The following is a 225,517-nucleotide window of genomic DNA, read 5'->3' as shown; positions in this document are numbered from 1 at the left end:
TGCGGTGCGCGAGGAAAATGGTTTTGTCCATGTGTGGTTGGGTGAGGGGGCACCGCAAGGGGCATTGCCCAGCAGCGATTACCAACCCAGCGGACGCGAATTTACCGGTTCCACTATCGTCAACATGAGTCACGACCAGTACCTGGATGCGATGCTCGACGGTCCGGAATGCTTGCTCGGGTTTCCCCATGTGCGCCTTACCGATTTTTTCCTTGGCGATCTGCGCAGCGAGCAGGGGCGTGTGGTTCTGGAACGAGGTGCGGTATGGAGCACACAAATCCTGCCTTCGCAGTTTGTGGTGGATTACCCCTTGATTGTGCGCACCGCCGTCCCCTTGAACGGCGGTACTGTTCGAGTGGATTTGCTGAGCGAAGATGAATTGCCGCTAGTGACGCTGATGATCGCGACCGGTGCCAATCGTCGTGGCACCACCAGCCTGTGTTGGCGTGGCTACGTGCATGAGCAGGTGCCGGCCAGGGCACCGTTGCGCTGGCGAGCAGCACGCCTGCGTAAACAAGCCCCATTCCAGGTGAAAAGCCTGATTGATGGCGCTGCCGTCGCGGCCCTGTTGCAAGCCTCATCCCGCGAACTGCGTGGGTTGCGCCAACCGCGCCTGATTCCCGTCAGCGCAGTCGTCTGAGCACAGGAGTTTCCACCATGCACGCCGTGCCTTCCTCCACCGATTCGAACCCTGGCAAAGTGCGGGGTGACTGGACGCCGATCAACTACGACCTGCGTGACACCTGGTTCCCGGTGTCCCATAGTCGCGACCTGAGTGCGCGGCCCATTCGCCGGATCATTCATGCCCAGCCCTATTACCTGTGGCGCGACAACGGGCGCGCGGTGGCTGCCGAGTTTCACCCGCATTTCCCCCATAAAGAGCTGATACTCACAGCGTTTACCGGGGGGCGGGGTTTTTATCCGCTGGTTGAGCGCTACGGCTACATCTGGGTCTGGTACGGCAACCCGGACGCTGCCGACATGCAGTTGCTCCCGCATATTCCGTTTCTACCGCAGGACGGCAGTCTTCCCGGTTACACCCAGCGTACCGTGCGTTTTGATGCGACCTCGGCGCTGTCGGTGGAAAACCTGATTGACCTGACCCATGCCGATTTCCTGCATGCCAATACCATTGGCGACGGTATCAGTGAGTCGGACGTGGTGGAGGTGCAATGGACCTCCGAGACCGTGACCCGCACCCGTACCGTGGCGCAAAAGTCAGTGGCGCCCATCATGCGCTGGGTCGGCGGTGTGCGTGCCAAATACCAGGACTTTCGCGCCGTGCTGCACATTCACTTGCGCAGCAACGTGTGCATCTCCTATCCGCGCTTTCGCCCCGGGTATGACGTGCCCAACCTGCAACCGTTCCTGCCGGTGGGCAAGCATCGATCGCGGTGTGACGTCACCTTCAACACCACCGCTGCACCCGCGCCTTTTCGCTATGTGATGCCGCGCATCAACTACATCATCCAGCCCCAGGACAACTCGGTGGTGCGCCCGCAGAATCAACGTTATTTCGAAGTCGACCAACGTCGCGACCTGCACTCGCGCTTCGATACGCCAGGTACCCGTTATCGCTACCAGATGGAGCAGTTGGTCGAACGCCAGCGCGCCGGTCAATTCGCCTACGGCAGCGACGCTGAACCAGGCCGCGATATCACGGCCTTGCTCGGCATGAACGACTGACGCCCACGCGCGAGGAGTATTGCAATGGATTTGGGTATTGGCGGGCGTATTGCGGTGGTGTGCGCATCCTCACGAGGACTTGGCAAAGCCTGTGCGCAGGCATTGGCGCAGGAGGGCTGCGATGTGCTGATCAATGGTCGCGATGCCGAGAGCCTGCAACAAACTGCGCAAGACATCTTGCGCAGCACGGGTCGACTGCCACGCACCGTGGTGGCCGACCTGTCCACCGCAGCCGGTCGACAGGCGCTGCTGGCCGCGTGTCCGGTGGTGGATATCCTGGTGACCAACAACGGAGGCCCCGAACCGGGCCGTCTGGAGGATTGGGACCATGCCGCCTGGTTGGCGGCCATTGAGGCCAATATGCTTTCAGGCATTTTGCTGATTCAGGCGCTGGTCGGCGGGATGCGCGAGCGGGGGTTTGGCCGAATCGTCAATATCACCTCGGCGATGGTCAAGTCGCCACGCTTGCCCCTGGGATTGTCCACGGCGGCGCGTGCAGGGCTTACGGCTTTCTGCAAAGCCCTGTCCATCGAGGTCGCGCGGGATAACGTGACCATCAATAATCTGCTGCCCGAACGTATTGAAACCGACCGCCTGCGCTTCATGACCGAGCAGTTGGCCAAGCATCGCCGACTCAGCGTCGAGCAGGCGCGGGTGGAAATGCTCAAGCCAATAGCCGCGCGCCGATTTGGCCAGCCGAGTGAATTTGCAGCGGCCTGTGCGTTTCTTTGTTCGGCTCAGGCCGGCTACATCACCGGGCAAAACCTGCAGGTCGACGGCGGCAGTTACTCCGGGTTGATCTAGCCGGCCCGGCGTTCTTTCCAATCGGCTGGCGGCTCTTCGCTGGCGTCAAAGTCGAGTTCGACTTCAACCCCGTTGGGGTCCTGCATAAACAGCTGCCAGGTGCGTTGCGAGCCTGGCGCACGAATGATCTTGAAGCGCACGCCATGCTCGATCAGGCGCGTGCACATCGTCTGCAAGCCACTGGCATGAAAGGCCATATGGTCGAGCACGCCACGTCGCGGTTCCGGCATTTGCGCTACGCCCACGACATGCAGCACTGGCTGGTTCCGGGTGTAAAGCCAGAACCCGGGAACCGGGAAGGGCGGGCGTGGCCCCTCAACCAAACCCAGCACCTCAACATAGAAATCCCGTGTCGCCTGCAGTTGATCAGAGACGATAGTGAAGTGGTCCATGCGCAGGATCATGTCGAGGCCCTTTATTGTGTTGTTGAACTGATTATTAACTATTGTTCATATTCGCGCTTATGATTCTATATTCGGAATACTAATCTATATATGAAATTATTTTTCGATGGCTTAGGGTGACGCCATGGATTCGTTCTGCAGCTTTGCTGCAGAACGCTTTGAGCAGAACAAGCCACTGAAAGGTGCTGTATGAGCCAGGCAATCCTTGAAGGCATTCGCGTCATCAGCCTGTGTTCCGGCATTGCCGGTTCAGCCGCCGGCCTGCAACTGTGTGAAGCGGGTGCCGAAGTGGTCATGGTTGAATCACCTGGCAATCCGGCCAGAGATCACCAGGCGCTGTTCGCGGTGCTCAATCGTGGCAAGCGCAGTGTCACCCTTGACCTGGAAAACCCTGCCGATCGCCAGCAGTTGCGGTTACTCCTAGCCACTGCCGATGTGCTGCTGCACGATTTCACCCCAGCAGTGGCGCAGGCCCATGGTCTGGCAGACGCGCTGCTCGTCGCAGACTTCCCCCGATTGGTTGTCTCTGCGATCAGCGGCTGGCCGCAACGGCATGCGCTGGCGAATGCCATTCCACGGGAAACACTGATCCTGGCGCGCCTGGGCCTGTTGGATGAGCAGCCCGCGCATCGCCCCGGCCCGGTGTTTGTGCGCATGCCATTCGCCAACTGGCTGGCCTGCTGGCTATGTGTGGTCGGGGTAATGGCGCGGTTGCTGGCGCGCGACCGTGACGGCTGTGGCGGCATCGCCCATACGAGTCTGGCCCAGGCGGCCCTGGTGCCCATGACCATGCATTGGAACCGGGCGCAAACGCCAACCCCAGCCTTCGCCAAGGGCCTGGATAAATACATTCCGATTCCATTGCACCAGTGCGCCGATGGCCGCTGGCTGCATGTGCACTACTCGCCGGACAAATCGCCGTGGATGGCCGCAGCGCTCAGCGAACTGGGCGAAACCGAAGTGGCTCGCCTGAATGCGTTATGGCCTCCGAGCCATGTGGCGCCCAACTTCGGCGCCAACAAGGCCATTATCACCACACGACCGGCGCAGGATTGGGTCGAGCATTTCTGGCAGCACGATGTGGCCGCGCAAATTGCCGGCGCCTTTGGCGATATCTACTTCGACGAGCAGGCGCGCCTCAATGGCTATGTGGTTGAAGTTGACGATGTACAACTGGGCAAGACCCTGCAACCGGGCCCGGCCTGGCAGGTGCAGCCACCTGCGCGAGTCGGCGGCAGCGCACCACTGGCTGGTGAAGGGAACGCAGTACTGCCGGGCGCTGATACATGGGTTCCGGTGCAAGGGTACCCGTCGAGTCCCGCTCCATTGCCACCGCTGCATGGCTTGAAAGTCCTGGATCTGGGCGCCTACCTGGCCGGGCCGTTTGCCTGCATGCTGCTGGCGGACCTGGGCGCCGAGGTCATTAAAATCGAAGCCCCTAAAGGCGACGCCATGCGCCGTCTGGAGCGAATTTTCAGTGGTACCCAGCGGGGCAAATTGGGGGTCGCGCTGCAACTGGGTGATCCGCAAACCGAGCCCGTCGTCGAGACGCTGGCACGCTGGGCCGATGTGGTGCACCACAACATGCGGCTGCCGGCCGCACGCAAACTCAAGGTTGACTACGAGCGTCTCAAAGCACTTAACCCGCAGTTGGTCTATTGCCATGTCAGCGCCTACGGGCCGAACGGCCCGCGTGCGGATTGGCCAGGCTTTGACCAACTGATGCAGGCCTCCTGCGGCTGGGAGGTCGAGCAGGGCGGCGAAGGACAAGCGCCGATGTGGCTGCGTTTTGGCGTGGGTGATTTTTTTGCCGGTTTATCCTCGCTTTATGCCTTGCTACTGGGGTTGTACGAGCGCAATCGCAGCGGCGCCGGGCAAATGGTCAGTTCCTCATTGTTGGGCGCCACGTTGCTGTCGATGAGCGAAGCGGTGGTGCTGGAGGACGGCCGTCTCACTCCTGTCGCCCATATGGATGCACAACAGACGGGTCTGAATGACGCACACCGCCTCTATCTGTGTAGCGATGCATGGCTGGTGGTGGCAGCGCTGCAGCCTGATGAAATTCAGCGCTTCACCGCACTGGTGGGCAGTCGGCCCGAGGATTATTTCGCAGGCCTCACCCGGCAGGCGGCACTGGCAGCACTGGCTGGCGTGCAGGTTCCCGCACAGGCAGTGCTGGAGGCGCAGATGGATGTGTTTCTCGACAGCCCCGAACACGCTGCTGCGGGCCTGCATGCCCATTATCCCCATGCGGTGTACGGGGACCTACAACAGATTGGCGCGTTCTGGGATTTCGGCAATTTGCCGTTGTCGCTGAATCGCCCGCCACCGGCCCTCGGCCAACATACCCGGCAAGTCATGGCAGAGCTCGGCTACACCAGCAGTGAAATTGAGCGCATGGCCTCGGCGGGTCTGGTGGCGCTGTAAAAGTGTGGATATTGCTCGACAGCATTCATCGACAAGCACAAGGAACACCCATGTACGAGTTGGATTTCAGCGGTAAAACCGTGCTGGTGATCGGCGGTTCCAGTGGCATTGGCAATGGCATTGCACAGAACTTTCGCCAGCGCGGTGCCGAGGTGCATGTCTGGGGCACACGAGCCTCGGCAGCGGCCTATCGAGATTCACCCGACTCTAATCTCGAAGGCCTGCACTACGCCCAGGTCGACGTTGCGGACGCGGCGTTGATTGAAGTCGCCAGCGTGCCCTTCACCCGCCTGGATGTGCTGGTGCAAGCACAAGGCACGGTGCTCTACGATCGTCAGGAATTTCTGACCGAGGGTTTCAAGCGCGTACTCGACGTCAACCTCACCAGCCTGATGGTGTGCGCACAGAAGTTTCACCCGCTGTTGATGCAGGCCAAGGGCTCGATGATCACCGTCAGTTCCGCTGCCGCCTTCCACTCCACGCGTGGCAATCCGGCCTACAACGCTTCGAAAACCGGTGCTTTTGGACTCACTCGCACCCTGGCCGAAGCCTGGGCTCGTGACGGCATCCGGGTCAACGGCATTGCCCCCGGGCTGGTGGAAACCAAGCTGACACGTGTGACCACCAGCAACCCCAAGCGCCTCGAAGGCGCGTTGCGGGCCATTCCTCAAGGGCGCCTGGGCACGCCCCAGGACATGGCCAACGTGGCGCTGTTTCTTGCCTCGCCGCTGGCTAGCTATGTGCTCGGCCAAACCCTGTTGGTCGACGGCGGCATGCTGCTGGCCTGATCGTTATTTACTAGGAGACACACCATGGCCTGGGACTTTCAGACCGACCCCGAGATACAGGCGGAACTGGATTGGATCGAGCAGTTTGTACGTGAGGAAGTCGAGCCCCTCGATCATGTGCTGGGCAGCCCGTGGAATATCCACGATCCGTTGTTCAAGCAGCTGGTCAAGCCGCTGCAAGCGCAGGTGAAGGCACGCAAATTGTGGGCCTGTCACCTGGGGCCGGAGCTGGGTGGGGCAGGGTATGGCCAGGTGCGCCTGGCATTGATCAATGAAATTCTCGGTCGTTCGCTGTTTGGCCCGATTGTGTTTGGCTGCCAGGCCCCCGATTCCGGCAACGGGGAAATCCTCGCCCATTACGGCACCCCGGCGCAGAAGCAGCGCTACCTGCAACCGCTGCTCGATGGCGATATCGTGTCCTGCTTCGCCATGACCGAGCCGCAAGGTGGCGCGGATCCCGCCGTGTTCACCACCGAAGCGGTGCGCGATGGCGATGACTGGCTGCTGAGCGGCGAAAAATGGTTTGCCTCCAATGCCCGCTACGCAGCGTTCTATATCGTGATGGCGGTCACCGATAAAAGCGTATCGGTGTATGAAGGCATGTCTATGTTCATCGTCGCCGCTGACGCGCCCGGGGTGAGCATTATCCGTAACGTCGGTATCGCCGATGACCCCGCCGCCACCCATGCTTATCTGTCATTCGACAAGGTGCGAGTGCCCTCGGGCGACATGCTCGGTGCGCCCGGTCAGGCATTTGTCGTGGCTCAGGTTCGGCTCGGTGGTGGCCGCGTGCACCACGCCATGCGGGTGATTGGCCAGGCGCAAAAAGCCCTTGATGCACTCTGTGAGCGGTCCCTGTCGCGCAGTACCCAGGGCAGCCGTTTGGCGGATAAGCAAATGATCCAGGAAAAAATTGCTGATTCATGGATCGAGCTGGAGCAATTTCGCTTGCTGGTAATGCGCACGGCGTGGCGCATCGATCAGTACCAGGACTACAAGCGAGTGCGCAAGGACATCGCCGCAGTGAAGGCTGTCATGCCCAAGGTGTTGCATGACATCGCCGCCCGCGCCTTGCATGTGCATGGTTCGCTGGGCGTCAGTGAAGAAATGCCCTTTACCGGCTACATCGTGCGCTCCTTCCAGATGGGACTGGCCGATGGGCCAACCGAGGTGCACAAAGTCACGGTTGCCAAACAGCTGCTGCGCGACTATCAGCCCTGCGACGAATTGTTCCCCGATTACCATCGACCCACCGCCGAGGCCCGTGCCCGGGAAAAATACGCCGACGTATTGGCCAGCCTTGGCGAGCGCAATCCATGAACGACTGGCAGGATCTGGTCGACCTCGAGCGCCTGGCCGACTGGATGGATAGTCAAGGCCTGGAGCGCGGCCCCATCGAAGCCCCGATACGTTTGACCGGAGGCACGCAAAACCTGCTGCTGCGCTTTCGGCGCGGTTCGCGTGAATTCGTCCTGCGTCGGCCTTCCAGGGAACTGCGCGAAGTCGGCGGCAAGACGATTGCCCGTGAAGCGCGTTTGCTCAAGGCATTGGCGGGGTCGCAAGTGCCCCATGCCGGTTTGATTGCCGATTGTACTGACCCAGGCGTTTTGGGTGCCAGTTTCTACTTGATGGAACCAATACAGGGTTTCAATCCCAACTGCGCGACCGGTTTGCCGGCGCCTCATGCGCAGCAGCCTGAAATGCGCCGGCGCATGGGGCTGGCCATGGTCGATGCGCTGTTGCGCCTGGGCGAAATTGACTACCAGGCGGTGGGGCTGGCGGATTTTGGCCGGCCTGAGGGTTTTCACCAGCGTCAGGTCTCACGCTGGCTGGCGCAGCTGGACAGTGTCAAAGACTATCCCGGTTGGCCCGGCGCCAAGGGTCTGCCGGGGCTCGAACGATTAGCCAGCTGGTTGGGCGATCATTGCCCGAAGCAGTTCCAGGCCGGTATCCAGCACGGTGACTTTCACCTGTCCAATGTCATGTTCCGGCACGACGACGCAGAGCTCGCCGCGGTAGTCGATTGGGAGCTCGCCACCGTCGGTGATCCGTTACTCGATCTCGCCTGGCTGGTGGTGACCTGGCCCGATGCCGAGGGTCGTGGCGCCGGCACCATCGAAGTGCATCCCTGGGATGGCTTTTGCAGCAGCGATGAATTGGTCGCCCATTACCGGGCCGGCAGCTCACGCTCGTTGGCGGACTTGACTTGGTACCTGGTGTTGGCTGGGTTCAAGCTCGGCATTTTTCTCGAAGTCAGCCACGCACGTGCCTGTGCAGGTAAAGCCTGCAGGGTCACCGGTGAAAAACACCACGCCTCGGCGCTGCGCCTGATCGCTACGGCGTTGCAACGTATCGAGCAACTATCCTGATATATCCAGACAAGAGGAACAGCCCATGCAACTGGCCGGTAAGCGGATCATCGTCACGGGGGGCGCCCGCGGCATTGGCGCGGCAGTGGTCAAGGCGTTTGTGGAAGAGGGTGCCCATGTCGTCAGTCTCGACCTGGGCGAGGCAGCCTCGATAACGGGTGACGGTGGTGGTTGGGCGCACTCGCGAGTCTGTGACATCGCTGACAGCCAATCGGTGGACGCGGCCTTTGCCTGGGCCAGCGAACAGCTCAACGGCCTGGATGTGCTGGTGCATGCCGCGGGCATCGCGCCCAATGCCAGCGCCGACAGCATCACGCTGGACGAGTGGGAAAAGGTCTTTGCGGTCAATACCCGTGGCACCTTCCTGACCAACCGAGCGGCCTATGAGCTGCTCAAGGGCAGCGGCGGGCGCATCATCAATTTCGCCTCTGCCGCAGGCGTACTCGGACAGCCGGGCAAGGCCCATTACGCCGCCAGCAAGGGCGCCGTACTGGCGTGGACGCGCACGGTGGCGCGGGAGTGGGGGCCCTTGGACATTACCGTCAACGCGATTGCTCCGGCGATGTGGACGCCGATGTACGACGCCACCCGCGCGAGCATGAGCGCCGAGCAATTGCAGCAACACGATGCGTACATGGCCGGCCAAGTGCCAATCGGCGGCAAGCTGGGCGAACCGGCCCGGGACCTGGCCCCTGTGCTGGTGTTTCTTGCCGGCGACGGTTCACGGTTTGTCACCGGTCAGACACTCGTGATTGACGGCGGGATGATGATGCTCAGTTGAGTGGCAAGCGGTGTGCCTGGGATGAGCCCGGCACACGCGCCTAGCGGCCGCGGATCAGTTGCAAGAACTCCTGGCGAGTGTTGTACGACTCACGAAACGCGCCAAGCATCACCGAGGTGCTCATCACCGAGTTCTGCTTCTCCACACCACGCATCATCATGCACATGTGTTTTGCCTCGATCACCACCGCCACCCCGGCGGCATCGGTCACCTGGGCAATGGCGTCGGCAATCTGGCGTGTCAGGTTTTCCTGGATCTGCAAACGGCGGGCGAACATGTCGACAATACGCGCGATTTTCGACAGCCCCAGCACCTTGCCTGTCGGTATATAGGCGACATGGGCCTTGCCAATAAACGGCAGTAAATGATGTTCGCACAAGGAGTAAAGTTCGATGTCCCGGACGATGACCATCTCATCGTTGTCCGATTCAAACAGTGCGCCATTGACGATTTGTTCGAGGCTTTGCTGGTAGCCATGACAGAGGTACTGCATGGCTTTTGCTGCGCGCTTTGGCGTGTCCAACAAGCCTTCACGTTCTGGATTTTCACCTACGCCGTGGAGAATCTCACGGTAATTTCTGGCCAGTTCTTCGTTCATGGGTTGACCTTGTTGAATGAACCAACATCCCGGGCTGCACAATGTTCAGCCCGGGCAAGGCTTAGAGTTGAGTGACGGCGATTTTGCTGTTGCACTGGCCGGCATCATGGAACTGGGCGGTGTTGCCATTGCGCCACTGCTCCAGCAATTGCGCCTGGCGTTGTTGCGCATGGCCAAGGAATCTCTCTTTGACCGGACCATAGCCGCGAACGCTTTCAGGCAATTCCACCAGATCCTGGGCCAGGCCCAGTTTGTGGGTGGTCAAGCCCGCCAGCACTTCGTCGAGGATCTGCTCGTAGTTGGCTAGCCAATTGCGTTCCACCTTGCGCTCATGGGTACGACCGAATGGATCAAGCCAGGTATTACGCAGGAACTTGAGCCTGGCCAGCAGCTTGAAGCCTTGCAGCATCCAGGGGCCGAAGCTGCGTTTTTTCGGTTCACGGCCGGAGCCGTTATCGTTCAGCAGCGGCGGAGCGAGGTGGAAGCGCAGGCGATAGTCGCCTTCGAAGCCAGCCTGGATTTTTTCCAGGAATTGGCCGTCGGTAAACAGACGGGCTACTTCATATTCATCCTTGATGGCCAGCACTTTGAAGTAGTAACGGGCAACACTCGCCGACAGCTTGCCGGGTTGTCCGAGCAGTGCGGTTTCCGCCTTGATGAATTGCTCGACACGATAGCGGTAGCGTTGGGCATAGGCGTAGTTTTGGTACGCAGTGAGAAACTCCATGCGCCGTGCCAGCGTTTCTTCCAAGCTTTGCGACAGTAAGCGGTCCGGGCTTTGCACCTTGCCGGCTTGCAGTTTGCGTAATACCCGTGGCAGGTCATGGGCGCTGCGCCGACCCCAGTCAAAGGCCGAGAGGTTAAAGGGCACCGCCGTGCCGTTCAGTTCGATGGCCTGTAGCAGCGCCGCTTTACCCACCGGCAACCAGCCCTTCTGGTAGGCATAGCCGAGCATGAAGGTGTTGGTCGCAATCGAATCACCCATCAGGGCCGTGGCGATTTTGCTTGCGTCGATAAAATCCGCCTGCTCAGTGCCCACCGCTTCGGCGATTTGCTCCGACATGTTGCCGGTCTGGAAGGTCGGGTCCGGGTGTTTCAGCAAATCACCCGTTTCCGCCTGCTGGGCGAAGGTGCGCACAAAGGCGCTGGTGATGGTTTCTTCGCTGTTGATCAAGGCATGGGTCACGCCATGACGCAGTTTGGACAGGGTTTCGGTGTTGGCGCTGACCACCAGGTCGCAACCGAGCAGCAGGGCGGTTTCACCTTCGGCAATCCGCGGTGCAAACAACTGTTCCTGGTGCGCGGCAATGCGAATGTGCGACCACACCGCACCGCCTTTTTGTGCCATGCCGGCCATGTCCAGATTGAGCGTGCCTTTGCCTTCGATGAACGCCGCCATTCCCAGCAGGGCGCCGATGGTCACCACGCCCGTACCGCCCACGCCAGTGACCAGGATGCTGTAAGGCTCAACCAGCGCTACGGTCGCGGGCGTCGGCAAATCCCACACGTCATCCTTCGCGGCCGCCAGGGCTTTGGGTTTGCGCAAGGCGCCACCTTCGACCGTGACAAAACTCGGGCAAAAACCGTTGAGACAGGTGAAGTCTTTGTTGCATGAAGACTGGTCAATTTCACGCTTGCGGCCGTACTCGGTTTCCACCGCCACCACCGACATGCAGTTGGACTTGCTGCTGCAATCGCCACAGCCTTCACATACTGCTTCGTTGATCACGACCCGACGTGCAGGGTCTGGGAATTTGCCGCGTTTACGCCGCCGGCGTTTTTCCGCGGCACAGGTCTGGTCATAGATGATTGCCGACACCCCCTGGAACTGGCGCAACTGTTCCTGCACTTCGTCCATTTTGTCGCGACGCAGCACCGGCACGCCGTCTGCCAGATCACGGATGTGCTGATATTTCTCGACATCGTCACTGACGACCACAATACGTTGCACGCCCTCGGCCGCGAGCTGTCGGCTGATCTGCGCAACGCTGAGGCTGCCGTCCACAGGCTGTCCGCCGGTCATGGCCACGGCATCGTTGTAGAGAATCTTGTAGGTAATTTGCACCTTGGCCGCGATGGCGGCCCGAATCGCGAGAATGCCGGAGTGGAAATAGGTGCCGTCGCCCAGGTTAGCGAAGACGTGCCGGGTCTTGGTGAAAGGTGCCTGGCCGATCCATGCCACGCCTTCGCCGCCCATCTGGCTGAAGGTCTGGGTCTGCGGATAGATCCAGGCCGCCATGTAGTGGCAACCGATACCGGCCAGCGCACGACTGCCCTGCGGGACCTTGGTCGAGGTGTTGTGCGGGCAACCGGAACAGTAGTGGGGCACGCGTTCCATCAGGTTGCTGAACTGGCCTTTGCTGGCCAGTTGTGCGTCCAGTACCGCCAGGCTTACTTGCAGCGGACCATTCTGATGCAGGCGCAAAATACGCTTGGCCAACGCACGGGCGATCATTGCCGGGGTCAGGTCATTGGTAGCCGGCAGTAACCAGCCGGTGTGAGGCTGGCTCCATTCGCCTTTATCGTCAAACTTGCCGACGATGCGCGGGCGCACGTCTTCACGCCAGTTGTAGAGTTCTTCCTTCAACTGGTACTCGATCATGTGGCGTTTTTCTTCGACCACCACGATTTCTTCCAGGCCCTCGGCAAACTGCCGAACGCCTTCAGCTTCCAGCGGCCAGACCATACCGACCTTGTACACGCGCAGGCCGATCTGCTGTGCGAGTGTTTCGTCGATGCCGAGGATTTTCAACGCCTGGCACACGTCGAGGTACGACTTTCCGGACGTGATAATGCCGATACGCGCTTTCGGCGAGTCCATCACGATACGGTCGAGACGGTTGACCCGGGCATAGGCGAGGGCGGCATACAGCTTGTGTTCCAGCAGGCGTTGTTCCTGCGCCAGGGGTGGGTCAGGCCAGCGGATATTCAAGCCGCCTTCGGGCAACGGGATATCGGGAATGATTGGCTGTACGCGATGAACATCGATGTCGACAACGGCCGCGCTTTCCACGGTATCGGCCACCGCCTTGAGCGCAACCCAGCAACCGGAATAACGCGACATGGCCCAGCCGTGCATGCCGTAGTCGAGGTATTCCTGCACGCCCGATGGCGCCAGTACTGGCATCATGACCGCTTTGAAAATGTGCTCGGTCTGATGGGGCAGCGAGGAGGAACGGGCGCCATGGTCATCACCGGCAATCGCCAGCACACCGCCGAATTGTGAGGTGCCGGCAGCGTTGGCGTGACGGAACACATCGCCGCAGCGGTCGACGCCCGGGCCCTTGCCGTACCACATGCCGAACACGCCGTCGTAGGTCGCACCTTCGAAGATATTGACCTGTTGGGTACCCCAGATCGACGTGGCCGCGAGGTCTTCGTTCATGCCCGGATGGAACACCGTGTGGTGCTCCTTGAGATAGTCGCGAGCCTTCCACAAAGCCTGGTCAAAACCACCCAGCGGCGAGCCACGGTAGCCGGAAATGAACCCGGCGGTATTCAGACCATTGGCCAGATCGCGCTGGCGCTGCATCAGAGGCAGGCGCACCAGCGCCTGAATCCCGGTGAGTAAAACTTTTCCGCTGTGCTGGATGTATTTGTCATCCAGAGACGGGGACGCACTCATGCTCATCCTCCAGGCTTTATTGTCATGGCGGCGCCAGGAGAGCGGCGTTGCCTAGTTATTGGCCGGAGTCTAGGGAGGGGGGGGTGGATCGTAAAATCACAAAAACAGCGGGGTGGTATTGGATATTTGAATACCGGAATGTTCTTTGGCATTTGATCAATATCAAATGCATTTCAGCAATGCTCCCAATCGTTGTGCCCAAACCTCCCTGTCCCGTTTACTTCAGCCATACCGAAGCCCTCAGGCCAGCGCTCTTCGGCGCGGTTGAAACGGCCCGGCACTTCGGCTGCCAATAACAAAAAGAATGGGAAGGGAGTGTTGATGATCGACGCAAAACCAAAGCCGTTAAGCCTGGCCATCTGGCTCAGTGTGATCGGGTGTGTCTTGTCCGTTGGCAACAGTCAGGCTGCCGAGTTTGATACCGGCAATCCGGACCTCACCGCGCGCTGGGACAACACCGTTCGCTACAACGTCGGCGTGCGAGCTGAGGGGCGTGACAATGCCTTGGCCAACAACGCCACCTACGACGAGTCTGATTCCAAATTTGATAAAGGCGATGTGGTGACCAATCGCGTCGACCTGATGAGCGAAATGGAGGTGGCCTACAAGAAGTACAACGGCTTTCGCATCAGCGGCGCTGCCTGGTACGACCAGGCGTACGAAGACACCGATGTCGAAACCAGCGATGGTAATGTCTTCTACCCCGGCGCATTTCCGGGTAAGAGTACGCCGAGCTATACCAACGGCCATTACTCCAACTTTACCAAGCGCTACCACCGCGGACCCAGCGGCGAATTGCTGGACGCCTTTGCGTTTACCCGCTTCGACCTTGGCGACATTCCGGTCAGTGTGCGTGCCGGCCGGCACACCGTGTATTGGGGCAATGGCTTGTTGATTGCCGGGCATGCCATTTCCTACTCACAAGCACCGCTGGACGGGCGCAAAGCCGTGAGTAACCCCGGCACCGAGACGCGCGAAATCTTCCTGCCGTTGACGCAGATTTCCACCCAGGCGCAGGTCACCGACAAGTTGTCGCTGGCGGCGCAATATTTCTTCGAATGGGACACTACTCGAGCACCTGAGGGCGGCACTTATCTGGCCTCCGCCGACATCGCACTGGAAGGCCCGGACCGCTTGCCGCTGTTCAGTGGTTTCACACGGCCATTGATCGATCCGCTCAAGCCCAAGGACGAGGGCAACTGGGGCGTGATGGGTACCTACAGCTTCGACTATCTGCACTCGGAAGTCAGCCTGTACTACCGCGAGTTCGATGATTACAACCCGTGGGGCCTGCAAGTGGCGCCGACTTTCGCCCGCTACGTTTACGCCAACAACGTCAAGCTTTATGGCCTGGGTTACTCCGCAGGACCGGTACTGGGTGGCGGTTCCGTGGGGGTAGACCTGTCGTATCGCCAGAACACTTCCCTGATCTCCAGCAACATCAGCACCGTCGACAACGAGGGCGCCCGAGGTGATACCTGGCACCTGGTGGTCAACAGCCTTTGGTTGCTGCCGCGTACCAATTACTTCGACACCGGCAGCCTGATCACCGAAATGGCGTTCAGTCACGTGGAAAAGGTGACAGAGCATGAAGAGCTGTTCAAGGGCGAAGGCTACCGCGGCTGCCCGGCGGGGCAGGACAAACACTTCGGCTGCGCCACCGACAACTATGTCGGCCTTGCCGTCAGCTTTGCGCCGCAGTGGTTGGGGGTGTTCCCCGGCTGGAATATTTCTACCCCGATGAGCGTGGATTACGGCGTCAGCGGCAATGCCGCCACAGGGGGAGGCAACGAAGGGAAATACACCTGGAAGGCCGGTGTGAAGGGCACCTACGACGAGCGCATGGACGTGACGCTGTCTTATATCGGCTACGGCAGCGAACGCCATTACGCCGATGTCACCGGCGTTGGCAAAACCGTCGTCGGCGGTTCCGGCGACGTTGGACTGTCCGACCGTAACTGGGTCTCCCTGACCGTCAGCACAGCGTTCTAAACCGCCCCTGAAATGCAATGCAGTGATCACCGGGCTCGGTGATCTCCCATCCGAATGGAGAAGGTCATGAAGATTAATTCTTATGCGATAGGCCTCGTGGCGATAGCTTTGGCGGGGTCGGCGGTGGCTGATGAGAGCTTCACTACAGCGGACCTGGGCGGCAAGCTAACGGCGTTTGGTTCGATTGTCGCCGGCAACGCGGCGGGCACTATTCCGGCTTACGACGGTGGTCTGAAAGTCCCTGCCGGCATGGTGCCTGGCGATGGGACCTGGCCGAACCCGTTTGCCAATGAAAAGCCACGCTTGCGCATTACCGCAAGCAACGCGGACCAGTACGCTGACCAGATGACGGCCGGGCAGCTGAAGTTGCTCAAAAAGTACCCCGACACTTATTACCTTGAGGTGTACCCCACCCACCGGACCGCCACCTTTCCAGCAAACTTCCTGGCAGCTACCCAGCGCAACGCCACTCGTAAAGACTGCAAGACCGAGAACGATGGTCTGTCGATCAGCGAAGCGTGCCGTGGCGGCCTGCCTTTCCCGCTGCCGCGCGATGGCCGCGAGGTGATGTGGAACTACATCCTCAACTATCAGGGCGTGAATGGCTGGGACTGGAACCACAGTGCCTATGTGGTCAATGAGGGCCACATCACGCTGACCAACACCAACCGTTCCACCGGCGAAAAACCTTTCTATCAAATGGATGTGCCAGGGCGTGATCCGAAAATCGCCCAGCGTATCTGGTCGCACGTCGTCGCGCCGGCCCGTACGGCCGGGCAGGCATCCGGGTATTGGGATTACCTCGACCCGGTCACCGACTCCCGCTACGCCTGGAGCTACAGCACCGGCCAGCGGCGTGTACGCAAGGCTCCGGAGTTCAACTACGACACCCCTAACTCGGCGTTCGGCGGGGTAGCGTTCTACGACGAAATCTTCCTGTTCTCCGGGAAGATGGACCGCTTTGACTGGAAGTTGGTGGGCAAGAAGGAAATGTTGATTCCCTACAGCAACTACACGCTGAAATGGGGTTGCGACATGGAGAAAAAGCTCATGCCCAACCACATCAATCCGGCCTGTGAACGCTGGGAGCTGCACCGTGTCTGGGTGGTGGAAGCGACGCGCAAGGACGGCGTGCGTCACGCGCAGAAAAAGCGCCGCTACTACATCGACGAAGACACCTTTGGCGCGGCTGTCTACGACGCCTGGGACGACAGCGGTGCGTTGTTCCGTACCGGCTCGCAGTACAACATCGAGGCCTACGGTATTCCCAACAATCCGCAACAGGATTCCTACTCGCTGTACGACTTCACCCGTGACCAGTACGGCATGTTCGGTAATGGCCCTACACGCTACCGCCAGGAACCGGTCGCCGAGCGTGAAGCCAACCCACAGACCATCGCTGGTGGTCAAACCCGCTGACATCGTGCGCCCTTTTCGGCGTTCGCCTCGGACGCCGATTTTTTTCTTCGTTCCCGAGACCTATTCATGAGCGAGATTCTGAAACGCCTGGACGGCAAAGTCTGCGTGATCACTGGCGCGGGCAGCGGCATTGGCCGCGCTTCGGCACTGCGTTTTGCCAGGGAAGGCGCCACCGTGGTGGTCACCGATCTATTCGCCGAATCCGCGCAGGCCGTGGCGACTGAAATCGGCGCCAATGCCCTGGCATTGCAAGTGGATGTCGGCCAGGAAGACGCCCTGCGGGAGATGGTTGAACAGACTGTCCGGACTTTCGACCGTATCGACGTGCTGTTCAACAATGCGGTGTACCGAAACCCGGCCACCACCCGCGATATCGACTTCATCAACTTCAACACCGAGCTGTTCCACAACTGCATGCGTGTCAACGTGCTGGGCGGTGTCCTGGCGTGCAAATACGCCTTGCCGCACATGCTAGCTCAGGGCAGCGGTTCGATTCTGTTCACATCGTCCACCAGCTCGATCGCCGGCGAAATCTCCCAGTTCAGCTACGGCGCCTCCAAGGCTGCGCTCAATTGGTACGTGCAAACCATCGCCGCCACCTTTGGTAAACGCGGCATTCGTTGCAACGGCATTTTGCCGGGGGTCATTCGCACGCCGGCCATGGAAAGCTGGGCCAACGAGGCCATGAAGAGCGCTTTTCTCGACCTGCAAAACGTACCGCAACTGGGCGAGCCGGAAGACATCGCCGCCATGGCCGCATTTCTTGCGAGCGACGACGCCGCCTACGTCAACGGCACTCTGATGCGCGTAGACGGCGGCATGAGCTGCGGCACGCCGATGGTGCCGGTGGTGCGCAATTTCCTGCTGCCCCAAGCCTCGATCTGATCCCGATCAATTCACTGCACTGGAGCCCGTTTCATGGCACTCGAACAGGAACGCTTCATCCTCGACATGCTGGCCGCCTGGGGCGATGGCAGCGACGGCAGCCGCCCGGATATCGAACGCATCATGGCCACTTTTGCCGACGACGCTGTCTGGCAACTTTGGGTACCCGGTGGTCCGGTGATCCGTGGTCGTGACGCGCTGCGCAAGGAGATAGAGCGGCAGATGAGTTATGTCACGCATAACCACTGCAACACGCGCCACATCGTCTCTTCCGAGCGAGTGGTAATGACCGAACGCGATGATTACTGCGTCAGCAATGGCGTCCCCATGCCGCATTCGATGGTGGCGGTGTACGAGCTGAACGAGCAAGGCCTTATCTGTGCCTGGCGCGAGTACCTGGACACCGCTGACCTGGCGAAGAAAAAGGGCGTACCGCTGGAGCACGTGGGCGGCCCGAGCGCTGGTGTTACCAGCACCCATTGATAGCGGCGCTGGATATCAGCGTCTGAGGGAGACATGTATGCCAACAACAAATGTGACCTGTGATCCGGTCGAAGAAAAGCTGCGTACCTTTGTCGAAGGTCTACTGGGCGGGAAAATCACCGCCATGCAGCGTCTGCTGCGCTGGCGCCCGGCCTGGAACCTTGAGCTGCAACGCGATGGCGAAACCCTTCAGTTGCATATTCGGGGCGAGCGCGGTGGGGATGTCAGTCCATTCCCGGATCTGCGCCGGGAGGCGGACATTCTCTCCTTGCTCGGTCAGCAAGGCGTGCCCGTACCGCATATCTACGGCTTTTGCGAAGACCCGCAAGCCATCCTGATGCAGTTGGTGCCGGGTAGCCGTGACGTCAGTACGGCGAAGAGCGATGCCGAACGTCATGGGGTTGCACGCCAGTGGGTCGATGCCATGGTGCGTATGCACCAACTGCCGTTGCAACCCTTTATCGATCAGGGTATCAGCCTGCCCAAAGGTGCCGAGGACATTACCCTGGCGGGTCTGGAAGCCTATTACCCGCTGTATGCGCGTAATAAAACCAAGCCTCAGCCTCTGGCCGAATTCGCCCTCGGTTGGCTGCGGCGCAATGTGCCACAGCACCGAACCCGGCCTGCTTTCGTTCAGTACGATTCGGGGCAGTTTCTGTTCGAGAACGGACAGGTACATGGCCTCTACGATTTTGAGTTCGCCATGATCGGTGATCCTCTGGCCGACCTGGCTTCGGCGCGCATGCGCGACAATTACGAGCCGCTCGGGGACAGTTTTGCGGATCTGTATCGTTATTATCAGCAAGTGACTGGCGAACCGGCGGAGCCTGATGTGGTGCGTTACCACACCGCGCTCTTCGCCACGGTCAGCACCATGCAGTTCTCGGCATCGGTGGCCACGCCACAACCGGGTGACCCGCATGATACCTACACCGAATTTGATATCGCCCTGCGCCGGGTGGTGGTGCATGCGCTGGCCGAGGCCATGGGTGTTCCCCTGCAAAAACCGAATCTGGACATTGTCGGCACAGGCCCAAATGCACAGCTGCTGACCATGCTGACCGATGCCTTGGCCCAAGTCGAGGTTGCCAGCGATTTCCAGAAAACCAAATTGCGCGCAGTGAGCAAGCTGGTGGAATACCTGGGCCGTGGCGATGCCATGGAGTTGCACTTGCGCAAGCTGGAGCAACAGGACGCGCAAGCACTGCTGGACCGTACCTTCAGTGACTACAGCGAGATCGATGCAGCGCTGGAAACCTTTGTCAAAAGCGCCGGGCCGGAATACGACGAACCTTTGCTGCACCTGTTCATGGCGCAAATCGAGCGGCGCGTCCTGGTCTATGGCAGTACCGCCATTGGCGCCTCCGCCAGCCACATCGACCTGCCGCCAGTCGCCTGACGCGGTGAAGCCTTCCTCGCCCGGTGGCTTGCCGCCGGGCCTTTGTTTTCGGAGTGTTTATGTCTGTTCCTGATAACGCCTTCAAGCATCAGTATGGTCCGTGGGCAGTGATCGCCGGTGCCTCGCATGGGGTGGGCGCCGCATTTGCCCATGCACTCGCCGAGCGTGGCCTTAACTGTGTGCTGGTGGCGCGCCGTGGCGAAGCCTTGGCGCAGTTGAAAAATGATCTGGAGCAACGGTATGACGTTGAGGTGCTGGTGCTCATCCAGGACCTGTCCCATCCCGATGCCTGTGAGCAGTTGTTGGCGGCTGTTGGTAAGCGGCAAGTCGGCCTGTTTATCTACAACGCCGGGGGCGACCCCTATATCACTCGTTTTCTCGATACTTCGGTCGACGACTGGGGCGCCTTGCTGCGACTCAACTGCCTGACTGTGATGCAATGCAGCCATGCCTTCGGTGCCGCCATGCTGGAACGCGGGCGAGGTGGATTGCTGCTGGTGGGTTCCCAGGCTGCGTTGGGCGGGATTCGAAAACTGGCGATGTACACTGCCACCAAAGGGTTTGCGCTGAACCTCGGCGAGTCGTTATGGGCGGAGTGGAAAGATCGTGGTGTGGATGTGCTCAACCTGGTCATCGGTACCGTGGACACCCCTACCATGCGCGATGCCATGGTCAAACTGAACATTCCCGACGCCCTCACCATGACGTTGCCCAAGGCTGAAGACCTGGCGCTTCTGGCGCTTCAGGAGCTGGGCAATGGCCCGACGTTGATACACCCCGAAGACACCCTCGAACAGCTCGCCAATGCGCCTGGCCCGGCACGCCGTGCACACGTGCTGAGCAAGAGCGCGCAAGCGGCTGTGTTCATCGGCAACGACTGAGGTCAAACACCATGAAAGGCTTTGATAACGCAGAATTCAAACGCGGTTGGAGGGTGCTGATTCTGGCTCTCGTGGGTGTCGCCACCAGTTCCAGTTCGTTGCTGCTGTACAGCTTCAGCTCCATGGTTATTCCCCTGGAACAGGCCATGGGTTGGGGCAGGGCGGAGTTACAGGCGGCGATCACCGCACTGTCGCTGGGTACCATTGTCGCGTCGCAATTGGCCGGCTGGCTCAATTTGCGATTTGGCCTACGCCTGATCACGTTGCTGTCGCTGTTGGCGTTGTCCCTCAGCATCTTCCTTCTGACCTGTATCGGTGGCTCGATCTGGACCCTCTACCTGGGTTTTTTCCTGGTGCCACTGGCCGGGCTGGGTACGTTGCAGGTGACCTGGTCACACTTGGTCAACCTGTGGTTTGAGGAAAACCGGGGCCTGGCGTTGGCGATCATCCTCAGCGGCTCCGGGCTCGCGGCCATCATGTTCCCGCTGATCACCGCCTGGGCGATCGGCCGCTGGAGTTGGCAGGCGGGTTTTATCGCATTGGGCGTGTTGCCGGTGCTGCTGGCATTGCCTTTGGCATTGCGCTGGTTAATGCCGACCGCTGTCGTCAGCCACAGCACAGCACCACTTGCGGTCGCCGGCGAACGATCCGGCGGGTTGCTGTTGCGCGAGGCGCTGCGTTCGTGGCGCTTCTGGGTGTGCAACCTGTCGATGACATTGGTGGTGTCCTGCGTGGTGGGCATGGTCACCAATATCGTGCCATTGCTGCAGGATCGAGGCCTGAGCGCCCTGCAGGCCAGCCAGGTTTTCAGCAGTTTTGGCGTATCGCTGATTCTCGGCCGGTTGCTGGTGGGTTACCTGATTGACCGGTTGTGGGCCCCCGGTGTCGCCTCTTTGGCGCTTTTGATGCCGGCATTTGCCTGCGGCATTTTCGCCTATGGCGACTCCAGCATTGCCCTGTACACCCTCGCCACATTGCTGGTGGGCGTTGGCGCGGGCGCCGAGTTTGATATCGCGGCATTCCTGATCGCCCGCTTCTTCGGCATGCGCGACTACGGTCGCTTGTTCGGTGCCCATCTGGGCCTGATTACCGCCGGTGCCGCGATCTCGCCATTGCTGTTTGCGGGGCTGTTCAAGCTGACCGGTGGCTACTCGGCCATGCTGTTGTTCAGTTTCATCTGCTTTGTCGTCGGCCCCTTGCTTCTCCTGACGTTGGGTGGGTATCCGCGTTATCAGGCTCAGTCATTGGTGACCAGTTAGGGCAATTTCGACGGAAGCATATGGACAAATAATTGAATTGTGTTCAACTACCGCTCTAAGTGCAGCCTTAAAATAAAACAGACAAGGAGAATGCCATGCGTGCAGCAATTATTTCCGAGCGCAATGCGCTGCCGGTCGTCGACGAGTTTCGTGAGCCGAAGCCGCAAGACGGCGCGGTACTGATCGATGTCGATACCGCTGGCCTGGGGGGCTGGGATGTACTCGGCGCCTACCGTCTCGGTGTGGAATACCCCTGTGTCATTCGCGGCGAAGGCGTAGGCCGTGCGCCGGATGGCCGTCGGGTGTATTTCGGGGAACGCTCGGTGCTGCCATTTGGTGCCTGGGCAGAGCGCACCCTGGTGCCGCAAGCCGAAGTGTGGAATGTGCCGGACGATGTCGACGATAAAACCGCAATCAGCATGGGCATTGCGGCTACCGGTGCCATCGTTCCACTGGAAAAAGCCGAGATCCAGAAGGGTGAAAAAGTCCTGATTTTGGGCGCGACCGGGACGCTCGGCCAGATCGCCTTGCAACTGGCGCGCGGTATGGGTGCGGGCAAGGTGGTCGGTGCTGCGCGCTCGGGCGAAGCATTGGGCCGTCTGAAGTCGCGGGGTCTGGCCGATGAGGTGGTGACACTAGGCGGTAGCGATGATGTCGCAGCACTCAAGGACGCGGCCGATGGTGGCTTTGACGTGGTGCTGGACCTCGTGTGCGGTCAACCCATGTTGACGTCTCTGAAAGCCACCAACTGGGGCGCCCGTATCGTGACCATTGGCACGGGGGCTGGACGCCAGCTCAATCTGGATATTGCCGATCTGTTGTTCCGCAACTTGTCGTGCATCGGCACCGGCCAGCGCCCGCCAGCAGACCGTGAGCAAATCTGGCTGCGTCTGCTGAAGATCGCCAAAGAGCAGCAGATCCAGGTGGACTACCTGGATTTCACACTCGATCAGGCGGCTGAAGCCTGGGCCGCGCAGGTCAATGGGCCACACGCAAAAATCACTGCCACGATTCGTCGTTGAAACCCCTGTCGCTAAAAGGTGCCCTTGTCCGGGTGCCTTTTAGCGCTGGCGCTGATGGCGAAACTCTTCGGGTGTAAGGCCGAGTTCTTTGCGGAATGCGGCACTGAAGGCTGCGGCATTGTTGAAGCCGGCCTGATAGGCAACCTGTTTGATCAGTAACCGTGGGTCGGCCAACAGCGCCATGGCTTTTCGCAGGCGATGTTGCGCAGCGTATTGGCGCAAGGTCATGCCCGTCGTGTTTTTGCAACGACTGGACAGCGTTCGCAACGGCAGCTCGCAGGCCTGTGCCAAGTGGCGTAGCGAGTGGCCTTCGTCGCTCGTGGTATCGAGCAGTTCACGCAGGATGTTGAATTGGCGAGGGCTGAGTTTTTCAGTGTCGGGTGAGGGAGCGGCGGCATCGACGGGAGCGTCGATGAACTCGCGGCGCAGGTCCAGGGCAATGCTGGTAAGCAGGCACTCGGTTTGCAATTCGCTGGCGAAACCGGGATTGCTCACCTCTTCGGCCAGACGTTGCAGGGACGCGTGCAGGTAGCCGCTCTGCAGGTCAAGCATGGCTTCGCTGACGTTCTCCTTCCAGTTCCAGCGATAACTGCCCAGGGCGCCGAGGGAGGATGGATCAAACAGGCACACCAGGGCCTTTTGCTTGCAGGCATCGTGGCGTAGATGGAATTCGGTGCCATGGGGAATGAACAGCAGTTTGCCCAAGGGCTGGAATTCACGCGCGCCGTGGCTGGGGAAACTGCCGCAGTTAGGCTTGCTCTGATCACTGGCAGGCAGCATCAGGCGTATCAGGCAACTGTTACCGGTTTCAATCAGGGCCGTGCCGGAGCACGACCATTGCGCCTGTTCAACGCGCAGATCGAAGCCTTGTTTGGCCAGTGAAGCTTCGGTCAGAAAATTGCCTGACGCTTCACAGTCGTACTCGCTGTAGTGGATCGCGTTCATTTTTCAACCTTCAGCCATTTTTATTGTTGGTGCTGAAATTCGAAGGGTGGCGTTACGGCAAAGCAGCTACCCGGTCTCGAGTGTAGCGAGGCTGTGGACCAGGCTGTTTCATATATTCAGACGGTAGGTATCAGAAAATCAGATGACAAAGGGCAGAGATATTTCAATGCGCCAGCTGCGTTATTTTGTCGCCGCCGCGGACGCCGGACAGTTTTCCCAAGCGGCGCTGAAGGCACATGTATCGCAGTCGGCGATCACTGCGGCCGTGTTGCATCTGGAACAGTCCATGGGCGTCAGCCTGTTCGACCGCCTGCCCCATGGCGTGTCACTGACCGCTGAAGGCAACAAGTTTTCCCAGCATGCGCGGCACATCCTCGACACCCTGCAGGACGCTCTCAGTGAACCGCTTTTTCTCGGTCACGCCATGCAAGGCACCGTACGTGTGGGCGCCTCTTACACGGTGCTGGGCTATTTTCTGCCTGCGCTGCTGGCGCGCTTCAAACGTAGCTACCCTCAGGTTGAGATCGACCTGATCGACATGGACCGTCACAGCATTGAGGAAGCCCTGGGCAATGGCGATCTCGACCTGGGCCTGACGATAGTCTCCAACACACCAAACCTGCAGGGGTTCGCTCACCAGGTTCTGATTCGTTCTCGCCGCCAACTCTGGTTGGCCAGTCAGCACCCTTTGATGTCCGCCACCTCGATCAATCTCGAAGACGTCGCCGAGCACCCCTATATCCTCGCCACGGTCGATGAGGGGGAGGCTTCGACTTCGCGCTACTGGGAATCCCGTGGACTGGCGCCCAAGGTGGCTTTTCGCACCTCATCCATGGAGGCATTGCGCGGGTTGGTGGGTCATGGTTTCGGCGTGACCATTCTCTCGGACATGGTCTACCGGGCCTGGTCCCTGGAGGGCAAGAAAATTGAAATCCGCCCGCTGGTAGACGTGATTCCCCCCATGGAGCTCGGACTTATCTGGCTGCCAGATACCCGTTTGTCAGCATCGGCCCAGGCATTCCGGCAGTTTTTGATCATGGCCTGCGCTTCGTAGCCTTGCAGCTGGCGCGCAGCGTTGACTGGCTACTTGCCGGAGTCGAGTGAGGAGGGGATCGTAAATCGCGAAAACTGTGCAGTGGTATTGGATATTCAGATACTGCAACACAGATGGGCTTTTTTGCGTCTTCGCAGAGGACAGAATTCAGGGGTGGTATCGCAATTTCAATTCGCTGCTTGCTTGATATCTCCGCAGAAAATATCGACGTTGCCATCGGCCGGCGTGGTTGTCACAACCACTGAGTAGCCGGTGGAAAACAGTTCTGACATGGCGACAGGCGCGCTTCGTGAATAGGTCCAGCCACCGATATCTGAAATACGGCTGGTGTTGATCCGGTCATTCATTGTGTAGGCAACGGGCCCGGGTTGTTTGCAGCTGCCTTTATGGATGGACGTATAGAGGTTCAAGGGACTGAGGGTTCCGCTTGGAACCCCGCCGATGATGAAGGTAAAGGCGGTCTCATTGCCCTGGTTGGCCAATGTCGTATTGGCAATCTCGCCGGTGTTCTGTGGCGTAGCAAGCAAAGGAATGGTCACTGTCTGGTTTGATGAATGCGTACAGCCGAGCATCATCACAGTGGCCATCAGAGCGGCCGATTGATTTTTCAGATTCATGATAAATCTCCTGTGCTCCAAAAAAGTAGTACGGGAGATTTTGGTATAGCTCATTGAGCACTGTCGTGTGCGGGATGCAGACAGGGGCGGTGCCATTTTGCCGGGTGTATTGGGGGCCGACTTGATCTGTCTGCCGGATCACTGTTTGACGTTCCGGCAGTTTCTGATCATGGCTTGCGCATCGTGACGCCGCTACTCCCAAGCGTTGTTGGCAGGCGGCCAGGTTCCATTGTTCATCAGGCTGTCGAAGGTCTCGGTCATTTCTTGCGCCGAGTTCGGATAGTCGTGGCGTACCCACCACAGCCACAGCCCGATCAAGGCCCCCACGAAACAGCGTACCGCTGCTTCGCCACGCATCTGTTCGAGCTGATACAGGCCCTGTTTTCGGTAGTGTTCCCGTACCTGGATGATCAGGATATTTTCCAGGTGGGCGAGAATCACGCTCTGGCCGGGACCGCTGAAAAAAGACGTCGTCAGCGCCGCATGACGTTCGGTAGCGCTGAACAGCCAGGCCGACACATCCAGCAGGACACGACGGTCGCCACCTACTTCGGTGACCTTGATCGAGGGCATGCCAATGGCTTCGTACCCGGCAACGATCAAATCTTCCTTGTCGCGAAAGTGCGCGTAGAAGGTGGAGCGGGCAACCCCCGTACTGTCCAGCAATTGCTGCACGGTGACCCCGTCGTAGCCCTTTTCCAGAGCCAGGCGATACATGTGGTCCAGCAGCAACTCCCGGGTGCGTTGAGAACGCAACGCGTGGCGTTGTCCGGAGTGGCTTTTATCGGCTGTTTGCACGCAAGCGAAGTGAGACATTCTGTACCTCGGCAGAGCTTTTTTTTATTAGTGTCTTGGCGCCGGGCGTGGGGCTGCCCGGCGGTGATCGGTCAACAGTGACAGAGAGTTTTTCATACCGGCAAGATTACTTTTAGAACATTTTCACCGAAAGTGTTAATGAATTCCTTGTGTGCCGAACAGATTCGCGGTTCTGTTCGTTGTGGCTTTTTCCCTGCGGCCTTACCGTTTCTCCAGTCCGTCAGAGACCCTGGAGAACAATAATGAACCACCCCGCTGAAACGTCTACGCCAGTTCCCGCGCATATCCCCATGTACCTGGTACGTGACTTTGATCTGTGGGCGGAACTCACCGCCCAGGGCGAAAACGCCTATGCCTGGGCGGCCGCACTGCACCAGACGACCCCGCCGATTTTCTGGATTCCGCGCCTGGGCTTCTTACCGGGAACCTGGGTACCTCGGCGCGCCGAGGACTTGCGACGCATTCTGCAAGACCCACAAACCTTCAGCAGCGTCGGCCTCACACCCTATGCGATGCTGCTCGGTGAAAGCTGGCGCCTGGCGCCACTGGAAATCGATCCGCCGGAACACGGCAAGTACCGCGCACTGCTCAACCCGCTGTTCACGCCCAAAAAGGTCGAGGCGCTGGAGCAGGACATTCGCCAATTGGCCAATCAATTGATTGACGAAGTGATCGCCCAAGGCCGCTGCGATTTCAACGAAGCGTTCGCCAAACCTTTTCCCACCTTGATTTTCCTGACCCTCATGGGCTGGCCGCTGGAAGACCGGCCGCTGTTCCAGCACTGGACCCAGACGCTGATCAAAAGCTTCGACATGCAAACGGTCACCGACAACGCGCGGGCCATTACCACCTGGATTCGCAACCACATCGCTGAGCGTCGCGCCAACCCCGGCGATGACTTCACCAGCTATTTGCTGACCAGCGAGATCGATGGCCGGCCGCTGACCGACGATGAAATGCTCGGCATCAACTTCCTGATCTTCATCGCCGGCCTGGACACCGTGACCTCCTGCCTGGGCCTGTTTTTCCGCCATTTGGCGCGCAACCCCGAGCAACAGGCGCAACTGCGGGCCAACCCTCAATTGATCGGCGACGCGGTAGAAGAACTGCTGCGCTCGTACTCCATCGTCAACATGCGCCGCACGGTCACCTGCGACGTGCAGATCGGCGAAGTCATGATGAAGAAGGGCGACATGGTGTTGATCAGCACCGAACTGGCCAACCTTGATCCTGAAGTGTTCGACGAGGCCGACAAAGTCGACTTCCAGCGTAGTGCCGGTGCATCGCCGCACATGGCGTTTTCCTATGGTGTGCACCGCTGCGTCGGCTCGCACCTGGCGCGCCGGGAACTGCGTATCGCCATGGAGCTGTGGCTGCAACGGTTGCCAGCTTTTCGCATCGCCGACAACAGCACGCCCAGGTTCAATGCCTTCGGCGTGTTCGGCATGGAAGATCTGCACTTGCAGTGGGACCTGCCTGCTGCAACAGCAAACACCTTGAGCGAAAAGGCGGCCAGCGCATGAAGGTGCTGATCAACAAACCCGGCTGCGTGGGCCATGCCCGCTGCAACAACGTTGCGCCCGCGCTCTATCCACTCGATGACAACGGCTACATCGCGAGCACTGGTTTCAGCGTACCGCAGGGGCAGGAAAGCCTCGCTCAGCGGGGTGCCCGGGCCTGTCCGGAACGGGTGATCGAGATTCGCGATACGCCCGCCGAACCCCGGTAACGGCTGCCTTGGGGCTGCGGCGTTCGAAGGTTTACAGCAACCAGCAAAAGAAGAACAACAATGAGCAAAACCTACGACTACATCATCATTGGTGCGGGGTCATCAGGCTGTGTGTTGGCCAATCGATTGTCGGCAGACTCGACCGTTTCAGTACTGCTGATCGAGAGCGGCCCGGATCACACCAGCCCATTGATCGCCATGCCCCGTGGCATCGGCAAACTGCTTAACCCAGGCAACCCTCATGTGTGGAGCTACAAGGCCAAACGCGGTGAGGGCATGAGCGACGAGCAGTGGTTAAAGGGCAAGACCATTGGCGGTTCCAGCTCGGTTAACGGCATGGTCTATGTGCGGGGTGCACCCGCCGACTACGACAACTGGGAAGCACAAGGCTGCACGGGTTGGGGCTGGAAAGACATGGGCCGGCAGTTCGTTGCCCTGGAAGACCACCAACTGGGCAAGAGCCAATGGCGCGGTGTCGGTGGCCCGCTCAAGGTCACCGTGCACCCGTCTGGCGATGCTCTGTGCGATGCGGTCATCAGCGCTGCCGGCAAGCTTGGCGTGGCGCGCGCCGAGGACACCAATCATGTCGACTCGGTCAGCCAGGGTGGCTTTGGCTACCAACCGCAAACCACCTGGAAGGGCCAGCGTTTCAGTGCCGCTAAAGCCTTCCTCGACCCGGTGCGCGCACGACCGAACCTGACGGTAATGACCGGCACCGACGTGCAACGCATCGAGTTCAGCAAACGCCGCGCCTGTGCCGTGAACGTCAGTGGCAGTGCTGCCGGCCTGGCCCGCTTCCAGGTGCGTCGCGAGGTGTTGTTGTGCGCCGGAGCCATCGAGTCGCCCAAGCTGTTGCAACTGTCCGGTATCGGTCCGGCCGGGCTGTTGAACTCTCTGGGCATCACGGTAGTGCAAGACGCACCCGAGGTGGGCCGCAACCTGCGTGAGCACGTGTACATGGCCATGCAGTATCGGGTCACCCGGGGCAGTTTCAACCATTGCTTCCATGGGGTGGGTTTGCTGGGCGCGGTGGCGCAGTACTTTCTGCGCAAGAAAGGGCCGATGACCCATGCTGCCCACGAGGCCGGCGGCTTTATCAAGACCCGCCCGGAGCTGGATCGTCCGGATGCGCAAATCGGCGTCAGCCTTTACTCCATGGACGGCGATGGCAACAAGGTCGAAATCGACAAGCACCCCGGCCTGACCATTGGCGGCTATTTCCTGCGCCCACAGAGCCAGGGAGAGGTGCGTATTCAATCGACGGATGCGTCGGTACCGCCGCGGATCAACGCCAACTACTTGAGTGCCGAGATCGATCGCACCTCGGCGATTGCCTTGTTTCGCTGGTTCCGCCGTCTCGCCGCGCAGCCGGTCCTCAAGCCGTTCATCGTCGGTGAACTGACACCGGGGCCGCAGGTGGAAAGTGACGAGCAAATTCTTGCCGCGTTCCGCCGGTATGGCCAGACCGCCTTCCACGTCTCCGGCACCTGCCGCATGGGGGGCGATAGCGCCTCAGTACTCGACCCTCAACTGCGCGTACGTGGCGTCGAGGGCCTTCGAGTGGTCGACACCTCGGTGATGCCGTGCCTGGTTTCCGGCAACACCAACGCTCCGGCCATGGCCATTGCCATGCGCGCCGCTGAACTTATCACCGGTAAGATCTCAGGAGCTCCAGCACCATGAGTGTTCCCTTTACCCAGTTGGACAAGCTGTACATCGATGGCGCGTGGGTGGGTGTCGACGGCCCGCGCGAAGCCGTGCTCAACCCGGCCACTGAAGCTGTGATTGGTCATGCGCCGACAGGTGATCTGCACAGCGCCGATGCTGCCATTACCGCTGCACGTAACGCTTTTGACAACGGCCCCTGGCCGTGGCTGAGCATGACCGAGCGTGCCGGTTATCTGCGGCGCATGCATGCCGCGCTGGTGGCAAAGCGTGAGCAGATCGCTGCGTTGATCATCGCTGAGGTTGGTTGCTCGCAAGGCGTGACCTACGCCATGCAGGTGGATATGCCACTCGGCCATGTACTGACCGCTATCGAACAGTCGCTGCACAGCGACAGCGTTCAGATTCCGGTGCAGGCCAATCCCAATCCATTCAACCCGACGGGGCCGATGATTCTCGGCAGCGGCACAGTGGAACGTGAGGCCATTGGCGTGGTGGCCGGTATCACGGGCTACAACTTTCCGTTTCTGCTGAACCTGGCCAAGGTATTTCCGGCCTTGCTGGCCGGCAACACCCTGGTGCTCAAACCTTCGCCATTTACCCCGTACTCGGCATTGCTGTTCGGTCAGATCGCCGAAGAGGTTGGCTTGCCCAAGGGCGTGCTCAACATTGTCACCGGCGGTATTGATGTCGGCAGCCTGTTGAGCAGCGATCCACGGGTGGACATGGTGTCGTTCACAGGTTCCGAAGCGGTGGGGGTCAGCATCATGAGCCAGGCGGCGCCGACCCTGAAGCGCGTGCACCTGGAACTGGGTGGGAAATCGGCCTTGATCGTACGTGCCGACGCCGACATTCAGGCCACCGCCCTGGGCGCCGTCGCCGGTCTGGCGGTCAACGCGGGGCAGGGTTGTGCGTTGCTGACGCGCTTTGTGGTGCACCACTCGGTTCGCGAGCAATTTGTGCAATGCGCCAAGGCGATTGCAGGGCAATGGAAAGTCGGCGATCCGGCGGACCCGAGCGTGATGATGGGCCCGCTGATTCGGGCGTCGCAGCGCGCCAAGGTCGAGCATTTCATTGCCAGCGGCCGCGATGCCGGGGCCACGCTGGTGTGTGGCGGAGGGCGACCTGCACATCTGCGCCAGGGCTTCTTTAGCGACATCACCCTGTTTGATGACGTGCGCAACGACATGCTCATCGCCCAGGAGGAAATCTTCGGGCCGGTGGGGGTGGTGATCGGCTTCGACAGCGACGACGAGGCCGTGGCCATCGCCAACGATTCGCGCTTTGGCCTCAATGGCGCGGTGGCCTCGGCAGATGCAGCAACGGCCTACGCCCTGGCCCGGCGCATTCGTGCTGGCAGCGTGTACCTCAATGGCGGCAGCGGCAGCCTGCCCTATGCACCGATCGGAGGCTTCAAGCGATCAGGCCTGGGCCGCGAGTTCGGACCCAACTGGCTCAAAGAGTTCACCCAGGAAAAATCCATCATCTACCCCATCGGGCACTAGCCAGAGCGTCCTGCAACCGGGACGCAGACGGAACGACTGACAATAAAAACAAAAGGTGGTTTGCATGAAACACATGAGTAAAAAGGGGCGCATGCGAGCCCAGCGGACGATGGTACTGCTGGCAGTGGGGGAATTGGCGTTCGGCTACGGTGGAACGGCGATGGCGGTGCCCATCGAACTGACCAACCCGGACTTTCATCTGCGTTGGGATAATACCGCGCGCTACACCCTGGGGATGCGTACGGAAGGGCAGGACCGGCGCATCATGAACAACCCCAACTACGATGAATCGGACGGTAAGTTCGACAAGAACGACATCGTCACCAACCGTCTCGACCTGCTGACTGAAGTCGACTTTTCCTACAAAAAGGATTGGGGCGCGCGACTCAGTGCCGCCGGCTGGTATGACCAGGCGTATCACAACGATGATGTGCACAGTAACGTCCCTGGCTTCCAGACCAGCTACTACAACGACCGCTACAGCTCGGAAGTGAAACGCTACGTCGAAGGTCCGTCGGGGGAAATACTCGACGCCTTTGTCTGGAAGAACCTGCGCCTGGGCGATGCCACAGTCAACGTCAAGGTCGGCCGCCATACCAACTATTGGGGGGAGGGCTTGCTGTTTGGTGCCCATGCGATTTCCTACTCGCAAGCGCCGCTCGATGGTGCCAAGGCGGTGACCAGTCCGGGTATCGAAACCAAGGAAGTGTTCTTGCCCATCGGGCAGATATCCGCCAAGGCCCAGGCTACCGACAACCTGACCCTGGCCGCGCAGTATTTCTATGAGTGGGACTACACCCGCATTCCGTACGGCGGTACCTACTTCGGTGCGGCGGACCCGTTTTTCGAAGGCCCGGATCGCTTGCCGGTAGCGCCAGGTTTCTCCCTGAACCGGGAGAGATCCAAGTACGGCCGTGACTCGGCCAACTGGGGGGTAATGGCCAAGTACGATGTCGAGGCGATTCAATCGACGTTGGGAGCGTACTATCGCCAGTTCGATGACTACCAACCCTGGCTGGCGCCAGAAGTCTCGGCCGCCACCGCAAGTTATCGCCTGGTGTACCCACGGGGCGTCAAACTCGTCGGCCTGAGTCTTTCCACAGTGCTCGACACCGTGTCGGTAGGCAGCGAGATCTCTTATCGTCAGAGCGGTGCGTTGAACGCGGTGGGCGTCGATCCCACTGACAACGAAGGGCCACGTGGCGATACCTACCACTTTGTCGTCAACGCCGTGTACGGCGTGCCACGCAACTTTATCTCCAAGAACGCCACGCTGGTGGGCGAGTTCGCCTATAGCCATCTGCGCAAAGTGACCGAGCACGAAGAACTTTACCTGGGTGAGAACAGCCCTAACTGTGTCGATCCTCGTGTGGGCACGCCAGGTTCAGGGGATAAGAGCGACGGCTGTTCGACCCGCGACTATGCCGCCATTGCCGTCAACTACACGCCGCAGTACCTGTCGATATTCCCGTCCTGGGACATGTCCGTACCGCTGACCGTCAATTATGGCTTGTCAGGGAACGCTGCCAGCGCCGGCGGCGGTAACGAAGGCGCACTGACCTGGTCTGCCGGTGTGCAAATGACCTATGCGCAGCGTTACGAATTCGGCCTGCGTTACTCCGACACCGATGCCCAGTCCAAGAACATTCCCGGTGACACCGTCGGTGGTAACGGCGCCGTGGGCGGAACTGACCGAGGCTGGCTGGCCTTTACCTTCAAAACCTCCATCTAAATACGCCAAGAATCGGAGTACCTGTTTATGAAAGGACAATTTGCATGGGCAGTGGCGCTGTTGAGCATCGCCACCTGCAGTCAGGCTGCGGCACCAGCCGACCAGGTTGCGCAAATCGGTAAAACCCTGACGCCGTTTGGCGCGATTATCGCGGGTAATGCTGATGGAAGCATTCCCCCATACACCGGTGGCCTGAGACAGAGCCCGCCCGACTTCAAGCCAGACAGCGGGTTCTGGGCCGACCCGTTCAAGGATGAAAAACCGCTGTTGCGTATCAACGCCAAAAACATGGAGCAATTCGCCGACCGGTTGAGCGGCGGGCAAAAAATGCTGCTCAACAAATTCCCCGACTACTACCTGGATGTCTACCCGAGCCACCGCACCGCGGCGTACCCGCAAGCGATACTCGACGCCTCCACGCGCAACGCGAGCAATTGCCACACCACCAAGGACAGTCTGGCCGTCGACCCGGCATGCCGTGGTGGATTGCCGTTCCCGCTACCGCAGAACGGCAACGAGGTCATCTGGAACCAGGTACTGCGCTACAAGGGCACGGGGTACACCACCACTGCGTCGTCCAACAGTTGGGTGGTGGATTCCCGGGGTTCGGTGACCAAGACCGCGGAGTCCGCCACCATGGAGGAGGCCCCGTACTACCAGGTCCAACAGGCTGATCGAGATCCGCAGTTGTACTACCGCGCCTGGGCGGCGGACAGCTACCCGGCTCGTAGCGCCGGGCAACTGATCATCCTCGCCGACTACCTCGACCCGCAAGTCCAGCCGCGCCGCGCGTGGAGCTACACCCCAGGCATGCGCCGCATCAAGCTGGCACCGGAATTCTCCTATGACACGCCGGTACCCAACCAGGGCGGGGTGAATCTGTTCGACGAGTTGCAGATGTTCTCCGGAAGCCAGGACCGCTTCGATTACAAGCTGGTCGGCCGCAAGGAAATGTACATTCCCTACAACGCCTACAAATTCTACTTCAGCTGCGGTCAGGAAGAGCAATTCCAGCCACACCACGCCAATCCGGCCTGCGAGCGCTGGGAGCTGCACCGGGTGTGGGTAGTGGAAGCGACACTGAAACCGGGCAAACGCCACGTCTACAGCAAGCGCACCTATTACCTTGACGAAGACACCTTTGGTGCCGGTTTGTATGACGCCTGGGACCAGGGCGGGGTGCTGTACCGCGCGCTGTTCCAGAGCGGCGTTCAGTTGTACGACAAAAACCTTCCGTACACAGTGAAAAACGTCAGTTATGACTTCAACAAGGGCATGTGGTCGTTGCTCAACGACGGCCTCAAGGGCGGCTACCGGGTACACGACGCACCGCTGTCGGAGCGCGACATGAAACCTGAATCGATTGTTTCCCAGGAAACGCAACGCTGATTGCATCGAATGGACACGCATTTGCGGCCTGAGAGGGCCGCTTTTTTTTGCTGGTTTCTTTTGGCGTACATATCCATTTGTTGCGGCCTGACAGTCGACCCCTGTAGGAGCGAGCCTGCTCGCGATGGACGTCAACGATAACGCGCCCTGTCTGGGTGAACGCATTGTCTGGACCTCCATCGCGAGCATGCTCGCTCCTACAGGTGCTTCCAATCCGCCAAGGCCAGTTCCACACAAGGTACACCCCAAAAACCTTCTCTAACTCCAATAATAAATGAACACATATCAAAAAAGTGTCTATATTATTGGCGGTGCAGTTATCCCTCAAACCGGTTCGAACGCCCTGTCAAATGAGGCGTTCGGACTGCTGGCTTATTACAACAAGGAGAACGCCATGCTGATTGATGTCCACGCCCACTTGCTCACTGAGGGCATGCTGAACCGCCACGAGTTCTGGGGGCCGTTCATGAAGGTGCAGGGGCTGACCGTGGGGCATTTTTCCCTCGGTACCAAGCAACCGGCCAAAGCCGCTACTGACGCCGAGGCGCAGGCCAACCTCCTCGCGCGCATGACACACGCCAGCCGGCGCAAGTTGATGGCCGAACGGGGTGTCGACAAATTGGTGATGTCCACGCCGTCCCACTGTTTCATGTATTGGGCAGGTGATTTCGCCAATGAATACGCGCGCCTGTGCAACGACGAGCTGTCGGCATTTTGCCGGGCCGATCCCGACCACTTCGATTTCTGGTGCCACGCCAACCTGGCGGACCCACTGAACGCAGCCAAGGAAATCGAACGCGCCGTGACTCAGTTAGGGGCCAAGGGCGTGTGCGTAGGCGGGGCCAATTTCAATGGCCTGGAAGCTCACGATGAGCGCCTGTTCCCTGTTTGGGAAAAGCTCGTACAGCTGGATGTGCCGATCATGGTGCACGGCTTCAACCAGTCGATCTACTGGGGCGAAAAACACACCGACGACAAGTTCGAAACCACCTCGATCGTGGGTGATTGCGTCGATGAAACGTTGTTCTTCTGGTACCTGATCTGCGGCGGCGCACTGGATGTTTTCCCGACCCTGAAAACCTACATCACCCATGCCGGTGGCATGGCGGTTTTCCAGTTGGGGCGCTTGAGCGAGCTCAATCGGGCGATGGCACCTGACTCGCGCAACCAGCGACCGTTGATGGATTACATGCAGAATTTCTATTTCGACCTCGACGTGCATGCCCCAGGCCTGCGCCGTGGCGTCGCCGAGGTGGTTGGGGCGGAGCGTCTGTTGTACGGCACCAACTTTGGTGGTGCCTATGACCATGGCGATCTGACCGAGGGGCTGGGCCTGTCCACTACAGATCGCGAGCGAATTCGCAGCGGTAACGCAATCGAACTGCTCAAGCTCAAGGTTCCGGCCAACGCTGGCCGGGTGCTGACGCCGTGACGGACAGCCTGCTGGACATGGCCGCCGGGCGGCCATACCCGCAGCGCAGCGGGCGATTGCCTCGGCAACTGAGTGAGATCTCCCCAGCCTGGCTCACGCAGCTATTGCAGCCGCGTTATCCAGGCATCGAGGTCCTGGCGTTGACCCCGGTGGAGATCCGTAACGGGCACACCACCAAATTGCGCGCCAGGCTTGAGTTGAACGAGGTCGGACAGCGCGCGGGTATTCCTGCGCATGTGTGCCTGAAGTCAAACTGGTCCGAAGGTTTCGAGAGCGGCGATATCTGTGAGCTGGAAGCGCGCCTGTATCATCTGGCGCGCGGCTGGACCGATGCGCCATTGCCAAGCACCTTTTTCACCGACTGGGACGCCGATGGTGGCGGTCGAGGCGTGGTGATGATGGAAGACCTCGGCCTGGCTGCCGGGCAATTTGGTCATAGCACCGATCACCTTGGCGTGGACGGTGTTGCTCAGGGGCTCGAGTCACTGGCGACGGTGCATGCTGCTACCTGGAACAGTCCGCAGTTGCAGGAGCAGCGCTGGTTGCCGGTGTCGATGGCCAACCCGGTGGACAGCGACGGTCTGCTGCGCATGTACAACTACATCAAGGTCAATCTGCGTAAACCCGAGTACCAGCAGCTGCTGCCGAAATGGATGTACGAGTCACCGGAGTTGTTTAGCCATGCCTTCGATGAATTGGCGGCTTTTGAACTGGAGCAGACTTCACCCTGTTGTTTGATCCATGGTGACTCCCATCAGGGTAATAGTTTCTTGCGCAGTGACGGTCAACGTATCTGGCTGGATTGGCAACTGGCCCGACGTGGCCGGCCATGGCGCGATGTCGCCTATTTCATGCTCGGCGCGTTGACCGTGGAGGAGCGCCGCGCCGAAGCGCTGCGTTTGCTGCGTGTTTACCGTGAAAAACTGATTAGCCTGGGAGCCGAAGGCGTGCTGGGTCAGGACGCGGCGTGGGAACAAGTACGGCGTTGGCCGGTCTGGGGGATGCAGACCTGGATGTCGAACATGGATGATTGGGGGCAGGCCGGACTGCCAATGGTGGAGCGTTTTTTCGCCGCCGCAGAAGATTTTGATACTGTGCGCTTGTTAACCCACGGCCGTAAGCCACGCCGCACACCGATATTGGGGCAGGGCGCAAGGCCGTTGACGCAAGCGTATCAACATTTATTGGAGAGTTGAGCGTGGTCAACCAGGAAGATTTGCGTCTGCAAGGCGCGGATAACTTTCGCAGCTTGAAAGGCATTCCCTCCCATTGTGGTCGCCGCATTGGCGGCGATGTTCTTTTGCGCGCAGACCAGTTGCATGGGCTGACTGCTGAAGACTGGCAGACACTTCAGCGCCTGGGGTTGCAGACCGTCTGCGATTTACGCAGCGCGGGTGAGCGTGAACGTTACCCGAATCGCTTGCCCGACAGCACAATCCAGGAGTTGCACCTGGAGGTCATAGGCGATGTCCGGGCCGATCCACGCCTTGCCCTCATGCTGGCGAATAATCCGGTGGCGGAGGGTGCACGGGGCATGATGCTGGAAGTTTATCGGCGGCTACCGGGAATGTTGGCGCCCCGGTTGCCGGCACTGTTCGAGTTGTTTTCTGCAAGCAAGGGCGCGGTGCTGATTCACTGCACGGCGGGCAAGGACCGCACCGGCGTGGCGGTCATGCTGCTGTTGCACGCCCTCGGCGTCGCGCCGGAACACATCATGACTGACTATTTGCGTTCGGCGCGGCGTTTCAGTCAGTTGAGTGTCGAGCGTCAGCAGACGATGAGTCATGCGGTGAGCCGTATGGTTGGCCAGGAGGTCAGCGAAGCGGCGCTCGATGCGGTAGTGGATGCCCGGCCTGAATATCTGAATGCCGCTTATGCGGTGATCGAGGCCGAGTATGGCGGCCTGGATCGCTATCTGCAGCGTTTCAGTGGCTTGAGCACCGCACGCTTGCAGACGTTGCGAGATACCTTGCTGGTCGCCTAGGTCGCAGCCCGGGCCAAAACCCGGGCGGGTTTCCATTGTGCCAATCCAATCCCCAGCAAAATCAACCCGCCGCCCACCGCGTGGTACAGGTGCAATGTTTCCCCTAACAGCACAATCGCCAACACCGCGGTAAACAAAGGCACCAGGTTCATCAGCACGGCGGTTTTTTCTGCGCCGAGGGTTTGCAGGCCGCGCATCCATAATCCGGGTGCCAGCGCTGAGGCGAACAGGCCAGCGAATAACACCAGTGGGATGTTCTTTGCCGTCAGGGCTATCGACGGTGCCAGCACGAAAGGCGGCACCAGCAGCAGGGTGCCGCAGATAATTTGCACGTACAGGCTTTCCCAGGTCGGCAGGGGAATCTGCCAGCGCTTCACCAACACGCAATACAGCGCGTACGACAGCGACGCCGCCAACATCATCAACTCACCTTGCCCAACCCCGTGCTGCCAGAGTGAAGACAAGTCGCCTGCTGCCAGCAACCAGGCCAGTCCGGCAAACGAAACCAGGGCGCCGACCAGTAACGTCGTGGTCGGCCGGGTATTGAGCACCGGGAAGGCCAGGAGCACGGTGAGCAGCGGCATGGTCGCCAGAATCAGGCCCATCGACGTGGCGCTGACGGTGTGTGCCGCAAAATACGCCAGCGACTGGTACAGCGACATGCCGAGCAATCCCAGCAGCCACAGCTTGGCCAAATAAGGGCGAATCTGACGGCGCAAGCGCCATACCCTGGGCAACAACACCGGTGACAACACCAGCAGCGCCGTCAGCCAGCGATAGAAGGAAATGGCTGCGGGGTCGATCACCCCGACCGACAGACGGTTGACCACCGTACTGGCGGCCCAGATCAGCGTGGCAAGGACGGGTAGCAGCAGATTCATCAGGGTGCGCCAACGTTGAGGGTGCGCCGGGCGCACCGGGACCCAGGCCGCTTTCGCGGCGATCAGTGAATGCCGGACTGCGTGTGCGCGTTATTCGCTGGCAGCGTTACGCGCGGCAATGGCAGCGGCAAAGTCGCGCTTGAGCGTCGGGAAGTAAGCAATCTGCCCACCCATGCCGCCGGCTATGTCGATCGAGGCAGCGCTGATGAAGCTGGCATATTCGCTGGCCAGGAACAGCGCCATGCCGGCAACGTCTTCAGGCTTGCCGTAGCGTCCGAGCGGCACGACTTTCATCACCATGGCGTCGAACTCCTCGCGACTCACGCCCGGCCCCATCTCTTTGTAATGACGGTCCCACTGGCCGGTATCGATCCAGCCCATGTTCAGGCTGTTGACCAGGATATTGTCCTTGGGCAGGGACATGCCCAGCGAGCGGGAGAGGGCGATGCACGACGCGCGGTTGATCACCGAAGGAATGCCGTCTGGCGTCGGAATTGCGCCGGCCAGGGCGTTGATTTCGATGATTCGCCCCCAACGCTGTTCACGCATGAACGGCACCACGGCCTGGACGAAACGAAAATGCCCCATCTGCAGGATGTTGGCATGTTCGAGAATGGCCTCCGGCGTCAGCGTATCGAGATTACCGCCACGTCCTTGACCCGCATTGTTGACCAGCACATCGACACCGCCCCAGGCGTGTGCAACTTCGGCGACGAAAGCCTTGACTCCCTCACTGTCGGTCACGTCAACCGCTCGGGCAATGACCGCCTGGGCGTGTTCCGCGAGCTGCGCACCGACCTCGCGGACGGCTGCCTCACTGCGGGCGCAGATCGCTACCCGTGCCCCTTCAGCCGCGAAAGCCCGGGCGATGGCCAGGCCGATGCCCCGGGAAGCGCCCGTGATAATCACGCGCTTTGCACTCAAATCAATGTTCATGCTGGCTCCTGTTGTTTTTTTTCTGCCGGTTCATTTGCGGGTTTTCCTGCCGAACGCCCCGTATTCAGGGGGTGTGCCCGGGCTATTGAAAGCCCAAAGAGGTCAATCGTCAAAGATTATTTGAACGTTTATGTGTTTTGTGTGCAGTATTGTCCCTGACGACGCCGTTGGCTGAAATAGGTAGCCAAGGAATCGAGGTTGAAATTCTGAATAGAGAACTGCAATCTTTATGTGGAATTTTCCATTGTGATCCGTTACGGTGGCTTTCAGCTGAAGAGGAACGTGGTCCTGGATGCGTGCCAGGCCTCTCGAGCGGACTGTCCAGGCGGGACATGCATCGATCCTGTGGGGTTTCGCAGATCGCTGGAATGACTGTTTGAACGCACTTAACGTCAGAAAATAAAAATAAAAGGTAGTGTGTATGAAAGAGAAGACCAAACAGGGTCGGCGGGTGCTGACTCAAGGTGCTCTGACACTGTTGATGGTTGGCAGTGCACAGGGTTTGATGGCGGCCTCGTTCGACATGTCGAACCCAGACTACCGCGTGCGTTGGGACAATACGGTCCGTTACAACCTGGGGATGCGGACCGACAGTCAAGACAGCCACATCATGAATACGCCGAACTACGACGAGTCGGACGGCAAGTTCGATAGAAACGAGATCGTGACAAATCGTCTCGATCTGTTTAGTGAGTTCGATTTTTCCTATCTCAACGATTGGGGTGCTCGTCTCAGTGCTGCCGGCTGGTATGACCAGGCCTACGATGACGACAAAGTCCACAGCAACATTCCAGGGTTCGCGACCAGCTACCACAACAACAAGTACAGCGGTGAAGTGGACCGCTACATGAACGGTCCTTCGGGCGAAATTCTCGATGCGTTCCTCTGGAAAAACTTCAACGTCGGCGAAATACCGGTCAACGTGAAAGCCGGTCGCCACACCAACTACTGGGGTGAGGGCCTGCTCATCGGCGCGCATGCCGTGTCTTATTCCCAGGCGCCAAGTGATGGCGTGAAAGCCTCGACCAGTCCTGGTATCGAAACCAAGGAAGTGTTCCTGCCAGTCGGGCAAATATCGGCCAAGGCGCAACTCACCGACCATCTCTCTGTTGCCGCTCAGTATTTCTACGAATGGGAACCGACTCGCATACCTTACGGGGGCACGTACTTTGGTGGTGCCGACCCATTGTTCGAAGGCCCGGACCAGCTACCGTTGGCCGCCAACGGCTCGACCCTGCAACGTCAGGATTCGAAATTCGGGCGTGATGGCAAGAACTGGGGCGTGATGGGCAAACTCAACGTCGAAGAAATCGAATCGACCTTCGGCGCCTACTACCGTCAGTTCGACGATTACCAGCCTTGGCTGGCCCCGGAAATCAAGGCAGCAGCGGGCTCCTATCGGGTGATTTACCCACGTGGCGTGAAGCTCGCGGGCCTCAGCTTCGCCCGGGTCTTCAACACTGTGGCGGTCGGTACCGAATTGTCCTATCGGATGAACGGCGCATTGAATGCCACCGGCGTCAGTGCCCTGGACGATGAAGGTCCTCGCGGTGACACCATCCACTTCATTGCCAACGCTGTTTACGGCGTGCCGCGTAACTTTATTTCGAACAACGGCACGCTGGTTGGTGAATTCGCGTACAGCCATCTGGATCGGGTGACCGAGCACGAAGAGTTGTACAAAGGGGTTGGCGAGAATGCTTGTACCGATGCCAGAAACCCTCGCAGCCCCGGCTCCGGCGATGAGTCCGATGGTTGCTCGTCGAAGAACTACTACGCAGTTGCCGTCAACTACACGCCACAGTACATTCAGGTCCTGCCTTCCTGGGACCTGGATGTCCCAATGACTGTCAACTACGGCCTGCATGGCAACGCCCCGACTGCCGGTGGCGGTAACGAAGGCGCGCTGTCCTACTCAGTCGGCCTGAAGGCCACTTATGCCCAACTCTATGAGTTCGGCTTGCGTTACGCAGACACCAAGGCCCAACCCAAGCATCTGGCCAACGGCACTGTAGCCGGTAACGGTCCGGTCGGTGGTACCGACCGCGGCTGGCTGGCATTTACCTTCAAGACCTCCTTCTGATAAATCCAACAAGAATCGGAGAATGTGTTCATGAAACGACAACTTGCCTTATCCATTGCCCTGATGAGCATGGCGACCTACACCCTGGCGGCAGGCGGTGACGCTTCCGAACTGGGCAAAAGCCTCACCCCGTTCGGGGCGATCAAGGCGGGTAACGCCGAGGGCACCATCCCTGCCTATGACGGTGGCCTGACCAAGGCACCGGCCGGCTTCGTACCCGACAGCGGGTTCTGGGTCGATCCGTTCAAGGATGAAAAACCACTATTTCGTATCGATGCCAAAAACGTCGACAAGTACGCGGACAAGCTCAGTGAAGGGCAAAAAACCCTCATCAAGAAGTACCCGACGTATTACATCGACATTTATCCAAGCCACCGTACGACCGCCTATCCCCAGGCCGTGCTGGATGCCACCGTCCGCAACGCCAGCAGTTGCACGATTCAGAAAGACGGCCTGGCGGTCGATCCGTCCTGCCGTGGCGGCTTGCCGTTCCCGATCCCGAAGACCGGCAACGAAGTGATGTGGAACCAGCAGGTGCGCTACAAGATCGGCACCGGTTACTCAACCACTTCCTCTTCGAACAGCTGGGTGGTGGACGCCAATGGCTCGATCACTAAGACCGCTGAGCAAGCGACCTTCGAAGAGACACCGTACTACCAGGTCTCCCAGGCCGATCGTGATTCACTGATGTATGCCCGAGTGTTCTCGCGCAATGACTATCCGGCGCGCCGCTCCGGTGAAGTCGTGGTGCTCACCGACTTCCTCGACCCACAGGCCAAGGCTCGTCGTTCCTTCAGCTACTCCCCGGGTCAGCGTCGCGTCAAGCTGGCGCCAGAGTTCGCCTTCGATACGCCTGTGGCCAGTCAGGGCGGTGTGACACTGTTCGATGAGCTGCAAATGTTCTCCGGCAGCCAGGATCGGTTCGACTACAAACTGGTCGGCAAAAAAGAGATGTACATTCCGTACAACGCCTACAAGTTCTACTTCGGTACCAAGCAGGAAGATCAGTTCATGCCGCACCACGCCAACCCGGCCAACGAGCGTTGGGAGCTGCATCGGGTGTGGGTCGTGGAGGCGACGTTGAAGCCGGGCATGCGCCACGTCTACAGCAAACGTACCTATTACCTGGATGAAGACACCTTCGGTGTAGGCCTGTATGACGCCTGGGACAAGAGCGGCGCGTTGTATCGCTCGATCTTCCTCAGTGGCGTACAGCTCTACGACAAGAACATTCCCTACAACGTGAAAAACGTCGTTTATGACTTCAACAAAGGCATGTACGCGTTGCTCAACGATGGGCTCAAAGGTGGTTACAAGTTCTATGACAAACCGCTCAGCGAGCGCGACATGAACCCTGAAGCCATCGTAGCCCGGGTCACTCAACGCTGATGTGAGTCGCCTGTCCTGCCCGTCGGTTTGCGCATCAAGCCTGGCGGGTAGAACAGGTGGGTTCTGCCATGCGGGATGGTTAAGGAATAAAAATAATGATTAGCCCTTGCCCTGCTTCTGTTCTTTTTTCCAAGTCGCGCCTACTGCTTGCGGTTGCGTTGACCGTAGGTGTCAGTTCGTTGGTGGCGATGCCTGCTTATTGCGCGGCTGCGCCTTCCACCGATACGCTGGACGTACCGGCGCAACGGGTGGACGAGCGGAAGCCCGCACCCTTGTTGTCGGTCGCCAGGGCTGGCGATGCGATGATCAGCGTCGGTCTCCACGGATTGATCCAGCGCTCCACCGACGCGGGACGAACCTGGCAGCAGGTCGACAGTCCGGTGTCCAGCGATCTGGTGCAAGTGCGGTTTCGCGATGAGCGAAATGGCTGGATCGTCGGTCACGATGCCCTGGTGCTGCACACCACTGATGGCGGTCACAGCTGGCAAGTGCAGCTCGACGGGCGCCGCCTGTTAACACTGCTTAATGCCTACTACGGTCCGCGGTCCGAAAAAGGCGACGAATCCGCGGCCCTGGTAGTCAGGGAAGTGGCAATGGCCGCCGGTACCTCGGCGACCCCGGGCGTATTGGCCGCACCCTTTCTGGATGTGATGTTCGATGAACAAGGCAACGGCTTTGCCGTGGGTGCCTTCGGGCTGTTGTTGCACAGCACTGACAACGGCCAGAACTGGGAGCCGTGGATCGAGCGCAGTGACAATGAGCGGCGCATGCACCTGTATGGCCTGGCTCAGCAAGCGGGCACTTTCTATATCAGCGGCGAACAGGGGCTGTTGATGCGCCTGGATCGTCAGCAACAACGTTTCGTGAAAATCGAAACGCCCTACACCGGCACCTACTTCGGCGTCCGCGCCTACGATCATTTGCTGCTGGCTTACGGGCTGCGCGGCAATCTGTTCGCCAGCCGCGATGACGGGCAGCAATGGCAGGCCGTGGAAACCAACCTCAATAGCAGTCTGGTCAGCATCGTCGAGCAGGGCAACGCCTTGATCGTCGTGAGCCAGGGCGGGCAACTGGTCAGCGTTGATCGCCAGAGTTTGCAAGTCACGCCGCTGGCGGATGCGCGAATGGGTGAGGTTTATGCAGCCAGTGCCACCAACCAGGCTGGGAGCCTGGTTGTCACGCGCTTTAGCGGCGCCAAGGTCATCGATATCGCCCAGGCCAACTGACGCCGTCGGCACGATTCCCCTACGAGAAAGAAAAAATGGTCGAGCAAAAATTCAACAGCGGGATGCCAGTGATTGCCAACCTGGAGGACTTTGACAAGAGCTCCGGAGGCTGGTTTGAACGGGTGATTTTCCGGCATCGCATGTTGGTCGTCATTGCCTGCTTGCTCGCCACCGTGGTGTTGGGCTTCTTTGCTACACGGCTGCAAGTGAATGCCAGTTTCGAGAAAATGATCCCCAGCTCCAGCCCCTACATCAAGAATTACCTGGCCTATAAAGACCAGCTTCCGGGGTTGGGTAACAGCATTCGCGTGGTGGTCGAAAACAAGACCGGTGATATCTACGACGCCGACTACTTGCTGGCGCTGCAGAAGGTCAACGACACCCTGTACCTCATCCCGGGTATCGACCGTTCCTGGATGAAGTCGCTGTGGATGCCCATCGTCCGCTGGAAAGAAGTGACGGAGGAGGGCATCGATGGCGGTGCGGTGATGCCTTCGGATTACGACGGCAGCGACAAGTCGATCAAGGCCCTGCGCCGCAACATCATGCGCGCCGGCATTGTCGGCAACCTGGTGGCCAACGACAGCCAGTCGAGCATGATTGTCGCGCCGCTGCTCGATACCAATCCGCAGACCGGTAAACCACTGGACTACGGGGATTTCTCCAAGCAACTGGAAGCACAGATTCGCTCACTGGAAAGCGACAAGGTCGGCATCCACATCGTCGGCTTCAGCAAGCTGGTCGGCGACCTGATCGACGGCCTGTATTCGGTGATGCTGTTCTTTGGCGCTTCCGTGGTGATCGCCGGGCTGTTCGTCTATTTCTACACCCGTTGCCTGCGCAGCACTTTGTTGCTGGTAAGCGTGGCAGTGGCGGGCGTGGTGTGGCTGCTGGGCTTGATGCAAATCCTCGGCTACGAGCTGGACCCGTACTCGATCCTGGTGCCGTTCCTGATTTTTGCCATCGGCATTTCCCATGGCACGCAGAAGATGAACGGCATCCTTCAGGACATTGGCCGTGGCACCCATAAATACATTGCCGCGCGCTATACCTTCCGCCGTTTGTTCCTCACGGGCCTTACCGCACTGCTGACCAATATCGTTGGTTTTGCCGTGCTGGTGATCATCGATATTCCGGTGATCCGCGACCTGGCACTGACCACCAGCATCGGTGTCGCCGTGCTGATTTTCACCAAGTTGCTGCTGATTCCGGTGGCGCTGTCGTACCTCGGTGTCAGTAAAAAAGCCGCGCGTATCGCCATCGCCAAAGACCAGGCCGGCGCAGAAAACAAAGGTTTCCTAGGGCGTCTGTGGAGCGGCCTCGACCGCTTCACCGAACGGCCGATGGCCACCGCGGTGATCGCCGTGTCGCTGCTGGTGACCCTGGCGGGCAGTGTGGTGATGATGCACCTCAAGGTCGGTGACCTGGACCCCGGTGCACCGGAGCTGCGTGCGGATTCGCGCTACAACCGCGATAACGCCTACATCACCAGCCATTACGGGCTTTCCAGTGACCAGTTCGTGGTCATCATGAAGACCAACGAAGACAGCTGCCGCCTGTACCAGTCGCTGCAAAGCATGGACAAGCTGGCCTGGCGCCTGCGTCAGACACCAGGTGTACAAACCACCCAGTCGCTGGCCGAAACCGTACGGATGATCAGCTCCGGCATGGCCGAAGGCAGCCCGAAATGGCTGAGCATCAGCCGTGACCAGGCGATCACCAACTCGGCGGTGGATGCAGCGATGATTTCCGCCCCGGGGATCACCAACCAGCAGTGCTCGGTGACCCCGATGATTGCTTATCTGGCCGACCACAAGGCCGACACCCTGAGCCGGGTGTTGCAGGTCTCAGAAGAATTCGCCAAGGAAAACAACAGTGTCGTCGGCGCTGAACAGCCGGTGGAATTCCTCCTGGCCGCGGGCAATGCCGGCATCGAGGCCGCCACCAATATCGAAGTCGAGAAGGGCATCATCACCATGTACCTGGCGGTGTATGGCGCCACGGCGTTGCTCTGCCTGCTGACCTTCCGCAGCTGGCGCGCAACCTTGGTGGCGCTGATTCCGCTGCTGATGACCACGATTATCTGCAAGGCACTGATGGTCTGGCTGGGCATCGGCCTCAAGGTGGCCACCTTGCCGGTGATCGCCGTGGGGGTCGGTGTCGGTGTGGACTACGCGCTGTATCTGCTCAGTGTGCAACTGGCGGTGCAGGAGCGTGGTGGCAGCCTGGCGGTGGCTTATCGCCGCTCGCTGGACTTCACCGGCCGTGTGGTTGCACTGGTGGGCCTGACCATGGCCGCCGGGGTGATTACCTGGGCCTGGTCGCCGATCAAGTTCCAGGCCGACATGGGCATTCTGCTGACCTTCATGTTCCTGTGGAACATGCTCGGTGCACTGGTGTTGATCCCGGCCCTGTCGCATTACCTGCTCAATCCCAAGGGCAACTCCAAGGCCGGAGTGACCCTGGACCTCGAAGACGCCCGCGCGCAGCAGGAACCGCGTAAGCCCGCAGCCGGCGCACCGACCCACTCATTGACTGAGCTCGCCTTACCCCGGCGTGCCCGCTGACTAATAGCCGGGCACAGGCCCAGGCTGGCAATTGCAAGGAGAGAAGTATGTTCGAGTTACTGATGAGTGCCGACATGATGGTTCCGGACCCGGACGGCATGACGGAAATGTTGGTCGACAAGCTCGGGATCTACAAGCACGAACGCTGGCGCCAGGCGTTCGACAATCACCCGTACATCGCGCATTTTCTGCGGGTACACAAATCCCTGGCGGTGTCGCCAACACGCATCGAACCGCAGTGGCACCTGGATCGACCGAACCCCGGCGATCCGCTGTTCCATGACTTTCTGGAAAGCCTGAAAGATTTCCAGGGGCATCATCGGCCGATGATCACTCACTCCATCGTGCTGGCCCTGCACGGGGACAAGTTCGACGCACTGGTGGACAAACTGATGCGCCGGCGCTTGCCGTTCCGCATGGCACAGCGCACCCCGGAAATGCCGTTCGACCGCCTGTGGCTCGGTGCGACTCCCGAGCAGCCGTACTACCAGCCATCCGTGGACGGTGGCCTTTGCATTGAAATCATGCCGACCGAGCCATTGCAGATGCCGCCGGAAACCTACCAGTTGCCACCGGTGCAACCACGCGATCTCAAACCCGGCGACATGGTACGCGTGACGGCCCGTGGCTTCCTGGTCCGTGACCTCGACGAAACCCTGCGCAAGGTGTCGACCAACCTCGACTGGGAACCGAGCGGGCCGGTGGAGAACATCCGCAGCGAAGGCTACCGCCGTGCGCGCATGGGGTTCACCGTGCCTAACAGTGCAACCCTCGATGTACTCGAGGCGACCTACTGGAACACCGACGCCGGCCACTACGTCAACAACTGGGGCCCGGGGCCGTACTACATCCGTATCGGCGTCAACGACCTGGCCGCCAAGGCCGAAGATCTGCGCGCACGCGGCACGCGGTTCCAGTGGATCGAATCCTCGGAGGCCGTTGGCGGTCGTCCATTGATCAAGATCGATCCACAAGAACTCAATGGTCAGGTCTTCGAGTTCGAGGAGTGCCCTGCATGAGCACAGCGCAAAATCCGCAACTCCCCGTGCTGATCAACGAGGCTGTGCGCCTGGAGCGCGATGCCATGGTGGGCTGGGTGGTACTGACCCGTCCCCGACAGATCAACGCCATCAACGACGAGATCCGCCAGGGCGTACCGCAGGCACTGGCGTTGTTGCAGCAGGATCCGGACATTCGCGTGATCGTGATTCGCGGGGAAGGCGAACGGGGCTTTTGTGCGGGCGCCGATATCAAGGAACGCCGCGGCCCAGAGTCCAGCTTGCAAGTTCGCCAGCGCATGGAAAACGTACGCTGGATCGAAACCCTGGACGGCATCACCAAACCGGTGATCGCCGCCATTCATGGCTACTGCATGGGTGGCGGGCTGGAATTGGTGCTGGCGTGTGACATCCGTTTCGCCGCTCCCGATGCCGTGTTCGCCCTGCCAGAAACCGGTCTGGGGCTGATCCCCGGTGGCGGCGGCACGCAACGACTCTCCCGAGTGGTGGCACCGGGTCAGGCACTGGACATGTTGCTCACCGGTGACAGGGTGGGCGCCGAGCAGGCGCAGCGCATTGGTCTGGTCAGTCGACTGGCCAGTGACAGTGCCAACCTTGTGCAAGAAGTGCGGGCTTTTGCCCAGCGCATCGCCAGCAAACCACCCACCGCGTCGGCCTTTGTCAAACAGGCTGCGCGGGCGGCACTGGAAATGGATCTCAAGCGTGGCCTGGACCTGGAGCTTGATCTGTTCGCCTTGTTGGCCCCGACCAAGGACGCCCGCGAAGCGGCCCAGGCCTTCAGCGAACGGCGCGAACCGCGTTTTACCGGCGAATAAAGCGCCACTCCCTAAAACAAAAAGGATAAGGGCATGAGTACAGGAAAACTGGCAGGACGAGTGGCCATTATTACCGGCTCCGGTGGCGGCCTGGGCGCCGAATGCGCACGGGTACTGGCATCCCATGGCGCGAGTATTGCCGTAATCGATATCAATTTCGAGGGGGCGACAGCCGTTGCCCAATCGTTGGTCGCCGAGGGCCATCAGGCTTTGGCGATTGCCACCGATGTGTCCTCGGAAGACGACGTGCGGGCAATGGTTGCCCAGGTGAAAGAGCGTTTTGGCCGTATCGACATCTTGCACAACAACGCGGCGATCCTGAATGCCGAGCAACGCCAGCTGGACCGTGATTTCGTCAACCTCGACATGCAGGCCTGGGACCGCGCCATCGCGGTCAACCTGCGTGGCGCCGTGCTGTGCACCAAGCATGTGATTCCGGTCATGCTGGAGAACGGCAAGGGCTCGATCATCTTCGCCACCTCGGGTCTGGGCATGCAGGGCGATATGTCCCTGACCGGCTACGCCACTTCCAAGGCGGGGCTGATGATGCTGCCACGCATGGTGGCCTCGCAGTACGGCAAGCAAGGCATTCGCGGCAATGCCGTGCAGATCGGCCTGGCGCCTTCGGAACACGCCATGCCTGAACCCTTGCTCGACATCCTGCGCGACAACCACTGCACCGCCGAGCTGGGTACACCTCGGCAGATCGCCGATGTGGTGGCGTTCCTGGCCAGTGACGAATCCTCCTTCGTCACGGGTACCACTCTGGTCGCCGACGGTGGTTTCAGCAGCCACACGCCATCCCTGGTTGCGATGCGCGCGTTGTTCGCGCAGATGGGTCGCACCGGCATGTAACCTTTGCCTCGGTGCACCGTCCGGTGCGCTGGGGTTGTACTTCGCCACCACAGCCGCCGCGCGCCGCCGTGGTTGAATTACGTCATGGAAGCAAGTGATGAATCAGAACCACAAAGCGGGAAACACCGACTTCGATGTGATCGTCGTCGGCGGTGGCACCAATGGCCTTTCGGCTGGCTGTTACCTGGGCATGGAAGGCAAGAAAGTGCTGGTGCTCGAAGCGTTGGACAAGGTCGGCGGCATGGCGTCATCGGGCTATCTGATACCCGAAGCGCCGCAGCATCTGGTCCACCCCTGTGCCCTGGACATGATGTCGATGCGTGTGCATTCCCACGTGCCGGCGGAACTCGGGCTGGAGCGCCACGGTTTCAAATCGGTGGAGCTCGCGCCGGGGTATGTGTATTTGCATCCGGATGGTCAGTCGCTGATTTTCTGGCGTGACCGTGAGAAAACCGCTGCCGAGATTCGTCGCTTCAGCAGCAAGGACGCCGCGGCGTTTCTTGAGTTCATGAAGGTCATCGACATGTTCCTCGACATTGCGCTGCCGATGATGCGCGTCGACCCGGCGAAGACCAACCTGGGTGTGAAGCTGAAGATGCTCGGCACCGCGATCAAACACAAAGCCTTGAAGCCCGAACTGATGGCGCTGATGACCGGGTCCGCGCTGCAGGCCGCGCGTGAGCGCTTCGAGCATCCGGTGACCATTTCCGCGATGTGTGCACTGACCGGTCTGGCGGGTGATATCAGCGCCGATGGCGGTGGCATTTATTACGCCTTGCTCGGTTTCCTCCATCGTTTTGGTGTGGGTCGGGTCCTGGGTGGCATGCAGCAGTTGAGCAACGCCATGCAGGCGCGTCTGGAAGAGCTGGGCGGTCAGGTGCTGGTGTCGGCCAGCGTCAGTGAAATCGTGGCCAAGGATGGCCGGATAAAAGGGGTGAAACTGGCTGATGGTCGCCAGTTCATGGCCCGTGCGGTGATTGCCGGCTGTCACCCCAAGCCTGCGCTGGATATGGTCACCCGTGGTGAAATTCCCCAACACCTGCTCACCCGCATCGCCATGGCACCAGCCAACGGCAAGGGCTCGGGACCACTGAAGGTGGATCTTGCCTTGCGCGGGCAGATTTCCGTGCCACGTTTTGCTGCCATTCGCGGCGACGGTGTGGATCTGCGTAAAACCGTAATGTTGATCGGCACCGAAGAGGCGGTGCTGGAAAACTTCGCCGCTTGCGCCCGAGGCGAGGTACCGAAGTTGCCCTACATCACCGTGGCCGCCCCGAGCGCCGCCGACCCTTCACAAGCGCCGGCCGGTCAAGACGTGTTGTACATCTACCCGCCGGTGATGCCGGTTAACCCTAACGAAGGCTGGGACGCATTGCGTGAACGGGTAGCCGACCGAGTGCAAGAACAGCTGTATGACTACATTGAAGGGATCGAAGGGCAGGTGATTGGCCGTCACATCGAGGCCGCCCCGGACTTTACCGCGCGCTTGAACACGGTGAATGGCTGCGTGGTGCATATCGACACCACTTCCATGCGTTCGAGCACCATGCGCCCGGCGTACGGTTTGGGCGGCGATACCTTACCGGTGGCCGGGCTGTATTTTGGCAGCGCCGGCATACATCCGGGCGGTGGGGTCAACGGCATGGCAGGGCGGTTGGCGGCCAAGCGGGTGAGCAAGTACTTGAGTAAAAAAGGCAACTGAGCCGTCGATAGATAAAACCTGTGGGAGCGAGCCTGCTCGCGAAGGCGGAGTGTCAGGCGGCTCGCTCCCACAAAGAGATCGTGTTTATGCAACGCGCTGATAGTCGTTAAACGCTGTCAGCGTTTTTTTTTGCACCCAACGAAATACTCGCCAGGACAAAATCCGCCGAGTACTGGCGCCAGGTGGCCATGCCTTCTGCCGAGTCGGTATCCAAGCCGGCCAGTGCAGACATGGAGTAGCGGTTGGTGAACCAGCCTGTGGTCACCAGCGATGCGCTGGCCAGCAACAGGCGCGGGTTTATGTCCGCACGAAAATCACCACTGGCGGCCCCACGGACCAGGATCGCGTCGAGCTTGGCGATCAGCTTCGGGGCCATTTCAAGAAAATGGTTACGCGGTGTTTCGTGGGTGTCGTGGTAGCGAATGCCTTCCAGCGCCAGGCTGCCGAGGAAGGGGTCAAACCGGTATTGGTCGAAGAAGTGATTGAGCACGGTGCGCATCGCCTGAGGCGGTGGCAGCTCTTCAACCTTGAGGTTGACCAGCTCCGACATGATGTTGTCCGAAGATTCATCCAGTACCGCGACAAACAGCCCCTCCTTGGAGTTGTAGTAGTGGTAGACCAGTTGCTTGGTGACCCCGGCATCCCGGGCAATTTCTTCCACGCGCGCACCGGCGAGGCCTTTTTTGGCGAACTCCACGCGCGCAGCAGCGAGCAGGCGATTCATCGTATTGCGTTTGCCCTGTTCGCCACCTTCTCCTGCCTTCACCGCCACCTCGTACTCCTCCTGTTGAATGGGGTCACACCTTGAAGCATATACCCGGGCGCCATCGTTTGACCCAGAGTCAAACGAAGCGCAGTACCGGTGCAGACACAACCGCATACCATGGATTGGCAGCCGGGCAATCTTGGTGTGCAAGAGCAATAAAAACAAGACAGGAGAACCTGATGAGCAACGAAAGCGCAGCACTGGACCTGGCCACCGCGTATTCCGCCGTATCGGAAATGTATCGCGGCACTGACCTGGATATTCATGCGGTGTGCCGCGAGCAACGGTTGAAGTCACCCATCTATGAAGGCGATTTCATTACTCAATTCGGGGTGCCAACCAATGCCGGTACCCAGCAGGGCACTCGCCCGACCTTCGCCTTGTTCAAATACCAGGACGTGATGACCGTTCTGCGCGATGGTGCGACTTACACCAGCGGCTTTATTGCTGAAGGCCTGGGCGCGTTTTTCGATGGCTTGATCATTCTGGCCATGGACGGTGACGAACACCGCAAGGTGCGCGCCTTGCTGCAACCGGCATTCATGCCAGAGACCGTGAACAAGTGGCGCCCGCAGATCGACCAGGTGATCCGCGAAGAGTACATCCAGCCAATGTTGCCGGCAAAGAAGGCCGACCTGATGAAGTTCGGCCTCGAGCTGCCGATTCGCATCATGTACGCCTTGATGGGCTTCCCCTCGGATGAACCGTCCAAGTACAAGCAATATGCGGCCTGGGCCTTGGCCATTGTCGGCGGCAACCAGATTGATCCGAACAAGATGGTCGAAGCGCGGCGTCAGGCCGGCATCGCCGTCAAGGGTCTTTACGACGCACTGGCCGAGGTCGTGGTGCAACGTCGCGCCGAGGGCAGCCAGGGCGATGACGTGGTCGGTCGTTTGCTGCGCGCGGAGTACGAAGGGCGCACGCTGGACGACCATGAAGTGATCACCTTCACCCGCTCGTTGTTGCCGGCGGCCGGGGAAACCACCACGCGCATGTTCGGCTCGGTGATGACCTTGTTGCTCACAACGCCCGGGTTGCTCGAACGGGTCAAGGCCGACCGCTCGCTGATCGGCAAGCTGATGGACGAAACTACCCGTTTTGAACCGGTGGCCACCTTCAAGGTGCGCGAAACCGCCAAGGAAGTGGAATTTCACGGTGTGAAGATTCCCAAGGGCTCATTCGTCCAGTGCATGGTGGTGTCTGCCAACCGCGACGAAGATGCGTTTGAAAACCCGGATATCTTCGATATCGACCGCAAGCCTAAACCATCCTTTGGTTTTGGTTTTGGCCCGCACATGTGCATCGGTCAGTTCGTTGCCAAGGTCGAGATCAGCTGCGCGGTCAACGCGATTCTCGATCTGTTCCCCAACTTGCGTCTCGACCCGACCCAGCCCGTACCGCAGATCGGCGGTGCACAGCTGCGTGGCGTGTCGACGCTCCCGGTGATCTGGGACTGAACCACGATTCAAATCCGTTTCCAGGCCTTGATAAAAACAACAGAGGGCAGTATGAGAACGTTCAAAACCATTCCAGAACGCGGTGATTTCGGCTTCCAGCAACTGGTCGGGCCGCACAAGGTCACTGGCGCTTCGATGTCTGCCGAGCGCGGCTTCTTCGGCCTGCATTTGAGCAAGAGCTCGCCGTTCGGCTCGGTGCGCGATGAGCAGGGCAACATCTATTCATTCGTGCGGTCGCTGATGGCGCCCAATGGCACGCCGAACCCGACCAAGTTCTACTACCTGAACAACCATGTCGACAACGTCCACCTGCGCATGGACCACGAAAAAATGACCCGCCAGGCGCTGACGCCACTGCCTGTGCATAGCCTGGAAGGTGATACCGCACGCTGGGCCAGCCAACCGGGTGAAGCCGGTAATGGCTGGGAAATCACGGCCAGCAGTGAACGCCTGACCTGGAAAGAAGAAGGCTTGTTTCACCTCGAAGGTCGTCTGCTCGGACCGGGTTTGCAGTGGTACTTGCCGGGTGTGGAGTGGGGCACCTTCTACGTTTCACAGTTGTGGGATATCGCCGGTGTCTGCGAGGGTCGTCCAGTAAAAGGCGCCATGGCGCTGGACCAGTTCTACATGGCTGAAGGCGGCGCCATCCACTTCAAGAAAGACCTGGTGGTGAACAACAACAAGCATGTGATCTGGTGGTCCTTTGTCACCGTTTATAAAGACGGCACGTGGGATACCGGTTCTTTCATGGTCGGTCACGACCACCTGGGTTACGCCATTTTCAACAATGAAAAAGGCGAGGTGCGGGTCACCACCGATATCGAAGGGCACACCGAGCACAAGGACGGTAGCTACTTCTTGAAGTCGGCCAAAATCGTGCTGGAAGGCAAGGAAGAGTGGGAGTTCCTGCCTGACGAGAAGGGCGAAATGATCGACTTCGTTGGCGGTTTCCCGGTCACGGCGCAACAGGAAGGGCGCTGGCGCCGAGTTGGCGATACCCGCGAGCCTTCGCACTGGCTGGGTTGGGGGGAGTCGGATCGGCGTAACGGTTCGGCCCGTAACGTTCCCGGCAAGGACCTGTAAACCTGTGACCCCCCCTGTAGGAGCGAGCCTGCTCGCGATGGACGTGAACGATACCGCGTGATGTCTGACACCCCGTGGTGTTCTCAGGTTTATCGCGAGCAGGCTCGCTCCTACAGGGCATAACAATAAAGAGGAACCGCGATGAAATTCCGCGACAAAGTCGTACTGGTCACCGGTGCCGGTCGAGGCATGGGACGCGCCATTGCCCTAGCCTATGCCCGCGAGGGCGCCAAAGTGGTGGTGTCGGCACGCACCGCTCGATACGGCGAAGAAACAATCGAGCAAATCAAGTCCCTGGGCGGTGAAGCCTGCCTGGTCGGTGGCGACATCGCCGATCGCGAGGCGATCAAGTCAATGGTGCAGGGCGGCGTAGAACATTTTGGCTCCCTGGATATCGTGGTGCATTGCGCCGCTGACACCAGTCACGGGCTGATCGCCGAAATGGCCGATGACACCTTCGATCACATCGTGCGCAGCAATATCCAGTCGTTGTTCTGGCTGGCCAAGGACAGCGCGCCCTACCTGTCCAAAGCGGTAGACAAAGGCCGGCTGATTTTCATCTCCTCTGGTGAAGCCAACCGCAAGTACACACCACGCCTGATTGCCTATGGCTCAAGCAAAGCCTTCATGAACGCCTTTGCCCGCGGCCTGGCGGTGGAGTTCGGCGCCATGAATATTCTGGTCAACGTTGTAGAGCCCGGGCTGATTGGCACTGACCACATGCTGGAAACCCTGGGCGATGAACTGCCGCACAAACTCGCCGCACATTTCCCGGTCGGGCGCCTGGGTGAGTCCGCCGACATTGCCAATGCCGTGATGTTTCTCACCTCCAACGAGGCCTCCTACATCACCGGCACGTCGTTGTTGGTGGATGGCGGCGCCACCATGATCGCACTGCCCAAAGTCGAAGAAATCCTCAAGGGCCATTAATCATGTCGCGCATCCGCGAAGGCGGCCTGCGCCGGGAGTGAGTTGATGACAACCGAGACACGCAACAATACGGTCCATGGTGGCAATGATTTTTCCGAGTTCAAGCGTGGCTGGCGCGTTGTCCTGCTGGGGCTGTTTGGCATTTGCACCAGCATCACCGCCGCGCTGCTGTATGCCTTCGGCACCTTGGTGATTCCACTGGAACAGGCCTTCGGCTGGAGCCGTGGCGACTTGCAGGCTTCAATCACCTTTCTGTTCGCCGGCGTGGCGATCTCCACGCAGTTGGTCGGCCCGCTCTACCGCCGCTACGGCCTGCGACGAGTCGCGATTTTTTCTATCGTGCTGCAGATAGTCGGTTATGTCGCCATTACCCGGATCCAGGGTTCCATTGGCTGGTTGTACCTGGCATTTTTCAGCATGCCGATCGTCTGTGCCGGCACGATTGCGATTACCTGGACCCAGTTGGTCAACCTCTGGTTCGAACGCAACCGTGGCCTGGCGCTGGCGGTGATCCTGTGTGGGACGGGGTTGATGGCGATGATCCTCCCGCCATTGTTGTCGCGGCTGATTGCCGCCTACGGCTGGCAAGCTGGATTCATTGCCCTGGGGGCGATGCCCTTGCTGTTTACGCTGCCGTTGTCGTTGATGTGGTTGCGCATGCCGGCACAACCCCTCAGCACTAATGCGAGCGCGCAGAAGGAGCTCCCGGAGCTGAGCGGAATGTCTTTCAAACAGGCATTGCATTCAGGGATGTACTGGGGTTTTAACGTCGCCTTGATACTGTCGGTGTCGTTGACGGTGGGCATGGTCACCAACATCGTGCCGATGCTGCAAAGCAAGGGTTTGAGTGCCCAGCAAGCCGCGCAGATTTTCAGTACGTTCGGCATTTCCATCATCGGCGGGCGGTTGTTGGTGGGGTACCTGCTGGACCGTTTTTCACCTTCTTTGGTGGCTGCGGTGAGTCTGGCGCTGCCTGCGTTGGGCTGTGCGATCTTTTTATTTGGTGGGGCGCAGAGCACACCGCTGCTGGTACTTGCCACCCTGTGCATCGGCGCCAGCGCCGGTGCTGAATTCGATCTGGCGGCCTTCCTGATGGCACGCTATTTCGGCCTGAAGGACTACGCGCGGATCTTTGGCTTGCACCTGTGCCTGATCACCATCGTTTCCGGGCTGGTGCCCATGCTGTTCGGTCATCTTTACGACGTCTACGGCAGCTATTCAGCGGTGCTGGTGTGCTGTTTCTGCTGCGCGATCATTGGCCCCGGCATTCTGCTGTGGCTGAAGATGGAACCGGCATTCCTGGCACGTCAAGAACCTGTAGCAACGGAAGCACGCCTGAACCCTACCCGAGGATGAACAAGAGATGAGCATGGACAAACACGCAATCGAGCACTTCCTGCACGGTCAGATCGACTGCTGGAACAGAGGCGACAAAGAGGGCTTTTTCGCTCATTACCGCAGCGTCTCGGCCAATGGCTTGAGTATCGAATATGTAGGCAAACCACAGCACGATGCCTGGCAGGTCCTGGAAGGCATGTGGGCGCAACAGCAACCGAAGATTCGCGTCGAGGTGCGACAGTGCATTGTCAATGGCGATGAAGCTGCGTGCCATCACCTGAATGCCTTTCGCGAGCAGGAAGGAGGCATAGAGACGATCGAGCTGTATCGGTTCGAAGACGGGAAGCTGTTTGTTCGTTACTTCATCAATCAGTAATGGGGGACGCACAGCCTTGTCAAAAGGCTGTGCGCACTGGCGACCTATAGGCCATCGGTGGAATAGGAAAGCTGTCGCCACAGTTCGATTTCCGCGAGCATGGTGTTGAGCTTGTTGCTGATTTGCTGATAGGCGTCGGAGCCTGCCAGGTAACGCAACGGCGGATGTTCACTATTGGCCAGGAGCACCAATGCGTCCCCCAGTTTTGCCGGATTGCCGGTTTGCTGGTGGTTATACGCGGCCGAGGCGCCTTTGACCTTGGCGGTGAATGCGGCGTAGTCCTCAAGCGTGCGTGTGCCAAAGACCGCGGAGCTGGGGTCGAGAAAGTCGGTACGGAAAACCCCCGGCTCCACCAGCGTGACCTTGATGCCGAACTGAGCCACTTCCAGGGACAGGGATTCGGAAAAGCCTTCCACGGCAAATTTCGACGAGCAGTACAGCGCCGCTCCACCCATCCCCACCACACCGCCCATCGATGACACGTTGAAGACGTGACCTGCGCGTTGCTGGCGCATGACCGGCAACACGGCGCGGCAGACGTTGAACACACCAAACACGTTGGTTGCGAACTGCTTGTCGGCATCGCTGGCGAAATTGTCTTCAAAGGGCGCTAGTTGGCCATAGCCGGCATTGTTCACCAGCACATCGATTCGGCCAAAACGTGCGACCGCAGTCTCTACGGCAGCCAGTGCCTGGGCTTCGTCGGTCACATCCAGGGCCACTGCCAAAACGCGCCCGGCGTATTCGGCGAAGACCTTTTCCAGCGGTTCGACACGACGGCCAGTGACCACCACGTGGTCGCCGTCGGCCAATGCGGCTTTGGCAATGGCGGCACCCAGGCCGCGGGCCGCACCGGTAACAAACCAGACTTTGTTCATTGCATCGCTCCAGTCGTTGTGCAAAAAAATGCCGCGTCAGCCTGGAGGCGGGCGCGGCTGTGGGCTTTACCGGGCCGAGCGCGCTCAGTCGCGGTTGGCCGCTTCCCAGGCTTTCAGGTCGAAACCGTCGGCGGCGGCTTCGGCTGCCGTCAGTTTGGGCGCCCGGGCAAGGATCTTGCGCGCGGCCATGTGATCGCCCATGCGATTGCAGGACTCCACGGCCACCAGTCGATCATTGCGGAAACACAGCACGGAAAGCTGCTTGTCCTTGGCAGAACCAAGGACCACCGTGCTGTCGTAGCCGTGGGAGAGTCCGGCAATCTGCAGCTTCAGGTCGCCCTGATCGGTCCAGAACCAGGGCAGGGCGCTGTAGGGCGCCGGCTTGCCCATCAACCTTGAGGCCACTGCGCGGGCCTGGTCGATGGCGTTCTGCACCGACTCGAGGCGGGTATGTTGTTCATCGTTTTGCAGGCAAGGGAAACTGGCGACATCGCCCAAGGCGGAGATTCGCGGGTCGGAAGTGAGCAGGTTGGCGTCGACTTTGATGCCGTTCTCGATGGCCAGGTCCGCTTCGGTCGCCAGTTGCGCGTTGGGGATCACTCCGATACCGAACACCACCAGGTCGGCGGGCAGGACGCGCCCGTCAGCGGTTTGCACGGCGCAGACCTTGCCGTTGTCGCCATCGATGCGGCTCAAGCCCTGGCGGAAGTCGAAATGCACACCCCACTGTTCATGTGCCTGGCGGAACAGCTCTGACATCTCCCTCGACACCGCACGCGCCATTGGCCGCTCAGCCAGCTCCAGCACATGAACGTTAGCACCCAGTGCTGCTGCCACTGCTGCGAACTCCAGGCCGATGAAACCCGCGCCAATCACCACCACGTTGCGCGCGGCTTTCGCCAGCGGTGCCAGGGCATCGGCATCGGCTTTGGTCTTGATGCCGAATACTTGCGGCAGCTCACCGCCTGGCACCGGCAACGGGCGGTTGTGCGCCCCGGTGGCCAGGACCAGATGGTCATAACTGATTGCATCACCGCTGGCTAGAACCACGCGACGGTTCACTCGATCAATGGCTGTCGCCTGGTCATGCAACAGCTCAATACGCTGGGTCGCATAAAACTCGGCTGGCCGGAACAGCAGATTGGTCTCCTGGATCTTGCCCAGGAGGTAGGCCTTGGATAAGGGGGGGCGCTGGTATGGCAGGCCTGGCTCATCGCCAATCAGGGTAATGCGCCCGTCATAGCCTTCCTGACGCAAGGAGGCAGCGACCTGAAAACCGGCCTGGCCAGCACCGACGATAACGACTGAGGCGAGGGTCATGGGAGCTCCTTCAAGCACATTCAGAATTGCGACGACGGCAGATGCAGAACCATGCCGTCCATCTCTTGGCTGATGATCAACTGACAGCTCAGGCGGCTGTTGTCACGGCGTTCGAAGGCGTACTCGAGCATGTCGTTTTCCATGCCTTCGGGCGCTTGAACTGTGTTCAGCCAAGCCTCGTCGATATAGGCGTGGCAGGTGGCGCAGCTGCAGGCACCACCGCAATCGGCAGGAATGCCCGGCACCGAGGCGAAGGTGGCGGCTTGCATCACCGATTGCCCGATGTCGCCTTTGACCTGATGGGCGGTGCCGTTGTGTTCGATAAACGTCAATGTGGGCATGTTCTGCTCCGATTCTTGTTGGGGGACTCAGGATTGACTGGGAACTGTTTGTGCGTTGAAACGCGGCACTCGCCCCAGGGTCAGTAACAGCAAAGGGCCGATCAGGCAGCAAGCGGCGCTGTAGACCAGCATCGCGGTATAAGAACCGGTGCGTGCCAGCAGGTAGGCGAAGAGCAGCGGCGCCAGCGCCGAGGCTACGGTGTTCAAGCCCTGATGGACGCCAAACAGACGGCCGTACTCGCGCAAACCGAAGTAGCGGGCAATCAGGAAAGCGGCAATGTCGAATTCTGCCCCGGCGCCAAAACCGACCAGTACGGCCGCCAGCAGCAGGGGGGCGAATTCGTTGGTGGGGCTCAGGTAGATGAAACAACCGATGGCGGGCAGCACCAGGCTGAGTGCGGACACCGCTGGCGGCCATAGCCGATCGAGCAGGTAGCCGATCAACATGCGGCCGAAGATCAGCGAGATCCCAAAGCCACTGAAAATGGTGGCAGCTTGCGCAGCGGACAAACCTCTGGCTTGCAGCATGGGCACGGTGCTGGTGACCATGCCGACAATCGAAGAAATCACCAGGCCGAGTGCCAGGTTGCAGGTCCAGAACTTGAGTGAGCCCATGCCTTCACGAAAGCCCATGCCGGGCAATTGCTCCAGCGCACTGGCGTCATCACGATTGCCCTGGGCAATGGGGAGCTTGAACCACAGCAGAATCAGCGGCAGCAGCACCAACAGGTTGAGCAGTGCGAGAATCACGAAGGCCGCGCGCCAGTCCCATTGTTCAATGCCCCACGCCATCAGGCGGGGAATGGTGGCGGCGGTGACGCCAGTACCGGACAGCCCGATGGCCAGTGCCAGGCCACGATTTTTGTCGAACCACAGGCTGATCAATTGTGTCCAGGTGACCGCCAGGGCGCCCATGCCGACGATGGGCAGCAACGCAAAGGCAATGTACATCGACCAGATCGATTGGGTCAGTTGAGTGGTCGCCAGGTAGCCGAGCGACAACAACAGCAGGGAAATCACCGTGACGCGCTTCATGCCGTAGCGCAGGTTGAACCAACCCACCAACTGCAAGGACACCACGGCGCCACCAAACAGGAAGGTGATACAGGCCTGCAGTTCGCTTTTACTCCAGCCAAAGGCATCGCCCAGCGGCACGACCAGGGTGCCGAAGCCATAGAGCAGGGCGGCATTGATGCTGATGGCGACACCGGCGACAGCCAGAATCAGGATCTTCCAGCTTTGCCGGAATTCATGAAGATCAATGGCCGCTTCGTTTTTGGACGGGTGCATGAAGTTGGCTTCCTTATAGGTTTTGTTGAGCCAAGCACTGCTTTGGATGGTGATGTGGACCACCGCCAGCAGATTCTTTGAACAGAATCTGGTTTTTTATTCAGAATAAAATCAGAAAATTCGCTTTGTCCAGCACAGCTATCTGACTCAAAGACAAACGAATTTCCTGCGTTGAATCCACCTTTCAATCAATCTGAATCCGGTCGTGTTCAACATCCTGCTGTTTTTCATCCATTTGGATACCAGACCAGTGTTTTGCGACAGCGGATGGGTGGCAGCATATCCGCGTTAAAAATTAATTGCACATAAAATAAAATAGTGTTCATAATTTGCTGGAGCTGGACCTGATAATGGAGACAAAAATGAGTTCAGAAAAAGCGCAATTCAAAGCCGTGGCAGACCGTAGCCGCTGCTGTGGTTATGGTCTGTGTGCTGCGATCTGCCCAAGCCTGTACAAACTTGATGCCGATGGCCTGGTGTACATGGACGATGCTCGTGTGCCGCCGGAACTGGAGGAGGAAGCCCGAGAAGGGGCTGCCGCCTGCCCGGCGGAGGCCATTTGGCTTGAGCCCATCACCCAGGAAGACGAAGCCGTTTAATGGCGTGAGCGTCAGTCGTCACGTGATAACCACTGAGTTGAGGATGTGCGGATGGGACGGTTACACAACAAAGTCGCATTGATTACCGGGACCGGCGGTGGCCAGGGCCGCGCTGCGGCGCTGCGTTTTGCTCGCGAAGGGGCGATTGTGGTCGGCTGCGACTTCAATGCCGAAGGCCATGAAGAGACGGCAGCCTTGATGCGAGCCGAGGGGTTCACCCTGTATGGCTCGGCGCCCGTGGACCTGGGCGATCACGAACAGGCCAAGACCTGGATCGATGCCGCCGTCGCTGAGCACGGACGCATCGACGTCCTCTACAACAACGCTTCCGCCGCACGTTTCGGGCTGGTCAGCGAGATGTCGATCGAAGATTGGCAGTTCACCATGCGCAACGAAATCGACTTGCTGTTCTATACCACCAAGTACGCGTGGCAGCACTTGGCCGAGCAGCGCGGAGTGATCATCAACGTTTCTTCCACCGCGGCCTGGGGCGGTTCGAAAGTCGCCGGTATTTCCGCACATTCGGCCGCCAAGGGCGCCGTGGTGTCCTTCACGCGTCAGTTGGCCGTGGAGGGCGCGCCGTTCGGTATTCGTGCGGTCAGCCTGAGCCCGGGGTTTGTCGCCACGCCGGGTACCCGGCCGTTTCTGGACGACCCGAAAATGCGCGCCTTGCTGCTGGACGGTGTATTGATGGACCGTCCCGGCGAACCCGAAGAAGTGGTGGCGATGGCGGTATTCGTCGCCTCGGATGAAGCTTCGTTCATTACAGGTTCCGACTTCGTCATCGACGGCGGGTTACTCGCGGTCTGACACACGCGGCGTCGGGGCAGGTGCCATTGGCACCCTTTCATCTCGAACAATAACAAGGTGAATAACGTGGACATCATCGGTATCGGTTACATGGGCTTCGAAACCCCCAATCTCGAGGCGTGGCGTGAGTACGGCCCGCAGGTGATGGGCTTTGGTATCGGCAAGAATCCCGAGAGTGACCCTGAGTCGCTGTATTTCAAAATCGACGATCGCCGTCACCGCTTCGCGTTTCATCCGGGCAACGTTGACCGAATTGCCTATATCGGCTGGGAAGCGGTGGGGCGCATGGCGTTCGAGGACGGCATCAAGAAGTTGGCCGCGGCCAATGTCGAATACTCCCGTGGCGACGCTCAACTCTGTGAAAAGCGTGGTGTTCGCGAGCTGGTGCGCTTCCGCGACCCGGTGGGGTATCAGCACGAACTCTTTTACGGGCAAAAATGGTTACCACGCTCGTTCCAGCCAGGGCGTCCGCACAGCGGTTTCCTGGCCGACGAACGTGGGGCAGGCCACGTGGTGCTGATCACCCCGGACTACACGCCGGAACTGGAAGACTTCCTGCTCAACGTCATGGGCTTCAGCTGGTATGGCGCCGGCGCGGGCAAAGGGCGCACCGGATTTTTCCGCTCCAAACTCAATCATCACACCAGTCACGACATCGCTTATGGCCACGGCCCGGGACGCATGGGCGTGCAGCATGTCGGGCTATTTGTGCGCAACGTGCGTGATGTCGGTGAAACCTACGACATCGTGCGCCAGCGCGAACTGCCGATGATGATGACCCTCGGTCAGCATGCCCAGGATCCGCACCTGTCGTTCTACCATTTCAACCCGTCCGGCTTTGCCTTCGAGACCATTGCGGAAATCGAGCCATGGCAAGGCGACCCTTACGAGTTGAATCCGGAAAAGCTCAGCCTGTGGGGCCACGAAATGGTCGGTCCGATTCTCGGGGCTAGCGTCAAGACACCGGAAGAGGTGCTCGACGCCGAGTATCTGCCCATCTACCTGTCCAGACGCTGAGATGCGTCTGGCGCGGGTCGAGGTAGCCGGGCAGGCGTTCTGGGCGTTATTGGATGCGCAGTCGGATTGCCTGCGGCGGATCAATGCGCCATTCGCCCAGTGGGCCGGGCTGGGAGCGCAGCTCGCGCCGGATGCCCTTGACCTGACTGGCGAATGGTTGCCCTTGTCGGCTGCGCGCCTGCTTGCGCCGCTGGAGCCGGGCAGTCGGGTTTTTGGTGTGGGCCTCAATTACCTGAGCCACCTCAAGCGTCTGGGCAGTGATGCGCCGGCGCACCCGCTGGCGTACATGAAACCTGAGTCGGCGCTGGTTGGTGCTTATGATGAGATCGATTATTCGCCGCTGACCACCCAGCTCGATTACGAGGTGGAACTGGTCGCTGTCGTGGGCCGGACGTTGCTGGATGAGCCCAATGCCAGTGCCTGTCTGCTGGGGTACACGGTGGGCAATGACATCAGTGCGCGGGATGCCGGCAAGCAGATCGGGCGCCTGGACCTGTTGACCCAGAAGGCCATGGACCGCACCACGCCTGTAGGTCCATGGATTGTGACCGCAGATGAGTTGGGTGTGGCAGGGCAACCCGCACTGGATATGCGCCTGAGCGTCAACTATGAAACGCGGCAGCAGGACAACACCCGGCAGATGATCTTTGCCCTAGATGAGCTGCTCAACTATCTGGATGCGCGGATCAGTCTGCGTCCGGGTGACCTGGTGTTTACCGGTTCCTCCCACGGTGTGGGGCTGGAGAGCGGGCGTTTTCTGCGGCCGGGTGATCGGGTCGAAGCGGAGATCCAGGGCATCGGCCGACTGCGCAACACCATTGCTCATCCACGCCGGCTTAGCCCTGCGCGTTCGGTGGGGCGACTGGGCCAACCGCTGGTTGATTAAGCGCAGATTTCTTCAGATACAAACGCCGAGGATTGATGATGAGCGAGGGGTCGGCGTGGGCGCCGTTCAGCAACAAAGCATTCCGCGGCCTATGGCTGGCAGGCGCAGTGGTCAATATGGCGATCTGGATGCAGACAGTTGCCGCGGCGTGGATCATGACCACATTGACCACGTCTGCGGCGATGGTCTCGCTGGTGCAAACCGCCGTGACCCTGCCGGTGTTTCTGTTTGCCTTCCCGGGCGGCGTGATTGCCGATCGGGTGGACCGCCGCGGTTGGCTCATTATTACGCAGTGCATGATGCTGTTCGCCGCGCTGGTGCTGTGCGGGCTGGCGTACAGCGCTCACCTGGAAACCTGGGGATTATTGGCGTTCACCTTTGTCCTGGGTACCGGCAGTGCGTTGGGAATGTCGGCGTGGATGGTGACCATGGTCGGTGTACTTTCTCGCGATCAGGTACCGGCGGCCGTGTCGTTGAACGGCATTTCCATCAACGCGACCCGCGCTTTGGGGCCGGCGCTGGCCGGTGCGTTGATTGCTTACTGGAACACCACTTCGGTGTTTTTGGTCATCGCGCTGTGCATGTTCGCGGTGCTGCTCTTCCTCTTTCGCCTGGTACCCAACCCGCCAGCCGTGGGCTTGCCTCCGGAAACCCTGACGGGAGGCATGCGCAGCGGCCTGCGTTATATCCGCCATTCGGCGGTATTGTTCAGCGCCATGAAGCAGGTGTTGGTATTCACCAGCAGCGCCAGCGCTTTGTGGGCATTGATGCCATTGGTGGCCAAGCAGGAATTGGGCATGGACGCCGGTGGTTATGGCTTGCTCATGGCATTTCTTGGTGCGGGTGCCGTGCTGGCGGCACTCAACTTGCCGCGTCTGTATCGCGTATTGAGTATGCGGCATTTGCTGGTGTGCGGCGCCATTGCCTTTGCCCTCGCGACCCTCACTGCCGCGCTGTCCCATAATCGCTATGGGGTCTGCGCGATGATGTTGCTTGCAGGGTTTGGGTGGATGGCGGTCAATGCGACCATTTCCACGGTTGTGCAAACGTACGCCGCCAACTGGGTGCGCGCCCGGGTTGCATCGGTCTATGTATTGATCCTCATGGGTTCGATGGCCGCCGGCGGTGCGATCTGGGGTGCGCTGGCCGAGTATCTGGGGCTGAGCCAGAGCCTGCTGCTCTCGACGCTTTTGTTGCTGGTCGGCATTCTGCTGACCCGTAACGGCCGTGTGGAGCTGGGTCAGGAGGCAGATTTTGCCGAGGTGCAATTGACCGACAAACTCCAGCTGGCCAGCCCGGTGTCCCATGCCGATGGACCGGTCTCGGTGGAGATCGTGTACCAGGTGACGGCGCCGGACTGCGATGACTTCCTGGCTGCCGTATACGCAGTAGGCAAGGCGCGCCGGCGCAACGGTGCGCAGAACTGGCGCCTGTACCGCGACATGGCCAACCCGCTGCTCTACAGCGAGCGATTTATTGTCGAATCCTGGCTGGAGTATTTGCGCCAGCAGACACGAGTGACTCAGGCTGACCATGCCCAGGAGCGTCTCATCGAGCGTTTTCGTCGCGAGGACCAGCAAACCCGCCGGCTGATCCATCAGCCTCTGGTCAGACAACCCGACTGAAATGTTCGAATAATTCCCAGACAAAACTTTACGGCGCAATTCATTCTCAGGCTAGAATGGCGACACTATAAAGTGACTGGATTGGGCATGGACTTCACTGACGTCAACGATAACGACAACAACAAATCAACCGGCGCAACACTCGTCAAGCCCGTTTCCAACGCGATACGCATCCTGCGTTACCTCAGCCAGGTGGGCACACCGGAACGTTCGGTGGACATCGCCCGACAACTGAAGATCAATCCCAGCACCTGCTTCAACATCCTGCGCACGCTGGTGCAAGAGGACGTGGTCGACTTCAGTGCCATGTCCAAGCGTTACTCCGTGGGCCTGGGCCTGGCGCGTCTGGTCGAGCAATTGGTCACCCAGGGCCACCGCGTGCAGATGGCCAAACCCCTGCTGCAGAACCTGGCCGCGCGCCAGCGGGTAACCATCACCCTTTGGCGCAAGATGAGCCCCGACCGCATCGTCATTGTCAGCTCCGCTGCCAGCCCGACTGATGTACGCATCGACATGGCCGAAGGTCAGCGCCTGCCGATTCTGATGGGCGCCAGCGGGCGTTTGTTCGCCACTCAGATCGACCTCGACGATCCCGAGGTGCAAAGCAGTTTCGATACCATTCGCTGGGCCCAGCCGCTGTCGCTGGAGGTTTTTCGGGAAGAAGTCCGGGTCGCTGCCGAGCGTGGTTGGGCAGTGGACGACGGGCATTTCTCGGGTGGGATTCTCGCCGTCGCGGCGCCTGTGTACTCACCGACCAACAGCATCGACTTCACCGTTTCCGCGGTGATGTTCCGCGGGCAGCGCGATGAAGAGGGCCTTGCCGAGCTGGGCAAGGCACTGATCGAGTTCTGCAGCGAAGTGGCCGGCGTACTTTACTGAGCCATGCCGTTACTCCCGGACCAGCAGCAGGCTGCCCCCCAGCGGGCCGCCCCCTGCGGCTACCGTGCTGACGCGGTGCTCGCGGGTTTGCCGCCCTTCGGCACGGCCCCACAGTTGCAGGCAGGCTTCATGCACGTAACCCAGGCCATGGGTGCGCCCGCCAGATAGCTGCCCGCCATTGGTATTGATTGGCAGGCTGCCATCGAGCGCGATGCGCGTCCCACCCTCGACGAATGCACCGCTTTCTCCAACGGGGCACAGGCCCAAGGCCTCGAGCCAGATCATGGTCAAAATCGAAAAACCGTCATACAGCTGTGCGGATTCGACGTCCTGCGGGGTGTAGTCAGTGCGTGCCCACATCATCTGGCCGACATCGAAAGCGGCCATTTTGGTCAGGGAAATCTGGTCCCATGACCAGGGCTGGTTCAATGCAGCTCCCATGGCTTCAATGCGGATCGGCTTGTTCGGCTGGTCCTGAGCGATATCGCGGCGCGACAAGACGATGGCGGTCGATGCATCGCAATGCACGTCGCAGTCGAACATGCGCAGCGGTGTCGAAATCATCCGCGAAGCCATGTAATCGTCCATGCTCATCGGTGTGCGAAACACCGCCTTGGGGTTGCGCATGGCGTTCTGGCGACACGTCAGGGCGATTTGCGCCAGCTGCTCCGCACGGGTGCCGTATTCATGGAAGTGACGTTGGGCGTACAGCGCCATCAGATTAGTGGCCGAGAGCACATTGAATGGCGTGAACCACTGCCAGGCGTAGCTGCTGTCACGCCCTTGAGTTTTATTGGTCAAGGCGCTCGCTTGTTTGTTCACCATGCGGGCTGACGCTTCGGTGATGGTGCGAAACACCAGCACGTGTTTACACAGCCCCGCCGCAATCGCCATGGCACCGTTGATCACGCCAGTCAGCGGGCCAGGCCCTTCATAGCCCCCACCGAACCAGTTGACGTTGAGCCCTAGAGCGCTTTTCAGCGCGCTCGGGCCAATCGGCGAAAACGGGTCGCCATTGTTGTTGTCGCCTGGCCAGCAGGCCACGCCGTCGATGTCGCTACGCTGCAGGCCAGCGTCAGCAATGGCCTCAAGGCACGCATCAAGGGTCAGGCGCATCGCCGACTTGTTCGACGGTCGCCCGACTTCCGATTGACCAATGCCGGTGATGGCGACGTCTTTTTCATAACGATGATCGAACATCACTGATCCTTCTCGAACAGAGGCAACCAGACATCCTCGACGTTGAGGAAACTGACCCGTACCGGCATATCGATATGCACATCCGTGACCGGAATGCCCACCACGTTGCTTACCAATTGCAAGCCAGGTTGCTCCACCAGCTCGATGATCGCGACCACATAGGGCACCTCAAGGTCGGGGGCCCAGGCTTGGTAATTGATGGTGTAACTGAGCACTTTACCTTTGCCGGACACCGGCTCTGGCGCCACCTCAAAGCTTGCACAATGCGGGCAAAGCGGGGCAGGTGGATGGAAATACCGACTGCAGGCCGCGCAGCGATGAACGAGCAGTTCGCCCCGTTCGCCGCCTTGCCAGAAGGCGCGGTTGTCGGCGTTGAGTGCAGGAAGTTTTCTAGGCATCAGCGGTCCGCAGGTGAATGTTTGACTTGAAGTCATACGGTATCATTTGTACATATTTTCTAAAAGTGTCATATATTCGTACCGACGAAGGCACGAATCGAACCTTCGCGCCGTAAAACAACAACAAGAGGATTTCGCGATGTCCCAGTCATTACTGGACAAGAGGGTAGTCATTACCGGCGGGTTTGGAGCCCTCGGCAGCGCACTTGGCAAATTCCTGCTGGCGCGTGGCGCCTGGGTTGCATTGCTGGATCGCAGCGAGGCGCCTGCCGCCTTGCTGGACACGGAAAACCTGCTGTGCCTGGGTGGTGTTGACCTGACTTCGACCGAATCGGCCAGTGCGGCGTTCGAGCAGATTGCCACGCAGTGGGGCGGCATTGATGGTTTGGTCAACGTCGCGGGCGGGTTTGCCTGGGAGACCGTCGAAGGGGGTAGCCTGCAGACTTGGGATCGCCTCTATCAGATGAATGTGCGTACCGCAGTGGTCAGTTCCCAATCGGCGCTGGCGCAGCTTCTGGCCTCCAAGGCAGGACGCATCGTCAACGTGGGAGCGCTGGCCTCGGTCAAAGCCGCAACAGGCATGGGCGCTTACGCTGCTTCCAAGGCCGGCGTCGCCCGGTTGACCGAGGCTTTGGCCGAAGAGTTGAAGGATCGTGGCGTGACGGTTAACGCCGTGCTGCCAAGCATCATCGATACTCCTGCCAACCGTGCCGACATACCTGAGGCCGACAGCAGCCGTTGGGTGACCCCGGATGCTTTGGCGGCGGTGGTTGCGTTTCTGTTGTCGGACGATGCTGCGGCAGTAACCGGTGCGCTGTTGCCAGTGAGTGGACGCGTATGAGACTGGTGACCTATACCGATGCCGAGGGCTTTGATCGAGCGGGTGCGTTGCTCAACCAGGACCAACAGGTGCTAGACCTGCAAATCGCCTACCGCTTGCTGGAAAGCCGCGAAACCCCGGCACTGAGCAGTATTCTTTCCCTGGTGGAAGCCGGTGAGCCGGCGCTGGAGTTGGCCCGCTCCCTGGTGGCCAAGGCCCCCTCGGCGGCAGTGCTGGAGCGCGCCAGTGTGAAACTTCGCGCACCGATCCAACCGCCACCGCAGATGCGCGATTGCTCCTGCTTCGAGTTGCACCTGCGCCAGAGTTTCGCGGCGGCCCGGCGCGCCCGGGCGTTGCGTACCGAAGACCCGGAAGCGACCTTGAAGGCGATGAACACTCGCGCCGACGACCGGGTGATCGAGACTTTCAACAAGCAGCCCATCTACTACAAGGGCAACCGTTTCGCGGTGATCGGCATCGATGATGAGTTCCAGTGGCCGAGCTTCAGTCGGGCAATGGATTTCGAACTGGAGTTCGGTTGCTACATCGGCAAGCGCGGCAAGGACATCAGTCGTGAAGCCGCCCGTTCGCATATCGTCGGTTACACCATCTTCAACGACATGAGCGCGCGCGACGCACAGGCCCTGGAAATGCCCGGCATGCTCGGTCCGGCCAAGAGCAAGGATTTCGACACAGCCAACATCATGGGGCCATGCCTGGTGACCGCTGATGAATTAGGTGACCCCTACGACCTGAATATGGTTGCCCGGGTCAACGGGGAGGAGTGGGGCCGCGGCAATACCCGCGACATGCGCTGGAGTTTCGAGGACGTGATCGCCCACGTGTCCCGCTCGGAAACCTTGTACCCCGGTGAGTTTCTCGGCTCCGGCACGGTCGGCAATGGCTGTGGACTGGAGCAATTGCGTTATTTGAAGCCCGGTGACGTGGTCGAGCTGGAGATCGACGGTATTGGCGTGCTGCGCACCCAGGTGGGTACGGCGCCTGGCAAGAACTGACGTTACACGAATGATTGAAGAGTTCACTTACAAGTCGCAAGTGAATTCTATGTACAAAAATAAAGAAAGTGTCTTATATTTCGTTGCGACCACTGTCGTGACGCTCTGATTAGGAGGCAATCATGCTAACAAGAACAAGCCCCGTATTGTCTGATGGAACCAAGGTCTCGGACCTGATCTATCCATCCAGCCGTGAAGTACAAATGCGCGTGTTGTCCGACCGCGAAATTTACGAGCTGGAAATGGAGAAAATCTTCGGCAAGATCTGGGTGCTCCTGGGTCATGAGTCGGAAATCCCCAATTCCGGCGACTTCATGGTCCGTGACATGGGGTCTGATTCGGTCATTGTTGCCCGTGGCAAGCAGGGCGAGGTGTTCGTGACCCTCAATGTGTGCCCGCACCGCGGGATGCGCATCAGCACTGCCGACTGCGGCAACACGCAAATTCACAAGTGTATCTATCACGGCTGGGCCTTCCGCCCCAATGGCGACTTCATCGGCTCGCCGGTCGAGCGTGAATGCATGCACGGCAAAATGCTGCCCAAGGAAGAACTGGGTCTGAAAAAAGCCCGGGTCACGCTGTATGGCGGTCTGGTATTTGCCACCTGGAACATTGAAGGACCGTCGTTTGACGAGTTCCTGGGTGATGCCAAATGGTACTACGACATGCTGTTCTGTCGTTCCGACAAGGGCATGGAAGTGCTCGGCCCACCACAGCGCTTTATCGTCAACGCCAACTGGAAAACCGCGGGTGAACAATCGGCGGCCGATGGCTTCCACACCCTGACCTTGCACCGTTGGCTGGGCGAAGTGGGCAACTATGCCAAGAAGGGCGAGGGCGAAACCGCTGACCTTAGCCCGGAAATGATCGGCGTGGAAATCAGCTCTCCCCACGGCCATGCGCTGCGCTGCATCGACCTGGCGCGCAAGATCAAGCGCCTGACCGGCCTCGACCCGGCCGAGCTGACCGTGCAGCAAAAACTTGAAGCATTGCCGCCTGCCGGCATGACCGCCGACATGGTCGAACAACTGGCACGCAATCTGACTGAAGATCAGTTGAAGGTGCTGACCAGCATGCCGCCGCAAGTCGGCGGGATGTTCCCGAACATTCTTTTCGGCTTCGTCTACATTCCGCAGCCCGATGGCAGCGTAGTCGGCTCGATGACCTTGCACGCCTACGTGCCTCGCGGGCCGGACAAGCTGGAGTTCGTCAACTGGGTGTTTGCCGAGAAAGACGCATCCCCTGAACTGCGCGACAAGATGCTCAAGCAAACCATCCAGTTGTTCGGCACCTCGGGCATGGTCGAGCAGGATGACTCCGATACCTGGCCGCACATGACCCTGGCCGCCAAAGGTGCGATGGGCCGCAAGAGCACGCTGAAATACCAGGCTTGCTTTGAAACCGGAGCACCTGAGGGCTGGCCAGGCCCCGGCATCGTCAATGAAGGGTTTACCAAGGACGATACCCAGTGGCACTGGTGGTTGTACTGGCACGAGCTGATGACTGCACCGAACGAGCAATAAGCGCCTGTTGGCCCCGGTTCGATTGCGGTCCTCGCGGGTCGCAATCGCCGGTAACGGCATTGACAAGTACAAGAATAAAAGTGAGGGAATGACTCATGGCTCAGGTTCAACAACGCGGCGTGGAGGATATCCAGCCGGGTTCCCCAGTCGGTACCAAGCGGGTGCCGGTGGGCTCGCCGATCTACAACGATGTGGTGACCTTTCTCTACGAGGAAGCCACGCTGCTCGACCAGATTCGCCTGCAAGAGTGGGCCGAACGCCTGGACACCGACCTGGTGTACACCGTACCGCTGCGCCAGACTCGCGTGGCGTCCGAGCTCAGAACCACCATCGTGCGCAGTGTTCAGCACTACCACGATGACTACCGTTCGATCATGGGCCGCATTTTGCGCCTGTCCGGTAAAAGCGCCTGGGCGGAAGATCCTCCCTCGCGTACCCGGCGTCTGGTGACCAACGTGTTTGTCGAAGAAACCGACAAGAGCGATGAGTTTGTGGTGACCAGCTACCTGCTACTGACCCGTAGCCGTTTCAACGACCACCATGTCGACATCATCAGTGGCGAGCGACGTGACGTGCTGCGTCTGCACGAGGCGGGGTTCAAGCTTTCCCGGCGTGAAGTCATCCTTGACCAGGCGGTGCTCGGAACACCCAATCTGGCCGTCTTCCTCTAAGTCGTATCGGCGGTCCGGGGCGAACCCGGATCGTCGGGCCTTGCGGGCCTTGACCGCACTGCTCTTGCACCAGGAGCGGCGTGGCTAAGGCCTTTGCCTCAGCCAATCCTGGTCCTCGGCGCACAACTTCAGTTGTTCATGGGTGAAATCCAGGGTCGATCCCTTCATTCGCAGTGCCTGCTCGGCGCGTTCGGGTTGCTGGCTGTAGCAAAGGCCAGTGTTCGCGGCGTGAATCTCCTCATCAAGGTTGAAGGCGCGCCCCATTGAGATCAGCGTGCAGCGACGAAGTAAAAGAGCCGCTTCGGCGACTTCTTCGTTGAGTGTATTGAGTGCCCAGCGAGCCATGCCTTCGCGAAGATTGATGCCGGAATAGGGCATCGGGCCTTCGATCAAGGTGCCATCGACGTCCCAGACCAGATCTTCAACGCCATCGCGTATCAAGGTAGCGCGGGTGCGATTGGCGATGCGTCGGCCGATGTTGATGTCATAACGTCGTTGGTGGGTGCCGCGTGCGGCGGCTGCAATGGCAAGACCCGCCAGGTCGAACAGGTGGGTGCATTGATGGCTGGCGTCGGCCTGCCGGGTGACTGAGTGGGCTATCCGGTCCAGTTTCATGCCTAACAACAGCTGTAATGGGCCGCAAGCCTGTGGGCACATGGAAAAGGGGTAGCGCAGCGCTTCACCGCCGATGGCAGTCACTTCGCCTTCGTGGTGGCGAACCCATACACGGAAGTGGTGAAAGTCGTCTTCCAAAGCCGCGCGGACTTCACCTGTGCCATCGACAGGGTGAGCAATGATGTCTATGCGCCGACGAAATACAGTCATCCTCAATATCCTTGTTCCAATACTGTTTAGCTTGAAGAAATACGCTATATTTAGACACTATAACCAATAATGTTCACAAAAAAACAAAAAACGGAGTGGCTATGGCACTGCTAAATGAACAGGTTGCGCTGATTACCGGTGCAGGCGGCGGAATCGGGCGCGGTATTGCGCTGAACTTTGCCAAAGAGGGTGCTGCCGTAGTGGTCGCCGAACTGGATGTCGCCAGTGGAGAGGCCGTAGTCGCCGAACTGAAAGCGTTAGGTGGCCAGGCTGTATTCATCAAGACAGACGTGTGCAGCAAAACGGATATCGAGGCCGCTGTGCAATTGGCCGTCGATCAATTCGGGGGGCTGGACATCCTTGTCAACAACGCCTTTGCGCCCACCCCCAATGTGCTCCTGGAAGAAAAAACCGATGCCATGCTGGAGCAAACCCTAGGTTCTACAGTGTGGGCTGCATGGTGGGCGATGAAAGCCGCGCTGCCTCATATGAAGGCGCGGGGCGGTGGCAAGATCATCAACTTCTACTCTATCGATATCGAAATCGGTGCCTGGTTGCATGGCGACTACAACACGGCGAAGTCGGCCATTGTCGGGCTGACCCGCAGTGCTGCATCCGAGTGGGGGCGGTTCAACATCCGCACCAACGCCATCGCTCCTACGGCAATGGGTGCCACCTTTCACAAGCTCGCCGCAGAGAACCCCGGCTTTGCCGAGATGTCTGCTTCCATGCGTCCACTGGGCCGTTGTGGCGAGCCTGAAGCCGACATTGGCCCAGTGGTGGTATTCCTTGCGTCCGAGATGTCGCGTTTCATCACGGGCGAAACCATTCACGTCGACGGAGGCCTGCATCTGCCGGGTTATAACTCCCGTCCCAAAGGCATTCCTGTGCGTGAGTATTGAATTCAACAGATCAATGTAGGAACGAGCCTGCTCGCGATGGACGTTAACGATAACGTGTACGTTCTGTAGAGCGCGTTGTCCTTAAGTTCATCGCGAGCAGGCTCACTCCTACAACGGCGACACCAGGCCCAATGGACGAGAAAGCCCGCTTCAAAGCGGGCTTTTCTATGTTAGATGGCCAACTGCAGCCAGCTAGAGACTATTATTTTTTGGAGACCACTATCGATGTGGTTTCCAAGTCCCAAGTGGTCGCGGTTTTTCCTTCATCGCGCAGCAAATATTTCAACACCCGACCCTGGGGGTTCTTCGGCAAGCTGCTGCGAAATTCGATATAGCGGGGCAGGGCATAGTAAGGCACCGATTCGGTGGCCCAATGGAACAGCTGCTCCGGATCCAGGGTCACGCCTTCATGCAGCACCGCTGTGACTTTCACATCGTCCTCGCCTTTATCCGATGGCACTGCATGTACCGCGACCTCGGCCAATGCCGGGTGAACAGCAAAGGCTGCTTCCATTTCAAAGCTGGAAATGTTTTCGCCTCGGCGGCGCAGATAATCCTTCTTGCGATCGACGAAGTAGAAAAAGCCATCGTCATCGAACTTGCCAATGTCACCAGTGTGGAACCACATGTTGCGCATCAGCTTCTGGGTGTCTTCCGGACGGCGCCAGTAGCCCTGGAACATGATGTCCGGACGCAGCGGACGGACCACAATTTCGCCGGCGCTGTTCGGCGCAACTTCCTGATCGAGGTCGTCGACGATGCGTACATCGAAATCCGCAATGCGTTTACCCGAAGAGCCCGGTGCGGCGTACTCGCCAGCAGCCAATGAGGTGATAACGCAGGCTTCGGTGAGGCCATAGCCATTGCCGCCCACCAGCTTGGTACCGAAACGCTCGCGCCAGATCTTTTTGGTTTCTTCGGTGTAAGGGTTGCCTCGAGCGGTATGGATCTGCCCGACACAACGCAGCATCGCTTCGTTATCCGGCGCCTGGGCGAGGAGACCGCCCATGCCACCCAGGATCGAGGCGATGGTAGCGCCGGAGCGTTCCACTTCCTGCCAGAAATTGGAAACGGAGAAGCGCGGGAGAATGGCGGCGCGCGCGCCCACCAGAATGCTGGCGATGATCGATACACACAGCGCATTCATATGGAACAGCGGCAATGGCGTGATGGTCACGTCATCGGCACTGGCTGGACCGGCACGCAATTGCAAGCGTGCCAGGTTGCACATGAAGTTGTAGCTGATCATGCAACCCTTGGAAGGGCCTGTGGTGCCTGAGGTGTAAATCAGGCAGGCAAGGTCTGAAGGTTGCGGTTTATTGACGAGTGGAGTGGCGTCATGGCCGCGCCATTCATCCAGTGGCGCAATGCGAATTCGGCATTCGGGGATCGCATCGACCGTGCCTCGGTGAAGGATGTGCTGGACGTCCTGCAGTTGCTCGGCGAGCGGTGTGATGCGTGGCAGGTAGGCTGCTTCGCAGATCACCACTGCAGTGCCGGTATCGGCGATCTGGTGACGCAGAAACTCGCCCTTGAGCGCGGTGTTGATCGGCACGCTCACGGCGCATAGCTTGTTGATGGCCAGCCAGGTGGTGACAGCGTCGATGTTGTTATCGAGCATGGTCAGCACGGTTTCACCGGCTTTCACGCCCAAGGTAGCGAGTGCGTTGGCCATCTTGGTCGAGAGTGAGTCAACCTGAGCATAAGTGTATAACTCGCCGCTGAAATCCAACAAAATCTTGTCTGGATGCCTTGCTACTGCACGACTTAGCGCTTCGATGACAGTGTCTCGTTCTCCCACTGCCCAGGTTTCTGGATTGCCACTGCTGCCCATGAATATTCTCCTTTTAGGCGCCTAAAGCTGCTGGTTTGCCTGATTTTATTTTGATGAGAGAATTTGATTCTAAATACAAAATATGAAAATGTCTTTAGCAATAAGTTGAACATGAAATCTTATTTATGCACAGATCCTGTGCTAGTGTTGACCTATCTTTACTCTCAATGAGCCCGTCAATCCATGCCCAAAGCCGCATCCCAGAAAGCAGAAGCGCCGACGCCGGCCTCCAAAACGAAAAAAAACTCGCTGCCTGATGCAGGAGCGGCTCCGGTAAAACCGGTGGAGCGACGTACTGCCGCCAATGGCGTGGTAGGTACCAAGGTCAAGCCGAACCGCCGTTCGGAAGAGACCATTGCCAACATTCTTAAAGCCACTGAAGAAGTGGTGCTGATGTCGGGTGCGGATCGCATTTCGATTCTGGATGTGTGCCAGGTGGCGGGTGTTTCGCGCGGTACCTTTTATCGCTATTTCGCCTCCCAGGAAGACTTGCTCGACACCTTTTCCCGGCATAAACGCGAAAGTTTCCACAGTTCGCTGTCTCAGGAGCTAGGCCATATCAGCGACCCGGAAGCACGCCTCAACGCGCTGTTTGCCTATCTCGACAACTACCTTGAGCAGAGTCGAGCACGGCGGTTGCTGGTGGTTGCACCTGACTACGCACTGGGCTTCTTTCGGCGGATTTTCCACGATTCGATCGTGCGCTTTCAGGATGGCCTGGGCATCGTGTTCGACGATTGGGATGAGCGCCTCGGGGTCCGTCTTGACCGTGAGCTGATCTGCGAAATGATCATTCGATACGTGTTGAGTGAAATCCTGGTGCCGGAAGCGGCGGGGCGACGCTTGTTCCCGGTACGGGTGAAAAAACTGCTCGGTGCCTTGATCATGGGTTCCACCTCCCGCACCCGTCGCTAACTGCCGACCCACACCCTTTCGCTATAGGCAAAGCCCCCGTATTTCGGGGGCTTTTCGTTTCCGCCTGATAATTTTCTCTCGCCCGCGTGTCGCGATTTTTCCTTTCTGTGTCCATTTTTTGACTCTGCGAAGTGTTTCTGACATCTGACGAAGGCTCTGGATCGGGCTTTTTCACGCGCCTTGAAAATAAACTGAACAGATTTTTGATTTCTGCTCAATTTAAATTTAAGCTCTGGTCTTAGCAGTGAGCCCCTGGCTCCCCCTTTCGCGGCAGTTTGATCCTGATCACGTGAAGGTACTGCGCCAATAACCAATAAAAAAGTGCCAACTTCGAGGTACCTAGACATGCTTATCGATCTACACGCCCACGCACCCCACCCTGGCTATTACAACCAGCACCCGCACTGGGGGCCGTTCTTCGAGCAACACGCCGACGGCGATATCAAGCTGCGTGTAGGTGATTGGATTCTTGGTCTCGGGTCGCCAGAGCGTAAGGCTGCCGTGCGCTCCGGTAATGGTCCCAAGCTTGAGGAGTATTTTTCACGCTGGGCTGACCCAAAAGTGCGCCTGGCCGGTATGGATGCCGCAGGGCAGAACCTGCAGGTGGTTTCCGTCCCGTCCCATTGCTACATGTATTGGACTGAAGCCGAATTCGCTGTGCCATTCGCCCGCACCGTCAACAACACGCTGGCCGAGTACTGCTCCGCAGCGCCTGATCGCCTGATGTTCTGGGCTCATGCACCGCTCAATGCACCTGAAGCGGCGGCGGCTGAAATACGTCACGCTTGCACAGAGCTGGGCGCCAAGGGCCTGGTCGCTGGCGGTGCCAACTTCGGCGGCCTGGAGTTCGATTCGCCGGAACTTGATGTGGTGTGGAAAACCCTCTGTGACCTGGATCTGCCGATTTTTGTACACGGCTATAACCAGTCCGTTACCTGGGGCAAGAACGCTAACAGCGACCGCTACGAAACCACCGCTATCGTCGGCATGCAATACGACGAAACCCGTTGTTTCTGGAACCTGATTTGCGGCGGTGTGCTGGATCGCTTCCCTGACCTCAAGGTTTACATCACCCACGGCGGCGGTTATGTCCCGTACCAACTCGGTCGCCTGGCCAAGACCAATGAAAACCTCGACGTCAAATACAACAAGAAGCCACTGCTCGAGTACATGAAAAACTTCTACTTCGACGTAGAGCTGCATGAAGTGCCGATGCGCCAGGCTCTGGTCGACATTATCGGTGCGGACCATGTGCTGTACGGCAGCAACTTCGGCGGCAGCGATGCCGTGCGCCACGATCTGACACACGGTCTGCAGTTGTCCGATGCGGACATGCGCAAGATCCGTTATGAAAACGCATGCCGCTTGCTGCATCTGGATCCTGCCAAGTTGGGCAAGGTAGGTGGCTGATGAAACTGGCGCGATGTGAGTATTTTTCTACCGGCGTTTTTTGGGCCGTGGTGGATGTCGCTCAAGATCAAGTGACACCCATTTCCGGTGATTTCAAGGATTGGGCACCGGCGGTAGCCGCCGGGCGCGGTATCAGTTCGGTGCGTTTTGCCGGGCCATCGCTGCCGTTGTCGAAGGTGCGCCTGCTGCCCCCGATTGAACCGATCAATCGGGTGGTAGTGGCGGGTGCCAATTACGCCAAGCACCTGGTGGAATTCGGATTGCAGGCGCCGGTACAGCCGGTGGCTTTTCTCAAGGCCTATGGCGCGCTGATTGGCGCCAATGACCCGATCCGTTTCCCGCCGTTGACTGAAGAGCTCGATCACGAAGTTGAACTGGTGGCCGTCATCGGCACCGAAGAAATCGACTTGGAAAACCCACTGGCTTGCGTGCTCGGCTACACCGTCGGCAATGACGTCAGCGCGCGCGACCTGCAGCGTAGTGGGCCGGCAGGTATAGGCATGGACCTTTTCGCCGCCAAAAGCCAGGACCAGACCACCGGTCTTGGGCCCTGGATCGTGACCAAGGATGAGTTTCCCGAGGGCTCGCCACGATTGCACCTGACCCTGAAAGTGAATGGTGAAGTGCGTCAGGACGGCTCTACCGGCGAAATGACCTGGGATGTTGGCCAGCTGATTCGCTTCGTGCAGCAGCGTTCGAGTTTTGCCAGTGGCGACGTGCTGTTCACTGGCTCGCCGGCGGGAGTGGGGATGGGCACCGGCCTGTTCCTTAAGGAGGGCGATGTGGTCGAAGCCAGCGTCGAAGGCATTGGCACGTTGCGCAATGTGGTCAGTAAAAAGAACCGCGCCTAATCGAGAGCCAAACATGAACGCCAATAAAGAAAAAGTAGTCGTGGTGGGTGCCGGTCTGATGGGCACCGGTATTGCACATGCGTTCGCAAGCGCAGGTTTCAATACGCTGTTGGTCGATACCAATGCCGCCTCATTGACGAACGCCCGGGCAAGCATCGAAAAGATCCTTGCCGATGGTGTGCGTCTGGGCAAGGTCAGCGAAGAACAAGCTCAGCAATCGCTGGCCAATCTGCTGACGTGTAGCGACTTGAGCGAAGCTGCGATGGGGGCCAACTGGCTGGTGGAGACAGTCTCCGAGCAGTTGGCGGTGAAGAAGGCGGTGATTGGCCAGGCGGCGCCGCTGCTGGCGGTGGATGCAATTATTGCCACCAATACGTCGGCCCTCAGCGTGACCGAGATTGCGGCGTCGGTGGATTGTGCCGATCGCGTGATCGGCATGCACTTCTTCAACCCCGTGCACAAAATGAAACTGGTGGAGCTGGTGCGTGGTTTGGCCACCAGCGATGAAGTGGTGGCGCGCACTCGCATCCTGTGCGAGCAGATCAATAAAACCTCGATCGTGGTCAATGAGTCGCCAGGACTGACCACCAGTCGCATGTCTGCGCTGCTGGGTAACGAGGCAATGTGGATGCTGCAGGAAGGCACTGCAACCGCCGAGGACATCGACACGGCGCTGCGCCTGGGCTTCAACCACCCGATGGGTCCATTGGAACTGGGAGACTTGACCGGCTGGGACACGCGGCTGTCGGTACTGCGTTATTTGCACCAGACCTTGGGCGAAAAATTTCGACCTTGCCCGCTGATCATCAAAATGGTCGCCGCCGGACGACTGGGGCGCAAGTCAGGGCACGGGGTTTACCGCTACGAAGAGGGTAAGCAAGTACCGGGCTCAGGGCTCAAGGCGAGTGCGCTATGAAAGACATCGTCATTGTTGATGCGGTACGTACGCCCATCGGCAAGTTCCGCGGCAGCCTTGCCGGCGTACGCGCCGATCACCTCGGGTCGTTGGTGCTAAACCGTTTGCTTGAGCGGGTCGATGTGTCGCCGACGCTGGTCGATGACGTGATCTTCGGCAATGTCACGCAAATTGGCGAACAATCCGCCAATATTGCCCGCACGGCGTTACTCGGCGCTGGCTGGCCGGTCACCGTCGCGGGGCTGACGATCGACCGTAAATGCGGTTCGGGTGAAGTGGCTGTGCATATGGCCGTTGGCGCCATCGCGGCGGGTGCCGCCGATATTGTGGTGGCCGGTGGCGCGGAAAACATGAGTCGCGTGCCCATGGGCAGTAACCGTGAGATCCACGGCGCGGCGTTTGGCTGGATGGCGGCGCAACGTTATGAGCTGACCAGTCAGGGGGAGGCGGCCGAGCGTATGGCTGACAAGTGGGCGCTCAGCCGCGATGCGCTGGACGATTTCGCTTTCGCCAGTCACCAGCGTGCAGCGGCTGCCTGCGATGCCGGTTATTTCGATAATGAAACCATAGCGGTGGTGGTTGAAGAACTCCGCGAAAAAGAGCTGTCGGAACCCGCTGGTGTGTTGCGTCAAGATGAAACCATTCGTCGTGATACGTCGCGGGAAAAACTGTCGACACTTAAAACCAGTTTTCGTCCGGACACCGGGCGCATCACCGCTGGTAACTCGTCGCAGATCTCCGACGGTGCGGCAGCGTTGCTGCTGATGAGTGCCGACACCGCGAAAAAGCTCGGCCTCAAAGCACGAGCGCGTGTTGTGGCCTTCACCACAGTCGGCTCTAACCCGACATTGATGCTCACCGGCCCGATTGCCGCTACTCAAAAGGTACTTGCCAAGGCAGGACTGAGTATCAATGACATTGATCTGTTTGAGGTCAACGAAGCTTTTGCCTCCGTGCCGCTGGCCTGGATGCAGGAGACCGGTGTGCCGCACAGTAAGTTGAACGTCAATGGTGGCGCCATTGCCCTCGGGCACCCATTGGGGGCCAGCGGCGCTCGCTTGATGACCACGATGCTGAATGAGCTCGAGCGCCGTGGCGGGCGTTATGGGTTGCAAGCCATTTGCTGCGCCGGTGGCATGGGCACGGCGACCATCATCGAACGGCTCGATTGAGATGGCTCGCTTGCCGTTGATTCCCCTGAATGCCATGCCGGCCGCGTTGCAAGACGCGGTCGAGCGTGGTCAGACCAGCCGCATGCTCAGCTCTATGACGCCGGTGCAGGTCTGGGCACATCGACCAAAAGTGGCGTTGGCCTGGCTGGGCTTGATGGAGAGCCTGCACAGCGACAGTTTGCTGGATGAGCGCTTGCGCGAACTGGTGCGGCTGAAAATTGCCAGCATCACCACCTGCAAGGCCTGCCAGCTGGCGCGCAAATCCGACCGTGTGACGGATGAGGATATTGCGTGCATGGCGACGGACAGCGAGTACTTCACGCCAGCCGAGCGTGCAGCGCTGCGCTACGCCGAGTTGTTTGCCAGCGATTACCTGAGCATCGATGACGAGCAATTTACTCAACTGGGCGCGTTTTTCTCCACCGCCCAAGTGGTAGAGCTTGGAATGTACTGCGCGCTGATGTTGGCGGGTGGCCGCATGACATTGGTGCAGCAGGCCTACTGAGCAGGTCGCTCATCTAAAATAGTTGATCGAATTATTGAGAAGTGTCTAATACTGTCCTGATCAGGCCTATTATTAGCCGAAAGGTATAGCCTTCTGCAGGCTGACTCAAAAAATAATGACAATAACAACGGAGACGATCATGTCCACACCGGTACAGAGCGACCTGACCAAGGTATTTACCGACGTCGCCAGCAATTATCGCGGCACCAGTGATATCGATCTTCACGCGATCTACAGCGAGATGCGCGCCAATTCGCCTGTGCTCCAGGACAACTTCATGGCCCGTCTGGGCGTGCCATCGATTGCCGGCCTGGATGCCAATCGACCAACCTTTACCCTGTTCAAATACGACGATGTCATGGCCGTCATGCGTGACGCCGGTACTTTTACCAGTGGTTTTATCGCCGAAGGGCTGGGGGCGTTTTTCGATGGCCTGATCCTCACGGCAATGGATGGTGATGCTCACAAGAGCATGCGTAATCTGCTGCAACCGGTATTCATGCCGGAGACGGTCAATCGCTGGAAAGAAACCAGGATCGACCGCGTGATTCGCGAGGAATACATCAAGCCGATGGTGGCGAACAAGGGCGCCGACCTGATGGACTTCGCCCTGTATTTCCCGATCCGGGTGATTTACTCCTTGATCGGCTTTCCTGAGGATCGCCCTGAGCAAATCGAGCAATACGCCGCCTGGGCATTGGCAATCCTGGCCGGTCCGCAAGTCGATCCGGAAAAGGCCGCCGCCGCCCGTGGCGCTGCCATGGACGCCGCACAAGCGCTGTATGACGTAGTGAAAGTGGTGGTGGCGGAGCGTCGGGCTGCGGGCGCATCGGGGGATGACCTGATCAGCCGGCTGATTGGCGTCGAGTACCAAGGCCGTTCCCTGGACGATCATGAGATCACCACCTTCGTGCGCTCACTGCTCCCGGCTGCCAGCGAAACCACGACCCGCACCTTCGGCACCTTGATGGCATTGCTTCTGAAAAATCCGGATGTGCTGGAGCGGGTACGCAATGATCGTAGCCTGGTAAACAAGGCCATCGATGAAGCGGTGCGTTTTGAGCCTGTGGCCACCTTCAAGGTGCGCCAGGCCGCCAAGGATCTGGAGATTCGCGGTGTGCCCATCCCCAAAGGTGCAATGGTGCAATGTATCGTTACCTCCGCCAACCGCGATGAGGACGCGTTCGAAAACGCCGATAAATTTGACATCGATCGCAAACCAAAACCTTCGTTTGGCTTCGGCTTTGGCCCACACATGTGTATCGGTCAATTCGTTGCCAAGACCGAGATCAATTGCGCACTGAATGCGATCCTCGACTTGATGCCCAATATCCGCCTCGACCCAGACAAGCCGGGGCCCCAGATCGTCGGTGCACAGCTGCGCGGTCCGCATTACCTGCATGTGTTGTGGGACTGAACGACGTCCGTACCCCTCTTGTAAATCCTCTGGTTGAACCGCGACAGGTCTTGCGCCTGCCGCGGTTCAACGCATTCTGCCTCAAGGGTTTTCCCGCGTCTCGGAATTAATATGAACACATTCAAAAAATGTGTTTAATTAGTTCGCGATGTGCACTATGATTCAGGCACAACAACAAGCCCGAATGCGAAGGGGAAAACAATGAAAGTTGAAGATCTGATTCTCGTCAGTGTCGATGACCACGCGATCGAGCCGCCGAATGCTTTTGCTCGCCACATGCCTGCGCGCTTCAAGGGGCGTGAACCTCATGTGGTCAAGAAAGGCGATCGTGACGTGTGGGTCTTCGAGGAGCAGGCCACTGGCTACATGGGCCTCAACTCCGTGGTCGGTCGACCTAAAGAGGAATACGGCATGGAGCCGTTGGGCTACGACCAAATGCGCCGTGGTACCTGGAACATCAAGGACCGTGTCGACGACATGAACGCCAACGGTGTGCTCGGTTCATTGTGCTTTCCAACTTTCCCGGGCTTTGCCGGGCAACGCTTCCAGGTCCACGCTGACCGCGATGTGTCGATGGCCGCTATCCAGGCCTACAACGACTGGCATTTGCACGACTGGTGCAACGCAGCGCCTGGCCGCTTCATTCCGCTGATGATCGTGCCGTGGTGGGACATGAAAGCCGCCGCTGCCGAAGTGGCGCGTCTGGCGAAACAGGGCGTGCACGCGCTGTCGCTGTCGGATAACCCGGCGATTCACGGTTACCCGTCGATCCATAGCGATTACTGGGATCCACTGTGGAAGGCCTGCAGCGACAATAAAGTGGTGATCTGCTGTCATATCGGTACCGGTGTGAAAGCCCAACACGCATCGGATATGTCGCCAATCGACGCCTGGATTACCTCCATGCCGATTTCCATCGCCAACTCCGCGGCGGACTGGATCTGGGCACCGATGTGGAAGAAGTTCCCGGACCTGCGCATGGCGCTTTCCGAAGGCGGTATCGGCTGGATTCCTTACCTGCTGGAACGCGCGGACTTCACGCACCGTCATCACAACGCGTGGACCAACTCCAACTTCGGCGGGAAGATGCCGAGCGACATCTTCAACAAGCACTTCATCACCTGCTTTATCGAAGACAACTTCGGCCTGAAGAACCTCGACTACTTGAACGCCGATATGGTCACCTGGGAAAGCGACTACCCGCATTCCGACTGCACCTGGCCAAACTCGCCGGAAACAGCGTGGGAAGGGTTGCAGCACCTGCCAAAAGAGATGATCGACAAGGTCACTCACTTGAACGCGATGCGTGAATTCTCCTTCGATCCGTTCTCCATTCACGGTCGGGAAAACTGCACAGTCGGCGCGCTGCGGGCCCAGGCTACCCACGTCAGCATCGAGCCTGCCTTGGGCCTGGGTGGTGCCGATCATGGTCGCCACGACAACAAGCCGGTTACCTCCGGCGACATCAATGCGATGTTCGCCCAGGCTGACGCGCAAACCGCGTTGTAAGTTGCCGCTGTTCCTGTAGTCGCCGGCCATCGGCGACTGCAGGAGCGGTTGCCGTTCTGTGGTCGCTTCGTTCGAGGCGATTGCGCCTGTGTTCAGCGTTAGAGAGCGCATATGGCCATCAGTCAATTTACCTACAGCAACATTCCCCCCGAGGCTGAAGCGCTTCGTGCACAAGTGCGGGCGTTCATCCACGACACGCTGGCCGATTACCCGCCGACCTTGAGTGCCCAATCCTGGATGGGCTTCAACGCCGAGTTCAGCAAGAAGCTTGGGGCCCGGGGCTGGGTCGGCATGGCCTTGCCCAAGGCTTATGGTGGTGCCGAGGCGGGGCCCTTTGCCCGATATGTGATTATCGAAGAGTTGCTGGCTGCCGGTGCACCGGTATCGGCCCACTGGATCGCCGACCGCCAAAGCGGTCCGCTGATCAATCGCTTCGGTACCGAGCAACAAAAGCAGCATTACCTGCCGGCCATTTGCCGGGGTGAAAGCTACTTCTGCATCGGCATGAGCGAGCCCAACTCCGGCTCGGACCTGGCTTCGATCAAGAGCACTGCTGTCCGTGACAGCGATAGCTGGCTGCTCAATGGCCAGAAGGTCTGGACCACCAACGCCCACCATTCGCAGTACATGATTGCCCTGGTGCGTACTGGTGAAAAACAGGCGGCCCGTCACGAGGGCATGTCGCAATTCATTGTTGACCTGAGCCTGCCCGGCATCACTATCCGGCCTATTCGAGACCTGGCCGGTGGCGAGCATTTCAACGAAGTGTTTTTCGACAATGTGCGGTTGCCGGCTGATGCCTTGATCGGCACTGAAGGCAAAGGCTGGGATCAAGTGACCGCCGAACTGGCCTTCGAGCGTAGCGGTCCAGAACGGTTCCTCAGCTGCATGGCGCTGCTGAAAACCCTGATCGATGCGCTGGGCAAGACCCCCAACGCTTTACAGGCACGAGAAATCGGGCGTCTTTCGGCCAAGCTGCTGACCCTGCGCAACATGTCATTGTCGGTCACGGCACAGCTGGCAGCGGGTGAGCACCCAGCCTGGGCGGCTTCCTGCGTGAAAGACCTCGGCAATGCCTTTGAACAGGAAATCCCCGAGGTTGCCCAGCTGCTGCTGGAAACCGAGCCACGGCAAGACGGCGGCAGCGAACATGCCCGCGTACTCGCCTACCTGACTCAGATGGCGCCCTCGTTCTCACTGCGCGGGGGCACTCGTGAAATTCTGCGCGGCATCATTGCCCGCGGCCTGGGGTTGCGATAATGCGCGAGATATTTGAAACGACGATTGAACGCCTGTTCGCCGATTTGGCGACGCCCGCTTATGTGATGGGGTGTGAAGGCGGGGAATGGCCGGCGGATTTATGGGCCGTGCTGGAGGAATCGGGCTTCACTTTGGCGGGTGTCAGCGAAGCACTGGGCGGAGCCGAAGCCAGTTGGGCTGATATGTATGTGCTGGTGCGTGCCGCCGGACGCTTTTGCGTCCCAGCACCTTTGGGTGAGGCATTGCTGGCCAACTGGCTGCTGAGCAAGTCCGGTCTGGAGGGGCGGGCTGGCGCGCTGAGCATGGCTGCCAATGCCAGTCTGGTGCTCGATGGCGAGCGCGTTAATGGCACCGCCTATTCGGTACCTTGGGGGCGCAATGTCGAAGAGGTCGTCGCGATTGCCAACAGCTCAACGGGTGTTCCGCATGTGGTGTTGCTATCGCGTAGCGCTGCCAGCGAACTCACGCTCAGTCTGAATGTGGCTGGCGAACCGCGTGATGACCTGGGTTTCAGCAGCGCCCAGGTACTGGCGCAAGCGCCGCTGCCCGACGGGTTCGACGCCAATGCCCTGGAGCTCGGCGGCGCGATGCTGCGCGCGGCGCAGACCGCCGGGGCATTGCATGCGCTATTGGACATGACTGCCAACTATGCCGGGGAACGCAAACAATTCGGCAAGACCATCGGCTCGTTCCAGGCCATTCAACAGCAACTGGCGGTATTCGCGGAACAAGCCGCCGCCGCCGGGATCGCCGCCGAGGCGGCCTTCGTGGAATCCCGTTGTGGACTCGCCGCGTTGACCATTGCTGCAGCAAAAATCAGCACAGCAGAAGCGGCCAGTGTTGGCGCCGGCTTTGCCCATTCGGTGCACGGTGCCATTGGCTTTACCGAGGAATATCCCCTGCATTTGCTCACCCGGCGGTTGTGGGCGTGGCGCAGCGAATTCGGTTCGGCCAGCCTTTGGAGCCAACGCCTGGGCGTCCGGGTTTGCCAGGGTGGAAGCGAGGGGTACTGGCCGTTACTGACAGGTCATGGCCAACAATCATTAACCAGACTTGTGAGTGATCCGGTATGAGCCCGTTCCTTCAGATAGAGCGCGATGGCGGTGTCGTCACTGTGCGCATGAACCATCCCGAAACCCGCAACGCCCTGACGACGCCCGAGCAGATTCAGGAGTTTGTCGACCTCTGCGCCCAGCTACGTCGCGACCCGACGGTGCGGGTCATGGTGCTCACCGGTAATGGCAGCGCCTTTTGTGCCGGTGGCAACGTCAAGGACATGCATGAGCGTGGCGGCATCTTCGCTGGCTCGCCTTATGAGCTGCGCAACATCTACCGTGATGGCATTCAACGTATTCCCCTGGCGATCTACGAGTTGGATATCCCGGTGATCGCCGCCGTCAACGGCCCGGCGATTGGTGCGGGCCTGGACTTGGCGTGCATGTGCGACATCCGGCTGGCGGCGCCCAAGGCGATCTTCGCCGAGAGTTTTGTGCGCCTGGGCATTGTTCCAGGTGACGGCGGCGCCTGGCTGTTGCCGCGCATCATCGGCATCCCGAAAGCCAGCCTGATGGCGTTTACCGGTGACGCTATCGATGCCGCAAAAGCGCTGGAATGGGGTCTGGTAGAGCAGGTCTGCACCCATGAAACCCTGCAGTCGGAAGCGCAAGCATTGGCGCGGCGGATCGCCAGCAACCCGGGCCATGCGTTGCGGCTGTGCAAGCGCCTGCTGCGCGAAGGCCAACATATGCGTCTCGACTCGCTACTGGAATTGTCTGCTGCGTATCAGGCGCTCGCCCATCACACCGAAGACCATCAGGAAGCGGTGGCCGCCTTTGTCGACAAACGCGAGCCGCAATACCGGGACCGCTGATTACTCAGCGCCAACAACAAGAATCGATCTGGAGTAAGCAAGATGCGTGGCGTATTTCGAGAAGACCACAACATGTTCCGTGATCAGGCCCGCCGTTTCGTCGATCGCGAAATCGTGCCCTACCTGCATGAGTGGGAAAAGAACGGCATCGTGCCCAAGGAAGTCTGGCTCAAAGCCGGCGAGAACGGCTTGCTGTGCTCCACGGTGCCCGAAGAATACGGCGGCCCGGGAGGCGACTTCGGTCATTCTGCGGTGATGATCGAAGAACTGGCGCGAGCCAATGCCACCGCGGTGGGTTTTACCACTCACTCGGAAATCGTCACCCCTTACATCGTTGCCTATGGCAGCGAAGAGCAGAAGCAGCAATGGCTGCCGCGCATGGTCAGCGGTGAGTTGATTGGCGTGATCGCCATGAGCGAACCAGGCATCGGCAGCGACCTGCGATCCATGCGCACTTCGGCGCGCCGCGACGGTGATGACTACATCGTCAACGGCCAGAAGACCTTCATCACCAACGGCGGCAATGCTGGCCTGGTGGTGACCGCCACCAAGATTGATCCTGCTGCCAAAGAGCTGACCTTGATCTGCGTCGAAGAAAGTCGTGCGGGTTTTGCCAAGGGTCGTCTGCTGGAAAAGATCGGTCTGAAAGGGCAGGACACTGCCGAGCTGTTTTTCGATGAGGTAAGGGTGCCGGTTGGCAATCGATTGGGCGAGGAGGGGATGGGGTTCAAATACCTGACTCACCAATTGGCCTGGGAACGCTTGATCATTGCTATCCGTGCCGCCCAATCGATCGACACGCTGCTGGAAGAAACCATCGGCTACACCCGTGAACGCAAAGTCTTTGGCAAACCGGTTCTCGACTTCCAGAACACCCGCTTCAAGCTTGCGGAAGCCAAGGCCCAAGCCACCATGTTGCGGGTGTTCGTCGACGACTGCCTGGCCAAGGTGATGCGCGGCGAGTTGACGCCCGAAATCGCAGCGATGGCCAAGCTGCTGGGATCGGAAATGCAGGGCAAGCTGCTCGACGAGTTCCTGCAATTGCATGGCGGCTACGGCTTCATGAGCGAATACAAGATCAGCCGCGCCTGGGTCGACGCGCGAGTGGCCCGTATCTATGGCGGCACCTCGGAGATCATGAAAGAAATCATCGGCCGTACCCTTTGAAGCCAACCTGCATGAGGCAGACAAATGAGTAACTCTCTTTATGATATTTCGCTGAAGCAGATCGATGGCAGTGCCAGCCGCCTTGGCGATTATCGGGGCAAAGTCCTGCTGGTGGTCAACGTGGCTTCTAAATGTGGCCTGACCCCGCAATACGAAGGTCTGGAAAAGCTCTACCAGAGCAAGCATTCACAAGGGCTGGAAGTGCTGGGTTTCCCTGCCAACGATTTCAGGGAACAGGAACCCTATAGCGACGCAGAAATCGCTGAGTTCTGCTCAGTGAACTATGACGTTCACTTTCCCCTGTTCTCGAAAATCTCGGTTGTTGGCACCAAGCAGCATCCTCTCTACGCCGAACTGACAGCCGCGCAACCCGAGTCCACAGGCGAAGGTCCAATGCGCGAGCGTCTGCTGGGTTACGGCATCGAGTCCGCCAACACGACGGACGTGCTCTGGAACTTCGAGAAGTTTCTGATCGATCGCCAGGGTGCGGTCGTCGCTCGTTTCGCTCCGGACGTTGCAGCGGATGATCCGCGGTTGCTTGAGGCAATCGAGGCGCAACTGGCTAAAGAGGCGTAACGCGGTGCAGACAGTCGATACGGTTGGCGCGCTGCGTGCGCTCGTGGCCCGAGCCCGGGGTGAGAACAAGAAAGTCGCACTGGTGCCGACCATGGGCAATTTGCATGACGGTCATATAGCCCTGATTCATTGCGCAAAGCAGCGAGCGGACTTCGTCGTCGCCAGCATCTTCGTCAATCCACTCCAGTTCGGGGCCAATGAAGACCTGGCCAACTATCCCCGCACGCCCGACGCTGATCGCGAAAGACTGGTCAATACCGGGTGTGATGTGCTGTTTGCCCCCGCTGTCGAACAGATCTATCCGGATGGAATGCTCAATCAGGCCATCGTCAGTGTGCCGCACGTTTCTGAAGGTCTTTGCGGTGCGGCACGCCCTGGTCACTTTGACGGCATGGCCACTGTCGTCGCCAAGCTGCTGAACATTGCCCAGCCAGACGTGGCGATTTTCGGGGAAAAGGACTATCAGCAGCTGGCAGTCGTGCGCTCGATGGTCAGGGATCTCAACATGGTGACTGACGTTGTCGGTGCACCGACGATCCGGGCCGCGGACGGCTTAGCATTATCCTCGCGCAACGGCTATCTGACCGAGCATGAGCGCTCGGTAGCCCCCGTCCTCTACGCTTGTTTGAAGCAGATGGCGGCGAGTATCCAGCTTGAGAGGCGGGTGGCTGAGCGCCAGTTGATTGAATGCCATCAACGTATCAGCGACGCCGGTTTTCAGCTGGAATACTTTGAAGTCAGGAATGCCCAGGATCTGACACCTGTGAAAAGCACCGATACTCACTTTGTGATTCTGGTGGCGGCGCGCATTGGCAAAACACGGCTCATTGACAATCTGACGGTGGACCTTCGGGCATCGGAAACTTCACCAGAGGCACAACAATGAGTCTTTATCGAGCGTTCGCTGCGTTGTGCCTGTGCTTTTTCTCCCTCGTCGGCTTTGCTCAGCAAGCACCGGTCGACGCTTACAGTGCTGACACCCAACGCGCCAATGCCTTGTTGGTAAAAGCTGTTGCCGAGTACAAAGCCAAGGGCGACTCGGCGTTGGCCGAGTTCAGTCGGCAGGGGGCCTTTATCGATGGTGAACTGTACATCTACGTGGTCGATACCTCCGGTGTGATGCTCGCTAGCGGCGGGCCTTCCGCTTCGCTGGTCGGCAAGCCGGTGTTCAGTGTCCTGGACGACGACCTCAAGGCGGCATTCAAGCAAGCCATTGCACAGCCCGACGACGGCATTGTGCGTAGCGCCGAATACCGCTGGTGGAACTGGCAACACGCCAAGGTCGAGCGCAAACGCGTGTTCTATCAGCGCATCAAGGATCGGTTGATCGTCGTGGGTTACTACATGCCACGGTCCTCCCCCGAACAGGCACAACAACTGCTTGGGCAGATTTCGCGACAAGTTGCCAACGATGCGAAAACCACCTTCGGGCTCATTAATCAGCACGATAAACAGTTCACCGAGGATGATCTGTATGCCTTCGTGGTGGATCTCAAGACCAAGCAGTTTGTCGCTCACGGTTTTTCGACCCGATTGATCGGCACCGACTTCAAGTCATTGCGCTCAGTCGATGGCAAGCCGATTGGCGAGGACATCCTCAAACAGATGAGCGGCCATGAAACAGGTGAGATCGCTTATCTGTGGCGTAACCCGATTACCGGGCAAAACGAATACAAGAGAACTTTTCTGCAGCGGGTAAACGGGTTCGTCGTCGCCGTGGGTTGCTATGCAGTCAAGTGATCAAGACAGGTACGACCGGTACCCACTATCAGGAGCGTGCGCATGACTGATTTGGTATTGCTGCATGGCGGCAACCACGGCTCCTGGTGTTGGGGGCCCTTTATTGAAGCGTTGAACCAGCAGCCTGGGCGCTTCGAGCGAGTGATTACCCTGGATATGCCAGGGTGCGGCACCAAGCGCGGCCGGGATGTTGTGTCCCTGCGGCTCGATGATGTGGTCGAGGAGCTTAATGAGGACCTGCGTGCACTCGGCGTGAACCAGGCCGTCCTGCTTGGGCATTCCATCGCGGGAGCCCTGCTGCCGATGATGGTGCTGGCCGCTCCCCAACTGTATTCGCAGTTGGTGTACCTGGCTTGCGCATTGCCCAGTGAAGGCCAATCAATTCTGCAGCTGCTTGGCACCAGGCTGCATGGCGAAAGTCCGGACCATGTTGGCTGGCCGCTGGATCCTGCGCAAACCACCCCTCAGGCGCTGGCCGTGGCGATGTTCGGTCAGGATTTGAGTGAGCAAACCCTGGGTTGGTTGTTAAGTGAAGCGAGCCAGGACACGACGCCACTCTGTGTGGCGACAGACGCCATCAGCCGCGTGGGATATCCGGGCATCATTGCGGCGAGTTACATCATCACCCTGCGCGACAACATCCTGCCCGTCGACTGGCAGCGGCGGTTTGCGCAACGTGCCGACGCAGAGGTGGTTGTCGAGATCGATACAGCGCATGAGCCGTTCGTATCACACCCGCAGTTGCTTGCGGATGTCGTATGGGGCCTGGAGCGGCATGGGTGATGGGCGACATCGGTGTTTTAAGCCGTAGTAATGGCAAGGCTATCGGCAGCCACTGGTTGATCCTGTCCATTATCTGCTTCAACTTTATCTCGTACGTCTGCAGTGGCTTGCCACTTGCGGTGTTGCCGGGCTATGTCCTCAATGACCTGGGCCTGACCTCGATTTTTGCCGGCGTGGTGATCAGCTCGCAGTACCTGGCGACGCTCCTGGCTCGCCCGTTGGCCGGTGGCGTGGCTGATCGCCTGGGCGCCAAATACGCGGTGGTGTGTGGGCTCAGCGGCTTGATGTTGAGCGGCATCCTGACCGCACTTGCGCTCATCTTGCACACCCAACCCTGGTTGACCCTGACGCTCATACTGATGGGCAGGCTGGTGTTGGGGGCGTCCACGGCCATGATCTCCACGCCTTGTTGCACCTGGGCCATTGGATTATGTGGTGCGCCTCGGGCAGCACAGGTCATGTCGTGGAACGGAATAGCGGCTTATGGTGGTACGGCAGTCGGAGCGCCGCTGGGCGTGCTGCTGCGTAATTCGTTAGGTATTGCCAGTGTCGGACTGTGCACCGTATTGCTTGGCCTGATGTTCCTGCTTTTGGCGCTGGGCAAGCGCCCGGCGCCCTTGATTTCAGGCGCCCGATTGGCATTTTATCGAGTTCTTTTCGCGGTCATGCCCAATGGCCTGGTCCTTGTGTGCAGTTCAGTAGGGTTTGGCGGCCTGACGGCATTCGTCGCACTGTACTTCGACAGCCACGGGTGGGACAACGCCGCCTACTGTTTGAGTGGGTTCGGTGCTGGTTTTATCGTTGCCCGCTTGTCGTCGCCCGGAATACTGCAGCGATACAGGGGCTACAAGGTGGTGGGCGGCTGCCTGCTTGTACAGACCTTGGGAATGCTGCTGATATGGCTCGCGCCATCTCCCGCACTGGCAATTGCTGGCGGTGCGCTGACCGGGATAGGGGTGTCATGGGTCTATCCGGGATTAGGGGTGGAAACACTGTCCAGCACTCCGGCGGCCAACCGTAATTCGGCGCTCAGTGCACTTTCTTTATTCTTTGATATTGCAGTGGGGTTAGCCGGCCCGGTGATGGGCCTGGTTGCTTCTGGTCTTGGCTATGCAGCGATATTTCTCTGTGCTGCGTTGATGTCGATGGGCGGGTTTGTGGCTGTGCTCTACCTGTGTAGAAATAAAAGGTAAGTGCGATTACTCGGACAGGATGAAGCTACTGAAGAGTCGGCCCGAGAGAAGCTGATCGAGTGGACATCGGTGGTTCGTAGGCGTTGCTCTGAACTCGACCGCGCAGAAATAGCCGATGTTTGCATTGGCAATGCTTTTGGCTTGCGCCCCCTGAAGGGAAGGACGGAGTGTGGCCCAACGAGGCTGTACGCGATGTTATGGAGGACTTGGAATCAGAAGAAATATCGAACGGCGCTCATGCCGGACTCTTCGATGCCCGCGGTGCGCACTGGCGGGGTGAACGGGAGGTCAGGAAAGGGAGCTCACAGCCAAGTATCGCAGATGGGCGGAAGCCCTCCACTTTTCCCATCCGTTCGTCTCCTCGTCTCTTCTAACATCCATGGTGGAGACCTACGAATTTGAAGCGGAGCGGCAGGATACGGAGGCAGGTGTTCGGCGACGCCTTCGTCACTGACCCTGCGTAGGCTGTGCGAGGTTAGTCAAATGCGGTACTTGGTGCCACGCTGTTTGTCCGCTTTGGACCTTAGCTGCTTTTTACGAATGGCAGCTAATGGCCGATTACTACCGATTGAGGACGTGCAGCCAATTTCGGTGACCTCCAGCTATAGCACTGTATCCAGCAATTCCCTTCACCGATTTGCCCTCCGAGCTCATATGGAGGAGGGATTCGCTATCCCGATTTAAAATCTAATGACTTCATTTTATTTTCTAATGACCACTGAAGGGTAGGTAGGCAGTAATTTCAATAGCCTGTGTAAACCAAAAGTTTCTAGTGACTACTATGGAAACCTTTAGGTGTATCGAATGCTTTGTGCGCAGTGCCCGGACCGGCATCTGCCAAGGTCGCTCAGATCGCTCAGATCGCTCGGGTCACTAGGTGCATGAGCGGTAGCAGTTGCGTGGCCAAGAGTGTCGCCAAGCTGGGGGGTACGTTTTGGAGGGGGCTGTTCAGCACCGCACCGCGGATACTGCTCTAGAAAAGGTCCGACATCACGACATGAAACATTCCACACACGGCGCCTTGCTGGCTTTTAACGTTGCCGCGAGACAGCTGGTTACAGCTAGCTGATTCCATTCTTAATGAAAAGAATTCCAATCGAAGTGAAAACTCATGTCATGGCGTGTCCCCCGCAGGGTGTATGCCGACGTTTGCCAAGGGCGCTGCACATTTTTATCAAATATTTGTCAGATTAGATCATTGAATGCCAGCTGCGGGCCATTAAGCCATTTAGCAAGGCTAAGTGGAATTCATAGGGCGAAACTTTTTAAGTTTCTTGGCGGAGCGCGACCTGCATCCAAGCGGGAATATCACAGTCCGCGAGCTGCTTGAATTCAGATGGGGCCATTTTGGTTTTGATACTAGCTATTACCATGTCACTCACGCCTTTTTTGCCTAAGTAGAAGAGGGCACAAAGCGCCAATCCGACAATCGTGCCAGCCTGCTGCAGTTTTTCAGGGCCCGCGTGGAGCAAGCGTACATTTCTCGCCCCTATTTTCACCTCGCGGCTGGTACCGCTCGTGTAATAGACAGGTTTGATCTGCATCTGAGTGCTCAACCCGAAAGACCTGACAGCTTCTGCACCATGCACTTGAATAATCTCGTGATTATGTCTAGCAATTATTCGAAGGACTGACTCGGTGCTCGGTTGCACATGCCCAGCAAAACGACTGAACTTTGGCCGCATGTAAATTCCGCGACTCAATCGCGCCAACTCACCCGATGCAGCAAGACGAGATAAGGCTTTGGCCACGGCCGCTCGCGATCCTTCATTAGCAAATCGATTAATGCTGAAGGGTTGCCCTTTGGGAGTGCACTTGATGCGGTTGGCGATTTTGGCGGTAACAGACATACCACACACCAGTTTTGAGAATTGGGAGAGATCTTGCATGTATATCAAACGTGTAGAACTAGCGGCGGAGCTATAGGGTTTTAGACATCACTGCTTTGTCGATCGTGGGGCTCAAGAAGGGTGGAGTAAGCCGATTATTCATTAGTTCTTCTACCTTTCCGGCCAACAGAATCTCATTTGAAGTGGGGTAGTGTCGCAAGAGCCGCCGAGCATTGTTGCGTATAGATTCAGGCAACGCTTGATCTTTGGATAGATCAACCAAAAAGTCTCGGGTCTGAATCATTGATCGCGTACGCTCATGGGGCATCGTCATCATTGACTCCTTAAAATAGGGGAACGAACAACGCCTCCGCCAGCGCATCGCGGAGAAATGTTCGATGTCACTCGCGCTGTCTTTTGACGGCTGGGAATAGAATGCTAACCCTCTTCAGGTTCACGTCGGTGTTCACACCCAAGTGCGAGTAGGTTCGATCAGGAACCTTAAAAAGTGGAACCCGCTCACCCTGTTGATTAATTGCCTCACTTGCCTCAAGGAGTGGCTCCATTTTCCATTGACCGGTTTCATTTACAAAACCTGGTGTTACGTACTGAATGGAGCGCACCCGAAATGACTCGTGCTGGATCTTGAGAATGTCTTTCAACGCATCAAATGAAGACACCATGAACATTTCACCTACGAATTCCTTCCCGTAGCGTACACGTGCTTCGAGGTAAAACCACGGGATCATGACCGTTTGCCGCATGAACGGACGCCCCAGAAAATCGGCACCGAAAAGGCTGGAAATAATTGTCGGCCCTTCATGATCCTTGCTCATCGCTGGTACCTCAGCATCTTGAATGCACAATATATGTTGTAGTCATATATTGCGCAATGTCGCTTTATCGTTCCTTTTGTGAGAAAGCAAAATGGAACTGAAAGAAGCATTTGGGGCGACGCTCCGACAGGCTCGCGTTCGGAAAGGCCTGACGCAGGAGCATTTTTCATTAGTAAGCAGCCGCACCAATGTCAGCTTGCTTGAGCGAGGGGGTACCAGCCCGACACTTGTGAAGCTCGAGGAGTTGTGTAGCGTTTTGGGGGTTCATCCCGTCAGCCTAATTACGGCGTGTTACATGCGAAAGGAAAACATCACGGATCTCAAAGGTTTTCTAGCTCAGGTACGAAAGGACCTGAAAGCCATTGATGCGTGAAATACCGTGAAGGCAGGCCGGATTGCATCGCCAGATTATCGGCGGAATTCGTACTGATAGGGGCGGAGCTCTGTGTAAGCGCTCAATCATCCAACAGACCCGCACCCAATCGAAGGGTTCGTGCAAAGCGCTTATGAAAAAAGAACCACCTTGGCTCATCGGCTTAGGTGGTTTTGCACATTTTTTGTCCTGATTGATATGTTGAGGCCTTCTCATGTCAGGTCATCGTGACATCATGTCAATGCATCGTGACAAATGGGGCAGGCATCAAGCTGCGATCCGGGCCGGCCAATGCCTCCAGGTAATCGATGATCAGCGTCGAATCCATCAACACTTCACCGTCATCCAGTATCAGGGTCGGCGCCTTGACCACCGGGTTGATTTGCCGAAATTGCTCGAAGGTCCTGAACACCGACACCGATTCGTGCTCCAGGGCGATGCCCAGGCGCTTGGCAGAAATGGCGACGCGTCGCACGTAAGGAGAATCCAGCATGCCGATCAGCTTCATTTAACCGCTCCTTGAGATAGCCATTACGCGAGCGACAACCTTAGCTGAGCCCGGTCGACCTGCAAACCGGGGCATGCAGCTCAGCGGTTTGTCTTTTATATAAGCTTCGCAGGATTGAATTTCTTGCTATAAACGCACTCCGATATCCGCCTGGATGCCTGTCTTAGAGCATTTTCGAGGCTTTGTCGGACAAATTCGCTGTCTTTTCAGTTGCTGAGGCCTCAAGTCGGCCTTAGACTGCCGCCCCTCGTAAATTGAGTGCCGGGTGGCGCTTGGTATAAACGGCGCCTTTGCGATGACCTTCGATGGTCCGCCGCAACGCTCCCTAATTCGCCTTAATGCACGTTTTTTTATAGAGATATCAATGACAAAGGACAAGTTGCTGGCCATGCCGGCGGATGACTACATGAATGCCGAGCAACATGCTTTTTTCTCTGAGCTGTTGCAAAACATGAAAGTCGAAACCCATGAGCGCATCGAACAGAACCGCATCGCCATCGAAAGCCTGGACACCCCAGCCGACCCGGCGGACGCCGCTTCCGTTGAAGAAGAGCGCACTTGGCTGGTGAACGCGATCGATCGTGATCAGCGCATGCTGCCTCAGTTGGAACAAGCCCTGGAACGCATCAAGGAAGACAGCTTCGGCTGGTGCGATGACAGCGGCGAGCCTATTGGCCTCAAGCGCCTGCTGATCAGCCCGACCACCAAGTACTGCATCGAAGCTCAAGAACGTCACGAGCAAATCGACAAGCACCAGCGTCAGGCCTGATTCTGTTGGGCAGCCCACTTAACCTGGGCTGCCTGGAAAAGATCGCAGCCGTCGGCAGCCCCCTGTAGGAGCTGTCGCAGGCTGCGATCTTTGCTTTTCGACGCCTGCACAATCCCCCCGAACTTCTATTGATCCACTGCAACGTCCCCGACTAAAGGCTCATGGATAATGGCCTTGTGCTGGCGTTTAATGCGAAGACAACAACTAGAAATTGGCGGGGTGAAAAAGATGACGAGAGACGGATCTCGGGTGGCGGCCGTGCCTGCACCCACGCTTTTGCCGAACAACCGCTGGTTGACGCCGACACTGCAAAGCATCGCCCTGATGCTGCTGTTGTGTGGCATGACCCTTGGCGGCTGGCCGCTCTACCTTGGCCTGCCTCTGGCCGTGTTGATCATCTGGCTGCCGCGCCTGCGCTCACGCGCAATGCCTGAAGCCGCGCCTGTCGATACGTCCGGCACACTCTCGGCGTTAACCCGCGAACTGTCCTACACCACCAGTCATAACGCTTTGTCAGCCGCCGGCGTGGCCTTCTCGGTCAAGCAACTGGCCGACAAGTTGCAGTCGCAACTGGGGGCGGCAGCACAAATCGTTGGCAATGCCGAAGTCATGATCGCTACCGAGCAGGCCACCTCGGCCCTCAGTCACCAGGCCCTCAGTGCCGCGAGTGAAGCGCATCAAAGCGGCGTGGCAGGGCGTACCGAATTGATCGAGTCCATTGCCCGCATGCACCAACTCAGCCAGCGGGCCAATAACAGCCGCGAGCTGATCGAAGCCCTGAGCCTGCGCAGCGATGACATTCAGCGGGTCACATTGGTGATCCAGTCCATTGCCAGCCAGACAAACTTGCTGGCCCTGAACGCGGCCATCGAAGCGGCGCGGGCCGGAGAGCACGGTCGTGGCTTTGCGGTGGTGGCCGATGAGGTGCGCGGGCTTGCCGCGCGCACGGCCACGGCCACCGGAGAGGTCGGCGACATGGTGGCCGATATCCAGCAGCGCACTGCACAAGTGGTCGAGCAGATCCGCCAATTGTCCAGCGACCTCGACACCGGCGTAGGCCAGGTCGAACAGACGGGCCAGCACCTGGACAACATTGCTCGCCTGGCTGCCGGTGTCGAAAGCCAGGTCGGGGCAATCGCTCGCGGTGCCGAAACCAACCGCGAACAACTCGATAGCCTGTTTCACGCCATCGAGCAGATGCGCAGCGACCTTGCGATCAGTGACCAGCAGACCCAGCGCCTGGCCTTGGCAGCGGTGCAGATGGAAGGCCAGGCCGAGACCATCAGCGAGCGCCTCGCCGAAGTCGGCCTGGATGACTATCACCAGCGTATCTATGACCTCGCCCGGGAAGGCGCGAGCCAGATTGCCGCGCGCTTCGAGGCAGATATCGATGCGGGGCACATCAGCCTCGAAGACCTGTTCGACCGCCATTACCAGGCGATTCCCGATACCCACCCGGCCAAATACCGAACGCGCTTTGATCGTTACACCGATCAGGTCCTGCCGGCTATCCAGGAGCCACTGCTGCCACGCCACGAAGGCCTGGTATTCGCCATTGCCTGCACCCAGCAGGGCTACGTGCCGACGCATAACCAGGCGTTCAGCCAGCCACTGACCGGCGATATACAGCACGATACCCTGCATAACCGCAGCAAACGCAAATTCGCCGACCGAACGGGGATCCGCTGTGGCAGTCATCAGCAGGCCGTGCTGTTGCAAACCTACACCCGCGATACCGGAGAGCTCATGCACGACCTGTCAGTGCCGATCATGCTCAAGGGCCGTCATTGGGGTGGTTTGCGCTTGGGCTACAAGCCGGAAAACCCTCGATAATGTTCAAGCAATCTTCAGGCAAGAAACAAGCCTGTGGAGAGGGGGCCCGATGATGGCGGGCGATTGTTACAATTTTGGTAACTAAGCTGTACAAAGTCGATATTGTTTTCGCGCCTGCGCTGTCGTTACCATAACTGTATTAGTTAGGTTGCTAACGGAATTGGAGGCGCAGCATGCACGGTAAAGTTGATGTCGCGGTCATGATCGGTAGCGGAGTACCCGCCAGTTTGCGGGCGATGGGGCAAAGCATCTGCTGGGTGGTGCTGCTCAATGGCGAACGCCGTGGCACAGCCTATTCCAGTCGCAATGAGGCTGAAGAGTGCAAGGCTGCCTGGTTGGCGCAATTGCGCGCCGAAGCGCCAGGCAACCTGCACTGTGCCTGATCTTAGTGAACCTGATGCATGCGCAGGTTCAGGTCGTCGACCACTCGCGCCCAGTCGGCGTCTTCACGCAGTTGTTCTTTGAGGAAGCCTGCCTGTTGGGAGGTCCAGAACTCGGCATCAATGAGCTTTTTGTCTTGGGGCAGGGGGGAGTGGCTGGCAATGAAATCGTCAATGGCTTTTGGGCTGGAATCCAGCCCGAGCTGGTCGAACAAGCCTTTCAGGTCGTGGGTCGGTGATTCCATCTTGATCTCCTTGCAGGTCATCGGTCGTGTCGAGTGATAGAGATGAAGAACGTCTCTGCTGCATCTGAGGGAGCCGTGCTTCATTAAGTTCGCAAACGATGTTCCAACGCAGCAGTGAGCATAGACCGCAATCGCGCGTGTCAGGTTTTCAAGGCGCCTGCATCGACGGCCGCCTTCAGTTCCTTGGCCGACTCCTGCGCGGCGAGGGCGGCGATGTCGGAGGACTTGAACCAGCGATCTTTCTCAACTTGATGATAGGTCACGGTTTTCAGCGGTGGCTTGGCGCGCATCACGATCACGGCCTGGAACTCGCCGTCGATCTCTCTGGCTTCGCCCCTGATGAAAAACTCGCCGATATCAAATTCCGTCACGTTACAGCCTTCCCATGAAATTGTTGTTTAACGCGCCCGCCACGGGAAGGCGCGTTTGATTGGTCGGGGAGTATGGCAGTAGTTGGAGGCCGGCGGCTGAGTAAAGTCGCCGGCTTGACAAAACCTTCCGGGAAAACGGGATGAAAGTGTCACCTATGTGACTCGAGCGCGCGCGCGAGGGCGCAGGCCTGGTTATGATCGCCGCGGAAACCTCTTACGTGCCCCGTGGAAGTTTCTTTGATATGAAAGAAGGCGATACCCGCCAGAACCACGTGAAATCGTGGTGGCGAGGGGCAGTGAGGAGCGGCTTCGGTCGCAAGGAACAAGGCGGGGTGCAGGGAAGGTGGGGTGTTGGAGTAAGATGCCTGGGGATGGGCAAAGTGTGTCAGTGTGCACATGTGAAGTCCTTTTCTTGGGTTTGCCGACGTAATGTACGTCGTTATGGGTAGTCTCGGTGAGCATCGCTGCTCTAGAATCAGCGTCACTGGTGGGTGGACAAGGCTTATCTAAAGCAATTTCTGGCTGGCGATATGTAAGAAAAGTGCTTTTTTATAAGAGTTTTTTCCCTAAAGTTGATAGTCCGTATTTCTCTGGCGGTTCCAAGGGCGTTTTCCTTCAGCCTTTGTCGAACGCCGGGCGAGACGACGTGAGCAGCATCCAGTAATCTGCTCAAGCTTCGAGAGGGATGAGCGCTCTGCGCATCCAGGATCTCAACCCGGGTTATCTGGCTTCACCTCGGCATTGCCGCTTTTTTGGCCGTGCGCTTTTTTCGCGTGCGGCGTCATTTTCAGATGTGGGGATGTTTCCTTGGCAGTAAGTAATCTCGATATGCATGCTTTGTTCGTGCTGGGCGATTTGCGCGCAAAGCTGGTTAAACAGTTTCAGTCACGTTTTGTTTACATTACCGAACAGAGCGCCGAAGGCATTTACATTGCCGAGATCGACACCGAGACAGCGCTCGTGGTGGACGATAAACCGGGGCTCAAACTTAAGGTCGGCGATCATTTCAGCGCGTCGGTGTTGCCCAGCCGCGAAGGCGGCAAACTGGAAATCAAGTTCCGCGACATCAAACTGACAGTCTATGGCCTGGGCGATTACGCCTTCGTGACCACGGCCGACGGCCAAGCCATCCTGTTCAAGGAAGGGCACAACGTGGTGACGGTATTCGCCGCCCACCAGCAGCTGCAGGAAGGCCTGACCAAGACCCTCAAGGCCGTGACCGGCAAGGCCGCCAAGTGGCGCAAGGGCGAACTGGTGACGTTCAAGGCCAGTGAATAGTGGTCCTGCCCCGTGCCGATTTCCACCAACAGCACCAGGCCCGTGCGCAAGCCGAGGCCCAGCGTCTGTTTGAGCAAAAGGCGGTCCTGCAGGGTGCCTGGCTGAACTGGGTGGCCTCGCAAATCTACGCGTTGCAACCTGCGGCGTACGCCAGCATGGTCAGGAGAGAGCTGGCCTGTCTGCAGCAATCCTGTGAAAAGTGATCCTCGTCCCTCGAAAGCAGGAACCTCTACTACAGTCAGTTGACTGAGTATTCAGAGGCTTTGCGGTCTTCTGCCAGGCCATCCTGCTATTGCTGTGAACAGCACGAGGTGCACAAGCATGAAAGGCATTCGCCGGTTGCTGGCCGCTGTCGTGGCCACGTTCGGATTGTTGGCGTCACCCGCTGCGGTGCTGGCTGCCAGCGCGCCGATCCACTTCGCCGACCTCAATTGGGAAAGCGGCAGCCTGATCACCGATGTCCTGCGGATCATCGTCGAAAAAGGGTATGGGCTGCCGACCGACACCTTGCCAGGCACTACCATCACCCTGGAAACCGCACTGGCCAACAATGACATCCAGGTCATTGGCGAGGAGTGGGCGGGGCGCAGCCCGGTCTGGGTCAAGGCAGAGGCGGAAGGCAAGGTCGTGAGCCTGGGCGATACGGTCAAGGGCGCCACGGAAGGCTGGTGGGTGCCTGAGTACGTGGTCAAGGGCGACCCGGCCAAGGGCATCAAGGCGCTGGCGCCGGACTTGCGCAGTGTCACCGACCTTCCCAGGTACAAAGACGTGTTCAAGGACCCTGAAGCGCCGAACAAGGGGCGCTTCCTCAACAGCCCTATCGGTTGGACCTCGGAAGTGGTCAACAAGCAGAAGCTCAAGGCCTATGGGCTCGATGACAGCTATGTGAATTTTCGCAGCGGTTCGGGAGCGGCGCTGGATGCGGAGATCAGCTCGTCGATTCGCCGGGGTAAACCGGTGTTGTTCTATTACTGGTCGCCCACGCCGCTGCTCGGTCGCTTCAAGCTGATCCAGCTGGAGGAGCCGCCCTTCGATGCGCAGGCCTGGAAAACCCTGACCGACGCCGACAACCCCAACCCGCAACCGACCCGATCGCTGCCCTCGAAGCTGTCTATCGGCGTGTCCACGCCGTTCCAGAAGCAGTACCCGCAGATTGCCGCGTTCTTTGCCAAGGTCGATTTTCCCATCGACCCGTTGAACAGGGCGCTGGCCGAGATGAGTGAAAAGCACACGCCACCGCGTCAGGCCGCCGAAGCGTTCATGAAGGCGCATCCGCAGGTCTGGAAGGCCTGGTTGCCCAAGGATATCGCGGACAAGGTGTCAGCCGCCTTGTAGGAGGCGGCCGCAAACGCGTTGGTCGGGTCGTTGGCATGAGCGCGTGCACGGCGAAAAAAGCCGACTAGGATGAGTCTGTTCAAATCCCTTTCAAGGATTTCAGACCATGACCTTCGTGTTGGCTCAATGGCTGGCGACGGTAATTGCGGCAATCGCCCTGGCACACGTGTATTGGGCGTTGGGTGGTAAATGGGCCGTCGTGGCGGTGGTGCCGCAGGTGCCGGTGGAGGGCGAAGCGCGATTGCAGCCGGCCTTCAAGCCCCGTGGCTGGATGACGATGCTGGTGGCGGCGGCGTTGCTGACCATTGCCCTGTTGGTGTGCTTGCGGGTTGGCTGGTGGCTGCCGCAGGTGGATCATCGCGGGTTGCAGTGGGTGATCAGCGCCATTGCGCTATTGCTGTTCGCCCGGGCGATTGGTGATTCGGAGCTGGTGGGGTTTTTCAAGGAAGTGAAGGGGTCGCGGTTTGCCCGGCTGGACACCTGGGTCTACTCGCCGTTGTGTGTGGTGCTGGGGGCTGGGTTGTTGGCGGTGGCCTGGGTCTAAGATGAAAAATCGCAGCCGACGGAGTACATATCCATTCCTGCGGTAACGGCCACCTATGGTTTCGCCCTTACGGCGAGTCCCTTTTTCAAACGCCAAAAAGGAACCAAAAGGCTTTGCCCCACCACTCGGTGCCTCGCTAGGGCTCGGCATGCCCTCTCTCCGGCATTGCTCCGTGGGTCGCCGCGATGGGCCATCCATGGCCCAGCGCGGCTAAACCGGCATCCTTGCCGGTTTACCCACTACGCAGAACCTCCACTCGGCCTCTCGAGGGGGCAAGAAAATCAAAAGCCAGATCAAGATCAAACGCAAAAGCGAGGCGGCCTGACAGCCGACCTGATCGGGACCTGTACGCGTTCTCCTTGTAGGAGCCAGCGGTGCGGCGATCCGACTTGCCGGCGAAGAACGATAACCCGGTACAACAGACACACCGCAGCGCCTGGTTCGCCGGCAAGTCGGATCGCCGCACCGCTGGCTCCTATAGGGGATTGGGGTATTTGCAAAAGTCAGGTCGGCTTTAAGGCCGCCTCGCTTTGGTTTTTGATCTGGGCGCCCCGTTAACCACGATGGCCGAACGCAGGCATTGCGCAGTGGGGAAACCGGCAGGACGCCGGTTTAGCCGCGCTGGGCCATGGATGGCCCATCGCGGCGACCCACGGAGCAGGACCGGAGCGAGGGTATGCCGAGCATTAGCGAGGCACCGAACGTCAGGGGCAAGAGCCCTTGGTTACTTGGGGCTTTTCCAAGTGACTCGCCGTAAGGGCGAAACCATAAGTGGCCGTTACCGCAGGAATGGAATGTACTCCATCAACGCAGACTGCGATCTTTCAATCACCCCCCACTCTCCGTACGCCGACTAGAAACCTCCGCCGGCACATCATCCCCCGCCATGCGCTTGCGAAACAATGCCGCCCGGGCCAGCAACAACGTGGTCACCGGCACAGTGATCGCCAGCAGTATCGGTATCAGCCACGCATGCAAAACCGGCCCGGACTTGAGCGCCGAAAAGAAGATGATCGAGGCCAGGGCCACGCACCATGCTCCCAGGGTCGAGGCCAGGGCCGGTGGGTGCATGCGCTGGAAGTAATCCTTCATCCGCAACAGGCCAGTGGCGCCAATGAGGGCAAACAGGCTGCCGAGCACCAGCAGGATGGCCACGGGTATTTCCACCCACAAGGATAATGGCGCACTCATTCGATCACCTCGCCGCGCAGGAGGAATTTCGCCAGGGCGAACGAACCGACGAAGCCAAACAGCGCGATCAGCAACGCCGCCTCGAAGTAAGTGTCACTGGCATAGCGAATGCCCAGCGTCAGCATCATCAGCATCGCCACGATGTACAGGTAATCCAGGGCCAGGACCCGGTCCTGGGCCGATGGGCCCTTGAACAGGCGGATCAGGGTCAGGATCATCGCCACGCAAAACAGGAACAGGCTTAGCAGGATGGCGTTGGACAACAAGCTGCTCATTCGAAAATCTCCATCAGCGGGCGCTCGTAGGTCGCCTTGAAGTGCTGGATGAACAGCACTTCGTCATCCAGGTCGAAGACATGCAGCAGCAGAATGCTGCGATCCAGCGCCAGTTCCGACCAGACGGTGCCGGGGACCACCGTGCAGATCATCGACAGCGCGGCCAGGCCATTGGCGTCGCGCAGGTCCAGCGGCACCTTGACGAACCCTGAGCGTGGCGGCCGGCGGCGAGCATTGAGCACACCAAAGGCGACCGCCAGGTTGGACGCCAGCACATCGCGACCGACCAGCAGGAACAGACGCAGCATCACCCCGGGCCGCCGAATGCGAATCGGCAGCGGGCGCAGCTTGCGCATCATTAAAGGCGCGCAAAACCCCAGCAGGGCGCCCAGCAACAGGTTGCCGGGGCTGAGCGACAGGTTCAGCAGCAACCACAACAGGCACAGGGCCAGCGACAGCCATGGCGCAGGTAGCAGGCGCTTCATGGTTGCACCTCCAGCAGCGCTGCACTGGCCTGCGGGCCTGGCACTACGCGGGTGCCGAGCACGGCCATCACATACTGCTGCGGGTTGTTCAAGGCGTTGGCGGCCGCTTGGGTGTAGCGCAGCAGCGGTTCGGCCTTGAGCGTGAGCAGGATGCACAAGCCCAACAGCGCAAAAATCGGTACGCATTCCAGGCGCCGCAGCGCAGGCGAGGGGCGTTCTGCCGGTGTCCAGAAACGCTGGACGCCGACACGGGCAAAGGCGATCAACGACGCCATCCCCGAGAGGATCAGCAGCGTCAGCAAGCCCCACGCGGCATTCGATACCGGTGCGTCGCCGGCGTTGCCCAGACCCATCGGGTTGAGCAGGGCGCTGAGCAGGCTGAGCTTGCCGATGAACCCGGAAAGCGGTGGCATGCCGATGATCAGCAGGGCGCAGGCGATGAAGCTCAAGCCGAGGAACGCCATGGTCCAGGGAATCACTTGGCCGACCACGGCTTTCTGGTCGTCGTCGAGGTTGATGCCCTTGACCGGATACAACGATTCCAGCGGCCGAGGCAGCATCTCGTTTTCATCCTCCAGGGGCATTTCGTTGGCCGAGCGCGAGCGTTCGATCAACTCCGCCAGCAGGAACAGCGCGCTCAGCGCCAGGGTCGAGCTGACCACATAGAACAGTGCCGCAGCGATCAGGTTGGGCTGGCCGAAGCCGATCGCCGCCAGCAGGATCCCCGCCGACACCAGGATGCTCAGGCTGGCCATGCGCTCCAAGCGTTGGGCCGCGAGGATCGCCACTGCCGCGCAAACGATGGTGGCCATACCGCCGTAGATCAGCCAGTCGCCACCGAAGTACGCCGAGGCGCCGGCCTGACCGGAAAACAGCAGGGTCCACAGGCGCAGCAAGGTGTAGATGCCGACCTTGGTCATGATCGCAAACATCGCCGCCACCGGCGCGCTGGCCGAGGAGTACGCCGGCACCAGCCAGAAATTCAGCGGCCACATCCCGGCCTTGGCCAGGAACGCCACCGCCAGGATGCCCGCGCCTGCATGCAACAGGCCGCGATCGGCTTCGGGCACCAGCGGGATCTTCAGCGCCAGGTCGGCCATGTTCAGGGTGCCGGTGACGCCGTAGATCAGCGCCGCGCCAATCAGGAACAGGGTCGAGGCCAGCAGGTTGATCGAGATGTAATGCAGCCCCGACGACACCCGCGCCCGGCCCGACCCGTGCAGCATCAAGCCATAGGACGCGGCCAGCAGCACTTCGAAAAACACGAACAGGTTGAACAGGTCCGCCGTCAGGAAGGCGCCATACAGGCCCATCAGCTGGATCTGGAACAGCGCGTGGAAGCTCGAACCGGCGCTGTCCCAGCGCGCCATGGCGAACAGCAGCGCACAGACGCCGATAATGCCGGTCAGCACCAGCATCAGCGCCGACAGGCGATCGACCACCAGCACCAGGCCGAACGGCACCTGCCAGTTGCCCGGCAGATACACGCCAATGGAACCGGCGATGCCGGTGGTTTGCGTCCATTGCAACAGCAGCACTGAAATACCCAGCCCCAGCAGGCTGGAGAACAGGTTGATCTTGGCTTTGAGCGGGCGGTGCTTCTCGCCGAGCATCAGCATGATCGCGGCGGTCAGCAGCGGCAGCAGGATGGGGGCGGCGATCAGGTGCGACATCGGATTCATTCTTTAGGCTCCCGGCCATCCACATGGTCGGTGCCGGTCAGGCCGCGCGAAGCCAGCAAGACCACCAGGAACAGTGCGGTCATGGCGAAGCTGATGACGATGGCGGTGAGTACCAGTGCTTGCGGCAGCGGGTCGGTGTAGTGCAGCAGATCCTGGGGCACGCCGTCCTTGATGATCGGTTCCTTGCCGATGAACAGGCTGCCCATGCTGAAGATGAACAGGTTGACACCGTACGACAGCAGGCACAGGCCCATGACCACCTGGAACGTCCGCGGACGCAGGATCAGCCAGACGCCGGACGCGGCCAGGACGCCGATGGCGATGGCGATGACTTCTTCCATCAGACAGCCTCCTTGATGACGACAAGTTTGGGCTGGGCCGCGGTCTTGTGACCCCGCACCGATTGGTGGGCGAGGGCGGTCAGGATCAACAGCGTCGAACCGACCACCACGGCGTACACGCCGACATCAAAGAACAGCGCACTGGCCAGGTGAATGTCGCCCAGCAGCGGCAGGTCGAAATGCCAGGTATGGGTGGTCAGGAACGGATAGCCGACGACCATCGCGCCCAGGCCGGTGACGGTGGCGAACAGCAGGCCGACGCCCATCCAGCGCAGCGGCCGCAGGCTCATTTGCGCTTCGACCCACTGGGTGCCGGCGACCATGTACTGCAGGATGAACGCCACCGACATCACCAGGCCCGCGACAAAGCCGCCGCCCGGCTGGTTGTGCCCGCGCATGAACAGGTAGAACGAGACCACCAGCGCAATTGGCAGCAGCAGGCGCACCAGCACCGCCGGGACCATCATGAAGCCGAGCGCGGTGTCGCTGGCGTGACGCGGGTTGACCAGGTCGGTGACCACGTCCGGCGCGAGCAGGCGCTGCTGGGCCGGCAACTGCAGGCTTTCCTTCGGCGGACGGAAGCGTCGCAGCAGGGCGAACACGGTAAGCGCCACGGCCGCCAGCACGGTGATTTCGCCGAGGGTGTCGAAGCCGCGGAAGTCCACGAGCATCACGTTGACCACGTTGCTGCCGCCGCCTTCGGGCAGGGCGCGGCTGAGGTAGAACGAAGAAATGTCGTTCGGCGTCTGGCGGGTCAGCATCGCGTAGGCCAGCAACGCCATGCCACCGCCGACTACCGCCGACAGCAGCAAGTCGCGGATGCGGCGGATGCGCGCCCTGCGCAGGCTGCTCGGCAGCGGCGAAACCTCTTCGATTCGCCGTGGCAGCCAGCGCAGGCCCAGCAGGATCAACACCGTGGTCACCACTTCGACCACCAGTTGCGTCAACGCCAGGTCCGGGGCCGAGAACCAGACGAAGGTCACGCAGGTCATCAGGCCGCAGACGCTGACCATGGTCAGGGCGGCCAGACGATGGTACTTGGCCTGGTATGCGGCGCCGAGGGCGCAGGCAATCGCCAGCAGCCAGAGGATGACGAACACGATCGAGCCCGGGATTTTCGGTCGGTCGCCCCAGTGCAGGCTGCTGTGCAACATCGGGATCAACCCGGCCAGGACCGCGGCGAGCACCATCAGGAACAATTGCATCTGCAGGCGCCGGGTATTGATCAGCGGTTCCAGGCGTCGGGCCAGGCGCATCATCAGCACCAGGCTGCGTTCGAACAGGCGCTTGCCATTGAAGCGGCCAATCAGCGGCGGGTAATGGAAGCGACCGAGCTTGAGCTGCTTGCGCAATAGCAGGTACAGCGCGATGCCGCCGGACATGGCGATCAGGCTCATGATCATCGGCGCGTTCAAGCCGTGCCAGATCGCCAGGCTGTACTCGGGCAAGGTGCCGCCCACGACCGGTTGCGCGGCAGCGGCGAGCAACGGGCCGACCACTTGCGCCGGGAAGATCCCCACCACCAGGCAGGTGAACACCAGCAGCTCGACCGGCGCGCGCATCCAGCGCGGCGGCTCGTGCGGGGTGTGGGGCAGGTCGGTAGCGGTCGGGCCGAAGAACACGTCAACGGTGAAACGCAGGGAATAGGCGACGCTGAAGGTCCCGGCGATGGTCGCGACGATCGGCAGGGTGGCTTCGATCCAGGCCGTGGCGTTGATGAACACGGTCTCGGCGAAGAACATCTCCTTGGACAGGAAGCCGTTGAGCAGCGGCACGCCGGCCATGGAGGCGCTGGCGACCATGGCCAGGGTCGCGGTGAACGGAATCAGCTTGAACAGGCCGTTGAGCCGGCGGATGTCGCGGGTGCCGCTTTCGTGGTCAATGATGCCGGCCGCCATGAACAGCGAGGCCTTGAACGTGGCGTGGTTGAGGATGTGGAACACCGCGGCTACGGCGGCCAGCGGGCTGTTCAGGCCCAGCAGCAGGGTGATCAGGCCCAGGTGGCTGATGGTCGAGTACGCCAGCAGGCCCTTGAGGTCGTTCTGGAACATCGCGCAATACGCGCCGAGCAGCAGGGTGGCGGCGCCGGCACCACTGACGATGTAGAACCATTCTTCACTGCCCGAGAGCGATGGCCACAGGCGAGCCAGCAGGAACACCCCGGCCTTGACCATCGTTGCCGAGTGCAGATAGGCCGAAACCGGTGTCGGCGCGGCCATGGCGTGGGGCAGCCAGAAGTGGAAGGGGAATTGCGCGCTTTTGCTTAGCGCGCCGATCAGGATCAGGGGCAGCAGGATAGGGTAGAGGGCATGAGCACGAATCAGCTCGCCGGCGGCCAGGACCTTGTCCAGGTCATAGCTGCCGACCACATGGCCAAGCAGCATGACCCCCGCCAACAGGCACAAGCCGCCCGCACCGGTGACCATCAGCGCCATATAAGCACCGCGTCGCGCGTCGGCGCGGTGGTGCCAATAGCCGATCAACAGGAACGAGAAGAGGCTGGTCAGCTCCCAGAAAAACACGATCTGGATGAGGTTGCCGGAGATCACCAGCCCGAGCATGGCACCCATGAACGCCAGGAAAAACGCGAAGAAACGCGGTACCGGATCGTCCGGCGACATGTAGTAGCGGGCGTACAGCGACACCAGCGTGCCGATGCCCAGCACCAGCATCGAGAACAGCCAGGCGAAACCGTCCATGCGCAGGACAAGGTTCAGGCCAAGGCTGGGCAGCCAAAGGAATTCTTCGCGGATCACGCCGCCATGGGCGATTTGCGGGTACAGCAGGGCGACCTGGACGGTGCCGATCAAAGCGACCAGGCCAGCCAATAACGATTCGGTATTACGCGCGTTGTGAGGCAGCACCGCTGCCAGACAGCTGCCTATGAAAGGCAGAAGCAGTAGAACTATCAGGGACATAGGCTTCTAATCTGCGGAAGTTTGTAAAGCATCATACGTGCCAGCTCCCGGATCGCCAAACGCCAAGCTGTCGCAGAATCCTACAAGGTAGACGGAAAAGTCTTGCTTCACATTGTTTCGAAGGCCTGCGTTCAGCAGGTCCGGCCTCTTCGCGAGCAGGCTCGCTCCCACAGGAGAATGCATTTCAACTGTGGGAGCGAGCCTGCTCGCGAAAGCTATCTTCCAGACGTTGCAGATTCTGCGGTTAACCCTGGGTTTCCCGCTCCAACGCTTCCTCAGCCACAGCGGCCTTACCCTTGGTTTTCAACTCACTGACAATCACCGCCGCCACGATCAACCCCGCCCCCAGCAACGCAATCGCCGGCAGCCGTTCCCCGGCGATCCGCCCGACAATCCCGGCCCACACCGGCTCACCGGCATAGATCAAGGTCGCGCGGGTCGGCGAAACACTCTTCTGCGCCCAGTTCATCGCCACCTGGATCGCCGCACTCGCCGCGCCCAGCCCAAGGGCACTGCACAACAGCAACCAGGAGAAATCAGGAATGTGTTCCTGGGTCGGCACCACCATCAGGAACGACAGCAGCGACGTGACCGCCAATTGCACCACGGTCACCCGTTTCACATCGACCTGGCCGGCAAAGTTGCTGATCAGGATGATCTCCGCCGCAATGGCAATGGCGCTGATCAAGGTAGCGATTTCACCGGGGCTGAAGTTCAATGCCGCACCGGAAGGGCCCGACAGCAGCATCAACCCGGTAAATGCCAGCATGATGCCAATACTTGGCATCAGCCCCGGACGACGCCCCAGTACCAGCCATTGCAGCAACGGCACGAAGGGCACGTACAGCGCGGTAATGAACGCCGACTGGCTGCTGGGAATGCTTTGCAGCCCGACCGTCTGCAGGCCGTAGCCGAGCATGATCGCCACGCCGATGAAGGCGCCGGCCTTCAATTCAAACAAGGTCAGGTCCCGCAGGCTGCGCCAGGAGAACAGCGCGACGATGATCGCGGCGGCGGCAAAGCGCAGGCCGACGAAAAACATCGGGCCACTGACGGTCATCGCATGCTGGACCAGCAGAAAGGTCCCGCCCCAGACCATGGTGATCAACACCAGCACGCACTCGGCCTTGCTGAGTCGCAGGAAACGGGAGGGAGCCTGGGAGGAGTTCACCGACGTCATGATCTTGCACACTGTTTGAGGGGGACGCACAATGCGCCCGAAGTTGGGCAGTATACTGCGCAACACCATCAAGTGAGCAATATAGTGCACAAAGATTCCTCGCCCCGGGCTTCGGTCCTGCAACACGTCAGCCAGAACATTCGGCGGTTGCGCCATGCCGCCGATATGAGCCAGACCGCGTTGGCGGAAAAATCCGGTGTCAGTCGCCGGATGCTGGTGGCGATCGAGGCCGGCGAAAAGAACGTTAGCCTGACCACCCTCGACCGTGTGGCCGAAGCGCTGGACGTGGCGTTCAGCGACCTGATCCAGGCCCCCGATGTGCGCGACCATAGCCGCATCAACGAACTCGCCTGGGCCGGAACGATCCCCGGTAGCAAGGCGGTGCTGCTGGCCAAGGCCAATGCCACCCGTGAAGTCGAACTCTGGGAATGGCGCCTGGAGCCGGGCGAGCATTATCCGTCGGAGCCTGACGCCGAAGGCTGGAGCGAACAGTTCTACGTGTTCGAAGGCTGCCTGACGGTGATGGTCGGCGAGGTGCCGCACAAGATCGCCGCCGGCGAGTTCTTCATGTTCGCCAGCAACCAGCCGCATTCCTATCGCAACGAGGGAGAAGTCGCGGTGCGCTTTGTGCGCAATGTGGTGATCTGAACTGTTGGCCGGTCAACACTGGATAAACATTTTGCTGTTCTGAAGCTAAAAGCTTTTCTCTAATAATTCGTTAAGATTTTGATAAATAACGAATTTAAATTCAGGCACGACTCCTGCAATAGCTCTGGTGCATTCACCCAGAACCCGGAGTCGGCCCATGACAGCCTCAGCCCAATCCCCCCGCTCGGCCAGTGTGAGCCCTGCCCATGTGATCCGCTCGGATGCGGAAGCGATTGCCATCGCCCACAAGCTCGCGGCGCGATTCGCCGTCGAAGCCAGCGTGCGCGATCGCGAACGACGTCTGCCGGTTGCCGAGCTCGACGAGTTCTCCGCTAGCGGCCTCTGGGGCATCACCGTGCCAAAAGCCTACGGTGGCGCCGGAGTGTCTTATGTGACCGTCGCCGAAGTGATCAAGATCATTTCCGCCGCTGATTCTTCCCTGGGCCAGATCCCGCAAAACCACCTTGGCGTGCTCGACATCCTGGTGCAAACCGCCAGCGAAGAGCAGAAGCAGTACTACTTCGGCAAAGTGCTGCAGGGTTACCGCTTCGGCAACGCCTTCTCGGAATCGAAAAGCAAACACGCCGGGGCTTTTGAAACCCGTATTCACTTCAACGACGACACCGCGCAAATCGACGGCGAGAAGTTCTACTGCACCGGCGCGCTGTTTGCGCACATCGTGCCGGCGGTGGCGGTCAACGAACAGAACCAGGCGTTCATCGCCTTCATCGAGCGTGACAATCCCGGTTTGACGGTGATCGACAGTTGGGACGGATTCGGCCAGCGCACCACCGCCAGCGGTGGCGTGACCCTGAACGCGGTGCAGGTCCCGCTCAGCGCGGTGATCCCGGCCCACAAAGCCTTCGATGAGCCAACCGCCGACGGCCCGATCTCACAAATCATCCAGGCCGCCGTGGACACCGGTATCGCCGTGGGTGCCCTGGAAGAAACCAAGCGCTACGCCCGTGAAGCGCGGCCATGGATCGACAGCGGCCAGGACCACGGCTGGCAGGACCCGTTCAGCATTGCCGCCATCGGCGATCTCGAATGGCGTGTGCGGGGTAGCGAAGCGATCCTGAAAAAGGCCGGCCAGGCCATTGACGCCGCGCTGCTCGACGCCAATGAAGACACGGTGGCGCACGCCTCGGTGGTGGTCGCCCAGGCCAAGGTGCTGTCCGCCGAAATCGCCTTGCTCACCAGCAGCAAGCTCTTCGAACTGGCCGGTACCCGCTCGGTGCTCGGCAAATACAACCTCGACCGTCACTGGCGCAACGCCCGCACCCATACGCTGCACGACCCGGCGCGCTGGAAATTCCACTTGATCGGCAACTACCTGCTCAACGGCGTAAAGCCTGCGCGCCACGCCTGGAACTGAGGAGTCCACCATGAACGCCTTGACCCAACCGATTGCCGCCGGGCAACCCCTGGCCAACAGCCGGCATGACCTGCACAACGCGCGTAGCCTGCTCGATGCGACCTTGCGTTTCGTCCGCCAGCACAACCAGGCAACTGATGAGCCTCTGGTGATCAGCCGCCTTGGCGATGTGCACATCCGCATCGAAGTGGCCGCTGCGCTGCTGGAACGCGCTGAAGAATTTCTCGCCAGTGGCACTGACGACATCGAAGTCAGCATCGCCGAAGCCGAATCCCGTCTGGCCAGTGCCGAGGCATTGAGCACAGCCAGCAACGCCGAATTCGAACTCACGGGGCAGCGCACCGCGTTGCCGGGCTCGCTGCACGATCCGCTGCGCGGCAAGCTCCACCTCATCGGCAACTTTCGCCTCAACGGCATTCACCCGCCCAGCTTGCACACATCAACCAAGGGAGCCGTTTGATGGCCCGTGAAATCCGTCTCAATGCTTTCGACATGAACTGCGTCGGCCATCAGTCGCCAGGGTTGTGGGCGCATCCGCGGGATCGTTCCTGGCAGTACAAGGACCTGGAATACTGGACAGATCTGGCGAAAATCCTCGAGCGCGGCAAGTTCGACGGCCTGTTCATCGCCGATGTGCTTGGCATCTACGACGTCTATAACGGTAACGGCGATGCGGCAATCCGCCAGGCGGCCCAGGTGCCGGTCAACGACCCGCTGCAACTGATCCCGCCGATGGCGCTGGTGACCGAACACCTGGGCTTTGGCCTGACCGCGTCGCTGTCGTTCGAGCATCCGTACCCGTTTGCCCGACGCCTGTCGACCCTCGATCACCTGACCAAGGGCCGCGCTGGCTGGAACATCGTGACCTCGTACCTGGAGAGCGGGGCGAAGAACCTCGGGCAGAAAACCCAGACCGAACACGACGCCCGCTACGACTTCGCCGAAGAGTACCTGCAGGTTTGCTACAAGCTCTGGGAGGGCAGTTGGGAAGAGGGCGCGATCCTGCGCGATCGCGAGCGGCGGATCTTCAGCGACCCGAGCAAAATCCACGAGATCCAACATGTCGGCAAACACTTCCAGGTGCCGGGGATTCACCTCTGCGAGCCCTCGCCGCAACGCACTCCGGTGTTGTATCAGGCGGGGGCGTCAAGTCGCGGCAAGCAGTTCGCCGCCGAGCATGCCGAGTGTGTGTTCGTCGCCGCACCGTCGAAAGTGCTGCTGAAGAAAACCGTGGCCGACATCCGCAAGCGTGCAGCGCAGGCGGGGCGTGATCCGTCGAAGATCCTGATTTTCAACCTGCAGACGGTGATCCTCGGCGAGACCGACGCCAAGGCCAAGGCCAAGTTCGAGGAATACAAGAGCTGGGTCAGTTATGAGGGCGCGATGGCGTTGATTTCCGGCTGGACGGGCATCGATTTCAGTCAGTTCAACCCGGATGAACCGCTCAAGCATGTGCACACCAATGCCATTCAATCGGCGGTGGAGGCGTTCTCCACGGCCAATCCGAACAAGGTCTGGACCCCCAATGAACTGGCCGACTGGGTGGGCATCGGTGGCTTTGGCCCGTTGTTTGTCGGGAGCCCGGAAACCGTTGCCGATCTGCTGCAGGAATGGGTCGAGGAGACGGATGTGGATGGCTTCAACCTGGCGTATGCGCTGACCCACGAAACGTTCATCAATGCCGTGGAGTTGCTGGTGCCGGAGTTGCAGAAACGCGGTGTGTACAAGACCGAATACGCGCCGGGGACATTGCGCGAGAAGTTGTTCGGTGAAGGACCGCGCTTGCCGCAGATTCATCCGGGCAGCGGGTACCGCGATCTGGCGGGGTTGCGGCAGCAGGAGAGAAAGGTGGTGTCTGCCTGAGTAGATGATCGTTCCCACGCTCTGCGTGGGAATGCATCCCGGGACGCTCCGCGTCCCTGCATCAGGAGCGGACGCAGAGCGTCCATGGCGGCGTTCCCACGCAGAGCGTGGGAACGATCATGGCATCTTCGCGAGCAGGCTCGCTCCCACATTACCCATGAACAGGAGGTCAACCCATGAGCGTGCACGAACTCAAGCGTCCGCCGATTGCGGATACCAGGGAATGGCAGGTCAGCGCACCCAAGGCGCTGGAGCAATTGCGCCATTGGGCGCAAATCAGTCCTTTGCAGCCAGCGCTGCGGCACAAGCGTCACGGGCAATGGTTTGCCTGGCGCTGGATCGATGTCTTGCGCGATGTCGAGCGCCTGGCCGATGGCTTGCGCCAGCAAGGATTCGATGAGGATTCGCGGCTGGCCGTCAGCGGCGCCTTCGAGCCGAACCTGTTGCTGCTGGCCCTGGCGGCTCAGCACATCGGCGGCGAGGTGCTGGCCATCGCCGACAACCTCGACGCTCCCGCCTTGCACAACGTCCTGTGGCGCAGCAGCCCTGGCCACGCCTTTGTGCAGGGACGGCAGGCGCGGCAACTCTGGCTCAACCAGGGCCAGTCGTTGCTCGACTTCGCCGAGCTGCTGGGCCCGACAGAGCATCCGCAACGGCTTCGCCTCGGTGTGAACGCAGAACAGTTATGGAGCGAAGAGGGCACCGAATGGCAGGACGGCCTGGCGGTATTGTTCAAACAATGGCTCGGTGTCGGGCAAACCCTGGCTTTCCCGGAAAGCCCTGGCAGCGCCAGTCGTGATCGCCGTGAAGTGGCGCCTTCGGGCTTGCTGCTCTCCGCCGGGCGCCTGCAACTGCTTGCCATGGAAATCGAAAGCCGCCTCGCGTCACCGGGCACCTGGCGCCGCCGCCTGTGCGACTGGGCCATTGCCCAGCCGCAAAAGCCCCTGCAACGCCTGATCAAGACCCGCGTCCGCCGCCTGCTGGGCTTTCACAACCTGCACTTCATCTGGCAAGCCACGCGCACCGCGCAAGCGCAATCCACGCCTGCCTGGCTCGCCGAATTCAAACGGAACATCGCATGATCTCGACCGATTCCATCCTGCAAGTCAGCGGTATTTCCCTGTCCTTCAAAGGCGTCAAGGCGATCAACGACCTGTCGTTCGATGTGCGCCGTGGCGAGATCTGCGCGTTGATCGGCCCCAACGGGGCGGGCAAGAGTTCGTTGCTCAATGTGCTCAACGGCGTGTACCGCTTCGATGCCGGTTCGATCGTGTTCGAGCAGCAGTCTTTCAAGCGCATCGATCCTTTGAGCGCTGCGCGCCGGGGCATAGGCCGAACGTTCCAGAACAACGCGCTGTTCAAGAAAATGAGCGTGATCGACAACCTCCTGACCGGCCTGTCGCGACACCTGCGCAGCAGCTTCATCGAGCAGGCATTGGGTTTGCCGCGAGCCCGGCTTGAAGCCGAACAGTTTCGCCAGCAGGCCCAAGGCATCCTCGAATTCCTCGAACTGCAAGCCCAACGCGATGTGCCGGTGGGCAATCTCGCCTATGGCCTGCAAAAGCGCGTCGAGCTGGGCCGCGCCCTGATCGCCGGTCCGAGCCTATTGCTGCTCGACGAGCCGATGGCCGGGATGAACGCCGAGGAAAAACAGGATATGGCCCGTTTCATCGCCTACATCAACCGTGACCTTGGCGCCACGGTGGTGTTGATCGAACACGACATGAGCGTGGTGATGGGCCTGTCCGACCATGTGGTGGTACTCGACTACGGGCGCAAGGTTGGCGATGGCACGCCAGCCCAGGTGCAGGCCAACCCTGAGGTGATCGCGGCGTATCTGGGAGTGATGCACTGATGACGTTCTTCGTTGAAACCCTGCTCGGCGGCTTGCTCGCTGGAACCCTGTATTCGCTGGTCGCCATCGGCTTCGTGCTGATCTACAAGGCCAGCGGTGTGTTCAATTTCGCCCAGGGCGCGATGCTGTTGTTCGCCGCGCTGACCTTCGTCAGCCTGCACGATCAGGGTGTGCCGTTTGCCCTGGCGCTGCTGTTGACAGTGCTGGTGATGATCGTTGGCGCGCTGTTCATCGAGCGGCTGGTGCTGCGACCCTTGGTCAATCGCTCACAGATCACCCTGTTCATGGCCACGCTCGGCCTGTCCTTCATCATCGAAGGCCTGGCGCAAGGCTTGATGGGCTCGCAGGTCCGGGCGCTGGACCTGGGCATCGACGACGTGCCGCTGTTCATTGGCGCGATGATGTTCAGCCAGTTCGACCTGATCGCCGCCGCTGCGGCCATCGTGCTGGTGACGGTGCTGGCACTGCTGTTCAACAAGACCCGCATCGGCATCTCGTTGCGGGCGGTGGCAGATGACACCACCGCCGCGCTGTCCATCGGCATCAACCTCAACCGCATCTGGCAGATCGTCTGGGCCGTGGCCGGGGTGGTCGGACTCGTGGCCGGGTTGCTCTGGGGGGCGCGACAAGGGGTGCAGTTTTCCCTGTCGCTGGTGGTGCTCAAGGCGTTGCCGGTGTTGATCATCGGTGGTTTCACCTCGATTGGCGGGGCGATTGTCGGCGGGCTGATCGTCGGTGCGGCGGAGAACCTCGCCGAGGTCTACATCGGCCCGCTGATCGGTGGCGGCATCACGCCGTGGTTTGCTTATGTCCTGGCCCTGGCCTTCCTCTACATCCGTCCCGCCGGCCTGTTCGGCGAGCGCGCCATCGAGCGAGTCTGAACCCATGTCGATTTCCCTTACCCGTGAAACCGCACCGGCGGTGTTGGTCCGGCGCCGCGTGCCGTTCGGTCTGGTCGGCTTGTTGCTGATTGCGGTTGTCGTCGTTCCACTGACCGGCAACGACTATTGGTTGAACGCCATTCTGATTCCGTTCCTGGTGCTGTCCCTGGCAGGACTTGGCCTGAACCTGCTGACCGGCTACACCGGGCAAACCTCGGTGGGTGCGGCCGGGTTCATGGCGGTCGGGGCGTTTGCCACGTACGGTTTTCTGTTGCGTTTGCCTGAGCTGGGGCTGCCAGTGGCGTTGCTGGGTGGCGGTTTGATCAGTGCGGTGGTGGGCTTTTTCTTCGGGCTGCCGAGTTCGCGGATCAAGGGCTTTTACCTGATGGTCACCACCCTGGCGGCGCAGTTTTTCCTGGAGTGGCTGTTCGTCAAATTCCCCTGGTTCTACAACTACGGCTCGTCCGGCACAATTACCGCACCGAAACTGGCGCTGTTTGGCCATGACCTGAACACGCCGCTGGGCCGCTATTGGCTGACCCTGACCACTGTGCTGCTGCTGACCTGGGTCGCGGTGAACCTGGTGAAAAGCCAGATCGGCCGCAACTGGATGGCGATCCGCGACATGGACACCGCCGCTGCCGTCATCGGTATTCCCGTGGCGCGCTACAAGCTCCTGGCATTTGCCGTCAGCTCGTTCTACCTGGGCATCGCCGGCGCCTTGTGGGCCTTTGCCTACCTGGGCACCGCCAGTGCCAGCAGTTTCGATATCAATCGATCATTCCAGATCCTGTTCATCATCATTATCGGTGGCATGGGCAGCATCGCCGGCAACTTCGTCGGCGCGGCATTCATCAGCCTGTTGCCAATCCTGCTCAGCCACGTCGGGCAAGCCTTGCTCGGTGGCGCGGTGGATGCCGGGCAGCTGCAAAATCTGCAAAAAATCATCTTCGGCGTGCTGATCATCCTGTTCCTGATCAAGGAACCGGAAGGCTTGATCCGCCTGCTGGGCAATCTTCGTGACCGGCTGGGCCACTGGCCGCTGCGCTTCTGAATCCTTCCCACTACTAGAGAGACAACATGCGTGCATCCTTGAAACGCTCCCTGCTCGGCGCCGCTTTGGCGCTGGCGGTTTTCGGCAGTGCAGTACCGATGGCCCAGGCCTCGGCGGACCAGCAGTTCTTTCCGTTGGCCACTTACCGGGTCGGCGCCTACGCCTCCAGCGGCGTACAGGTGTGGGCCGGGATGATCGATTACCTCAACTACATCAACGAGGTCGAAGGCGGGATCAATGGGGTGAAACTGGTTTGGCAGGAATGCGAAACCGAATGGACGGCGGAGAAGGGCATCGAGTGTTACGAGCGCTTCAAGAATGGCCTGGATGGCGCGCCCGTAGCGGTCTATCAACCTAACGGCGCGCCGGCGGCCTATGCCCTGAGTGAACGGGCGGAAGTCGACAAGATTCCGCTGATCACCCTGGGTTATGGCCGCACCGAAGCCACCGACGGCACGGTGTTCCCGTACAACTTCCCGGTGATGCTGACCTTCTACAGCGAAGCCTCCAGCCTGATCAACTACATCGCCCAGCGAGAGGGTGGCTTCGACAAACTCAAGGGCAAGAAAATCGCCACGGTCTACCACGACTCCGCATACGGTCGCGAAACCCTGGGGCCGCTGAAGTTGTTGGCCGAGCGGTACGGCTTCGAGAACATCCAGATTCCGGTGGCCGATCCCGGCAATGAGCAATCGGCGCAATGGCGGCAGATCCGTCAGCTCAACCCGGACTGGGTGTTCCTGCGCACCTGGGGCGTGTCGACCCCGGTGGCGGTCAAGACCGCTGCGCGTTTCGGCTTCCCGGTGGACCACATCGTCGGCGACATCTGGGCCAGCTCCAGCGAAGACGTGCTGCCCGCTGGCGCTGCTGCCAAAGGCTACCTGGCGCTGACGCCGTACCCGGCCGGCACTGACTTCGAGATCCACAAGCGCCTCAAGCAATACATCCTCGACAAGGGCAAGAGCGACCTCAAGGACCTGAAGAATTTCGGTAGCGTCTACTACAACTCCGGGCTGGTGAATGCCGCCGTCGCCGTGGAAGCGATCCGCACCGCCCAAGGCAAATTCGGCAAGCGCCCGCTCAACGGTGAGGAAGGGCGTTGGGGCCTGGAGCATCTGAATATCGACGATGCGCGGCTCAAGGACATGGGTTACTTGGGCCTGATGCAAAACCTCAAGTTGTCTTGCAAGGATCACGAGGGCGGCGGTTCGGCGCGGGTGCAGCAGTGGGACGGCGCCAACTGGACGCTGATCAGCGACTGGATCGCCGCCGACCGCGCGTTGCTGCGGCCGTTGATCGACGAGAAATCCGCCGCGTTCGCCAAGGAAAAAGGCCTGACGCCACGCACCTGCACCGCAGAGGAATAATCATGAGCGAAGCCGCCAGCGACATTGCCGTCAACGATCTGTTGCGGGTCAATGACATCGAAGTGATCTACGACGGCGCGATCCTGGCTGTGGCCGGCGTCTCGCTGACGGTGCCCAAGGGCGGCATCGTCGCGTTGCTCGGCGCCAACGGCGCGGGTAAAAGCACCACGCTCAAGGCGATTTCCGGCCTGGTGCGGGCCGAGCGGGCCGAGGTCAGTCGTGGCAGCATCGAGTTCCTGGGGCGTGATACCGCAGGCGTCGATCCGAGCCTGCGGGTGCGCGAAGGGATGGTCCACGTACTGGAGGGCCGGCACGTCTTCGCGCAATTGACGGTGGAGGACAACTTGCGCAGTGGTGGATTTGTCCGCGGCTTGAGTCGCCAGGACATGGCCCGGGACCTGGAGCGCATCTACGCCTGGTTTCCGCGCCTGAAAACCAAGCGCAAGACCCAGGCCGGCCTCACGTCCGGTGGCGAACAGCAGATGGTCGCCATCGGCCGCGCATTGATGACACGTCCTACTTTGGTACTGCTCGACGAACCTTCCATGGGTTTGGCGCCTATCATCGTCCAGGAGATTTTCGAGATCGTCGCCCAGCTCAACCGCGAGGCACAGGTGAGCTTCCTGATTGCCGAGCAAAATATTAATGTGGCGCTCAAGTACGCTTCCACGGCCTATGTCCTCGACACCGGCCGGGTGGTGTTGTCCGGCAGCGCCAGCGAGCTGCTGGCCCGGGGCGATCTGCATGACTTCTATCTAGGTAAACACTGAGCAGTGAGAACGGCATGAGTGAAACCCAAAACGGACAGGCGAGCGACGTCATCCGTCACGCGGACATCCTGATTATCGGCGGCGGCCTCAGCGGCACGATGTTGGCGGCGCAACTGTTACGCCTGCCGGGCAAGCGCCAGGTGCTGGTGATCGAACCGCGCGCCGAGCTCGGGCGCGGCGAGGCCTACAGCGCCGTGGAGCTTGGGCATACGCTCAACGGCAACGCGGCGCGCATGAGTGTCGATCCGGACAACGCCGATGACCTGACCCAATGGTTGACCGACTACATTGCGGCCGGCGGCTGGCCGGAGTCGGATGAGCAGCATGTACCGGTCAGCGAGTTGTTCCCGCCACGGGGGATTTTTGGCCTGTACGTGCAGCAGCGCTTGGCCGAGGCTCAAGCGCTGGGTGCGTTGAACGGCTCGACGGTCGAGCATGTGCGCGCCGAGGTGGTGGATCTGCAAACCGATGCGCAGTCGGTGCGCTTGAGCTTGAGCGACGGCCAGCGACTGCAGGGTTCCTTTGCCGTGCTCGCGACGGGGATGTTCCCGGCCGCGCGCACGCCGCAGACCCAGTCCAGCGGCTTGAACGTGGCGGCGCTTGACCCGTGGGATGTTGCTGCGATGCGCCAGCTCGATCCGCATTCGACGGTGTTGATCATCGGCTCGGGGCTGACCATGGTCGATGCCGTGGTGTCGCTGGAACAGGCCGGGCATCGTGGGCCGATCAACGTGTTTTCCCGTCACGGCCTGTTGCCCCATGTGCGGCGCCAGCCACCGGCCTGGGTGGATTTCCTGGCCGAGGATCAGAGCATTCGCACGCCACGACAGCTGGTGCGTGAATTACGCCGGCATTGCCGCGATGCCATCGCACGGGGCATTGACTGGCAGGCACCGCTGGACACGGTGCGGGCGCACATCGGCCGTCTGTGGAGTCAGGCCACCGACCTGCAGCGTCGGCAATTCGTGCGCCATGTACGGCCGTGGTGGGAAAGCCATCATCACCGCTCGCCACCGTTGAGCGCCGAACTGGTGGAGCGCCTGCACAAGGAAGGGCGGTTGCAGATTCAGGCAGCCTCGTTCAAAGGGCTGGAGCCTTCTTCGGGCAATGAGGTGAGTATTCGAATTCGCCGCCGAGGTGAAACGCAAACCGTTGTCGTCAGTGGCGCGGCATTGATCAACTCCAGCGGCATCGAATATGACTGGCGACGGGTGGCGCGACCATTGCCCCGGCAATTGCTGGCGCGCGGGCTGATTCGCCCAGGACACCTGGCGCTGGGCATTGCGGCCGAGGTCGACGGTGCGGTACTGGATGCCGATGGTCAGGCTGCGAGCCGCCTGTTTGCCATGGGCCCACCGTTGCGCGGGATGTGGTGGGAAAGCACTGCGGTCACAGATGTCGCAAGCCAGGCCAAGGCACTGGCCGCGCGATTGGCAACACCATAAACCCTGTAGGAGCTGTGTAGATGCAACAAACCCCGCATTGGCGGGGTTTGTTGTTTCAGGCAGCCCAAGGCTGTTGATCAATAGCGCTGATACTTGGAGCCGAACTCAGGGCGGTTTTCTGCGACGTAGAGTTTGTCTTTCTGGTCAGCGCTGACGGTGTTCACGTTGAGTGTTGCCGGCTGGCTGACTTTCGCCGCTGCAACCAGCGGGGTAGTGGCGTGGGGGGCGGCAATGGCGCTAGTGGCGCCAAGCACCGAAAGGGCGAAGCCGAGACCGATGAGGCTTTTCATGATGTTGCTCCAGAGCGTGGGGAGAAGATGTGGCTACTGTAGTGCTGGAGCGTCGCGATGAAAAAACACCCTTGCGCATAGTCGTTATCGAGGGTGTTGATCTATTCAGGCCTGTGCATCGAGCATTTCCACCGGGTAGGAGAACACGTATCCCTCGCTGCGCACGGTCTTGATGTAGGTCGATTCCCGTGAGTCGTCCTTGAGTCGTTGGCGCAGGCGGCTGACCAGCAAATCAATCGAACGGTCGAACAGATCGGCGTCGCGGCCTTGGGTCAGGTTGAGCAATTGGTCGCGACTCAGAACCCGTTGCGGGTGATCGAGGAACACCCGCAGCAGGCGGTATTCGGCGCCACTGAGGGCCACCAGGGTGCCGTCTTCGTCGAGCAAATGACGGGCGGTGGTGTCCAGGCGCCAGCGGCCAAAACCGAGCATCCGACCGCTTTCGCTGATCAGCAGATTGGGTGGCAGCATGCGGGTACGGCGCAATACGGCGTTGATCCGCGCCAGCAGTTCGCGGGCGGAGAAGGGTTTGGTCAGGTAGTCGTCAGCGCCCATTTCCAGGCCGAGGATACGGTCGGTTTCATCGTTGCGAGCGGTGAGCATCAGGATCGGCGTGGCTTTGTGCTTACCCGCGCGAAGTTCGCGGCACAGCACCAGGCCGTCGTCGCCGGGCAACATGATGTCGAGCACGATCAGGTCGACCTGGTTGGCTTCGAGGAAGCTGCGCATGTGCCGGCCATCGGGGACCACGGTGGTGCGCAGGCCGTTTTTCTTCAAGTAGTTGCCGACCAGTTCGCGGATTTCGCGATCGTCGTCGACGATCAGGATGTGGTTGACGTGGTCCATCGGTCGATCCTCTTTTTTTGCAACGATACATTTTGTAGGCGTTGGGTTGCCAGCGAAGGCGGCCTCATAGCTCTCGGATGTACCCGATCTACTGATCTACTGATTTACTGTAGGAGCCAGGCTTGCCGGCGAAGGCGCCCTTACAGTCAACCAATTCTCTTTCAGGTGTACATATCCATTCCAGCGGTAACGGCCACCTATGGTTTCGCTCTTACAGCGAGTCACTTTGAAGAGCGGAACGCCGCCCGGCGCAAAGTAACCAAACGCTCTTGCCCCTGGCGTTCGGTGCCTCGCTAATGCTCGGCATGCCCTCGCTCCGGTCCTGCTCCGTGGGCCCGCCGCGATCGACCATCCATGGTCGTGCGCGGCTAACCCGGCATCCATGCCGGGTTGCCCACTACGCAGAACCTCCACTCGGCCTCTCGATGGGGCAAGAAAATCAAAAGCCAAAGCAGAGCAAAAGCAAAGCGAGGCGGCCTGACAGCCGACCTGATTGCAGGACTGTCTGCAATCCCATTGTGGGAGCGGGCTTGCTCGCGAAGGACGTCCAGACAACGCAATCATCCAGACAGGGCGCGTTATCGTTGACGTTCTTCGCGAGCAAGCCCGCTCCCACAGGAGATTGGGGGTATCTGCAAAAGTCAGGTCGGCTATCAGGCCGCCTCGCTTTGGCTTTGGATCTGGGTGCCCCGTTAACCACGATGGCCGAACGCAGGCATTGCGCAGTGGGTAAACCGGCAGGACGCCGGTTTAGCCGCGCTGGGCCATGGATGGCCCATCGCGGCGACCCACGGAGCAATGCCGGAGAGAGGGCATGCCGAGCCTAGGCGAGGCACCGAGTGGTGGGGCAAAGCCTTTTGGTTCCTTTTTGCTGGGCCGGCACTCCGGCGTTTGAAAAAGGGACTCGCCGTAAGGGCGAAACCATAAGCCGCCGTTACCGCAGCAATGGATATGTACTCAGACAACAATCTCCCACAAGCTTCGACGAGGCATAGATCAACGTTGGTAGAGGCGCCGCGAGTGCGATCCGATTCACCTCTCCTAGAAAGCAGCAAGCCGAAGCATTGGCTTCGGCTCGCACTTAACAATTTACATTAACTTGCTTACGCAACCACTCGATAACACGGCACATAAGCCGCACCACCCGGCAGCTTCATCCGGTGCTGGGCGACGAAGGCCTTGAGCAGTTGATCCAGCGGCTGCATGACGGCCGCATCGCCACGGATCTGGTATGGCCCGTGTTTTTCGATCAGGCGGATGCCCTTGTCCTTGACGTTGCCGGCGACGATGCCGGAGAACGCACGGCGCAGGTTGGCGGCCAGTTCGTGGGGTGGCAGGTCACGGCTGAGCTTGAGGTTGGCCATGTTTTCGTGAGTCGGGTCGAACGGGCGCTGGAAGCCTTCGTCGATCTTCAGCAGCCAGTTGAAATGGAACGCGTCATTGCGTTCGCGACGGAACTGCTTCACCGCCTTGAGGCCCTGGGTCATCTGTCGGGCGACTTCTGCCGGGTCGTCGATGATGATCTCGTAGTGCTTCTTGGCATCTGCGCCCAGGGTGGCGCCGACGAACGCGTCAAGCTGTTCCAGGTAGGGCGCCGCATGTTTCGGGCCCGTGAGGACGACCGGGAAGGGCAGGCCTGCGTTGTCCGGGTGCATCAAAATGCCCAGCAGGTACAGGAACTCTTCGGCGGTACCGGCGCCGCCCGGGAAGATGATGATGCCGTGGCCGACGCGGACGAAGGCTTCCAGGCGCTTCTCGATGTCTGGCAGGATCACCAGTTCGTTGACGATCGGGTTCGGCGCTTCGGCGGCGATGATTCCCGGCTCGGTCAAGCCCAGGTAGCGCCCGCCGTGGATGCGTTGCTTGGCATGGGCGATGGTGGCGCCTTTCATCGGGCCTTTCATCACGCCGGGGCCGCAACCGGTGCACACGTCGAGGCTGCGCAGGCCCAGTTCGTGGCCGACTTTCTTGGTGTATTTGTATTCTTCGGTATTGATCGAGTGACCGCCCCAGCAGACCACGATCTTGGGCTCGACGCCGGGGCGCAGCGTGCGGGCGTTGCGCAGCAAATGGAAGACATAGTCGCTGATACCCTGGGAGGTACTCAGGTCGATGCGTTGGCTGTCGAGTTCGTTTTCGGTGTAGACGATGTCGCGCAGGGCGCTGAACAGCATTTCACGGGTGCTGGCAATCATTTCGCCGTCGACGAAGGCGTCGGCCGGGGCGTTCAGCAGTTCCAGGCGTACGCCACGGTCTTGCTGGTGGATGCGGATTTCGAAGTCCTTGTAGGCTTCGAGGATGGTCTTGGCGTTATCGACGTGGGCGCCGGTGTTGAGGATGGCCAGGGCGCACTGGCGGAAGATGTCGTAGGTGCTGCCGGATCCAGCTTCGCTCAGTTGCTGGACTTCCCGTTGGGAGAGTGTTTCCAGGCTGCCTTTCGGGCTGACCGAAGCATTGATTACTTGTCGTTGGGTCATTCAATGATCCTTAAAACGATGTCATTCACGCGCAAACAACGAATGGCATCCGAATAGAGAGTATCCATGAAAGAAGATGGCACGAACTGCGCGGTCTCGCCATGTCCTCCTTTTGATGATGTATAGATGAAAAGGAGCCCCAGCATAGCTAAATCCGTCGCAGAGGCGATAATGGCCCGCGGTCTTTTTGCCCTGCGACCCTTTTTTTGCCATTGAAGCCAAGGAATCCCGACGTCATGTTCGAAATCCAGCCGATGAACGCCGACGACTATCGGCAACGGACGCGGCGCAGCACGCTGATGATCGCGCTGATCTTTCTCGCGCTGGCGATGGCCCTGTCCACCGCGGCGGTGACGTTGTTCGGCGAGCCGGGAGGGGACAATCTACGCTTCAATATCGGCGGAGTGTTTGCCGCGGTATTGGTCATGGCCGCGTTGATGCGCAAGCTGTTCTGGCACCAGCAATGGATGGCGCCGGCGGTCTACAGCTGGCAACTCAAGCGCAGCCTGATGAGCATCACCAACGTTATGCACCACCTCAAGGCGGCCGTGGAAGCGGGGGATCCGGACGCCATGAAGCTGTTGCGCTTCTATCACCTGGGATTGAGCCAGATGCACCAACTGGACGGTAACTCCAGCGATGATGCGCAACTACACCGGGAAATGGAGCAACATCAGGCGCGGATGCAAGCGCTGGGCATCGATATCCGGCAGACGCGCCTGGACCCGGCCTGGCTTGACGCGCTAAAGCGTACACCGCGATAGGCCCATGGAGCAGCAAGGGCCTTTTCATTCGATTCAAGGAGCGAACGTCATGGGGCAGCCGTCCATTCACGATCCTGTGGAACAAAACCGGCAGGGTGTCCCCCGGCTCAAGACTCGCTCTGCCGTCACCCTTTTGATTGCCGTCTGCCTGTCGATGGCGGTGATCGTGATTTGGGAATCCTGGAGCTCGCGCCAGTACCATCTGCATGACAAGGAAGTGGCGATGTCCAACCTTGCGCAGACCCTGGCCTCGCAGGCCCAGGCGGCGATCAAGCAAGCCGACACGCTGCTGTTCACCCTGGTCGATCGCCTGGAAAACGACGGCATCGACGCGGGTCGGCTCGATCGCCTGCAACGCTTGCTCGGCGCCCAGCGCCGTGAGTTGAGCCAGGTGCATGGGCTGTTCGTCTATGACGAAACCGGCAAATGGATCGCCAACTCCAACGGTGCCGAGGTGGGGGTTGCCAACAATTCCGACCGCGAGTACTTCATCTATCACCGCGATCATCCTGACCGCGGACCGCACATCGGCCCTTCGATCAGGAGCCGCTCCAGCGGCGAATGGATCATGACGGTGTCGCGCCGGATCAATCACCCGGATGGCCGTTTCGCGGGCGTGGCGCTGGCCACCCTCTACCTCAGCCATTTCCTGCAGCTTTACGATGGCATCGATATGGGCCGCAACGGTGTGATCAACCTGATCGCCGACGATGCCAGCATTATCGTGCGCCGGCCGTTTCACGAGGCGGACATCGGCACCAGCCTGGCCAAAAGCCCATTGTTCACCCGGCTGCTGCCACAGGGCAGCTCGGGGACGGCTACCGTCCGGTCCATCCTGGATGGCGTGGAGCGGGTGGTGGGCTATCGCCGGGTCGAGGGTTATCCGCTGATCGTCTTTGCCGCGCTCAACAAGGACGAAGTACTGGCGAGCTGGCGCCAGCAGTCCTTGCTCAGTGCGGGCATCGTTGCGCTGTTGCTCGGGGTGCTGGGAGGGCTCGGCTATCGCCTGATCAAGTTGATGAAGAAGCAGGACCGCATCCAGGGCGAGTTGCTCGGCACTCAGGAACGGCTGCTCGAACTCAATCGCAACCTTGAGTTGCTGGCGCTGGAAGACGCGCTCACGGGCCTGGCCAACCGGCGCCAGTTCGATCTGTTCATCCAGGCGGAAATGGGCCGCGCCCGGCACAACATGACGGGGTTGGCCCTGTTGATGATCGATGTCGATCACTTCAAGCCATTTAACGATCGCTACGGCCATCTGGCCGGTGATGAGTGCCTGCGCAAGATCGCTGTGCTGATTACCGAGCACATCAGGCGCCCCGGCGATCTGGCTGCGCGCTTTGGTGGTGAGGAGTTTGCCGTGGTGCTTCCGGGAACTGACTACGTCGGAGCATTTTTGCTGGCGGAAAAAATCCGCCACGCGGTCCAGTCCGCCGGCTTGCCGCACAGTGAAAGCCCTGATGGCAAGGTGACGGTCAGCGTGGGTGTCTGTGGTTATGATCCGGCATCCGAGGCCCAGACCAGTGAGTTGATCGGGGCGGCCGACAAGGCGCTGTACGTGGCCAAGGCCAGCGGGCGCAACATGAGCGTGATTGCCAACTGAGGCTCAGGCAAACCGGTCGCTGCCTTGTACCAGCCGGGTGCAAAGGTGCGGTTGCTTGAGCTTTTCCAGCCACCAGCCCAACGCCCGCCCGTCGTGATCGCCGCGCCAGCCGGCATACAGAATGTTCGGCTCGCGGGGATCGGCCATCTGTTTTTCCACCAGCGAGCCATTGTCCAGTAACGAGGTGACGCGATGCCTGGGCAGCCAGCCCACGCCGAGGCCGTCGCATTGGGCGAGGATTTTCGCGCGCATGGTCGGCACCGCCAGCACCGATTGGCCACCGGAGACCCCGTAGGTACTGCCTTCGCTGGCCCGGGACGAATCCGCCACGACAATCGCCCGGTGCTGCGCCACCATGGCGCGGGTGATCGGTTCGCGGGCCTTGGCCAACGGGTGCTTGGGCGAGACGGCGAACACCCACTGCATTTCCCCCAGTTGCATCCAGCGCAATGACGCGATGGCCGGTGGCTCGTTGGTGGCGCCGATGACCAGGTCCGCGCGGCCTTCACGCAGGGCCTCCCAGACACCCCGCAGCACTTCCTGGGTGATGCGCAGCGGTACGCCAGAGCCCAGCGCATCGAACTCGTGGATCACCGGGAGCAGGGTTTCGAATTCCAGCAGTTCATCGGTGACGATCCACAAACGACTTTCCCAACCATTGGCCACTTGCTGCACCCGTTGGGTCAGGCGCGAGACGTCCTGCATCAGTCGCGCCGCTTCGTTGACCAGCAATTCTCCAGCCGGGGTGAGTTGCAGGCGGTAGCGCCGGCGATCGAACAGCAGGGCATCGAAGCGTTCTTCCAGTTGCCGCGCGGCATAGGACACCGTAGAAGGCGCCTTGCCGAGATAGGCCGCGGCCCGCGACAGGCTGCCGGTCTCGCGAATCGCTTGCAGCAGCGCCAGGTCTTCAGTCGACAGCATGGGCCGAACCCTCGTGTGTGACGGTTACAATTGCCGCCGCCGTTTCCTGAGCCAGATCAATCGAAGATAGACCGCAGCGTTCAGCACCAGTACCAGGCTGCCCAATCCCAGCTGGATGGCCGGTGTCAGCCCCGCCGGGTAAATGATCGGCCACACGTAATGTTCGATGAAACCACCGCCGTAACCACCTTGTCCGGCTGCCTGGCGCATCAGGTTTTCCCAGTGCGTCAGTGGGCAAGGCAAGTGGAACACCTCCACTGCCACGCCCCAGACTGCGGCGGGCAGGTGCCACAGGATCAGGTGCTGCCATTTGAGAACCAGCAGCCCGCCGAACACCACGAACACAATGAATGCCAGGTGAAACAGCATCAGCCCATCGGCAGCGATTCGGTAGAGCATGTCGCCCCCCCCCTGGCGCGTCAGTCGAATCGCTCCATCGTACTCGCGCGGGCGCCTGGCACTCTATCGATTGTCGCTGCCCAGCACGCCGAGCACCTCCTTCAAACGACTGACCATGGCATCGCTGCTGCGTTGCATCGGTGCACGCAGCTCATCAGTGATCAAGCCTTGCAGCGCCAGCGCGGTTTTCACCGGCGCCGGGTTGGGCTCGATGAACAGGCTCTGGATCAGTGGCAGAAGCTGGAAGAATGTTGCCCGACCGGCCGCCAGCTGGTTGTCGCGAATCTGTCGATACAACGCCACGAAAAGGTGCGGATGGACATGGGCCGACGCGGCAATCGCACCTTTGGCACCCAGGCACAGGGCATTGAAGATCTGGTTGTCTTCACCGCACAGCACATCGACCTTACCGCTGGCCAGCAAGGCCAGGGTGTTGCCCAGGTTGCCGCCGCAGTCCTTGATCGCGACGATGCGCTCATGGGCGACGATGTTCAGCAAGGTCGACTGGTCGAAGGCTACGCCGGTGCGGTAGGGGATGTCGTACAGGATCAACGGCACGCTGGAAGCGTCGGCGACCGTCTGGAAAAACGCTTCGAGCCCCGCCTGGGAGGGCCGGATGTAATAGGGCGGCGGCACCAGCAGGCCGGCCAGCGGGCGCTTGAGAATTTCCTCCTGAAAGTGCAGCAGCTCGATCAGGTTGTTGCCGGCCAGACCCATGACGACCTGCCGGGCCGGCACCTGTTCCAGCACCGCATCGAGCACCGCCAGCTGCTCGTGCTTGCCCATGGCCGCCGGTTCGCCTGTGGTGCCACAGACGATCAGGCCGTCGACACCTTCTTCGAGCAGATGGCTGACCAGCCGGCGCAATCCGACGAAATCGATGGCGCCATTGTGGAACGGTGTGACGAGGGGAACCCAGATACCTTGAAACGATGACATGCACTTTCTCCTGATGGTCGACCGATTTCGTCACCGTCAGAAGCGTAGTAGGAAGTAAGCAAGGGGAGGGTGGTCCGTCGCGCTCAATGTCCTGTCAGCTCATCTGACGGGACAGCGCGCCCCGGTCACATGAGCGACTGTTTCTTCGATTTGAGGGTGCGCGCAACGCGAACTAGCGCCTTGGCTGTCAAGCCAACAACGGAAGTGTCGAGATTGAAGGTTGCGGACATTTTTGCTTACACCCTGAATTAGGCGCCCAGTTTTAAAAGCCGGCGCGCTGTTTGTCAATCACCAACATCGGGAAAATGCCGCGCCAGCCTGTGATTGGCCCAAGTGCGCAAGATTGTTCAAGCCATCGGCCGTGACTGCTGGCACAGTCTCAGGTCTTTCCCTGGTTGCAGAGCGTTATGTCCAACTCACATTTGCCGCGCAGCGCATTCTTGCGTGGCGCCGTGGCGATCATGCCGTTATCCCTGGCGACAGCCCCTTGGGGCCTGCTGGCCGGCTCCATGGCCATCGAAGCCAACCTCACACCGCTGCAAGGCCAAGGCTTGTCGAGCATCGTGTTCGCCGGCGCCGCGCAGTTGGTGGCCATTGGTATGCTCAAGGGCGGGGCCGGGATCTTTTCGATCTTGCTGACCACCTTGTTGCTGACCTCTCAGCATCTGCTCTACGGGATGAGCATGCGTTCGGTGATCTCGCCATTGCCGGGTCGCTGGCGAGCGGGGCTGGGCTTTTTGCTCACCGATGAGCTGTTCGCCCTGACCAGCCAGCACGACAAACAGCAGTTCGATCGCTGGTACGCTTTGGGTGTCGGCTTGACGTTCTACGTGGCCTGGAACCTCTTCACCCTGGCAGGCATCGTGCTAGGCAGCAGCATCCCCGGCCTGGAACACCTGGGTCTGGACTTTTCCATCGCTGCCACCTTCATCGCCCTGATCACCCCGGTGGTGCGCAACGTCCCGACGGTGGTCTGTGTCGCGGTCTCGCTGTTCTGCTCGGTGCTGTTCAGCTATTGGCAATGGGGCTCGGCCCTGGTGCTGTCGGGACTTGCCGGCATGACCGCGGGTTTTATCTGCAACAAATTCCAGGGAGCGCGCACATGATGGTTTGGGCAGTGATTATCGGCATGGGCGTCCTGGTGTTTCTCAACCGCTATGTGTTCCTGGAGCCGCGCCTGCCGCTGCGCTTGAGCAGCAATGCCCGGCAGTTCCTGGGGTTCGCCGTGCCCGGCATGTTGACGGCGATCTGCGGGCCGATCGTGTTCATGCCGGACAAGCAACTGAACCTGCAATGGGACAATCCCTACCTGATCAGTTCGCTGGTGGCCGTCGGCCTGGTGCTGTACACCCGCAACACCTTGCTCAGCATGCTGTTGAGCATGGGCTTTTTCTTTTTGCTGCGTTGGTGGCTGTGAGCCGGGCAGGGGAAATTGTTCTACGCTTAGAGTTGATGACCGATCCCTTCAGGAAGAGAGGTGAAACCATGGCAATAGAGCAAAAAAAACCGGATCCCGAAGACGACATGGATGAGCCGACGGAAGATGAAATCGAAGAGCAAAAACATTCAGAGCAGACGTGGAAGCATGACGACAGCAGAGAGTTGTCGGAGCCTGACCGCAAGTTCTGAGTGACATATTTGGATTGGGTGTATATCCGTTGCTGCGGTAACGGCCACTTAGGGTTTCGCTCTTACAGCGAGTCACTTGGAAGAACGGAACGCCGCCCGGCCCTAAGTAACCAAGGGCTCTTGCCCCTGGCGTTCGGTGCCTCGCTAATGCTCGGCATACCCTCGCTCCGGTCCTGCTCCGTGGGTCGCCGCGCTGGGCCATTCATGGCCCAGCGCGGCTAAACCGGCATCCATGCCGGTTTACCCACTGCGCAGAACCTCCACTCGGCCTCTCGATGGGGCAAGAAAATCAAAAGCCAAAGCAGAGCAAAAGCAAAGCGAGGCGGCCTGACAGCCGACCTGATTGCAGGTCTGTCCGCATTCCCCTGTGGGAGCGAGCCTGCTCGCGATGGTCGTCAACGATGACGCGCCCTGTCTGGATGATCGCGTTGTCTGGACGTTCATCGCGAGCAGGCTCGCTCCCACAGGGAGTCAGTTACACCCGTAAAAGTCAGGTCGGCTTTAAGGCCGCCTCGCTTTTGATTTTGATCTGGATGCCCCGTTAACCACGATGGCCGAACGCAGGCATTGCGCAGTGGGTAAACCGGCAGGACGCCGGTTTAGCCGCGCTGGGCCAGGGACGGCCCATCGCGGCGACCCACGGAGCAATGCCGGAGAGAGGGCATGCCGAGCCTAAGCGAGGCACCGAGTGGTGGGGCAAAGCCTTTTGCTTCCTTTTTGGCGTCTGAAAAAGGGAGTCGCCGTAAGGGCGAAACCATAGGAGGCCGTTACCGCAGCAATGGATATGCCCCCCCCCAATCCCTATTCAACCCCATGTCTAAGTGAACAGCATTACGCATCGAGCGGGGGCTTCGAGCTTATTCCAGCAACTGCGAAAAGTCGGGATGAGTGGCCCGATAACCCAGCTTCCTGTCGATCCACGCATTCAACTCGTTGACCATGACCGGGGATTTACCCGGATAGCGTTCGAGGATTGAACCCAGGACTTGCTTGATATTGGGAATTGAAAGCAGGCTACGGGTCTGAATGTACTGCCCGATGAAATGGTCGAGTTGGTAGTGCTCTGTCTTTGTTAGATAAATGCACGCCAGACTCGCGACTTGATTATTGGTGAAATCGTCGCGCAATTGAGTTCTCTGCAAGGGCTTGATGTAAGGAATTTCCTTTGTTGCTGACTCTTTGGTCAACTTGGTATACCACTGGAAATACGGCGCGAATCCTAGCCGCAGCTCTGGCAAATGTATGTAAGCCCCTGACGTTGTCTGACAAGCGGTGAGGAGCATCAAAGTGCCATGTTTTAGGGGTGTTCATACCTTCAATTCGTCAATCAACCCGGCCCCCTGATTCCTGACGTTGCCCACAGCCTTATCGACCCGGTACCACTCAAAAGCATCACTGCCTTCCCCCTGTAGCAGCACCATCTGTTCGGCCCGCTCCCTGGGCGTCGCCGGGTCCAGCCATTCGCGGGCCAGCTCCGGGCTGAACACCACCGGACGGCGATCATGAACGTCCAGCATGCCGCCGGCGCTATCGGCCGTGATGATGACAAAGCCGTCGTCATCCCTGGGGGCTGCACCACCCTGCGGAAACTGCCCGATTGCCGCACAGAAGACCGGCCCTTGGTCACGTCGGCGAATCAGCCAGGGTTGCCGCGTGCCGTCCCCGGCATCGACCCATTCGAACCAGTTGTCGACCGGGCAGATAGCGCGATGGGGCCAGATGGCTCGAAAGAACGGGCCGTGGGCGACTTTCTCGACGCGCGCATTGATCGGCGCCGCACGATCCTTCGCCCAGTGCGGCCGCCAGCCCCAGCGCTGCGAATCGGCATGCAAGCCATCGTTCTCCAGATGCAACAGCGCCAGCTGGGTGGTGGGCGCAGCGTTGTAGCGAGCCAGTGGTTGATCGCCAACGTGGTTGATCAAGGCGTCGGGAATGCTCAGCACCGCCACGAAATCGTGAATGCCCCGGTATTGCGACAAGCGTCCGCACATTGATAAAACCCTCCGGCTGGTGTGTTCAGCATAGATGTCTAAATCCTTTGCGTTGACCCAACCCCTGCTCGCTCCTACAGAGGTGTGGGGAGCGGCGGAACCAAACACTGTGTACCTTATCCAACCTCGTCCCACCGTCGTGGGGTCTGGCTCAAGGCAAAACATGAAACAGTTGATCAAGGTTCTATCGGTGCTCGCCATGGCAGCCAGTCTGCTGGGCTGTATCGCCGCACCCATTGAAATGACGCCGCAAACCGAACAGGCGTTGCGCACGCAACCACCGATCCGCTTTTTGCTGACCTTCGACGATGGCCCCAGCGCCTCGAGTTTCTGGAACCCGACCGAGACCGTGCTCGACAGCCTGGCGATCAATCCTGTGCAACCCGGCATCAAGGCGGTGTTTTTCGTGCAGACCCGTGCCTCGCGGGCTGGCGCCAGTGACATCGGGCGGGCGGTCATGCACCGCGAGCGCGATGCCGGGCACGTCCTGGCCTTCCACACGGCCACGCCCTCGCACACCAATCATCGCTCGCTCAACGCCCAAGAGCTGGAGCAGGCGCTCACAGATGGGTGCGCCGACATCGCCGCGATCACCGGTGCGCCGCCGACCCTGCTGCGCCCGCCATTCTGGAGCTACGACAAACGCACCTTCGCCGCTTACCAGCAGCATGGCCTGCATGTGCTGCTGACCGACCTGAGCGCCAATGACGGCAAGATCTGGGGCTTCAACGCCAGCCCCCGGCGCCGCGCGCATATGCTGCGTTCGATGTCCGAGGTTCGCGAGCGCATTGCCCGGGGCGAGCTGCCGGTGGTAGACGGGGTGATTCCGGTGGTGGTGACGTTCCACGACCTCAATCGCTACACCGCGCGGCATACCCGTGAATACCTGCAGATCCTTCTCGACAGTGCCCGGGCGACGGGGGTCAGGACTGCCCCAATAGCGTTTTATGACGATACCGCCGCGCTGCAACGGGCCGCCATGGCGCGTACGTTGCGCGACAGTTCACAGCCGGCGCAGTTGCCGGGGATCTGGAACTGGATCTGGAAAGACAATAGCCATTGAGCAAAGGCCGAAAATGCGGGGCAGCTAACAGTATCGACTGGCGCGGAATCGGCAAATTGCATCTATCCTCATTGGGTCCGTCCCGTTCAACTGCCACGGAGGCATCGGCCGTGATACCCATTTCAGTCCTTTGCAACATTGTAGAGTCCGGTTTCGAGCCCCTGGCCTGCGAGTGCACGGAGAGCGGCGGGCTGCTGCGCATCAAGGTTTTTGATCCCGCCAGCGGGGAAGTCAAGCTGCTGATCGCCGGTGTATCGACCGAGCAGTTGACCAGCGTGCGTACCATCTCTGACTTCATCGGTGAATTGCGCACCGAGATGGAAGCCGGGCGCCGGGCATTCGCTGGCTGAATACTCCCGAGCCTCTGTAGGAGCTGCCGCAGGCTGCGATCTTTTGATCTTGCTCTTGAAAAAGTCAAAAGATCGCAGCCTGCGGCAGCTCCTACAGGGGCGTGATTGTTTGTGGCAGCAACTCGTCGATCATCCGCAAGCAATGGTTCAACCCCGGTGAAACGTCGCCCACCCGCCGACTGAGAATGATCGGTGAGGTGGCGTTGTCTTCCAGCAGCGGGGTGAAACCGATGTCGTCGCGGTGCAGCAATTGCACCGAGGCCGGCACCAGCGTGATCCCTATCCCGGCACCCACCAACCCGATCGCCGTCTGCAGCTCGTTGGTCCATTGCGCAATATGGATGCTCACCCCATAGGATTCGAACAGCGCGATCACGTGGTCGGCATAGCTGGGGCGGGGGTTGCCGGGGTACAGCACGAACGGCTCTTTGGCCAGGTCGCGCAGGCTGACGGGCCCGGCCAGCAGCGGGTGACCGGCGGGCAGGGCGGCCACCAGTCGGTCTTCGGTGAGCACGGTCTGGACGATGGCCGGGTCGTCGATGCGGATGCGGCCGAAGCCGACGTCGATGCGCCCGGCCTTGAGCGCCTGTACCTGCTGCAGTGTGGTCATCTCCGACAGCCCGAGTTCCAGTTCCAGCGGTTCGCCGCTGCGCAAGCGGCGAATCAGTTCCGGCAGCACGCCGTACAGCGTCGAAGGCGCAAAGCCGATGCCCAGCCAGGTCTTTTCCCCCAGGCCGATGCGTCGGGTGTTGTCGCAGACCTTGTGCAACTGGTCGAGGAGGGCGGTGGAATGCTCATGGAAAAAACGCCCGGCGTCGGTCAGCTTCAACGGTCGGCCACGCTCGAGCAGCATCACCCCCAGTTCATCTTCCAACTGCTGGATCTGCCGGCTCAAGGGCGGCTGGGCGATGTGCAGGCGTTCGGCGGCGCGGGTGAAATTAAGGGTTTGAGCCAACACCTGAAAGTAACGCAGGTGACGCAGTTCCATGGAGCCTCCGGATGTCGAGCGCTTGTATACCTTCAGGGTATCAAGCCAGACCAATTCTATATTGGCCGCCCGGAAAAAGCCGTATGAGAATCAGCTCCAGAACTTCAAGAACCTGACGGGTATCGAAATGCTTGCTACAGCCATTGAATCGATCGAGACGATCATCGTCGATCTGCCGACCATCCGCCCGCACAAGCTGGCGATGCACACCATGCAGAACCAGACCCTGGTGGTCATTCGCGTGCGCTGCGCCGATGGCATCGAAGGCATCGGCGAAGCTACCACCATCGGTGGCCTGGCCTATGGCAACGAAAGCCCTGACAGCATCAAGACCAACATCGACAAGCATTTCGCCCCGCTGTTGATCGGCCAGGACAGCGGCAATGTCAATGCCGCGATGTTGCGCCTGGAGCGCAGTATCCGTGGCAATACCTTCGCCAAGTCCGGTATCGAAACCGCACTGCTCGACGCCCAGGGCAAGCGCCTTGGCCTGCCGGTCAGCGAGTTGCTGGGCGGCCGCGTGCGTGACTCGCTGCCCGTGGCCTGGACCCTGGCCAGCGGCGACACCGAAAAGGACATCGCCGAAGCGGAAAAAATGCTCGACCTGCGCCGCCACCGCATCTTCAAGCTGAAAATCGGTGCTGGCGAGGTCAATCGCGACCTGGCCCACGTGATTGCGATCAAGAAAGCCCTCGGCGATCGCGCCAGCGTGCGGGTCGACGTCAATCAGGCGTGGGACGAAGCCGTCGCGTTGCGTGCCTGCCGCATCCTCGGCACCAATGGCATCGACCTGATCGAACAGCCGATTTCGCGCAACAACCGCGCTGGCATGACCCGCCTGAATGCCATGAGCCCGGCGCCAATCATGGCCGACGAGTCCATCGAGTGCGTGGAAGACGCGTTCAACCTGGCCCGCGAAGGCGCAGCCTCGGTGTTTGCCCTGAAGATCGCCAAGAATGGTGGCCCGCGCGCCGTGCTGCGCACCGCGTCCATTGCCGAAGCGGCCGGTATCGCCCTGTACGGCGGCACCATGCTCGAAGGCGGAATTGGCACCATGGCTTCGGCCCAAGCCTTTGTCACCCTGAACAAACTGGCGTGGGACACCGAGCTGTTCGGCCCGCTGCTGCTGACCGAAGACATTCTCAGCGAACCGCTGGTTTATCGCGATTTCGAGCTGCATGTGCCCAAGACCCCGGGTCTGGGCCTGAACCTGGACGAAGAACGCCTGGCGTTTTTCCGCCGCGACAAGACATCCACCATTCATCAAGCCTGAGGAGAGCATTATGCTGTTCCACGTAAAGATGACCGTGAATTTGCCGGTCGACATGAACCCCGAACGCGCCGCGCAGCTCAAGGCCGACGAAAAAGCCCTGGCCCAGCGCCTGCAGGACCAAGGCAAGTGGCGTCACCTGTGGCGCATCGCCGGGCTTTACGCCAACTACAGCGTGTTCGATGTCGACAGCGTCCAGGAACTGCACGATTTGCTCATGCAACTGCCGCTGTATCCGTACATGGCGATCGAAGTCACCGCGATGTGCCGGCATCCTTCGTCAATTCGCGAGGATGACCGCTGAACCTAGCCCGTTCAGCTCGCCATGCCAATAATTACAAGATGAGGAACCTGTAAAATGAACGTCAAGATTTCCCACACTGCCGAAGTCCAGAAATTTCTCGAAGAGGCCAGCGGCCTGCACAACGATGCCGGCGATCCACGGACCAAAGCCCTGATCTACCGCATCCTGCGCGATTCGGTGAACATCATCGAAGACCTCGCCGTGACCCCGGAAGAGTTCTGGAAAGCGGTCAACTACCTCAACGTGCTGGGCGCGCGCCAGGAAGCCGGACTGGTGGTGGCTGGCCTGGGCCTGGAGCACTACCTCGACCTGCTGATGGACGCCGAAGACGAGCAGGCCGGTAAATCCGGTGGCACGCCACGCACCATCGAAGGCCCGCTGTACGTCGCCGGTGCACCGCTTTCGCAAGGCGAAGCGCGTCTGGATGACGGCGTCGATCCGGGTGTGACCCTGTTCATGCAAGGCCGGGTGTTCAACACCGCTGGCGAACCCCTGGCTGGCGCCATTGTTGATGTGTGGCACGCCAACACTGGCGGCACCTACTCGTACTTCGATGCTTCACAGTCGGAATTCAACCTGCGTCGCCGCATCGTCACTGACGCCGAAGGCCGCTACCGTTTCCGCAGCATCGTGCCGTCGGGCTACGGCTGCCCACCGGACGGTCCGACCCAGCAACTGCTCGATCAACTGGGTCGTCACGGCCAGCGTCCGGCGCACGTGCACTTCTTCATCTCCGCACCGGACCATCGTCACCTGACCACCCAGATCAACCTGGACGGCGAAAAATACCTGCACGACGATTTCGCCTACGCCACCCGTGACGAGCTGATCGCCAAGATCACCTTCAGCGATGACCAGGCGCGTGCAGCGCAGTACGGTGTCAGCGGTCGCTTTGCCGAAATCGAATTCGATTTCACCCTGCAGTCGTCGGCACAGCCCGAAGAGCAGCAGCGCCACGAGCGGGTTCGTGCACTGGAGGACTGATTGTCCTGATTCACTGTAGGAGCGAGCTTGCTCGCGATGGTCGCTAACGATGACGCTGGGGCCCTGATGCCCTGCGGCGTCCTCAAGCCCATCGCGAGCATGCTCGCTCCTACAGGTTATATTTTGAAACGGCCCACAGGTCAGTCCAATGACACACTGCTGCCAGTACTGCCCTAGAATGACTAGATACACCCTATAACAACAACGAGAGTGACCCGATGATGCAAGCGCAACTGCTGAGTCAGCGCAGCACCATATTCGACCATGCCGACCCGTACGCGGTGTCAGGCTATGTCAATCAGCATGTCGGTAATCATTGCATCCTGATGCCTCGTGCCGGGCACCCCCTGGCCAGTCTCAATCACCGCAAATTCGCCAGCCTGGACCTGTGCCGTATCAGCTATGGCGGCAGCGTTCGCGTCACTTCGGGCGCGCTGGAAACCATCTACCACCTGCAAGTGCTGTTGCGCGGCAATTGCCTGTGGCGCGGCCATGGCCAGGAACACTACTTTGCTCCCGGCGAGTTGCTGCTGATCAATCCCGACGATCCGGTCGATTTGACCTACTCTGACGATTGCGAAAAATTCATCCTCAAGGTTCCCACGTCCCTGTTCGAGTCCGTCTGCAACGAGCAGCGCTGGCGCTATCCGGGCCAAGGCGTGCGGTTTCTCGAGAACCGTTACCAGCTCAATGAGCTGGAAGGCTTCGTCAACCTGCTGGCGATGATTTGCCAGGAGGCCGAGTCCACCGAGCAGATTCCGCGGGTGCAGGAACATTACGCGCAAATCATCGTCAGCAAGATGCTCAGCCTGATGAAGACCAACGTCAGCCGCCTCGAAATCGGCTCCCAGGCTGCCTCGTTCGAAGCGATTGCCGACTACATTGCCAAAAATCTCAAGCAGGACATCGACAGCGAAGAGCTGGCGCGCCATGCCAGCATGAGCCTGCGCTCGTTGTATGGCCTGTTCGAACGCAACGCGTGCACCACGCCAAAAAACTACATCCGCCAGAAACGCCTGGAACGCATCAATGCCTGCCTGCGCGACCCGACCTGCAACGTGCGCAACGTTACCGAGGTCGCGATGGACTACGGCTTCCTGCACCTGGGACGCTTCTCCGACAGCTACCGCAAGCAGTTCGGCGAGCTGCCATCGGATACCCTCAAGCGCCGCCACTGATCCCGACACATTGATGTTGCCTGCCCTGACGCCATCGCGAGCAGGCTCGCTCCCACATTGGATCGCGTTGTTCCTGTGGGAGCGAGCCTGCTCGCGAAGAGGGCGGTACTGTCAACATTGGTGGCGCTGACACAACACCAGCCCCCTGCAAAAAACGGATAAAGGTCTGCACCCCGCGGATAGTCCCCCCCATTGCCCCGTCCTAGCATGAGCCTTGCCTGAACAATAACAATGGAGGCGGCGGCCATGACCCTGCGACCTGAATACCTTGAGTCCCTGCTTGAAGACGATCCAGAGCAGGGTATCTATCGCTGCAAGCGCGAGATGTTTACCGATCCGCGCCTGTTCGATCTGGAGATGGAACACATCTTCGAAGGCAACTGGCTGTATCTGGCGCACGAAAGCCAGATCCCCAACGTCAACGATTTCTACACCACCACCATGGGGCGCCAGTCGATCTTCATCGCGCGCAACAAGGACGGTGTGCTCAACGCCTTCATCAACGCCTGCAGTCATCGCGGCGCGACCCTGTGCCGGCACAAGTCCGGCAACAAAAGCTCCTACACCTGCCCGTTCCACGGCTGGACGTTCAACAACTCCGGCAAGCTGCTCAAGGTCAAGGACCCGGCTAACGCGGGCTACCCGAGCAGCTTCAACTGCGAAGGCTCCCATGACCTGACCAAAGTCGCGCGCTTCGAGTCCTATCGCGGTTTCCTGTTCGGCAGCCTCAAGGCCGATGTGGTGCCGCTGGTCGAGCACCTGGGCGAGTCGGCGAAGATCATCGACATGATCGTCGACCAGTCCACCGACGGCCTGGAAGTGCTGCGCGGTTCGTCCACCTATATCTACGAAGGCAACTGGAAACTCACCGCCGAAAACGGTGCCGACGGTTACCACGTCAGCTCCGTGCACTGGAACTACGCCGCCACCCAGAACCAGCGCAAACAGCGCGAGGCCGGTGACGAGAACCCGACCATGAGCGCCGGGAGCTGGGCCAAGCAGGGCGGTGGTTTCTATTCCTTCGACAAGGGCCACATGTTGCTCTGGACCCGCTGGGCCAACCCCGAGGATCGTCCACTGTACGAACGTCGCGACGAACTCGCCCAGGACTTCGGCAAGGCCCGCGCCGACTGGATGATCGAGAACTCGCGCAACCTGTGCCTGTACCCCAACGTGTACCTGATGGACCAGTTCAGCTCGCAGATCCGTATCGCCCGACCGATCTCGGTCAACCGCACGGAAATCACCATCTATTGCATCGCCCCCAAAGGCGAAAGCGACCACGCGCGTTCGAGCCGGATTCGTCAGTACGAAGACTTCTTCAACGTCAGCGGCATGGCGACGCCGGACGATCTGGAAGAGTTCCGCTCCTGCCAGACCAGCTACCAGGGCAGCGTCACCACCTGGAACGACATGTCCCGTGGCGCCGAGCACTGGATCGAAGGTGCCGACGAGGCGGCCAAGGAAATTGACCTGCATCCGCTGCTCAGCGGCGTGCGTACCGAAGACGAAGGCCTGTTCGTGCTGCAACACAAGTACTGGCAGCAGACCATGCTCAAGGCCCTGGCTGCCGAGCAGTCGAAACTGATCGCCGTGGAGGACGTGCAATGACCATTTCCTATGAAGCGGTACGTGATTTCCTCTACCGCGAAGCACGCTACCTCGACGACCGCCAGTGGGATGAGTGGCTGGAACTGTACGCCCCTGACGCGACGTACTGGATGCCGTCCTGGGACGACAACGATGAGCTGACCGAAGACCCACAGCGGGAAATCTCGCTGATCTGGTACGGCAACCGCACCGGCCTTGAAGACCGCATTTTCCGCATCAAGACCGAGCGCTCCAGCGCCAGCGTGCCGGACACCCGCACGTCCCACAACATCAGCAACATCGAGCTGCTGGAGCAAGCCGACGGCATGTGCAAGGTGCGTTTCAACTGGCACACCCTGAGCTTTCGCTACAAGACCGTCGACAGCTATTTCGGCAGCAGTTTCTACACCCTTGATGTGCGCGGTGAAAACCCCTTGATCAAGGCCAAGAAAGTGATCCTGAAGAACGACTACGTTCGTCAGGTCATCGATGTTTACCACTTGTGAGGCAGCCGTCATGACCCATTCCATTGCGTTCAATTTCGAAGACGGCGTCACTCGTTTCATCGACGCCAACGCCGGCGAAACCGTGGCCGATGCCGCGTACCGCCAGGGCATCAATATTCCGCTGGACTGCCGCGACGGCGCCTGCGGCACCTGCAAGTGCTTTGCCGAGGCGGGCAGCTACGATCTGGGTGAGGAATACATCGAAGACGCCCTCAGCCCTGAAGAGGCCGCGCAAGGCTTTGTCCTGACCTGCCAGATGCGCGCCAAGAGCGATTGCGTGGTGCGGGTACCGACGTCCTCGGAAGTCTGCCGCACCCGCCAGGCCAGCTACGACGCCACCATCAGTGCGGTGCGCCAGTTGTCCGACAGCACCATCGCGTTGTCGATCAAGGGCGAGTCCTTGAGCAAACTGGCGTTCCTGCCAGGCCAGTATGTGAACCTGGGCATTCCCGGCAGCGAGCAGACCCGCGCCTATTCGTTCAGCTCGTTGCAGCGCGACGGCGAAGTCAGCTTCCTGATCCGCAACGTGCCTGGCGGCCTGATGAGCAGCTTCCTCACCGGCATGGCCAAGGCTGGCGACAGCATGAGCCTGGCAGGCCCCCTGGGCAGTTTTTACCTGCGTGATATCCGTCGACCCTTGTTGCTGCTGGCGGGCGGCACCGGGTTGGCGCCGTTCACCGCGATGCTGGAGAAGATCGCCGAGCAGGGCAGCGAACACCCGTTGCACCTGATCTACGGTGTGACCAACGATTTCGACCTGGTGGAACTCGATCGCCTGGAAGCCTTCGCCGCGCGCATCCCCAACTTCACCTACAGTGCCTGCGTGGCCAGTCCCGACAGCCAGCACCCGCTCAAGGGCTACGTGACCCAGCACATCGAACCCAGGCATTTGAACGATGGCGACGTCGACGTGTACCTGTGCGGCCCACCGCCGATGGTTGAAGCGGTGAGCAAGTACATCGGCGAGCAAGGCATCAATCCAGCGAATTTCTACTACGAAAAATTCGCTGCCAGCGCGGCGTGAGGTTTCCCTCCATGAACAGATTCCACGAAAAAGTCGCGCTGATCACCGGCGCCGCCCAGGGCATCGGTCGGCGCGTGGCCGAACGCATGGCCGCTGAAGGCGCGAAGCTGATCCTGGTCGATCGCTCCGAGCTGGTGTTCGAGGTTCAGCAGCAGTTGGCGAAGGACAGCCAGGTCCTGGCCCTGACCGCCGACCTTGAGCAATACGAGGAATGCAACCGGGTCATGCAAAGCGCCGTCGAGCGTTTCGGTCGACTCGATGTGCTGGTCAATAACGTCGGCGGGACCATCTGGGCCAAGCCATTCGAGCATTACGAGGCGTCGCAGATCGAGGCCGAGGTTCGCCGTTCGCTGTTTCCAACCCTGTGGTGCTGTCATGCGGCATTGCCGTACATGTTGCAGCAGGGCAGTGGCGCGATCGTCAACGTATCGTCGATCGCCACCCGCAGCGTCAACCGTGTGCCCTACGGCGCAGCGAAGGGCGGGGTGAATGCGCTGACCGCCTGCCTGGCGTTCGAAACCGCTGGACGCGGGGTGCGAGTCAACGCCACTGCGCCGGGCGGCACCGAAGCCCCGCCACGGGTTATCCCGCGTAACAGTGCCGAGCAGAGTGAGCAAGAGAAGGTCTGGTACCAACAGATCGTCGATCAGACCCTCGACAGCAGCTTGATGAAGCGCTACGGCACGCTGGATGAACAGGCAGCAGCCATTCTGTTCCTGGCCAGCGATGAAGCGTCCTACATCACCGGCATGATCATGCCAGTGGGCGGCGGCGACCAAGGCTGAAGCGCGTGAACTACAGGCGACGTTGAAACGCTTTGATGATCCGCAGCGTGGCGTCGCTTGGGTTCAGGTTGTGCACCGCATTCAGCGGGTACCAGAGGCAATCGAAAATTTCGTTTTGCGGCCGTGCCTGGTCCGGATTCGGCAACGATGCTTCGTAGACATGGTGACGGGTGCCGCCTGTTTCCAGTTCCATCAGGTACAGCATATCGTCGGCACCCAGCCCGGTTTCCTCCAGCAATTCGCGCGCCGCGGCATCCTGCGCGGTCTCGCCGCGCTCCACTTTGCCCCCGGGCAACATCCAGCGACTCCTGGGTTTGCGCACCAGGAGTATGTGCCGGTCCTGCTCGCAAATGACGGTTGCACGTACTTTCATGGGCTCTTTCAATCCGGAATGTCATAAAACAGTAACAAAAATGCAATATTTGGGCCGCAACCCATTGCATGTTTCCTGGATATTTTGAGCGGCAGGCGTGTCTAAAAGTGCAATCGCGCTGCCGTGTGCTGACTCGACGTCCGGTCGGCATCTTCGCGGCAGGGGGGTGTAAGGTAGGGAAGTCAACCCTGTGATCACTGCCAAGATGGAGGTGACTATGAGCGTTCCGATGTTGAACAAGATGCACATGAACGGCTACGACGTACTCAGTGTGAACAACGGCCCGTGGCGGGTCTGCACCCAAGGTGACCGGCTTGGCTCATTTGCCAGTCGCGAAGAGGCGCTGGCCTTTGCGGCGGCGCTGCCTGGCTACAAGGCGCGTCCAGGCAAGCCGCGTAATCAGCAAGCCACGTGATTGCCCCTGTGTGATCGTTCCCACGCTCTGCGTGGGAATGCCGCCAGGGACGCTCCGCGTTCCACTGACGACGCGTAACTTGAGCCCTGCGCAACGGTGACGCGGAGCGTCACAGGATGCATTACCACGCAGAGCGTGGGAACGATCACAAGGACGTTGGCCCATCGCTCCTACGGTCGGTTCGACAATCAAAATAATCTGCAAGAAAACCCGACGCCGTTGCACAGAAGGGGATTGGTCCCCGATCTGAGCAACGCCATGCCCCATTACTTCGATAGCGCCCACCGTGTAGAAATCGAAACCTTGCGCCAACGCCTGACCGCTCGCACCGAGTGGCCGACGTGGTTGCTGCTGTTCGGCGTGTATGCTGGCTGGTTCGCCATCGTACTGGGCAGTGGTGGGTTGGGCCTGTGGTGGAGCACATTGTTGTTGATCCCGTTACTGGTGCTCTGGTTGTCGGTGCAGCACGAATTGCTTCATGGCCATCCCACCCGCTGGGCAGCGCTGAACAAGATCCTCGGCTACGCGCCGTTCGCCGTCTGGTACCCCTACACCCTGTATCGCGACAGCCATTTGTTGCATCACCGCGACGAAGACCTGACCCTGCCTGGCCGCGATCCTGAAAGCCGTTACCTGAGCGCCGCGCAATGGCAGGGCAGTTCACTGTTCGAACGAGGCCTGCACTGGCTGAACAAAACCGTGTTGGGTCGTTTTGTCCTTGGGGCTCCATTGGCCTTATTGGCGTTGGCACGGGAGGAGGTGCAGCGCCTGAAGACCGGTGAGCACCAGGCCTGGTCGATGTGGCTCAGCCACGGCACGGTGACCCTGCTGATGCTGTCGTTTATTGGCCGCTACAGTGTGCTGCCGGTCTGGCATTACCTGTTGCTGGTCAGCGTGCCGGCGCTATCGATTGCGATGATCCGCTCCTACTATGAACACCGACCCCATGCCGAGCCCGAGCAAAGGACAGTCATCAATGAGGCCGCCTGGCCGTGGCGCTGGCTGTTCCTGAACCTCAACCTGCACCTGGTGCATCACGACTTGCCGGGGCTGGCCTGGTACGACTTGCCCCGCGCTTACCACGCGCGTCGCGAGCAATGGCTGGCGCGCAGCGGCGGGTTCCTGGTGCAGGGTTATGGCCAGTTATGGCGTCGGCACGGGGTAAAGGCCATCGATAGCCCGCGGCATCCGTTCCACTGATTGCGAATGAGGTCCCCTGTGGGAGCGCGCCTGTTCGCGAAAGCGCTGCGTCAGGCAACATCAGTGTTGATTGTGCTGGCCTCTTCGCGAGCAGGCTCGCTCCCACTATTGGAATTACGATGCATGGGAAGTTTTTCGATGACACGGCAACTCGCTGAATTACTGATGTACGTCGCCCCCGAACCGGTGCGCCAGGCCAACGAGCGTTGGCTGAGCCGCATCCTCGAGCGATTGGGGGCCACGCGCCGCAGTGCCGAAGGGCTTTCGCTGATGGACCTGTGGCTGTCCCCGCACTTGCTGCTGACGCAGACCTGCGGCTATCCGTTGATGACGGCATTGCGCGGTCGGGTGCGAATCATCGGGCGTCCTCGTTATGAGCTGCCGGACGCCAGTGGCGGCAATCATTGCAGCCTGTTGCTGGGTCGCGCCGATGATCCACGGCGCAGCTTGCCGGCCTTTCGTGACAGCCGCGGTGTGATCAATGGCGAAGACTCCAACAGCGGCATGAACCTGCTGCGTCACCGACTGGCGCCGCTGCATCAAGACGGGCGTTTTTTTGCAGATGTCGGTATCAGCGGCAGCCACCGCGAAAGCCTGCGATGGTTGCGTGAGGGTAAAGCGGACCTGGCGGCCATCGACAGCGTGACCTTTGCCTACCTGGCGCGACATGCCAAAGAAGAAGTGGCCGGCCTGCGGATCGTCGATCGCAGTGCATTCAGTCCGACATTGCCGTTCATCACCGCGACCACCGTCACCGAACAACAGGCTGGGCACATTCGGCAGGTGATGAACCAGGCGTTGCAGGAGCCTGGCGTCGCTGAAATCCTTGGTTTGCAAGCGATCCTGCCCGCTACCGATAGCGACTATCAAATCGTTCTCGACTACCAGAGAGAGGCCGAGGATCTGGGATTCGGACGATTGCGGTGAAATTCCTTTATGGAATATAAAAATTCTTTTTAAGTATTATTAATGAATAAGGCTCCTTGTTAGGATCGCCGCACCGGATCACCGGACATTCAGCGACCCCTGACCTTTGGAGCCTCTATGTCCGGCACCGACCTTTCCCATCTTGACCACGTGGGCGGATTATTCCGCGCGCATTACGCTTGGCTCTGCGCACGGCTGCGCCGGTATCTGGGGGCCAGCCCCAGCGTCGAAGACATCGCTGCCGAGTCCTTTCTACAGCTACTCGAATCGCCGGGACTGACCCCGATCCGCGAACCTCGCGCCTTGCTCACCACCATTGCCCATCGGTTGATCTTTCAGCTCTGGCGCCGTCGCGATCTGGAACGCCAGCACCTTGAACAGGTGCAACACGTGGATCAGCAACAAGAAGCACTCTCGCCCGAAGGGCAGGTGCAATTGATCCAGGCGTTACAGGGGATCGAGCGCACGCTTGAACGCTTGCCGGGCAAGGTTCGGGCCACCTTCCTGATGTCGCGGATCGACGGCCTGACCTACCCGCAAATTGCCGCCCGCCTGGGCATTTCCCAACGCTCGGTCAGCGACTACATGACTCGCTCCCAAGCCCAGTGTAACCGGCACAGCGCCAACCAACCCTTGAATGCCCTGACCCGGAGGTCCGCATGAGATCGTTCAAAACCCTGCTCGGCAGTTCACTGCTGGCCCTGAGCCTTATCTCGGCCCAGGTTCCCGCGGCGGACAAAAACGTCCCGATTCACTTTGGTGACATCACCTGGGAAAGCGGCAGCCTCATCACCGAAATCCTTCGAGTGATCGTCGAGAAAGGTTACGGCTACCCGACAGATACCTTGCCGGGCAGCACTGTCAGCCTCGAAGCGGCCTTGGCCAGGAACGATATCCAGGTGATCGGCGAAGAGTGGGCCGGGCGCAGTCCGGCGTGGGTCAAGGCCGCGTCCGAAGGCAAAGTGTTCGGCCTGGGCGACACGGTCAAGGGCGCCACCGAAGGTTGGTGGGTACCGGAATACGTGATCAAGGGCGACCCAGAACGGGGTATCAAGCCCCTGGCCCCGGAACTGAAATCCGTCGCCGACCTGGCCCGCTACAAGGACGTGTTCCGCGACCCGGAAGACCCCAGTCGTGGACGCTTCCTCAACAGCCCAACCGGCTGGACATCGGAGATCGTCAACAGTCAGAAACTCAAGGCCTATGACTTGGCCGACAGCTTCGTCAACTTCCGCACAGGGTCGGGTGCGGCACTGGATGCCGAGGTGGCTTCCTCGATCCGTCGGGGCAAACCGGTGCTGTTCTACTACTGGTCGCCGACGCCGCTGTTGGGGCGTTTCAAGCTGGTGAAACTCGACGAGCCGGCGTTCGACGCCGAAGCCTGGAAGACCCTGGCCGACGCCAACAACCCGCATCCAAAGGGCACACGGTCGATGCCGGCCAGCCTGGCGATTGGTGTGTCCGCGCCTTTCAAGGCGCAGTATCCGGACCTGGTGGCGTTCTTCGAGAAGGTCGACCTGCCAATTGATCTGCTCAACCATACCCTGGGCCAGATGAGCGAAAAGCGCCTGCAACCGCGTCAGGTGGCAGAAGCTTTCCTGCGTGACCAGCCGCAGATCTGGAAGGGTTGGGTACCGGGGGAGGTGGCTGATCGAGTCACGGTGCAATTGTTAGCGGCTCAATAGCCTCCACCGCCGCTGCTGCGGGACGGTTCCCTGGCCTTTTGCTGCGCATGGCTCCATTCGGCACACGTCATGAAGCTTTTATGATCGACCTTGCCCTGGCCATCGAAGCTGACGTTGTACCGTTGCTGATGACCTGGCTGGCTCAGGTTGTAGTCGAAACAGGTGCCGGGCTCGACCGTACGGTCGGAGATCGACAGGGGTGGGCCGCCGATTTGCTCGACTTGCTCCTTGCTCATGCCTGTCTCGACCTTCGCCACCAGCGGCTGATCCCGATAGACATGGGAATCGGTGCTGCAGCCCGCCAGCACCGTGATCAGTGTGGCAAGCGTGTAGACGGACCTGTTCACGGCCTGACTCCCGCTAAACAGCCTTGTTTCGACTGATGATCTTGGCTTTCACTTCTTCGGCATAGCCTGACAGGCGTTGTTCATCGCCCTGGAACAGATCGCACAGCCGCTTCACGGCTTCCGCATCGACATCGTTCCCCGTCAGGCGCAATTGTTCGGCGATGCGCAACAGCTCCACCGCCGACCATCTCAGGTCCGATGCAAGCCCTTGCAGGTCACGCCGAAGCGCTTGTTCATGTTCGTTGAGCCACATGATGATCTCCCGTAACGTTGTGCTACGAAATTTTAGACCCATTCGCGCGGAGCGGCGTTGTGTTCGTCTGATGCCAAAGGGCTTCCATTGGTCGGGAAATTTGCGCGTTTCGCAAAATCCGCTGTCGTAGTGAAGTGCCGACATTTTACCAGGGCAGGGTCCGTTCAAAATGACGACAACCGATGACTTCAGGGCGCATGCCCGGGAACTGAAAGCCGACTTGGATGCGGCCACCAGTGAAATGATGAAACTCATCTCCGAGCACCAGTTCAGCGGGCCGGAATGGGAGCGGGTCAGTCAATGGCAACACGAAGCCTTCGAACGATGGACAAGCTTTTTGAACGAGCGCTCCTACCCGGACAGCGGCAATCACAGCATCAGCCCCTGAGGCTCGATGCAACAAAATGGCTGTTAGCGCGGCAACAGGCTACATTTTATTTTTTCAGGTTTAAGGACGCTTCATGAGTCGAATGTTGATGGGGGGAGTGGTGATGGCGTTGTTGGCGGGATGTTCGTTGCCTGCGTCCCTGGTGCCGGGAGAGCCGAACTACAACAAACCGAGCGATAAGATTCCCAAGGAGGTAGCGGCGTGCGTATTGCCAGCCTGGCAAAAGGAGATCCCCAAGACAAGCCAGACATCGATATCCAACGGCTACAGGATCACCGCGCCGAGCATCATAACGGCCGATGAAGTGCTGGATATCGTGAAGTACAAGGAGGGCAGCCGGGTCTCACTGTACCAGGGGCCGCCCTGGGCAAAGTCAGGCGCGATGCGCCAGGCTGTGCGCGACTGCCTGTAGGGATCAGCCTTTGATCTCGGTGACCTGGATCAGTTGATCGGCCTGGGCACCGGCGGTGCCTTTCTTTTCCCTGCGCTCACTCATCCAGCTGTCGACCTGCGCATTGAACTGCGCAGGCGCCTTACGCCCGACCTTTCTGGCGATGTCCAGTATGGTCTGCTGGGCGAGGGCTTCCTCCATGCGCTTCTGCGCGATCAGCATGGCGCCATGCACTGAGCAAGGGCCGTCCAGCGCCCACGCGGGAACCTCGCCCTCGAACAACGCGCAGCGACCGCGAATTTCCCGGCATTCGAAAATGGCCTTGCGCCCGTCGATCGCATTGACGATGTCCAGCAGGCTGATCTCATCGGCCGGCCGCGCCAGCTTGAATCCCCCACGCACGCCTTCGGTGGCGACCACCAGTTTTGCCTTGGCCAGTTTGGTGAAGATTTTCGCCAGGTAGTCCAGTGGCACCCCTTGCAGCTCTGCCAGGTCACGCACGCTCGCCTCGCGGGTCTCACCACCATTGCCCACCAGGAATATCAGGCAATGAATGCCGTACTCGACGCCCGCGCTGTAAAGAGACATATCGATCTCCGACTAATGTTGTCGTAAATATTAGCAGTTGACCCTTAGCGAGGCAACGATCTGGAATTTTTCTCCAGGTCCTGGAAAGCCCCTCAAGAACGCGGATTTGGCGTGGTGTGACAAGTCTATCGATGGCATTGATTCGAACCATTGAGAAAAACATCTTGCTCGAATTAACTACGATCAATAAAGTCGTAGTTGTGAGGTCGGGAGCGGAAGGCGCTTTCAGCAGGGAGCGGGTGCCGACCTCCAGACCCCTTAACCCAATTCACTGCCTGGTTTTTTCCCTTGGAGTTAAAAATGAAACAACACATCCTGGTAATTGGCGCAGGTTTCGGTGGCATGTGGAGCGCCTTAAGCGCCACCCGCCTGTTCGATATCCATGGTCACAATGACGTTGACGTAACGGTGCTGGCGCCCCAGGCCGAACTGCGCGTACGTCCACGCTTCTACGAGCCGAACGCCCACCAGCTGGCGGCTCCCATCGGCGAGCTGTTCGATGCGGTAGGCGTCAAGTTCATCAAGGGGGCTGCCGAGACCATCGACGTCGAGCAAAAGCGCGTGGGCTACATCGATGCCCAGGGCGAAAAACAAGTCTGTATCTACGACAAACTCGTTCTGGCCACTGGCAGCCGTCTCGCACTGCCTGACACCCCGGGTGTGGCCGAATATGCGTTCGACGTCGATCAGATCGAACAGGCCATACGCCTGGAAGCCCACCTCAAGTCCCTGGTCAACCAGCCGCAGAGTCAGGCACGCAACACGGTCGTGGTGGCTGGCGGTGGCTTCACCGGCATCGAAACGGCCACTGAAATGCCGACCCGTTTGCGCGACATCCTGGGTGAGGGTGCGGACATCAACGTGATCATCGTCGATCGCGGTGACAAGGTAGGCGGCTCCATGGGCCCGGAAATCGCCGAGAAAATTGCCGAAGCCAGCGAGGAAACCGGGGTGAAATGGCAGCTCAAGGCTTCGGTTGTCGCTGTCGATGACAATGGCGTGACCTTGTCCGACGGCCGGCGCATCGACGCCAAAACGGTCATCTGGACCACCGGCGTGCGTGCCAGCTCGCTGACCCAGCAGATCCCTGCCGAACGCGACCACCTTGGCCGCCTGCACGTCGACGCGCACCTGCAAGTCATTGGTCAGCCAGACATCTTCGCCACCGGCGACGTGGCCTATGCGGCCAGCGATGACATCGGCAACCATGCGCTGATGACCTGCCAGCACGCCATTGTGCTGGGCCGTCATGCCGGCAATAACGTTGCCGCGCAGATCCTCGGTGTGGACCCGACGCCGTACAGCCAGCCCAAATATGTGACTTGCCTGGACTTGGGGGCTTGGGGGGCGGTCTACACCGAAGGTTGGGATCGTCAGGTCAAGCTGACGCGCCAAGAAGGCAAGTCGTTGAAGACGCAGATCAACACGGTGTGGATTTATCCGCCGGCGGCTGATCGAAAAAGCGCTTGGGCGGCGGCGGATCCGTTGATTCCGATTGCCTGAATGGTGTGAGGTTGTGCGATTCAATAAATCCTGCCCGGAGCATTCCGGGCGGGATTTTTTTGCAGTCGCACATGTTAAGACTTGTAGGCGCCAGCGGTGCGGCGATCCGCCTTGCCGGCGCGGCTGTATTCGATCCACTGTGGGAGCTGGCCTGTCGGGCCGCCGCATCGCAGCGAAGGCGGCCTGAGAGCCGACCTGTGTTTTGTTGAACTGTGTACATATCCATTGCTGCGGTAACGGCCACTTAGGGTTTCGCCCTTACGGCGACTCACTTTTTTTTCAAACGCCAAAAAAAAGTAAGCAAAAAAAGGCTCGCCCCAGCGTCCGGCCCCTCGCTAGGGCTCGGCGTTCCTTCGCTCCGGTATCCATCCGGGGACACTGCCCTCCGGTTGGCTTCGCTGCACCTACATGCAGCGTGTTCGACTGCGTCGAACGGCGCTGCGCGCCACTCCCCGGATGAACACCGGAACGAGGCCTCCCGATATAGGTTGTCCGTTCCTTTCTTCTTCCATACTTCAGCGTCTGGAAGTCAGTTTTATCAAGGAAGGAACATGCACCTGTGGGCTACGAATATGCCTCCCAAGCACGTGATGATTACCCCTTCACTTTCGAGCCCACAGGTGCGCTTGCGCCCTCTAACGAATACTCAGGGAAAGCCCGACACGGCTCTCTATATCGCTTTCGCTGGACGCAAGCATGCATGTCCCTGCATGTACTTTAGCGCCGGTGGAGGTTGTTGATGCAAACGCTCCTGTCTCAGAGATTCACTGCTTATGTCGGAATAGATTGGGCCGATACCAAGCACGACGTGTGTTTGCAGGTCGCGGGGGAATCCCGGCGGCACTTCTCTGTGATCGACCACACGCCCCAGTCGATTGATCGCTGGGCGAAATCGTTATTTGAGCGCTACGGCGCTCCGATTGCGATTGCTCTTGAGCTCAACAAAGGCCCGTTGGTGGCGGCCCTGCAAAAGTACGAGTTCTTTTGCCTGTTCCCCATCAATCCGAGTACCTTGGCCAAACACCGTAAAGCCTTTGTCGGCAGCGGTGCCAAGGATGATCCGACCGATGCGCAATGGGCGCTTGAGTTGTTGCTCACCTATCCCCAACGGTTTGCGCAGCTGATGCCGCAAAGCCCGGCGATGCGTATTTTGGCCAGCCTGACAGAACATCGACGGGCACTGGTTGATGAGCGAGTAAAGGTCAGCAACCGCCTGATCTGTACGCTCAAACAGTACTATCCAGCGGCCCTGGAGCTGTTTAGCAATCATGACAGCGTGGTGTTCTGTGACTTTCTGATGCGCTGGCCCACGCTTGAACACCTCAAGCGCTCTCGCCAGAGTACTTTTCTCAAGTTCTTTAACGAGCACAACGCTCGTCACGCTCAACTCAATCAAACGCGCTGGGAAATCATCACCCAAGCGATGCCCTTGACGCAGGACCCGGGGGTAATACGTCCTTCGCAGTTGTACGCAACAGCCTTGGCGTCGCAACTCAAAGGGCTCATTTGCACCCTCAAGGATTTTGATCGCGAGATTCAAGAAACGGCCAACAGCTTGGCCGATTACCCGATCTTCAAGGCACTCCCTGGCGCCGGCCAACATCTTGCACCGCGTCTGATGGTGGCTTTTGGTGAACAGCGTGATCGATTTAGCGACGCCAATGCAATGCAGCGATATGCCGGAATCGCACCCGTGACCCAGCGTAGCGGCAAGAAGACAGTGGTGTATTGGCGCTACCAATGCTCAACCTTCTTGCGTCAGACCTTTGTGGAATGGGCCGCTCACAGCATCACTCAATCAACGTGGGCCGAGGCTTATTATCGGCAGCAGCGGGCTAAAGGCTGCTCATACCAGGCGACCCTGAGAGCACTCGCTTTCAAGTGGATCAGAATCGTCTATAGGTGCTGGAAAACCAGCACCTACTATGACGAAAAGGCTTACTTGCAGGCTTTGACGGGGCGTGGATCCACGTTGGTAGAGGCGCCGATGGAGGTAGTCTCAGGTTGACGGACAGGCTCAGGGCGTGAAGGGGCGGGTGGATCTAGAGCCAAAGCAACAGCAACAGCAACAGCCAAAGCGAGGCGGGTGACCGGTTTGATTTTGGATGTGGCTTAAATCACTCTTTGTCGCTGCCGTAGTTCATGATCGACAACATCCGGATCGGCACCTGCACCAACGCCTCAGGGCCATGGGGAATTTCGCCCTCGAAGGTCAGGCTGTCCCCAGCCTCCATGCGATACAGCTGATTGCCGTGGCGATAAATCAGCTCGCCTTCAAGCAAATGCAAAAACTCGGTGCCGGGGTGGGAGAAGGTTGGAAATTCTTCGCTGGCGTCATCCATGCTCACCATGTAGGCCTCGAAACTCTTCTTGGGCCCACGAGTGTGGTTAAGCAAATGGTAGGTGTGGCCTTTCTCTGTCCCCCGGCGCACCACCTCCATGCCTTGGTCGGCCTTGACCAAGAGTGCGCTGCCGTCCTGCTGGTCGTACTCACTGAACAATTTCGATAGCGGCAAGCCCAGCACGTCACACAGGCGGCTGAGGGTGTCGAGGCTGGTGGAGACCTGGGCGTTTTCGATCTTGCTCAGCATGCCCTGGCTGATATCGGCGATTTTCGCCACATCGGACAATTTCAGGTCCTGGGCCTGGCGCTGGCGCTTGATCTGCAAGCCCAGGTATTGCTCGAGCTTGAGGCGAGGGGCGGTTTCGGTTGGCATAGTCGTCTGCACACTTTCCGTTCAGTAATATTAGTTTCGCACTGAGAAAGTGCAAGTTGCGTCGTCCGCAACACATCCATCAGCCAATATTCCCATGGGGAAAAGATTTTTCCCATATAAACAGCACAACAGGGTTTATCACGCACCCGTCGCGAATCTGGCAAGGGCCTTGCATTCCTATTGGGAAACAAACTTTCTTTTCAGGAATAAATGGAAAGTCAGGGCCAACCCACTAGAGATTTGCCTTTCGCGAGGAGTGACGAGCAATGTTGCCAGCAGAAACCCAGCGCATCATCGACAAGCACGGCATCAAGTACGTGCTTGCGCAGTTTGTCGATATCCATGGTGCGGCCAAGACCAAGTCGGTGCCGATCTGTGGGCTCAAGACGGTGGCCGAAGAGGGCGCCGGTTTTGCCGGGTTCGCGATCAGTGGCATGGGCATGGAGCCCCACGGTCCGGACTTCATGGCCCGCGGCGACCTGGCCACACTGACGCCCGTGCCCTGGCAGCCGGGGTATGGCCGGGTAGTGTGCGTCGGGCATGTCGATGGCAAACCGCATCCCTATGACAGCCGTTATGTATTGCAGCAGCAGATCCGGCGGCTGGAGGACAAGGGCTGGACCCTCAACACCGGTCTGGAGCCGGAGTTCAACCTGATGCGCCGCGACGAACAGGGCAAGTTGCAGCTGGTCGACCTGAGCGACAACCTGGACAAGCCTTGCTACGACTACAAGGGCCTGTCGCGCTCCCGAGTGTTCCTTGAACGCTTGACCGAGGCCTTGCAGGCAGTGGATTTCGAGGTCTATCAAATCGATCACGAAGACGCCAACGGCCAGTTCGAGATCAACTACACCTACAGCGATGCCATGACCTCGGCGGATCGCTTCACCTTCTTTCGCATGGCCGCCGGCGAGATCGCCAATGACCTGGGCATGATCTGTTCATTCATGCCCAAGCCCGACCCGAAGCGCGCCGGCAACGGCATGCACTTTCACCTGTCGATCAGCAGCGCCGAGAACAGGAATCTGTTCCACGACGCCAGCGACCCGAGCGGCATGGGCCTGTCGAAAATGGCCTATCACTTCGCTGCCGGTCTACTTGCCCATGGCCCGGCGCTGTGTGCCTTCGCCGCGCCCACGGTCAACTCCTACAAGCGTCTGGTGGTGGGCAATTCGTTGTCCGGCGCTACCTGGGCGCCGGCGTTTATTGCCTTCGGCGCCAATAACCGTTCGGCAATGGTCCGGGTGCCTTACGGCCGCCTGGAATTTCGCTTGCCGGATGCCGGCTGCAACCCCTATCTGGTCAGCGCCGCGATCATCGCGGCGGGCCTGGACGGCATCGACCGCCAATTGGAAATCGACCACGTCTGCAACGAAAACCTCTACAGCCTGAGCCTTGCGCAGATCGCCGCGCGCGGCATCAAGACCTTGCCGCAATCGCTCAAGGAAGCCTGCGATGCGCTGGAGGCCGACCCGTTGTTCGCCGAAGTGCTGGGCCCGCAGATCGTGGGCGAGTTTATCAAGCTCAAGCGCATGGAGTGGGTGGAGTACAGCCGCCATGTGAGTGACTGGGAAGTCGCGCGCTACACCGAATTTTTCTAAGCGCTAGCAGATGCGCAAAAACGAACCATCTCGCAGCTTGAAACTTGCGGCTGCCGAACGTAGTGAGGACTGTTGTCATGTGTGGAATCGTAGGTCTTTACCTGAAAAACCCGCAGCTGGAATCCCGGCTGGGCCAACTGTTCGAGCCGATGTTGCAGGCTATGACCGACCGTGGCCCGGACAGCGCCGGCTTCGCCATTTATGGCGATGAAGTGGCGGCTGGCTGGGTCAAGCTGACCCTGCAGGCAACCCACGAAAGCTTCGATTGGCCGGCCCTGATGGGCGATCTGGAAGGTCGTCTCGGCTGCTCGCTGGACTGGTTCCAGAACGCCAGCGCCGCGGTATTGAAAATCCACGCAGAAGAAACTCCGGTGCGTCTGGCCCTCGCCGAACTGGCGCCGGGCGTGCGCATCATGAGCGCCGGGCAGAGCATCGAGATCCTCAAGGGCATGGGCTTGCCCCAAGAGATTTCCCAGCGCTTTGGCCTGGCCGGCATGCAGGGTAGCCACATCATCGGCCACACCCGCATGGCCACCGAAAGCGCGGTGACCCTGGAAGGCAGCCACCCGTTTTCCACCGGTGCCGACCTGTGCCTGGTGCACAACGGCTCGCTGTCCAACCACTTCCGCCTGCGCCAGGAACTCAAGCGTGAAGGCATCCAGTTCGAAACCGACAACGACACCGAAGTGGCCGCCGGTTATCTGACCTGGCGCCTGCAGCAGGGCGATTCGTTGAAAGAGGCACTGGACCATGCACTGGAGGACCTCGACGGTTTCTTCACCTTCGCCATTGGTACTCGCAACGGCTTTGCGGTGATCCGCGACCCGATTGCCTGCAAGCCGGCGATCCTCGCCGAGACCGACGACTACGTCGCCATGGCCTCGGAATACCAGGCGTTGTCGAGCCTTCCGGGCATTGAGAACGCCAGGATCTGGGAGCCGGCACCGGCCACCTTGTACATCTGGGAACGCGAGTCAGCTTAAGGAGCGCACACATGAAAACCATCGATCTTTCCATTGCCAGCGTGCGCGACCTCAATCAGGCGTTGCATGACCAAGTGCACAACGTAGAAGACCGTGAGTGGGTGGTGACCCATGCCAACGGCAAGCACAACCTCGCCGTCGGGGTGAACCAGGCCGTGTCCATCGATATCCAGGGGCACGCCGGTTATTACTGCGCGGGCATGAACCAGCAAGCGAGCATCACCGTGCACGGCAACGCCGGTGTGGGTGTCGCGGAAAACATGATGTCAGGCGTGGTGCGGATCAAGGGCAGCGCGTCCCAGGCCGCCGGCGCCACCGCCCATGGCGGGTTGCTGGTGATCGAAGGCGATGCCGGGGCCCGCTGCGGGATTTCCATGAAAGGCATCGACATCGTGGTCGGCGGCAGCATTGGCCACATGAGCTGTTTCATGGGTCAAGCCGGGCGTTTGGTCGTCTGCGGCGATGCCGGTGATGCGCTGGGCGATTCGCTGTATGAAACGCACATTTACGTGAAGGGCAAGGTCGCGTCGTTGGGGTCGGACTGCATCGAGAAAGAGATGCGTGCCGAACACCTGGAAGAACTGCAAGTGCTGCTAAAGCGCGCCGGTTTCGAGCACAAGGCCGCCGACTTCAAGCGCTATGGCTCGGCCCGTCAGTTGTACAACTTCAAAGTCGATAACGCGTCCGCGTACTGATCCACGCGAGGAGAACAGATATGAATGAGAAAACCCCTCCAGTGTTGCGCGAGTCCGCGACTTTCGACCGCCTGACCATCCAGGAAATCCAGCGCGCCGCCGAGACCGGCATCTATGACATTCGCGGCGGTGGTACCAAGCGCAAGGTCCCGCACTTCGATGACTTGCTCCTGCTCGGCGCCAGCGTGTCGCGCTACCCGCTGGAAGGCTATCGGGAAAAGTGCGGCACCGATGTGATCCTCGGCAACCGCTTCGCCAAGAAACCGATCCACCTGAAGATCCCGGTGACCATCGCCGGCATGAGCTTCGGTGCGCTGTCGGCCAATGCCAAGGAAGCCCTGGGCCGTGGTGCGACCATCGCTGGTACCAGCACCACTACCGGTGATGGCGGCATGACCCCGGAGGAGCGCGGGCAGTCGCAGCATCTGGTCTATCAGTACCTGCCATCGCGCTACGGCATGAACCCGGATGACCTGCGCAAGGCGGACGCCATCGAAATCGTCCTGGGGCAGGGTGCCAAACCCGGTGGCGGCGGCATGTTGCTGGGTATGAAAGTCACCGAGCGCGTGGCCGGCATGCGCACCTTGCCGATCGGCGTCGACCAGCGCAGCGCCTGCCGTCATCCGGACTGGACTGGCCCGGATGACCTGGCGATCAAGATCGCCGAGATCCGTGAAATCACCGATTGGGAGAAGCCGATCTACGTCAAGATCGGCGCCAGTCGCCCGTACTACGACGTCAAGCTGGCGGTGAAGGCCGGGGCCGACGTGATTGTGCTCGACGGCATGCAGGGCGGCACGGCGGCGACCCAGGAAGTGTTCATCGAGCACGTTGGGATTCCGATTTTGCCGGCCATCCCGCAAGCGGTACAGGCTTTGCAAGAGATGGGCATGCATCGCAAGGTCCAACTGATCGTTTCGGGAGGGATTCGCAACGGTGCCGACGTGGCCAAGGCCATGGCGCTGGGCGCGGACGCGGTGGCCATTGGCACGGCGGCCCTGATTGCGCTGGGCGACAACCACCCGCGGCTGGATGAAGAACTGCACAAGATTGGTTCAGCCGCAGGCTTTTATGACGACTGGCAGAACGGCCGTGACCCGGCAGGGATCACCACTCAGGACCCGGAGCTGTCCAAGCGCCTGGACCCGGTGGAAGGTGGTCGCCGCCTGGCCAATTACCTGCGGGTGCTGGTGCTGGAAGCCCAGACCATGGCCCGGGCGTGCGGCAAGTCGCACCTGCATAACCTGGACCCGGAGGATCTGGTGGCGTTGACGGTGGAGTCGGCGGCCATGGCGCGGGTGCCGCTGGCGGGGACAAGCTGGATCCCGGGTTCCGGTTTCTGAGGTTGATTTGGATCGTTCCCACGCAGGAGCGTGGGAACGATCAGATTAGGGGGCCCGCCAAGAGGCTCACGCGCCAACACTTGCTCGCTGCCGACACTTCCCATTTCCATTGCAGGAGCTTTGAACATGGTCAATCGTCTTCTCGGCAAATCCCTTGTTGGCTTATTGGCGAGTGGTGCGCTGGTGTCCTTGGCGCAGGCTGCCGATGCACCAGCATTGAACACCGGCAGCACCGCCTGGATGGTGACCGCCACGGTATTGGTGCTGTTCATGTGCCTGCCCGGTCTCGCCCTGTTCTATGGCGGCCTGGTGCGGGCGAAAAACATGTTGTCGTTGTTCACCCAGTGTTTCGGCATTGCAGGGCTGGTGGGCGTCCTGTGGGTGATCTACGGCTACAGCATGGTGGTCGACACCACGGGCATGGTCGAGGGCGAGGTGTCCTTCAACAGTTTTGTCGGCGGCATGAGCCGTGCCTTCCTTTCCGGAATGACTCCGCAAAGCCTGGTCGGGGAGATTCCGGAAGGGGTGTTCGTGACCTTCCAGATGACCTTTGCCATCATCACCCCGGCGCTGATTGCTGGTGCCTTCGCCGAACGCATGAAATTCTCCGCGGCGCTGTTGTTCATGGCGCTGTGGTTCACCCTGGTGTACGCCCCGGTGGCGCACATGGTCTGGGGTGGTGCGGGGGCCTTGATGCATAACTGGGGAGTCCTCGATTTTGCCGGTGGCACCGCGGTGCACATCAATGCCGGTGTCGCCGCGCTGGCCGCCTGCCTGATCCTGGGCAAGCGCAAGGGCTATGAAAATACCCCGATGCCGGCGCACAACCTGAGCCTGACCATGGCCGGTGCAGCGATGCTCTGGGTCGGCTGGTTTGGCTTTAACATCGGTTCCGGTGGCGGCCTCAGTGGTACGTCCGGCATCGTCATGCTCAACACCCAACTGGGGGCGTGCGCCGGGATTCTTGGCTGGATGTTCACCGAGTGGTTCAAGGTCGGCAAGCCGAGTGCACTGGGCCTGGCCAGTGGTGCCCTGGCCGGCCTGGTGGGGATTACGCCGGCGTGTGCCTATGTGGGCGTGGGCGGCGCCCTGGCCATCGGTTTGTTATGCGGGGTGTTTTGCTACTTGAGCGTCACCGTGCTCAAGCGCCGCTTCGGTTATGACGACAGCCTCGATGTGTTTGGCCTTCACGGCATCGGCGGGATGATCGGCGCAGTGTTGACCGGTGTGTTTTGCGTGCCGTCCCTGGGCGGGCTGGTGGAAGGCGTGAGCATGGGCGGGCAGGTGCTGGCGCAGATCAAGGGTGTAGCGCTGACGACGGTGTATTGCTTCGTCATCAGCTGGATCATTCTTAAAGTGGTGAATGTCGTGGTCGGCCTGCGAGCCGATGAGTCGGTGGAGGAGTTGGGCCTGGATCTGGGCGAGCACAATGAGCGGGCCTACAACCACTGATCGACAGTGATCTACCTCTTCCTGTAGGAGCGAGCCTGCTCGCGATGGTCGTTAACGATAACGCGTGTTGTCTGGGTACACGCGGCGCCCTTGAGACCATCGCGAGCAGGCTCGCTCCTACAGTGGCATCGAGTGGCGAGTACGGACCCCACGCTGCAACTGGCTGGCAACCAGGGTGTTCTTCAGCAGATAAGCAATGGTCATCGGCCCGACACCACCCGGCACCGGCGTGATTGCGCTGGCGACAGTGCGTGCACTGGCGTAATCGACATCGCCGACCAGTCGAGTGCCCGATGCGGTGGTGATGCGATTAATCCCCACATCAATCACCACCGCCCCGGGCTTGAGCCAGCTGGCGTCAATCATCTGTGGGCGACCCACCGCGACCACCACGATGTCCGCCATCCGGCACAATGTCGGCGCATCGACGCTGCGCGAGTGCACCACGCTGACCGAGCAATCGGCCTGCAACAACAGCGTCGCCATGGGTTTGCCGACAATGTTCGAACGGCCGATGACGACTGCGTGCAGGCCACTCAAGTCACCGCAGGTTTCCTGCAGCAGCCGCATGCAACCGCTGGGTGTGCAGGGTGTCAATACTTCGATCCCTTGAACCAGTCCACCGACGTTTTCCCGATGAAAACCATCCACGTCCTTGATCGGGTCAATGGCATGAATCACCGCCGCTTCATCGATGTGGGCCGGCAGGGGTAATTGCACCAGGATGCCGTTCACCGTGACGTCGGCGTTCAACTGCGCGATCAGTTGCAGCACGTCGTTCTGGCTGGCGATTTCCGGCAGGCGGTACTCCAGTGAACGGATGCCGACTTCCTTGGCCCGCAGCAGTTTGTTGCGCACATACACCTCGCTGGCCGGGTCTTCACCGACAAGCAATACGGCCAGGGCGGGGTAGATCTGTTGGCGGGCCAGGACCTGAACCTCTTCTCGAACCTCGTCGAGAACCTTGGCAGAGATTGCTTTGCCGTCGATATCGCGGGCCAGTGCGGGGTTGGTGCTGGTCAAGGTAGGTCACCGTTGTCTGGATTGAGTGAAGGTATAGCGATCATCAAGGTGTCGTCGCGCCCCGATGATTGATCAGGGACGTGCAGGCAAGGATGCTCAGGCTACCAGTTGATGGCAGCCATGCACCACCCGTACACCGCAGGATTCAGTGTGCTGACCAATGTCCGGGGCCAGGGCACGACGCCGGGCATGTCATCCGGCGTCGTGGTCTTCAGGGATGGGTCAGGACAGTTCGCCGATTCGCTCGGCCCGCTTGCCGAGTTTCATCAGCCAGTAATAACTCAAGGCCGGCACCAGCAAGCCCACCAGCCAGGCCAGGTCGACACCGTCGAGGGCTGTGGCGACCGGACCGACGTAAAGGGTGGTATTCATGAACGGAATCTCCAAGGCAATCGCCAGGACGAAACTGCCGCAGGCGATCCAGTTGACCCGTCCATAAATCCCGTTGAGGTCGAAGATGTCATCGATCCTGTACTCACCCTTGCGCAGGCAATAGAAGTCCACCAGATTGATCGCCGTCCAAGGAATCAGGAAGTAGCTCATGAAGAAAATGAAGTTGAGGAAGAAGGTGATGAAGTCGTCCTGACTGATGGTGCACAGTCCGGTCGCTATGACGCTGATCACCAGCATGAACAGGCCGCGTACCCGTGGCGTCACCTTCAAGCGCGCGAAGGGTTCGATCACCGTGATGGTCGACATGAACGCCCCGTACAGGTTGAACACGTTGATCGACACCTGGCCATAGACGATGAAGGCGAATAGCAGGATCGCGCCGCTGCCAAACAGCCCGGCAACATGGCCTCCGACATTACTGGAGAAGTCGCCGATCCCGACGCTCAGGATCGCCCCGAGAATCATCATCCAGGCACCGCCGCTGACCGTGCCGGCGTAGCTGTACCAGAACACCTGTGCGGCGCTCGCGCGGCTTGGCAGGTAGCGAGAATAGTCGGCGACGTAAGGCGCGTAGGACAGCTGCCAGGTCACGGCAATGCTCACCGCCACCAGGAACTTCGACAGCGAGAAGCCCGTCGGCAGCCATTGTTCGGCCGGGATCGTCAGTTGCAAGGCGAGCAACGTGGCGGCGGCGAACACTAGCAGCGAGAGGATCGACAGCAGCTTCTGCAAACGGTGAATCAATCGATAGCCATACAGCGCAACCACGAAACACAAGGCGCCGATCAGGTAGATGTTGCCGCTTGCCGGCAACGGGCTGACCGACTCCAGCGCCTGCGCCGCAAGCAGGGTGTTGCTGACGAAGAACCCCAGGTAAATCAGCATCACGAACAGCAGCGGCAACACCGCCCCGAGTACGCCGAACTGCGCACGGCTCTGGATCATCTGCGGGATGCCCAGCTTGGGCCCCTGGGCGGAATGGGAGGCCATGAAAATCGCCCCCAGCAGCGAGCCGACGACGATTGCCAGGGCGCTCCAGAACAGGTTGAGCCCCATCACTACCGGCAGTACCCCGGAGGCGATGGTGGTGATGTTCATGTTGGCGCCGAACCAGATGAAGAACAGCGACCCTGGCCGGCCATGGCGTTCGGCTTCGGGAATGAAATCGATGCTTCTTTTTTCGACTTGCATGGCGATTACTCCTGAGTCCGCACGAGGTGGTTTTGCAGCCGGGCGATGGTGCCTGGCAGCTCATGGGGCTGGTGGGCGAACAGGTCCGGGTGCTCGGGATTGAGGCTCAAGTAGTCGAGGTTTTGCAGGGCGCGCCGGCATTCACTGCTGGTGAGGATTTCCAGGGAGTAGACCCAGTTGACCATGATCAACAGGGCCGAGTAGTGCCCGGCCAAGGTGGTCGTGGTGCAGGCGTCGCTGACCAGGCGAGTGTGATAACCCAGGGCGAACGCATCGAACACCGTGGTCAGCACGCAGACATCGGTGAGCACGCCGCTGATGATCAGGGTGTCGACGTCCAGCGCCTTGAGCCGGGCATCCAGGTCGGTACGGTGGAAGGCGCTGTAGCGGCCTTTGTCGATAATGGCTTCATCAGGCCGCGGGGCCAGGCGCTCGATGATCTCTACCTGGCGGGTGCCAGCGCGGTAGCCGCTCGGACCGCCATCGCACGCACGGGGTTCGCCGCGTGGCAAGTCGTTGCCATCGGCTTGATTGATGTGGCGGGTGTAGAGGATCGGGACCCGCTGCTGGCGGGCGGTATCGAGAAGATAGGCCGTATTGGCCACCACCTTGTCGAAGTGTTCGAGGACGAAACCGTCCTCCTGTTGCATGTCGATGATCAACAGAGCGTTGTTATTGTTCATGGGGCAAACCTGATCATGAGCCGAAGCACAATGCACGGTGCATACCGCGCAATGAAGCGGTATGGCGTGCGTGACTTTCTATTTGGGCAGGCTCAGTAAACGGGTTGCCAGAAGCCGTTCTGCTTGGCGGAAACACTGGCGGGCAGGCGCTTCAAATGGATATGCGAAGCGGTCCATTCGCCGCGCAGGTAAGCCTGCGCGGCGCCGGAGGGAAGGGGGAGTGACCGGAGATGACCATTATTGAGCATGGAAATCGAACCTGGACATCATTCAACAATCCTTGTGGGAGCGAGCCTGCTCGCGAAGAGGGTTTCACATCCAACATCAATGTCGACTGTCAGATCGCTTCGCGAGCAGGCTCGCTCCCACAGGGGGTGGGCTCAGCGGAACGCTGGCACTACGTGCTTGATAAACAGTTCCAGGGATTTCTTCTTCTCGGCATGCGGCAGGCTGTTGTCGCACCAGAAGCTGAACTCGTCGACGCCCAGCTCCTGGTAGTACTTGATGCGCGGGATGATTTCTTCCGGGGTGCCGATCATCGCGGTCTTGTGCAAGCTCTCCAGTTCGAACTCTGGACGGCCGGCGAATTTCTCTTCCGGACTCGGTGCCAGGAAGCCGTTGACCGGGGTTTCCTTGTTGCCGAACCAGGCATCGAATGTGCGGTAGAACTTGGCGATCGCCTTGGCCCCGACCTTCCAGCCTTCGGGATTGTCGACCGAATGCACGTGGGTATGGCGCAGCACCATCAATTGTGGGCGCGGCACGTCCGGGTTGTTGTCCAGGGCGGTCTGGAATTTGTTCTTCAGGTCCAGGACTTCTTCGTCGCCTTTCATCAGCGGCGTGACCATCACGTTGCAGCCGTTGGCGACGGCGAAGTTGTGCGAGTCCGGGTCACGGGCGGCGATCCACATCGGCGGGTTCGGTTTCTGGATCGGCTTGGGCACGCTGGTGGAAGTCGGGAACTTCCAGATGTCGCCGTCATGGGCGTAGTCGCCTTGCCACAGGGCTCGAACCACCGGGACCATTTCGCGCAATGCCTGGCCACCAGAGGAAGCTGGCATGCCGCCGGCCATACGGTCGAATTCAACCTGGTAAGCACCACGGGCCAGGCCCACTTCCATGCGACCGTTGCTGATGACATCGAGCAGTGCGCATTCGCCGGCGACCCGGATGGGGTGCCAGAACGGCGCGATGATGGTGCCGGCGCCAAGATGAATGGTGGTGGTCTTGCCAGCCAGGTACGCCAGCAGTGGCATCGGGCTTGGCGAAATGGTGTATTCCATGGCGTGGTGTTCACCGATCCATACGGTGCTGAAACCACCGGCTTCGGCCATCAGCGTCAGTTCGGTCAGGTCTTCGAACAACTGGCGGTGGCTGACGCTTTCGTCCCAACGTTCCATGTGTACGAACAGGGAAAATTTCATGACGCTACCTCGAATCTCTTGTGGTCGACCCGTCGACTGCGGGGCTGTTGATTATTGGTATACCATAATACGGTTATACTGCAAAATCTATCAGATCAAAAGATCGCAGCCTTCGGCAGCTCCTACAAAAGCTCACATACTCCCTGTAGGAGCTGCCGAAGGCTGCGATCTTTTGCTGTGTCAGGCCAGAACGGGCAGGGCGCCCATCTTGCCGTGGCAATACACCAGTGGCCCGGCATTGTGTTGGGGCACGATCAGGTTCTTCACCGCGCCGACCATGATCGCGTGGTCGCCCCCTTCATACTCGCGCCACAGTTCGCATTCGATAACCGCCGTGGCGTTGGCCAGGATCGGGTTGCCGAGTTCGCTCAACGTCCACTCGATGCCTTGCGCCTTGTCCTTGCCCTTGCGTGCGAAGGCATAGGCTTCGCTCTGCTGGCCGCCGGACAGCACATGAATGGCGAAGCGTTTGTTCCTGATCAGGACCGGGTAGGAGTCCGAGCTGTAGTTAGGGCAGAACAGCACCAGGGCCGGGTCCATCGACAGCGAGCTGAAGGCGCTGGCGGTCAGGCCGACGACCTGCCCATCGTCATCGAGTGTGGTGATCACGCAGACGCCGGACGGGAACGAGCCCATGACTTGTTTGTAGATGGCGGCATCGATCATTGGACTGTCCTCGGGAGTGGAACGTGGTTTTTATGAGTTTGTAGGTCTGATGGTATACCGTAATACAACGTTTGCAAGGGCTTTTTTGGTCGTCCGATAAACGTATGCCTTTGGTCTTTAAGTCAGTGTTTGCGGGGCTTTCAGCCAGGCAATAGGTGCAGATTGGCCGGAGGATGCCGGATCAGATGGGCGCTTAAAGACCGAATCAGTCTTGTGCAAATGGTGGAATACCATAATATGGTGCGCATCTGAGGGGCGGCCAGAGAGTCCCCCCGGTTTGGCTTCATACAAAGATAAGAACAGACAAACTCGAGTTCATGCATATGTCCCAGATGTCCCGGCAAGACCCGTTGATTGAAAATCACACGGTCGATTACGTTCCACTCGCAGAGCGCCATGGGAAGGCCCGCGATCTCTTCACCCTGTGGTTCAGCACCAACATCGCGCCGCTGCCCATCGTTACCGGTGCCATGGTGGTCCAGGTGTTCCATCTCGACATGTTTTGGGGGCTGCTGGCGATTGCCCTCGGGCACATGGTGGGCGGGCTGGTGATTGCCTTGGCCTCGGCGCAAGGGCCGCGCATGGGCATTCCACAAATGGTCCAGAGCCGTGGCCAGTTCGGCCGCTATGGCGCGTTGCTGATCGTGTTCTTCGCCGCACTGATCTACATCGGCTTCTTCATCTCCAACATCGTCCTGGCGGGCAAGTCGATTGTCGGCATCGCGCCCTCGGTACCGGTGCCGGCGAGCATCCTGATCGGAGCGCTCAGCGCCACGGCGATCGGCGTGATCGGTTACCGCTTCATCCATTCGCTCAACCGCATCGGCACCTGGGTCATGGGCAGCGCCTTGCTCGCCGGGTTCCTCTACATCTTCGCCCATGACCTGCCGGCGGACTTTTTCACCCGGGGTGGTTTTAACCTGTCCGGCTGGCTGGCCACCGTGTCCCTGGGGATCATCTGGCAGATAAGCTTTTCGCCTTACGTGTCGGACTATTCGCGTTACCTGCCGGCGGATATCGGGATTGCCAAGCCGTTCTGGGCCACCTACCTGGGGGCAACCCTGGGCACGATCCTGTCCTTCACCTTCGGTGCGGTGGCTGTGTTGGCGACGCCGGAAGGTACTGAAGCGATGGCCGCGGTGAAGCAATCCACCGGTTGGCTGGGACCGATCCTGATGGTGCTGTTCCTGCTCAATATCATCAGCCACAACGCCTTGAACCTGTATGGCGCGGTGCTGTCGATCATCACCTCGATCCAGACGTTCGCCAGTCAGTGGACGCCGAGCATCAAGGTGCGCGTGATGTTGTCGAGCGGTGTGCTGGCGGGTTGCTGTGTGGTGGCATTGGGCGCTTCGGCGGATTTCATCTCGCAGTTCATCGGGCTGATCCTGGCATTGCTGTTGGTGCTGGTGCCATGGGCTTCGATCAACCTGATCGACTTCTATGTGATCAAGCGTGGGCGGTATGACATTGCCTCGATTTTCCGTGCGGATGGCGGGATGTATGGGCGCTTCAATCTGCATGCGATCGTGGCGTATTTCATCGGGATCATTGTGCAGTTGCCGTTTGCCAACACGTCGTTGTATGTGGGGCCTTATGCCAATCTGGTCGAGGGTGCGGATTTATCCTGGTTGGTGGGGTTGGTGGTGACTTGTCCGCTCTATTACTGCCTGGCTACGCGTGGGCGGACTCAGGAGGGCAGGGCTTCTGAGTTGAGTTATACCGACTGAATTTTGAGTCCTGGTGTTTGTCTTTGATGCCCGGCTTTTGCCGGGCATTTTTGTTTGGGTGATTGGGGAACATACTTGGGTCCATACCTCACTGGGGTAAGAGTCTTGTAGGAGCCAGGCTTGCCGGCGAAGGCGGCCTGAAAGCTGGTGATTGTCTTTCAGGTGTACATATCCATTGCTGCGGTAACGGCCACTTAGGGTTTCGCCCTTACGGCGACTCACTTTTTTTCAAACGCCAAAAAAAAGTAAGCAAAAAAAGGCTCGCCCCAGCGTCCGGCCCCTCGCTAGGGCTCGGCGTTCCTTCGCTCCGGCATTCATCCGGGGGCATCGCCCTCCGGTTGGCTTCGCTGGCACCTCCATGCGATGTGTTCGACTGCGTCGAACGGCGCTGCGCGCCAATCCCCGGATGAACACCTCCGCTCAGCCTCCCGATAGGGGCGGGTAGATCAAGATCAAAAGCTGAAGGCGAGCTAACGCTCGGCCTGATGAGTGGTGAAGAGCGGGTGGGGATGTACGCCGCTTTGCTTTTGCTTTTGCTTTTCTGTGGGAGCTGGCTTGCCAGGGAAGGCGGCCTTGCAGCCAACCAACCGCTGACGGATGTACTCGATCTACTGTGGGAGCTGGCCTGCCAGCGAAGGCGGCCTTGCAGCCAACCAGTCGCTGACGAATGTACTCGATCTACTGTGGGAGCTGGCTTGCCAGCGAAGGCGGCCTTGCAGCCTACCCGGACTCTGTTGACTAAATATGCCCACCTTCAATGCCAGGGATACTTCCTCTCCCACTCCCAGGCATGCGCCACGATCTGTTCCAACCGGGCGTATTGCGGTCGCCAGCCCAGCAGTGTGTTGGCCCTGGACGCATCCGCCACCAACCGTGGCGGGTCGCCAGCGCGGCGTGAAGCTTCGCCGATGTAGATGTCCCGGCCGGTTACGCGGCGCGCGGTGTCGATCACTTGTTGCACCGAGAAGCCCTGGCCATTGCCCAGGTTGAACGCCGTGCTGCTGCCACCCTTGAATAAATAGTCCACGGCCAGGGCGTGCGCGGCCACCAGGTCACAAACGTGGATGTAGTCGCGGATACAGGTGCCGTCCGGCGTGTCGTAGTCAAAGCCATAGACGGTGATGGTTTTGCGCCGTCCGGAAGCGGCCTGCAGGATCAGCGGCAGCAGATGGGTTTCCGGTTCATGGCGTTCACCCAACTGCCCGTCAGGGTCCGCGCCGGCGGCGTTGAAGTAGCGCAGGCAGACCGACTTGAGCCCGTAGGCGCGGTCGAAATCTTCCAGCATCTGCTCCACCATCCACTTGGTGCGACCATAGGGGTTGATCGCGGCCTTGGGGTGCGCTTCATCGATGGGCACGTATTGCGGGTCGCCATAAACGGCGGCGGTCGAGGAGAAAATGAAGCGTTTGACCCCGGCGCGAACCATGGCCTTGAGCAGCGTCAGGGTGGCCGCCAGGTTGTTCTGGTAGTACTTGGCCGGTTCGGTGACGGATTCGCCCACCTGTATGAAGGAGGCGAAGTGGAACACGGCATCGAAGTGGTGGCTGGCGAACAAGGCGTCCAGCGCCTGGGCGTCGGCGATGTCGAGCTCGACCAGTGTTCCGCCCAGCAACGCGCTGCGATAGCCCGTGGAAAAGTTGTCCGCCACCACCAGTTCGTGCCCCGCGCCAAGCAACTGCTTGACCATGTGTGAACCGATGTAGCCTGCGCCGCCAATCACCAGGAATTTCATGCCGCCTCTCCTTGATATTGTTGCGGTGTCAGCGCAAGGCGGCTGACCCGTCCTTTAAAAGGTCTTTGCCGTCACTTCAGATTTTCACTCGCTTGCGATGCTTTTTTCAGGAATAACCAATTGGACGCCTGCAGGCCGTCAAATTTGATGGTGTAGCGGCCATCCAGGTAGGTGGCAGGCAGTTTCCCCAGTTGCCCAAGGGGGCCGCCCTGGGTGAACAGCGTCAAGCCCGGGGGGGCCTGGATGGACAGCGTGCCCTCCAGAGGCTCGACATGGAAAGGCGTCTTGTCGTTGTCCTTGGGGACAGCCCGGGTGCCCAGGGAAATCAGCAGGTCTGCGGACTTGCCGACGGGCACGCCGTCCAGGCTTTGCACCACGACGCTGGCGTAGGCGGTCTTGAGTTGCACCTGGATATTGCCCAACTGGATCGAATTGCCGCCGATCCAGCCGGTGGCCGCCTGGGTGCGAGGCGTATCGATGGTGTAGAGGCCTTGTTTCCAGTTGCGCTTGAGTTCACCGGTGTCCGTGGTGGATTCGCTGGCCGTGGCGTCCAATAGAGACTGTGCCGGGTCGTGGAACACCTGTGCGTTCCTGGCGATGATGCCCGGTTGCAACCAGGGCAGTTGCGGCGTCTGTGGCATGGCGATTTGCAGCTTGCCTTTCTCCATGGCGGTGCGCAGCAGGGCCGAGCTGTCGGGTGTAATGCGTTGGTTGAACAGGGTTTCTGGCGTCGGCGCGAAGACATAGGTGGTCTTGGCTTCGTGAACGTCGCCGCGACGATAAAGCAGGGCGGCGGCGGGCAGGGTGGCCAACATGGCCGGGTCGTTGTAGGCGTGCCAGTTGCCGGCTGACTCCGATTGCTCGGTGAGTGGTTCCTGGCTATAGGCATATTGCATCAGCGCATCCCAGCCCTGATGGCTGGCCGTGCCGGCCATGTACAGAGGCAGCGAGTGGCGGTCGGCTATCGGGAAGGGTTCGTTGTTCCATTCGGTGACGGTCAGGGGTTTGCCGACGACCTGGCCGGCGCCAATCCAGTCCACCAGGCTGGCGCTGGCCAGCGGGTTTTTCTCAAGGGTCCCCGGGCCACCGTAGATATGCACGTCGACCACGTCACCGGCGGTCAGGGCGGGCAGGGCGCTCAGGCCATTGCCGCCCCAACTGCTGGTCGTGGCAATCGGCACTTTCACGCCGGTCTCGCGCAACGACTCGATCATGTCTACGTTGAAGCGCCGTTCCAGGTCGTTGAGGAACAGCTTGGCGGGGCCAGGCTCCCAGGATCGCCAGGTCTGGTCTTCAGGCAGGTTGTGCTGTTTGGCGAAGGCTTTGGCAGCCTTCATGTACAGTTCGTTGTGCTTGGGCACGGACTTGTCGGGCAACAGGGCGTTGCCATAGTGTTGGGTGATGTCGTTTTCGTTGGTGATCAGCACGGCGGCAACCGCCGGGTCATCCTTGTAGGCCAGGCCCGTGTAGCTGTTCACGTGGCTCAGATAATCCTTGGCAAAGCGTTTCATGGCCCGCTGGATCGTCTCGTTTACGTACGCATAGCCTTTGAGGTCGGCGATGCCATACTCGTTCTTCGGCAATTCATCGAAGGCAAAGATGTTGTCGTTAGCCCAGAGGGCTCGTTGAACGTGCATGTCGAGCCATACATAGATGCCCTCATCCTTGAGGCTCTTGATCCACAAGTCGAGCTTCTTCAGCGATTCTTCGCTCAGGCGCTGGGTATCATGCACTTTCCTGCCGTCACCGAAGATGTTGGGAAGGACCCACCACGAATCATGGTGGTGCAGTCGCACCAGATTGAAACCCAGGGCCGAGAGACGCTTGGCCTGCAGCTTGATCGCATCGTCGGGTGTTTGAAATAACGTATAGGCCGACAGGTTGGTGCCCCAGAAGCGCGCCGGGGTGTTGTCGGCAAACAGCAGTTGCTCGCCCACAGCCTTGACGAAACCACGCTTGCCTGCAGGTTTTTCCGGGGCATTGAGAAAGGACAGGTCGACCGGTGCGGTTTTCCAGTCCAGTCGATCGCTCGGCCAGCTTTTCGGATCCGCAATTCCAAAGCGCTCGGCGGCGGTCGGCCCCAGCACCACATCGCCAGATACGCTGAACGTGGCTTTGAAGTTTTCGCGACCGGGCTTGATCCGGTCCTTGTAGAGAAACGCCCGCACCTGGGATCGATCACCCGGTTCGAAATACACCCTCGCCAGCGCGGGTTCGAAGCGCATCTCGATGCGCCGCCCCTGGGCATTGCCCCAGGTCCAGCCACGGTTGCCAGGCAGCAACACCGGCTCACCCATTGCTTCGGCAAGGGCCGGGTCGAAGTTGAAGACGATACCCCCGCCCATCACGTTCGTCTTGAGGCTGCGGGCATCCAGCACAAGGTTGATGCTCAACGTCTGCTCGTCTTGCTTGCGTATCTGCCCGGTCGCATCGAAATCGAGCTTCTGGCTCTTGCCCTCCATGGCGTAGACAAAGGGCGAGATCACCTTGAGCGAGGGGGTGAAATCCGCCCAGTCCCAGTTGCCACCCCAAAAGACGAATTGAGAGGCCATGGCAGGGCTGCCACCACGCGTGACCTGGGGCAGGCCGCTGCGTTCATCCACACTGGCGACCCACTCCGCCGCCCGGGTACTCAATGGCCAAATGGCAACGGTCAGGAGAAAGACTGACAGCAAAGGCATGCGGTAAAAAAAACACGTCATGAGCGTTACCAGGTCTGTAGGAGGGTACTCTTGCTGCTTGCTGTCTCTGCGCGCTTGAGCCTGCGCGCCATCTGAGCATAGGACACGCCCAGCCCGGCTACCGACCAATACACCACGGGGATGACCGTAATGCTGCTGACGGTGATGATGGTCACCAGTATTCCGGCCAGTGTCGCCAGCAAGGCACGTCCAAGTCGCCGCGACTCATCCTCCTGCTTGGGGAACGAACGCATCGCCTTGCGAATACCAAGCGCAATGGTGGCGAAAAAAGCCACGAACAGCGTCAGCCCGATAAAGCCCATTTGCAGGGCGATGCCGATATAGGTGTTGACGATGTCGATGATGCCCTGGCCCTGGATCATTGACTGCATTTCAGGGGTGCTGCGGTAATCGAAGGAACCCAGCCATGGATTGCGCTGGATGACGATCAACGAGTTATCGATCAAGCGCTGGCGGTAGGTGATGTTCTCGACTTCTACAGAGCCGATGAAGGGCAGCAGATCAAGGATTTTCTGTCCGCCGGGCAAGATGGCCAACAGGGGCAGGGCGAGCAAGGCGGCGCCCCCGAGCAGCACCAGGCGCCTGACCGCATAACGGCCGGTGCCGATGAACATGACGATCATGACGGCGGCACCGATCCACGGGCCGCGCGACAGCGGCGCAAACAGTCCTCCAGCGAGCAGCAGGGCACCGAGTCGTCGCTGCAGTTTGCTGCGCACACCCTCCTGCAGGAACAGGTAAAAGCCGATGGCCACGGCGATGACATAGCCCAGCGCAATGGCCTGGCCAGTGGTGACGCTGGCGCGCAGCGAGCCGCCACGGCTGAGATAGGTGGCGATTTCCCATTGCACGCCCATGGCGTAGGTCAGCCCGTTGTACAGCAGCCATCGGCGGGTATATTCGAAGAGACCGATCAGCGACAGCAGCATGGCGGCGAGTAAAAAGGCCAACAGCGCATCCTTGAAGTCGCTGACATTCTTCATGGATCGACTGGCAACGTAGTAAGGCAAAAAAACATCGACGAACAGATAGAGCGATTGACGCAAGGTGTCGGTGGGCGTGGTCTGGCGCAGGAAAAGCGCAGACGTCAGCAGCAGGTAGGCCAGCAGCAGTTTGTCCGGCAGTGTGCGCCCGAAGGGCAGTGTGTCCGGCCGCTTGCGCAACGCCAGAAAAGCCGGGAGCAACACGCACAGTGCCAGTAGTCGTACATGGTTCAGGTCAAAAAGATAGTTGACCAGGCCGAAGCCGGGGACCTGCGCATTGGCGGGTGGAATGAGAAACAACAGCATGAAAAACAATGCGAGGGGATTGCGCTCACGCTGTCGCGTCACCGCCAGAATGATTGCGGTAACGCCCGCGTACACCCAGAAGCTATGGGAAAAAAAGGCTAGCAGCGTCAATCCGAACCAAAGGTTGCGCCGGCGGGTGAAATCACTCAGTGGGATCAGATCGGCCGCCGGTCGCCGTGCAAAAGCGAAGACGATACCGGCAAGGACCAGGATGACGACTAACGCGCGAAAGTGCTCAGGCATGGGCTACCGACTTATTTGATGAGAGAGCGATGGCTAATGGCTAGTGGTTTGCCTAATAGCGACTATAGTACCTTTCGAGTCGTTCAATACGGGGATTGATGTTATGCCGTCAGTTAACATATCGCCAACGTTCAGCCTTCGTCGTCGAGCGATATCTGCTGGGGCATGGAACCTGGGGGCGCTGGTCACTTCACAAGTGATACGCCTGGGCGGCAACCTGGTGATGACCCGTCTGCTGATGCCGGAAATGTTCGGCATCATCGCCATTGCTACCACCGTTTTGTTCGTCCTGCACCTGCTCTCCGATGTGGGGTTGCGCCAGAACATCCTGCAGAGTCCACGCGGCGACGACCCGGTATTCCTCAATACCCTCTGGACCGTGCAGATCGTGCGCGGCTTCGTGCTCTTCGCCTTTACGTTGTTGCTGGCAGCCGCTGCCTGGTATTCGCAAGTCATCGATTTCTGGTCGCACAACTCCACCTACGCCGCCCCTGAGTTGCCGATGGTGTTGGCCTGGACCGGTGTTACCGCGATCATCTACGGGTTCCAGTCGACGAAAGTCGACCTGGCCGTCCGCGCTTTCCAGCAAAAGAAAGTGGTGATCGCCGAGTTCGTCTCCCAGGTCGTCGGCCTGCTGGTGATGCTGGTCATCGGTTACTTCACCCATTCCATCTGGTCGCTGGTGGCGGCCGGCCTGGTCACGGCCCTGGTCAGCACGTTGCTTGGGCATTTCTGGTTCGAGGGGCCGTCCAACAGTCTGCGCTGGGAACGCGCCGCACTCCACGAACTGATGGTCTTCGGTCGCTGGATCCTGTTGTCTTCGGCCGTGGGCGTACTGTCCATGCAGGGTGACCGGATCATTTTCGGCGGCAGCATGACAGTCTTCGAAATGGGCGTGTATTCGATTGCCGTGCTGATTCTTGGCGCTTTGCAGACCGGCGTATTGAAAGTGGTCGGGGCCGTGGCCCTGCCAGCCTTCGGCGAAGCCGCGAGAACCAACGACTTCGAGCGCCTGCGCAGTTTGTATTACCGCTTCAAGATGATGGTCGACGTTGCGTTGCTATTTCTTTGCGGGTTCCTCTGGGTCACCAGTCCACTCATCATCAAAGTGTTGTACGACGACCGTTACGCCCAGGCCGGCCACATGATGGCCGTGCTCTCGACGTCGTTTTTCGTGATGCGCTACATCGTGGCCAATCAAATCTGGATCGCCCTGGGGCTTACCAAGTACCAGGCCATCGATAACATCATCCGTGTGGTGTCGTTATGGGTGCTGGTCCCGTTGTTACTGGCTTTCGGTGGGGTCGATTGGGCGATCTGGGGCGTCGCGCTGCATACGTTGCCGACCTTGGTGTTGGTTGTGTATGTCAATCGTCGCGTGGGTATTCTCGATATCAAGCGCGAGCTGATTGTGTTGCCTATGCTGGTGGTAGGGGCGTTGTGCGGGGAGCTGGTGCTGGTCGTTTTCAAGTGGCTTTTCGATTTAAGCGCTTGACCGGTTTTTCTTGACGTTGAAGCACCCTTTGAATCTCGGACGCAAATCTCGATCCAGTGGAGTCGTGAGTGATGAGTGAACGCGTGTTGAATACCTCTGTCATCAGTCGCAGAGGACTCATTCGGGCATTTGCCCTGTTAAGCCTGGGGGGGCTGGCGATGAAATTTACCGGGGTTGGGGCTCGGCCTACTGCAGGAAAATCGGAGTTTGTCGTGATCAACGGGTGGGTATTACCTGCCGCGCATTTCCGGTAACTGCAAATATGATCAAAGACTACCAAACGCAGAAAGACCTGCGCGATCACTATGATTTCTGCATCGTTGGTGCAGGCCCGGCCGGCATTACGCTGGCCTTGCGTTTGGCTGGCAATGGCTGGCGTGTAGTGCTTCTGGAGGGCGGGGGGCGCGAGTATGCCGCGTATTCGCAGAACCTCTACAAGTGTCCTTCGACGGGGCTGGATGTCTTCGCTGAAGAAACCCGCCTGCGCTATCTGGGTGGCACCTCCAATCATTGGGCAGGTCGTTGCCGCCCCTTCGAGCCTTCCGACTTTGCCCTGTCCCCACCGGTGAACTTGCCCGGTTGGCCCATCGCGTTTTCCGAGATGGAGCGCAATCTGCCAGCGGCCATGGCCATTCTGGACTTGCCGCTGGACTCGGGATTCAAGACCGTCAACGCGGCCTTTAAAAGCGATGAATTCGAAGCCGACCGTTTCCTGCTCAGTCCACCGACCCGATTTGCACAAAAGTATGCCAAGGAACTCGAGGAGACCGAGGGTCTGGATGTCTTCATCAATTGCAATTGCGTCGACCTCGATTTCGACAGCAACACCGGCCGCATCACCGCCGTCGTGGTGTCCGATTACGAACGCCAGCAAGAGCGTGTCTCGGCCAAGCAATTCATCCTGGCCACCGGTGCGATCGAAAATGCCAGGCAGTTGCTCAACAGCAAGTCATTGGCCGCTGCCGGCGTTATCACCGAGGATGGCCTGGTCGGTCGATGCTTCATGGAACACCTGAACATCGCCCTCGGTACCTTCATCCTCAACGAAGGTGAAAGCCGGGAGGCCAGGCAGTTCTTCACCAAGGATGCGTTTGTGGTCGAGCATCATTCCGGTAAAGGCAATGTCACCGCGTCCTTGGTGTCGGCGGTGGAAACCTATGGACGCTTGGCGGCAATCAAGGGTTTTTTCGAGAACCTGGCCTGCAAGGCAGGCATGGCGCACAAGATCGAGTTCATTGCCAAGTTCAACTGTCCCGGTGACGGGGAGCTCGGAACGATGATCGAGCAGTTTCCCAACCGCAAGAGTCGCGTCTCGTTGACGCAAGAACACGATGACCTGGGGATGAGAATGGTCAACGTCCATTGGGAGCTCGCCCCTGAAGACAGGGAGACCATAAAAAGCATCGGCCTGGAGGTGGCAAAGTGTTTTGCCGAAGAAGGGCTTGGCTATGTCAAGTTGGAGGAAGCGGTGTATGACGTTTCCCTGCCGCTCAAAGTCGTGCCGCATGCCCATCACATGGGCACTACGCGGATGGCCAGCTCCCCTGAATTCGGGGTGGTCGATGAGAACAGCAAAGTGTTCGGCACCAATAACCTGTACGTCGCTGGCAGCAGTGTGTTTGCAACGGCCGGCGCGAGCAATCCAACCATGCCGCTGTTGCAGCTGACGCTGCGGTTGGCGGATTACCTCAACCATCAAATGGGCCCTGCGGCAGGCAGGTATTCTTGAGTGAAACAGTCTTAGGGAGAGCCACCAAAGCAGGGTGCCACTAGAACAACAACCATGGTGCATCTGGTCTTGGTACCGATGTGAAACGCTGACATTTGTGAGGCTGACAGGATGATTGGGCTAGCAAAGCGTGCAATACGTTACTACGTCAATAAAACGGGTCGGGGGAAGGGTTTATTCAAGAAATTTTGCCATCCCACAGGCTTCGAATGGGCAAACTACCTGGCGCGCTGGGGAGGCATTCATTCGGTCGGAAAGGGAGTATGGATCAATCCCGGCTGCAACATCCCCGACCCTTCGCTATTACGCATCGGCAACAACGTCGGCTTGTCCGATTGCACGATATTCGGGCATGACGGGCTGATTGGCGTGTTCGAAATCAGCGCGGGTAAACAGCTCGACTCCGTTGGTGCGGTCGATATATTCGACAACTGTTTCATCGGTTACCAGGCCATCGTCATGCCGGGCCGCAAAATCGGTCCGAATTCAATCGTTGCCGCCGGTGCCGTGGTGACCAGGGATGTTCCGCCCGGTGTCGTGGTGGGCGGGAACCCGGCGAAGGTGCTCTGCACCGTTGAAGACCTGATCAAGAAAATCGAAGAGCGTTGCGAAGCCTATCCCTGGATGGAACTCATCCGCCAGCGCGGCACGCACTTCGACCCGGATTACGAGCCCAAGCTCAAGGCCATGAGGGCGCAGTACTTCTTTGGCGAGAAGGCCAATGAGTAGCGCGCCGCTGGATGTGCTCGTCGTCAACTACAACACGGCGGGTCTGTTGCAGCCCATGTTCAATGCGCTGCGCCAGTCCAAGAGCACCGACCACGCACGCTACCTGGTGGTGGACAACGCTTCGGCGGACAACTCGCTGGATTGCCTGGGCGATATTTGTCCAGAGGCCGTGTTGCTGGCCAATAAGGACAATGTCGGCTTTGGCCGGGCCAATAATCAGCTGGTTGAACACCTGCAGGGCAAGTACGCGTTGCTGCTCAACACCGACGCGTTTGTGTCCGACGACACCCTGGCCAAGACCCTGGAGTACATGGAGGCTCATCCCGATTGTGGGATCCTCGGTGTACGCCTGGTCGGTCGGGACGGCGAGATGCAACCGTCCTGCCGTTATTTTCCGACGCCGCTGAATGTCTTCCTCGTGACGGCCGGCCTTGAACGCTTCTTCCCGTGGGTGAAACTGGTCGACGACCTGGACTGGGATCATGCCTCGGTGCGCGAGTGTGACTGGGTACCCGGTTGCTATTACCTGATCCGCCGTGAAGTGATCGACAAGGTCGGCCTGTTCGATCCGCGCTATTTCCTCTACTACGAGGAAGTGGATCACTGCCGGCGCGTCAAGGAGGCGGGCTGGAAGGTGGTCTACTACCCCCACACGTCGGTGGTGCATATCGGTGGCGAGAGTGCCAAGTCGGTCGACAAACTGAACATGGACGGCCGACAGCTGCAGACCCTGCAAATCGAAAGCGAGCTGTTGTACTTCCGCAAGCATCACGGTTTGCCGGGGTTGGCCTTGCACATGCTGCTGGTATGCCTGTGCGACCTGATCCTGGGGCTCAAGGCTTTGTTGAAAGGTCGCGGTCGGGCCGCCATCAAGGCGTGTTGGCAACACACACGTGTGACCTGGGCACTGTTGCGTAAAACCAAACTCGGTAGCCAACCCACACGGTAGGTCAGTCCATGTTCGAAAACATACGTGCGGACTTGCGAGCATACGAGGGTGATTGGGGCGCCCAGGGTTTCTGGGTGATGCTGGTGTATCGCTTCGGGCGCTGGCGCTACGGCGTGCGCCCGGCGCTGCTGCGCAAATTGCTGTCCTTTATCTACAAAGTGCTGTTCAAGCTGGTGCAGATCGTAACGGGCATCGAGCTGCCGTGCGAGGTGGTGGTCGGGCGCAACTTCGTCATCGATCATTTCGGCGGCATCGTGATCAGTGGTTATGCGCAGTTCGGCGATGACTGTCGTATCCGCAACGGCGTAGTCGTCGGGCTCAAGAACGTGAAGGAGCCGATCGCCCCGGTGATGGGCAACAACGTCGATATCGGTACCGGCGCCAAGGTGCTGGGCAATATCCGCATCGGCAACAATGTGGTGATCGGCGCCAATGCCGTGGTGTTGACCGATGTGCCTGACAACTCGGTGGCGGTCGGCGTGCCGGCGACCATCAAGCAGCGCAAGCTTGCCGATGCCGAGCAATTCTCATGAACACGGTGACGACGGGGGTTGGGGTCGTTGTCATCGGTCGCAATGAAGGCCAGCGACTCGAGCGTTGCCTGGCTTCGCTGGTCGGTGCGGCGCAGCAGATCGTCTATGTCGACTCGGGCTCCACCGACGGTTCAGTACAGATGGCCCGAAGGCTTGGTGTCGAGGTGGTTGAACTGGACATGAGCATTGCCTTCACGGCCGCACGTGCACGCAATGAAGGTTTCGCCCGGCTGCAACGGCTGTTGCCATCGATGCGTCATGTGCAGTTCGTCGACGGTGATTGCGAGGTGGTTGCCAGCTGGCTACCCCATGCACAGGCCTTTCTTGAGGCCCGGCCTGAGGTGGCGGTGGTTTGCGGGCGGCGCCGCGAACGTTTTCCGCAGCGCTCCATTTATAACCTGATGTGCGACCTCGAATGGGATACGCCAACCGGTGCGACCAGCGCCTGCGGTGGCGATGCACTGATGCGCGCGGACGCCTTCGCCACTGCGGGCGGGTATCGCCCGGACCTGATTGCCGGGGAAGAACCGGAGCTCTGCGTGCGGCTGCGAGCCAAGGGCTGGAAGGTCTGGCGCTTGCCTGCGGAAATGACTTTGCACGATGCGAGCATGACCCGCTTCGGCCAATGGTGGCGGCGCACCTTACGCGGCGGCTATGCCTTCGCCGAGGGCGCGTTTCTACACGGTGGCGCACCGGAGCGCCATTGGCGCCGCGAGTCGCGCCGCGCCTGGTTCTGGGGCTTGGGCGTGCCGCTGGCGACGGTCATTGCCACGCTGCTGCTGGGCTGGCCCGGGTTGTTGCTGCTGTTGATCTATCCGCTGCAGGTCGCGCGCCTGGCCCGGCGGGGCGCTGGCCCTGCGCGGCAAAACTGGCTACTGGCGTTCTTCCTCGTGCTGGGCAAATTTCCCGAGATGTTCGGGCAGGTCAAGTTTCTTTTGAACAGGTTCGGTGCCGGCAAATCCGCATTGATCGAATACAAGTGAGACTTCGATGGACTATTGGATGATCGTCAAAAGCGTCTTCTCCGTGCACGCTGGCTATTCCCTGAGGGCATTGAAGAACAAACTCAAGTTTGTGCTATTGGTGGGCAAGAACTGGACCGAGTTGAATCTGTTTTTCGGGCGCATGTCCAACGCGCTGGGCGATACCGGCATCGAGAGACTCGGCGGCGATTGCCTGGGTGTTATCCACTGGCCCTACATCAGCAAAAGCTGGAACTCCCAGGACAAATTGGGCGTCATGGCCTCGCACTACGAGGTGGTCACGAAAAGCTGCCCGCAATTACTGCTGTTCGGGCGCGACGACAGCCTGGTCCTGAGCGACCTGACGGCGTGGTCCGATGGTTGCACGTTGGTACTGGACCGCCCGTTCTGGTTCATGCGTGAAGGCGAGTTGGTGCTGAATCTGTTCCAGGGCGATCTGCGCATTGCCTCGATCGCCTTCACCTTGTGCTGCACGGAGGGTGAGCTGTGCATCTTCATCGGTGCCGTGCAGGGCATCCATAAAGGCATCGAGAGCGAAAGATCGCTGGCCATCTACCGGGATGTCACCAAGGACTTCGAAGGCCTGCGACCCAGGAGCTTTCTGATTGAAGTGATCAAGTACATCGCCAGCCATATCGGCGTCGGAAAAATCTACGCGGTAGGGGATGTCTATCGTCATCATCGCCACCCGTATTTTGGTGCGCACAAAGCCCAGGAGCTGGCCGCCAATTATGATTCGATCTGGCTTGAACACGGGGCGACACCGTCTGCGCGCGAAGACTTTTTTGAAATCCCCATGGCTTCGTCCAGAAAGCCGCTGGAAACCATTGCTTCAAAAAAACGCGCCATGTATCGCCGGCGCTATGAGCTGCTGGACGATACCTTCACCAGGATCGACCAGGTGCTGAAAGGCAGCTACGCAGTGAATTGACGTGACCGGTTACTGGACTACTGTGGGGGTACCTGCAGTAACAACTTCGACGACATTCAAGCCGGGTGCCCATGCGTATCGCTTATTTCATCAATCAATACCCGAAGGTCAGCCATAGCTTCATTCGTCGCGAGATCCTGGCGCTGGAGCGCCAGGGCTTTGAGGTCCAACGCATCGCGTTGCGAGGCTGGGATGCCGAATTGGTGGACACCGAGGACGAGTCTGAACGCAGCAAGACCCAATACGTGCTGGCGGACGGCGTCAAAGCGCTGCTGCGACCTGCGCTGCAGGTGCTGCGTACCCAACCGCGGCGGTTCTTTTCGACGCTGTGGTTGGCGCTGCGCATGGGGCGGCGCGCCGATCGTTCCTGGCCGTACCATCTGGTCTATTTGCTCGAAGCATGCCGCGTGCTGTCCTGGATGCAGGCGTTCGGTGCCCGGCACGTGCATGCCCACTTCGGCACCAACTCGACCGAAGTGGTGATGCTGGCCAACGCACTTGGCGGGCCTACGTACAGTTTTACCGTGCATGGTCCGGAAGAGTTCGACAAACCGCAGTTCATTCACCTGGGCGAGAAAGTCCGGCGCTCGGCGTTTGTCGCGGCCATCAGTGCCTATGGGCGCAGCCAGTTGTATCGCTGGGTCGACCCGGCGCATTGGGCTCGGGTCAAGGTTGTGCATTGTGGCCTGGAGCGGGCCTTTCACGATGTGCCCGCAGTGGCGGTGCCGTCCGCGCCGCGGTTGGTTTGCGTGGGGCGCCTATGTGAGCAGAAGGGCCAATTGCTGTTGCTGGAGGCCGCTCGTCGCTTGGCCGAACAAGGCGTGGCATTCGAACTGGTCCTGGCTGGCGACGGCGAAATGCGCCCGCAGATCGAAGAATTGATTGCCCGGCACGGCCTTCAATCGCGTGTGCGAATCACTGGCTGGATCAGCAGCGAACAGGTGCGCATGGAAATTCTCGCCGCGCGGGCCCTGGTACTGCCCAGCTTCGCCGAAGGCTTGCCGGTGGTCATCATGGAAGCCATGGCGTTGCGCCGGCCGGTGCTGACCACTTATGTGGCGGGCATTCCCGAACTGGTGCGCCAGGGCGAGAACGGCTGGCTGTTTCCCGCGGGCGCGGTGGAAGAGTTGGCGGTGGCGCTGGCGGACTGCCTGGCGCAGCCGGTCGAGCAGTTGCAGCGCATGGGCGAAGCGGCTTATCAGCGTGTGCTGGAGCGTCATGATATCGATACCGAAGCGACCAAGTTGGCTCACCTGTTCAAGGCGCAAGCATGATCACATTCCTCAATTGGCTACTCGGCGTACCGCTGGCGATCATCCTCCTGCCGGTACTGGTGCTGCTCGTGCAGGTGCTGCTGGCTGGCTTGCCGGTGCGTGCGCAAGCACTCGCACAACGCCCGCGACCTCGGGTCGCGGTGCTGGTGCCGGCCCACAATGAGTCCTCGATTATCCAGGCCACCTTGAATTGCCTGCGCCCGCAACTGCAGGAGGGCGATCGTCTGTTGGTGGTCGCCGACAACTGCTCGGACGACACCGCCGCGATGGCGCGTGCGGCCGGCGCGGAGGTAGTGGAACGCAGCAATGCCCAGCAGCGTGGCAAGGGCTATGCACTGGATTTTGGCGCGCGTCACCTGGCCGGTGATGCGCCGGACGTGCTGATCATTGTCGATGCCGATTGCCAGGTGAACGAGGGCTTCATCGAACGCCTGGCCATACAGTGCATCGACTCGGGGCGGCCGACCCAGGCGCTTGACCTGATGCGTGCGCCAGCGGGTTCGGGGCTGAAAGTGCAGATCGCCGAGTTTGCCTGGTGCGTCAAAAATCGGGTGCGACCGCAAGGCTGGGCTCGGCTGGGGTTGCCCTGTCAGTTGATGGGCACGGGCATGGCGTTCGTCTGGCGGGACCTGCCCTTGATCACGCTTGCCAGTGGTCACATCGTCGAAGACCTGAAAATGGGCCTGGATTTCTGTCGCAGCGGCAAGCCACCGATGTTTTGCCCTGATGCCTTGGTGACCAGCTATTTCCCGCGCAGTGACGAAGGCCTCACGACCCAGCGTACGCGTTGGGAGCATGGTCACCTGGGCGTGATCCTGGGCGACGCGCCCAAATTACTGGTGGAGTCGCTTGCCCGACGCAACTTCAACCTGCTGGCCATGACCCTGGATCTATTGGTGCCGCCACTGGCGTTGCTGACGTTGTTGTTGGGCGCGGCGTTTGTCCTGTCCTGGTTGGTGTTGCTGCTGTTCGGTGCATGGCTGCCGGCATTGATCGCATCGGTGGGGGTGGTCATGTTGATGATGACCATCTTGCTGGCGTGGAGTCAGTTCGGTCGCGCCATCATCGCGTTTTCCGCGTTGCTGTATGCACCGTTCTACGCACTGAAGAAAATCCCCCTGTACCTGGGCTTCCTGGTCAAACGCCAGGTTGAATGGGTGCGCTCCAAGCGAGATGACTCCTGATGCGCGCATTGGCCTGGCAGCACAACTGGCAAACGATCATCCAGTCACTCAAGGTCATCGGCGATAGCGATCAAGAGCAGCGCTTGATCGAGGCATTGGCCTGGCCGCAGCGGGCAACGGTGCTCGGGTTCGTCAACGCCCATGCGATGAACCTGGTTGCCGGGGACGATGCCTACTACCAGGCACTGTCGGCCGCCGATGTGTTGCTGCGCGATGGCTCCGGCATGTCGATCCTGTTTCGCCGAATGGGCAGGGAGCCGGGGTTGAACATGAACGGCACGGACTTCATCCCCAAGTTACTGTCGGCCTATAAAGGACGGCGCGTGGCGTTGTGGGGCACGCAAGAGCCTTTCCTGGCCCATGCGGCAAAGCATTGCCAAACGGCATTGGCAGTCAATGTCGTGTCTGTCCACCATGGTTTCGACGATGTGCAGACCTACCTCGAACTTGCCCGGCAACATCAGCCGGAACTGGTGGTGTTGGGCATGGGCATGCCCAAGCAGGAAATCGTTGCCGCCCGGCTGGCGGCCAGCGGCGTGCCCTGCCTGATCGTGTGTGGCGGGGCGATCCTGGACTTTCTCGGCGGCAAGGTGAGTCGCGCTCCGCAATGGGTGCGAGGCCTGGGTTGCGAGTGGGTATTCAGGCTGCTCAGTGAACCCAAGCGGCTGTTCAGTCGTTATGTAGTCGGTAACCCTCTGTTCATATTGAGAACGCTTGCCTGCCCGGTACCGACCCGGGGGTGAGGTGCGTGCCGTAAGAACAGGCTCGGCAGCGTAATATCTTGCAAAACTCCGGCGTAGCATCTTTACTGCTCATGTAAGCGACGACTTGCTGACGCGGTAATAATTTGTTTCGCCTTTGGTGCGAATGGCGACGAAAGTTTGACGCCGGCCATCATCGTGTTGAAGCCTGATTTTCAGTTCGTTATTCCTTGATTCGAACTTTCGAATAATCTTCCTTAATCATTTAGTGTTAATACCAAATGAAAGAATATGTAAAGGGACTGTTGCGTCAGTTGATTACGCCGTCGGTACGCTTTGAACTGCGGAAAGCCCATGCCTGGCTGCGCGATATTGCCGGCCGAGCCTGTTTTTGGCGCTGGGAATTTGTCAGGTTCAAGCTGCGCGAAGAGAGTCCTTACGACATTCTCTATATGGGGCGTAAGGCACAGCGTGAATTTGTGAAAGTTCTCATGGGTGCTGAACCTCAGGTTGCCAATCAGCAACTTAGGGCGAATAAACCAGGCATAACGGTGTTCGTCAGTGAAATACCGACGCCGGGCGCACTCTGTGTGCCCCAATATCTCAGCGCCGTAGTTCCTCTGGGCCGCTCGATCGAGGACATCACCGCAAGATATAACTCTGAGCTGCGGCGCAATCTTCGCAAGAACCGTTTGCGCTATCGCCTTAAACAGGCGTTGAACGACGATGAAATCGAAAGCGCCGACCAAGGCATGCTGCAACCCTATGCCAGCGCAAGGCATGGCACGTCTGCTTCGCAAATTGAGCAGCAGGAGGTGCGAAGGGTGGCCAAAACCGCCGGCCGCCTGGACCTGGTGCTGCTGGAAGACGAGGTGGTCGCCTGTCACCTTGGCTGCGTGATTACCCGCGCGGGCAAGCGCTACTGGAGCACGATCCGTTTCGGCTACCCCGAAACAGTCTATTCGGATGCGAAAAAGCTTAGGGAAATCAACTCGATCACCACCTTCATGGCGCTGGAATGGGCGCTGGAAAACGGCTTTGATTATTACGATATCGGCACTTGCCTGGCGCGCCCGGACGACGGTTTGCTGGAATGGAAAAGAAGGCGTGGCGGCGATGTCGATACCCTGAATAACCATGGCTATCTGTTTGTCCGGCTGCCCAAGGTGGGCGTTGCGCAATTTCTCTGGGAAACACCCTTGTTTGCCGTAGAGGGAAAAGAACTGACCCTGCATCTGGGTTTGCCGGACGGGCAAACTGATGAGGATATTGCCGAGCGCTATCGCGAAATGGGATTTGGCGGACTGAGCAGGGTCTATCTTCATTGCGCCAAGGCACCACCGGAACAACTGCTCGAGACTTTACGCGCTCGATACGGTCATCTGAAGGTACCACCTGTCATGGAAAGTATTATTTGCAATTGACTGGAGTTTGATAGTGCGCACAAGGACGACAAGCGCTAATTATATTTAAACGCATTAGAGTGGTAATCCTTATGTCGCAATCGAATATGTTGGTGAGCGGCGCTGGGGCGAAATGGAGTTTTGCTGCGTATAAACACATGTTCAAGGAGAAAGTTGCCAGGAAAGCGCCGCTGGACCTGCAAAGTGTCGCGGTAAAAACCTGGGACGTGGCTCCCCCTGATGAATCGATTGCACCCCCTGCTTTTTACCTGCCCAACCAGCTTGAACGCGTGACGGGATGGCAGTTTTATCCCTTCGAGCATCCCCGTCGCACCATGGAGGGCAACGGGCTCGTGCAGCACGGCCCCACTCGCGCCTTTCTGCTCAAGGACGCCTGGCTGATCGACGGCGCGCTTTACAAAGGTGATGCCAAATCCTGGTTATCGCCCAGGGCCGGTTGGTTGCCGAAGATTCGCATAGAACACGAAATCGATCGCGCAGCAATGTATTGCACTGTGGGCGGCAATAAGTGGTTTGGATCGTGGATGGTGGATGATTGCATCACCTATCCCATGGCGAGCCAGCTCGGCGTTCCGGTGACCACGGAACTCGCTGAAACTGAAGTCAGCGTAACCCGGCACGGGATACTTCACGCCCCCGGTTATGAAAAGTGGCTGGGCATGAATCCGCTTCGTATGCGCAACGCATTTTTTCGTGAACTGGTGATTTTTGACGACATCAGCCAGAACCGCCACAAGCACATGCGCTTTCGCGCCATGACGGAAAAGTTGTTGTCCCATGTCAACGTCAACTCGCACCCAGGGGTGTTCGTGCTGCGGGGCAACAAGGGTGAGTTGCGGTTGCTGCGCAATGAACTGGAATTGGCTGAACGCCTGCGCGAGCGCCGCGGCTTTCGCATCATCGACCCCTCGAAATCCGACGTGGCAACCATCGTCGCGGCTTGTGCCGGCGCCAGGACCGTGATCGGCATCGAAGGCAGTCAACTCATACACGGCGTCAATGTCCTTGCGCCCGGTGGTTCGCTGCTGGTCCTGCAACCCCCTGATCGTTTCGTCTGCTTCTTCAAGTACCTGACGGATCGTGATCAGCAAAACTTCGGTTTTGTGGTGGGCACCCCGGACGGCGAAGGTTTCCGGATCGATCCCGATGAGGTTGAGCGCACCCTCGACCTGTTCCCGGCCTGACGCTTTTGCGGCCTCGTGCTTAACCCGGTAACGCTGGTCGTCAGCGTTACCGGGCGGCTCATGCAATCAAGATACGACTAGTAGGCATGTTTGCCGGAGAAGGCTGTCACTGTCCGGGCAAGGATGACGAAGTCGAGCCACAGCGACCAGTTGTTGATGTATTCGATGTCCGAATCCACCCGGCGAATCATCTGTTCGATGTCTTTGGTTTCACCGCGATAGCCACGCACTTGAGCCAGGCCAGTAATGCCTGGCTTGATGTTGTGGCGGGCAAAGTAGTCGGCAATGTCGGGTGAATACTGCGCGTCGTGCTGGATGGCATGCGGACGCGGCCCGACCAGGGACATTTCACCCATCAGCACATTGAACAACTGCGGCAGCTCATCCAGGCTGGTGCGTCGAATGAAGGCGCCTACCCGGGTCATGCGCGGATCATTCTTTTGTGCTTGCTTGACTACACCGTCTTCAGGCTGATGAACCACCATGCTCCTGAACTTCCAGATGCGAAACGGTCCGCCACTCCAGCCCATCCGTTGCTGGCGAAAGAACACCGGCCCCGGGCTGTCGAGCTTGATGGCAATGGCCACGATGGCCAGCACTGGCGCCGCAATCAGCAACAGCAGAAACGCCAGCACGCGGTCTTCAAGGTTCTTGAGCAGCAGGCGCATGCCCATCAGTGGCGTTTCCGACAAGGTCAGCACCGGAATGCCGGCGATCTCGCGAACGCTGTGGTTGATCAAGCGCAGGGAAAAGATGTCTGGCACCCAGTTGACCGAGATGTGCTTGTCGAACAGCTTCAGATACACATCCTTGATCACCTGGGAGCCGTCCAGTGGCGTGACGAAGTAGACGGTGCGGATCGAATGCTGGACGACCAGGTCGTCAAGATCGCAAATATGACCCAGTATCGCCAGGCGGTTGGGGTTTTCCGAACCATCCTTGCCCCGGTCGTCGGCCGCCCCGATCAACACGGAGCCGACTACGCGTTCACCCAGCCAGGGGTTGTTGCTGATTTTCTGGTGCAGGAAGTCCGCCAGCTCTCCCGAGCCGATGATCAGTGCGTTGTCCCGTTGGGTGGGGTGGGCCAGGAATTTCTTTTGCAGTTCACGGGTCGCGAGGTGCAAAAGCAGCTGGGCAAAATACCCGATGACGAACAACTCACCGACCAGCAAGCGTGAGTACTGTTCGCTTTGTTTCGTAAGAAAGGCCATGGCGACGAGAAAACAAAAGGCGGCGGTCCACGCCTTGAACAGTTTGAAGGCCTTGACGGCAAACACGACATTGCTTCGATAAATCGCGTAGTGGTCGTAGACGACGGCAAGCGCCCCCAGTAGCAACAGGACCATGATCACATAAGCCTGGGTGATGAAACCTATGTGATAAACAATCAGGTACCACGCGACACCGGTGACAGCGAGGCTATCGAGGCCTGCCTGGATAAAGATACTGGTACTGCTTCTTCGCTGGAGTACGGAACGGCTACTGCTCGGCTCAAAAATCATGATCAGATCCCATTTTTGCTGCCCCCTCGCGCCCAACCCGAACGCGATCCAGGTCAAAACCACCTTCGTTTCAGAGCTTTAGCCTCAACGGCAAGCTACTTATAGTCGAGAAATCCTCCTTCCACCGAAATTCGCAAAGCTGGGGAGAACGCGGCATCCCGTGCTATCACTTTAGCAGCAGTGTGGATTCATTCACGCAATGGACGAAGTTTAGTCTGCGGCATGCACGCAGGCACCGGGCGGCCTGCTTTTGGAGTGACTGGACGACCATCGGTAGAAACTGGATTGTCTGCCTGGATGGGCGGGAGGACCTGGGACGTCGGCTGCGAACAAGCAGCGTTATCAGTTGCTCATGCCGTCTTCGATGGCGATGCCTTGGGCGCGCATTTTGTCGATCAGTTCGGCGCGGGTGCCTGGCAGGTTGAGCATGGTTTTGGCGCGCAACGCCGCCACTTCGTCGGCACTGTAGGGCTGGTAATCGGCGGGTCGGCTTTTACCGGCCATGCCGTCCTCGCGCATCAGCCAGTTGAGCAGGTCGGCCAACTGCGCGTTGTTCAACGCCGATTGCGACATGCCTGGCACGCGCACCAGGAATTCACGGCCGCCCGGGACTTTCAGGAAGTTGCCGACAAATCCCGTCATTCTCGGGGTGTCATTGGCCGCCGAGCCCATGCCGTTGCCCAGATGGCAACCGGCACATTGCAACTGATAGTTAACGCCCACGCTGTAGCCGGCCTCGGCGATGGGCTTTTGCAGTTCCTCGTTGCCCGGCGCGTGGCGCTGCGTCGGGTCGGGGATGGCCCGGGCCTGGGCGAGCGGGGTGGTCAGGGCGCAGGCCAGGCCGAGGATTAGCAAACGACGCATTTCGAACCCCTTATTTGTTGTGCCTTGAAAAGATCGCAGCCTGCGGCAGCTCCTACAGGAGCACGCGGTCAATCCAGGAGCTGCCGCAGGCTGCGATCTTTTAAAAAAAAAACGCCGATCGCGTGGGCAACCGGCGGTGGTGCGTGTCAGACCGCCACGCCACGGATGATCGAAACGGTGCAGTGATAGATGTGCGACTTGGCGGCCAGGCACCAGTTCACATCGTTGTTGTTGAACGGGCGGTAGGCCGGTTCTTCACTGTCGTTACGGGTGCAGGCGCACTGGGCGCAGCTTTGTTTACCGCAGCAGTCGTTGTACGAAATGATGTAGTCCTTGCCGTCGGCCGGGTTGCGGCAGGTGCCGATCCAGGTCACTTGCGAGGCCTCGGTGCCCGGTGGGCAGGAAGTCACCGAACCGCCGCAGCAACTGCACAGAAAACCGTCGATGGAGCAGTAGCGCCAGTAGTCGCAGCTGTTTGGATCACCGGGGTCACCGGCTTTCGGGTCAGTGGCGGCCAGCGCCTTGCTGGTGCGATCCAGCGGCAGCAGCACGGGAAGGGCGGCACCGGCGACGATCAGCGAGCCCATGCGAGCCAGCAGTTTGCGGCGCGAAGTCGTGTCGGCAACACGGCGCGAGGAGCGTTCGAATAACAGATCCAGCAGTTTCATGAAGGTCTCCCTGCCTTATCAGTGGCTATGGCCGTGGCTGTGGTCATGAGCGTGGTCGTGGGGTTGCGCATTGAGATATTGCTGCAGCGTCGCGTGCTTGAGGTGCTCGACTTCGAACAGGCTGTCCAGGTGCTCGCGGGAGTTGACCAGGCCTTTGGCGCGCAGGGTGCCGGACTTGTCGATCAGGGCTGCGTACGGCAGCTTGCCGATCTGGTAGGTCATGCCCACTTCCGGGCCGACTACATAAGTGGCGTCTTCGAGTTTGTGCTCGCGGATCAGCGCTTGCTGGGCGTCCATGTCGCCATCGCTGACGAACACCACGTCCAGCGTGCTGGCTTGTTCCCTGGCGATGGATTTGATCGCCGGCAGCAGGGATTTGCAGATCGGGCAAGTCGGCGAGAGGAAGAACAGCAGTTGCGATTTCTCGCCGGCATAACCGAAGTTCACCGGGCGGCCATTACGGTCAGCAGCGGTCACTTGCGGTGCGGCTTCGTTGACGGCCACGCCTTTGTCCATCATCAGCGCGCCGGCCGGGGCCAGACGGCCGTGCAACACGCCAATCTGACGGACCAGGCCCATGACGACGAACGCCACGGCCACCAGCAATACCCAGAGCAGAACGTTGGAAACTATCAAGCCTTCCATTGTGATTACCTACCAATCAATTTGAGCAGAAGAGGGGAGTTCACCGCCAGGCCATCGGCCGCGGCGTAGATGAGCAGCGCGACGGCGGCCGAAGCCAGGGTCACGAAGCCATCGAACACCGTCATGTCGCGCACTACCGGCGCTACGCTTGCCAGCAATGCCAGCGCCACCAGCACGCTGTTGCGCAGCAGCAGGACCGGGCGCAGCGGTTGCGCCTGGTCGGGACCTGCACAGCCGCAGTCGATGTCGCGACGCCCACGCCACAGGTTGATGCCGATGGCGGCGGCGTACAGCGCCAGCAGGCTGGCCGCGCTCAACGCTGCCCAGGGGCGGCTGACCGGCACCAGCAACGCGAACGCAATGGCCAGTTCCAGCAGCGGGATCAACCGCGCGATCGGGCGCACCAGCGCGTCGGGCAGCAGTTGATAATCGGCAAGTTGTTTGCGAAAGCGCGCTGGCGCTCGCACCTTGTGGGTCGCGGCACTGGCCAGCAGCACCGCAATGGCGATGGCGCTGGCAATGATGAAGATCGGATCTGATTGCATGGCCTGATCCCTGTTAGTAGCTCATGACCTGGGTCGCGGTTTTTGCGACCTTGGCCATGCTGCCGGTGTGCTGGTTGGTCTTGAGGTCGAAGATCTGCAAGCCACCTTCAACGTCGGTGCCCAGCAGCAGTGGCTTGTCGTCGCCGGTGGCCTGCATGCTCCACACCGGTACCGGTGCTTCCAGGGTGGCGATTTTCTTGCCAGTCTTCAGATCGAAGGCCCAGATCAGGGGACTCGGGTCTTCCCACTTCATCGGTTCGTGGGCGTCGTGCATCAGCACGTACAAGCGGTTCAGCTTCGGCGCGACCGCCATCAGCTGCCAGCCGCCCGGGGCCCAACCGGCTTTCTTCTCTTCGTCGGTGACCAGCGACCAGCTCGGCAGGATTTTCGGCGCGTCAGCGGAGAAATCCACGGCGCGCACGGTGCCGGTAGTGGTGGTGAAGTAGTAGGTGTCGCCGACGTTGACCGCGCGCTCCACCAGTTTTTCCGCGTTCGGGTCAAAGAACGGCGTGCGGTTGCGCGCGTTTTCCTGGCCTTGATCGTTGAGGGTCACCACCTGCAGGCTGCCGTCGCCGCACAGCGAGGCGAAGCGACGCTTGCCCACCGGGTAGTTGAGCACGCAACCGGGAATCGCGATTTCCGAGGCAACCGCTTTGGTCTGGGTATCGACCACAGTGACCGAGGTCGATGGGGTGAAGTTGTAGACGTAGACGAAACGGTCATCGCCGCTGGTCTTCAGGCCGTAGCGCTGGGTCAGCGATTCGGCGCGCTTGTTCGGGATCAGTACTTCCCAGGCCGGCGACAGGGTCGAGCTGTCCCACGCGGTCAGCACGTCGGTACGGGTGCCGCGGGTGCCGCGCGAATACCAGATGTCGGCGCTGTAGATCAGCTTGCCGTCATGGCTCAGGGCCGAAGGCGCGGCAAAGCCGGTCGGGACCATGCCGAGCACGCGTTTCTGGTCGGGGTCGACCACGGTGACACGGCCGGCGACGAAGCTTTCGAACTCGACATCGACGACGAATGCCCGGTGCGGTTCAGCGGGGAAGGCCAGGGTGGTCTGGCCGATGCCGGTGTCGGCGGGCAAATCCGCGCGGGCACTGTTCAAGCCGAGTACAAGCAGGCTCAGGCCTAGCGCTGACTGTACGGAGATCCTGTTTGTTCGCATAAGGGGAACTTCCTGAATTATTGGTAACGCGGATCGCGGGTGAGTGGGCAGATTCTGACCATCGAATAGTGCCTCGCCCGGCAATCGCGGGAATTGCCCTGCCTGCCAAGTGTTTGTGTATCTGTGCCAGTGTCGGGGGGGATCGTTCCCACGCAGAGCGTGGGAACGATCAGATCGCGGGGGGGATCAGGGGGAGGGAAAAGCTGAATACCGCACCACAAGGCTCCAGGTTTTGCGCCCAGATATCGCCCCGGTGACGGCCGATGATGTTCTTGCACAGCGCCAGGCCAATGCCGTTGCCGCTGACCTTGGACGAGAAGAAGCCGTCGAACAGCTTCTCTTGCGCCTGGGCCTGGATGCCGCGGCCGTTGTCCTCGATGCGCACCAGCGCCACGCCGTCGGCGGCGCTGGCATGAATGCGCAAAATCCGACGTTCGAGCGGCAGGTCGGCCATTTCTTCGATCGCGTTGAACGCCAGGTTGAGGATCACCTGGCCGATCAACACCTTCTCGCAACTCACCCTTAGCGGCTCGGGTGAGGTCACGACTTCCACGCGCACCAGGCTCGGATCGGCTCGCAGGCTGATGAAGTAGCGGGTTTCGCGCAGCAGTTCGTTGAGGTCAATCAGCTCTTCGCTTTGCTCCAGTTTAACGACGTAGTCGCGCACGCTCTTGATGATCACCGAGGCGTGCTCGATCTGCCGCACGGCGCTCTGCAAACCCCAGGTGACGCCTTGATCGGCGTCGGCTGCGGTGCCCAGGCGAATCACCGCGCCCTCGATGAAGTTGCGCGTGGCGGCCAGCGGTTGACTCAGTTCATGGGCGATGGCCACGGCCATTTCACCCATGGCGTTGTAGCGCGCCAGGTATTCGAGTTTCTGCTCGCTGACCCGCCGCGCGTCTTCGGCCTGCACCTGCTCGGTGACGTCGCGGAACAGCAGCAGATGGCCGACCAGGTCGTCTTCAATCTCTATATAACGGCACGTTGCGTCATGCCAGCGCCATTCGCCGTCCTGGCGCTGCACTTGGTAATGCACGTTGAAGGGCGTGTGTTCCGGCGTCTCATGGGCGAATTTTTGCAGCAGGCGCTGGCGCGAAGCCTCGTCGCACCAGGCCAGGAAGTTCTGGCCCATCAACGGATGGACTTCACTGCCGAGCAAGTGCGCGCCGGAGTCGCTGATAAAACCGATATCGCCCTCGGGACCGAGCACCGCCACACCCTCGGCCAGATCCTGCATGAAGGCCTTGAGCCGGCTTTCGAAACGCTTGAGGTCGCGCTTGACCTTGTCCTCCTTGGAGATGTCGCGGAACTGCACCATCAACACATCCCGACCGTCCAGATGCACCAGGGTCGCCACGGCCTCGGAAAGAATCTCCACCCCTTGCTTGGAGCGATAGCACCACTCGATGGCGCGCTGGCCGGTGCGCGCAGCACCTTCCAGCCAGCGCAGGCCCACCGAGCGCCGGTACTTGGGTGCGTCGCGGGTCATGTCCGGGGCCTTGAGCGGCGTCAATTCCTCCAGGGTAAAACCCAGCGCCGCCAGGGCGGCGGCGTTGGCCCAGAGAATTTCCTTGGTCTGCGCATCGTGAAGAATGATGCACAGCGGCATGGCTTCGATCAGCGCATGGAAGTCGTTCGGTTTTGGCTGGTACATCACACGGCCCCTGGCGGCAGAGATTTGCAGTATGGCGTTTTATACCTGCTCGCACAGCGGCATGCGCTCAGAGGTAACCGGTGTGGATCTAGGGGATTTCTTTAGGCGGGGGGCTGCACGCACCAATAGTTGCGCCGGCATCCGGTTTTTACACTGGACCGCAATGCAAGGGTGACCACGCCTTTATCTGTAGGAGCTGCCGAAGGCTGCGATCTTTTGATCTTGATCCAAAAACAAAATCAAAAGATCGCAGCCTTCGGCAGCTCCTACAGACAGCGGTGCGGTGTGGCCCCCACTAACAATAAGCAAAACGGAGAAAGCCCATGCTGCGTTCAGCGGTCGTGCAACAAGACGCACCGATCGGTGTTGACGAGAATGTCGTCGACAGCCCGGCCTTTGCGCAGGTGCTGGAAGAAGTGCGCCAACGTCGCAACGAATTCGACAGCGTTTCCCATGTGCCACGGGACATGATCGAACGCTTCAAGCAGGTGGGCGTCTACCGCGCCGCCACGCCGAAATGCTACGGCGGCGACGCCCTGGCGCCGGCGAAGTTTCTGCAAATGATCGAACGCATCTCCGAGGCCGACGGCTCCGCTGGCTGGGTGGCCAGTTTCGGCAGTGCCGGCGTCTACCTCGCGGCGTTGCCACGCGAAACCCTGGCTGAACTCTACGCCGATAGCCCGGACCTGGTGTTCGCTGGCGGCCTGTTTCCCTTGCAACCGGCCGAGGCGGTAGAGGGCGGCTATCAGGTCAACGGCACCTGGAAATTCGCCAGCGGCTGCATGGGCGCGGACTTGTTGGGCGTGGGCATCGGTGCTGCGGGCGGCAAGCCGCGCACCGCGGTGTTCCGTCCGCAGCAGGTAGAGATCATCGAGAACTGGGACGTGGTCGGCCTCAAGGGCACCGGCAGCCACGACTTGCGCGTGTCCGACAAGCGCGTCGACGAACGCTGGACGTTCATTCGCGGTGGCGCCTCGACCATCGACGAACCGCTGTTCCGCTATCCCTCGATTGCCTACGCCGCGCAAGTGCTGGCGGTGGTCAACCTGGGCCTTGCCCGCGCTGCCCTCGATGAAATCAGCCGCATGGCTGGCGGCAGCGGTATCACCGGTGCGCCGAAACTGTCCGACCGCGCCTACGTGCGCATCGAAATCGCCAAGGCCGAAGCCAAGCTCAACGCCGCACGCGGCTTCTTCTACAGCGCCACCGAACAGGTATGGAACTCGATCCTCGCGGGCAATCCGGTCACCCCGGAGCAGACCAGCCTGTTGCGCTTGTCCGCCATTCACGTGTCCCAGGCCGGCGCCGAGGTGGTGCAGAGCGCCTACAGCCTGGCCGGTACCACCGCCATTTACCTGCGCCATCCACTGCAGCGTTACCTGCGCGACTCGATGGTGGTGACCCAGCACGCCTTCCTCAGCGAAGGGCTGTATGACGGCGCCGGCTCGGTGTTCCTCGGCGTGCAGCCGTTCCCGGGCTACATCTGAACACTTTATTTCAGAGCTTCATTTTCAAGGATCAATACACATGACTCAAACCACTCAAGAACCGTTGCGCGTCGTCTTCTGCATCGGCATCACCCAGAACTTTTTTGACCTGCCTACCGGCGAAGGCCTCAGCGTATGGAAGGGCTTCAGCCGGATGATGGCGGATCTCGGCGCGATGCCCGGCATCAACGTGCTCGGCGCCATGGATGACGACCGCCTGATGGTCGGCCCTTCGACCACCTCGCCCTGGACCGTGTACATCATGGCCGACGTCGACTGCCACCAGTCGGTCATCGACGCCTGCAACCTGTTCCGCACCACGCCGGTGAACGAATACAGCCTGTGGCGCTACGCCAAGGTCGAAGCGCGCATCGGTCGCCCGCTGACCATCCCTGATGCGGCCAAGGTGTAAGCCATGGACGAGGCCTTGCTGCAGCGTCTGGCGACGCTCGAAGGGGAAAGCGCAGTGCGTCGCTTGATGGCGCGCTACATGGACCTCTGCGACGTGCCGAGGGTGACGACCCAGGTCAGCGAACTGGCCGAGCTGTTCTGCATCGACGCGATCTGGGAAGGCGTGGGTCGCGAGACCGCACAGACCTTTGGCCAGCATCGTGGACGCGAGGCCGTGGCGGCGTTTGTCGGTGGTTACCTGCCGCCGTCGGATCACTTCCAGTTGAACCTGCATTACCTCACCAGCGAGTCGATCTTGGTCGACGGCAACGCGGCGCAGGGGCAGTGGATCATGCAGCAGATTTCCACCTATGCCGATCAGCGCAGCGAACTGTTCGGCACGCGCTTGAACATCGATTTCCGCTGTGTCGACGGCGTCTGGCTGATCGCGCATTTTCGCACGCAACGGCTGTTTAATACGGAGCTGAATGCATGAGTACTTTCGTCAGCGAATTCCTCCTCGGCGGCAGCGGAAAACGCGTGGCCATCAAGGACTCCATCGACATTGCCGGCCATCCGACCCGCTCGGGCAGCCGTGCGTTTGCCGACGCACCAGCGGCGACGAAAAACGCCGAAGTGGTGGACGCGATTCTCAACGCCAATTGGCAGATCGTCGGCAAGACCAACCTGCACGAACTGGCGTTTGGCGTCACCGGCATCAACGACTGGACCGGCACGCCGATCAACCCGCAAGCCCCTGACCGCGTGCCGGGCGGCTCCTCCAGCGGTTCGGCCTCGGCGGTCGCGGCGGGCCTGGCGGACATCGCTATCGGCACCGACACCGGGGGTTCGGTGCGGGTGCCGGCGGCCTGCTGCGGTATCACCGGACTAAAACCGACATTTGGCCGTGTCAGCCGCGTTGGCGCGCATCCGCTGGCCTCCAGCCTCGATTGCGTGGGGCCGTTCGCCAGGACCATGGACGACCTGATCGCCGCCATGCAGGTGATCTGCCCGGGCTTCAATGTGCAAGGTTTGCCAGGTGACGGCGCCAAGGTCGGCTTCCTCGAAGTGGCCTGCGACGCGCACCTGCAAGCCAGCCTCGGTGCTGCCGCCGACCGCGCGGGCTGGCGCCGCAGCCACCTCCAATTGAGCGAGTTCGAAGCGGCGTTCGCCGCCGGCCTGACCGTGATCAATTTCGAAAACTGGGCAGCGTTCGGCCACCTGACCGGCAAGGGCCTGATCGGCGCCGATGTGGAAACCCGTCTGCTCGCAGCCAGCCGCACTACTCGTGAAGAGCTCGCAAAGGCAGAAATCGTGCGTACTCGCTTTACCCAACAGGTGGATGCCGCGCTGGAAGACTTCGCGGTGCTGCTGTTGCCGACGCTGCCGAGCCTTCCACCCACGCTGAGCGAAGCGCGTAGCGGCAGCAAGGCCGTGGCCGGCATGACCCCGCTGGCGCGTCCTTTCAACCTCAGTGGCCATCCGGCGCTGACGGTGCCGGTGGAACTCGATTGCGGCGGGCTGAAAGTCGGCCTGCAGATTGTCGGTCGCAAAGGTCAGGACGAACTGGTCTGCGCCTTCGGTGCGCAGCTGCAAGCCTCAATCCTTTAAATCTAACAAGAAGCCATGAGGAGAACCGCATGAGCACTCATGAATACCGGCTGATCGCAACGTCGAAAAGCCCCGAAGAGCTGGTCCAGCACGACCGCGTCGATGTCTCGCTGTACAACGACCCGGCGCTGTTCGAAGCCGAGCTGGAAAAGATTTTCTACCGCACCTGGGTGTGGGTCGCCCACGAAAGCGAAGTGCGCAACAGCGGCGACTTCAAGACCGCCACCATTGGCCGTCGCCCGGTGATCGTCGTTCGCGACAAGAAGAACAACATCAACGTGCTGGAAAACCGTTGCCGCCACCGCGGTGCCACCGTGTGCGAGAAGCACAAGGGCAACGCCACCGGTTTCACTTGCCCGTACCACAGCTGGTCCTATGGCCTGGACGGCAAGCTGCGTGCGCTGCCGTATCCGGATGGCTACGAAGGCATCCTCGAAAAGTCCGAATTGCCGCTGACCAGCCTGCGCGTCGAGAGCTACGCCGGCATGGTGTTCGCCAGCTACAACGATGAGATCGAACCGCTGGAAGACTTCCTCGGCGGCGCCAAACACTGGATGGACCTGTTCATGAAGCAGGGCGCCGGTTACCCGATCAAGACCCAGGGCGAACACAAGTTCAGCTTCAAGGGCAACTGGAAGATCCAGCTGGAAAACACCACCGACGGTTACCACTTCCCGATCGTGCACAAGTCATTCATGTCCTCGGTGGATGAAGAAACCTCGGAAATGCTTTCGTTCATGACCGACGAGCAAGCGGTCACTCACTCCCTGGGCAACGGCCACAGTGTGATGGTGATGGTGCCGGAGCACGTTGATCTTGATCACGACGACGGCACTGAACAATTGCAAGAGCGCTTCGCCCACGTCACTGAAGAACTGTCGAAGACCCTGCCGGCCGATCAGGTGCGTCGCATCGTGCGCTCGCTGCACGGCGCCGGTTTCAACCTGAACCTGTTCCCCAACGTGGCCATGTCGATGTCGTTCTTCCGCGTGCTGCGTCCGGTGTCGGTCACTGAAACCGAGATCCGTCACGTTGCCCTGGGCATGGACGGCGGCCCGGAAATCGCCAACCGCGAACGCATGCGCATTCACGAACACTTCCAGGGCCCGTTCGGTTTCGGCAGCCCTGACGATGCCGAAGCCTGGGACCGCGTGCAGCGTGGCTCGTACGCCGGCGTCGATGCGCCAATCCTGGTCAACCGCGGCCTGAACCGCGAAATCACCGCTGAAAACGGCGACAAGGTCAGCCACGCCACCGACGAGGGCGGCATGCGCGGAGCCTACGACATGTGGAAAAGGATGATGAGCCAATGAGCAATCACGACACCCTGAACGGTTTTTCCGGCCCGCTGGCCCAGGCCATCGAATTCATCTGGCGCGAGGCCGAACTGCTCGACCACAAGCACTACGCCGAGTGGGCGACCTTGTGGAGTGAAAGCGGCAAGTACATCGTGCCGATCGACCCGGACACCGAAGACTTCGAGGCGACGCTGAACTACGCCTACGACGACGCACGCATGCGTGACCTGCGCATCGAACGCCTGACCGCCGGCTATTCGCCGTCGGCGGTGGATGCGGCGAAAACCATTCGCACGATCTCGCGTTTCCGCCTGGTCGAAGCCGCCGGTGACATCGTCGAAGTCAACTCGGCGCAGCTGCTGTACGCCTACAAACGCGGCGTGCACACACCGTTCGTGGCCGACCTGAACCACCGCATCCGTTTCACCGATGGCGTGCCGACCCTGGAGCGCAAAGTGGTACGGCTGATCAACTCCACCGACAGCCTGAGCGCGCTCGGCTTCCTCCTGTGAGGGCAACATCATGAGTCGAGTAGCCCTTGTAACAGGTGCCTCGCGCGGACTGGGCGAGTGCATCGCCCGTCGTCTGCACGGGGCGGGGTATCGCGTCGCCCTGGCCGATGTGCGCCTCGATGGCGTGCGTCAACTGGCTGCCGAGCTGGATGCCAGCGGTGCCAGTGCTATCGCCATTGAGCTGGACGTGCGCAGCAAGTCCGACTTCCAGCATGCCCGCGACGTGCTGGTCGAGCACTGGGGTGGTTGCGACATCCTGGTGAACAATGCCGGTGTATCGAAAGTCGCGGCGCTGATGGACATCACGCCGGAAGAGTTCGACGAGTCGATGGCGATCAACCTGCGCGGCACCTTCGTCGCCTGCCAGGTGTTCGGCGCACACTTCGCCGAGCGTGGCTTTGGCCGCATCGTCAACATCGCTTCCCTGGCCGGGCAAAACGGCGGCACCGCCACCGGCGCGCATTACGCGGCGGCCAAGGGCGGCGTGGCGACGCTGACCAAAGTCTTTGCCCGTGAACTGGCGCCGCAAGGGGTGACGGTCAACAGCATCTCGCCAGGTCCGCTGGACTTGCCGGTCGTGCGTGAAACCGTGGCCCCGGAGCGTCTGGAACAGATCCTGAAAATGATCCCGGCCGGCACCCTCGGTGATCCGGCGTTCATCGCCGACAGCGTGCTGTTGTTGATCGCCGACAACGCCACGTCCGTCACCGGCGCGTGCCTGGACGTCAACGGCGGCCTGTTCATGCGCTAAGCCACAGAAAAATGCCCCCCTGTAGGAGCGAGCGCGCTCGCGATGGTCGTCAACGATGACACGGGAAACCTGACACCCCGTGGCGACCTCAGGTTCATCGCGAGCATGCTCGCTCCTACAGGATGCAGTACCCAAGACAACAGTATTCAGGTGATGCCATGATGAAGGTGAAAATCGAAAGGATCGTCGAAGAAGCGCAGGATATCCGTTCCTTTCGCCTCGTGCGCAGTGACGGCCAGCCGCTCGACACCTATGAACCGGGTGCCCACGTCGACCTGACCGGGCCGACCGGCGTGACGCGCCAGTATTCCCTGTGCAGTCCGCCACAGGATCGCCGCGCCTATCTGGTGGCGGTGAAAAAAGAGGCAAATTCACGCGGGGGCTCGCAGGCCCTGCATGAGCAAGTGGAAGAGGGGATGGAGCTGGAAATGGGCGCGCCGCGCAACCTGTTCCGCCTCGATCCCGATGCCCGCGAACATGTGCTGTTCGCCGCTGGCATTGGCGTGACGCCCCTGTTGAGCATGGCCTATCGACTGGCGGAAAGCGGCCAGCCGTATCGCCTGCATTACTTCGCCCGCTCGGCGCAGTACGCCGCGTTTACCGAACTGCTGGCAACGAATTTCGCCGATCACGTAGAGTTCCACTACGGCGTCGAACCGGGCGATCTGGACGCTGCATTGAGCGCATGCCTGGATCGCGCCAACCCGGCGGCCCACGTCTACACCTGCGGCCCGGCACCGTTCATGAAAAAAGTGGTGGAAGTGGCTGCGCGCAGTCGCGCCGATGAGGCCATTCACCTTGAACACTTCGCTGCGGATCCGGCGGCCAACAGCGCTCCGGCCGGCAGTTTCGAAGTGCAGCTGGCCAGTTCCGGTGTAGTGCTGCAAGTGCCGGCCAACACCAGCCTGGTGGACGTATTACAGGCCCACGGTTGCGACATCGACACCGAGTGCCGCGAAGGCATCTGCGGCACCTGCATCGTCGAAGTGCTGGAAGGCGTGCCGGAGCACCGCGACAACTGCCTTTCCAACAAGGAAAAGGCCTCCAACCAGCAGATTTGCGCCTGCGTTTCACGGGCACTTTCCGCTCGTCTGGTATTGGACATTTAATCGCTTTGCGCGCTGGAAAGCCGACGCCGGAGTCTGTTGAATGAGGCCCGGCGGCCGCCAAGGGAGGGGTTGGCTGGAGTACGAAACACTATTTACCGAACCGCTCGGCGAAGCGGTCGAGAATAACAACAAGAACTGTGAGGCTTTGCGGACATGATTACAGCATCGACGGTGCGCAATGAGGCGTTCGAAAGTTGGTTGAGCCAGGTGAACCAGGCCTGCGGGCGTTTTGACGCCAGGGCGCTGGACACCGACTTCTACGGCCAACTCACGGAGTTTCGCAGCGGCGCGATCAACCTCAGTGTGGTCGACATGGCGCATGTGCATCTGTATCGCACCAGCAAGGACGTCAGCACCAGCAGCGACGGCCACTATTACGCGGTGTTCCAGCTGCACGGCAGCTCGCACCTGGAACAGGGCGACAATCGCACGCAACTGGGCTGTGGCGACATCGCGTTGATCGATGCCAGCCGCCCCAGCGACATGACCTACAACGATGACTCGCGCCAGTTGTCGCTGATCCTGCCGCGCCAGGTGGTGGAGCGTGGTACGCACTTCAATGCGGTGAACTGCGCCACGCGCATCGGCGCCAACAGCCCTCTGGCGGCGATGGCCAACAAGCTCGTACTGGAGACCCGCCAGCAAGAAGGGCTGGACATGCAGGAAAGCGAGGCCGTGCTCGACGCCCTGGTCAGCCTGCTGCTGCCGGGGATCAGCGCCCGTGACAGCAATGCCGATCCCCATGAGCGGCAGTTCCGCAAGATCATCGCCTTCATCGACGCGCACCTCAGCGACGAAGAGCTGTGCCCTGAACTGATCGCCCGAGAAGTGGGGATTTCCGTGCGCGGCCTGTACCGGATGTTCTCCAAGCGCGGCCTGGTGGTGGCGCAATACATCAAGCACCGGCGCCTGGACTTCTGCGCGGAAAACCTGCGCCGTGCCGATGTCGAGCAGAAGCTGTCGGCACTGTGTTACGCCTGGGGTTTTTCCGATTCAAGCTACTTCTCGTCGGCATTCAAATCGCGTTTTGGCGTGTCACCGGGTGCCTATCGCAAGCGCTATAGCCAGCACTGACCGCTTTGCGTCAATTGCCATCCATGTTGAATGTGATGGCCCCTTCGCGAGCAAGCCCGCTCCCACATCTGACCTGCGTTGAACACAGATCCAATGTGGGAGCGGGCTTGCTCGCGAAGGCGGCGGGACAGGCAACTTTGTTATTGAGACTGTACTCGATAGTCAATGCCGTGCCGGCTCATCTACCGGCAGGTGCAACACCTCGCGCACCAGCATGGCAATGCTGCTCACGCCCATCTTTTCCTTGATCTTGGTGCGGTGCACGTCAACGGTCTTCACGCTGATGTTCAGCTCCCGGGCGATCACCTTGCTGGCCTTGCCATCGATCACCAGCATCAACACTTCACGCTCGCGGCTGGTCAGCAGCGCCAGCTTGCCCTGCAGGTTCTGGCGCTGCTGCTGATCGGCCTGGGCGTGCACGGCGGTCTTGAGCGCGGCCTGGATGCGGTCGATCATCTGCTGCGGGTTGTAGGGCTTCTCGACGAAGTCCAGCGCGCCATTCTTCATCGCCGTGACCGACATCGGAATGTCGCCATGGGCCGAGACGAAAATGGTCGGCAAGGTGCTGCCGCGCTGGTTGAGGATCTCCTGCAGCTGGAAACCGCTGGTTTCCGGCATGCGCACATCCAGCACCAGGCAGGCGGGCTGCCTGGGGTCGTACTGGCTGAGGAATTCTTCGGCGCCAGCGAAGCACTGCGCCTGAACGCTGACCGACTCCAGCAGCCAGGCCAGCGAGGTGCGCAGGTCTTTGTCGTCGTCAACGATGTAAACAATCGGTTTGCGGGTTTCCATCAGGGGCTGCCACGAAAATTTCTAATTATTGTTTTCGCACGCGAACGCACGGCACGCATCGGCTGTGTTTTTTCCAGCCTGTTAGCAGGATACCCACTGTCGCGGGCCCTTGCGATAAAGAAACCACCTAGTCGACTAGCGGAAACCTAACCTCGCCATGGGGATCGCAGGAATGGTTGCGCCGTGCCCACAGCCTTAGTCTTATTCCATCACCTACGGGCCGCTTCAGAGCGGTCCTCCTGAAGGAAGGGGCATCGACATGGCCGACCTGAGCCAGCAGCAAATCGACTTTCGCAACGCCATGGCGCAGCTGCCTGCTGCGGTGAACATCATCACCACCAACGGCCCCGGTGGGCGCTGCGGCATCACTGCCAGCGCTGTGTGCTCGGTGACCGACTCGCCGCCCACGGTGCTGGTATGTGTCAACCGCAACAGCGCAACCCACGACGTTTTCCGCAGCAATGGCCGCCTGTGCGTCAACGTGCTGTGTGGCGAACAGGAAGAACTGGCCCGCCACTTCGCCGGCATGACCCAAGTGCCGATGGCCGAACGTTTTGCCTGGGACCTGTGGGACGACGGCGCGGCGGACGTGCCGGTGCTGCGCGATGCCCTGGTGCAGCTGGAAGGGCGTATCACCGAGTGCAAGGAAGTGGGCTCGCACTCAGTGATGTTCGTGGAGCTGGACAAGGTGGGCGTGCGCGAACCGCGCGATAGCCTGGTGTATTTCAACCGGTTGTTCCATCGCCTGGAACACGCTGGTGCGCATTGCTGACAATTGATCGTTCCCACGCTCCGCGTGGGAATGCAGCCCGGGACGCTTTGCGTCCCTTCTAGAGCCGAACGCAGAGCGTCCGTTGAGGCATTCCCACGCAGAGCGTGGGAACGATCAGCGGGGGGCTGTTACTGGTGGAGATATTCCCGGGCCAACCGGCACGCCCGCTCTATCAACATCGGCGCCATTTCAATCGCCGTCGGCGTGCCCTGGCGGGTATGAATCCAGCCCAGGTACGTGGTGCCACGCAGCATCAAAAACATCGCCAGCGTCTTGCGATCCGCTTCGGTCAAGGGTTTGACCCTGTGATAACCCTCCAGCAGCGCCGCTTTGATCTGCTCATAACGCGGATCCTCCACGCAAAAATACAGCGCGGTCGCCAGCTCGAACATGTGCCAGCCAAACCCCGCGTCATCGAAGTCGATCAAGCGCAGGCGCGGGCCTTCGATCAGCAAGTTTTCCGGGACGAGGTCGGCGTGGATCATGCCGAAGTTACCCAGATAGCGGCCGTATTGACGCAGGTCCTTGCGCGCTGCACGCCGGGCTTGCAGCAACAGCTCGCGTTGCTCATCGCTCAGCTGTTGCAGCTCCCAGAAACGCCCCCAGAACGGATTGGCACCGATCAAGCCTTCCTCATCCCAGGCGTGCCGGACAAACTCGTCCGGCTGCTGCCATTCTGTCGAATGTACATGAATGCGCGCCGCAAGCGCCCCAGCTTCGGCAAACAGGAAGTCGATTTCGGTATCGGCCTGCACCCCGGCCTCTGAGGTGCCGGCCGTGGTGCCCGGCAACCAGGCGAGCATATCGACATGGCGTTCGCCGATGTCGGCATGGCTCACTTCAATCAGATGGCGCAGGTCCCGGGCGCGGATGATCTGCGGCACGGTAATCCCGGCGCTTTCCAAGGCTTCCATCCATTGCAATTCGGAACGCAACGCCGCTGCGCAATGATAGCCATTGCGATGGATGCGCAGGGCCACCCGCTGACCGTCGTGGCGGCGGGCAGAGAACACCGCGTTCTCGCGGAATTTCACCAGTTCGATGTCGCCGAAGTCGCCGTCCCAGTGTTGCAGGGCGTGGCGCGCCAGGTCGTGCAATCGGGCGACTTGCTGATCGTGGTTCAACGTGTGGAAGTCAGTCATGGCAGGGGCCTCAAATCGCGCTCAGGGCGTGGTCCAGGGTGTCGACGAACAAGTCGGCATGATCGCGGCTGAACACCAGCGGCGGGCGCAACTTGAGTATGTTGTCACCGGCGCCGATCTTGCTGATCAGCACGCCGTTCTCGCGCATGTCGTTGACCACCTTGCGCGCCTCCAGTCCGGCCGGCTCCTTGCTGGCGTGATCGCGCACCAACTCCATGGCGAAGAACAGGCCCTTGCCGCGCACGTCGCCGATGATCGAATGTTTGCCTGCCAGTACCTGCAAACGCTGCTGCACATAAGCGCCGACGTTTTGTGCGTTTTGCAGCAGCTGCTTTTGTTCAATCTCGTCCAGCACCGCCATGCCGACCGCCGCTGCTACGGGCGAGCCGCCGAAGGTGTTGAAGTACATGGCGTTGCGCCCGAACGACTCGACCAGCGCCTTGTGGGTGATCAACCCGGCCAGCGGATAGCCGTTACCCATGGGTTTGCCGAGGGTGACGATGTCCGGCACGACGCCGTGGGCCTGGTGGCCCCAGAGGTGATCGCCGGTGCGACCGAAACCCGATTGCACTTCATCGGCGATGAACAGGCCACCGGCGGCGCGGATCAACTCGGCGGCCTTGGCAACGAAACTGGCCGGCACCCGGGGCAAGCCTTCGTTGGCGAACAAGGTGTCGATCAGTAGCGCGGCGGGGCGAATGCCCTGGGCCTGCATCGAGGCGATGGCGGCCGCGATGTTGGCCGCGTACTGCTCGGCCAGATGCGCCTCGCTGGTGCCCACCGGTGCCCGGTACAGGCATGGAATCGGCACGGCGCGGGCATGGGCCGCGAAGGGTTCCGGCGAGGGCAGGGCGGTGGTGACCTGCGCCAGCGACGCGGAGTTACCGTGGTAGTTGTAATCGCTGACGATAATGCCGGTTCCGCCGCTGGCGTAGCGTGCCAGGCGCAGCGCCAGTTCGTTGGCCTCGGTGCCGGTGCAGGTGAACATCGCGGTATCCAGCGGTTGGCCGAAGGTCGCGGTCAAGCGTTCGGCATAGCGCACCACTTGTTCATCGAGGTAGCGGGTGTGGATGTTCAGCGTGGTGGCCTGGCGGTGCATGGCGTCGGTCACGTGAGGGTTGCAGTGGCCGACGCAAGGCACGTTGTTGTAGACGTCGAGGTAGCGGCGACCGTCGACGTCGAACAGCCACACGCCTTCGCCGCGCACCAGGTGCAAGGGCTTGTCGTAGAACAGCGGCGAGGCGCTGCCGAGTACGCGATGACGACGTTGCAGGAGAGTGTCAGGCATGGTCTGGAACCTCGATTTGGGCGGCGCGGCGAGTGCGCAGCAGGAAGTTGAAAATACACAGTGCGAAGGTCACGCCGAGGGCGATCAGCATGCTCAGGTCAAGCTGGAAGCAGGCGGCGACGACCACCAGCGTCAGGGCCAGACCCAGCCAGGCGACCAGCTTGCCGCCGATCAGGCGGAAGGGACGTGCCAGGTCGGGCTGGCTGCTCTTGATGCGCAGGTACGCGCCGAAAATGCACAGGTAGCAAACGTTGAGCAGCAGCACGACCGCGAGCATCACCGTGGCTGGATCGACTTCGGACAAGGGCAAGCCGATCGCGCCGATCAGCAGCAGTGCCGGATACGGCGTGCCGCGTTTGCCGGTCTTGCCCAGCCACTGCGGGAACAGGCCGTCGCGAGCCATCGCGAACAATTGCCGGGAGGCTGCGTACACCAGGGAGAAGAAGGTGGCGATCAAGCCGAACACGCCGCCGCAGCCAATCACCTTGGCCAGCCACGAGCCTTCACCGAATGCGCTGTTGCTGGACATCGCGGCGTACAACGGGTCGCCCGCCGAGCCCACCAGTTCCACACCACCGGCGCCCGGTGCGCAGACCAGTACCACCAGGGCTGTGACCAACAATGTGCCGATGGCCGCCAGAATGCCGCGAGGCATGCTGCGGCCGGGGTTTGCAGCTTCTTCCGCCGCCGAGCCGGTTTGCTCGACGGTGATGAACAACCAGATCGCGAATGGCACGCAGGCGAAGATGCCGCCGAGGCTGAGCGGTGCCGAGACGTTAGCCGGCAATGCCAGCAGGTTGTTCAACTCGACATGCGGCGCCATGGCCACACCGAAGGTCAACAGGGCCACGACCGCAATCACGCCGGCAATGAACGTCAGGCCCATGGCCTCACCCACCCCGCGCAGGTGAATGCCAATGATCACCGCAAACAGGGCGACCTTCACCGGCCAGCCGCCAAGACCGAATATCGACTCGGTATAGGCACAAATGAACGTTGCCGCCACCCCGGTGCCGATGGTCAAGGCCAGCGCGCACGCCACCCCGACCAGGTAACCCACGAACGGCCCAAACGCACTTTGCGCATACACGAACACACCGCCGGCGCTGGGCAACGCGGTGGACAGCTCCGCCACGCATAACGCCAGCCCACCGCACAGCAGCGCCATCAACAAGGTGGCGATCAACATGTTGAGCCAGCCACCGGCCGCCAAGCCAAAGTTCCAGCCGGAAAACTGCCCGGCCACCACCAACGCAATTCCAAGGCCAGCAATCTTTGGCCAACCCAACGCACTTTTCTTGAGCACAGAAATCTCCCGCGACCCGAAGGTCGATTTATTGTTTTTGTGAGAAATGGAGGGGGCAGGCTTTGCACTGCGCACTGCCGCTCAACGGCACCCGCCAAGGTTTCGTGGGGGTACCCTGAGGTCGGCTTTGATACTACGCCCAGGGTGCATCAGAGCATGTTGCGCCCATGCCATGTGCTTGATTGTGGATGCCAGAATTCTTCTGGGTTCGGTGGTTGTTGGAGAGTTTTTTGCGAGCCTGCTCGGATTGCATCTTGCTGCCAGGCAGGCGTTCTGATGCTGCCGTCATAGGCTTGGAATCCGTGCCAAGCGGTCATCAAGGTTACCGTCTGTCTTTTTTTTTGACTGGAAAAGGGCTAGTTCAAAAAGTTCTCATGGAAAAAGCAAGTATCTTCTTACTCCGTCCTACAGTTCGCTGAGCTCAGCACCGCTCGGCTTGTTTCAGTTTTGCAGAAGCTATGTGACGATTTTTTAAAGACTTTAATATTATAGTAATTAGATTCCGTTTTTTTAAACTATAACTCAACAAAAAAGCACTTCCGGTCCTGTGCGAAACTTCTCGTAAAGTTGAGTGAAATCTCCTACGCGTAAAAAATACAATCTCTTGCGTTCAATACTCGAAGCTATTAGATATAAAGGCGCCACTGAATTCCCGGTGGCACTTTCTCTAACAGCGAGTATTAGTTATGAACACTGAAAATCTTGGTGAGATTCTTTACTTTGGAGATGAGTCTGATTTTGGCTCATGCCCACACATGGCTGGAGGATCCGGAAGTCAAGGCGGATGTGGGGGAAGCGGCGGATGCGGAGGTGGCGGCGGTTGTAAGGGGGGGAGTGGAGGTAGCGGCGGGTGTGGGGGAACGCTATAACCGCACCAATATCATCCGATAACGATTAAAGAACCAAAATGCTATGGCTTTTCTGGTATTTGCCAGAAAAGCCAATTGTGAGGGTTTTTATGATGATAAATATACAAAACTATGAAGTATTAAATTTTCCTACTGATGATTTGATCGTCTCAAAAAGGGGGGTGTCAAGGATAAACTCACCTGCCTTATTGGCAGCGTTGACGAAACTAAAAAATTATAAAAATATTTCAAGAGTTACATTCGATGAGATATTGTCGGATCACGGATTAAATTCGGACTATGCTTATGGATTCTTAGAAAAAGCACTTTCCATTACGGAGGATTTCAGTGGCTTGTATTTTGAGAAAACCCTGGGGAAGAAATACCGAACTAGAAAATTTACTGAGAAGTGAAATAAATACACCTTTGGAATTAAGTGAGATATCAGGCTCGCTCGTGGATGTTGTTTCGAATAAGAAATACTACATTGTTATCGTATGCATGAATTACGATTATGATTTTATAAAGAAAACATACTTTGATCTGGTAACTGCGGCTCCTGAAAGTGCGATCAGTGTTTGTTATTCTGTCGGGAATTCTTATTGCATAAGTCAACCCTATTTGCCGAAGGTCGGGAACCCGTGTCATTTTTGCAGTGTGGATCGGCTGATAAACTATGAGGGATATCAAAGCAGCAGGAATGCTTGGTCAAAGCTCCTACAGTTCTGCAGAAGTAAACATATTGCAGTGCCTACAAGCCCGTTGAATGTTCTTCAACGCTCATTGTTGGTTGGGGCGTTGATCAGGAAAATAAAGCTGCTGACGAGTTCCGATAGTGAGCTTCGCTATCAGGATAATATCCTCCAGGAAACCCATGTTGACTTTGCAAGTACTTTGGTGAGAGAGGCTTCGGTTGCCCATTGGTATATGTGTGACTGCTTGAGGCTGCAAAAATGAAATACATTCCTCATGATTATTATCTTAAGTTCATGGATTCCAAAGTTCATGCAGAGACTGTAGATTTTCATGCAAGGGGGAACTATACAATTCATGACGCTTTCGCGCATACTACCCGTCTACACAGTATCAGTGATAAGGATCTTTCCCAGTTGACTGGGAATGAGTTACGACTTTATCCAGATATGGACATAACTTTCCCTATTGATCCCAAGGTGAAACCCAATTCGGCTATTTGTCGAGATGAGTCATGTGGAACGTTTTCTAAGGAAAGTATAGAGTTCTTTAGAGTTGAAAAATTGGTATCCCCACTTCTGTGTTCAAGAGAGGATGGCTATAAGAGAGGGTACCCAAGTGGTGGCGCGCTATACCCTGTTGAAGTGTTTATTTGTTCGCTAATGGACGAAGACAAAAATTGGCCGTGCCCTGAGAAAATTTTACATCTACTACCTCACTCAAAAAAGTTTGAAATAGTGCAGGGTACACAGGACGTAGAGGACTTAAAAAAGGCAGTCTTGTCTGCTCCTGGTAGCATTGGGTCGCCTAGTGTCGCAATAATTTATGCTGTCTACATACCTAAAACATTATTCAAATATAGATATCGAGGATATCGACTTGCGTTAATGGAAGTTGGCTCAATTTATATGTTGATCGAATTGCAAGCGAAAACCTTGGGTTTGCGGTGTAGGTTGTGGTCAGCATATACCGATACGATGCTGAGCAAAGCAATAGGTCTTAACCCTACACTTTTCTTTCCGGTATGTGTCCACTTTATTGGTGAGCAGCATGATCCTATATAATTCCATTTGCGAGTCAGTGTTGCCTGGTGCACTGATTTGTCAACCGTCGTGTTTAGTGTCTTTTCCATCCTCGGTAGAAGTGGAGGATTCTTGGCTAAATGGAGGGTCGGGCATAGGGGATGGTTCCTCATCTATAAAGGCGGCGCTAGGGGAGTATTTTGAGAGGCGACACTTCTATATGGAAGTGATGTCAAATGTTGTTGGAAATATCAATCATTCGCTGACGAGGGTAGAGGCCGAGAAATTTATCGAGGCTTTCTCTCAAACCAATGAAAATGACCTGACATCCGCACAACTTTTTAGCCATTCGTATAACTTAACGAAAGTGTATCGTGCGTCAGATTTTTCTGTTTGCCACATTCCAACTGCATGTATTTCTCTAAATTACCATAAGATCGAAAGCGAAAGCTCAATATACCCCCTGCGAGATACCTGTGGTTGTAGCTTTCATTGGTGTTTTGAAGAGGCGGGTTTTGGCGCGATTAAAGAATATTTGGAAAGGCAATTTCTAGCTAGGTTTTGGCTCACAAGAAAATGCCAAGGTTTAATTACCAGCGAGAATGTCCTAGAAGCTTTGTGTGAAAGTCGTGCTAAAACTCTGTATCAGGCGCTTCATAAATCAGGTGAGCTCGTGGTCATAGATATATCTGATGCTGATTATCCCGGCTCATGCATATTGACAGTTTATGGTCAAAAAAATAGAAAGCGACATGTTCAGTATTGCGCAGGGATGTCGTATGCGAAAACACGTGCTGCCGCAATTGAAAAGTCAATATACGAGCTGTGGCAAACTTACAGGTTTGTTGGTTTATTTTTGGCCACTGAACGTGATATCGACGAGGTAAAGGATCCGTACTTGAAGCATTTTCTGAACTGCAATACTTATGATACATACAAGGAGATAATCCGTATCGATCCTTGTAGTATGTTCGCCTCAGAGTCTTGTCCTGTTTTTAGCTTCTCAGGTCTTTTAGCTACCCTCAAGGCTCAGCAAGTTGATGGCTATTTGTATGTTGATTCATTGAGCATAAATAATGACTCATACTTCTTTTGTAAATTTGTTTCTCCTGATTTTTTTCTGCACATGAATAATTCCAGGGGGATAAATACTCGCAATAAGTACTCTCAAATTTTTAGCGCTCAGATCGATGCTGAGCGAAAAAACATGATGGTCCCATTTCCATAAAAGGAGATAGCTATGCCAATGTGTACTCTGTCAAGATCCCTTGCACTCTCGGGGCTGTTTATAAAGGAGCAGTTAAAAGAACCTGTCGCGCTTTTTTGGATGATTATTTCTCCCGTAGTGACCTATTATTTGCTTGCGTATTCTAGAGGGGGGTTTTCTGCCTCAGAAGTTAGCTACATGGAAAGTACATCCTGGTTCTATGCATATATTTCTTCAAGTGTCGCTTTTTTTGGATTTTCTTTTTACATCGTAGGGAGGAGGGAGAGCGGTTATATCAGATCGTTTGTTTACACGCCCGACGCAAAGATGGTATTTATGGCGGCGCAGTTTTTAGCGTACTCACTGGTTGCCTTGATTTACAGCATCACTTTCTATGCTCTGACCTATTTTTCTTACGGGTCCTTTGATGTATCCGATCTCTGGGGGGTTATTTCTCGTTTTTATATATGCTACATCCTGTTTGTTATTCCAGGGGTTTTATTGGGGTTTCTGCCATTAAGTTTTCAGAATACTAGTACGGTTTTCTCAATTGCGTCATTTATAATGCTTGTACTGGGAATTCTAAGTATTGGTGACTCGTACCCTGTATTCGACGCTGTTAATGAATTCAATCCTCTATCTGTTGCGAATCAGATCATGGTTGGAGGTTACGAAAAATACAGTGTTTTAATTTTCTGGATTATTGGGTTGTTTGTAGCGGTCTTTTTATTGTCGTTGCGATTCTTGCGAATAAATCCTGTGTGGAGTCGATATTGATGAGTATGTTAGAAACTAAATCCCTTTGTTTTGGTTACTCTGACAAAGTGATATTCAATGACGCGTCTATCAATGTGATTCCTGGGGCCATCACCGGATTGCTGGGGCCAAACGGATCTGGAAAAACTACTTTTTTCGATATCGTTTGCGGGCTCCGAAAAGTGAATGAAGGACAGCTTCTCAATAGGTTTGCCACACAGCTTTATTTATCGCAGACAGTCATGACGCCACCAGTATTTCGTATGTCCGATATTTTTCGAATGACGACGTTGTTGTGCTCATCGACCCGAATCTCGCAAGAGCAAGCCTTGAGGAAACTCACTGCCTGGAGTCCAGAAATAGTTCAACGATATAAAGAGATCTGGGCAAAAAAATCTTCTGTTTGCAGTTACGGTGAAAAGCGTTGGTTCTTTACTCTTTCCTTGCTTGCCATAGAGGCGAGCCTGGTAATACTGGATGAGCCAACCGCTGGAGTTGATCCTGAATTCAGGCATTATATTTGGAAATGCCTTCGAGGAGCGGCAAATGAGGGAACGGCAATTCTGGTGTCGTCTCACAATGTAGAAGAGATTGCAGGTAACTGTGACATCTTCTACATGATCAGTCAGCAACAGTTCAAACCATTCAATTCAGGTGGCGAATTCGTGAGGCGCTATGGCGCAAGCAGCTTGGACGAAGCTTTTATCCGTGCAGCTGCCGAGCCCGTACGTAAAACTCTGTAGATGTCCATGCATAGATGCTGATGACTTCGTGGCCAGGCCATTGAACGACTCGGATTATTGCCGGATCAGGAGAATGTACTTCTGCGCGTTGTACTACGTGACTGTTCACGGTCAATCACAACTGCGGAGGCGAATGCCCTGTATTCCCGAATCCAGTCGGCATTGCATGAAGGTGCCCCAGGGGGCGGGTTACAAAATGGATTTTCCAGCGGTCTAAAACACTCCAGGCCCCCTGTAACTTGCCTTGGAAAGTCGAGTGTCAGATGCCAGTGATGCCGGATGTTCAGGCCTCATCGCGAGCAGGCTCACTCCCACAAGGGATCTTCGGTGAACACAGTATTTGTGTATGACAAAGATCCAATTGTGGGAGCGAGCCTGCTCGCGATGGCGGTAGATCAGGCAGCATCCATGTCAAATCCGAAAACTCCCCACCAACTGATTCAACCGCGCCGCCTGCTGCTCCAGCTCAGTACAAGCCCGCAACGTCGCCTGCAAGTTCTCCACGCCTTGCTGGTTCAGCGTGTTGATCCGGGTGATGTCGACATTCAAGGCTTCGACCACGGCGGTCTGTTCTTCGGTGGCGGCGGCGACGGACTGGTTGACGTTGTCGATCTCGCCGATGCGTTGGGTCACGCTGCTCAAGCGGCTGCCGGCGAGGTTGGCGATGGTGACGCTTTCTTCGCTGTGCTGTTGGCTTTCGGTCATGGTGGCGACCGAATCGCGGGCACCCACTTGCAGCTCCTCGATCATCTGCTGGATCTCCAGCGCCGAGGACTGGGTGCGACCGGCCAGGCTGCGCACCTCGTCGGCGACCACGGCAAAGCCGCGGCCGGCTTCACCGGCCCGGGCTGCTTCGATGGCGGCGTTCAGCGCCAGCAGGTTGGTCTGCTGGGAGATGCCCTTGATCACTTCGAGGATTTGCCCGATGTTCACGGTCTTGTCGTTGAGCACTTCGATGTTGGCGCACGACGTGCTGATTTTTGCCGACAGTTCGTGCATCACTTCAATGGTGCGTTGCACCACCTGGCGACCGTCCTCGGCCTGTTGTCGCGCACTGGAGGCCTGGTGCGAGGCATCGGAGGCGTTATGCGCGATCTCTTGCGCAGCGGCGCCCAACTGATTGATGGCGGCGGCGACACTGTTGGTGCGGCTCGATTGATCGTCGAAATTGCTCAGCGACGAATGGGAGGCCTCCAGCACCCGGCGGGCACCTTCGTTGACGCCCAGGGCTGCCGACGACACTTCGCGAATCGACTGGTGAATGCGCTCGACAAAGCGGTTGAACGCCGTGGCCAACTGGCCGATTTCATCCTGTGACTGTACTTGCAGGCGCCGGGTCAAATCACCCTCGCCAAGGGAGATATCCTCCATGACCCGGGTCAGCACTTGCAGCGGCCGGGTGATGCGCCGTGCCGTGTACCCGATCAGCAGGAGGCCAAGCAAGGCCGAGCCGCCACCGAGCAGCAGTTCCAACGCCGTGCTTTGCACGCCCTGGGCGTCGAGTTGTTTTTGCAGGCTGGCGACCGGTGCCAGCAATACGTCTTGGGGCACGCCGACCAGCACACCCCAGGGCGCAGCACCGGCAATCGGTGGCAGCGGTTCAAGGACGTTGATCTGCTGCGGGTCTTCAAACACCTTCGGCTGACCCTGGCGCAAGGCGTCCATCACCTGGGCATTGTCCATCGGTTGTCCGAGGCGGCTGACATCCTGGCTGTTGGCGGAGATCACGCCACGGGGGCTGACGATGCTGATCTGGCCGCGGCCATCGAATAATTGCAGCGCACTGTTCTCGCTGTTCTTTTGCAAGGCGGCGAGGTTGATGTCGAGGCCGACCACGGCGATGACTTTGCCGTTCTCCAACAGCGGGAAGGCGACGCTGGTCACCAGTTTGCGACTGCCCGATGCCTCGTCGAAGTAGGGTTCCAGCACACAGGCCTGGCGATTGTCGCGGGCGCAGGTGTAGAAGGCGTTGTAGGGTGCGCCGCTGGGGCCTGGCTCGGTGTTGGCCAGCAGGCCTTCATCGCCGATCACCGCTTGCAGTTCGCCGGGTTTGCTTTGCACCCAGTACAGGGAGAAGCGTCCGGTTTCGTTGCTGCCCAGGTCCGGCTTGCCGGCGAAGCCCGCGTCGGCACCGTCCAGCGCATCGGGTTCAAAAATGACGTAAAGCCCGAGCAGGTCGGGCTTGTCGATCAGGGCCTGTTGAAGCTGGGTGCTCAGCTCCTGGCGCAGTTGTTGGCGGGTCAGATTGCCCTGATGCTGGAGTTGCCTGAGGTACAACAGATACCGCGACAATCCCTGGCCGAATTCGTGGGTCTGCATGAAGGTGCGTTGCACTTGCATGGCCTGCACTTTACCCAGGGCCTGCATGTGTTCCCGGGCCGCGTCGGCGAGCATGTCGCTGCTGGCCCGGGCCACTTGCTGGCTGCTCTTGTGTGTCTGGTAGAGCGACAGGCCCATCAGCAAACCCACCACCAACACCAGGCAGAGGCCGGCGAGCAGGGTGATCTTGCTCTGGATCGTGAGGAATCTTCTGTGCATCGGAAAGGCCTTTTCCATGGGAAACAATAGCGCTGCGATTACGAACCTGTAGGAGCTGCCGCAGGCTGCGATCTTTTGACTTTCAAGATCAAAAGATCGCAGCCTGCGGCAGCTCCTACATCGGTTCGAGATTAGAAATTGGTGGCGAAAATCAGCTGGCTGTAGAGGTTCTTGTCGTTGTTGCCCAACTGCGTACCGCCCTGGTCGGCGCTCTTGTCCGGCTGGAACAGACCGACCAGCGGCATCACCGAGATGTGGTCGTTCAGGTGCCATTCGGCGTACAGGTCGACTTCGTGGCCATCGGTGTTGCCCAGGTCGCGGTCGATGGTGTCGAAGTTGAAGTACATCGCGCCGACGGTCAGGTTCTCCAGTGGCGAGACGGTGAACTTGAGTTGCTGGATGCGCGAGTTGGTGTTGAACGGGCCGGCGTAGTTGCCCGCCACTTCACCCTGGAACCAGGTGCCGAAGCCACGGCTGAAACCGTAGAACAGCGTGTCGTAGCCTTCCGAGAAACGGCTGTAGCGGTAGCCGGCATACGGCGTCCATGGCGCCTCGGAAAAGGTCCAGCCGGCTTCCAGGTACCAGGCGTCTTCGGTGGCCGTGTGGGGTTTGTCCTGCTTGGCATATTCACCGGAGAGGAACAGGTCCTTGAACCCGGCGTTGCCGGTCGCGCGCAGGCTGTAGGTCTTCATGCCGTCGCGCTCGAGTTGCGCGGGGGAGGCGAACTGCTCATCGACGTCCGTGGTGTCGATGTAGGTCAAGCCGACGGTACCGGCCTCGGACACGTGCTCCAGGGTGCCGACGTACATTTCGGTCTTGGCTTGCGCGCGGTTGTTGGATTTCAACCACATCAGGTCACTGCGCCAGCCTTCCTTGCCGCCGATACGCAACACCGCGGTTTCGTCGAAGGCCTTGCGCGCGGCCAGCCAGTAGGCGCCACCGCGATTGAATTCGCCGTCGGCCAGGCCCTTACCCAGATTCAGTGCATCGCCGTTGATCAGGAAACCGTCGCCGACCACGATGTTCTGGCGGCCGAAAGACAGGTCGATGCCGTCAGCACCCAGCGCGGGAAACAGATCGCTCGAGCGCCAGCCGAGGTACGCATCTTCGAACTTGGTGGTGCGCTCCGAACCGTCGGTGAAGCCAGCGGCGTCACCGTCGCCCCAAGTGCCGGAGCTGAGCATGTTCGCCGCGCCGTAAGCAGTGCCGACCCCAGCCAGGCCCTGGTCGAAGCTCAGGCCGTACTTGATGTAGCCCTCGCGCCAAGAAGACGAACCTTCGTCGAGGCGACCCGACAGGGCGTAGTTTTCCTGGCTGTGGAAAACGCCGAAAACCGCTTCCAGGGTGGCGTTCAGATGACTGTCGTCACTGGCGTAGAGTTCGTAGGCGCTCGCCTGGCCGGCACTGATCATCAGCGCCAGGGTTGAAAGGCGAAGCAAGGGGGACTTGAGCATGGTGTGGCATCCGTTCTTGTTCTTGAGCGCAGGGTTGCGGTCCTTCCAGATACTAATGCCGGGATTTTTTGCGCCTTGTTGCCTCGGTGCCAAAGAGTTGGTTGTGCTTGCCAGATTGCATGGCGAGGTGACAGTGCACACGTGGGTGCACTGATTGAGAGGGGAGTGTGGGATTGTTTCCGGTTAAAGAGAGGCGGAGCGGGACACTATCGAATTCTTCTCAGGTTCATGGCCTTCAACTTCCTGAGCATGCCCATGACATCGCGCAGGACAGGCGTCCTGTCGAACAGGGACAGCGCATGCAAGTCCGTGCGCGAGGGTCTTTGATAGCCCAGGTTCCAGGTGAAGTAGTAGGCCTGGACGTCTTTGTTCGAATGAATGAGCGTATTGAGGGCGGCGTCATAGTGCATCGGCCCGCCGTCAGGATGCCCTGGCGGGCGCTCCAGGATCTGCAGCAGGAAATCGCGCAACCGGGTAATGCATTTGCCGTTTACCGCATAGAAATGCGACAAGTGTATGGGCTGGTCGACCGCTTTCCAGGTGGGCGAGCTTGAATCGCCTTCGAACGGATGGCCAAAGTAGGCGATGTCCCACTCCATGCCTTGCAGGGATTCGATGGCCTGTTTTCCATAGTGGGAAATGCGTCTGGAAAACTGTATGTCATCCTCCAGGATCAAAATGTTTTTCACATTCAGGCGTATCGCCTCTTCCAGGATCCCCAGGTGACTCATGAAGCAGCCCCTGGCTCCGATGCTTGGAAAACCGTTGTCTTCACTGGGCGTCACCGCCTGGAAAAAGCTGACTTTTTCGTGATCAAAGGGAAAGCCGTTGCGCGCGAATTCTTGTACCGTTTCTACGCGGCGATCCTTTCTTGACGCGATGTTGATGATTCTGGCTCGATCGAAATAGTCGGTCACATTCATCCAGCAGTTCCTCAGCGCAGGTGATCGGGGCGGCTGGATTGCAGTATAGGCAGAACTTTGGATCAAGCCTGGCTATCGCTGATCGCGCCCGTGCAGCACTTTGGCAGAACCGCCAACACAACTGGCAGGCAGGGCAAAACCTGCTAGCCGGCGACCACCGACAATCGCTCTCAACCTGCCGAAGCACCAAAGCCTCGGCACTTTCAGTGTTGGCGTTCGCTTTGCCAGCGAATGCGTGGATTTTCAAGGTCGTTTCTTATGTTCACCACCCTGCGTTTGTCCCTCGTTGCTGTGTTGTCCGTCACTCTGGCGCAGGCTGCTGTTGCCGCCGATTGCGCACCGCTGCAGCAGCGTGGCGCCGAAGTGTTCGCCAATGAATGCGGGGTGTGCCATGCGGTGAGCAAAGGCACGATGGGCATGATGGGGCCGAACCTTGCAGGCGTGGTGGGGCGCAAGTCCGGCTCGCTGGAAGGCTTCAACTACTCGCAAGCCATGCGCAACAAGAACATCGACTGGCAAGCCGAGAACATCGCGCAACTGATCACGCAACCCCAGGCCTATGTGCCTGGCACCTACATGCCCTACATGGGCATGGCCTCGGCGGATGATCGCCAGGCGGTGGTGTGCTTCCTCAAAGAACAACACTAATTGACGCTTTCGCCGGCAAGCCGGCTCGTCCATCTGAATTCAAAGGTGATTTATGAGCAACGTTGAAATTCTGCCGCAGGTTGCTGCATTCCTCGATCGCCAACACGGCTGCTTTATCGATGGCCAGTGGGTGTTTGCCGAAGGTCAGACCATTGCAGTGGTCAACCCGGCCACCGGGCAAACCCTGTGCGAAACCCTCGACGCGCCCCTGGAGATCGTCGAGCGCGCCGTGCAATCGTCGCACCAGGCTTTCAAGTCGGGCGTGTGGTCGGGCCTGCGTCCAGCGGACCGCGAGCGCATCCTGCTGAACTTCACCCGCCTGGTGGAGGAGCATGCCGAAGAGCTGGCGCAGCTGGAAACCCTGAGCCAGGGCAAGTCGATCAACATGGCCCGCGCGCTGGACCTGAACGCCACGGTGGAGTTCATGCGCTACATGTCCGGCTGGGCGACCAAGATCGAAGGGCAGACCTTCGATGTATCGATCCCGCTGCCGCCGGGTGCCAAATTCACGGCGTTCACCAAGCGTGAGCCAGTGGGGGTCGTGGTCGGCATTGTGCCGTGGAACTTCCCGCTGCTGATCGCCGCCTGGAAACTGATGCCGGCGCTGGCCACCGGTTGCACGGTGATCATCAAGCCGGCGATGGAAACCCCATTGACCGCCATGCGCCTGGCCGAGCTGGCCCTTGAAGCGGGCATTCCGGCGGGTGTGTTCAACGTGGTGACCGGCGGCGGTGCCTCGGTCGGCGGCGTGCTGACCGCGCACCCACTGGTGAGCAAGGTGTCGTTCACCGGATCCACCGCCGTGGGCAAGAGCGTCGGCGTGGCGTGCATGGAAAACATGACACGTTTCTCCCTGGAGCTGGGCGGCAAGAACCCGATGATCGTGCTCGCCGATGCCGACATCGAAAAAGCCGTGCAGGGCGCGATCGTCGGTGGCTTGCTGAACAATGGCCAGGTGTGTGCGGCGGCTTCGCGTTTCTACGTGCATCGCTCAATCCACGACAAATTCGTCGAAGCCCTGGCGGCGGCGGTCTCGGCGATGCCGATTGGCGCGGGCATGAACTGCGAGGCGGCGATCAACCCACTGGTGTCGCGCAAGCAACAGCAGAGCGTGCTCAAGCACATTGAGCTGGCCCGCCAGGAAGGTGCGCGGGTGGTGGCGGGCGGCGAGTTGCTGGAAGGCGAGGGGTTCTTTGTCCAGCCGACCATCCTCGCCGACATTGACCACAGCATGGCCGTGGCGCGCGAGGAGGTGTTCGGTCCGGTGCTGGGAGTGATGCTGTTCGACGATGAAGACGCCGTCATCGCACTGGCCAACGACAACCGCTACGGGCTGGCCGCCAGCCTGTGGACCAACGACCTGGGCAAGGCCATGAACCTGGTGCCGCGTATCGAAGCCGGTACGGTATGGGTCAATGCCCACGTATTGCTCGACCCGGCGATGCCGTTCGGTGGCGTCAAGCAGTCGGGCATGGGCCGTGAGTTTGGTCGTGCGGTGATCGAGGCCTATACCGAGCTGAAATCGGTGTGCATCGCTCACTGATCAACCCGTAGGAGCTGACGAGTGAAACGAGGCTGCGATCTTTTGATTGTTAAATGCAAAATCAAAAGATCGCAGCCTCGTTTCACTCGGTAGCTCCTACAAAGGCATTCGCGTTACGCTGTTGGCGGTTTCGCCAGTTCTATCCCGGCGGCACCCAGCCGCTTGAGAATCTCGAACAACAGCTCGCTCTTGATTGCAGTGACCATGCGCGGGCTGTTGACGTAACCGGTGACGGTCAGGGTAATGCCCTCCGGTTTGAGTTGGCTGAAGCGCACCACCGGCGCCGGTTTTTCCAGAATGGTCTCGTGCTCGCTGAAGGTCTCGTACAGCAGGTTGCGCACTTGCTCGGGGTCGATGTCCAGCGGGAACATCAGTTCAAGTGTCGCCACCCCCTGGGCGCTGCCACCCAGGGTGACGTTGCGCAGGTTCTGCGAGATCAACTGCGAGTTGGGCACGATCACGATCGAGCGGTCGGCCAGCTGTATTTCCGTGGCCCGCACGTTGATCCGGCGGATGTCGCCTTCGACCCCGCTGATGCTGATCAGGTCGCCGACTTTCACCGGGCGTTCGGTCAAGAGGATGATGCCGGAAACGAAATTCTTGACGATCTCCTGCAGGCCGAAGCCGATGCCCACTGACAGGGCGCTGACGATCCAGGCCAGGTTGGTCCATTGGACCCCCAGCGATGACAGGGTCAGCAGGAGCACCAAGGCATAGCCGATGTTGGAGAACAGCGTGCTGAGCGAGGCACACATGCCGGGGTCCATTTCGGTTTTCGGCAGGAACTCGTCGTCCAGCCAGCGCCGCAGCGAACGAATCAGGTAGAGGCCGATGACCACGGCGAGCACGGCATGCAACAGGTTGGCCGGGACGATGTTCAGTTTGCGCAGGCCGTCGCCGCCGAGCATGGCGAGGATGTTGGTGGCCAGTTGTTCGAGCGTCGAGCCGATCCCGCCCACTATCAAGGTGATCAGCGCTATCAGCAACAGTGCGGCGCGACCGGCACCGGACAGGATGACCGAAATCTGTTCCAGCCGCGTATTGCCAATGCCCAGCAGCTGCTTGAGGGTCTTGCCGGTGGAGTGGCGGGGGGAAAACAGGTGTTCGCAGCCGTCCTTGAACAGCTGGGTCAGCAAATAGAAGCCGGCGAATATGATGAAAAACCACACCAGTTCGTAGGTGATGAACCGCGAGAGCGATATGTAGCCGGTGAGCAGGGCGAGGAGGGAAATCGCGATCGCGATGCTGGCGAAGGCATAGATCATCCCGGCCAACGTCCGCCCCGCTTCGGGGGCAATGCCCGCCGCGACCATGTCCCGGCGGGTTTTGTTAACGCGCAACAGCAGCATGGCGATCATGGCCGAGACGATCAATGCGACCAGGCCACGGACCGAGATCACCAGCCCCGGGGTCATGCCAGTGACATTGGTTATCTGCGCCAGCGACACCAGCACAAGCAATGCCAGGGCCAGGCGTGTGGGGTAGGGTTTGATCGCCAGGGCGAGCGGATCGGCAAAGGCCGGCAGGCGCCATGAAGGGTGCTGCGTGGATAGCAGTGCGCGACTCAGGCCGGTAATCAGCACGCAGGTATAGACGATCTTTTCAAAATCCTGGGAAAACCCTGTGAGTTGCGGCGTCAGGGGCAGCTCGCGGGTGACGGTAAAAAACAGCAACTGCAGGGCGATCCAGGCAGACAGGATCGTGGCCACCACCGATGAAAGCGCAAGGGTGCTGCGTCGCAGGCGTCCTTCCGGCATCCGGTGAATGCACAGCCAGGTCAGCCCGCGCTCGGCCACCCTCCGACCGAAGATCCAGAAAACCAGGGCCATGACGATTAAAAAGCTGGTCAACAGGCGTTCGCCCGGTCGCCAGGTGGCGCCAAGCGTGGCGCCGATCTGCTGGAGGAATGCGTTGAATTTTTGCCGGTCATCCTCTGGCGGATTGAACAATGTTGCCCAGAACCAGGGATTGAGCACGCTGCGGGTCCGCTGGGTCACTTCGGATTCCAGCAGGCTGCGGCGAATGGCGGCAATCTGGATCAGCAATTCCGCCGCGCTGCTTTTAAGCGTTGCCAGGGATTTCAGTTTGGCGTCGACCAGGGCTTTTTGACCCGTCAGGGTGGCTCTTTGCAGGGCGATGTCGGATTTCTCGGGCGTGGCATCCGGTGGCGCGGGTCCCAGCACGCCCAATTGCGCCTGCAGCTGAGCCTGCTCGGGCAGCAGCAGCGTCGTCAGGCGATCGACCTCCTTGATGAGTGCCTGAACCAGGTCCTGCGGGCCTTCAAGCTGGCTGTAATTGCTGGCCTGTGAAACCTGCTGTTTGAAACTGCTGAGTTGGCCCAGCAACGCCTCCAGCTCGCTGTCGGAAACGCTGGCGGACGGGAGGGGCTGGGCGGTGACGGGGGCATCGGACATGGGCGCCGCCGACAGCCATCCGACGCTCGGCCCCAGCAGCGCGAAAGCGATGAGGATCACTAGCTTCAATGCATAACGCATGGGCGTGCTCGACTGGTTGATAGTCATTGCGCCTATGAGGTTAGGTCATGATGGGGGCAATCGAGCTTTTTTTGGACGGATGTGCCTGGCGCCTTCATATGTAGGCGCGAGGCGACCATGAATAAGGTCAACGAGTTAAAACTGCCCGATCAACGGCGTCATGGCCTACGCTTGTTGGCAGGCCGGATGTCGTCGCGCAGGCGTTTACTGCACATGTGCAAATGGCACCCATAAAAACAAGGTACTCAGGAGGTGCGCATGTCCGCTTTGATCCGTAGCTTCAGCCGTAGTCTGTTGGTCGGCATTACCGCTGCCACGCTTTGCTCCCCGGCCTTCGCGCTGGATACCGTCAAGTTCATGGCCCCCGGTTCGGTGGGTGGCGGCTATGACCAGACGGCTCGGGTGCTCGGCAAAGCCCTGATTGAGGCCAATGCGGCCAAATCCGTCACCTTTGAGAACAAGGGTGGCGCGGGCGGTACGCTAGGGCTGGCGCAGTTTGCCAACAGCACCAAGGGCGACCCGAATGCGTTGCTGGTGGTCGGGGCGATCATGGTTGCGGGCATTGAACAGAACAAACCGCAAATCAGCTTGAAAGACGTGACGCCGATTGCCCGCCTGTTTACCGAATACAACGTGATCGCGGTGCGCAAGGACTCGCCGTACAAGACCCTCGATGACCTGATCAAGGACTTCAAGGCCAAGCCCACCAGCGTTACCTTTGGCGGTGGCTCTAAAGGCTCGATCGACCATATCGGCATTGCTGAACTGGCCGGCAAGCTGGATGTGCCGGTCAACAAGGTGAATTACATCGCCACCGGTGGTGGCGGTGAAATCGTTGCCCAGGCCCTGGGCGGCCAGATCAAGGTGATCACCGGCGGTTACGCCGAACTGGGTCAATACATCAAGAATGGCCAGTTCCGCGTGCTCGCCATCGGTGCCCCTGAGCGCGTGCCCGGGATCGATGCCCCCACCCTCAAGGAAAGTGGCTACGACGTGGTTATCGGCAACTGGCGTGGTGTCTATGGCGCCGCGGGCCTCACGCCCGAGCAACGCAAGGAAGTGACTGACGCGGTGGTTGCCGCTTCCCGGAGCAAAGTCTGGCAGGACAACATCAAGACCAACGCCTGGACGGAGAGCGTGCTGACCGGTGATGACTTCGGTAAATTCGTCGACGAAGAACACGTGCGGTTGCGCGCGATGCTGGTCAAGGTCGGGTTGCTTTGAAATGGCCGGATCGCGCAAAGGGGTGGCTGCCCAACTGGCCATCGGCATTGGCCTGATTGTCCTCAGCCTTGTGCTGGCGGTGGGTGCCTGGCGCTTTCCTCCTGAGATGGGCTTCGTAATACTGCCGGCCTATGTCTACCCCTGGGTGGTCGCGGGGTTTCTGGGGGCGGTGGGCGTGTTGTTGAGTTTTCAGGCGGTGAGTGGCGGTTTTCGCGAACTGGATAACGAACAGACCCACACCGTGGCGGGCGGCAAGGCCGGCGCGGCCTGGGTCACCGCAGGCTTGATCGGTGTGGCCGTGCTCATCAACCTTATCGGTTTCGTGCTGGCGGCCGGCTTGCTGTTTGCCTGTTCGGCGCGGGGCTTTGGCAGTCGTCATCCGCTGCGCGACCTGGCCATCGGCATGGCCCTGACCCTGCCGATCTATTGGTTGTTCAATGCCGGGCTGGGCGTCTCCCTGCCGCCGCTGGTCAACGCCTGGATCTGATCCAAGGAGATCGACAGCATGGACATTCTCGCCAACCTGGCGATGGGTTTTTCCGCAGCGCTGACGCCGATCAATCTGCTGTGGGGCTTTATCGGCTGTCTGCTGGGCACCGCCATTGGCGTATTGCCGGGCATCGGGCCGGCGCTGACGGTGGCCTTGTTGTTGCCGATCACCGCCAAGGTCGACCCCACGGGCGCCCTGATCATGTTCGCCGGGATCTACTACGGCGCGCAGTTCGGCGGTTCCACCACCTCGATCCTGCTCAATACGCCCGGTGAGTCCTCGTCCATGGTCACGGCGCTGGAAGGCAACCTCATGGCGCGCAATGGCCGGGCAGGGCCGGCGCTGGCCACGGCGGCGATCGGTTCGTTCGTGGCCGGCACCATTGCCACCGTCCTGCTGACCCTGTTCGCACCGGTGGTGGCCAGGTTGGCGCTGAATTTCGGGCCGGCGGAATATTTCGCGATCCTGGTGCTGTCCTTCACCACGGTGTCGGCGGTCCTCGGCGCCTCCATGCTTCGTGGCTTTGCGTCACTGGGGATCGG

The 225,517-nt window shown here is 59.6% G+C and carries 216 protein-coding genes and 3 pseudogenes (2 of these 219 only partly in view); 149 read left to right on the top strand and 70 right to left on the bottom strand.

Features of this window, described 5'->3' with window-relative positions:
- The 3 genes in view from HGP31_RS19280 to HGP31_RS19270 are tightly spaced (at most 24 nt apart) and all read left to right on the top strand, a layout consistent with a single transcriptional unit that may run on beyond the window.
- Positions 1-640: the 3' portion of a Rieske 2Fe-2S domain-containing protein gene (locus HGP31_RS19280; protein ID WP_057715144.1), read on the top strand. Its footprint begins 302 nt before the window's first position; 640 of the gene's 942 nt are visible here — the last part of the coding sequence; its start codon lies beyond the left edge, outside the window; it ends in the stop codon at positions 638-640.
- Positions 641-657: 17 nt separating this feature from the next.
- Positions 658-1,686 carry an aromatic ring-hydroxylating oxygenase subunit alpha gene (locus tag HGP31_RS19275; RefSeq protein WP_168758447.1) on the top strand — a complete coding sequence of 343 codons (1,029 nt, stop codon included), beginning with the start codon at positions 658-660 and terminating at the stop codon, positions 1,684-1,686.
- Positions 1,687-1,710: 24 nt separating this feature from the next.
- Positions 1,711-2,490: an SDR family oxidoreductase gene (locus HGP31_RS19270; RefSeq protein ID WP_168758446.1), complete on the top strand. Its 780-nt coding sequence runs from the start codon at positions 1,711-1,713 to the stop codon at positions 2,488-2,490.
- Here the strand turns inward: HGP31_RS19270 and HGP31_RS19265 are convergent.
- The gene (locus HGP31_RS19265; protein WP_237749997.1) at positions 2,487-2,882 is read right to left on the bottom strand and encodes a VOC family protein; all 396 of its coding nucleotides are present in this window, start codon (positions 2,880-2,882) and stop codon (positions 2,487-2,489) included. The genes HGP31_RS19270 and HGP31_RS19265 overlap by 4 nt on opposite strands.
- A 201-nt stretch (positions 2,883-3,083) precedes the next feature.
- Here HGP31_RS19265 and HGP31_RS19260 point away from each other — a divergent pair, with 201 nt between their 5' ends.
- Genes HGP31_RS19260 through HGP31_RS19240 form a run of 5 tightly spaced genes read left to right on the top strand, consistent with a single transcriptional unit; the run spans position 3,084 to position 9,259 of the window.
- Entirely contained in the window at positions 3,084-5,321 is a 2,238-nt protein-coding gene (locus HGP31_RS19260) for a CoA transferase (protein ID WP_168758445.1), read from the top strand.
- A 50-nt stretch (positions 5,322-5,371) separates the two neighbouring features.
- Positions 5,372-6,109 (top strand): SDR family NAD(P)-dependent oxidoreductase, encoded by a 738-nt coding sequence (locus HGP31_RS19255; RefSeq protein ID WP_033043228.1) that lies wholly within the window; start codon positions 5,372-5,374, stop codon positions 6,107-6,109.
- Positions 6,110-6,133: 24 nt separating this feature from the next.
- The gene (locus HGP31_RS19250; protein ID WP_168758444.1) at positions 6,134-7,429 is read left to right on the top strand and encodes an acyl-CoA dehydrogenase family protein; all 1,296 of its coding nucleotides are present in this window, start codon (positions 6,134-6,136) and stop codon (positions 7,427-7,429) included.
- The gene (locus HGP31_RS19245) at positions 7,426-8,478 is read left to right on the top strand and encodes a phosphotransferase family protein (RefSeq protein WP_168758443.1); all 1,053 of its coding nucleotides are present in this window, start codon (positions 7,426-7,428) and stop codon (positions 8,476-8,478) included. Before HGP31_RS19250 ends, HGP31_RS19245 begins: the two co-directional genes overlap by 4 nt.
- Before the next feature lie 25 nt (positions 8,479-8,503).
- A complete protein-coding gene (locus HGP31_RS19240) occupies positions 8,504-9,259 on the top strand; it encodes an SDR family NAD(P)-dependent oxidoreductase (protein ID WP_168758442.1) in 756 nt (251 codons plus the stop codon).
- A 40-nt stretch (positions 9,260-9,299) separates the two neighbouring features.
- Here the strand turns inward: HGP31_RS19240 and folE are convergent, their stop codons facing one another.
- Positions 9,300-9,857 (bottom strand): GTP cyclohydrolase I FolE, encoded by a 558-nt coding sequence (folE, locus tag HGP31_RS19235; RefSeq protein WP_095967353.1) that lies wholly within the window; start codon positions 9,855-9,857, stop codon positions 9,300-9,302.
- A gap of 61 nt (positions 9,858-9,918) precedes the next feature.
- Positions 9,919-13,482 (bottom strand): indolepyruvate ferredoxin oxidoreductase family protein, encoded by a 3,564-nt coding sequence (locus HGP31_RS19230; protein ID WP_168758441.1) that lies wholly within the window; start codon positions 13,480-13,482, stop codon positions 9,919-9,921.
- A 321-nt stretch (positions 13,483-13,803) separates the two neighbouring features.
- Here HGP31_RS19230 and HGP31_RS19225 point away from each other — a divergent pair, with 321 nt between their 5' ends.
- From HGP31_RS19225 to HGP31_RS19190, 8 genes are all read left to right on the top strand, one after another.
- Positions 13,804-15,474 carry a DUF1302 domain-containing protein gene (locus HGP31_RS19225; protein ID WP_168758440.1) on the top strand — a complete coding sequence of 557 codons (1,671 nt, stop codon included), beginning with the start codon at positions 13,804-13,806 and terminating at the stop codon, positions 15,472-15,474.
- A gap of 66 nt (positions 15,475-15,540) precedes the next feature.
- On the top strand, positions 15,541-16,893 hold the full coding sequence (locus tag HGP31_RS19220) for a DUF1329 domain-containing protein (RefSeq protein WP_168758439.1): 1,353 nt from the start codon (positions 15,541-15,543) through the stop codon (positions 16,891-16,893).
- 66 nt (positions 16,894-16,959) lie between these two features.
- The gene (locus HGP31_RS19215) at positions 16,960-17,778 is read left to right on the top strand and encodes an SDR family NAD(P)-dependent oxidoreductase (protein WP_205896178.1); all 819 of its coding nucleotides are present in this window, start codon (positions 16,960-16,962) and stop codon (positions 17,776-17,778) included.
- Positions 17,779-17,811: 33 nt separating this feature from the next.
- A complete protein-coding gene (locus HGP31_RS19210) occupies positions 17,812-18,261 on the top strand; it encodes a nuclear transport factor 2 family protein (protein WP_168758438.1) in 450 nt (149 codons plus the stop codon).
- A 37-nt stretch (positions 18,262-18,298) separates the two neighbouring features.
- Positions 18,299-19,660, top strand: a complete 1,362-nt coding sequence (locus HGP31_RS19205) for a phosphotransferase family protein (protein ID WP_168758437.1) — start codon at positions 18,299-18,301, stop codon at positions 19,658-19,660.
- Between the two features lie 59 nt (positions 19,661-19,719).
- Entirely contained in the window at positions 19,720-20,541 is an 822-nt protein-coding gene (locus tag HGP31_RS19200; RefSeq protein ID WP_168758436.1) for an SDR family NAD(P)-dependent oxidoreductase, read from the top strand.
- An 11-nt stretch (positions 20,542-20,552) separates the two neighbouring features.
- Positions 20,553-21,800, top strand: a complete 1,248-nt coding sequence (locus HGP31_RS19195) for an MFS transporter (RefSeq protein WP_168758435.1) — start codon at positions 20,553-20,555, stop codon at positions 21,798-21,800.
- Positions 21,801-21,895: 95 nt separating this feature from the next.
- Positions 21,896-22,822, top strand: coding sequence for a quinone oxidoreductase family protein (locus tag HGP31_RS19190; RefSeq protein WP_168758434.1), 927 nt, complete (start codon positions 21,896-21,898; stop codon positions 22,820-22,822).
- Positions 22,823-22,861: 39 nt separating this feature from the next.
- On the opposite strand, the gene HGP31_RS19185 is transcribed toward HGP31_RS19190, so the two are convergent.
- Positions 22,862-23,767 (bottom strand): helix-turn-helix domain-containing protein, encoded by a 906-nt coding sequence (locus tag HGP31_RS19185; RefSeq protein ID WP_168758433.1) that lies wholly within the window; start codon positions 23,765-23,767, stop codon positions 22,862-22,864.
- A gap of 142 nt (positions 23,768-23,909) precedes the next feature.
- Here HGP31_RS19185 and HGP31_RS19180 point away from each other — a divergent pair, with 142 nt between their 5' ends.
- Complete coding sequence (locus HGP31_RS19180; RefSeq protein WP_033043238.1) at positions 23,910-24,821, top strand: LysR family transcriptional regulator; 912 nt, start codon at positions 23,910-23,912, stop codon at positions 24,819-24,821.
- A gap of 167 nt (positions 24,822-24,988) precedes the next feature.
- Here the strand turns inward: HGP31_RS19180 and HGP31_RS19175 are convergent, their stop codons facing one another.
- Both HGP31_RS19175 and HGP31_RS19170 read right to left on the bottom strand, forming a co-directional pair.
- Complete coding sequence (locus HGP31_RS19175; protein WP_168758432.1) at positions 24,989-25,438, bottom strand: hypothetical protein; 450 nt, start codon at positions 25,436-25,438, stop codon at positions 24,989-24,991.
- Positions 25,439-25,630: 192 nt separating this feature from the next.
- A complete protein-coding gene (locus tag HGP31_RS19170; protein ID WP_168758431.1) occupies positions 25,631-26,254 on the bottom strand; it encodes a TetR/AcrR family transcriptional regulator in 624 nt (207 codons plus the stop codon).
- A 242-nt stretch (positions 26,255-26,496) separates the two neighbouring features.
- Here HGP31_RS19170 and HGP31_RS19165 point away from each other — a divergent pair, with 242 nt between their 5' ends.
- The 9 genes from HGP31_RS19165 to HGP31_RS19125 all read left to right on the top strand — a co-directional run bounded on the left by HGP31_RS19165 (position 26,497) and on the right by HGP31_RS19125 (position 37,690).
- Positions 26,497-27,777, top strand: coding sequence for a cytochrome P450 (locus HGP31_RS19165; protein WP_168758430.1), 1,281 nt, complete (start codon positions 26,497-26,499; stop codon positions 27,775-27,777).
- Positions 27,774-27,983, top strand: coding sequence for a ferredoxin (locus tag HGP31_RS19160; protein WP_168758429.1), 210 nt, complete (start codon positions 27,774-27,776; stop codon positions 27,981-27,983). The genes HGP31_RS19165 and HGP31_RS19160 overlap by 4 nt, the downstream gene beginning before the upstream one ends.
- Positions 27,984-28,043: 60 nt before the next feature.
- Entirely contained in the window at positions 28,044-29,666 is a 1,623-nt protein-coding gene (locus HGP31_RS19155) for a GMC family oxidoreductase (RefSeq protein WP_168758428.1), read from the top strand.
- Positions 29,663-31,153 (top strand): aldehyde dehydrogenase family protein, encoded by a 1,491-nt coding sequence (locus HGP31_RS19150; RefSeq protein ID WP_168758427.1) that lies wholly within the window; start codon positions 29,663-29,665, stop codon positions 31,151-31,153. The genes HGP31_RS19155 and HGP31_RS19150 overlap by 4 nt, the downstream gene beginning before the upstream one ends.
- 64 nt (positions 31,154-31,217) lie before the next feature.
- Entirely contained in the window at positions 31,218-32,885 is a 1,668-nt protein-coding gene (locus HGP31_RS19145) for a DUF1302 domain-containing protein (RefSeq protein ID WP_168758426.1), read from the top strand.
- A 27-nt stretch (positions 32,886-32,912) separates the two neighbouring features.
- Positions 32,913-34,274, top strand: coding sequence for a DUF1329 domain-containing protein (locus tag HGP31_RS19140; RefSeq protein ID WP_168758425.1), 1,362 nt, complete (start codon positions 32,913-32,915; stop codon positions 34,272-34,274).
- Between the two features lie 394 nt (positions 34,275-34,668).
- Positions 34,669-35,706 carry an amidohydrolase family protein gene (locus HGP31_RS19135; RefSeq protein ID WP_168758424.1) on the top strand — a complete coding sequence of 346 codons (1,038 nt, stop codon included), beginning with the start codon at positions 34,669-34,671 and terminating at the stop codon, positions 35,704-35,706.
- Positions 35,703-36,902, top strand: coding sequence for a phosphotransferase (locus tag HGP31_RS19130; RefSeq protein ID WP_168758423.1), 1,200 nt, complete (start codon positions 35,703-35,705; stop codon positions 36,900-36,902). The genes HGP31_RS19135 and HGP31_RS19130 overlap by 4 nt, the downstream gene beginning before the upstream one ends.
- Positions 36,903-36,904: 2 nt before the next feature.
- The gene (locus HGP31_RS19125; RefSeq protein ID WP_168758422.1) at positions 36,905-37,690 is read left to right on the top strand and encodes a tyrosine-protein phosphatase; all 786 of its coding nucleotides are present in this window, start codon (positions 36,905-36,907) and stop codon (positions 37,688-37,690) included.
- Here HGP31_RS19125 and HGP31_RS19120 read toward each other — a convergent pair.
- Both HGP31_RS19120 and HGP31_RS19115 read right to left on the bottom strand, forming a co-directional pair.
- Positions 37,687-38,571, bottom strand: coding sequence for a DMT family transporter (locus tag HGP31_RS19120; RefSeq protein WP_057715117.1), 885 nt, complete (start codon positions 38,569-38,571; stop codon positions 37,687-37,689). The two genes, HGP31_RS19125 and HGP31_RS19120, sit on opposite strands and share 4 nt — an antisense overlap.
- 90 nt (positions 38,572-38,661) lie before the next feature.
- The gene (locus HGP31_RS19115; RefSeq protein WP_057715116.1) at positions 38,662-39,507 is read right to left on the bottom strand and encodes an SDR family oxidoreductase; all 846 of its coding nucleotides are present in this window, start codon (positions 39,505-39,507) and stop codon (positions 38,662-38,664) included.
- Between the two features lie 421 nt (positions 39,508-39,928).
- On the opposite strand from HGP31_RS19115, the gene HGP31_RS19110 reads away from it, so the two are divergent.
- The 8 genes from HGP31_RS19110 (at position 39,929) to HGP31_RS19075 (ending at position 51,163) form a co-directional block, all read left to right on the top strand.
- Positions 39,929-41,590, top strand: a complete 1,662-nt coding sequence (locus tag HGP31_RS19110) for a DUF1302 domain-containing protein (RefSeq protein ID WP_020798236.1) — start codon at positions 39,929-39,931, stop codon at positions 41,588-41,590.
- Between the two features lie 30 nt (positions 41,591-41,620).
- Complete coding sequence (locus tag HGP31_RS19105) at positions 41,621-42,979, top strand: DUF1329 domain-containing protein (RefSeq protein WP_020798235.1); 1,359 nt, start codon at positions 41,621-41,623, stop codon at positions 42,977-42,979.
- 95 nt (positions 42,980-43,074) lie between these two features.
- A complete protein-coding gene (locus HGP31_RS19100; protein WP_168758421.1) occupies positions 43,075-44,205 on the top strand; it encodes a YCF48-related protein in 1,131 nt (376 codons plus the stop codon).
- A 35-nt stretch (positions 44,206-44,240) separates the two neighbouring features.
- Complete coding sequence (locus tag HGP31_RS19095) at positions 44,241-46,772, top strand: efflux RND transporter permease subunit (RefSeq protein ID WP_020798233.1); 2,532 nt, start codon at positions 44,241-44,243, stop codon at positions 46,770-46,772.
- A gap of 47 nt (positions 46,773-46,819) precedes the next feature.
- Complete coding sequence (locus HGP31_RS19090; protein ID WP_057715112.1) at positions 46,820-47,791, top strand: VOC family protein; 972 nt, start codon at positions 46,820-46,822, stop codon at positions 47,789-47,791.
- Complete coding sequence (locus tag HGP31_RS19085; RefSeq protein ID WP_020798231.1) at positions 47,788-48,606, top strand: enoyl-CoA hydratase/isomerase family protein; 819 nt, start codon at positions 47,788-47,790, stop codon at positions 48,604-48,606. The genes HGP31_RS19090 and HGP31_RS19085 overlap by 4 nt, the downstream gene beginning before the upstream one ends.
- A 33-nt stretch (positions 48,607-48,639) precedes the next feature.
- On the top strand, positions 48,640-49,461 hold the full coding sequence (locus tag HGP31_RS19080; protein ID WP_020798230.1) for an SDR family NAD(P)-dependent oxidoreductase: 822 nt from the start codon (positions 48,640-48,642) through the stop codon (positions 49,459-49,461).
- Positions 49,462-49,558: 97 nt separating this feature from the next.
- A complete protein-coding gene (locus HGP31_RS19075) occupies positions 49,559-51,163 on the top strand; it encodes a phytoene desaturase family protein (RefSeq protein WP_168758420.1) in 1,605 nt (534 codons plus the stop codon).
- Between the two features lie 106 nt (positions 51,164-51,269).
- Here HGP31_RS19075 and HGP31_RS19070 read toward each other — a convergent pair whose 3' ends face one another.
- Positions 51,270-51,935 (bottom strand): TetR/AcrR family transcriptional regulator, encoded by a 666-nt coding sequence (locus HGP31_RS19070; protein ID WP_020798228.1) that lies wholly within the window; start codon positions 51,933-51,935, stop codon positions 51,270-51,272.
- A 173-nt stretch (positions 51,936-52,108) separates the two neighbouring features.
- Between HGP31_RS19070 and HGP31_RS19065 the strand changes: the two genes are divergently transcribed.
- From HGP31_RS19065 to HGP31_RS19045, 5 genes are all read left to right on the top strand, one after another.
- The gene (locus HGP31_RS19065) at positions 52,109-53,386 is read left to right on the top strand and encodes a cytochrome P450 (protein WP_205896177.1); all 1,278 of its coding nucleotides are present in this window, start codon (positions 52,109-52,111) and stop codon (positions 53,384-53,386) included.
- Positions 53,387-53,437: 51 nt separating this feature from the next.
- Positions 53,438-54,469, top strand: coding sequence for a hypothetical protein (locus HGP31_RS19060; RefSeq protein WP_168758419.1), 1,032 nt, complete (start codon positions 53,438-53,440; stop codon positions 54,467-54,469).
- A 141-nt stretch (positions 54,470-54,610) separates the two neighbouring features.
- Positions 54,611-55,399 (top strand): SDR family NAD(P)-dependent oxidoreductase, encoded by a 789-nt coding sequence (locus HGP31_RS19055; RefSeq protein ID WP_168758418.1) that lies wholly within the window; start codon positions 54,611-54,613, stop codon positions 55,397-55,399.
- A gap of 45 nt (positions 55,400-55,444) precedes the next feature.
- Entirely contained in the window at positions 55,445-56,755 is a 1,311-nt protein-coding gene (locus HGP31_RS19050; RefSeq protein WP_168758417.1) for an MFS transporter, read from the top strand.
- Between the two features lie 7 nt (positions 56,756-56,762).
- Positions 56,763-57,113, top strand: a complete 351-nt coding sequence (locus HGP31_RS19045) for a nuclear transport factor 2 family protein (protein WP_168758416.1) — start codon at positions 56,763-56,765, stop codon at positions 57,111-57,113.
- 44 nt (positions 57,114-57,157) lie between these two features.
- Here the strand turns inward: HGP31_RS19045 and HGP31_RS19040 are convergent, their stop codons facing one another.
- The 4 genes from HGP31_RS19040 to HGP31_RS19025 form a co-directional block, all read right to left on the bottom strand.
- Positions 57,158-57,991, bottom strand: coding sequence for an oxidoreductase (locus tag HGP31_RS19040; protein WP_168758415.1), 834 nt, complete (start codon positions 57,989-57,991; stop codon positions 57,158-57,160).
- A gap of 84 nt (positions 57,992-58,075) precedes the next feature.
- Positions 58,076-59,311 carry an NAD(P)/FAD-dependent oxidoreductase gene (locus HGP31_RS19035; protein ID WP_168758414.1) on the bottom strand — a complete coding sequence of 412 codons (1,236 nt, stop codon included), beginning with the start codon at positions 59,309-59,311 and terminating at the stop codon, positions 58,076-58,078.
- A 20-nt stretch (positions 59,312-59,331) separates the two neighbouring features.
- The gene (locus HGP31_RS19030; RefSeq protein ID WP_168758413.1) at positions 59,332-59,652 is read right to left on the bottom strand and encodes a 2Fe-2S iron-sulfur cluster-binding protein; all 321 of its coding nucleotides are present in this window, start codon (positions 59,650-59,652) and stop codon (positions 59,332-59,334) included.
- Positions 59,653-59,679: 27 nt separating this feature from the next.
- Positions 59,680-60,942: an MFS transporter gene (locus tag HGP31_RS19025; protein WP_168758412.1), complete on the bottom strand. Its 1,263-nt coding sequence runs from the start codon at positions 60,940-60,942 to the stop codon at positions 59,680-59,682.
- 362 nt (positions 60,943-61,304) lie between these two features.
- Between HGP31_RS19025 and HGP31_RS19020 the strand changes: the two genes are divergently transcribed.
- The 6 genes from HGP31_RS19020 to HGP31_RS18995 all read left to right on the top strand — a co-directional run bounded on the left by HGP31_RS19020 (position 61,305) and on the right by HGP31_RS18995 (position 66,758).
- Positions 61,305-61,541 carry a ferredoxin gene (locus tag HGP31_RS19020; protein ID WP_057715100.1) on the top strand — a complete coding sequence of 79 codons (237 nt, stop codon included), beginning with the start codon at positions 61,305-61,307 and terminating at the stop codon, positions 61,539-61,541.
- Between the two features lie 51 nt (positions 61,542-61,592).
- A complete protein-coding gene (locus HGP31_RS19015; RefSeq protein WP_168758411.1) occupies positions 61,593-62,351 on the top strand; it encodes an SDR family NAD(P)-dependent oxidoreductase in 759 nt (252 codons plus the stop codon).
- 66 nt (positions 62,352-62,417) lie between these two features.
- A complete protein-coding gene (locus HGP31_RS19010; RefSeq protein ID WP_168758410.1) occupies positions 62,418-63,368 on the top strand; it encodes a VOC family protein in 951 nt (316 codons plus the stop codon).
- A 1-nt stretch (position 63,369) separates the two neighbouring features.
- A complete protein-coding gene (locus HGP31_RS19005) occupies positions 63,370-64,254 on the top strand; it encodes a fumarylacetoacetate hydrolase family protein (protein ID WP_168758409.1) in 885 nt (294 codons plus the stop codon).
- A 38-nt stretch (positions 64,255-64,292) separates the two neighbouring features.
- On the top strand, positions 64,293-65,879 hold the full coding sequence (locus HGP31_RS19000; RefSeq protein ID WP_168758408.1) for an MFS transporter: 1,587 nt from the start codon (positions 64,293-64,295) through the stop codon (positions 65,877-65,879).
- A gap of 87 nt (positions 65,880-65,966) precedes the next feature.
- Complete coding sequence (locus tag HGP31_RS18995; protein WP_168758407.1) at positions 65,967-66,758, top strand: IclR family transcriptional regulator; 792 nt, start codon at positions 65,967-65,969, stop codon at positions 66,756-66,758.
- A 9-nt stretch (positions 66,759-66,767) separates the two neighbouring features.
- Here the strand turns inward: HGP31_RS18995 and HGP31_RS18990 are convergent, their stop codons facing one another.
- Both HGP31_RS18990 and HGP31_RS18985 read right to left on the bottom strand, forming a co-directional pair.
- Positions 66,768-67,958 (bottom strand): thiolase family protein, encoded by a 1,191-nt coding sequence (locus HGP31_RS18990; protein WP_057715094.1) that lies wholly within the window; start codon positions 67,956-67,958, stop codon positions 66,768-66,770.
- Positions 67,958-68,356, bottom strand: a complete 399-nt coding sequence (locus HGP31_RS18985) for a Zn-ribbon domain-containing OB-fold protein (protein WP_168758406.1) — start codon at positions 68,354-68,356, stop codon at positions 67,958-67,960. Before HGP31_RS18985 ends, HGP31_RS18990 begins: the two co-directional genes overlap by 1 nt.
- Positions 68,357-68,495: 139 nt before the next feature.
- Here HGP31_RS18985 and HGP31_RS18980 point away from each other — a divergent pair, with 139 nt between their 5' ends.
- From HGP31_RS18980 to HGP31_RS18965, 4 genes are all read left to right on the top strand, one after another.
- On the top strand, positions 68,496-69,197 hold the full coding sequence (locus HGP31_RS18980; RefSeq protein ID WP_168758405.1) for an SDR family NAD(P)-dependent oxidoreductase: 702 nt from the start codon (positions 68,496-68,498) through the stop codon (positions 69,195-69,197).
- Positions 69,194-70,192 (top strand): fumarylacetoacetate hydrolase family protein, encoded by a 999-nt coding sequence (locus HGP31_RS18975; protein ID WP_168758404.1) that lies wholly within the window; start codon positions 69,194-69,196, stop codon positions 70,190-70,192. Before HGP31_RS18980 ends, HGP31_RS18975 begins: the two co-directional genes overlap by 4 nt.
- A gap of 122 nt (positions 70,193-70,314) precedes the next feature.
- Positions 70,315-71,715: a Rieske 2Fe-2S domain-containing protein gene (locus HGP31_RS18970; RefSeq protein ID WP_168758403.1), complete on the top strand. Its 1,401-nt coding sequence runs from the start codon at positions 70,315-70,317 to the stop codon at positions 71,713-71,715.
- A 95-nt stretch (positions 71,716-71,810) separates the two neighbouring features.
- The gene (locus HGP31_RS18965) at positions 71,811-72,386 is read left to right on the top strand and encodes an aromatic-ring-hydroxylating dioxygenase subunit beta (RefSeq protein WP_057715090.1); all 576 of its coding nucleotides are present in this window, start codon (positions 71,811-71,813) and stop codon (positions 72,384-72,386) included.
- 84 nt (positions 72,387-72,470) lie between these two features.
- Here the strand turns inward: HGP31_RS18965 and HGP31_RS18960 are convergent, their stop codons facing one another.
- Entirely contained in the window at positions 72,471-73,211 is a 741-nt protein-coding gene (locus HGP31_RS18960; RefSeq protein ID WP_168758402.1) for a DUF2889 domain-containing protein, read from the bottom strand.
- 101 nt (positions 73,212-73,312) lie between these two features.
- Here HGP31_RS18960 and HGP31_RS18955 point away from each other — a divergent pair, with 101 nt between their 5' ends.
- Positions 73,313-74,113 (top strand): SDR family NAD(P)-dependent oxidoreductase, encoded by an 801-nt coding sequence (locus HGP31_RS18955; protein WP_020798206.1) that lies wholly within the window; start codon positions 73,313-73,315, stop codon positions 74,111-74,113.
- A gap of 202 nt (positions 74,114-74,315) precedes the next feature.
- Here HGP31_RS18955 and HGP31_RS18950 read toward each other — a convergent pair whose 3' ends face one another.
- Complete coding sequence (locus HGP31_RS18950; RefSeq protein ID WP_020798205.1) at positions 74,316-75,947, bottom strand: ATP-dependent acyl-CoA ligase; 1,632 nt, start codon at positions 75,945-75,947, stop codon at positions 74,316-74,318.
- 183 nt (positions 75,948-76,130) lie between these two features.
- Here HGP31_RS18950 and HGP31_RS18945 point away from each other — a divergent pair, with 183 nt between their 5' ends.
- From HGP31_RS18945 to HGP31_RS18865, 17 genes are all read left to right on the top strand, one after another.
- Positions 76,131-76,862, top strand: coding sequence for a TetR/AcrR family transcriptional regulator (locus HGP31_RS18945; RefSeq protein WP_168758401.1), 732 nt, complete (start codon positions 76,131-76,133; stop codon positions 76,860-76,862).
- Positions 76,863-77,207: 345 nt separating this feature from the next.
- On the top strand, positions 77,208-78,272 hold the full coding sequence (locus HGP31_RS18940; protein ID WP_020798203.1) for an amidohydrolase family protein: 1,065 nt from the start codon (positions 77,208-77,210) through the stop codon (positions 78,270-78,272).
- Complete coding sequence (locus HGP31_RS18935; RefSeq protein WP_168758400.1) at positions 78,272-79,123, top strand: fumarylacetoacetate hydrolase family protein; 852 nt, start codon at positions 78,272-78,274, stop codon at positions 79,121-79,123. The genes HGP31_RS18940 and HGP31_RS18935 overlap by 1 nt, the downstream gene beginning before the upstream one ends.
- Positions 79,124-79,136: 13 nt before the next feature.
- Positions 79,137-80,039, top strand: coding sequence for a 3-hydroxyacyl-CoA dehydrogenase (locus tag HGP31_RS18930; protein WP_168758399.1), 903 nt, complete (start codon positions 79,137-79,139; stop codon positions 80,037-80,039).
- Positions 80,036-81,211 (top strand): thiolase family protein, encoded by a 1,176-nt coding sequence (locus tag HGP31_RS18925; RefSeq protein WP_168758398.1) that lies wholly within the window; start codon positions 80,036-80,038, stop codon positions 81,209-81,211. The genes HGP31_RS18930 and HGP31_RS18925 overlap by 4 nt, the downstream gene beginning before the upstream one ends.
- 1 nt (position 81,212) lies before the next feature.
- On the top strand, positions 81,213-81,716 hold the full coding sequence (locus HGP31_RS18920; RefSeq protein ID WP_205896176.1) for a carboxymuconolactone decarboxylase family protein: 504 nt from the start codon (positions 81,213-81,215) through the stop codon (positions 81,714-81,716).
- A gap of 139 nt (positions 81,717-81,855) precedes the next feature.
- Complete coding sequence (locus HGP31_RS18915; protein WP_168758397.1) at positions 81,856-83,133, top strand: cytochrome P450; 1,278 nt, start codon at positions 81,856-81,858, stop codon at positions 83,131-83,133.
- Positions 83,134-83,334: 201 nt separating this feature from the next.
- Positions 83,335-84,642: an amidohydrolase family protein gene (locus HGP31_RS18910; protein ID WP_020798197.1), complete on the top strand. Its 1,308-nt coding sequence runs from the start codon at positions 83,335-83,337 to the stop codon at positions 84,640-84,642.
- Between the two features lie 111 nt (positions 84,643-84,753).
- Positions 84,754-85,902, top strand: coding sequence for an acyl-CoA dehydrogenase family protein (locus HGP31_RS18905; protein WP_168758396.1), 1,149 nt, complete (start codon positions 84,754-84,756; stop codon positions 85,900-85,902).
- Entirely contained in the window at positions 85,902-86,975 is a 1,074-nt protein-coding gene (locus HGP31_RS18900) for an acyl-CoA dehydrogenase family protein (protein WP_168758395.1), read from the top strand. The genes HGP31_RS18905 and HGP31_RS18900 overlap by 1 nt, the downstream gene beginning before the upstream one ends.
- Entirely contained in the window at positions 86,972-87,772 is an 801-nt protein-coding gene (locus HGP31_RS18895) for a crotonase/enoyl-CoA hydratase family protein (protein ID WP_168758394.1), read from the top strand. Before HGP31_RS18900 ends, HGP31_RS18895 begins: the two co-directional genes overlap by 4 nt.
- A gap of 42 nt (positions 87,773-87,814) precedes the next feature.
- A complete protein-coding gene (locus HGP31_RS18890; protein ID WP_033040994.1) occupies positions 87,815-88,939 on the top strand; it encodes an acyl-CoA dehydrogenase family protein in 1,125 nt (374 codons plus the stop codon).
- 24 nt (positions 88,940-88,963) lie between these two features.
- Positions 88,964-89,515 (top strand): glutathione peroxidase, encoded by a 552-nt coding sequence (locus HGP31_RS18885; RefSeq protein ID WP_168758393.1) that lies wholly within the window; start codon positions 88,964-88,966, stop codon positions 89,513-89,515.
- Between the two features lie 4 nt (positions 89,516-89,519).
- Positions 89,520-90,401 (top strand): pantoate--beta-alanine ligase, encoded by an 882-nt coding sequence (gene panC, locus HGP31_RS18880; RefSeq protein ID WP_168758392.1) that lies wholly within the window; start codon positions 89,520-89,522, stop codon positions 90,399-90,401.
- Entirely contained in the window at positions 90,398-91,255 is an 858-nt protein-coding gene (locus tag HGP31_RS18875; protein ID WP_168758391.1) for a cache domain-containing protein, read from the top strand. Before panC ends, HGP31_RS18875 begins: the two co-directional genes overlap by 4 nt.
- Positions 91,256-91,297: 42 nt before the next feature.
- Positions 91,298-92,038: an alpha/beta fold hydrolase gene (locus HGP31_RS18870; RefSeq protein ID WP_168758390.1), complete on the top strand. Its 741-nt coding sequence runs from the start codon at positions 91,298-91,300 to the stop codon at positions 92,036-92,038.
- Positions 92,038-93,231, top strand: coding sequence for an MFS transporter (locus tag HGP31_RS18865; RefSeq protein WP_168758389.1), 1,194 nt, complete (start codon positions 92,038-92,040; stop codon positions 93,229-93,231). Before HGP31_RS18870 ends, HGP31_RS18865 begins: the two co-directional genes overlap by 1 nt.
- A gap of 1,265 nt (positions 93,232-94,496) precedes the next feature.
- Here HGP31_RS18865 and HGP31_RS18860 read toward each other — a convergent pair.
- The 3 genes from HGP31_RS18860 to HGP31_RS18855 all read right to left on the bottom strand — a co-directional run bounded on the left by HGP31_RS18860 (position 94,497) and on the right by HGP31_RS18855 (position 95,896).
- On the bottom strand, positions 94,497-95,081 hold the full coding sequence (locus HGP31_RS18860; protein ID WP_168758388.1) for a DUF6088 family protein: 585 nt from the start codon (positions 95,079-95,081) through the stop codon (positions 94,497-94,499).
- Positions 95,082-95,151: 70 nt separating this feature from the next.
- Positions 95,152-95,388, bottom strand: a complete 237-nt coding sequence (locus HGP31_RS30800) for a BPSL0761 family protein (RefSeq protein WP_338106387.1) — start codon at positions 95,386-95,388, stop codon at positions 95,152-95,154.
- Positions 95,389-95,461: 73 nt separating this feature from the next.
- The gene (locus tag HGP31_RS18855; protein WP_168758387.1) at positions 95,462-95,896 is read right to left on the bottom strand and encodes a hypothetical protein; all 435 of its coding nucleotides are present in this window, start codon (positions 95,894-95,896) and stop codon (positions 95,462-95,464) included.
- A gap of 91 nt (positions 95,897-95,987) precedes the next feature.
- Between HGP31_RS18855 and HGP31_RS18850 the strand changes: the two genes are divergently transcribed.
- On the top strand, positions 95,988-96,269 hold the full coding sequence (locus HGP31_RS18850; RefSeq protein ID WP_168758386.1) for a helix-turn-helix domain-containing protein: 282 nt from the start codon (positions 95,988-95,990) through the stop codon (positions 96,267-96,269).
- Positions 96,270-96,531: 262 nt separating this feature from the next.
- Here HGP31_RS18850 and HGP31_RS18845 read toward each other — a convergent pair.
- Positions 96,532-96,777, bottom strand: a pseudogene (locus tag HGP31_RS18845) (glutathione S-transferase N-terminal domain-containing protein); the annotation flags it as partial.
- Between the two features lie 364 nt (positions 96,778-97,141).
- Here HGP31_RS18845 and HGP31_RS18840 point away from each other — a divergent pair.
- The 3 genes from HGP31_RS18840 to HGP31_RS18830 all read left to right on the top strand — a co-directional run bounded on the left by HGP31_RS18840 (position 97,142) and on the right by HGP31_RS18830 (position 99,762).
- Positions 97,142-97,546: a TraR/DksA family transcriptional regulator gene (locus HGP31_RS18840; protein ID WP_007935965.1), complete on the top strand. Its 405-nt coding sequence runs from the start codon at positions 97,142-97,144 to the stop codon at positions 97,544-97,546.
- Between the two features lie 168 nt (positions 97,547-97,714).
- Positions 97,715-99,379, top strand: a complete 1,665-nt coding sequence (locus HGP31_RS18835; protein WP_404821742.1) for a methyl-accepting chemotaxis protein — start codon at positions 97,715-97,717, stop codon at positions 99,377-99,379.
- Between the two features lie 173 nt (positions 99,380-99,552).
- A complete protein-coding gene (locus HGP31_RS18830; protein ID WP_020796727.1) occupies positions 99,553-99,762 on the top strand; it encodes a hypothetical protein in 210 nt (69 codons plus the stop codon).
- 2 nt (positions 99,763-99,764) lie between these two features.
- On the opposite strand, the gene HGP31_RS18825 is transcribed toward HGP31_RS18830, so the two are convergent.
- The 3 genes from HGP31_RS18825 to HGP31_RS30580 form a co-directional block, all read right to left on the bottom strand.
- Positions 99,765-100,004: a DUF2789 domain-containing protein gene (locus tag HGP31_RS18825; protein ID WP_020796726.1), complete on the bottom strand. Its 240-nt coding sequence runs from the start codon at positions 100,002-100,004 to the stop codon at positions 99,765-99,767.
- A 140-nt stretch (positions 100,005-100,144) separates the two neighbouring features.
- Positions 100,145-100,375, bottom strand: coding sequence for a hypothetical protein (locus tag HGP31_RS18820; protein WP_008064250.1), 231 nt, complete (start codon positions 100,373-100,375; stop codon positions 100,145-100,147).
- Positions 100,376-100,524: 149 nt separating this feature from the next.
- Complete coding sequence (locus HGP31_RS30580) at positions 100,525-100,773, bottom strand: hypothetical protein (RefSeq protein WP_080725390.1); 249 nt, start codon at positions 100,771-100,773, stop codon at positions 100,525-100,527.
- 409 nt (positions 100,774-101,182) lie between these two features.
- Here HGP31_RS30580 and HGP31_RS18815 point away from each other — a divergent pair, with 409 nt between their 5' ends.
- The 4 genes from HGP31_RS18815 (at position 101,183) to HGP31_RS18800 (ending at position 103,532) form a co-directional block, all read left to right on the top strand.
- Complete coding sequence (locus tag HGP31_RS18815; RefSeq protein ID WP_020796723.1) at positions 101,183-101,653, top strand: hypothetical protein; 471 nt, start codon at positions 101,183-101,185, stop codon at positions 101,651-101,653.
- Entirely contained in the window at positions 101,653-101,856 is a 204-nt protein-coding gene (locus HGP31_RS18810) for a hypothetical protein (protein WP_020796722.1), read from the top strand. The genes HGP31_RS18815 and HGP31_RS18810 overlap by 1 nt, the downstream gene beginning before the upstream one ends.
- 118 nt (positions 101,857-101,974) lie before the next feature.
- Positions 101,975-102,988: an ABC transporter substrate-binding protein gene (locus HGP31_RS18805; protein ID WP_020796721.1), complete on the top strand. Its 1,014-nt coding sequence runs from the start codon at positions 101,975-101,977 to the stop codon at positions 102,986-102,988.
- A 106-nt stretch (positions 102,989-103,094) separates the two neighbouring features.
- The gene (locus tag HGP31_RS18800) at positions 103,095-103,532 is read left to right on the top strand and encodes a DUF3995 domain-containing protein (RefSeq protein ID WP_168758385.1); all 438 of its coding nucleotides are present in this window, start codon (positions 103,095-103,097) and stop codon (positions 103,530-103,532) included.
- Between the two features lie 828 nt (positions 103,533-104,360).
- Here HGP31_RS18800 and HGP31_RS18795 read toward each other — a convergent pair.
- The 7 genes from HGP31_RS18795 to HGP31_RS18765 all read right to left on the bottom strand — a co-directional run bounded on the left by HGP31_RS18795 (position 104,361) and on the right by HGP31_RS18765 (position 111,673).
- Positions 104,361-104,723 carry a Na+/H+ antiporter subunit G gene (locus HGP31_RS18795; protein ID WP_008063389.1) on the bottom strand — a complete coding sequence of 121 codons (363 nt, stop codon included), beginning with the start codon at positions 104,721-104,723 and terminating at the stop codon, positions 104,361-104,363.
- Complete coding sequence (locus tag HGP31_RS18790; RefSeq protein ID WP_008063386.1) at positions 104,720-104,998, bottom strand: K+/H+ antiporter subunit F; 279 nt, start codon at positions 104,996-104,998, stop codon at positions 104,720-104,722. Before HGP31_RS18790 ends, HGP31_RS18795 begins: the two co-directional genes overlap by 4 nt.
- Entirely contained in the window at positions 104,995-105,483 is a 489-nt protein-coding gene (locus HGP31_RS18785) for a Na+/H+ antiporter subunit E (RefSeq protein ID WP_168758384.1), read from the bottom strand. The genes HGP31_RS18790 and HGP31_RS18785 overlap by 4 nt, the downstream gene beginning before the upstream one ends.
- Positions 105,480-107,165 carry a monovalent cation/H+ antiporter subunit D gene (locus tag HGP31_RS18780; protein ID WP_020800952.1) on the bottom strand — a complete coding sequence of 562 codons (1,686 nt, stop codon included), beginning with the start codon at positions 107,163-107,165 and terminating at the stop codon, positions 105,480-105,482. The genes HGP31_RS18785 and HGP31_RS18780 overlap by 4 nt, the downstream gene beginning before the upstream one ends.
- Positions 107,162-107,506 (bottom strand): Na+/H+ antiporter subunit C, encoded by a 345-nt coding sequence (locus tag HGP31_RS18775; protein ID WP_007986256.1) that lies wholly within the window; start codon positions 107,504-107,506, stop codon positions 107,162-107,164. The genes HGP31_RS18780 and HGP31_RS18775 overlap by 4 nt, the downstream gene beginning before the upstream one ends.
- Positions 107,506-110,424, bottom strand: coding sequence for a monovalent cation/H+ antiporter subunit A (locus HGP31_RS18770; protein ID WP_168758383.1), 2,919 nt, complete (start codon positions 110,422-110,424; stop codon positions 107,506-107,508). The genes HGP31_RS18775 and HGP31_RS18770 overlap by 1 nt, the downstream gene beginning before the upstream one ends.
- A 244-nt stretch (positions 110,425-110,668) precedes the next feature.
- Complete coding sequence (locus tag HGP31_RS18765) at positions 110,669-111,673, bottom strand: DMT family transporter (RefSeq protein WP_205896206.1); 1,005 nt, start codon at positions 111,671-111,673, stop codon at positions 110,669-110,671.
- 15 nt (positions 111,674-111,688) lie between these two features.
- Here HGP31_RS18765 and HGP31_RS18760 point away from each other — a divergent pair, with 15 nt between their 5' ends.
- From HGP31_RS18760 to HGP31_RS18710, 11 genes are all read left to right on the top strand, one after another.
- The gene (locus HGP31_RS18760; protein WP_020800954.1) at positions 111,689-112,252 is read left to right on the top strand and encodes a helix-turn-helix domain-containing protein; all 564 of its coding nucleotides are present in this window, start codon (positions 111,689-111,691) and stop codon (positions 112,250-112,252) included.
- 157 nt (positions 112,253-112,409) lie between these two features.
- The gene (locus HGP31_RS18755) at positions 112,410-113,627 is read left to right on the top strand and encodes an SfnB family sulfur acquisition oxidoreductase (RefSeq protein ID WP_033043273.1); all 1,218 of its coding nucleotides are present in this window, start codon (positions 112,410-112,412) and stop codon (positions 113,625-113,627) included.
- A gap of 10 nt (positions 113,628-113,637) precedes the next feature.
- Positions 113,638-114,087, top strand: a complete 450-nt coding sequence (locus tag HGP31_RS18750; protein ID WP_033043274.1) for an acyl-CoA dehydrogenase — start codon at positions 113,638-113,640, stop codon at positions 114,085-114,087.
- Positions 114,087-115,490 carry an LLM class flavin-dependent oxidoreductase gene (locus HGP31_RS18745; protein WP_168758381.1) on the top strand — a complete coding sequence of 468 codons (1,404 nt, stop codon included), beginning with the start codon at positions 114,087-114,089 and terminating at the stop codon, positions 115,488-115,490. Before HGP31_RS18750 ends, HGP31_RS18745 begins: the two co-directional genes overlap by 1 nt.
- A gap of 176 nt (positions 115,491-115,666) precedes the next feature.
- A complete protein-coding gene (locus HGP31_RS18740) occupies positions 115,667-116,572 on the top strand; it encodes an acyl-CoA synthetase family protein (protein ID WP_083349325.1) in 906 nt (301 codons plus the stop codon).
- Positions 116,569-117,345: an ABC transporter ATP-binding protein gene (locus tag HGP31_RS18735; RefSeq protein ID WP_168758380.1), complete on the top strand. Its 777-nt coding sequence runs from the start codon at positions 116,569-116,571 to the stop codon at positions 117,343-117,345. The genes HGP31_RS18740 and HGP31_RS18735 overlap by 4 nt, the downstream gene beginning before the upstream one ends.
- Complete coding sequence (locus HGP31_RS18730) at positions 117,345-118,226, top strand: branched-chain amino acid ABC transporter permease (RefSeq protein WP_168758379.1); 882 nt, start codon at positions 117,345-117,347, stop codon at positions 118,224-118,226. The genes HGP31_RS18735 and HGP31_RS18730 overlap by 1 nt, the downstream gene beginning before the upstream one ends.
- Positions 118,227-118,230: 4 nt before the next feature.
- Positions 118,231-119,280 carry a branched-chain amino acid ABC transporter permease gene (locus HGP31_RS18725; RefSeq protein ID WP_168758378.1) on the top strand — a complete coding sequence of 350 codons (1,050 nt, stop codon included), beginning with the start codon at positions 118,231-118,233 and terminating at the stop codon, positions 119,278-119,280.
- 26 nt (positions 119,281-119,306) lie between these two features.
- Entirely contained in the window at positions 119,307-120,647 is a 1,341-nt protein-coding gene (locus HGP31_RS18720; RefSeq protein WP_168758377.1) for an ABC transporter substrate-binding protein, read from the top strand.
- A gap of 2 nt (positions 120,648-120,649) precedes the next feature.
- Positions 120,650-121,417 (top strand): ABC transporter ATP-binding protein, encoded by a 768-nt coding sequence (locus HGP31_RS18715; protein WP_020800964.1) that lies wholly within the window; start codon positions 120,650-120,652, stop codon positions 121,415-121,417.
- A gap of 14 nt (positions 121,418-121,431) precedes the next feature.
- Entirely contained in the window at positions 121,432-122,862 is a 1,431-nt protein-coding gene (locus HGP31_RS18710) for an FAD/NAD(P)-binding protein (protein ID WP_168758376.1), read from the top strand.
- Positions 122,863-122,939: 77 nt separating this feature from the next.
- Here the strand turns inward: HGP31_RS18710 and HGP31_RS18705 are convergent, their stop codons facing one another.
- The 3 genes from HGP31_RS18705 to ppnN all read right to left on the bottom strand — a co-directional run bounded on the left by HGP31_RS18705 (position 122,940) and on the right by ppnN (position 126,475).
- Positions 122,940-123,152: a hypothetical protein gene (locus HGP31_RS18705; RefSeq protein ID WP_020800966.1), complete on the bottom strand. Its 213-nt coding sequence runs from the start codon at positions 123,150-123,152 to the stop codon at positions 122,940-122,942.
- A 105-nt stretch (positions 123,153-123,257) separates the two neighbouring features.
- Complete coding sequence (locus tag HGP31_RS18700; RefSeq protein WP_020800967.1) at positions 123,258-123,998, bottom strand: response regulator; 741 nt, start codon at positions 123,996-123,998, stop codon at positions 123,258-123,260.
- A 1,103-nt stretch (positions 123,999-125,101) separates the two neighbouring features.
- Positions 125,102-126,475 carry a nucleotide 5'-monophosphate nucleosidase PpnN gene (gene ppnN, locus HGP31_RS18695; protein WP_020801060.1) on the bottom strand — a complete coding sequence of 458 codons (1,374 nt, stop codon included), beginning with the start codon at positions 126,473-126,475 and terminating at the stop codon, positions 125,102-125,104.
- Between the two features lie 236 nt (positions 126,476-126,711).
- Here ppnN and HGP31_RS18690 point away from each other — a divergent pair, with 236 nt between their 5' ends.
- Both HGP31_RS18690 and HGP31_RS18685 read left to right on the top strand, forming a co-directional pair.
- The gene (locus HGP31_RS18690) at positions 126,712-127,239 is read left to right on the top strand and encodes a DUF3087 domain-containing protein (RefSeq protein WP_020801062.1); all 528 of its coding nucleotides are present in this window, start codon (positions 126,712-126,714) and stop codon (positions 127,237-127,239) included.
- Positions 127,240-127,288: 49 nt separating this feature from the next.
- Positions 127,289-128,842, top strand: a complete 1,554-nt coding sequence (locus HGP31_RS18685; protein ID WP_168758375.1) for a sensor domain-containing diguanylate cyclase — start codon at positions 127,289-127,291, stop codon at positions 128,840-128,842.
- Positions 128,843-128,845: 3 nt separating this feature from the next.
- Here HGP31_RS18685 and HGP31_RS18680 read toward each other — a convergent pair whose 3' ends face one another.
- The 3 genes from HGP31_RS18680 to dapA all read right to left on the bottom strand — a co-directional run bounded on the left by HGP31_RS18680 (position 128,846) and on the right by dapA (position 131,101).
- Positions 128,846-129,763, bottom strand: coding sequence for a LysR family transcriptional regulator (locus HGP31_RS18680; protein WP_168758374.1), 918 nt, complete (start codon positions 129,761-129,763; stop codon positions 128,846-128,848).
- Between the two features lie 24 nt (positions 129,764-129,787).
- On the bottom strand, positions 129,788-130,162 hold the full coding sequence (locus HGP31_RS18675; protein WP_168758373.1) for a DUF2784 domain-containing protein: 375 nt from the start codon (positions 130,160-130,162) through the stop codon (positions 129,788-129,790).
- 63 nt (positions 130,163-130,225) lie between these two features.
- Positions 130,226-131,101 carry a 4-hydroxy-tetrahydrodipicolinate synthase gene (gene dapA, locus HGP31_RS18670; RefSeq protein WP_168758372.1) on the bottom strand — a complete coding sequence of 292 codons (876 nt, stop codon included), beginning with the start codon at positions 131,099-131,101 and terminating at the stop codon, positions 130,226-130,228.
- A gap of 407 nt (positions 131,102-131,508) precedes the next feature.
- Here dapA and HGP31_RS18665 point away from each other — a divergent pair, with 407 nt between their 5' ends.
- From HGP31_RS18665 to HGP31_RS18655, 3 genes are all read left to right on the top strand, one after another.
- Positions 131,509-132,207 (top strand): AzlC family ABC transporter permease, encoded by a 699-nt coding sequence (locus HGP31_RS18665; protein ID WP_020801067.1) that lies wholly within the window; start codon positions 131,509-131,511, stop codon positions 132,205-132,207.
- A complete protein-coding gene (locus HGP31_RS18660; protein ID WP_010455066.1) occupies positions 132,207-132,518 on the top strand; it encodes an AzlD domain-containing protein in 312 nt (103 codons plus the stop codon). The genes HGP31_RS18665 and HGP31_RS18660 overlap by 1 nt, the downstream gene beginning before the upstream one ends.
- Positions 132,519-132,586: 68 nt before the next feature.
- Positions 132,587-132,730: a hypothetical protein gene (locus HGP31_RS18655; protein WP_168758371.1), complete on the top strand. Its 144-nt coding sequence runs from the start codon at positions 132,587-132,589 to the stop codon at positions 132,728-132,730.
- A gap of 857 nt (positions 132,731-133,587) precedes the next feature.
- Here HGP31_RS18655 and HGP31_RS18650 read toward each other — a convergent pair.
- Together HGP31_RS18650 and HGP31_RS18645 are read right to left on the bottom strand one after the other, a co-directional pair.
- Positions 133,588-133,857, bottom strand: a complete 270-nt coding sequence (locus HGP31_RS18650) for a hypothetical protein (protein WP_033044701.1) — start codon at positions 133,855-133,857, stop codon at positions 133,588-133,590.
- Positions 133,858-134,037: 180 nt separating this feature from the next.
- Positions 134,038-134,721, bottom strand: coding sequence for an SOS response-associated peptidase (locus tag HGP31_RS18645; protein WP_168758370.1), 684 nt, complete (start codon positions 134,719-134,721; stop codon positions 134,038-134,040).
- A 163-nt stretch (positions 134,722-134,884) separates the two neighbouring features.
- Between HGP31_RS18645 and HGP31_RS18640 the strand changes: the two genes are divergently transcribed.
- Entirely contained in the window at positions 134,885-135,784 is a 900-nt protein-coding gene (locus tag HGP31_RS18640) for a polysaccharide deacetylase family protein (RefSeq protein ID WP_168758369.1), read from the top strand.
- Between the two features lie 110 nt (positions 135,785-135,894).
- Positions 135,895-136,134, top strand: coding sequence for a DUF1652 domain-containing protein (locus HGP31_RS18635; RefSeq protein WP_168758368.1), 240 nt, complete (start codon positions 135,895-135,897; stop codon positions 136,132-136,134).
- 91 nt (positions 136,135-136,225) lie between these two features.
- Here HGP31_RS18635 and HGP31_RS18630 read toward each other — a convergent pair whose 3' ends face one another.
- Positions 136,226-137,122, bottom strand: coding sequence for a LysR family transcriptional regulator (locus tag HGP31_RS18630; RefSeq protein ID WP_033041574.1), 897 nt, complete (start codon positions 137,120-137,122; stop codon positions 136,226-136,228).
- Positions 137,123-137,249: 127 nt separating this feature from the next.
- Here HGP31_RS18630 and HGP31_RS18625 point away from each other — a divergent pair, with 127 nt between their 5' ends.
- The 8 genes from HGP31_RS18625 (at position 137,250) to HGP31_RS18590 (ending at position 144,763) form a co-directional block, all read left to right on the top strand.
- The gene (locus tag HGP31_RS18625; RefSeq protein ID WP_162276366.1) at positions 137,250-138,395 is read left to right on the top strand and encodes a muconate cycloisomerase family protein; all 1,146 of its coding nucleotides are present in this window, start codon (positions 137,250-137,252) and stop codon (positions 138,393-138,395) included.
- A gap of 10 nt (positions 138,396-138,405) precedes the next feature.
- On the top strand, positions 138,406-138,696 hold the full coding sequence (gene catC, locus HGP31_RS18620) for a muconolactone Delta-isomerase (RefSeq protein WP_008029082.1): 291 nt from the start codon (positions 138,406-138,408) through the stop codon (positions 138,694-138,696).
- 54 nt (positions 138,697-138,750) lie between these two features.
- Positions 138,751-139,680, top strand: coding sequence for a catechol 1,2-dioxygenase (catA, locus tag HGP31_RS18615; protein ID WP_020800186.1), 930 nt, complete (start codon positions 138,751-138,753; stop codon positions 139,678-139,680).
- A 218-nt stretch (positions 139,681-139,898) separates the two neighbouring features.
- Positions 139,899-140,858, top strand: coding sequence for an AraC family transcriptional regulator (locus HGP31_RS18610; protein ID WP_168758367.1), 960 nt, complete (start codon positions 139,899-139,901; stop codon positions 140,856-140,858).
- A gap of 246 nt (positions 140,859-141,104) precedes the next feature.
- Positions 141,105-142,469, top strand: coding sequence for a benzoate 1,2-dioxygenase large subunit (gene benA / locus HGP31_RS18605; protein ID WP_020800183.1), 1,365 nt, complete (start codon positions 141,105-141,107; stop codon positions 142,467-142,469).
- Complete coding sequence (gene benB, locus HGP31_RS18600; RefSeq protein ID WP_033042204.1) at positions 142,466-142,954, top strand: benzoate 1,2-dioxygenase small subunit; 489 nt, start codon at positions 142,466-142,468, stop codon at positions 142,952-142,954. Before benA ends, benB begins: the two co-directional genes overlap by 4 nt.
- A gap of 10 nt (positions 142,955-142,964) precedes the next feature.
- Positions 142,965-143,978: a benzoate 1,2-dioxygenase electron transfer component BenC gene (benC, locus tag HGP31_RS18595; RefSeq protein ID WP_168758366.1), complete on the top strand. Its 1,014-nt coding sequence runs from the start codon at positions 142,965-142,967 to the stop codon at positions 143,976-143,978.
- 11 nt (positions 143,979-143,989) lie between these two features.
- On the top strand, positions 143,990-144,763 hold the full coding sequence (locus tag HGP31_RS18590) for a 1,6-dihydroxycyclohexa-2,4-diene-1-carboxylate dehydrogenase (protein ID WP_020800180.1): 774 nt from the start codon (positions 143,990-143,992) through the stop codon (positions 144,761-144,763).
- Between the two features lie 10 nt (positions 144,764-144,773).
- On the opposite strand, the gene HGP31_RS18585 is transcribed toward HGP31_RS18590, so the two are convergent.
- Entirely contained in the window at positions 144,774-145,136 is a 363-nt protein-coding gene (locus tag HGP31_RS18585; protein WP_042955771.1) for an NUDIX hydrolase, read from the bottom strand.
- A 217-nt stretch (positions 145,137-145,353) separates the two neighbouring features.
- Here HGP31_RS18585 and HGP31_RS18580 point away from each other — a divergent pair, with 217 nt between their 5' ends.
- The 5 genes from HGP31_RS18580 (at position 145,354) to HGP31_RS18560 (ending at position 149,363) form a co-directional block, all read left to right on the top strand.
- On the top strand, positions 145,354-145,551 hold the full coding sequence (locus tag HGP31_RS18580; protein WP_020800178.1) for a hypothetical protein: 198 nt from the start codon (positions 145,354-145,356) through the stop codon (positions 145,549-145,551).
- A gap of 258 nt (positions 145,552-145,809) precedes the next feature.
- Entirely contained in the window at positions 145,810-146,751 is a 942-nt protein-coding gene (locus HGP31_RS18575; protein ID WP_168758365.1) for a fatty acid desaturase, read from the top strand.
- Positions 146,752-146,889: 138 nt separating this feature from the next.
- Complete coding sequence (locus HGP31_RS18570) at positions 146,890-147,678, top strand: phosphate/phosphite/phosphonate ABC transporter substrate-binding protein (protein WP_033044457.1); 789 nt, start codon at positions 146,890-146,892, stop codon at positions 147,676-147,678.
- Between the two features lie 117 nt (positions 147,679-147,795).
- Positions 147,796-148,341 (top strand): sigma-70 family RNA polymerase sigma factor, encoded by a 546-nt coding sequence (locus HGP31_RS18565; RefSeq protein ID WP_033044456.1) that lies wholly within the window; start codon positions 147,796-147,798, stop codon positions 148,339-148,341.
- Entirely contained in the window at positions 148,338-149,363 is a 1,026-nt protein-coding gene (locus tag HGP31_RS18560; RefSeq protein ID WP_151142670.1) for an ABC transporter substrate-binding protein, read from the top strand. The genes HGP31_RS18565 and HGP31_RS18560 overlap by 4 nt, the downstream gene beginning before the upstream one ends.
- On the opposite strand, the gene osmE is transcribed toward HGP31_RS18560, so the two are convergent.
- Positions 149,357-149,710: an osmotically-inducible lipoprotein OsmE gene (gene osmE / locus HGP31_RS18555; protein WP_020801380.1), complete on the bottom strand. Its 354-nt coding sequence runs from the start codon at positions 149,708-149,710 to the stop codon at positions 149,357-149,359. The two genes, HGP31_RS18560 and osmE, sit on opposite strands and share 7 nt — an antisense overlap.
- Before the next feature lie 13 nt (positions 149,711-149,723).
- Positions 149,724-149,963: a hypothetical protein gene (locus HGP31_RS18550; RefSeq protein ID WP_033044454.1), complete on the bottom strand. Its 240-nt coding sequence runs from the start codon at positions 149,961-149,963 to the stop codon at positions 149,724-149,726.
- Between the two features lie 169 nt (positions 149,964-150,132).
- On the opposite strand from HGP31_RS18550, the gene HGP31_RS18545 reads away from it, so the two are divergent.
- Positions 150,133-150,351, top strand: a complete 219-nt coding sequence (locus tag HGP31_RS18545; RefSeq protein WP_033044453.1) for a hypothetical protein — start codon at positions 150,133-150,135, stop codon at positions 150,349-150,351.
- A 73-nt stretch (positions 150,352-150,424) separates the two neighbouring features.
- On the top strand, positions 150,425-150,763 hold the full coding sequence (locus tag HGP31_RS18540; RefSeq protein WP_168758364.1) for a hypothetical protein: 339 nt from the start codon (positions 150,425-150,427) through the stop codon (positions 150,761-150,763).
- Between the two features lie 3 nt (positions 150,764-150,766).
- Here HGP31_RS18540 and HGP31_RS18535 read toward each other — a convergent pair whose 3' ends face one another.
- Entirely contained in the window at positions 150,767-151,330 is a 564-nt protein-coding gene (locus HGP31_RS18535; RefSeq protein WP_020801384.1) for an RrF2 family transcriptional regulator, read from the bottom strand.
- 300 nt (positions 151,331-151,630) lie between these two features.
- On the opposite strand from HGP31_RS18535, the gene HGP31_RS18530 reads away from it, so the two are divergent.
- Both HGP31_RS18530 and HGP31_RS18525 read left to right on the top strand, forming a co-directional pair.
- Positions 151,631-152,833 (top strand): NAD(P)/FAD-dependent oxidoreductase, encoded by a 1,203-nt coding sequence (locus HGP31_RS18530; protein WP_168758363.1) that lies wholly within the window; start codon positions 151,631-151,633, stop codon positions 152,831-152,833.
- Between the two features lie 739 nt (positions 152,834-153,572).
- A complete protein-coding gene (locus HGP31_RS18525; protein WP_042955929.1) occupies positions 153,573-154,841 on the top strand; it encodes an IS110 family RNA-guided transposase in 1,269 nt (422 codons plus the stop codon).
- 109 nt (positions 154,842-154,950) lie between these two features.
- Here the strand turns inward: HGP31_RS18525 and HGP31_RS18520 are convergent, their stop codons facing one another.
- The gene (locus tag HGP31_RS18520; protein ID WP_020801132.1) at positions 154,951-155,550 is read right to left on the bottom strand and encodes a helix-turn-helix domain-containing protein; all 600 of its coding nucleotides are present in this window, start codon (positions 155,548-155,550) and stop codon (positions 154,951-154,953) included.
- 266 nt (positions 155,551-155,816) lie between these two features.
- Here HGP31_RS18520 and glnT point away from each other — a divergent pair, with 266 nt between their 5' ends.
- From glnT to HGP31_RS18495, 5 genes are all read left to right on the top strand, one after another.
- Positions 155,817-157,151 (top strand): type III glutamate--ammonia ligase, encoded by a 1,335-nt coding sequence (gene glnT, locus HGP31_RS18515; protein WP_020801133.1) that lies wholly within the window; start codon positions 155,817-155,819, stop codon positions 157,149-157,151.
- Positions 157,152-157,228: 77 nt separating this feature from the next.
- A complete protein-coding gene (locus HGP31_RS18510; RefSeq protein WP_020801134.1) occupies positions 157,229-158,134 on the top strand; it encodes a class II glutamine amidotransferase in 906 nt (301 codons plus the stop codon).
- An 11-nt stretch (positions 158,135-158,145) separates the two neighbouring features.
- Positions 158,146-158,829, top strand: coding sequence for a GltB/FmdC/FwdC-like GXGXG domain-containing protein (locus HGP31_RS18505; protein ID WP_151142666.1), 684 nt, complete (start codon positions 158,146-158,148; stop codon positions 158,827-158,829).
- A 20-nt stretch (positions 158,830-158,849) separates the two neighbouring features.
- Positions 158,850-160,172, top strand: coding sequence for an FMN-binding glutamate synthase family protein (locus HGP31_RS18500; RefSeq protein WP_020801136.1), 1,323 nt, complete (start codon positions 158,850-158,852; stop codon positions 160,170-160,172).
- A 126-nt stretch (positions 160,173-160,298) separates the two neighbouring features.
- The gene (locus HGP31_RS18495) at positions 160,299-161,624 is read left to right on the top strand and encodes an ammonium transporter (RefSeq protein ID WP_168758362.1); all 1,326 of its coding nucleotides are present in this window, start codon (positions 160,299-160,301) and stop codon (positions 161,622-161,624) included.
- A gap of 117 nt (positions 161,625-161,741) precedes the next feature.
- Here HGP31_RS18495 and folD read toward each other — a convergent pair whose 3' ends face one another.
- The 6 genes from folD to HGP31_RS18465 form a co-directional block, all read right to left on the bottom strand.
- On the bottom strand, positions 161,742-162,647 hold the full coding sequence (gene folD, locus HGP31_RS18490) for a bifunctional methylenetetrahydrofolate dehydrogenase/methenyltetrahydrofolate cyclohydrolase FolD (RefSeq protein WP_020801138.1): 906 nt from the start codon (positions 162,645-162,647) through the stop codon (positions 161,742-161,744).
- 222 nt (positions 162,648-162,869) lie between these two features.
- Positions 162,870-164,231 (bottom strand): purine-cytosine permease family protein, encoded by a 1,362-nt coding sequence (locus HGP31_RS18485; RefSeq protein ID WP_168758361.1) that lies wholly within the window; start codon positions 164,229-164,231, stop codon positions 162,870-162,872.
- Between the two features lie 5 nt (positions 164,232-164,236).
- Positions 164,237-164,914, bottom strand: a complete 678-nt coding sequence (locus HGP31_RS18480; protein ID WP_020801140.1) for a cysteine hydrolase family protein — start codon at positions 164,912-164,914, stop codon at positions 164,237-164,239.
- Between the two features lie 92 nt (positions 164,915-165,006).
- On the bottom strand, positions 165,007-165,162 hold the full coding sequence (locus HGP31_RS18475; RefSeq protein ID WP_020801141.1) for a hypothetical protein: 156 nt from the start codon (positions 165,160-165,162) through the stop codon (positions 165,007-165,009).
- Between the two features lie 132 nt (positions 165,163-165,294).
- Positions 165,295-166,338, bottom strand: coding sequence for an LLM class flavin-dependent oxidoreductase (locus HGP31_RS18470; RefSeq protein WP_020801142.1), 1,044 nt, complete (start codon positions 166,336-166,338; stop codon positions 165,295-165,297).
- A 180-nt stretch (positions 166,339-166,518) separates the two neighbouring features.
- The gene (locus HGP31_RS18465) at positions 166,519-167,004 is read right to left on the bottom strand and encodes a flavin reductase family protein (RefSeq protein WP_008061453.1); all 486 of its coding nucleotides are present in this window, start codon (positions 167,002-167,004) and stop codon (positions 166,519-166,521) included.
- Positions 167,005-167,327: 323 nt separating this feature from the next.
- Between HGP31_RS18465 and HGP31_RS18460 the strand changes: the two genes are divergently transcribed.
- Positions 167,328-168,734, top strand: coding sequence for a purine-cytosine permease family protein (locus HGP31_RS18460; RefSeq protein WP_168758360.1), 1,407 nt, complete (start codon positions 167,328-167,330; stop codon positions 168,732-168,734).
- 754 nt (positions 168,735-169,488) lie between these two features.
- On the opposite strand, the gene galE is transcribed toward HGP31_RS18460, so the two are convergent.
- The 3 genes from galE to HGP31_RS18445 all read right to left on the bottom strand — a co-directional run bounded on the left by galE (position 169,489) and on the right by HGP31_RS18445 (position 174,700).
- Positions 169,489-170,466, bottom strand: a complete 978-nt coding sequence (galE, locus tag HGP31_RS18455; protein WP_020799632.1) for a UDP-glucose 4-epimerase GalE — start codon at positions 170,464-170,466, stop codon at positions 169,489-169,491.
- A 71-nt stretch (positions 170,467-170,537) separates the two neighbouring features.
- Complete coding sequence (locus tag HGP31_RS18450; RefSeq protein ID WP_168758359.1) at positions 170,538-173,168, bottom strand: cellulase family glycosylhydrolase; 2,631 nt, start codon at positions 173,166-173,168, stop codon at positions 170,538-170,540.
- A 5-nt stretch (positions 173,169-173,173) separates the two neighbouring features.
- The gene (locus HGP31_RS18445) at positions 173,174-174,700 is read right to left on the bottom strand and encodes an O-antigen ligase family protein (RefSeq protein WP_020799630.1); all 1,527 of its coding nucleotides are present in this window, start codon (positions 174,698-174,700) and stop codon (positions 173,174-173,176) included.
- A gap of 103 nt (positions 174,701-174,803) precedes the next feature.
- Here HGP31_RS18445 and HGP31_RS18440 point away from each other — a divergent pair, with 103 nt between their 5' ends.
- From HGP31_RS18440 to HGP31_RS18385, 12 genes are all read left to right on the top strand, one after another.
- Positions 174,804-176,195 carry an oligosaccharide flippase family protein gene (locus HGP31_RS18440; protein WP_033039089.1) on the top strand — a complete coding sequence of 464 codons (1,392 nt, stop codon included), beginning with the start codon at positions 174,804-174,806 and terminating at the stop codon, positions 176,193-176,195.
- Positions 176,196-176,457: 262 nt separating this feature from the next.
- On the top strand, positions 176,458-177,924 hold the full coding sequence (locus HGP31_RS18435) for an FAD-dependent oxidoreductase (protein ID WP_168758358.1): 1,467 nt from the start codon (positions 176,458-176,460) through the stop codon (positions 177,922-177,924).
- A gap of 111 nt (positions 177,925-178,035) precedes the next feature.
- On the top strand, positions 178,036-178,653 hold the full coding sequence (locus HGP31_RS18430; RefSeq protein WP_020799627.1) for an acyltransferase: 618 nt from the start codon (positions 178,036-178,038) through the stop codon (positions 178,651-178,653).
- Positions 178,646-179,602: a glycosyltransferase family 2 protein gene (locus HGP31_RS18425; protein WP_168758357.1), complete on the top strand. Its 957-nt coding sequence runs from the start codon at positions 178,646-178,648 to the stop codon at positions 179,600-179,602. The genes HGP31_RS18430 and HGP31_RS18425 overlap by 8 nt, the downstream gene beginning before the upstream one ends.
- A gap of 8 nt (positions 179,603-179,610) precedes the next feature.
- Positions 179,611-180,135 carry a serine O-acetyltransferase gene (locus tag HGP31_RS18420; RefSeq protein ID WP_020799625.1) on the top strand — a complete coding sequence of 175 codons (525 nt, stop codon included), beginning with the start codon at positions 179,611-179,613 and terminating at the stop codon, positions 180,133-180,135.
- A gap of 5 nt (positions 180,136-180,140) precedes the next feature.
- Positions 180,141-181,118 carry a glycosyltransferase family 2 protein gene (locus tag HGP31_RS18415; protein ID WP_033039832.1) on the top strand — a complete coding sequence of 326 codons (978 nt, stop codon included), beginning with the start codon at positions 180,141-180,143 and terminating at the stop codon, positions 181,116-181,118.
- 19 nt (positions 181,119-181,137) lie between these two features.
- The gene (locus HGP31_RS18410) at positions 181,138-182,049 is read left to right on the top strand and encodes a DUF535 family protein (protein WP_020799623.1); all 912 of its coding nucleotides are present in this window, start codon (positions 181,138-181,140) and stop codon (positions 182,047-182,049) included.
- 71 nt (positions 182,050-182,120) lie between these two features.
- Positions 182,121-183,323, top strand: a complete 1,203-nt coding sequence (locus HGP31_RS18405; protein ID WP_033039820.1) for a glycosyltransferase — start codon at positions 182,121-182,123, stop codon at positions 183,321-183,323.
- A complete protein-coding gene (locus HGP31_RS18400; RefSeq protein WP_020799621.1) occupies positions 183,320-184,507 on the top strand; it encodes a glycosyltransferase family 2 protein in 1,188 nt (395 codons plus the stop codon). The genes HGP31_RS18405 and HGP31_RS18400 overlap by 4 nt, the downstream gene beginning before the upstream one ends.
- Complete coding sequence (locus HGP31_RS18395) at positions 184,507-185,250, top strand: WecB/TagA/CpsF family glycosyltransferase (RefSeq protein ID WP_168758356.1); 744 nt, start codon at positions 184,507-184,509, stop codon at positions 185,248-185,250. The genes HGP31_RS18400 and HGP31_RS18395 overlap by 1 nt, the downstream gene beginning before the upstream one ends.
- 239 nt (positions 185,251-185,489) lie before the next feature.
- Entirely contained in the window at positions 185,490-186,632 is a 1,143-nt protein-coding gene (locus tag HGP31_RS18390; protein WP_168758355.1) for a hypothetical protein, read from the top strand.
- A gap of 71 nt (positions 186,633-186,703) precedes the next feature.
- Positions 186,704-187,816, top strand: coding sequence for a glycosyltransferase 61 family protein (locus HGP31_RS18385; protein ID WP_168758354.1), 1,113 nt, complete (start codon positions 186,704-186,706; stop codon positions 187,814-187,816).
- Positions 187,817-187,893: 77 nt separating this feature from the next.
- Here HGP31_RS18385 and HGP31_RS18380 read toward each other — a convergent pair whose 3' ends face one another.
- From HGP31_RS18380 to HGP31_RS18350, 7 genes are all read right to left on the bottom strand, one after another.
- On the bottom strand, positions 187,894-189,318 hold the full coding sequence (locus tag HGP31_RS18380; protein WP_033039829.1) for an undecaprenyl-phosphate glucose phosphotransferase: 1,425 nt from the start codon (positions 189,316-189,318) through the stop codon (positions 187,894-187,896).
- A 342-nt stretch (positions 189,319-189,660) separates the two neighbouring features.
- Positions 189,661-190,182, bottom strand: coding sequence for a hypothetical protein (locus tag HGP31_RS18375; protein WP_020799615.1), 522 nt, complete (start codon positions 190,180-190,182; stop codon positions 189,661-189,663).
- A 146-nt stretch (positions 190,183-190,328) separates the two neighbouring features.
- A complete protein-coding gene (locus HGP31_RS18370; protein WP_008062110.1) occupies positions 190,329-190,850 on the bottom strand; it encodes a methylamine dehydrogenase light chain in 522 nt (173 codons plus the stop codon).
- 18 nt (positions 190,851-190,868) lie between these two features.
- Positions 190,869-191,495 (bottom strand): methylamine dehydrogenase accessory protein MauD, encoded by a 627-nt coding sequence (mauD, locus tag HGP31_RS18365; RefSeq protein ID WP_020799614.1) that lies wholly within the window; start codon positions 191,493-191,495, stop codon positions 190,869-190,871.
- A gap of 5 nt (positions 191,496-191,500) precedes the next feature.
- Positions 191,501-192,040, bottom strand: a complete 540-nt coding sequence (locus tag HGP31_RS18360) for a MauE/DoxX family redox-associated membrane protein (protein ID WP_168758353.1) — start codon at positions 192,038-192,040, stop codon at positions 191,501-191,503.
- 13 nt (positions 192,041-192,053) lie between these two features.
- Positions 192,054-193,205, bottom strand: coding sequence for an amine dehydrogenase large subunit (locus tag HGP31_RS18355; RefSeq protein ID WP_168758352.1), 1,152 nt, complete (start codon positions 193,203-193,205; stop codon positions 192,054-192,056).
- Between the two features lie 169 nt (positions 193,206-193,374).
- Positions 193,375-194,859: a sensor histidine kinase gene (locus tag HGP31_RS18350; protein ID WP_020799610.1), complete on the bottom strand. Its 1,485-nt coding sequence runs from the start codon at positions 194,857-194,859 to the stop codon at positions 193,375-193,377.
- A 323-nt stretch (positions 194,860-195,182) separates the two neighbouring features.
- On the opposite strand from HGP31_RS18350, the gene HGP31_RS18345 reads away from it, so the two are divergent.
- The 9 genes from HGP31_RS18345 to feaR all read left to right on the top strand — a co-directional run bounded on the left by HGP31_RS18345 (position 195,183) and on the right by feaR (position 203,091).
- Positions 195,183-196,346 carry an acyl-CoA dehydrogenase family protein gene (locus HGP31_RS18345; RefSeq protein WP_168758351.1) on the top strand — a complete coding sequence of 388 codons (1,164 nt, stop codon included), beginning with the start codon at positions 195,183-195,185 and terminating at the stop codon, positions 196,344-196,346.
- A gap of 40 nt (positions 196,347-196,386) precedes the next feature.
- Positions 196,387-196,758 carry a hypothetical protein gene (locus tag HGP31_RS18340; protein WP_020799608.1) on the top strand — a complete coding sequence of 124 codons (372 nt, stop codon included), beginning with the start codon at positions 196,387-196,389 and terminating at the stop codon, positions 196,756-196,758.
- A gap of 3 nt (positions 196,759-196,761) precedes the next feature.
- A complete protein-coding gene (locus HGP31_RS18335) occupies positions 196,762-197,232 on the top strand; it encodes a nuclear transport factor 2 family protein (protein WP_033044315.1) in 471 nt (156 codons plus the stop codon).
- Positions 197,229-198,347 carry an amidase gene (locus tag HGP31_RS18330; protein WP_168758350.1) on the top strand — a complete coding sequence of 373 codons (1,119 nt, stop codon included), beginning with the start codon at positions 197,229-197,231 and terminating at the stop codon, positions 198,345-198,347. Before HGP31_RS18335 ends, HGP31_RS18330 begins: the two co-directional genes overlap by 4 nt.
- Before the next feature lie 29 nt (positions 198,348-198,376).
- Positions 198,377-199,660, top strand: coding sequence for an aromatic ring-hydroxylating oxygenase subunit alpha (locus tag HGP31_RS18325; protein ID WP_020799605.1), 1,284 nt, complete (start codon positions 198,377-198,379; stop codon positions 199,658-199,660).
- Positions 199,657-200,157 (top strand): aromatic-ring-hydroxylating dioxygenase subunit beta, encoded by a 501-nt coding sequence (locus HGP31_RS18320; RefSeq protein WP_033044314.1) that lies wholly within the window; start codon positions 199,657-199,659, stop codon positions 200,155-200,157. Before HGP31_RS18325 ends, HGP31_RS18320 begins: the two co-directional genes overlap by 4 nt.
- Positions 200,158-200,167: 10 nt before the next feature.
- Entirely contained in the window at positions 200,168-200,908 is a 741-nt protein-coding gene (locus HGP31_RS18315; protein ID WP_020799603.1) for an SDR family NAD(P)-dependent oxidoreductase, read from the top strand.
- A gap of 158 nt (positions 200,909-201,066) precedes the next feature.
- Positions 201,067-202,017 (top strand): PDR/VanB family oxidoreductase, encoded by a 951-nt coding sequence (locus tag HGP31_RS18310; RefSeq protein WP_033044313.1) that lies wholly within the window; start codon positions 201,067-201,069, stop codon positions 202,015-202,017.
- Positions 202,018-202,170: 153 nt separating this feature from the next.
- Entirely contained in the window at positions 202,171-203,091 is a 921-nt protein-coding gene (gene feaR, locus HGP31_RS18305; protein WP_020799599.1) for a transcriptional regulator FeaR, read from the top strand.
- Positions 203,092-203,253: 162 nt separating this feature from the next.
- Here feaR and HGP31_RS18300 read toward each other — a convergent pair whose 3' ends face one another.
- The gene (locus tag HGP31_RS18300) at positions 203,254-203,883 is read right to left on the bottom strand and encodes a response regulator transcription factor (RefSeq protein WP_008062087.1); all 630 of its coding nucleotides are present in this window, start codon (positions 203,881-203,883) and stop codon (positions 203,254-203,256) included.
- A 259-nt stretch (positions 203,884-204,142) separates the two neighbouring features.
- Between HGP31_RS18300 and hpaC the strand changes: the two genes are divergently transcribed.
- Complete coding sequence (gene hpaC, locus HGP31_RS18295) at positions 204,143-204,655, top strand: 4-hydroxyphenylacetate 3-monooxygenase, reductase component (RefSeq protein WP_110750647.1); 513 nt, start codon at positions 204,143-204,145, stop codon at positions 204,653-204,655.
- A gap of 128 nt (positions 204,656-204,783) precedes the next feature.
- On the opposite strand, the gene HGP31_RS18290 is transcribed toward hpaC, so the two are convergent.
- The 3 genes from HGP31_RS18290 to HGP31_RS18280 are packed head-to-tail and all read right to left on the bottom strand — an operon-like array spanning position 204,784 to position 208,391.
- The gene (locus HGP31_RS18290) at positions 204,784-205,797 is read right to left on the bottom strand and encodes a phosphotransferase enzyme family protein (protein ID WP_020801261.1); all 1,014 of its coding nucleotides are present in this window, start codon (positions 205,795-205,797) and stop codon (positions 204,784-204,786) included.
- Between the two features lie 10 nt (positions 205,798-205,807).
- The gene (locus HGP31_RS18285) at positions 205,808-207,085 is read right to left on the bottom strand and encodes an aspartate aminotransferase family protein (RefSeq protein WP_020801260.1); all 1,278 of its coding nucleotides are present in this window, start codon (positions 207,083-207,085) and stop codon (positions 205,808-205,810) included.
- The gene (locus HGP31_RS18280; protein WP_020801259.1) at positions 207,078-208,391 is read right to left on the bottom strand and encodes an amino acid permease; all 1,314 of its coding nucleotides are present in this window, start codon (positions 208,389-208,391) and stop codon (positions 207,078-207,080) included. The genes HGP31_RS18285 and HGP31_RS18280 overlap by 8 nt, the downstream gene beginning before the upstream one ends.
- A 907-nt stretch (positions 208,392-209,298) precedes the next feature.
- Here HGP31_RS18280 and HGP31_RS30395 point away from each other — a divergent pair.
- From HGP31_RS30395 to HGP31_RS18250, 6 genes are read left to right on the top strand one after another with little or no spacing between them, the layout of a single operon-like run.
- Entirely contained in the window at positions 209,299-209,652 is a 354-nt protein-coding gene (locus HGP31_RS30395; RefSeq protein ID WP_205896212.1) for a hypothetical protein, read from the top strand.
- Positions 209,588-210,196 (top strand): McbB family protein, encoded by a 609-nt coding sequence (locus HGP31_RS31030; RefSeq protein WP_168758349.1) that lies wholly within the window; start codon positions 209,588-209,590, stop codon positions 210,194-210,196. Before HGP31_RS30395 ends, HGP31_RS31030 begins: the two co-directional genes overlap by 65 nt.
- Entirely contained in the window at positions 210,193-210,996 is an 804-nt protein-coding gene (locus HGP31_RS18265; protein WP_168758348.1) for a SagB/ThcOx family dehydrogenase, read from the top strand. Before HGP31_RS31030 ends, HGP31_RS18265 begins: the two co-directional genes overlap by 4 nt.
- Positions 210,983-212,182: a YcaO-like family protein gene (locus HGP31_RS18260; RefSeq protein ID WP_168758347.1), complete on the top strand. Its 1,200-nt coding sequence runs from the start codon at positions 210,983-210,985 to the stop codon at positions 212,180-212,182. Before HGP31_RS18265 ends, HGP31_RS18260 begins: the two co-directional genes overlap by 14 nt.
- Before the next feature lie 12 nt (positions 212,183-212,194).
- Positions 212,195-212,938 carry an ABC transporter permease gene (locus HGP31_RS18255; RefSeq protein ID WP_168758346.1) on the top strand — a complete coding sequence of 248 codons (744 nt, stop codon included), beginning with the start codon at positions 212,195-212,197 and terminating at the stop codon, positions 212,936-212,938.
- Positions 212,938-213,660 carry an AAA family ATPase gene (locus tag HGP31_RS18250; protein ID WP_168758345.1) on the top strand — a complete coding sequence of 241 codons (723 nt, stop codon included), beginning with the start codon at positions 212,938-212,940 and terminating at the stop codon, positions 213,658-213,660. The genes HGP31_RS18255 and HGP31_RS18250 overlap by 1 nt, the downstream gene beginning before the upstream one ends.
- A gap of 411 nt (positions 213,661-214,071) precedes the next feature.
- Here HGP31_RS18250 and HGP31_RS31025 read toward each other — a convergent pair.
- From HGP31_RS31025 to HGP31_RS18235, 4 genes and pseudogenes are all read right to left on the bottom strand, one after another.
- A pseudogene (locus tag HGP31_RS31025) lies at positions 214,072-214,671 on the bottom strand (methyl-accepting chemotaxis protein); the annotation flags it as partial.
- A gap of 255 nt (positions 214,672-214,926) precedes the next feature.
- Positions 214,927-215,979 (bottom strand): annotated as a pseudogene (locus HGP31_RS31020) (methyl-accepting chemotaxis protein); the annotation flags it as partial.
- 350 nt (positions 215,980-216,329) lie between these two features.
- Positions 216,330-217,652 carry an alginate export family protein gene (locus tag HGP31_RS18240; protein WP_168758343.1) on the bottom strand — a complete coding sequence of 441 codons (1,323 nt, stop codon included), beginning with the start codon at positions 217,650-217,652 and terminating at the stop codon, positions 216,330-216,332.
- Between the two features lie 206 nt (positions 217,653-217,858).
- Positions 217,859-218,575: a glycosyltransferase family 25 protein gene (locus HGP31_RS18235; protein ID WP_020797716.1), complete on the bottom strand. Its 717-nt coding sequence runs from the start codon at positions 218,573-218,575 to the stop codon at positions 217,859-217,861.
- Between the two features lie 258 nt (positions 218,576-218,833).
- Between HGP31_RS18235 and HGP31_RS18230 the strand changes: the two genes are divergently transcribed.
- The gene (locus HGP31_RS18230; protein WP_020797717.1) at positions 218,834-219,223 is read left to right on the top strand and encodes a c-type cytochrome; all 390 of its coding nucleotides are present in this window, start codon (positions 218,834-218,836) and stop codon (positions 219,221-219,223) included.
- Positions 219,224-219,275: 52 nt separating this feature from the next.
- Entirely contained in the window at positions 219,276-220,766 is a 1,491-nt protein-coding gene (locus HGP31_RS18225) for an aldehyde dehydrogenase family protein (RefSeq protein ID WP_168758342.1), read from the top strand.
- Between the two features lie 113 nt (positions 220,767-220,879).
- Here HGP31_RS18225 and HGP31_RS18220 read toward each other — a convergent pair whose 3' ends face one another.
- On the bottom strand, positions 220,880-223,261 hold the full coding sequence (locus tag HGP31_RS18220; protein ID WP_168758341.1) for a DUF3772 domain-containing protein: 2,382 nt from the start codon (positions 223,259-223,261) through the stop codon (positions 220,880-220,882).
- Between the two features lie 258 nt (positions 223,262-223,519).
- On the opposite strand from HGP31_RS18220, the gene HGP31_RS18215 reads away from it, so the two are divergent.
- The 3 genes in view from HGP31_RS18215 to HGP31_RS18205 are tightly spaced (at most 18 nt apart) and all read left to right on the top strand, a layout consistent with a single transcriptional unit that may run on beyond the window.
- The gene (locus HGP31_RS18215; protein WP_020797720.1) at positions 223,520-224,485 is read left to right on the top strand and encodes a Bug family tripartite tricarboxylate transporter substrate binding protein; all 966 of its coding nucleotides are present in this window, start codon (positions 223,520-223,522) and stop codon (positions 224,483-224,485) included.
- A gap of 1 nt (position 224,486) precedes the next feature.
- Complete coding sequence (locus tag HGP31_RS18210; protein ID WP_168758340.1) at positions 224,487-224,972, top strand: tripartite tricarboxylate transporter TctB family protein; 486 nt, start codon at positions 224,487-224,489, stop codon at positions 224,970-224,972.
- An 18-nt stretch (positions 224,973-224,990) separates the two neighbouring features.
- Positions 224,991-225,517 carry the beginning of a tripartite tricarboxylate transporter permease gene (locus HGP31_RS18205; protein WP_168758339.1) on the top strand. Its footprint extends 982 nt past the window's final position, so only the first 527 of its 1,509 coding nucleotides appear in the window; it begins with the start codon at positions 224,991-224,993; its stop codon lies off the right edge, out of view.

Source organism: Pseudomonas umsongensis, from assembly GCF_012647205.1.
GTDB classification, from domain to species: domain Bacteria; phylum Pseudomonadota; class Gammaproteobacteria; order Pseudomonadales; family Pseudomonadaceae; genus Aquipseudomonas; species Aquipseudomonas umsongensis.
The sequence above is the reverse complement of the archived record's forward strand: the minus strand, read 5'-3'. Positions and strand labels throughout refer to the sequence as shown.

What these genes read in the sequence shown, in the direction of transcription:
- HGP31_RS19230 (WP_168758441.1), bottom strand. Translation starts at nt 13,482, where the DNA reads ATGAGTGCGTCCCCGTCTCTGGATGACAAATACATCCAGCACAGCGGA.
- HGP31_RS18675 (WP_168758373.1), bottom strand. Translation starts at nt 130,162, where the DNA reads ATGCTCTACCGAATCGCTGCCGATGGGCTGATGCTGTTTCACCTGGCA.
- HGP31_RS18400 (WP_020799621.1), top strand. Translation starts at nt 183,320, where the DNA reads ATGATCACATTCCTCAATTGGCTACTCGGCGTACCGCTGGCGATCATC.
- HGP31_RS18925 (WP_168758398.1), top strand. Translation starts at nt 80,036, where the DNA reads ATGAAAGACATCGTCATTGTTGATGCGGTACGTACGCCCATCGGCAAG.
- HGP31_RS19095 (WP_020798233.1), top strand. Translation starts at nt 44,241, where the DNA reads ATGGTCGAGCAAAAATTCAACAGCGGGATGCCAGTGATTGCCAACCTG.
- HGP31_RS18865 (WP_168758389.1), top strand. Translation starts at nt 92,038, where the DNA reads ATGGGCGACATCGGTGTTTTAAGCCGTAGTAATGGCAAGGCTATCGGC.
- HGP31_RS18800 (WP_168758385.1), top strand. Translation starts at nt 103,095, where the DNA reads ATGACCTTCGTGTTGGCTCAATGGCTGGCGACGGTAATTGCGGCAATC.
- HGP31_RS18435 (WP_168758358.1), top strand. Translation starts at nt 176,458, where the DNA reads ATGATCAAAGACTACCAAACGCAGAAAGACCTGCGCGATCACTATGAT.
- HGP31_RS18225 (WP_168758342.1), top strand. Translation starts at nt 219,276, where the DNA reads ATGAGCAACGTTGAAATTCTGCCGCAGGTTGCTGCATTCCTCGATCGC.
- HGP31_RS18465 (WP_008061453.1), bottom strand. Translation starts at nt 167,004, where the DNA reads ATGATCGATGCCGCCATCTACAAACAAGTCATGGGCTCGTTCCCGTCC.
- HGP31_RS18980 (WP_168758405.1), top strand. Translation starts at nt 68,496, where the DNA reads ATGTCCCAGTCATTACTGGACAAGAGGGTAGTCATTACCGGCGGGTTT.
- HGP31_RS18485 (WP_168758361.1), bottom strand. Translation starts at nt 164,231, where the DNA reads ATGCAAGTCGAAAAAAGAAGCATCGATTTCATTCCCGAAGCCGAACGC.
- HGP31_RS18680 (WP_168758374.1), bottom strand. Translation starts at nt 129,763, where the DNA reads ATGCTGTCGACTGAAGACCTGGCGCTGCTGCAAGCGATTCGCGAGACC.
- HGP31_RS19050 (WP_168758417.1), top strand. Translation starts at nt 55,445, where the DNA reads ATGACAACCGAGACACGCAACAATACGGTCCATGGTGGCAATGATTTT.
- HGP31_RS18540 (WP_168758364.1), top strand. Translation starts at nt 150,425, where the DNA reads ATGAGTCGAATGTTGATGGGGGGAGTGGTGATGGCGTTGTTGGCGGGA.
- HGP31_RS18500 (WP_020801136.1), top strand. Translation starts at nt 158,850, where the DNA reads ATGAATGAGAAAACCCCTCCAGTGTTGCGCGAGTCCGCGACTTTCGAC.
- HGP31_RS19145 (WP_168758426.1), top strand. Translation starts at nt 31,218, where the DNA reads ATGAAACACATGAGTAAAAAGGGGCGCATGCGAGCCCAGCGGACGATG.
- HGP31_RS18920 (WP_205896176.1), top strand. Translation starts at nt 81,213, where the DNA reads ATGGCTCGCTTGCCGTTGATTCCCCTGAATGCCATGCCGGCCGCGTTG.
- HGP31_RS18855 (WP_168758387.1), bottom strand. Translation starts at nt 95,896, where the DNA reads ATGAGCAAGGATCATGAAGGGCCGACAATTATTTCCAGCCTTTTCGGT.
- HGP31_RS19055 (WP_168758418.1), top strand. Translation starts at nt 54,611, where the DNA reads ATGAAATTCCGCGACAAAGTCGTACTGGTCACCGGTGCCGGTCGAGGC.
- HGP31_RS18770 (WP_168758383.1), bottom strand. Translation starts at nt 110,424, where the DNA reads ATGTCCCTGATAGTTCTACTGCTTCTGCCTTTCATAGGCAGCTGTCTG.
- HGP31_RS18550 (WP_033044454.1), bottom strand. Translation starts at nt 149,963, where the DNA reads ATGTGGCTCAACGAACATGAACAAGCGCTTCGGCGTGACCTGCAAGGG.
- HGP31_RS18330 (WP_168758350.1), top strand. Translation starts at nt 197,229, where the DNA reads ATGAGTACTTTCGTCAGCGAATTCCTCCTCGGCGGCAGCGGAAAACGC.
- HGP31_RS18430 (WP_020799627.1), top strand. Translation starts at nt 178,036, where the DNA reads ATGATTGGGCTAGCAAAGCGTGCAATACGTTACTACGTCAATAAAACG.
- HGP31_RS18795 (WP_008063389.1), bottom strand. Translation starts at nt 104,723, where the DNA reads ATGAGTGCGCCATTATCCTTGTGGGTGGAAATACCCGTGGCCATCCTG.
- HGP31_RS18685 (WP_168758375.1), top strand. Translation starts at nt 127,289, where the DNA reads ATGGGGCAGCCGTCCATTCACGATCCTGTGGAACAAAACCGGCAGGGT.
- HGP31_RS19190 (WP_168758434.1), top strand. Translation starts at nt 21,896, where the DNA reads ATGCGTGCAGCAATTATTTCCGAGCGCAATGCGCTGCCGGTCGTCGAC.
- HGP31_RS19170 (WP_168758431.1), bottom strand. Translation starts at nt 26,254, where the DNA reads ATGTCTCACTTCGCTTGCGTGCAAACAGCCGATAAAAGCCACTCCGGA.
- HGP31_RS18740 (WP_083349325.1), top strand. Translation starts at nt 115,667, where the DNA reads ATGAGCGTGCACGAACTCAAGCGTCCGCCGATTGCGGATACCAGGGAA.
- HGP31_RS18690 (WP_020801062.1), top strand. Translation starts at nt 126,712, where the DNA reads ATGTTCGAAATCCAGCCGATGAACGCCGACGACTATCGGCAACGGACG.
- hpaC (WP_110750647.1), top strand. Translation starts at nt 204,143, where the DNA reads ATGGCCGACCTGAGCCAGCAGCAAATCGACTTTCGCAACGCCATGGCG.
- HGP31_RS18585 (WP_042955771.1), bottom strand. Translation starts at nt 145,136, where the DNA reads ATGAAAGTACGTGCAACCGTCATTTGCGAGCAGGACCGGCACATACTC.
- HGP31_RS19205 (WP_168758437.1), top strand. Translation starts at nt 18,299, where the DNA reads ATGCCAACAACAAATGTGACCTGTGATCCGGTCGAAGAAAAGCTGCGT.
- HGP31_RS18580 (WP_020800178.1), top strand. Translation starts at nt 145,354, where the DNA reads ATGAGCGTTCCGATGTTGAACAAGATGCACATGAACGGCTACGACGTA.
- HGP31_RS18950 (WP_020798205.1), bottom strand. Translation starts at nt 75,947, where the DNA reads ATGGGCAGCAGTGGCAATCCAGAAACCTGGGCAGTGGGAGAACGAGAC.
- HGP31_RS18220 (WP_168758341.1), bottom strand. Translation starts at nt 223,261, where the DNA reads ATGCGTTATGCATTGAAGCTAGTGATCCTCATCGCTTTCGCGCTGCTG.
- HGP31_RS18995 (WP_168758407.1), top strand. Translation starts at nt 65,967, where the DNA reads ATGGACTTCACTGACGTCAACGATAACGACAACAACAAATCAACCGGC.
- HGP31_RS19195 (WP_168758435.1), top strand. Translation starts at nt 20,553, where the DNA reads ATGAAAGGCTTTGATAACGCAGAATTCAAACGCGGTTGGAGGGTGCTG.
- HGP31_RS18340 (WP_020799608.1), top strand. Translation starts at nt 196,387, where the DNA reads ATGACTCAAACCACTCAAGAACCGTTGCGCGTCGTCTTCTGCATCGGC.
- HGP31_RS18780 (WP_020800952.1), bottom strand. Translation starts at nt 107,165, where the DNA reads ATGAATCCGATGTCGCACCTGATCGCCGCCCCCATCCTGCTGCCGCTG.
- HGP31_RS30800 (WP_338106387.1), bottom strand. Translation starts at nt 95,388, where the DNA reads ATGCCCCATGAGCGTACGCGATCAATGATTCAGACCCGAGACTTTTTG.
- HGP31_RS18655 (WP_168758371.1), top strand. Translation starts at nt 132,587, where the DNA reads ATGGCAATAGAGCAAAAAAAACCGGATCCCGAAGACGACATGGATGAG.
- HGP31_RS18510 (WP_020801134.1), top strand. Translation starts at nt 157,229, where the DNA reads ATGTGTGGAATCGTAGGTCTTTACCTGAAAAACCCGCAGCTGGAATCC.
- HGP31_RS18985 (WP_168758406.1), bottom strand. Translation starts at nt 68,356, where the DNA reads ATGCCTAGAAAACTTCCTGCACTCAACGCCGACAACCGCGCCTTCTGG.
- HGP31_RS18935 (WP_168758400.1), top strand. Translation starts at nt 78,272, where the DNA reads ATGAAACTGGCGCGATGTGAGTATTTTTCTACCGGCGTTTTTTGGGCC.
- HGP31_RS19035 (WP_168758414.1), bottom strand. Translation starts at nt 59,311, where the DNA reads ATGACCCTCGCCTCAGTCGTTATCGTCGGTGCTGGCCAGGCCGGTTTT.
- HGP31_RS19065 (WP_205896177.1), top strand. Translation starts at nt 52,109, where the DNA reads ATGAGCAACGAAAGCGCAGCACTGGACCTGGCCACCGCGTATTCCGCC.
- HGP31_RS19275 (WP_168758447.1), top strand. Translation starts at nt 658, where the DNA reads ATGCACGCCGTGCCTTCCTCCACCGATTCGAACCCTGGCAAAGTGCGG.
- HGP31_RS18425 (WP_168758357.1), top strand. Translation starts at nt 178,646, where the DNA reads ATGAGTAGCGCGCCGCTGGATGTGCTCGTCGTCAACTACAACACGGCG.
- HGP31_RS18300 (WP_008062087.1), bottom strand. Translation starts at nt 203,883, where the DNA reads ATGGAAACCCGCAAACCGATTGTTTACATCGTTGACGACGACAAAGAC.
- HGP31_RS19080 (WP_020798230.1), top strand. Translation starts at nt 48,640, where the DNA reads ATGAGTACAGGAAAACTGGCAGGACGAGTGGCCATTATTACCGGCTCC.
- HGP31_RS18255 (WP_168758346.1), top strand. Translation starts at nt 212,195, where the DNA reads ATGCCAATGTGTACTCTGTCAAGATCCCTTGCACTCTCGGGGCTGTTT.
- HGP31_RS19115 (WP_057715116.1), bottom strand. Translation starts at nt 39,507, where the DNA reads ATGAACATTGATTTGAGTGCAAAGCGCGTGATTATCACGGGCGCTTCC.
- HGP31_RS18840 (WP_007935965.1), top strand. Translation starts at nt 97,142, where the DNA reads ATGACAAAGGACAAGTTGCTGGCCATGCCGGCGGATGACTACATGAAT.
- HGP31_RS18335 (WP_033044315.1), top strand. Translation starts at nt 196,762, where the DNA reads ATGGACGAGGCCTTGCTGCAGCGTCTGGCGACGCTCGAAGGGGAAAGC.
- HGP31_RS30395 (WP_205896212.1), top strand. Translation starts at nt 209,299, where the DNA reads ATGCTATGGCTTTTCTGGTATTTGCCAGAAAAGCCAATTGTGAGGGTT.
- HGP31_RS19155 (WP_168758428.1), top strand. Translation starts at nt 28,044, where the DNA reads ATGAGCAAAACCTACGACTACATCATCATTGGTGCGGGGTCATCAGGC.
- HGP31_RS18765 (WP_205896206.1), bottom strand. Translation starts at nt 111,673, where the DNA reads ATGGTGTTGCGCAGTATACTGCCCAACTTCGGGCGCATTGTGCGTCCC.
- HGP31_RS18215 (WP_020797720.1), top strand. Translation starts at nt 223,520, where the DNA reads ATGTCCGCTTTGATCCGTAGCTTCAGCCGTAGTCTGTTGGTCGGCATT.
- HGP31_RS18475 (WP_020801141.1), bottom strand. Translation starts at nt 165,162, where the DNA reads ATGCTCAATAATGGTCATCTCCGGTCACTCCCCCTTCCCTCCGGCGCC.
- HGP31_RS18535 (WP_020801384.1), bottom strand. Translation starts at nt 151,330, where the DNA reads ATGTCTCTTTACAGCGCGGGCGTCGAGTACGGCATTCATTGCCTGATA.
- HGP31_RS18915 (WP_168758397.1), top strand. Translation starts at nt 81,856, where the DNA reads ATGTCCACACCGGTACAGAGCGACCTGACCAAGGTATTTACCGACGTC.
- HGP31_RS18590 (WP_020800180.1), top strand. Translation starts at nt 143,990, where the DNA reads ATGAACAGATTCCACGAAAAAGTCGCGCTGATCACCGGCGCCGCCCAG.
- HGP31_RS18390 (WP_168758355.1), top strand. Translation starts at nt 185,490, where the DNA reads ATGAAAGAATATGTAAAGGGACTGTTGCGTCAGTTGATTACGCCGTCG.
- HGP31_RS19225 (WP_168758440.1), top strand. Translation starts at nt 13,804, where the DNA reads ATGATCGACGCAAAACCAAAGCCGTTAAGCCTGGCCATCTGGCTCAGT.
- benB (WP_033042204.1), top strand. Translation starts at nt 142,466, where the DNA reads ATGACCATTTCCTATGAAGCGGTACGTGATTTCCTCTACCGCGAAGCA.
- HGP31_RS18360 (WP_168758353.1), bottom strand. Translation starts at nt 192,040, where the DNA reads ATGCAATCAGATCCGATCTTCATCATTGCCAGCGCCATCGCCATTGCG.
- HGP31_RS18575 (WP_168758365.1), top strand. Translation starts at nt 145,810, where the DNA reads ATGCCCCATTACTTCGATAGCGCCCACCGTGTAGAAATCGAAACCTTG.
- catC (WP_008029082.1), top strand. Translation starts at nt 138,406, where the DNA reads ATGCTGTTCCACGTAAAGATGACCGTGAATTTGCCGGTCGACATGAAC.
- HGP31_RS18730 (WP_168758379.1), top strand. Translation starts at nt 117,345, where the DNA reads ATGACGTTCTTCGTTGAAACCCTGCTCGGCGGCTTGCTCGCTGGAACC.
- benA (WP_020800183.1), top strand. Translation starts at nt 141,105, where the DNA reads ATGACCCTGCGACCTGAATACCTTGAGTCCCTGCTTGAAGACGATCCA.
- HGP31_RS18450 (WP_168758359.1), bottom strand. Translation starts at nt 173,168, where the DNA reads ATGACGTGTTTTTTTTACCGCATGCCTTTGCTGTCAGTCTTTCTCCTG.
- HGP31_RS19200 (WP_168758436.1), top strand. Translation starts at nt 19,720, where the DNA reads ATGTCTGTTCCTGATAACGCCTTCAAGCATCAGTATGGTCCGTGGGCA.
- HGP31_RS18470 (WP_020801142.1), bottom strand. Translation starts at nt 166,338, where the DNA reads ATGAAATTTTCCCTGTTCGTACACATGGAACGTTGGGACGAAAGCGTC.
- HGP31_RS18505 (WP_151142666.1), top strand. Translation starts at nt 158,146, where the DNA reads ATGAAAACCATCGATCTTTCCATTGCCAGCGTGCGCGACCTCAATCAG.
- HGP31_RS19045 (WP_168758416.1), top strand. Translation starts at nt 56,763, where the DNA reads ATGAGCATGGACAAACACGCAATCGAGCACTTCCTGCACGGTCAGATC.
- HGP31_RS18960 (WP_168758402.1), bottom strand. Translation starts at nt 73,211, where the DNA reads ATGACTGTATTTCGTCGGCGCATAGACATCATTGCTCACCCTGTCGAT.
- HGP31_RS18405 (WP_033039820.1), top strand. Translation starts at nt 182,121, where the DNA reads ATGCGTATCGCTTATTTCATCAATCAATACCCGAAGGTCAGCCATAGC.
- HGP31_RS18965 (WP_057715090.1), top strand. Translation starts at nt 71,811, where the DNA reads ATGGCTCAGGTTCAACAACGCGGCGTGGAGGATATCCAGCCGGGTTCC.
- HGP31_RS19185 (WP_168758433.1), bottom strand. Translation starts at nt 23,767, where the DNA reads ATGAACGCGATCCACTACAGCGAGTACGACTGTGAAGCGTCAGGCAAT.
- HGP31_RS18700 (WP_020800967.1), bottom strand. Translation starts at nt 123,998, where the DNA reads ATGGACCACGTCAACCACATCCTGATCGTCGACGACGATCGCGAAATC.
- HGP31_RS18940 (WP_020798203.1), top strand. Translation starts at nt 77,208, where the DNA reads ATGCTTATCGATCTACACGCCCACGCACCCCACCCTGGCTATTACAAC.
- HGP31_RS18790 (WP_008063386.1), bottom strand. Translation starts at nt 104,998, where the DNA reads ATGAGCAGCTTGTTGTCCAACGCCATCCTGCTAAGCCTGTTCCTGTTT.
- HGP31_RS18750 (WP_033043274.1), top strand. Translation starts at nt 113,638, where the DNA reads ATGAACGCCTTGACCCAACCGATTGCCGCCGGGCAACCCCTGGCCAAC.
- HGP31_RS18625 (WP_162276366.1), top strand. Translation starts at nt 137,250, where the DNA reads ATGCTTGCTACAGCCATTGAATCGATCGAGACGATCATCGTCGATCTG.
- HGP31_RS18850 (WP_168758386.1), top strand. Translation starts at nt 95,988, where the DNA reads ATGGAACTGAAAGAAGCATTTGGGGCGACGCTCCGACAGGCTCGCGTT.
- HGP31_RS19245 (WP_168758443.1), top strand. Translation starts at nt 7,426, where the DNA reads ATGAACGACTGGCAGGATCTGGTCGACCTCGAGCGCCTGGCCGACTGG.
- HGP31_RS19105 (WP_020798235.1), top strand. Translation starts at nt 41,621, where the DNA reads ATGAAACGACAACTTGCCTTATCCATTGCCCTGATGAGCATGGCGACC.
- HGP31_RS18445 (WP_020799630.1), bottom strand. Translation starts at nt 174,700, where the DNA reads ATGCCTGAGCACTTTCGCGCGTTAGTCGTCATCCTGGTCCTTGCCGGT.
- HGP31_RS18645 (WP_168758370.1), bottom strand. Translation starts at nt 134,721, where the DNA reads ATGTGCGGACGCTTGTCGCAATACCGGGGCATTCACGATTTCGTGGCG.
- HGP31_RS18520 (WP_020801132.1), bottom strand. Translation starts at nt 155,550, where the DNA reads ATGCCAACCGAAACCGCCCCTCGCCTCAAGCTCGAGCAATACCTGGGC.
- HGP31_RS19110 (WP_020798236.1), top strand. Translation starts at nt 39,929, where the DNA reads ATGAAAGAGAAGACCAAACAGGGTCGGCGGGTGCTGACTCAAGGTGCT.
- HGP31_RS19000 (WP_168758408.1), top strand. Translation starts at nt 64,293, where the DNA reads ATGAGCGAGGGGTCGGCGTGGGCGCCGTTCAGCAACAAAGCATTCCGC.
- HGP31_RS18900 (WP_168758395.1), top strand. Translation starts at nt 85,902, where the DNA reads ATGCGCGAGATATTTGAAACGACGATTGAACGCCTGTTCGCCGATTTG.
- HGP31_RS18345 (WP_168758351.1), top strand. Translation starts at nt 195,183, where the DNA reads ATGCTGCGTTCAGCGGTCGTGCAACAAGACGCACCGATCGGTGTTGAC.
- HGP31_RS18375 (WP_020799615.1), bottom strand. Translation starts at nt 190,182, where the DNA reads ATGCGTCGTTTGCTAATCCTCGGCCTGGCCTGCGCCCTGACCACCCCG.
- HGP31_RS18315 (WP_020799603.1), top strand. Translation starts at nt 200,168, where the DNA reads ATGAGTCGAGTAGCCCTTGTAACAGGTGCCTCGCGCGGACTGGGCGAG.
- HGP31_RS18420 (WP_020799625.1), top strand. Translation starts at nt 179,611, where the DNA reads ATGTTCGAAAACATACGTGCGGACTTGCGAGCATACGAGGGTGATTGG.
- HGP31_RS18720 (WP_168758377.1), top strand. Translation starts at nt 119,307, where the DNA reads ATGCGTGCATCCTTGAAACGCTCCCTGCTCGGCGCCGCTTTGGCGCTG.
- HGP31_RS18370 (WP_008062110.1), bottom strand. Translation starts at nt 190,850, where the DNA reads ATGAAACTGCTGGATCTGTTATTCGAACGCTCCTCGCGCCGTGTTGCC.
- HGP31_RS18560 (WP_151142670.1), top strand. Translation starts at nt 148,338, where the DNA reads ATGAGATCGTTCAAAACCCTGCTCGGCAGTTCACTGCTGGCCCTGAGC.
- HGP31_RS18440 (WP_033039089.1), top strand. Translation starts at nt 174,804, where the DNA reads ATGCCGTCAGTTAACATATCGCCAACGTTCAGCCTTCGTCGTCGAGCG.
- HGP31_RS18710 (WP_168758376.1), top strand. Translation starts at nt 121,432, where the DNA reads ATGAGTGAAACCCAAAACGGACAGGCGAGCGACGTCATCCGTCACGCG.
- HGP31_RS19250 (WP_168758444.1), top strand. Translation starts at nt 6,134, where the DNA reads ATGGCCTGGGACTTTCAGACCGACCCCGAGATACAGGCGGAACTGGAT.
- HGP31_RS18705 (WP_020800966.1), bottom strand. Translation starts at nt 123,152, where the DNA reads ATGAAAAGCCTCATCGGTCTCGGCTTCGCCCTTTCGGTGCTTGGCGCC.
- HGP31_RS18285 (WP_020801260.1), bottom strand. Translation starts at nt 207,085, where the DNA reads ATGCCTGACACTCTCCTGCAACGTCGTCATCGCGTACTCGGCAGCGCC.
- HGP31_RS18955 (WP_020798206.1), top strand. Translation starts at nt 73,313, where the DNA reads ATGGCACTGCTAAATGAACAGGTTGCGCTGATTACCGGTGCAGGCGGC.
- HGP31_RS18265 (WP_168758348.1), top strand. Translation starts at nt 210,193, where the DNA reads ATGAAATACATTCCTCATGATTATTATCTTAAGTTCATGGATTCCAAA.
- HGP31_RS19215 (WP_205896178.1), top strand. Translation starts at nt 16,960, where the DNA reads ATGAGCGAGATTCTGAAACGCCTGGACGGCAAAGTCTGCGTGATCACT.
- HGP31_RS18835 (WP_404821742.1), top strand. Translation starts at nt 97,715, where the DNA reads ATGGCCTTGTGCTGGCGTTTAATGCGAAGACAACAACTAGAAATTGGC.
- HGP31_RS18910 (WP_020798197.1), top strand. Translation starts at nt 83,335, where the DNA reads ATGAAAGTTGAAGATCTGATTCTCGTCAGTGTCGATGACCACGCGATC.
- HGP31_RS19150 (WP_168758427.1), top strand. Translation starts at nt 29,663, where the DNA reads ATGAGTGTTCCCTTTACCCAGTTGGACAAGCTGTACATCGATGGCGCG.
- HGP31_RS19180 (WP_033043238.1), top strand. Translation starts at nt 23,910, where the DNA reads ATGACAAAGGGCAGAGATATTTCAATGCGCCAGCTGCGTTATTTTGTC.
- folE (WP_095967353.1), bottom strand. Translation starts at nt 9,857, where the DNA reads ATGAACGAAGAACTGGCCAGAAATTACCGTGAGATTCTCCACGGCGTA.
- HGP31_RS19085 (WP_020798231.1), top strand. Translation starts at nt 47,788, where the DNA reads ATGAGCACAGCGCAAAATCCGCAACTCCCCGTGCTGATCAACGAGGCT.
- HGP31_RS18755 (WP_033043273.1), top strand. Translation starts at nt 112,410, where the DNA reads ATGACAGCCTCAGCCCAATCCCCCCGCTCGGCCAGTGTGAGCCCTGCC.
- HGP31_RS18545 (WP_033044453.1), top strand. Translation starts at nt 150,133, where the DNA reads ATGACGACAACCGATGACTTCAGGGCGCATGCCCGGGAACTGAAAGCC.
- HGP31_RS18665 (WP_020801067.1), top strand. Translation starts at nt 131,509, where the DNA reads ATGTCCAACTCACATTTGCCGCGCAGCGCATTCTTGCGTGGCGCCGTG.
- HGP31_RS18660 (WP_010455066.1), top strand. Translation starts at nt 132,207, where the DNA reads ATGGTTTGGGCAGTGATTATCGGCATGGGCGTCCTGGTGTTTCTCAAC.
- HGP31_RS19120 (WP_057715117.1), bottom strand. Translation starts at nt 38,571, where the DNA reads ATGAATCTGCTGCTACCCGTCCTTGCCACGCTGATCTGGGCCGCCAGT.
- HGP31_RS18775 (WP_007986256.1), bottom strand. Translation starts at nt 107,506, where the DNA reads ATGGAAGAAGTCATCGCCATCGCCATCGGCGTCCTGGCCGCGTCCGGC.
- HGP31_RS18870 (WP_168758390.1), top strand. Translation starts at nt 91,298, where the DNA reads ATGACTGATTTGGTATTGCTGCATGGCGGCAACCACGGCTCCTGGTGT.
- HGP31_RS18240 (WP_168758343.1), bottom strand. Translation starts at nt 217,652, where the DNA reads ATGCTCAAGTCCCCCTTGCTTCGCCTTTCAACCCTGGCGCTGATGATC.
- HGP31_RS19135 (WP_168758424.1), top strand. Translation starts at nt 34,669, where the DNA reads ATGCTGATTGATGTCCACGCCCACTTGCTCACTGAGGGCATGCTGAAC.
- ppnN (WP_020801060.1), bottom strand. Translation starts at nt 126,475, where the DNA reads ATGACCCAACGACAAGTAATCAATGCTTCGGTCAGCCCGAAAGGCAGC.
- mauD (WP_020799614.1), bottom strand. Translation starts at nt 191,495, where the DNA reads ATGGAAGGCTTGATAGTTTCCAACGTTCTGCTCTGGGTATTGCTGGTG.
- HGP31_RS18495 (WP_168758362.1), top strand. Translation starts at nt 160,299, where the DNA reads ATGGTCAATCGTCTTCTCGGCAAATCCCTTGTTGGCTTATTGGCGAGT.
- HGP31_RS18355 (WP_168758352.1), bottom strand. Translation starts at nt 193,205, where the DNA reads ATGCGAACAAACAGGATCTCCGTACAGTCAGCGCTAGGCCTGAGCCTG.
- HGP31_RS19100 (WP_168758421.1), top strand. Translation starts at nt 43,075, where the DNA reads ATGATTAGCCCTTGCCCTGCTTCTGTTCTTTTTTCCAAGTCGCGCCTA.
- HGP31_RS19210 (WP_168758438.1), top strand. Translation starts at nt 17,812, where the DNA reads ATGGCACTCGAACAGGAACGCTTCATCCTCGACATGCTGGCCGCCTGG.
- HGP31_RS18725 (WP_168758378.1), top strand. Translation starts at nt 118,231, where the DNA reads ATGTCGATTTCCCTTACCCGTGAAACCGCACCGGCGGTGTTGGTCCGG.
- HGP31_RS19175 (WP_168758432.1), bottom strand. Translation starts at nt 25,438, where the DNA reads ATGAATCTGAAAAATCAATCGGCCGCTCTGATGGCCACTGTGATGATG.
- HGP31_RS19090 (WP_057715112.1), top strand. Translation starts at nt 46,820, where the DNA reads ATGTTCGAGTTACTGATGAGTGCCGACATGATGGTTCCGGACCCGGAC.
- HGP31_RS18565 (WP_033044456.1), top strand. Translation starts at nt 147,796, where the DNA reads ATGTCCGGCACCGACCTTTCCCATCTTGACCACGTGGGCGGATTATTC.
- HGP31_RS18310 (WP_033044313.1), top strand. Translation starts at nt 201,067, where the DNA reads ATGATGAAGGTGAAAATCGAAAGGATCGTCGAAGAAGCGCAGGATATC.
- HGP31_RS18235 (WP_020797716.1), bottom strand. Translation starts at nt 218,575, where the DNA reads ATGAATGTGACCGACTATTTCGATCGAGCCAGAATCATCAACATCGCG.
- HGP31_RS19265 (WP_237749997.1), bottom strand. Translation starts at nt 2,882, where the DNA reads ATGGACCACTTCACTATCGTCTCTGATCAACTGCAGGCGACACGGGAT.
- benC (WP_168758366.1), top strand. Translation starts at nt 142,965, where the DNA reads ATGACCCATTCCATTGCGTTCAATTTCGAAGACGGCGTCACTCGTTTC.
- HGP31_RS18640 (WP_168758369.1), top strand. Translation starts at nt 134,885, where the DNA reads ATGAAACAGTTGATCAAGGTTCTATCGGTGCTCGCCATGGCAGCCAGT.
- HGP31_RS18715 (WP_020800964.1), top strand. Translation starts at nt 120,650, where the DNA reads ATGAGCGAAGCCGCCAGCGACATTGCCGTCAACGATCTGTTGCGGGTC.
- HGP31_RS18785 (WP_168758384.1), bottom strand. Translation starts at nt 105,483, where the DNA reads ATGAAGCGCCTGCTACCTGCGCCATGGCTGTCGCTGGCCCTGTGCCTG.
- galE (WP_020799632.1), bottom strand. Translation starts at nt 170,466, where the DNA reads ATGAAATTCCTGGTGATTGGCGGCGCAGGCTACATCGGTTCACACATG.
- HGP31_RS19260 (WP_168758445.1), top strand. Translation starts at nt 3,084, where the DNA reads ATGAGCCAGGCAATCCTTGAAGGCATTCGCGTCATCAGCCTGTGTTCC.
- HGP31_RS18890 (WP_033040994.1), top strand. Translation starts at nt 87,815, where the DNA reads ATGCGTGGCGTATTTCGAGAAGACCACAACATGTTCCGTGATCAGGCC.
- HGP31_RS18250 (WP_168758345.1), top strand. Translation starts at nt 212,938, where the DNA reads ATGAGTATGTTAGAAACTAAATCCCTTTGTTTTGGTTACTCTGACAAA.
- dapA (WP_168758372.1), bottom strand. Translation starts at nt 131,101, where the DNA reads ATGTCATCGTTTCAAGGTATCTGGGTTCCCCTCGTCACACCGTTCCAC.
- HGP31_RS18875 (WP_168758391.1), top strand. Translation starts at nt 90,398, where the DNA reads ATGAGTCTTTATCGAGCGTTCGCTGCGTTGTGCCTGTGCTTTTTCTCC.
- HGP31_RS18975 (WP_168758404.1), top strand. Translation starts at nt 69,194, where the DNA reads ATGAGACTGGTGACCTATACCGATGCCGAGGGCTTTGATCGAGCGGGT.
- HGP31_RS19005 (WP_168758409.1), top strand. Translation starts at nt 63,370, where the DNA reads ATGCGTCTGGCGCGGGTCGAGGTAGCCGGGCAGGCGTTCTGGGCGTTA.
- HGP31_RS18210 (WP_168758340.1), top strand. Translation starts at nt 224,487, where the DNA reads ATGGCCGGATCGCGCAAAGGGGTGGCTGCCCAACTGGCCATCGGCATT.
- HGP31_RS18905 (WP_168758396.1), top strand. Translation starts at nt 84,754, where the DNA reads ATGGCCATCAGTCAATTTACCTACAGCAACATTCCCCCCGAGGCTGAA.
- HGP31_RS18325 (WP_020799605.1), top strand. Translation starts at nt 198,377, where the DNA reads ATGAGCACTCATGAATACCGGCTGATCGCAACGTCGAAAAGCCCCGAA.
- HGP31_RS19020 (WP_057715100.1), top strand. Translation starts at nt 61,305, where the DNA reads ATGAGTTCAGAAAAAGCGCAATTCAAAGCCGTGGCAGACCGTAGCCGC.
- HGP31_RS19075 (WP_168758420.1), top strand. Translation starts at nt 49,559, where the DNA reads ATGAATCAGAACCACAAAGCGGGAAACACCGACTTCGATGTGATCGTC.
- HGP31_RS19255 (WP_033043228.1), top strand. Translation starts at nt 5,372, where the DNA reads ATGTACGAGTTGGATTTCAGCGGTAAAACCGTGCTGGTGATCGGCGGT.
- HGP31_RS18460 (WP_168758360.1), top strand. Translation starts at nt 167,328, where the DNA reads ATGTCCCAGATGTCCCGGCAAGACCCGTTGATTGAAAATCACACGGTC.
- HGP31_RS18350 (WP_020799610.1), bottom strand. Translation starts at nt 194,859, where the DNA reads ATGTACCAGCCAAAACCGAACGACTTCCATGCGCTGATCGAAGCCATG.
- HGP31_RS18990 (WP_057715094.1), bottom strand. Translation starts at nt 67,958, where the DNA reads ATGTTCGATCATCGTTATGAAAAAGACGTCGCCATCACCGGCATTGGT.
- HGP31_RS18745 (WP_168758381.1), top strand. Translation starts at nt 114,087, where the DNA reads ATGGCCCGTGAAATCCGTCTCAATGCTTTCGACATGAACTGCGTCGGC.
- HGP31_RS18735 (WP_168758380.1), top strand. Translation starts at nt 116,569, where the DNA reads ATGATCTCGACCGATTCCATCCTGCAAGTCAGCGGTATTTCCCTGTCC.
- HGP31_RS19040 (WP_168758415.1), bottom strand. Translation starts at nt 57,991, where the DNA reads ATGAACAAAGTCTGGTTTGTTACCGGTGCGGCCCGCGGCCTGGGTGCC.
- HGP31_RS19060 (WP_168758419.1), top strand. Translation starts at nt 53,438, where the DNA reads ATGAGAACGTTCAAAACCATTCCAGAACGCGGTGATTTCGGCTTCCAG.
- HGP31_RS30580 (WP_080725390.1), bottom strand. Translation starts at nt 100,773, where the DNA reads ATGTGCACACTGACACACTTTGCCCATCCCCAGGCATCTTACTCCAAC.
- feaR (WP_020799599.1), top strand. Translation starts at nt 202,171, where the DNA reads ATGATTACAGCATCGACGGTGCGCAATGAGGCGTTCGAAAGTTGGTTG.
- HGP31_RS18570 (WP_033044457.1), top strand. Translation starts at nt 146,890, where the DNA reads ATGACACGGCAACTCGCTGAATTACTGATGTACGTCGCCCCCGAACCG.
- HGP31_RS18320 (WP_033044314.1), top strand. Translation starts at nt 199,657, where the DNA reads ATGAGCAATCACGACACCCTGAACGGTTTTTCCGGCCCGCTGGCCCAG.
- glnT (WP_020801133.1), top strand. Translation starts at nt 155,817, where the DNA reads ATGTTGCCAGCAGAAACCCAGCGCATCATCGACAAGCACGGCATCAAG.
- HGP31_RS18825 (WP_020796726.1), bottom strand. Translation starts at nt 100,004, where the DNA reads ATGGAATCACCGACCCACGACCTGAAAGGCTTGTTCGACCAGCTCGGG.
- HGP31_RS19220 (WP_168758439.1), top strand. Translation starts at nt 15,541, where the DNA reads ATGAAGATTAATTCTTATGCGATAGGCCTCGTGGCGATAGCTTTGGCG.
- HGP31_RS19015 (WP_168758411.1), top strand. Translation starts at nt 61,593, where the DNA reads ATGGGACGGTTACACAACAAAGTCGCATTGATTACCGGGACCGGCGGT.
- HGP31_RS18930 (WP_168758399.1), top strand. Translation starts at nt 79,137, where the DNA reads ATGAACGCCAATAAAGAAAAAGTAGTCGTGGTGGGTGCCGGTCTGATG.
- HGP31_RS18885 (WP_168758393.1), top strand. Translation starts at nt 88,964, where the DNA reads ATGAGTAACTCTCTTTATGATATTTCGCTGAAGCAGATCGATGGCAGT.
- HGP31_RS18630 (WP_033041574.1), bottom strand. Translation starts at nt 137,122, where the DNA reads ATGGAACTGCGTCACCTGCGTTACTTTCAGGTGTTGGCTCAAACCCTT.
- HGP31_RS18945 (WP_168758401.1), top strand. Translation starts at nt 76,131, where the DNA reads ATGCCCAAAGCCGCATCCCAGAAAGCAGAAGCGCCGACGCCGGCCTCC.
- HGP31_RS19270 (WP_168758446.1), top strand. Translation starts at nt 1,711, where the DNA reads ATGGATTTGGGTATTGGCGGGCGTATTGCGGTGGTGTGCGCATCCTCA.
- HGP31_RS18860 (WP_168758388.1), bottom strand. Translation starts at nt 95,081, where the DNA reads ATGTCTGTTACCGCCAAAATCGCCAACCGCATCAAGTGCACTCCCAAA.
- HGP31_RS19025 (WP_168758412.1), bottom strand. Translation starts at nt 60,942, where the DNA reads ATGCACCCGTCCAAAAACGAAGCGGCCATTGATCTTCATGAATTCCGG.
- HGP31_RS18380 (WP_033039829.1), bottom strand. Translation starts at nt 189,318, where the DNA reads ATGATTTTTGAGCCGAGCAGTAGCCGTTCCGTACTCCAGCGAAGAAGC.
- HGP31_RS18410 (WP_020799623.1), top strand. Translation starts at nt 181,138, where the DNA reads ATGATCGTCAAAAGCGTCTTCTCCGTGCACGCTGGCTATTCCCTGAGG.
- HGP31_RS18385 (WP_168758354.1), top strand. Translation starts at nt 186,704, where the DNA reads ATGTCGCAATCGAATATGTTGGTGAGCGGCGCTGGGGCGAAATGGAGT.
- HGP31_RS18290 (WP_020801261.1), bottom strand. Translation starts at nt 205,797, where the DNA reads ATGACTGACTTCCACACGTTGAACCACGATCAGCAAGTCGCCCGATTG.
- catA (WP_020800186.1), top strand. Translation starts at nt 138,751, where the DNA reads ATGAACGTCAAGATTTCCCACACTGCCGAAGTCCAGAAATTTCTCGAA.
- HGP31_RS18970 (WP_168758403.1), top strand. Translation starts at nt 70,315, where the DNA reads ATGCTAACAAGAACAAGCCCCGTATTGTCTGATGGAACCAAGGTCTCG.
- HGP31_RS19240 (WP_168758442.1), top strand. Translation starts at nt 8,504, where the DNA reads ATGCAACTGGCCGGTAAGCGGATCATCGTCACGGGGGGCGCCCGCGGC.
- HGP31_RS18830 (WP_020796727.1), top strand. Translation starts at nt 99,553, where the DNA reads ATGCACGGTAAAGTTGATGTCGCGGTCATGATCGGTAGCGGAGTACCC.
- HGP31_RS18895 (WP_168758394.1), top strand. Translation starts at nt 86,972, where the DNA reads ATGAGCCCGTTCCTTCAGATAGAGCGCGATGGCGGTGTCGTCACTGTG.
- HGP31_RS19140 (WP_168758425.1), top strand. Translation starts at nt 32,913, where the DNA reads ATGAAAGGACAATTTGCATGGGCAGTGGCGCTGTTGAGCATCGCCACC.
- HGP31_RS18395 (WP_168758356.1), top strand. Translation starts at nt 184,507, where the DNA reads ATGCGCGCATTGGCCTGGCAGCACAACTGGCAAACGATCATCCAGTCA.
- HGP31_RS18610 (WP_168758367.1), top strand. Translation starts at nt 139,899, where the DNA reads ATGATGCAAGCGCAACTGCTGAGTCAGCGCAGCACCATATTCGACCAT.
- HGP31_RS18260 (WP_168758347.1), top strand. Translation starts at nt 210,983, where the DNA reads ATGATCCTATATAATTCCATTTGCGAGTCAGTGTTGCCTGGTGCACTG.
- HGP31_RS19165 (WP_168758430.1), top strand. Translation starts at nt 26,497, where the DNA reads ATGAACCACCCCGCTGAAACGTCTACGCCAGTTCCCGCGCATATCCCC.
- HGP31_RS18230 (WP_020797717.1), top strand. Translation starts at nt 218,834, where the DNA reads ATGTTCACCACCCTGCGTTTGTCCCTCGTTGCTGTGTTGTCCGTCACT.
- HGP31_RS18805 (WP_020796721.1), top strand. Translation starts at nt 101,975, where the DNA reads ATGAAAGGCATTCGCCGGTTGCTGGCCGCTGTCGTGGCCACGTTCGGA.
- HGP31_RS19030 (WP_168758413.1), bottom strand. Translation starts at nt 59,652, where the DNA reads ATGCCCACATTGACGTTTATCGAACACAACGGCACCGCCCATCAGGTC.
- HGP31_RS19160 (WP_168758429.1), top strand. Translation starts at nt 27,774, where the DNA reads ATGAAGGTGCTGATCAACAAACCCGGCTGCGTGGGCCATGCCCGCTGC.
- HGP31_RS18530 (WP_168758363.1), top strand. Translation starts at nt 151,631, where the DNA reads ATGAAACAACACATCCTGGTAATTGGCGCAGGTTTCGGTGGCATGTGG.
- HGP31_RS18480 (WP_020801140.1), bottom strand. Translation starts at nt 164,914, where the DNA reads ATGAACAATAACAACGCTCTGTTGATCATCGACATGCAACAGGAGGAC.
- HGP31_RS18525 (WP_042955929.1), top strand. Translation starts at nt 153,573, where the DNA reads ATGCAAACGCTCCTGTCTCAGAGATTCACTGCTTATGTCGGAATAGAT.